The following is a 225,101-nucleotide window of genomic DNA, read 5'->3' as shown; positions in this document are numbered from 1 at the left end:
ATGGTGCCGCTGAAGATCAGCCGCTTCGCATTCTGGGTGATGTCGATGAAGCCACCAGAGCCGTCGCGTCGCTCGCCGAAGCGGGTGACGTTGACGTTGCCGGCTTCATCCACCTCAGCGAAGGACAGGAAGGCGCAGGACAATCCGCCGCCGTCGTAGAAGTCGAACTGATAGGCCTGGTCGAGAATGACGCGCGGATTGATCGCGGTGCCGAATTCTCGCGCATGGCCGGGTACGCCGCCGACCACGCCCGATTCCACCGTCAGCGTGATCAGATCCGAAATACCTTCCTCGGCCGCGACATTGGGAATCATGGCGGAGATGCCGACGCCGAGATTGACGACGTCGCGCGGCCGTAGCTCGAAGGCGGCGCGGCGCGCGATCACACGCCGCTCGGTGAGCGGATCGGGCGTGATCATCGCCACCGGGACGCGCGTCTCGCCGCAGCGCGCCGGATCGTAGACGGTGCCGTAGGTCTGCATCTGCTCGGGCTCGAGCACGACGTGGTCGATCAGGAAGCCGGGGATCTTCACCATCTGCGGATGAATCGAGCCGCGCTTCACGATGCGCTTGACCTGGCAGATCACGGTGCCGCCGGCATTGTGCACGGCCTGCGCGATCGAGAGATCCTCGCGCGTCGTGCCCTCGTGCTCCATGCTGATATAGCCGTCCTCGTCGGCCGAGGTGCCGCGGATGATGGCGACGTCGGGCGGGGCGGGAACGCGGTAGAGCAGCCAGGACTGGCCGTGCAACTCGAGCAGGTCGACCAGCGCCGCGGTGGTGCGCTTGTTCATGCGTCCGCCGTCCTGGCGCGGGTCCATATAGGTGTTGAGGCCGACATGGGTGAGCACGCCCGGATGTTTCGCCGCCATGGCGCGGCAAAGTTGGCTCATCACGCCTTGCGGGAAATTGTAGGCGTCGATCAATTCGTCGCGGACGAGCCGCATGAACGGCACCTGAAGACCGAAATTGCCGCCGATCACCCGCGCGATCAGGCCTTCATGGGCGAGATGGCAGAGGCCCTTCTCGGTCACGGCGCCGACGCCGGTGATGTTGATCAGCGTGAGCCCATGCGGGCCCTGGCCGCCAAGGAAGCGCTGCTCCAGCGCGTCGAGGATCGCTTCGGCTGCCCCCGTGCCGCCATTGCCGCCGACAATTAACGTATCGGCGTCGCGGATCAAGCTGGCGGCCTCTGCCGCGATAATGATGCTTAGCATGAGCACAGATGTCCTATCACGCGCCGTCCTTCTCGACCTGCCGCGCGATGATCAGCCGCTGGATCTGGTTGGTGCCTTCGTAGATCTGGGCGAGACGCACGTCGCGGAACAGCCGCTCGATGCGGTACTCGCGCGAATAGCCGTTGCCGCCGTGAATCTGCAGGGCGTTGGAGACGTGTTTCATCGCCATATCTGTCGTAAACAGTTTTGCCTGCGCCGCCTCCTTGGCGATTGGCTCGCCGGCATCGTGCAAGCGGGCGGCATGGTGGATCAGGAGACGCGCGGCGGCGATATCGGTCGACATGTCGGCGAGCATGAACTGCACCGCCTGGAAGCCGATGATGGCCTGGCCGAACTGCTTGCGGTCCTTGGCATAAGCGGTGGCGTCCTCGAACGCGGCCTGCGCCATGCCAAGCGCCATCGAGGCCATCATCAGCCGGCTGAAGTTGAAATTGCTCATGGCCATTTTGAAGGCCTGGTTCTCCGGCCCCATCACGCTGTCCGAGGGTAGGCGCACATCGGAGAACGTGATCTGGCAATCGTCGAGGCCGTGCATGCCGAGCAGCTCCTCGTTCTTGCCGCGGGCGATGCCGGGCAGGGCGCCGTCGACGAGGAGGCAGGAGATGGAACGGTGGCCTGCCTCGCTGCCGGTGCGCGCGAACACCATGATGCGGTCAGCGACGCCGCCGAGCGTGACCCACGCCTTGGTGCCGTTGAGCCGCCAGCCATTGCCCTCGCGTACCGCATTGGTGCGGACGCCAGCTACGTCGGAGCCGTGGTCGGGCTCTGAGACGGCGGTGGCGGGAATGATGTCGCCGCTCAGGATCTTCGGAATCAGGGCCTTGTGCGCCTCGGTGCCGTGATGGTCGAAGAACAGCACGGCCTCGACCGGGATCGCGAAGGCGTTGGCCACCGCACCGGAGCAGCGCGCCAGTTCCTCCATTGCGATGCAGGCCGCGACTGCATCGAGCCCGGCGCCACCGGCGCCTTCACGCAGGCAGATGCCGAACAGGCCGAGATCGGCCATGCTTTTGTAGAGTACGCGGTCGAACCGGTCCTCGCGGTCGATCGCAGCGGCTCGCGGCAGGATCTCCGCCTCTGCGAAGCGGCGGGCGGTGTCGCGGAGTGCTTTCTGGTCCTGGCTGTAGAAGCGGTCCATGGCGTGCTCCCGTCAGTCGCTGGCCAGTTTGGAATCGTGGGACACTTCGCTGCGGTCTCGGTCGATGAAATAGACCGCGACGTCGTCGCCGGGCACGCCATAGGCGCTGGACACGGCGCGGGTCAGCGCGATGGCGGCGGCGCGCCGCTCGGCCTCGCTGCGGCGGAAGGCGTGGACCTTGAGCAAGATGCGCTGGCCGCTGGCGGGAGCGCCGAACGTGCCGGCATGAGCGTAGTCGTCGGGCGCAATGTTCAGGAAATAGAGCGTGACCGTATCCGCGGTGACGCCGAACGCCGACATCAGGCCGTCCGTCACCGACCGCGCCAGCGCGGCCTTGCGCTGGTTTGGAACTTGCGGGGCGAGTACTTCGACATAGGGCATCGGTCAGGCCTTCGCGGATTTGGCCGCAGACGGTTTGGATGAAGAGGATTTGGACTTGCCGGATCTAGCAGGGGCGGGGGCGTCGATCTGGCGGCAGGAATCGCGCTTGATCAGTCGGGCGCCGACGCGATATTCGCGCACCCCGTCATTGCCGTTGCCCTTGACGTCCATGCGATGCAACAGCCGGTCGACGGCGAGATTGGCAAGATCCCGCGCGCCGTTGTCGACAATGCTGATCGCCGGGCGATGCCATTCGAACCACGGCATGTCTTCATAACAGAGCAGCGAGAGATCGTCGGGAATAGCGATGTTTCGCTCCGCCGTCACCCGCAGCACGCCGAGCGTTGCCTCATGATTGGCAACGAAGATCGCGCTCGGCGGCCGGGGGAGATCGAGCAGCTTGCGGGCGTAGGTCGCGCCAGTCTCCGGGACGTAGTGGCCGGCATGAATCAATGTGTCGTCCCTGGCGATGCCGGCCTCACGCAGGGCGCGGACATAGCCGGACAATCGTTCGCGGCCCGACGTGGTGTCCTGGCGGCCGACGATCAGCCCGATCCGCTTGTGCCCGAGCTCGATCAGGTGGCGAGTGCCCAGATAGGCGCCTTGCGGATCGTCGGCGAGCACGGTCTCGAGATCGGTCGCGTCGTCGCGCCGCACCAGGCAGACGATGGGCACGTCCTTGGAGAGCGTCTTGAGCTGCGCGCCGTTCTTGCCCGTGGGCACCACGATCAGCCCGTCGATGCGGTGATCGACCAGCGTGGTGAGGGTGTCGCTCTCGGCTTGCGGATCGTCGCCGCCGATGCACAGAAGCATCTGATAACCCAGCGCCTTCAGACGTGCTTGCACCACTTCGGCCATCACCTGGAACGAGGCGTTGGTGAGATTGTGGATGAGAAGAGCGACCAGCCGCGACTGTCCGGTCTTGAGGCCGCGCGCGATCGGGTTCGGCCGGTAGCCGAGCTCGCGCGCGATGCGCGCCAGACGCTGTTGCGTGCGTTCGCTGGTCAGGCCGGTTCCTGTCAGCGCTCGGGAAGCAGTGCTGACTGAAACGCGGGCCGCCAGTGCCACATCTTTGAGCGTGACGCTCATCAAACCTGCCGATAGACTGCAAACGATTGCAGAAACGCTATGAGCTTATTCCACGCCGAGCAAGCTCAAAAAATGGATGGTGTTGCTCAATGCAGAGCCAATTATGCAAACGATTGCATAAATCGTGCGGATATTCGGCAGACCGCGCCTGTCCTCCGAATTCACCTGAACACCCGGCAGCTCCCTGATGAAGACGTTCCGCGGCACCTACACCGTTATGATCACGCCGTTCACCGCAGCGGGCGAGGTCGACGTGACGGCACTGCGCGCCTTCGTCGACTGGCAGATTGCGGCGGGCATTCATGGGTTGATCCCGCTCGGCTCGACCGGCGAGTTCCTGTCCATGGACGATGACGAGAAGACGCTGGTTGCGGAGGTCGTCATCCGCCAGGCCGGGGGCCGGGTGCCGGTACTGATCGGCACCGGGGCAGAAGATACGCGCGAAGTGGTGCGCCTCAGCCGCCGTGCCGAAAAACTGGGCGCCGACGGCGTGATGATCATTCCGCCGTTCTATTCGACGCCGACCGACGACGAACTCGTGCACCACTACAAGACGGTGGCGGATGCGATCTCGCTGCCGATCATGGTCTACAACAATCCGGCGACCGCCAATGTCGATCTCAAGCCGCAGCTGGTGGCGCGCATCGCCGAGATCGACAACTGTCTCTATATCAAGGAGTCGACGCTGGAGGTAACGCGCGTGCGCGACATCGTCCGCCTCTGCGGTGACAGGATGACCGTGTTCGGCGGCATCCTCGGCTTCGAATCCTTCGTCGAGGGCGCGCAGGGCTGGGTGGCGGTGGCCTCCAACGTGGTCCCGACGGAAATGGCCCGCATCTTCAGCCTTGTCGCCGACCACGGCGCGATTAAGGAGGCGCACGAGCTCTATCTCAAATACCTGCCGGTAATCGAATTCGTCGGCGGCCAGGCCTACGTCGCCGGCAGCAAGGCGCTGCTCAACCACATGGGTTTTGCAGCCGGCTACCCGCGCCCCCCGCGTCTGCCGCTGCCGGCAGCACAGGATGCGGCCGCGCGCGCCCTAGTCAAGACGTTCGATCTCGCGTGGCGCGGCGCGCCGGTTGCGGCTGCTTGAATGAGGTGAACGGATGAACCTGCTCGACGGCGTCAAGATCCTCAGCTTCAATCACTATCTCGCAGGCCCGTTGGCGGCGCAGACCTTGGCCGATCTCGGCGCCGACGTCATCACAGTCGAGCCGATCGAGGGCGCGTTCCAGCGCAACTGGGCGGTCGCCAACCACTTCGTCGCGGGCGACAGCGTCAATCATCTGGCCACGGGGCGTAACAAGCGCAGCCTCGCCGTCGATCTCAAGCATCCCGATGGCATAGCCGCGGTGAAGAAGCTGGTCGCCACCGCCGATGTCGTGATGGAGAATTTCAGGCCAGGCACGATGGCCAAGCTCGGCCTCGGCTACGACACACTCAAGGCGATCAACCCCGGTTTGATCTATGCAGTCGCCACCGGCTTCGGATCGGAGGGGCCGTACAAGGATCGTCCCGGCCAGGACCTGCTACTTCAGGCAATGTCGGGCCTTGCAATGCGGACGGGGCGTGCCGATGGCGAACCGACGGCGGTCGGTGCCGTCATTGTCGATCAGCATGCCGCCTCGCTCTATGCGATGAGTATTCTCGCGGCGCTGTTCGCGCGGACGAAGTCCGGCAAGGGGCAGCTCGTCGAGGTCAACCTCTATCAGGCCGCGCTCGATCTCCAGGTCGAGCCGCTGACCGCCTGGCTGAATGGTGCGCCGTCGCCGACGCCCCGCGGGCCGGCCGGCATCGCGGCGTGGTTCAGCCCCGGTCCCTATGGCATTCACGCGACGGCAGACGGCCATATGGCAATCTCGATGGCGTCGCCCAAGGCGCTCGCGGTCGCGCTCGACAGCGAAGAGCTGAAGCAGTTCGGGGAGAGTGACAGTTTCTCGAAGCGCGAGGAGATCACGCGGATCGTTGCCGCGCGGTTGAAGCGGAAGCCGACGGCGGAATGGCTGCCCGCGCTGGAAGCCGCGCGGGTTTGGCACGCGCCCGTGCAGGATTATCGCGACCTCGTCTCCGATCCCCAGCTCAACCATCTCGGCGCGTTCAAGAGCGCCGAGAGTTCAGGGGGCGCGCCGATCCGAATGGTCGCGCATCCTGCGCGATATGACGGCGAAACGCCGGAGGTGAGATTAGTGCCGCAGCGACTGGGCGCCCAGACCCGCGAGGTGCTTGGCGAGATCGGCTACGGCGCGGCGGAGATCGACGCGATGGTCATCAGCAAAGCTGTGGGAGTGGCGTGATGATCGATTTCTCGCTGCCCGAGGAGACCCGCCTGTTGGTCGACACCGTCCGGCGTTTCGTCGAGACGGAGGTGCAGCCGCTCGAAGATATTGTCGAACAGACAGCCAAAGTGCCGGCGGATGCGCTGGCGGTGACCAAGGCCAAGGCGCAGAAGCTCGGCCTTTACGCCATGAACATGCCGGCCGATGTCGGCGGCGGCGGGCTGTCTTGCGTCGAGCATTGCCTGGTCGAGGAGGAATTCGGCAAGACCTCGGACGCGCTGATCCGCCGGGTGTTCGGCCAGGTCTATCCGATGCTGATGGCGTGCAAGGGCGATCAGGTCGAGCGCTATCTGCTGCCGACGGTGAAGGGCGACAAGATCTGCGCCATGGCGATCACCGAGCCGGGCGCCGGCTCAGACGCGGCGTCGATCAGCACGACCGCTCAGCTCGACGGCGATCAGTGGGTCCTCAACGGCACCAAGCATTTCATCAGCGACGGCGACATTGCCGACTACGTGATCCTGATGGCGCTGACCGACAAGGAGAAGCGGGCGCGGGGCGGCATCACGCTGTTCCTGGTCGACCGAGCTACGGCCGGCTTCAAGGTCGCGCGCACCCAGCCGATGATGGGCCATCGGGGCTATGGCCATGCCGAGCTGAGCTTCGAGAACTGCCGCATTCCCAAGGCGGCCGTGCTCGGCGAGATCGGCGGCGGCTTCAAGCTGATCATGCAGAGCGTGCTGCAGATCCGGCTCGCCCATATCGGCGCCCGCGCCGTCGGCATGGCGCAGCGCGCGCTGGAGATGATGCGCAAGCACGCCGGCGAGCGTCGCCAGTTCGGCCAGCTCATCGGCGACTTCCAGATGGTGCAGAAGCTGATTGCCGATTCCGCCACCGAGATCTTTGGCGCCAAGATGATGGTGCTGAACGCCGCCTGGGACATCGACCAGGGCCGGGATGCGCGCGACAAGGTCTCGATGATCAAGGTCGCGGCCTCCGAGATGCAAGGCCGCGTGGTCGACCGCGCCATCCAGGTGTTCGGCGGCATGGGATTCAGCAAGGATCTGCCTTTGGAGCGCATGTATCGCGACGCCCGCGTCACCCGCATCTATGACGGCACCTCCGAAGTCCACCGCATGCTGGTTGCGCGCAGCACCATCAAGAACGGCTTGCAGCTCTAGGAAGCGTTTCATGGCTCACGCACCTCTCAAGCCCGGCGCTGCGTTCGCGTTCCGCAAGACTATGACCGTTGCCGAACAGGCGATGTTCACGGGAATCAGCGGCAATCTCGGCGGTCTCTACGTCGATGCCGTTCGCGCCAGGAAGGTCGGCGCCGCCAACATGGTTGCCTTCGAGCTCGCCGTCGGCGGTCTCGCTTCCACCTGTCTCAGCCAGCTCGGCGGACCGACACGGCGGATCGGCAGCATCGCGCTGAACTTTGCCGCGCCGATGATCGTCGGCGAGTCCGTCGAGGCCAGGGCCGAGATCGTCTCCGTTGATGGCGATGATGCGGTCTGTCGCGTTACCTGCACGCTGTCACCCTCAGGCGCGACCGTGGTGGACGGCACCGCGACACTGGTTCCCTTTGCCAAGGGCTGAGCCATGTACGAGCCAAAATCCTTTGATGATCTCAAGGTGAATGACAGGGTCAGCCTGAGCAAGACCATCACCGAGGCCGACGGCGCGCTCTATATCGCCGCCACCGGCGATTTTGGCCCGGTTCACGTCGATGAGGTCTATGCCGGCGCGACGCGCTTCGGTCGCCGGCTGGCGCCAGGGATCATGGTCGCGGGCCTCTGCACCAGCATCCTCACCTCTGAACTGGTTGGCACCATCGGGGTCTCGGTAGAGGACCGCTTCTGGTTCACTGGTCCCGTGTTCTACGGCGACACGCTCACCTTCGACGTCTGGATCGCCGAGCAACTCGATGAGACCCGCACCATCATCTGGGAGGCGAGCGCGCGCAACGAGAACGGCCTGGAAGTGCTGAAGGCGCGGGCGAGCCTGAAATTCCCGCGGCGCAAATCGTCATGAGCAAGCCGATGAAGAAACCCGACTTACGTGGCGTCACGGTCGCAACCGTGCTGCCCTTTAAGGATAATCTGTCCATCGACTGGGACGGTTATGCCCGCCTGCTCGACTATTGCGCCTCTCCGGACGGAATCGCGGCAGTGTTCGTCAACGGACATGCGGGCGAGGGCGGTTCGCTTTCGGATGATGAACGGCAGGCGGTGATCGCGCGGACGCGCCGGCAGATCGGCGGCAAGCCGCTGCTTTCGGGCATCATCGCGCATTCCACGGCGGAGGCGATCCATCAGGCGCAACTCGCGGAAGCTGCCGGCGCCGATTGCGCCGTGCTGTTCCCACCGGCGCCGCTGGGCGGCGGAGCATCGGCGACCTCACGCGCGCCGCTGGCTTTCGTGCAGGCGGTGAGCTCCGCGATCGGAATTCCGGTCTCCATCTTCCAGTATCCGCTAGCGTCCGGCTTCGGCTATTCGCCGGAGACGCTGGCGAAGATCGCAGCGCTCGACAGCGTCATCGCCGTCAAGGAAGGCAGCGATACCATGCTGGCCTATGACGAGAACCGGCGGGCGGTGAAGCAGGCCGACGCTACTGTCGCCATCCTGCCGTCGAACTTCAACTGGTTCCTGCCGCAACTCGCCGTCGGCGGCGACGGCGTTCTCTCCGGCCTGGTCAGCCTCGCACCGCATTTGTTCGCGGAGCTGTGGCAGGCTGCGCTCGCCGACGACCTCAAGGCGATGCGCGCCGTCAACGAGCGGCTCTATCCGATCGTGCGGTCGATCTATGGGCCTGCGCCGATCATGGACATGCACACGCGCATGAAGGTCGGGCTGAAGGCGCTCGGCCTGATCCGCAACGCCGATCCGCGTCCGCCGCTGCTGCCGGTTCTACCAGCGCTGTGCGACGCCATCGCAACCACCGTCGGTGCCGCGCGCGCGGCCGACGACATTCGTCTGGCATGAGGGACGGTGCGTGCCGGACGAAGCCTTCATCCATATCGTGCGGGTCGACATCGATCCGGAGCACGAGGCCGCGTTCAACACCTGGTACGAGCAGAAGCACTTTCCCGATCTGCTCGCCTGTCCCGGCTGGCTCTCGGCAAGGCGCTTCGTCTCTATCGGCGACGGGCCGAAATACGCCGCGATGTACGAAGTCGCGGGACGATGGGCATTCGAGACACCGGAGTTCCTGAAGGTGAAAGGTTTTGGTCCGTTTGAATCTCTGGTGAAGAATTTCATGCGCATCCAGCTGAGGCCGATGTCGGGACCGGCCTGAGCAGCTCGAAGACGATGCTGCCTGTTGGATCGCAAGATCCGGCCGGCCGCATCCAAGAAACGTTGAGGGAATTCCGGAAGAGGGATCGGTTATTGGCGACTTACTGGAGGTATTCATGGTCTCGACACTGCTTCGCTTCGGTGCTGCTGCCGTACTCGTTCTCGCATCCGCGTCCGCGCATGCCGCGTGTACGCCCGCGATCACCGATGACAATCTGATCGCGCCCGGTAAACTGCAGCTCTCCATCAACCCGACCAATCCGCCGCAGCAATTCGTCGACAAGGACGGGCAGTTGCAGGGGCTCAACGTGGAACTCGCCGCCGAGCTCGGCAAGCGGTTGTGTCTTCCGATCGAACTCGTCCGGATGGATTTTCCGGCGATGATTCCTGCGCTCAACGCCGCCCGCATCGATGGCATCGACACCGGCATGTTCTGGACCGAGGAGCGCTCCAAGCTGATGTACATGGTGCCCTACGCCATTCAGGCGATTTCGGTCGTGGTTGCGCCCGAGAGCGGCACAAAAATTGCTACTGAAAACGATCTGATCGGAAAATCATCCGCGGTCGAGGTCAGCAGCTACCAGATGAACTGGCTCAAGAAACTCAGCGACGCCAGCGTTGCGAAGGGTGGAGCCGCCGTCGAGATGCGGACGTTCCCCACCGCGACCAACGTCGTCAGCGCGCTGCTTGCGGGCCAAGTGGATAACGCGCTGCTGGTCGATAGTGTCGCGCGCGATCTCACCAGCCGGGGCCGCGTCAAGGAAGTGCTGAGCGGCCTCGGCACCGCGCGTACGACGCTAGGCTTCCGCAACAAGATGGTGGTTGACGCAGTCGTCAAGGCGCTCAACGCGATGCGGGCTGACGGCTTTTATCAGGCACTGTTCGACAAGTTCGGCCTGACTGCCATGCCGGCCGACCAGCCGCTTGCGATCGCCGGCCCCGGTCCGGCCTGATATCAACGGAGACGAGCCGATGAGCCATTTCAGTTTGACGGCCGCCGTCAGCTACTTCTTCAACTACTTCCTGATGAAGGGAGTGCTCGTCACCATCGGCTTGACGGTAGCGGCGGTCGTCGGCGGATTGATCCTCGGCATGGGCATCGCGCTATTGCGCATGTCGTCCAATCCGGTGCTCGCGGGTGCCGCGCGCCTCTACATCTGGTTCTTCCGCGGCACGCCGCTCTTGATCCAGCTGGTGGTGATCTACAGCGGGCTGCCGCAGCTCGGGATCAAGTTCTCCGTGATCACCTGCGCACTCGTCGGCCTGATCCTCAACGAGGCGGCCTATCTCGCCGAGATCGTGCGCAGCGGCTTCATGGCCGTCTCGGCGGGGCAACGCGAAGCGGCCTGGGCACTCAGCCTGTCGCCATGGGTGACGTTCCGTCGCGTCACCCTGCCGCAGGCATTCCGGCTGATGATCCCGCCGCTCGGCAACTCCATCAACTCGCTGTTGAAGGCGACCTCGCTTGCTTCGGTGATCTCGGTCGAGGAGCTGATGCGCCGCAGTGACATGCTGATGCAGGAGCATTTCCAGATCCTCGAAGTCTATGCGGCCGCGACCGCCTATTACCTGATCCTCACATCCGTCTGGGATGCGGTGCAGCGCCGGCTCGAGAAGCATTTCGGACGGTCGAGCGTTGCGAAATCCAGGAAGGTCGCGACGGCGGCGCCGGTCACGCGGGCGAGCGCGGAGGCCCGGGCATGAGCCAGACACCGATGATGACGGAACGTGCAACAGTGCAGCCGCAGCTCCGCGAGGTACCTGCGGTGCGCATGGAGGCGGTCTACAAGCACTATGGTGACTTCACGGCGTTGAACGAGGTCGATCTCAAGGTCGCCAAGGGCGAGAAGATCGTTGTCTGTGGTCCCTCCGGCTCGGGCAAGTCGACGCTCATCCGCTGCATCAACCACATCGAGAAGCACGACGAGGGGCTGATCTACGTCAACGGCGTCGAACTCGACCATCAACGCAAGAACATCGATGCGGTCAGACGCGACACCGGCATGGTATTCCAGAGCTTCAATCTGTTCCCGCACATGACGGTGCTGGAGAATTGCACTCTGGCGCCAATGACCGCGAACGGCATGAGCGAGGCGGAGGCCAAGGACCTCGCCATGCATTTCCTGACGAAGGTCCGGATTCCGGACCAGGCCGAGAAATATCCTGGGCAGCTCTCGGGCGGCCAGCAGCAGCGCGTCGCCATCGCGCGGGCACTCTGCATGCGTCCCAAGATCATGCTGTTCGACGAGCCGACCTCGGCGCTCGATCCTGAGATGGTCAAGGAGGTGCTGGAGACGATGAAGAAGCTCGCCGAAGAGGGCATGACCATGCTGTGCGTGACCCATGAAATGGGCTTTGCCCGTGAGGTTGCCGACCGCATCGTGTTCATGAACGAGGGCAAGGTGGTCGAGCAGGCCGCGCCTGAGGAATTCTTCAAGCATCCGAAGTCGGAGCGGGCGCGGACATTCCTCGACCAGATCATTCACTAGATGGCGGCCGTATCCGGCGACATGACGCAAACATTTGGCGCGCGCCTGCGCGGCATCCACGCCGCCACGATCGTCCCGATGACGGCCGATTTCGCCGTGGATGAGGCGCAACTCTCAGCCCATCTCGCCGCAGTCGCCTGCACGCCCGGCATAAATGGGCTCCTCGTCAACGGTCATGCCGGCGAGAATTTCGTTCTGTCGCTGGCCGAGAAACTGCGAGTCGTGGAGCTGGCGCGTCGACACGCGCCGGAGGACTGCCTGATTGTTTCGGGGGTCAATCATGAATCGAGCCTCGAGGCCGCGCGCGAGGCGGCTGCGCTGGAGAGGGCCGGCGCGGATGGGCTGCTGGTGTTTCCTCCCAACAGCTGGGCGCTCGGCCATGCCGATGACTGCGTGATCGAGCATCACCGCCGGATCCGCGATGCGACGGCCGCAGCGCTGATGCTCTATGCCGCGCCCGTCGGCGCGGGCGCGATGGCCTACGTCCCGTCGCTGCTGGAACGGCTCGTCGTAGATCCTCGCTTCGTTGCGATCAAGGAGGGCAGCTGGGAGGTTGCGACGTACGAGCAGAACTCGCGGCTGATCCGCCGGCTGCGTCCGGACTTCGTCGTGCTCGGCTCCGGCGACGAACATCTGCTGACGAGCTATCTCGTCGGCTCGGCCGGCAGCCAGGTCAGCCTCGCCTGCGTGGTGCCGGAGCTTGTCGTCAGCCTCTGGGATGCGGCCGAGGCAGGCGACTGGCCGCGGGCGCGCGCCGCGCATGAGAAGCTCTATCCCCTTGCTGTCGCGATCTATCGCAATGCGCCGGGAGGACGGGCGACGGCGCGGCTCAAGGCGTGCCTGAAATTGCTTGGACGTCTTTCGTGTGACGCAGTACGACCGCCGCAGCCCTCGGCCACGCCAAACGAGTTGCGAGCACTCGAACAGGCGCTCCGGATCACCGGCGTACTCTAGGAAACGAAGAACGCTGCGCGCCAACCTTCAATTGACGAAGCGCTTCACAGCTTCAGCTCAAGGCGTGACCGGCCAATCCGTAGACCCACGGCTCGTTTTCCTTTCGGTTCAGGAATCGCCGTCCCTTGGACATGGTCGTGACGGTGTCCTGCATCCCGAGGCGGCTCTGTTGAAGGAAGTCCGCAAACAGGCCCGTTTGCTCCCGCGTATCCACGCGGGCGAACCTTCCGGCGAGATCCTTGAGATGGACGGCCGTAAGATGGATCGCGTCACAATCATTGCTGGCGACGATCGGGCCGATCACATGACCGCGCCCGAATTCGCGCTTCATGGAATAACCGACGGTCTCACCGCCGCGGCGCAGGACGAAGATTGACGCGCCTTCGGAAAGCAGTGCAAGCAGCTTGTGACGGTTGGCTCCGAACGCGCGCTCGTCCAGTGCCGCGATCGCTTCGATATCGTCGGTGGACAGCGGGCTCAATTCACCATCCAGCGCCGGCACTGGCGGAAGTGGTGACACGACCTCGCCTTGCCACTGATACACCGTGGCCTCCTTCGTGAAGCCCAGCGAAAGATATAGGTGATACGCGGCATCGGTCGAGTTGAGGCTCAAATTCCGGTTGCCGCACCGCTCGAACACCTGCTCCATAAGCCAACGGCCAGTACCCTGAGCCTGGGTTCGAGGCGATGTGATCACGAGGCCAATGGTCGCGAATTCACGGCCATATGGAAACCACATCGCGCTGCCGAAGACGCGTCCTATGCCATCAACGGCTACGATCCCGTGGCCTGCGCGGCGCAAGAAATCCCAATCCTTGGGCCGATGCGGCCAGCCGACCCCAGCCGAGAGCGCGTGGAGCAGCTTCACATCAACGTCGTTGACGTCTTTCGCAGCCAGTTCAAAGGACTTCACGCGTACCGTTCGTCCCATCTCGACTCGTCCATTCCTTCGCGGGATGCCAATCTCTCGCACATCGCGCCTTTTCTCTCCCGCCAAAATGGACAGCGGGCGCATTTCGCCGCACTATCGCACGGAAAGCCAGCAGGTTTCGCCTGTTTGGGCCTTCTTTTCGAAATCTTCGGCCTGTCTTGCAACGTAATTCGGCAGGGAAAGCTCCGGCTTGCAGCTACCCTCTCGGTGTTCGGCAAGAACTGTGCAGGCAGAGCGGATCGCCGTGAATCCCCAAGAGAGTCTTGCAAGGCTAATCGCTTTTCCCGGCATCGTCGACATGCCGGGCGGGGCAGGGGCGTGCATCGATGGCATTTCTTTTCAATTCTGATGCTGCCAGGGGGGCAATCTTCCGGAAGGCTTTTGCGTGCGAGCTCCCCGATCTGGAATTTTACCATTGCAGCGAAAATTTCGACGCGGAAAAGGTGCGCTACCTGCTGACCTGGAGCGCGCCCGACGATCTCTCGCGCTTTTGTAATCTGGAGTTGCTCTTTTCCATAGGGGCTGGGGTCGACCAGTTCAAGCCGGAGACCATACCTGGTCATGTAAAGCTCGTGCGCATGGTCGAGGATGGCATCGTTCGCATGATGCAGGAATACGTCGTCCTTGGCGTGCTGACGCTGCATCGCGAGATGGTGGCCTACCGGGAGCAGCAGAGCAGGGGCGTTTGGCAAGCGCTAGCCACGTCCCAGGCGACCGATCGGCGTATTGGCTTCCTCGGCCTTGGCATGCTGGCGCAAGCCGCGATCGACCGCTTGAAACCGTTTCGATCTTCCCTTGCCACGTGGAGCCGCAGCAAGAAGGTGGTCGAGGGAGTCGCCTGCTTTCATGGGGACGACCAGCTTGGCGATTTCCTGCGAGGAACCGATATCCTCGTCTGTCTTCTTCCCCTGACGGAGCAAACAAGCGGTATCCTGAACGCAAGGCTCTTCTCGCTTTTGCCAGCGGGAGCGAGGCTGCTACACGTCGGCCGCGGCCCGCAGCTGGACCAGGGTGCATTGATCGAGGCGCTCGACAGCGGGCATTTGGCAGCAGCGATGCTTGACGTCATCGATCCCGAGCCGCTGCCGGAAAGCCATCCACTCTGGTCTCATCCGAGGGTGATCATCACGCCGCATATCGCGTCCGTGACGCAACCGCATTCGGCAGCACAAGCCGTCATAGAGAACATCCGGCTGCACCGTGCTGGACAAAATCCGATCGGCCTTGTCGATCGAGCACTTGGCTACTAACAGGAAACGCGCCATGTCACTTCTGATCACCATCGACACCAATCCGGACTTCGCACCGAAGAACGCATTGCCCGCCCCGGAACGGCTCATTTCCGGCAATCCATCGTTCAAGACCTGGGCTCAGGACGCCTCGAAAGGCGAGAAGGTGCTGACCGGCGTCTGGGAAGCAACGCCGGGCGAGACCCATTCCATCAAGGGCACCACCTTCGAGTTCTGCCACATTCTCTCGGGCGTCATCGAAATCGAGGAAAAGGGGGGTGAGACCAGGAGGTACCGCGCCGGCGACAGCTTTGTGATGAAGCCCGGCTTCGTCGGGGTCTGGCGGACGATCGAGACCGTGCGAAAGATCTACGTCTGCCATTATGATTGAGACAACGTTGAGGGCAGCACTAGCAGCCTTCAGAATATTCGACCTCCGGGACCGCGCCTAACCAGATTCAACGCGGCAAGACACTTCATTCTCGATGAAAAATGCGGCGTTCCGTCCTGTACTGCTCGCATGAGACGGCTTCGTCTCGCCACGCGCAAATCAGACGGTGATGGTGAGGCCGGGCCTGAAGCCAAGGAGCAAGCCCATGATTGCGTTGAAGGACAAGGATCTGTTTCGCCAGCAAGCGCTGATCAGCGGCAACTGGCGAGATGCGAGCACGAAAGCCACCGTTGATGTCATCGATCCTGCCAGCCAGAAAGTCCTTGGCACCATCCCCGACATGGGCCGAGACGAGACCAGGGCGGCAATCGAGGCTGCGGCCGCTGCGTTCAAGCACTGGAAGGCAAAGGCTCATGCAGAGCGTGCCGCGCTGCTGGAGCATTGGTATGAGCTCATGCGACGCCATGAGCAGGATTTGGCGCTTCTGCTCACGCTGGAACAGGGCAAGCCATTGGCGGAATCGCTCGGAGAAATCCGTTATGGCGCATCCTTCGTCAAATGGTTTGCCGAAGAGGCCCGCCGCATCAACGGATCGACTATCCCGGCGCCCGCAGCCGATCGTCGCATTCTGGTGCTGAAAGAGCCCGTCGGCGTCTGCGGGATCATCACGCCCTGGAATTTCCCCAACGCGATGATCACGCGCAAGGTGGCACCAGCGCTTGCCGCGGGCTGCACAGTCGTCATCAAACCTTCCGAATTTACGCCTTTTTCAGCTCTCGCCATTGCTGTTCTGGCTGAGCGGGCCGGAATTCCGGCGGGCGTGATCAACATCGTGACGGGCATGCCGGCAGACATTGGCGCGGAGCTGATGGCCAACGAAACCGTCCGCAAGATCTCGTTCACCGGATCGACCCGCGTCGGCGCTTTGCTGATGAAAGGCGCCGCCGACAACATCAAGAGACTGAGCCTTGAGCTCGGTGGCAACGCGCCGTTCATCGTTTTTGACGATGCCGATATCGACCGGGCGGTCGAGGGGGCGATTGCGTCAAAATTCCGCAATGGCGGGCAAACGTGCGTCTGCTGCAATCGCATTCTGGTTCAATCCGGCATTTACGACGCCTTCGGCCGGAAGCTTGCCAGCCAGGTCGCAAAAATGAAGGTCGGTCCCGGCACGGCAGACGACGTTGCGATTGGGCCGATGATCAATGGCGCGGCGATCGAGAAGATCAAGCGGCACGTCACGGACGCCCTGAACAAGGGCGCAAAGATCATCGCGGAGAGTGGGGCGGTGCCGGAGGGTCGGCAATATGCCCGCCCTGTCGTACTCGGCGGCGCAACCACCGAGATGCTGCTGGCTTCAGAGGAGACCTTCGGGCCGGTCGCACCGCTTTTCCGCTTCGAGACCGAGGACGAGGCGATTGCGATCGCAAATGGCACTCCATTCGGCCTTGCCGCCTATTTCTATACTGAAAACCTCAAACGCTCATGGCGTGTTGCCGAGGCGCTCGAGTTCGGCATGGTCGGCCTGAACACCGGCCTGATCTCGACCGAGGTGGCGCCGTTCGGCGGCGTCAAGCAGTCGGGCCTCGGACGCGAGGGATCCCAGCTTGGGATGGAAGAATATCTCGAGACCAAGGCGCTTCATGTCGGCGGCCTGTACTGAGCGGCCTATCGGATCAGTATCTGAACAAGAAAAGGGGACGGTCGAACCGCCCCCTTTTCTTGTTTCACGGCGCACTGATTTCGATTGAAGCTTTTGAAGGATGGAAGCGCAACGAGAGAACCCGAAGGAACTGCGCTCATGCGCTCTTGCGCAAGGGCTCCAGGCCGACTGCTGCGGCGAGCCCGTCGATGCCGGCGACCTCGGTGTATTCATAGAAGGGGTTTGCAGGCTCGTGACCGCGGTTCACCCAGACCTTGCCCTTGATGCCGAGGTCGTAGGCGGTCATCAGGTCGTAGCGGAAGGAGGAGGAGACGTGGGTGATATCCTCCGGGCCGCAACCCAGCTTGTCGAGCATATATTCGAAGCCCTTCATCTGCGGCTTGTAAGCGCCGGTCTCCTCCGCAGTGATGACCATGTGGAACGGAGCGCCAAGCTTTTCCACATTCGACATGATGAGGTTCTTCATGGAGTTCGACAGGATGACCAGCGGAATCTCCCGGGCAACTTTGGCCAGGCCCGCCGGGACATCGGGATGTGGACCCCATGTGTGGATCTCCTCATTGATGCGCTGGGCATGCTCCGGACGAAATGCGATGCCGTTGCGCTTGCACGCGCGCTCCAGCGCATTGTGCACCACCTCGAAGTACGGCTTCCAGGCGCCGAGAACCTCGTCGAGGCGGTAAGCCGAAAAATCCTTGATCAGCTTTGCCATAGCCGTCGACGAGAGCTCGGAGCCATAGACTCTCCTTGCCGCGCCGGCCATGTCGAAATTGGTCAGCGTGCCGTAACAGTCGAAGGTGATGTATTTGGGTCTAAACGTTGCCATGGCTCGATCCTTTTCGGTCTCACGCACCGCGTTCCGGTACGACAGGAATCATAGCGGGCAGCCGACCGGATAAAGCACCGCTGTCGCGGCGGCCGGAAGCAGATTGTGTCGTATCGGATCGGAGGCATGGCAGAGAGTTGTGCGAACGACTTGAGCGCCAATGCCTGGCGCAGGCCGATGCCGGCATAAGATGCGGCGCAGATCGTCAATGACAGTCAAAATGCCCTTCGTCGATGTCCAGCCTGGGAGCAAGTGCTGTCCTGGGCGTCTTACGTTGAGCTCCGAAGACATCGGAGCGGGCCGCACGAGCATTGCGGCTGATCTGGAGGACGACATGTTGAGCAACTCGCTGATTGAGCTCGATCGCGCGCATCTGATTCACCCGGTCTCATCCTATCGCGGCCACGAGGCGACAGGCGTTCGTGTGCTGAAGTCGGGGAAGGGCGCGACGCTGACCGACGTCTCGGGACGTCAATTGCTGGACGGTTTTGCGGGCCTGTGGTGTGTCAATGCCGGCTACGGACAGGACAGCATCGTCGAGGCTGCCTTGAGGCAGCTCCGCGAGCTGCCTTATGCAACGGGCTATTTCGGGTTGGGCTCCGACCCGGCGATCCGGCTGGCGGCCAGGCTGGCTGAATTGGCGCCTGGCGATCTGAACCATGTCTATTTCACCTTGGGCGGCTCAGATGCCGTCGACAGCACGATCCGGTTCATCCGGTACTATTATCACGCCAAGAGTAGGCCGCAGAAGGACCAGTTCATTTCGCTCGAGCATGGCTACCATGGATCGTCGACCGCCGGATCCGGCCTGACTGCTCTGCCGGCCTTTCATGCGGGATTTGGAGTGCCATACAACTGGCAGCACAAGATTCCGTCGCACTACGCCTATCGCAATCCTGTCGGTCCCCATCCACAGGCCATCATTGCGGCCTCGGTCGCGGCGTTGCGAGCCAAGATCGCCGAACTTGGTGCCGAACGCGTTGCCGCCTTCTATGTCGAGCCGATACAGGGGTCAGGAGGCGTCCTCGTTCCGCCGCCGTCTTGGCTGAAGGCGATGCATGCCGTTTGCAGGGAGCACGATGTTCTGTTCGTTGCCGATGAGGTCATCACCGGCTTCGGCCGTGTCGGTCCGCTGTTCGCTTGTGAAGAGGACGATGTCGTGCCGGATCTCATGACCACGGCCAAGGGCCTGACGTCGGGCTATGTGCCGATGGGGGCCGTTCTGGTGTCCGACCGCGTCTACAACACCATTGCAGACGGCGCCGGCAAGGCGGCCGTCGGCCACGGCTACACCTATTCCGCACACCCCGTCAGCGCAGCCGTCGGGCTCGCGTGCCTGGATCTTTACGAAAACGGCCTGCTGGAGAACGGCCGTAAGGCCGGGCATCGTCTGATGGAAGGACTTCGCGGACTTGCCGATCATCCGCTCGTCGGCGATGTCAGGGGTCGTGGTATGCTGGGCGCAATCGAGCTCGTCACGGACAAGCACCGCAAGACGCCGCTGCCGGCGGAAGCCGACGCGGCGCGCCGTATCTTCGATCGCGCATGGGACAACGGCCTCGTCATCCGCGCCTTCGCGCAGGGCGTGCTGGGCTATGCGCCGCCGCTCTGCTGCACGGATGCGGATATCGACGGCATCATCGAACGGACAAGGGTCACGCTCGACCAGACGCTCGAAGACAAGGGCGTCCGCGCAGCGATGAAAGGTTGATCGCTGCGCCTGCTTGTCAGCTATTGAAGATGCTTTCGAGCGGCAAATGGGACTTCACGATCGGCGATTTCAGCACGACGAAACTGAAATATTTGTCGATGCCGATATCCATCTCGACCAGGCGTTCCATGACCGCCTGGTACTCGCTGATCCCGGCCGTGATGAATTTGACGAGATAGTCGTATCCGCCCGAAACGAGATGGCACTCGACCACGGAATCGATCTTCTCGATCGTCGTGAGAAAGCGCGCGAAATCGATCTGACGATGATTCTTGAGGGTGATTTCGGCGAAGACAGTCAGAGTTTGGCCGAGCTTGGAAACGTCAATCTGGGCGGAATAGCCGGTGATGAAACCTTCCGTCTGGAGCCTCTTCACGCGCATCAGGCACGGGCTCGGAGAAAGGTTGATCAGCTCTGCGAGCTCGACGTTGGAAATCCGCCCGTTCTTCTGCAGTTCGCATAAAATCCTGATGTCGATCTTATCAAGCTTCATCGCAATGCCATGAGATGGGGGCGACAACGGCGTCAAGGATCTGAGACTTCTGCGTCATACATATTGTCATAACATCAACCAGCGTGTTTTCCCACCGGACGGTGGAAACTGCCTTTAGAACTCGCTGACCTTGCCCCAGGCGCTCATTTTCAGCCGCTCCGGCCTGTAGGGGCGCGGATCGACAATGGGAGGACTGCCCGTGATGATGTCGGCGATCATATGCCCCGCGCCTGGGCCAATTCCAAAACCGTGGCCGCTGAACCCCGCCGCAAGAATGAAACCTGGAATCGATTCAACTTCACCGATTGCGGGAATGCCGTCCGGCGTGCTGTCGATGTAGCCGGCCCAGACGTTCGAGATCGCGACGTGCCGGAGTTCCGGCACGAGCCTGCAGGCTCTTCGGTGCGTCAGCCGAATCTGCCTCATGTCAGGGCGCGGATCGAGCGTCCGGTTCAGCTCCATCGGGGTCACCGCATCGAGACGCCATTTCGCCAGGGATTCATGGCCCTGCCTCAGGCCCTCGAAAGCCCCGGGGCTGAGACTTCGCCACCGGCGCGCGAACATGGGCAGGAATTCGCGGCCGAACCTGAACTGCTGCGGCGTCGGATCGACCCGCGCACGCCCGCTGATTGCCAGCGTGTATCCGCCATTGCCGCGTCGCGTGGCCGATACCAGCCCGGCGTACAGGGCATCAGGCAGCCCGGCCGCGCCGGGAGCCAGGGCGAGAATGGAAGAGCGCACGGATGCCTGCGGAAAGCGAATGCCAAGCTGGTTGCAAAACGAAGACGCCCACGCGCCTCCTGCCATGACCACCGTTTTCGTCCGGATCGTGCCGGCTTCGGTCACCACTCCGCTGACCCGGCCGGCAGTGAGCTCTATGCCGCGCGCCGCGCAATGCTGGTGCACGGTGCCGCCCGCCGCCATGATCGCACGCGCCGCGATGGGCACGGCCTTTGAGGTGTCCGCCGTCCCATCGGTTGGCGAGAATACGCCTCCTTTCCACTTGCGACCGGTCATCTTGCCTCTCGCGTTCGCCTCCTCGGCGCTCAACATGTGCGTCGTAACGCCGACGGTCCTGGCGAAGTCGCGCCACTTGGCCCAGCCGGCCAGCTCATTTTCGTCGTTCGACAAGTACAGCAGACCGCAACGGCGAAAACCGATATCCTCACCCGTCTCCTCGGCAACTCGCTCCCAGAGCGCGAGGCTCTTGGTTGCAAGCGGCAGCTCGCGAGCGTCGCGGTTTTGCTGGCGGCACCATCCCCAGTTGCGGCTTGATTGTTCGGCGGCGACGCGGCCCTTTTCAAGCAGGGCGACCTTGAGGCCGCGACGGGCGAGATAGTAGCTCGTGAATACGCCCACCACGCCGCCGCCGATGACCACGACGTCTGCCTCACGAGGCAAGGACGGACTGGATTCGATATGCAGGAGCGGTGCGCTCATCGGACGGTGATCTCCAGTGGTTGCCGTAGCGTAACCGAGGAGTTGCGGCAGGCCCGGCGGACTTTGGTCATGGGACCGAATATCCTGCGGTTTGCTGCCTTTGACACAGGCAATTATTGCGACAATTCTTTGCATGCGCCGCAGTTTGCAGGACGAGGCCGATGCGGGTGACCCTGCAATCCATCGCGCGCTCTCTTGGCAGGGCGCCACAGCGGACTTGGCCGCGCAGACTGAAATGCCAAATCAGACTTCGTTTTCAGAAGTTCCTGCTGCTTCGACGCCGGCTTTCGGCGACTCCGGGGTGATCGAAATCGTCAAGATCGGCAGAACCAACCGATCGATGGGTCGAGGTCCATAGAGGCAACTTGCATGAGCCTTGTCCAGGAGCAGGCCTTCGGAAGTGATCAAGTCGTGACGCGGATGCCATCTGAGCTTCGCTTCGATCGAGTTGGCCAAATTGGGTGGCGCTGCGTTCTGGGCATCTGCTCTTGCTTCTTGCGCGAAGAGGCCTGAATCATGTCGCAGCCTCCAACGAAGGAATGGCAAGTTGAGCGGCGAATTATTGACTTGTCCCAGGAGCGTGGAGGCGCAAGGAGCCGAAGGCGCCGGCCGCAGCAAGATGACGGCACTGGCTTGAAAGAGGAGGATGCTCGCATGGCCTCTGGCATCCAGGCGGCAAGCCCCGTCGATGTCGCGCTGTCGGTGCGCGAGCTGACCGTGAGTCTGCCGGAAGGAATGGAGCGGGCCTACGCCGTCGAGAACATCTCTTTCGATCTGAAACGCGGACAGATTCTCTGTATCATCGGAGAATCCGGATCGGGCAAGTCGGTCACCGCCAACGCGATCATGGGTCTTCTCCCGAAGGCGATCCGGGTCTCCTCGGGTGAGATCCGCCTGGATGGGATGAATATCGTAGGCCTCTCGGCCGACAAGCTTCGCAGCCTGCGCGGCCGCGTCGTGTCGATGATCTTTCAAGACCCTCTCTCGGCGCTCAACCCGCTGATGACCGTGGGTGCGCAGATCGAGGAGGTGATGGCCGCGCACGATGTCGGCACGCCGGCGTCCCGTCGCAGCCGGGCCATCGACCTGTTGATTGAAGTGGGTTTGCCCGACCCGCAACTCATGTATCACCAATATCCCTTCCGGCTTTCGGGCGGACAGCGGCAGCGGGTCATGATCGCCATGGCTCTGGCCCTCGAGCCTGCGATCCTGATTGCGGACGAGCCGACCACCGCACTTGATGTCACGACCCAGGCGCAGATCCTGCAATTGATCCGCGACATACAGCGCCGCAAGGGGATGAGCGTCATGTTCATCACCCACGATTTCGGCGTCGTGGCCGAGATCGCCGATTACGTCGTGGTGATGGAGAAAGGCCATTGCGTGGAGCAGGGCGGTGCCGCGCAAGTCCTGAAGTCGCCCAGCCACCTCTATACGCGGCGCCTGATCGCGGCCGTGCCGCACCTGACCGGTAAGGACCGTGTTGCCTTGGACGCTGCCGACAGGGAACCCATCCTGAAGGTTGAAAGCCTCGTAAAGACCTATCGTAGCGGCAGCGCACTTTTCCGTACGCAGCGCATCGTGCCCGCGGTCAATGGCGTCACTTTCGATCTCTCGTCGGGGCGCACGCTGGGCGTCGTCGGCGAAAGCGGCTCGGGGAAATCGTCGCTCGGCCGGCTGCTGATCAAGCTTATGGAGAGCGACAGCGGCTCGATTCGGTTCGAGGGCCGCGACCTGGCTGGGCTTTCTGAAGCCAAGTTTCGGCCGTTGCGGCCAAAAATCCAGATGATCTTCCAGGATCCTTTTGCTTCGCTCAATCCGCGATCGACGGTCGGGCAAATTCTGACAGTTGGTCCCGTCGCGCATGGGATGCGCTACAGTGAAGCCGACGAGCGGGCGCGGGAGCTTCTGACCCATGTCGGCCTCGATTCAGGAGCCTTCGACCGCTATCCACACGAGTTCTCCGGCGGGCAGCGCCAACGCATCGGCATCGCCCGGGCGCTGATGTTCAAGCCAAAGCTGCTGATTGCCGACGAAGCGGTCTCTGCGCTCGACGTATCGATCCAGGTCCAGATCCTGAAACTGCTGGACCAGATTCAGCGCGAGACGGGCGTCTCGATGATCTTCATCACGCATGATCTGCGCGTCGCCAGCCAGATCTGCGACGAAATCGCCGTCATGCATCGAGGACAAATCGTGGAACGCGGTCCGCCGTCCCAGATCTTTCTCGCCCCGAAATCCGGTTACACGCGAGAGCTGGTGGCGGCGATCCCGGGCGAGCAGCCCGGAAGCATGCCCCAACATGAAGGCTACGTCGAGAACCCCAAGCAAGGAGAGTCGTTATGATCAAGCGGTCTGCGGATACATCGAACTACTCGCGGCGCGATGCCCTGCGAATGGTGGCGTTCGGCGGAGCTGCTGCCTTCATCACGCCGAACCTCCTTGGCGAGCCCGCCTTCGCTCGTAGCTCTGCGGCAAAGCCGAGCGGCCGCGTGATCGTCGGGCTCGGACAAGAGCCGACCGTATTCAATCCGCTGATGGCCCACATCGAAGTCGATGACGGCGTGCATTTCTCGGTTTTCGACGCGCTCTTTCGCATCGATCCTCAAGGCGCCATTCAGCCCAACCTTGCGGTGGAAGTGCCGGACCAGAAGAATGGGGGCATCTCGCAGGACGGTCTCCAGTGGCGCATTCGTCTGCGTGACGACGTTCGCTGGCACGATGGCAGGCCTTTCGGTGCCGAGGACGTGAAGTTCACGCTCGAGCTGATCACGAATCCCGACTTCCGGGCCTGGCGTACCGCCGGACATGCTCTCGTGCGCGACATCACCGTGATCTCACCGACGGAGATCTCGTGGCGAATGGAAGAGGCCTTTGCGCCTTATTTGTCGTTCCTGACCGAGACCTTCATCGTCCCCAAGCACATTCTCGGGGCGGAGGCCAATCCGAACAACGCGGCCTTTAACCAGGCCCCGGTCGGCACCGGTCCGTTCAAGTGGGGACAGCGCGTCGCCGGCGATCATCTCGAGCTTGTGGCTAACCCCGACTATTTCGGTGAAGGCCCTCACATCGAGAGGCTGGTCTTCAAATACATTCCCGATCTCACCGTCCTCTACACCCAATTCAAGAGCGGCGACATCGATCTGGTGGGGCAGCCCTACATCACCCCTGATCACTACGGGGAAGCCAAAACGCTGCCGAACCGCGTCGTGACCCTCGTCCCGAGGACCTCATTCGAGTCCTTCTACCTGAACCTCGAGCGGCCGCAGTTCAAGGAGCTTGCGGTCCGCGAGGCGCTTTACGCGGCGATCGACAAGGAGGCCATCATCCAGGGGCTCTACTATGGAGTGCCGGCCCCGACAGAGACCTTCATGCCGCGGCAGTCCTTCTTCTTCAACGCCAATCTGCCGCTGCACCAGTTCGATCTCAATCGCGCGCGCAAGATCCTCGATCAAGCCGGCTGGGCGCCGGGAGGCGACGGCATTCGCACCAAGAACGGCGTTCGTCTGTCCTTTACCAATTCGACCACGTCCGGCGATCCCTTGCGCGAACAGGTGCAGCAGTACCTGCAGCAGACGTTTGCTCAGCTGGGGGTCGAGATGAAGATATCGAACCTGCCCGCCGCCGTGATGTGGGGCGAGTTCTGGGGGCAATCAAAATTCGATTCCGTCATCGTCGGCAGCACCTACTTGATCGGCGCAGACCCCGACGTAACCAATCGCTTGCACTCGCGGTCGATCGCCGCGAAGGGCGGCCGCGGCTCGAATAATGCGCAGTATGCGAATCCGGAGGTCGATGCGCTGCTCGACAAGGGCGCGCGCACCTTCGATCCGGAAGCCCGGCGCGCGATCTACGCTCGCGTCCAGGAACTGGTCCGTCGCGACCTGCCCTTCCTTCCGTTGTACCAGAGCAATGCGGTCGAAGGCCTCAAGAAAGGGATCAACGGCTTCGTGCCGAACGGCAATACGCGCACGGAATCGTGGAACGCGCTGGCTTGGTATTGGGCAAGCTGATGTGCTGCCGGCCGAGACCCTGTGGCCGAGATCGGCGCTGGAGTGATGCTGCAACGCCAACATGGTGACTCGAATGTCCGGGTTCCTGCTCAATCGTCTCTCGCAGAGCATCGTGCTGCTGGTGATCGTCTCGATCATCGGCTTCACCGTTCTCAACCTCATGCCAGGCGGTCCTCTCGCGCAGTTCGGGCTCGATCCGGGCATGACGCAGAAGGATGTGGAGCGGCTCGCGGCGCAGCTCGGGCTAAACCGGCCGCTATGGATTCAGTATCTCGATTGGGCCTGGCGGCTGCTCCAGGGCGATTGGGGACACTCATTCCGCGACGGCTCTTCGGTGCTGGCGGTGATTGGTCGGCACCTGCTGGCGACGCTGCTGCTCATGGGCACGTCCACCGCATTTGCGATCGCGCTCGGCGCCTGGGTCGGAATCCGCGGCGCCACTCACCGCTATTCCCTGTTTGACTACTGCGCGACCGTCGGCGCCATGGTCGCCCTGTCGGTTCCGACTTTCTGGTTCGGCCTCATTGGCATCTACATCTTCACCCTGAAGCTCGGGTGGGTTCCTGCAGGCAACATGTACACGATCGGCGACGGCTCGGTGCTGGACTATCTGCACCACCTGATTCTGCCGAGCCTGGTGCTGTCGCTCGTTCACGTCGCGATCTGGAGCCGCTACATGCGCACGGCGACACTGGATGCACTGAGCCAGGATTTCGTCAAGACGGCGCGCGCCAAGGGCGTCAGCGAACGCCGCATCCTGCTGAAGCATGTCGTCGGCAATGCATTGCTGCCGATGATCACGCTGGCAGGGATGCAGCTGCCCAGCATCCTGACCGGCGCATTGGTCACCGAGACGGTCTTTACGTGGCCGGGAATGGGTCGGCTGTTTCTCGATAGTCTCGGTTACAGCGACTATCCCGTCGTGATGGGGCTGTTGATATTCTCGGCCATCCTGGTCGTGTTGGGCAACCTGATCGCAGACATCATCATCGCCACGGTCGACCCGCGCATTCGCCTGGGCTGAGGCCGCGGAGTAACGCCTGATAACAGGAGGCAGCAGATATGACCGTCATCGCCGCGCCCGCTACTCCGACTCGCTGGTGGCACAGCCGTGCGGTGTCCCGCTTCACGCGTCATCATCTGGCGCTCGTTGGGATCGCGATGATCAGCCTGCTCGTGCTGGCGTGCGTCCTCGGTCCCTATACCTTGCCTTACGATACCCTCCAGATCGACCTGCGCGCGCGCTTTGCTCCACCTCTCAGCGGTCAGCACTATTTGGGCACCGACCCCTTGGGACGTGACCTGGCCGCACGGCTCTTGATGGCCGGGCGCATCTCGCTGCTGGTTGGTTTCTCCGCGATGTTGCTGTCAACGCTGATCGGCACCTTGGTGGGCGTGACGGCCGGCTATCGCGGTGGCTGGGTCGGGGTGGCGCTGATGCGTACCGTGGACGGCTTCCTGTCCTATCCCTCGATCTTCCTCGTCCTGGCGCTGGCCGCGACGCTGCGGCCGAGTCCCGTCATGATCACCGTCATCATTGCCGTCACGAGCTGGATGGAAACTGCCAGGATCGTCGAGGCCGAAGTCCGTTCGCTGCGCGAGCGCGAGTTTGTCCAGGCTGCACGCATGGTGGGGCTCAGCGGGAAGCATATCATGTTCCGCGAGATCTTGCCCAACGCCATGGGTCCCATCATCGTGGCCGCAAGCCTGGCGGTCGCCCGCGCGATTCTGCTGGAAGCCTATATCAGCTTCCTCGGCTACGGCATCCAGCCGCCGCTGCCGAGCTGGGGCAACATGCTCAACGGCGCCCAGCAATATCTGGCGAGGGCTCCATGGCTCGCGATCATTCCCGGTGCCGCAATTACGATTGCGGTGACGAGCTTCAACTTCATCGGCGACGGTCTGCGAGATGCCCTCGACGTTCGAGACGACCACATTTGATACGTCGAGCCGAGCCACGGCTGATCATACGAGACGCAAACGCCATGCACGCGCCGAGAGTTGACGAGAAGGCGACGCCCTATTGGTGGGACGCCTCACCGCCGATGCCAGCAGATTGATCCTGTTGCCGCATCATCAATGAAATTCTATGCCGAACTTTGCGCCAGCCCGGCGGCGTAATGCCGTCGGACCCAAGTTACGCTGCGAACTGCGCGGGGATCATGAGGTGACCTCGCGCTATCAGGCATTGGCGATGAGGCCGGCAAACCCCGCAAGAGACGTCGACTCAATATGACAACCGCAGCTTACCAGGCCGAAGGTCGCGACAATGCGGACGTGGCCCTGCTTCCTTTCTCCAGATCGCATCTGGAAGGCGCGCTGAAGCTCTCGCAGGAGATGTCCTGGCCCTACCGGATCGAGGATTGGGACGTTGCGCTGCAGTTGGGCTATGGCTTTGTTCTGCAGCGCGGTGGGACGGTGATCGGCACCGCGGCGTGGTGGCCGTACGGGGAGACGCATGCGTCCGCCGGCATGATCATCGTCGCGAAGGCCGCTCAGGGCCGCGGCTATGGGGCGCGGCTGATGGATGCGTTGCTGACGTCCGCGCGGCCGCGGATCATCTCGCTGAACTCGACCGCCGAAGGCGTCACGCTTTATCGCCGCCGCGGCTTTGTGCCGACCGGGATCATCCATCAGCATCAGGGAATTCCACGCCCAGGCCACGAGACGCCGCGACCTGGCCTCCTCAGGCCGATGGCCGCATCGGAGTTCGGAGCGATCGCGCGGCTCGACCGCATTGCTACGGGGTTGGAGCGGCGGCAGTTGCTGAATCGGCTGTTCGATAGCGGTGACTGTTATGTCCTGCTGCGTGACGGCATACTTTGCGGCTACGCCATCTCTCGTCTTTTCGGCCGCGGGCACGTCATCGGCCCCGTGGTGGCCGAAAGCCCGACCGATGCACGCGCGCTGATCGAATTCGCGATCGCGCGGCTCGGCCCGGTCTTCGTCCGGATCGATACTCCGGCCTCCTCGCAACTCGGGGAATGGCTCGATAGCATCGGGCTGCAACGGGTCAGTGATGCCACCACCATGGTGCTGGGGACACCGGCTCCATGGACTGGACCGGCCCGCATGTTCGGGCTCGCCAACCAGTCATTCGGATAAGGGACATCGGGATGCTGCGCGTCGAGGACAGAACTGATATCCCAGATGCCGGTCCGGGCGAGACGGTCGCAACGGTCGGTGCGTTGGCAACACCGGCTCTCCTGCTCGACAAGGACCGCCTGGACCGCAATCTCGTGCGCCTGTCCTCTCGTATGGCAGGGCAAGGCGTCGTGCTGCGTCCCCATATGAAGACGGCGAAATCCATTGACGTCGCCCAACGCGTCTATCCATCGGGGGCGGGACCAATCACTGTCTCAACCTTGGCGGAGGCGGAGTATTTCGCGCAGCATGGATTCCGGGATATCACCTATGCCGTGGGACTTTCTCCTCACACCGCCGACAGAGCAATCCGCCTGCGGAAAGCAGGCGTCGACCTCAAGGTGCTGCTCGATTCGCCGGAGCAGGCGGCCATGCTTGGCGCGACCGGTCGCGCAGCCGGTGTGACACCATCCGCCTTCATCGAGATCGACTGCGACGGTCACCGCGGCGGGCTGACGGCGACCGATTCCAAGCTCATCGCCGTCGCGGCGGCGCTCGCCGAGGCTGGCGTCAAGATCGCCGGCATTCTCACCCATGCCGGCGAATCCTACGGCCTCAGCAGGCCCGCGGCCCTTGTCGCGGCTGCGGAGAACGAAAGGGCCGTGGCCGTCGCCGCCGCAACGACATTGCGCGCGGCGGGGCATGAATGCCCTGTCGTGAGCGTCGGCTCCACGCCCACCGCCCATTTCGCCGAAGACCTGACCGGCGTCACGGAAATGCGCTGCGGCGTCTACATGTTCTTCGATCTGGTCATGCACGGCGTCGGCGTCTGCACCACCGACGACATCGCCATCTCGGTGCTCGCCACCGTGATCGGCACGAAGCCCGAGAAGGGCTGGATTTTGGTCGATGCAGGCTGGATGGCGCTGTCACGCGACCGCGGCACAGCGGCACAGCGGGTCGACCAGGGCTACGGTCTGGTCTGCGATGTGGCCGGCAAGATTTATCCCGACCTGATCGTTTCGCAAGCGAGCCAGGAGCACGGCATCCTCGCCATCAGGCCCGGGTCAGCGCAGTCTTTACCTGACCTTTCGATCGGCGCGAAGGTCCGCATCCTTCCCAACCATGCCTGCGCAACGGCCTCGCAACACGAATTGTACAACGTCGTCTCCGCCGGCAGCGACGCGATCGAAGCGCGATGGCCCCGGATGCGCGGCTGGTAGGCCGTCGAAAGGATCGCTTCCAATGACCTCGCCCCTTCGACATCTGACGGAAGCCGGCTTCCTCGGAAAATTCTACATCGACGGAGAATGGCGGAATCCGATCGGATCAGTCGCAGCAGCAGCAACCGTCGTCAATCCGGCGACGGAGCAGCCGATCGCTGACGTCGCGCTCGGCGATGACGATGACGTGGACTGCGCCATCGCAGCCGCCAGGCGAGCCTTCGCCGGCTGGTCCATGACACCGCCTACTGACAGGGCGGCGCTGCTCGACCGGATTCACGCCTTGCTCCTTGAGCGGCTGGAACTGTTCGCGCAGGCGCTGACGTGCGAGATGGGAGCTGCCATCACCTATGCGCGCCGAGCCCAGGTGCCGCTGGCCGCCGAACATATCCGTGTCGCACGCGACAATCTCGCGAACTATCCGTTCGTGACCCCACGCGGCAGCACCGCGATCATGCGAGAGGCGATTGGGGTCTGCGGTCTCATCACCCCCTGGAATTGGCCTCTCTACCAGATCACAGCCAAGGTCGGCCCCGCGCTCGCGGCCGGTTGCACGGTGGTGTTGAAGCCGAGCGAATTGTCGCCCCTGAGCGCCTTGCTGTTCGCCGAGGTGATGGACGATGCCGGTTGTCCGCCCGGCGTCTTCAACCTCGTCAATGGAACAGGTCCGATCGTGGGCGCTCGTCTGGCGTCGCATCCGCAGGTGGACATGATCTCGATTACCGGCTCGACGCGCGCTGGCGTTCTCGTCGCGCAAGCGGCAGCGCCCACCGTCAAGCGCGTTGCCCAGGAGCTCGGCGGCAAGTCGCCGAATATCATCTTGCCGGATGCCGATCTCAGCCGCGCTGTTCCGCTCGGCGTCGGCGCCGCCTTCCGCAATCTCGGTCAATCCTGCAGCGCACCGACCCGCATGCTCGTGCCTCGCTCACACATGGAAGGGGTCGAGACCTTGGCGGCCGCGGCTGCTTCAGAACTGGTTGTGGGCGATCCCCTTGTGGAAAGCACGACTCACGGTCCGATTGCTAACCGGCCGCAGTTCGAGCGCGTGCAGACCATGATCGATGTCGGTCTGAAGGAAGGCGCCAGGCTCGTCATAGGCGGGCCGGGGCGGCCTGAGGACCTTCAGACCGGCTTGTATGCGCGGCCAACGATCTTCTCCAATGTCCGTCACGACATGCGGATCGCGCAGGAGGAGATCTTCGGCCCGGTGTTGGCGATCATTCCCTACGACTCGGTGGACGAAGCGATCGCGATCGCCAACGACACCGTCTACGGCCTCGGCGCCCATGTGCAGGGCACTGACATGGAGAGGGTGCGGACCGTCGCGGGGCAGATCCGGTCGGGCCAAGTCCATCTCAACTATCCCGACTGGGACCCCAACGCACCTTTCGGCGGCTACAAGCGCTCCGGCAACGGCCGGGAATACGGCCTTGAGGGCATGGAGGAGTATCTGGAGACCAAGGCCGTCCTCGGATTTTATCGATGAAGGCGAGCGATCTACCGGGGCAATCGATTGAGATCGGGGGAATTTCCGAGGGCTACATGCGCAATCCAACGGACGAGCAGGTCGCGCCGCCCTTCGCCGAATTGGGACTCGGCCGGGGCTTGAGCAGCATCGTTCGATCAAGCGGTCAAAAATCCGTACATCTTGCGAAGTCCGAGATGATTTCAGCACATTCTGTCGCGCGCCTGATGCGATGAAGGCAGATCGGGATTTTGCTTCCGCATTCCCGGCAGCCGAGGTTCGTTGAAACATGTCGCCCCAAGTCGAGCGCATTCACAGCGATGAGCGTCTCCCAGCCGAGGCCGACGTCGTCATTGTCGGCGGCGGCATCCTCGGCTCTACGGCCGCCTATTACCTGGCGAAGCGCGGCCTCTCCGTGGCGCTCCTCGAGAAGGGCCACGTCGCCTGTGAACAATCGAGCCGAAACTGGGGTTGGTGCCGCCAGCAGAACCGCGATCGCCGCGAACTGCCGCTCTCGGTGATCTCCATGCGGCTGTGGGACGAGCTCACGCGCGATATCAATCGGGATCTCGGATTTCGACGCTGCGGTCTCGTCTATGCGACCCACGACGAGGCCGTGCTCGCCGGCTGGGAAAGGTGGCGCGAGGTCGCCAGGGAGTACGACGTCGACACCCGCGTGCTGAGCCGGGCGGAGGTGGCCGAGCGCGTCCCCGAAGCGCGCGACAAATGGGTCGGCGGGACCTATTCGGCTCGGGACGGCAAGGCCGAACCTGCGCTTGCCGCACCTGGTATCGCCGAGGGGGCCAGAACTCTGGGCGCCACAATCCACCAGGGATGCGCCGCGCGGGCGCTCGACTTGGCCAATGGCAGGATCGTGGGCGTGCAGACGGAGAAGGGCTATATCAGAACCAGCGCGGTGCTGTGCGCGGCCGGCGCCTGGTCCTCGCGCCTGCTTCGGCCGCTCGGGATCAGTTTCCCTCAAGCGAGCATCCGTCAGACCGCGCTGCGCTCTACCCCGACAATCAACATAGGCGAGGCGGTCTCCACTCCCTACTGCACGATCACGCGCCGCCTGGACGGCAGCTATACGCTTGCGATCAGCGGCAAGGCGAACCTCGAAATCACGCCTCAGGCTATCCGGTATAGCCGGGAATTCATGCCGCAGTTCATGCGTCGCCTGAAGAACGTCAGGCTCGGCGTCGGCCAATCGTTCGTTTCGGGGCCGGATTCAATGGCGGCGCTGCTGACCAACGACAACAGGATCTTCGAGCGGAATCGCGTGCTGGATCCTGCGCCCTTGAAATGGCTGGTGAGCCAAGTGGTGGAGAGTGTCCGGAAAACCTTCCCCCAACTCGGCGAAATCAAGATCAATAGCGCGTGGGGCGGCTTCGTCGATTGCACGCCGGATGCAGTTCCTGTGGTGTCGCAGGTGGACGGGGTGCAGGGCCTCGTCCTCGCGGCGGGCTGCTCGGGTCACGGCTTCGGTTTGGGCCCGGGGCTCGGCTATCTGGCCGCAGAGCTTGTCGTTAACGACACGCCTTGCGTCGATCCCACACCGTTCCGGCTCTCGCGTTTGGTCGACGGCTCGAAGCTGGACATCGCCGCGATCTGACGATCCGGCCGCTGATGGAACAGATCGCGGCCTCTTTATTCCAGTTGAACCGGAAGTGCGGTCAGGCAAAGGATATGCGCGCTTCAAATGGTCAGCGGCGAATGCCCGCTTTTCATGGCCCAGCCGATTGGAGTGGGGTGTAAGTTTTTGAAATCGCAAAGCTATCTCTTTTCCGTGGCTCCGATGGATTGGACGGACTCAAGCCAAAAGCACTATAAAAATAGGGATTTCCTGTCGCTTGAAATTTTCGCGTAGTATTTTCGTCGTACCGGCTCAGCCGAACAGCCGCCGACTGACGTTGATGATAAAGTCTGCCGGGACACCAATAATCGCCCCGATGAGCCCGTACCCTATGGCTCCCCACGGACCAACCATTAGGCTGCCGTAGAAGAACCCAATCCCGCAGCACAGCGAGCGTTCCGATTTCAGCTATAAGAAGGACAGACTACGCGAAAGAGAATTTCGCGATACACCTACGAAAGTGCGCTGAAATCGGCTATAAGAACTGTAGGAACGCGTGAGAGCATTTCTGGTCACACGTAGAAAATCGTCCGGTTTTCTGCTAAAAGGGATTTAATGAAACGACTGCTCAGCATCGAGCTAACACCTTCGCCTCTGTTCGCCGTCCGGCGTCAGGGGCGAAAGTGTTTTTGAGGATAGCATAGGGCGAGCCGCCCTATGCTTGGGGGAAGAACGAGAATCGCAGCTTAGCTAAGGAGACGACCAGACACGCGGCAATGCGTGAATGACACCGCGCATCTGCAATCGCAGCACCGCTCCAACCGGGCGGTGACGGTTTCGTGCGCGCAAATTTCGGAAGGGGAAAGAGGGGAGCGATGAAGAACAGATAGCACATAGATGGGCGAGCGCAATAACGGAATAAGGCGACCGTCGACAAGGCGGCGCAAACATATTGATCGAAAGAATCTGGATGACGACAATCACTGACGAAATTGGAACATCGCCTCCGATCATTGCCGCTGAGGACGGGCAACGACGGTCAGCTAGCATAGGGAGCGAAGCCCTTGGACACGTCGTCGCGTTGACCGGCCAGCGCGTCTGGCGCGACTACGCACTACGGCCGGACGCACCTGCGAAGACCGGTACGCCTGTTGGCGCGCTGGACAGTGGTCCCAAGCCCGCAAACGACAACGTACCAGCCAAGCTCGAACGATATCACCTGAAAGAGATGTACGAGCGCGGCGAACTCGGTATCAACGAGATGGAGAACCGTCGACATTGGTTCGCTGCACAACGCTTAAAGACAGAACTGGCCATCGCAGATGGTGACCCTGTGGAGGCGAACGATTGGCGGGAGCTTAGGTTGCCCTTCCTTGAGGGCTTCTCCGGTGACATTTCCTCTGTCGACACCGATGACGCATTGGCTCTGTCCGATGAACTTGAATTCGAAGATACGGACACACCCGCAGAATGCGGAGTCGTCGATAACGTGGATGATACACCGACTGCTCTGCGGATTCTGTATGCCCGCGAGGTCACCGACCTCGCTGCCGACGTGCTTGGAGATGACTTCGAATTGCTGCGCGCCGTGATCGCGCGCAATTGGACAGCACGAATGGTGGGCGAGACTGAAGGATTTACAGACAGAGCCAGCGCTAGCGCATGCGGCAAGGGAATGCTTCGCGCCGCTCTTCGCAACTTGTCTCGCTTCTATGCCGGCCTAGATCGGTTGGAAGAGAAGGGCGAGCGACCGCACGACCGTTGGCCGTTGGTAGGTACGCTGAACTGGCCAGCCGTTGCATACCCGCCAAATAGTGGCGGCAGGTGCGCCTCTTATTGGAATCAAGCACGCGGGCCGGTTATCAAGGTGGCCGCTTAGTCATTGGTATGTCTAAGCTTTTTCTGTGTCGACACCACGTAATAGCGATGGGCTACTATAAGAATAGAAGCTGAGTTTTCAGCCCGGCTTCGATTCTTTCGAGACTTAACCCGGCTTCGGCCGGGCCTTTTTCCAGAACATTTAACGCGGGCAGTCCCTGCCGCGCCGCCGTAGTACCGCATACGGCGGGTGGGGCGCAGCATTCGTGCTGCGCTTCTCTCCGATTTGGAGAATGCGGTGAACGCCAACCGATCAACACACGTAAAAAGGAATAGGCCGTGCAAGCTCAAGCTACGGCAAGAGATATCTATGAAGGCGTCGCGCACGCAACGAACGTGCCGCTGCCGACCGTACAGCAACTCAAACGTCGTTTCGTGGAAACCCGCGAATGGCCATCCAGTCGTGGCGCGCATGTGCCGAAGCTAGGCACCAAAGAGTTGGTGCTGATCTTGCTCGCTCTTCTGTCCGGCGCCGAATTCAGAGACTGTGTGTCGTCCGCAAAGGCTCTTTGGAATCTGAAGGACGGACACGGGCAGAAACTAGGTGACGTCATTGTACGTGCCATCAATTCATTCCATCCTGACCTCAAGGACCTACCGCTCGCCGTGCTGGCCTACAAAGCGGTTATTGCCGTCGACACCAACATGCAGCGAGCGACTATCACATATCAATCGAACGAAGGTCCGTTCGATGTTGTTTACGGCAAAGCCAGTCCGGATGTTCGTGTCCGGCGCTCGCAGTCGATTAGCGGTGCCACACTGTTCAACTTAAGTGCCATTTTGTTCAAAGACCGCTGGAGCGCGAAAGCGCTGCAGGCGGCTTAATTCAAGGAAAATTATATGAAGACTATTTCCCTCCCCCCCGAGTCGGCGGAATACATCAACGCTGAACGCGGCGTTCAAGAATCTGACGATATGGTGGATGCTCTCGCCGCAAAGCAGCGTCGCATGTCATCGCCCGACTTCGTAGACGAAGAAGACGCGCAGCATACCGCCAGGATTCAACGTGGTGAAATGCCGCGAGGGCCGCGCAAGTCTCTTACCGAAAAACGTGAGGAGGTGGCGAACGAACTAGCTGATGCCAAGGAAGTGCAACGCGTACGCAGGGGTATCCGCGACGCAATCAAAGCTAGGGAGGAACAGCGCGTCCGGGAAGCGATGCTGCCGGTGGTTGAGCCATCGGAGCGCAAAATCTCCGAATACCTCTTGGGCATTTATTCCGAGTTGCGCAAAACTGAGCAAGTCGAAGGCAAATTAGCGGGGAGGGGATTCGGGCACTGGGGCATGCCACGCAGACTCGATACGAGCCGAATTTTTCCTGAAACCGCGCACCGCACGAGCGACATTGCGCAGTTGCTGCGGCAGGCTGCGTCCCTTGGCTACATTAAACTGCCGGAGGAGCTTCGCTGATGTCCGAATACTACGAAAAAGCTAGTGCCAACACAAAGTCGTTCGACTGGTCGAAACTCCCCGAAGGCGAGTACAAAACAGTCGGCAACGAAATTGTTCGCGTGACTGATACTGAAACCGAATTCGATAAAGCCGCCGACAAGTTCGTTTCTGCCCTTCGTAAATTGGGGGAATAGGCCATGGAGAAAATCGCTCGCTCATTCGAGTGTAAAGAGTGGGACGACAAAGGAACCTTCAGCGGTTACGCTTCTGTATTCGGAAATATCGATTCACACGGCGACATTGTAGCTAAGGGCGCATTCGATGACACGCTGGCGGAAGCTAAGCGTACCAACACACTGCCCGCGCTACTGTGGCAACACGGTATGGAGGGGGCTATGCCCGTTGGGCGCTGGACTTCGATGCACGAAGACGACTCCGGCCTGCACGTCGAAGGCAAGATTGCCACGAAGACGGCACGCGGCGCCGACGTCTACGAACTTATGAAAATGGGCGCGCTCAACGGTATGTCGATTGGCTATCGCGCGACTTCGTGGATCATGCATGGCAAGAATCACCCGGCAAGGCGAACGCTCAAGGCTGTGAAATTATTCGAAGTGTCGATTGTTAGCGACCCTTCGAACGGTCTTGCCCGTGTCGACGCTGTGAAGTCTCACGACGAAGGCGCGCGGCTGAAGCGCGCGCTTGCCGAGCTTGCTGCCGCCGTGCGCGCGTAATCAATTTCATTTTAGGAAAGAATATACATGGCTCTTTCAGGCGTACATATTGTTTGTGGTTTTACCGGCGTTCACGGCGGCGGACACGGTGGTTCAGCGCTACTCGCCCGTGCCGTGTGGTCTCAAACCATGGGCTCACCCGGTGCTACGTCAAACGTCAGCCCACTGGAAACTCCATTGGAGGGGGAGTGCGTCTTCTCGCTGTTCTCCTCTGCTGACATCTATTTCGCCATTGGCACTAACCCCGATGCGACTAGCGGGACGCGGCGATTTCTTCCAGCTAACACGCAAGTAGACGTGTTCGGTGATCGCGCTGGCGGCGAAAAGGTTGCTTGGATTCTTGCGTAACTAATCTGCGGTGCCTTGGCCGGATGTAAGCCGGGGCGCCTTCAATTTCAGAAAGAGACTATGAGAGAGATTGAACTTAAGAAGTCAGTAAAATACGCGCTGAACCACGCCATTCCATGGCGCGCATCATTACAATCCAAGTTTTCGGAAGACCCGCGCAATGCGCTAGCCGTCGAACTGCTAAAGCGCTTTTCGGTCGAAGCGGAGTCAATGACAGACTATCAGTTAGGCTTGCTTGATCCGCATTTTTCTTGGGCCGACGAGTACTGGCACGCAACGTTGCGGACTGTCGTCCGGCGCGTAGGGTATCAGCGCACAATCAAGACCTTTGATGATTTTGTGAATACGCTCGTCTCGTATCTGCAGCACGCGAAGGCCGCTGCTTGATATGTCCGAAGCAAAGAGGACACGCCGGGATGTCGGTGAGAAGGCGGCAAGATCGATTGTCAGTGAGTGGAAAGGATCAAATGTATTGGTGGCGTGTGACGCCGCCCGCAGGCTCGGTCAAATCACAGGCAGGCTGTTGCCGTATGATCGAACCGCCAACATTCTTAGACTCTCTTTTGCCCATAACAAGGTCGACCAATCTCACTGGAGCGCCGTCAATAGCTCGTTCGCGGAAGGGCGATTTGGTGATGCGACTCTAGCTGATGTCTGGCAACGCTACGCGCCAATAGCGGCCAACGACAATCAGGCCGAGGATGATTCCATTGACGCGGAGTCGTTGCTCGGAATGGAGTTTTCGCCGCTCGAATATGTCATTCCCGGTTATGTGGTCGAAGGCCTGACCGTCTTGGGTGGCAAGCCGAAGCTGGGTAAATCGTGGTGGGCGTATGATGCCAGCATTGCTGTTGCGAGCGGTGGCAAGGCTATGGGTGCGGTAGACTGTGAGCAGGGCGACGTTCTGTACCTGGCGCTCGAAGACAACCGGCGCCGCGTAAAAGACCGCATATTGACACTGTGCCCCACAAGGAAGCTGTTGGGTATCAATTTGGACCGGCTTACCATTCGGACGGTCGCGCCACGGATTGATACCGGCCTATTCGCGGAACTCGACAAGTGGCGGGCCGAGTGCGTAAGGCCCCGGCTAGTTGTGGTGGACGTCTACATGAAGGTTCGGCCGCCCCGGAAGAAAGGGGAGGATGCCTACGCGGCCGACTATGCGGCCGTGGTGCCCCTGCAGCGCTACGCCAGCGAACATAGGTTGGCCGTAGTGCTGGTCACCCATACCCGAAAGATGGAAGCCGAAGATCCGTTAGAGGCCATCAGCGGCACAAATGGCGTGACCGGCGCCGCAGATGCGGTGTTGGTGCTCAATCGAGACTCGAAGGGTACGACGCTCTACGGCCGGGGACGGGATATCGAGGAAATCGAGACAGCCATGCGGTTTGACGCTGGCCGGTGGTCAATTCTCGGAAACGCCGACGACGTCCGCAAGTCGGATGAAAGGCGCAAGATCGTGGCCGCGCTTAAGGAGGCGGGCGACGAACAAACGCCAGCGGCGATAGCCAAGCTGACCGGAATGAAGGCTGAAAACGTAAGAGTTTTGCTGCGCAAGATGGTCAAAGACGGCGAGGTGCTACAGCCCCGTGTCGGGTTCTACACCGTGCCGGCGCAATTCGGGAAGGCTGCCTAACCGCTCTATAGAACTCTGGTTATTTTGGTTACTCTGATTACTCCTCTAATGAATAACCGGAGTAATCGGAATAATCGGGGTTGTTATATCCGCAAAAATTACAAATCTCTATCCGTAGAGAATATCAACTTCATCCTCATATCCACCATTGGTGATGGCAACAGATCTTATGTTGTATTGTGGGGCAGAATCGACGATGTCCCAACGTGGCGCAGCTCGCGTGCCGTCATCCAAAGTGATCTGCAGATGCTCGAAGCGAGTTTTGCGTACATTCGGCAGATCGGAGAGCTTCATGACGCCATACACTTCCAAAGCGACGCCGGCTTGAACGAATTCGTCCCCGGTTTCTATGTAGAGCCCGGTATCGACTGGTTTGCCAAACTGCGTCATGTACCCAAAGATCCCATTGGCCTTCGTTGTAAGACTTATGTCGGCGGTTATGAGAGCGCCCTCCTGTACAAGCTTTGGCTTCGTTCTAACGCGCACTCGCAGATCGCGACTGGACCCAGAGACATAGTAGCACGCAATCTCCCAGCCGGGCGTTCCGTGACTGTCCTCTGCCCATTCCAAGACAGGCTGCAATATTGCCTTGCTTGCCGCAGATGCCGAGGTCTCAAGTGCACAGAACAGGAATACGGTCTGCCCGGACTGAGTCGTTGGAGAAGGCGGAACGAGCCAAGTCGCATGAAACCGCTTAATGGACCGTCCCTCACCTTGCAATTTAGGATCTAAGGTCCAAGTCGCCCTAGTTAGATAGCCCTCTAACGATGATGACTGGATGGCCACAGTACGATTGAGTGGACGAAGCGACATCTTACGACCCATTAGTCGTTTTAAAGGGCGGCTCCACAAGCTCAGTTCGAGCTGTCGTGCTTACGGGCTTTCGGGCTTGAACCTATACAAGAGCGAGGCGTCGCGCGTCGCCACATATTGCTTCAGTTGTGCTTCCGGTAGCGAAGTCTGAATCTCGAGAGGGAAGTTCGCGATCACTAAGCATTTGCCGGGTGAGGCCGCCACCTGGCCAGTAACAACCTGCGTATCACCAACGGAGTCTTCCACCAAAGCGGAGCCGTCGACCAAGGTGCAACACTTACCTGTGCAATCGCTCATGAGTGGGTAGTCTCCGCCGGATCCGATGTTCACGTTGACTGGTCCGACGGGATACTGCGTACCATCTGCATAATGGAAGACCGCAGCAATCTGAAGAATAGTCACGCCTGCGCTCTGTGGCGTCTCGTTCTGAAACCCCGCGATGACAGTGAAGCACTGGGGCTTGGGATTTAACAAATCGGCTGAGTTAGTCATAATTTGCTCCCTGAATTAAAAAGAACGTCCAAAGAGGTTAAGTAGCATCGATCATAAGGTAAAACTTACGGCAGTAAAGGGATTTCGACATCTCAAAGTTGAAGAAAGCCTAGCTCGCGCTATGTGACTGACGAGCAGAAAATCGGTTTTTGTGCACAGCAGCAGCCGTAGCCGCAAATCAGAGTTCAGCCCTCAATCACGGCAGCGCTTAGGCGCGTCGCCGCTGAAAAAGGATCGCCGGTCCTGAGAGCGGGTTGGTCGACGTCGGCCTTTAACTTAGGAAAAGTCCGTGGCGCGCAGGGGGCATCGACTCTTAACGGCTCTGGGGCTCTGACCGGCCAATGAGAAAATTCGTATGCGGGGGTCCCGCGTTGAATCAGGATTTTTAGAGAAAGAAATTTAATGACGAAATCGAACGGTACTGCGCCCAAACATCTCCGAAAGGAGTCGGGCGAATTCTTCAAGCATGTCATGCGCGACTTTGACCTAGACGAACACCACGTCATTCTGCTGACCAAGGCTTGCGAAGCTCTCGATCGGGTCGAGGAGGCACGCGCGGCGATCAAGGCCCATGGCCTTACCTACACCGACCGCTTTGGGACGCCCAGAGCGAGACCAGAAGTCGCGATTGAACGCGATAACCGTCTCGCTGTGGCCCGTCTCTTCCGCGAACTTGGTCTCGACCTTGCCGGCGATGGCAAGACCGCGCCGCCCGCATTGCCGGCCAACTGCTAATGCCCGTCCGTAAACGCAACTTGAACAAGCGGCAAGCGCTATCAGCGTCTGCCCAAGCTTGGCTTCGCGGCGAGCTGTGCGGGTTTTTCAAGTTTAAATCGCGAGACGAGCTATCCGCGCTATGGGAGCAGTACGGCGACCATGAAAATATGGTGTGGACTAGCCCATATAGCCTGCCCACAAAGCGGCGAGCGACATCATAGGAAAAGGATGAGCCGTCGCAACTATGTCAGATTCTGAGCGTTGGGTCGTCCGAGCCATATCTAAGGAGTGGTAATGACAGAACGTCGGCAGGTTTTACCGTGGCTGGTACTTGCGCTCGTTGTCGTGCTCGCGGCGGGCGGTTTTGTTTGGGTGAACCGCGAAATACAAACGTTAAGAACAGAGATTGCGTCGCATCAAGACGAGCAGGGCAAGCCGGCGGTGGCTGATCTTCAGAAAATCCTTCAAGATCTGCAGGCAACCCAACAAAAAGTCGCAGTTCAGCTGACTGACCTTCAGCACAAAGTGGCGGCAGAAAGCGGTGAACGCAAGCTCCTGTCGGATCAACTTGGTTCAATCAGCGCACGCGTTGATGCGCTAGCATCCGCGAATGCTGAAAGCACTACGACAACGCCAGCGCGGCGAAATCCGCGCACGAAGCGATAATATCGGTTGGTTCGACTCGGAAAAGTAGAACTTTCCGAGTCTCAAGAGAACGGACCGAGACACCTCAACGCTGGTGACCGAGTCCAATTCCGAGCTTGATTGCCTTCTGACGAAGCGAACCTTCAGTGCGCTTCATCTGTTTGGCGATCTTCGCTACCGGCGTCTTCGCCTTGGAATGGGCGCGCAACATCTTAAGATCGCCTGGTGTGTAGTCACGTCGGCCGATGGGCTTCTTTGCTTTTTTAGCCATTACGAGTTCCTGATTCTTTGGAACGTGGGTCGTAGCACGTCGAGGCACCGCGTCAACGGCAAGCCCAGTGGCGCCAGCGAGCACATAGGACGCGTTCCTCATGAGAACGGTCAAGCAGCCGAGAAAGCCGAAGCCGAACTGCAGACAGGCGATTCGACGCATGTCACGTGTCGGGACCTGGTAGGACGCGGCGCCGGTTTATGTTCGCGGTCCAACGTGTTGCCTGTCAAGGGCTCTACTTTCGGCTAGGTTGACTCGACTGCCTAGCTCTACCTTCACTCCTGGAAGGTCGTTGGGCGCAATTTCGAGTCGGACAGAGGGGCAAAATGGACGCGATCAGCAAGCAGGGAGTTCCGAGTTCTCAGCGCGCCAACTTTGTAAAGGTGCTTGAGCGCGTCTTAAGCCGCGAACAGGACGAAGAGCAACTTACGCCAGAGGCCGCATTTTTGCAGGTAGGTGTAGGCATCCTCGGATATGACGTGGCGGATGGTTACTTGACGGACGGTCCGAAGGACTATGGGTTTGACTACCTAGATATCTCAAGCGACAGTTGCACCATCTTTCAGTCGAAATCGGTAAGCTATGCGAACGGCATTGACGTCGGTTTGCAAGTTGGCCCGAGTTACCTTGATGATGTTCGTCGGATTAAAGAGGTTCTAAGTAATCTCGACAACATCCCCGTGGACTGCAACAAACAAGTAGGCCGCGCGCTAGTTGCGTTGAAAAACGAGATTTCCAGACAATCTCTTAAACGGATAGCCGAAAAAGACGATCGGGAGGCCGCGCCATTTCCGATTTCGGTGATGCTTCTCGTTCTCGCCGAGAAGTTCACTTCTCAAGCTCAAACAGAATTCGCGATGCTGCGGGACTCGTCAATTCAGTACGGAGGCGTGAGCGTTCAAGTATCCGTCATCCCAGTCTTCATTGACGACCTGCTCGAAGAGCTGTGGAGCCAGCGAAACGATGATTGGAAAGATAGAGCCGGAGTAAAAAAGGACAAAATAACGCTGCGCGTCGAGGGCGACGTAATCAAAGACTCCAAGACGGCCATTTTCTACGCGAAGGCGTACGACTTCGTGGAAGCATTCGACTCGCTCGGGTACCAGATATTCGAACCAAACGTACGATCGGAGATAAAGGCTTCCAAGGTTAACAAAGCCATTCGAGATACTGTTTCGACTCGGTTGGGCCGGCGCGACTTCCGGCACCTCAATAACGGAATTACGGTAATCTGTGACGGGTATTCGCCTAAGGGACCAAAAGAGCGTCCAACAGCTTTTGAGGTTCGCAAGCCGGGCGTGGTGAACGGGCTGCAAACCGTCAAGTCGATGCACGATGCATTCAAGAAGCTGAAGCACGAAGAGCAACTAGATTTTCAGCAGAACTGTTTGGTCTTATGCCGGCTTCATCAGCCCGACTCCGTTCGACACATAGAAGACCTGATCAAGGCGACAAACAATCAGAACCCGATGAAGCCGAGAAACCTCAGGTCGAATGATCCTGAGCAACGCGCCTTCGAGACTCTATTTGCAGAGTTGGGTTGGTTTTACGAACGCAAGGAAGGGGCGTGGAGCGCATTTTCGAGCGATGCTCGCGGCTGGAAGTCGTTAGGTGGCAAGAAGGCGGACTACTTTAAAACGCGTTCCAACGGCTACAAAAAAATAGACAACGCGGATATAGCGCAGAATTGGCTCGCCTTCATTGGTTTTTCGACGGAGGCAATCAATGAAAAACGCTCAATCTTCGCCGAAGACCATCTGTACTCACTGATCTTTCTCAGGCGCACCGCGAAGCACGGATACGATTACGATTTTAAGCTGACTCGAGAAACGTCCGTGTACAATGAAGCGAAGGAGAAGTCGCCAGATCCTAGTGCAATGATACTGGCGACTCTAGTTCGTGAAGTTGCAGATCACCTAGCGCCAAGCAGGAAGCAGAACAGGGAACGAGCTATCGCAAACCTGGATTTGGCGCGGCGAAGTAGAGACGAGCAAGATCGGGAACTAGATGCAGACCCTGGCTATCAGAAGGGGAAGATGCTCCGCGGCATGCTAACCCTGTTTGTTGAGTTCGTCGGCTTTGCTCTCTTCCGAGCGCTCGGGGATCGCGTTCACGATCGAAGCGCAAATTTGCGGAAGACACCTAGTATGTTGGCGATCTTCGAAAACTTAGAATATGAACCGCTGGTTAAGCGCTATTCGGAGAGAGACTTTAAGAAGGACGATATCATTCTAGTTCTCTTTGCGGCGTTTGAGCATTGCGTTGGCGCGTTGTATGAAAACAACAGCTGGTTGCGTGGCTACAATGATGCGCCTGTCAAAAACAAGTACATCTACTCACCTCAGACGCGCCGTCAGCTTCTTGATGAACTACTGGAGCTGGACAAGCGGTTCAAGCGAGCAGAGTGGGTCCGCGATTGGGCCGATGGTTTCAACGAGCGCAAAGGTGTCTTCAGTCAAATAGCAGCAGTGTTGTAGGGGGATGGCTTAGGAGGTTGGAACTTCGTCGGCAGCAGCTTGCCAACGAAGAGTTCAGGCCGCCACGACTAAAGGTCGGCGCCAATACTTTCAAATAGCAGCGGCCACTGACGATTGACGCACGCGGCGCCGACGAAGCCGGGTTGACGAGAGTTCAGCAACAGATTGCGGACCTTAAGGCTTCGCTGCCGGGCACAATCGTAAAAACAGTCACGCAAGCGAAGAAACAGCGAGCGCTATAACGAGAAGGGAGGGGCGGCCAGCGCTTTGGCTGCCCCCGCACGTCAGGGGGCGCATAACTGGGTTGTTTATCGACTTTTGCACTAGTTGCAGTTGCCCAAGTGATATAGCAAAATGGGCTGCTGGGGGTCTGCCGATGGAAATGTCTGAAATAGCCTGGACTATGAGCAAGCGAATGCCATGGCCAGTGGCGCAGCGCGTTCTTGGTGAAGCTGAATTACCACGTCGCCAAGGGTGGGAGAAGACTATTGCTGCGTTGTCCGATGAGAATGTTGACTTCTCAGAAAAACTGGACGTGGCCGCAAGCTCGCTAATTGAGCATCATATGTGCGGCGAAAAGCTTGTCCGTGTATATAAGATTGCTTCGAGCAAGGTGGACGCTATCCGCGCTAAGGTAAAGCGCCTCGACGTTCCCGACAGCGTTTTTGGCGATGTATATCCGCTCTATCTTAACGAAGCTGCATTGGCCGACGCGCCTAACAAGCCGACCCTTGTCGCGGTCGAGAGGTCCGAACTCGGAACTGCAGTCGTGATGGCATCCGCGCGGATAGTGACTACGCGGGAGCCATTGCATGCAAATGATTTGAGGGATGGCCTCTACGATGAATACGAAGAGGTTTATGGTCTCAAACACGTCCGCCATCAAGCAATGGACGTTGTGTGGATACCATCGAGTGGCAACGTCATCGATATTCGTATAGACTATCCCCAGGGTATGCATAGGGACGTTGGCGAAGCTGCTCAAGCTGCTGTGCGTTCTGCGTTCTTCAAGCTGATCGATGCAGAAGATAACTTAGGCGTTCCAGTGAACCTGTTTCCTTTGATTAACGCGATCTACCGCGCTGCGAAGGAGGGGACGGTGGTTGAACTAGCGTTTGGAACAACGACCGCATCTACAAAACACGAGAAGATGCGAAGGAAAGCCCATTGCCTTCGTGAAGAGACGTATCACAAGGGCGGCAAGGCAGCCCTTAGTACGCCAATTGAGCCGTATAGACTTAGCGTGCATTGGCGACGAAAAATTGGGAAGGATAAATTTTCGATCCCGGAACTGAGTCTGCATAGCAGTGGTCGTGCGTCCGCAGTTTCCCAGCCAGAGTTAATCGATGCGGTGATTAGGAATTGCATGGGTCGCGACGACTTTGACTACGTCAAGTCCAGAATGGAGCATTTTCTTCCGAAGAACTAAATGGAAACAATGAGCATTATGAAAATCAAAGAGGAGCTTGCAAAAGGGTGGGGCGATGAGCCAACCATCAGTATCTGCTTTGCTATTATTGAATACATGGAACAACGGCCACTAAGTGAACTTCAATTGCTGACGTTCACCAGCCTCCGGCATGCTGCCAAGAAGGAAAGCGTTGATTCTGATTTGCTCAATGCCATAACGATTCTCGTCAACTCGAAGGTTGCGGCACTAGATGCGCATGCGATGCTGGTTGACGATGATCACACCGAGCATGAGATTACCCTTGAATATCTCAACTCTGCTCGCTGTGCAGGCGAATTTATCCACCCGGAAACGGGGGAGCCGGTTGAGGACTTCGAGTCAAAAATATTTCCATTCTTTGCGCCGTCGGAAAATTTCAAGACTGCATGACGACGATGGAAAACGACGCGCGCATATCTTTTGCCGACCTCAACAATCTCTTCGGCAACTCTGAACCAGACCAGATTCGGTTCCGGTCGATGTTTGCTGCTTCGCATGACGACCGTCTTTCTGCAGTCAATCGTGCCATTGATTGGATAGTGCTTGAGCATTCCAAGACCCGTCAACACCGGCAAGGAAGGGGCGAGGACGCTCTTTCGATAGATATAGTGACCGACCTGAAGGCTCTTGGATTTCAGGCAAGCCATGACACGCAGTATGGCGGACATTGCGATATCGTAATCGAGGCTAAGGACGGCTTCCTCTGGATCGGGGAAGCAAAGATTCACGATGGCTACGATTGGCTTCTGAAAGGGTTCCAGCAACTTGATACGCGCTATTCGACGGGGCTGCCGGGTCAAGATGCAGGTGGGATGATTATCTACTTCTTCGGCCACAATCTATTGGGCATGATGAAAACGTGGAAGGACCGGCTAGCTGAAGCTAGGCCGGATGTAGAGATTGCTCAGTGTGTGAAGAACCCGCTGATTTTAAACTCGCAGCACGTTCACAAAGGCTCTGGTCTGCCCTTTCGAGTGCGACACACTCCAATCAACTTGTATTTCAAGCCCGAAGATAAAGCCTGAGACTAAAGGCGCCACTCTCATAGCAGGCTAGTCATACCAATCCTTCCGGTCGCGCGGCAGCACGCGACCGCGCGCGTAGCCGGGCGAAGCAAGCTCTTCGAGTCGTCGCTCAAGGAACTCGTTGGCAACGATCAACGCTTTGACGGCTTCGCGCGCGTCTCCGCCGCAAGCCTCAATCGCCAGATCGGCCGCAGCTTCTAAACGGTCGGGATCGGGCTGGCTTGGAGCGGAAATCGGCATCCAGAGAGTGTACCAGTTTTGTTCTTGTTCGCAATATGTTCTTATGGACGAGTGGGTACTGTCCGTATTTAACCCCTAGTGTCCTAACTTGATTTTTAGGGGTCTCCTAAATCGATTCTGCGTTAGGTTGAGCGCCTTCGGTTCACGTAACGTAGGAGCGATTACAAATGCCGAGGGGATCAGACGACTCCAGAATCCACGCTGAAGCTATTGTGAAAGCAGCATGCATCAATGCTGCAGCGACCTTGATTGCGGCCGGCAAGATAGCAACTTCGCCCAGTATGGACGCGGCTACTGAGGGAACCGCCCTCGCAGCCATCATGATATGGAATAGATTGGAAAAGCCAGACAGTTGGCCGCGCTAGCCGATAAGAGGCCGCCCAGTTGGCGGCCTCTTTTATTGCGCTCGGGCGCGATAGTTCAATTCTCGCGCGGCAGCTTCGCTATCGCTCTACGCAGTTTCACTTCTATGCACCGAGCGCAAATCCATTCGCCTTCACCGGATGGCGGACCAAGAATGACCAACTCGTCCGGAGAGAATTCTTCTTCGCAGTGATCGCAGCGGATGTCTTCTTGCATGAGAGTGCCGTTGATTTAGTTAGCGGGCAGGCTGGCGGCGAACCAGTGATGACGTGCTTTGTAGCTAAAACAGCTACAGAAACGCGTTCAACCCAGCATAGTTAGCTAAAATCGGAACTCCTTTCTAGTTGTACGGCCGATTTTCGTGTCGCAATCTTGCCCTGCCGAGTCCGGCCATGGGGAAGAATCAAAAATGCAAAGCATCATCGAACGAGTCGGCCTTTTTCTTAGAAGCTACTCTGAATGATCGAATAAGCGAGAACCGTCGAAAAAACGCTTAATCCAACGATAGCGATTTTGAAAACGAGGACTGCAGTCATGCTGTGCCTCCGTGTTTGCAAATCACTCGAATCCTACGCCTTCACAGGCAGTTTGCAAGCAACTGGAGATTCTGCGGAGGTGGGGCACAATCCAACACGAAGAAAGGGCCGCCCGATCGTGCGACCCTTTCCATCGGAAAAAATGGTGGCTCAATCCAGCCGCTGGGTGAAAATTTCTAAGGATACAAACGTCGCTCCCAGGCACACGGATTGAAGCGGCCGATTGTTTCAAGATTATTTCGTCGCGCATTAAATCGTGTTTCGCCTATGGAATCCGTGTGGCTATTTTAGCACGCCACTGAATTAATAGCCGCACGCTATTGCTCCCGATTCGAGATTCGGTCTTCTTTAATCGAGGCGGAATTGCGTCGATGGGGACCAACGTGCACGGCGAAGCCGGATGCATCGTTTGCTGCCAAGCCAGAGCGCTGAAAGCGCTTTTTCCGGTGGCTGAAGGATGCGAGCTAAAGCTCTATGAATGTGCTATCTGCGCTAGCCGTATGTGGCTGATCACTAGAGCATCGACGCCAAAGCGGGGGAAGAAAGAAACGCAGCCTATGACGATCGACGCTGCATTAGAAGCCGCTGCTTCGGAGTACGATTCCCGAGTGAACCTATCACTCGGCAACAGGGATCGTGTCGACCCTTCGGCAGGGTAAGCAGCGATAGGCACAAACAGCCGGCAAACCTGCAGTCTTTGGGAGTGCCGCAAGGTACTCCATGGGACGCCTGCATTCTTTGCAAATAAGAACCGGTGGAGTGGCCCGCCTCATTCAAATGCCCTTAAAAGCAGGCACCGTAGGGTTTTGGAATTCCAAGCGCATCCCCGGTTTATTACTGACGATTATCGAAATTTGGCAGAGGCGAAACTGAGAAGAATCGAAACGGTCTGGCTGAGGAAAAGCCGGGCCGTCATGGGGTGGAATATGGAGGCTCAGCCATTTTCCGAAATCATGCTGCTGCTACATTCGAATTAAGGAAGTGTCCTAATTTGTGGTTGCGAGCGTCCTAACGGCGCCCGCCGACCGAACTGCTTGCGCCGTCCAAGGCATCCAGCCCGGGGCGGCTTTTTTAATGGAGAAAGAAAAGATGATTCCTGCAAACGACAATTCACCGCGCCCCAGCACGGTGTTTCTCTTGATGGCGCAATACAACGGGAAGGCAGTAATTTCCGTTGAGGAAATTTGCCGTGACTATTTTCCTCACTTGGACCCTGCGAAGTTCGTTCGCAAGGCGGGGTCTGGCGAAATTGTAATTCCGTTGATCCGGATGGAGGCTAGTCAGAAATCGGCAAAGGGCGTCCACATCAACGATCTGGCTGACTACATCGATAAGCAGGCTGCAGCAGCGCGGAAGGAATGTCGTCAATTGGCATCTTGAGGCGCGACGACGTTCAGCCACTTCCAGCCAGCGTACTTGTCGCCGGTCTGCCGAAGGTGGGTATAGCGTTGCAACGACTGCCAGCTTCTATGTCCCGATACGCTTGCTGCTTGCGGGATGGTTTTGCCCATTTCGAACTGACGCGACACGCCATCGTGCCGCAAATCATGAAAGTGCAGCCGCTCTTCGTCTGGCATGTTCTCGGTGTTGATGTTGAGAAATAGGCAAGCCCGCGTGAATGCAGCGCCGATGGCGTCGGTGGTGTACGGAAATATCTGCGGAAGGGCTGTGCGCGGCATGGCCTTGATGATGGCTATGGCTTCGTCAGGAAGCTCAACCCATACGTCGTTGCCTACCTTTTGGCCCGGGTGCTTCATGTCTCGGACCAAGATACGTTTGTGGTCAGGCTCGAAATCGGCCCACGCGAGACGGGTGATTTCGTCCTGACGGCGCGTTGAGAAGATCGCGAACGCGATGATCTTCTGCATAGGCGCAGACCGGGGTGCCCGCGCCTGCCTTTCTCCGAAGTGCTGCATCAGCTTGTCTAGCTCTTGGAGAGTAGGGCGGCGGTTGCGCAGATTGCTTTTGGATATCGTCTCCATGCGCGTCAGCACGGCTTGTGCGTCGCGTATCGCCTGCCGATCTAACGGGATGCCCCAAGCGGGCTTTGCCACCGCGAAAATCGCCGCTAGGTGGCTGATGTAGTTGCCCACGGTGGAGGGTTGACGCCCGCTTGATAGCTGCTCAGCGAAGGCAACGATGTCCTCGCTCCGGATCGCTTCCGCGTCCATATTGGCGATGTCGTAGTCCTTAATGGCCTTCAGGACTTGCGCCTTGGTGCGGCCGATTTCCTTGCGGGATGATGCAGTGTACTTGTCTATGGCGTCGGCAAGGGTCTTCCCGGACGTCTTGGCGCGCTCAATGCCTCCGGGTTCTGAAAGTTCGGTTTCGCGGCGCTTCAACCAAGCCGTTGCCGCTTGTCGGCGGTCAAACGTTTGGGCCTCGCGATGAACGATTTTGCCGCTTTTCTTTCGGACTATCTGAGCGGTATACCCCGTTGTCCCGTCGCGGCGCTTTCGCGCAACAATTGTTCCCATGGCGGTACGACATGCTCCGTTCTCGGTACGACATTGTTGTACTGATACGACGAAAACAGTCAAGAACGGGCAAAAATGAGCTAGAACGGGCATTTAGAAAACCAGTGCAAGTAACTGAGATAACGGGAAAATCGCGCAAAATCAATGGTCGAAGGTTTTCCGTGGCTCCGATGATGGATTGGACCGACCGGCATTGCCGGGTGTTCCACCGCCATCTGACTCGGCGGGCGTTGCTGTACACGGAGATGCTGACCACCGGCGCCATCATTCATGGCGATCGGGAGCGGCTGCTCGGCTTTGACGCGGTGGAGCACCCGGTAGCGCTTCAGCTTGGCGGATCGGATCCTGGTGAGCTCGCGAAAGCTGCGCGGATCGGCGAACAGTTCGGCTATGACGAGATCAATCTCAATGTCGGCTGTCCGTCCGACCGCGTAAAGGATGGTCGCTTCGGTGCCTGCCTGATGGCGGAGCCGGATCTCGTCGCGAGATGTGTCGACGCGATGAAGGGCGCGGTCTCCGTTCCCGTTACGGTAAAGTGCCGCATCGGCATCGATGACCAGGATCCGGAAGTCGCGCTGGATACGCTGGCGCGCGCCGTCGTGGCTGCAGGCAGCGACGCGCTGATCGTGCATGCGCGAAAAGCGTGGCTGAACGGTCTGTCGCCGAAGGAAAACCGCGACATCCCGCCGCTCGATTATGATCGTGTCTATCGGCTCAAGCGCGCGATGCCGGATGTGCCTGTCATCATCAATGGCGGCGTTCTCGGTATCGAGGAGGCGAAAGCGCATCTTGCGCATGTCGATGGCGTCATGCTCGGCCGGGCCGCCTATCAGGAGCCGTGGCGGCTGCTCGCCGTCGATAGCGACATCTTCGGCGAAGTTGCGCCGCGTGCGACGATGCAGGACGCGTTCGAGGCGATGATGCCTTATATCGAGACGCAGCTCGCGCGCGGTACGCGCCTGCACGCCATCACGCGGCATTTCGTCGGCGCCTTCCACGCAGTGCCCGGCGCGCGGGCCTTCCGTCGCCATCTTGCCGAACAAGGCGTCAGGCCGGGAGCTGGGGTTGATGTGCTGCGCGATGCGATCGCGCGTGTTGGGGCACGCGCGCCGGCGGAGGCGGCAGCCTAGGTCCTCAATCCACTGCCGTGCGGGCGCGGCGATGGCTACTTTGCAGTTCCGGATAGCCCGTGAGCATCAGCGTGTCGGAACGCACGCCCCAGCTCTCGAGGCGATCGAGGAAGCTCATGCCGAGCAAATTGGTCTTCATCTGTCCGCGCTGCACGACGAGGGCCGGCACCGATTTCTCGACGAGATGGCCGACGGCGAGACGATCGAGCGTCAGCCGGGCTGCCTTGGTGTGGCCGCCGGCCGTTTCAAGGTCGACGTCGTATTCGAGCATCTCGAGTGGCAGGCCGATCGCCTTTGCGGTCTCCCAGGTCAGCACCACGGAGGTGGCGCCGGTGTCGATCACCATCGGCGCGGCGACGCCGTTGATCTTGGCGCGCAGCGCAAATTCTCCACCCTGACCGCGCTGGATCTGCACGGCGGGGGCGGGCATCGCGGTCTGCGCGCGGAAAATGTGTGAGACCGTGTGGCTTGCGCGCGCGATCTGGTCGGGATCGCCATACGCGACGACAGCGCCCGCGGTTCCTGCCAGCAGGATGAGAACGAGGAGGCGGATCATCGCACGCCTCCGATGGCCCGGACGCCGGTCAGGCGCGTTTCGGCAATCCCGCGATCGGCAAAAGGCCGGCGTCCGCCATGCGCGCCGGCAACAGCGCCATGACGGCGAGCCGTTCGACGCTCTCCATGGCGTGCCAGCGCGCGATCTCCGGCAAGGTCCGGCCGCAGCCGAAGCACAGCTTGGTTTTGGGATCGATCATGCAGACGGCGACGCACGGAGTTTCTTTGCTCATACGGACATAGTGAAGGAATATCGGGCATGTCGGCAAGCATGTGTTTTACGAGCCCGTGCCTGCGCTCATAATCGGTCTGTGGCGCGGCCGGCGCTTCTCGTCGGGAACGGTGGAGTTGTCCGGCTGCAGTGGCGGCGAATCCTCCGACAGCGGCGCCAGCGCGCTCATCACGCGCTCCGGCGGGAAGGTGACAATCACCTCGGTGCCGATGCGCAGTTTCGACTTCAGCGTGAAGGTGCCGCCATGCAGATCGATCAGGTTTTTGGCGATGGGCAGGCCGAGGCCCGCGCCCTGTTCGGCCGATTTGATCGAGTTGGAGCCCTGGCCGAACGAGGCGAGCACGACCGGGATCTCGTCCTCGGGGATGCCGGAGCCGGAATCCCTGACCGAGAGGTACTGGCCTCCCGAGGCGGTCCAGCCGGCCTTCAGCCAGATCTCGCCGCCCTGCGGGGTGAACTTGATCGAGTTCGAAAGCAGATTGAGCACGACCTGGCGGATCGCGCGCTCGTCGGCCCAGAGCCGCGGCATCGCCTGCTCGAACACTTCGTGGATGGTGATGCCTCGGCTCGAGGCGCGCAGTTTCATGAGATGATGGCAGTCGGCGACGATGCCGACCAGCGACACCGCTTCCTCGTTCAATTCGTAGCGGCCGGCCTCGATCCGCGACAGATCGAGGATCTCGTTGATGAGGTTGAGCAGATGCACGCCCGAATTGTGGATGTCGGCGGAATATTCCTTGTAGACCGGCACCGCATGCGCACCAAAGATCTCGCTTTTCATCACCTCGGAGAAGCCGAGGATGGCGTTGAGCGGCGTGCGCAGCTCATGGCTCATCTGCGCCAGGAAGCGCGATTTCGCCACGTTGGCGGATTCGGCGCGGTGCCGCGCTTCGTCCGAGATCGCCTTGGCCTGTTCGAGCTCGCCGATCAACGCGTCCTTCTCGGCCCGCGCCTCCAGCGTCGCGAAGGTCGATGAGTGAAGACGATGCGCCAGCAACGCGAAATAGCCTTCGGCCGCGAGCGCGAGCGCGGCCAGGATGTAATTGTCCAGCGAGCCGGTCATCGCAAAGCTCAGCGCCATTGCGACCGCAACAGGCGCGGTGGCGGCGAGGGCTGCGATCGGCAGATTGGCGGCCAGCATGCTCGACACTGCGATCACCAACAGCATCAGGAACATCATCAGCGTTTCCGTGACCATGTCGAGCACGGGATGGATCAGGATCGCCATCCAGCACAGGCCATAGAGCAGGTCGAGCACGACGAAACGTGTCCGCCAGGCGCGCGTTGCCGCCGGCGAGGCCGGCTCTGCCAGGAAGCGGCGGCAGCTGCGGATCATCGCCGCGTGAAGGCAGATCATGCCGGCAGTCCAGGCGGCGGCGGGGATCGGCTGCATCCACAGTCCGAACAGCACACCGGTCGCGACCACCAGCAGCATCACGACATAGGATGCCGATAGCCGCGTCTGGGCATATTGGCGCAACAGCTCGGCGTCGAAGGCCGGCCGGGTTCCGCTGGTCGACGTTAACTTGTCGCGTGCCTCGCGGACCCGCTGCGACGCAGCCCTTCGGCTGCTCGCTGATGGAGCGCCGACCGGCGCGGCCGGAAGCTGCACTACCTCAGGCTTTTCAGCGGGGTTACTCATCAAGCAACAACGATTCCTGCCCGCGTCGGACGCGCGCCTTCTGCATTGTCTATCTCTGGCAAGAAATCCTTAAGAGGTGACTTAAGGAGCTAAAGAATTACGTTAACGGGGCGTTAAATTTGGATCGGGCCGCCGCTCAGTGCAGCCACGCATGCTGCGCGACATAGACCACGGCGCCAGCCAGATAGCCCGCAAGCGCCGCGCCCGCGATGCGTCGGGCGTACCAGAGGAACTCGATCCGCTCCAGCCCCATCGCGGCCACGCCCGCCGCCGAGCCGATGATCAGGATCGAGCCACCGGTGCCGGCGCAATAGGCGATGAACTCCCAGAGGAAGCTGTCCGTCGGGTAGTGGCCGAGGTCGTACATGCCCATGGTCGCCGCGACCAGCGGCACGTTGTCGATAATGGCGCTGAACAGGCCAAGCACGACGACGATGACGTCCTGGCGGCCGATCGTCGCCTCCAGCCATCTGGCCAGCATCGTCAGGAGGCCGGCGTGTTCGAGGCAGGCGACCGCGAGCAGAATGCCCGTGAAGAACACAATCGAGCCCATGTCGATCCGGGTCAGCGCATGCCCGAGCGAGAGGGGCTGGCGCACGTGCTCATCCTTGTTGCGGTGAAGGACCTCGCCGACCAGCCAGACGATACCGAGGCCGATCAGCACGCCCATGAAGGGAGGCAGATGCGTGAGCGTCTTGAAGGCCGGCACCGCAATCAGCACGCCGAGCCCGAGATAGAACATCAGGTTACGTTCGAACCGGTCAACGGCGAGCACTCCATCCTCCGGTTGCGGTGCCGCGATGGTCTTGCCCCTCAGCGACAGGCTGATGAAGGTGAGCGGCACGAGCAGGTTAACCAGCGCGGGCAGGAACAGCGCGCGCATGATCTTCAACGGCGTGATCTGGCCGCCGATCCACAGCATGGTGGTGGTGACGTCGCCGATCACGGTCCATGCGCCGCCGGCATTCGCCGCGATGACGATGAGGGAGGCGAATAGCAAGCGGTCGTCGCGCCGGGCGATCAGGCGCTGGATGAGCGAGATCATGACGATGGTGGTCGTCAGATTGTCCAGGATCGCGCTCAGGACAAAGGACACGAAGCCGACCACCCATACCAACGTGACCTGGCTCGTCGTGTTGATGCGGGAGGTGATGACCTCGAAGCCGTCATGGGCGTCGACCACCTCGACGATCGTCATCGCTCCGATCAGGAAGAACACGATCTGCGCGGTAGCCGCGACGGACTCGTCGAGCTGATGACTGACCAGCGCGTGATCCCTGATCGTGACCGCGTAGATGGTCCAGAGCAGACCCGCGCCGAGAAGCGCGGTCGCGGTCTTGCTGATCCCGAGGGGATGCTCGAGCGCGATCGCCGCATAGGTCACGACGAAGATTGCTGCGATCGCGGTCAGCAAGGCAGTATCAGGTCAGCGATTGAGGCGCGCGAGCAGGCTCGACGTATCCCAGCGCTTGCCGCCCATCTTCTCGACCTCGGCATAGAACTGGTCGACCAGCGCGGTGACCGGCAGGCTGGCGCCGTTGCGGCGGGCTTCGGCGAGCGCGATCGAGAGATCCTTGCGCATCCATTCGACCGCGAAGCCGAAATCGTACTTGCCCTCGTTCATGGTCTTGTAGCGGTTCTCCATCTGCCAGGACTGCGCCGCGCCCTTGGAGATGGTCTCGATCACGGCCGCGACGTCGAGGCCGCTCTTCTTGGCGAAGTGGATACCTTCCGAGAGGCCCTGCACGAGGCCGGCGATGCAGATCTGGTTGACCATCTTGGTCAGCTGGCCGCTTCCGGCGGGCCCGAGCAGCTTGCACATCCGTGCATACGCGCCCGTGATGATCGGCTCGGCGCCGGCATAGGCATCCTGCGCGCCGCCGCACATCACCGTCAGCACGCCGTTCTCGGCGCCGGCCTGGCCGCCGGAGACGGGCGCGTCGATGAACTTGAAGCCGGCCTTGGTCGCCGCCGCGTCGAGCTCGCGCGCGACTTCTGCTGAGGCGGTGGTGTGATCGACGAAGGTCGCGCCCTTCTTCATGCCGGCGAATGCGCCGTCGGGGCCGATCGTGACGGCGCGCAGATCGTTGTCATTGCCGACGCAGCACATCACGAAATCCTGGCCCTCGGCGGCAGCCTTCGGGGTCGGTGCCGTCTTGCCGCCGAACTTGTCCGCCCACTCCTTCGCCTTGGCCGCGGTGCGGTTGTAGACGGTGACCTCATGGCCCCCTTTTTTCACGAGGTGTCCGGCCATTGGGAAACCCATCACGCCGAGACCGAGGAAAGCGACTTTAGCCATATGTGTGTCCGTAGCTTGAGTTTTACGGTTGCAGCCGGGCGAGGGGCGCCAGCCGAGGATCCCTAAGGTTCCGCCTGAGGGGGGAACGGGCGCACCATAAACCGTTAGGGGCGGAGGGCAACGGCTTCGTTTGGCGGCCTCCTGTGCTAGGATGACGGGCCTCAAGGACCTGCATAAAAAAAGGGAGCAAAGGCATGGGCAGCGTGAGCGTTGGCGTCCTCGATCATTTCAATATTCGGACCCGGCATCTGGCCGACACGGTACGCTTCTACGAGGATGTGCTGGGCCTCGAAAAAGGACCCCGACCGAATTTCGCCTTCCCGGGGGCCTGGATGTACAGCGAGGGCAAGCCGGTCGTGCACCTCGTCGATATTTCCCCGACCTCCGAGCCGCAAAAGCCGGATTCCGGCGTGGTCCACCACGTCGCCTTCGTCAGCCGGGGCTTCGACGGCATGAAGCAGCGGCTGGCTTCCAAAGGCATGAAATTCGACTCCCGCCAGGTGCCCGGCGGCGAGCTCTGGCAGATCTTCGTCCATGACCCCAACGGGGTCATGATCGAGCTCAATTACGAGGCGGCCCTGGAGCAGGGGACCGCGCCCAAGGAGATGGCTGACGATATCGGCAGGCGGTAGCAGTAGCCTTTTGGCCGTTTCCGCTCTAATGGGGCATCTTGAACTTCCAGGAGATGCGCTTTGAGCGTGACGCAGCAACAGGTCCTCGACAGCCTCGCCAAGATCAAGTCGCCCCGCGGGGTCGCGCTCACCAATGCCAATGTGCTGAGCGCGATCAGCGCGTCCGATGGCAAGGTGTTCTTCTCGATCAACGTCGATGCCGCCGAGGCGCGGGCCTGGGAATCCGTCCGGGCCGAGGCCGAGGCCGCCGTGCGCGCCATTCCCGACGTCACCACGGTCATGGTCGCCCTCACAGCCGAGCGCAAGCCTGGCAGCACGCCGCCGCCACCCCCGCAGCCGGGCCGTGGCACACCAGGCGTGCAACCGCTCCACGCCCACAAGCCGCCGCCACAGGGCGGCGCCCAATCGCCGATGGCGCGGCAGTCGGAAATTCCGGGCGTCGCCGCCGTAATCGCGGTCGCCTCGGGCAAGGGCGGCGTCGGCAAGTCGACCACCGCCCTCAATCTGGCGCTCGGCTTGCGCGACCTTGGCCTCAAGGTCGGGCTGCTCGACGCCGACATCTACGGCCCCTCGGTGCCGCGGCTGACCGGCCTGCACGAGAAGCCGGAGCTGAATGGCGAGCGCAAGATGATTCCGCTGCGGCGCTTCGGCCTCGCCATCATGTCGATCGGCTTCCTGGTCGAGGAAGAGACCGCGATGATCTGGCGCGGGCCGATGGTGATGTCGGCGGTGACGCAGATGCTGCGCGATGTCGCATGGGGCACGCTCGACGTGCTCGTCGTCGACATGCCGCCGGGCACGGGCGATGCGCAGCTCACGCTGGCGCAGAACGTGCCGCTGAAGGGCGCCGTGATCGTCTCGACCCCGCAGGACCTGTCGCTGATCGACGCGCGGCGTGGGCTGGCCATGTTCAAGAAGGTCAACGTGCCCGTGCTCGGCATCGTCGAGAACATGAGCTATTTCCAGTGCCCGCATTGCGGCACGAAATCCGACATCTTCGGCCATGGCGGCGCGCGCCACGAGGCCGAGAAGCTCGGGGTACCGTTCCTCGGCGAGATCCCGCTGCACATGGCGATTCGCGCCACGTCCGATGCCGGCAATCCCGTCGTGGACAGCGAACCTGGTGGCGCGCATGCGGCGATCTATCGCGCCATTGCGGGACAGGTCCGGGACCAGCTCAAGGGCGCGATTTCCGCAGCCTGAGCCTGATGTCTGGGGACATGCGACTTTCGTCGCCCCCCGTCATGCCAATGTCGCGTTCCGTGGCAAGGGCTTCCGTGTTAAACGCCACGGCAGCAAAGCCCCTTCGGTTCGACGCGGCTCAATCCGTGTCGCCGGAACGAGTGGCAGCAAAGAGGAAGTTCGGGGACACGCCCCAGCAAGGAGAGACCTGAAAATGAAGCGTCGTGATTTTCTGAAAGTGTCGGCAGCAGGCGCGGCGGCGTCAGCCGCGGTGGCCTCGCCGGCGATTGCGCAGTCCTCGCCCGAGATCAAGTGGCGCATGACGTCGAGCTTCCCGAAGTCGCTCGACACCATCTATGGCGGTGGCGAGCAGCTGGCGAAGTACGTCGCCGAGATGACCGACAACAAGTTCCAGATCCAGGTGTTCGCCGCCGGCGAAGTCGTCCCCGGCCTGCAGGCGCTCGATGCGACCTCGAACGGCACCGTCGAGATGTGCCACACCGTCTCCTACTACTATGTCGGCAAGGACCCGACCTGGGCGATCTACGCCTCGGTGCCGTTCGGCCTCAACGCGCGCCAGCAGAACTCCTGGTGGTACCAGGGCGGCGGCGCCGAGCTCGGCAACGAGTTCTTCAAGAAGTCGAACGTGATCGGCTTCGCCTGCGGCAACACCGGCACCCAGATGGGCGGCTGGTTCCGCAAGGAGATCAAGACCGTTGCGGACCTCTCCGGCCTGAAGTTCCGCATCGGCGGCATCGCCGGCCAGGTGCTCCAGAAGGTCGGCGTGGTGCCGCAGCAGCTCGCCGGCGGCGACATCTATCCGGCGCTGGAGAAGGGCACCATCGACGCCGCCGAATGGGTCGGCCCCTATGATGACGAGAAGCTCGGCTTCGCCAAGGTCGCCAAATACTATTACTATCCGGGCTTCTGGGAGGGTGGTCCGATGGTCCACGCCTTCACCAACCTCGACAAGTGGAATTCGCTGCCGAAGAACTACCAGGCGATCCTCACCAACGCGGCGGCCAACGCCAACAGCTGGATGGCCGCGCGCTACGACATGCAGAACCCGGCGGCGCTGAAGCGACTGGTCGCCGGCGGCACGCAGCTGCGTCCCTTCACCAACGAAGTGCTGGAAGCCTGCCTCAAGGCGACCAACGAGCTGTGGGCCGAGCTGTCGGCCAAGAACGCCGACTTCAAGAAGTCGATCGACGCGATGCAGGCCTACCGCTCCGACGAATATCTGTGGTGGCAGGTCGCCGAGTACACCTACGACAGCTTCATGATCCGCTCGCGCACCCGCGGCTGATCCTCGACCAGTCTGCCGGACTGAATAGCCCGGCCTCGTTCGCGAGGCCGGGCTTTTTCGTGGGCGAGGCGGCAGGCTTATTCAAAATCTGCAAAACAACCCCATGCACAGTAGAAGCCGGTGAGGGCGCAATGACGCGCGGATGGCGTTGGGCTTGACCCGTCGGGCAAAACAGTGGCATAAAGCGATAATCGAATAATCCGAAATCCGCGTGTGGCTCAAGTCGGTTCATAGAGGTTCGACAGCCAGACCATTTGAAGGGGGCTGCGCCCGACGCCCGCGCCTACCTGCCGAAGCTCGCACCCCCTCAAAAATTATTTTCTGGGCCGTGACCCCGGCGCCGCGTTTGCACCCTCTTGTCTGGATGAGGACGCCATAGCGGCGCGTCACGAACCGGAGCACAGAACCATGTGGTACAGGAAGAACGTTGGCGGGTGGGAGCGCGCAGCCAGGCTGATCGGCGGTGGCTTGATGCTCATCTGCGGCATGGTTGCGCTGCACGCTTCGCCCCTCGGGCTACTGCTCAGCGGTGCGGGTATGGTGACGCTGGTCACTGGCGTGTTCGGCTATTGTCCTGCTTGCGCCGTCGCCGGGCGCGAGCCACTGGAGGGGTGACCGCCTTGGCGCGCGTATCAGACGATCTCTTGCTCGCGGCACAGTCGGGCGACCGGCATGCGCTCACACAGCTGTTGGTGGTGCTGCAGCCGGACATTCGACGCTACGCCCGGCGCCTTTGCTACCGCGCCTCGCTGATCGAAGACGTGGTGCAAGAGGCACTCATCGTCGTGTACCGGCGCGTGGGCACGATCCGCACTCCAGCCGCACTCGCGGGCTGGCTGCTGACCGTCATTGCGCGCCTTTGCATGCTGCCGGCGCTGATGCTGATGCGCGGAGTCGAGGAGCTCGCCAGCCAGGAGGAGTCGCGCGAGCTCGCAAAGGTCCCATCGGACGAGTTGCGCATAGACCTGGTCGACGCGATCGAGTCGCTTTCGCCGTCGCATCGCGAAGTGCTGCTGCTGCGCGATCTCGAAGATCTGACGATTGGCGAAATCGCCCGGCGCCTCGGCGTGACGCGCGAAGCGGCCAAGAGCCGCCTGCGCCGCGCCCGCACATTGGTGCGTGAGTATCTGCTCGACACAAAGGACAGCGGACGAGAGAGCACATGAATTATCTTCGTGGAATCGGCATGTTCGGCAGCGCTTTCCTGGGCGCACACCTGATGCGCGGCGCAGCTGCGGCGGCGCTGCTCGCTTGGGCCATCGTCGATCAGACCGCGCACCCCTGGCTGGCCTTGGGCGCGGGCGTTGCCGCTCTCGTCGCGTTACGGGGATGCCCGATGTGCTGGACTGTGGGCCTGGTCGAGACGCTTGCGCAAGGCCGTCACGGACCAAAGGATGCTCTTTCAAGAAAGTGTGCCGCCAGCGAAAGCATCAGGGGATCGCCATGCAAAGGGTGAGTGCGGTCTTGGGCTCTGCACTCTTCTTCCTGGTTGCGCCGTGTGTGCTCGCAGGGCTGATCCCGTGGTCGATGACCCGCTGGGAGTTTGGGCCTGCTTTTCTCGGCGTCGATCCAATCCGCTTCGTTGGCGTTACATTGATTATCGCCGGAGTGCCCGGAATTCTGGATTCATTTGCCCGTTTTGCACTGGAGGGGCTGGGGACGCCCGCTCCGATCGCGCCGCCACAGAAGCTCGTCGTGACCGGCCTTTACAGCTATGTGCGTAATCCGATCTACATCGCGGTCGTCGCTGTCGTTTTTGGGCAGGCCCTTTTGTTTGGGGATTGGCGTCTCCTCTGGTACGGCGCGCTGCTCTGGCTTTTCTTTCATGTCTGGGTGGTGATGATCGAAGAACCGACGCTGAAGCAAACATTCGGCACGGAGTATGAGAACTTTCAGACGAGTGTGCCGCGCTGGATTCCGCGGTTGCCGCCATGGCTCAACACATAAGGGAATGACGACTGGCAGTATCAAGCAGGTAGAGCCGCGGCGCTTGCAAGGCGGGCGACTACGCCGAGAATTGCTGCTTAACCGCACCCGTCCTTGACCACCGCGGCTGCGAATTCGATCAACGCCCGGGTCCGCGCGAAGCGCGGCCCGATGACAGGCTCCCCGAAGCAATCCAGGCTGGCTCTTCGCAAAGGTTCTGGATTGCTTCGCTGCGCTCGCAATGACGCGTGGACGGAGCGCGGTCCTGGGGGACAGGAAGCTCGGCGGCGCGCCCAGGGGGCACGATGACATTGCCGTGAGATCGGGCCTCCTCCCCAGGTTTCAACGGGAGTTACAATAGGTTCGTGCGCCTGATTGTATTGCACCGAGGGCAATGTAATTATTGTCCTGAGATATGGGTCGGATCATATTAAGGGCAATCATCGGATTGCACCGGGCTTTACCGGGAGTACGGAGCCACGACCATGCACCCCAGTTATTTCGACCTGTTTCTCGCCTTCATCGGATTGTCGTTCGGCGTGCCTTCGGCGCTGCCGCGCCTGTTTTTCCGGAATGAGGACATACCGCGCCGGAAGGCTTCATAGAGCAGCGGATTGTCAGGTGGCCCCGGAGAGTTGCATGGATCTGACGCTCACCACCATCCTCATCGCCTTCTCAGGCGTATTCCTGATCTGCTTCATGAAGGGCGCATTCGGCGGCGGCTTTTCCATCGTCGGCATTCCGCTGCTGTCCTTTGTGATGGACCCGGTGACCGCCGGCGGCCTGCTCGCGCCGCTCTTCATCGCAATGGACCTGTTCGCGCTGCGCTACTGGAAGCCGTCGACCTGGTCGAAGCCGGATCTGGTGCTGCTATTGCCCGGGCTCGTGATCGGCATCGGTCTTGGCTATCTCTTGTTTCGCGTTCTGGACCACCGTGCCGTCGCGATCGTGATGGCGGTCGTGACGTTGATTTTCGTCGGCCTATGGTTCTTTGGCGACCCCAAGGTGACCATTCGCCCGCGTTCGACGCCGAAGGCGGTGGCTGCCGGTCTCGCCTCGGGTATCACGACCATGGTCGCGCATTCCGGCGGACCGCCGCTGGCGATGTATCTGTTGCCGCTCGGCCTCACCAAGGAGGTCTATGCCGGAACGACCAGCCTGTTCTTCACCGTCGGCAATGCCACCAAGGCGGTGCCATGGCTGCTGCTGACGCGTCCCAGCGGCAACGAATGGATCGTGATGGCGATCTGTCTTCTCGCCATTCCCGCCGGGGTCTGGCTCGGCTGGCGCCTGCACGGGCGGCTGGACCAGCAGCAGGTCTTCCGCGCTTGCTACGGGCTGCTGGTCGTCACGGCGCTGAAGCTGCTGTGGGACGGCGTGTCGGGCTATCTCTGAGGTTCACACTCATGTCGCCTTCTACCTGATGACGACGCATGCGCTGCTCCTTCATGGCAGCGGCAGCAGGATCCGCCAACACACATTCCCGCCCGACCGGCGTCATTTTTCGCTGGCCCAATCCGCTGAATGGTGGAACAGATCGGCAATCGCCGCGTGCGCGCGGTTCGGGAATGCCGGAAGCTTGAGTTTACTGCATGCGCCTTCTGATCGTCGAGGATAATGTCGAGCTGTCGCGGCTCGTTGCCAGCGGGCTGGCAGCGGCCGGCTATGAGAGCGATATCGTCGGCAGCACGGAGGAGGCGCGTGAAGCGGTGCACAACGTGGCCTACGCCGCGATGATCCTGGACCTCGGCCTGCCCGACGGCGACGGCCTAATGGTGCTGCGCGAGCTGCGTCGGCAGATGGAGCCGCTGCCGGTGCTGGTGCTGACCGCGCGCGGCGGCTTGCAGGATCGCGTCAACGGCCTGCGCAGCGGCGCGGACGACTATCTGGCCAAGCCGTTCGCGATGGAGGAGCTGGTGGCGCGGCTGGAAGCGATCCTGCGCCGTCCGGGGCAATTGCTCGGCCGGTCGTTGCGGCTTGCCAATCTCGTCTACGACACCGAGAGCCGCCAGATCTTCGTCGACGACAAGCCGCGGATCATCTCCTCGCGCGAGACCTCCGTGCTGGAGATCTTGCTGCGCCGGCAGGGCCGGGTGGTGCCGAAGAAGAATGTCGAGGATCACATCTTCGGGCTCGAGGGCGAGGTCGCCTCCAATGCGGTCGAGGTCTATGTCTCCCGGTTGCGCAAGCAGCTCACTGAACACGGCGCCAAGGTCGTGATCCACACGATCCGTGGCGTCGGCTACATGATGGCCGAGGAGAAATAGCGTGGCCTGGGGCGGATTCCAGATCGGGTCCAGGACCGGAGACAGGACCGGAGACAGGGCCGGATACAAGACCGGATCCAGACTCCGGGCCCCGTCGTTCAAATCGCTGATCTCGCGCATCGTGTTCCTGCACATCATCGCGGTCGCGGTGGTGGCGATCTTCCTGCCGCTGGTGCTGTTCTGGCTGTTGAACTCCGAGATCGACCAGCTGCATCGGGCGGCGATGCGGGCCCAGGCCGAGACGCTTGCCGAGCGCATCTCAGTCCAGCCCGACGGCAAGATCACGTTCAATCTGCCCGATAGCCTGCGCGGTCTCTATTCGGAAGCCTATGGCCGCTACCAGTACGATATCCGCGATGTCGACGGCCGCCTGCTGTTCTCGTCCCACAAGAAGACCGGCGATGCGCGGTCGGACACGGTCTCGGGTGCCGAAGTGACGCAGACGATCGACGGCACCACCGTTCGCATCAGGGTCGGGGAAGATTTGTCCCATCGCGACGTCATCACCGACGATATCGTGTCCAACTTCTTCCGCCGGGTCGGCTGGATCACCATTCCCATTCTTCTGATCCTGCTCGCCATCGACATCTTCATCTTCCGCCGCGCCATTGCGCCGCTCTGGAAGGCCTCGGAAGAAGCCAGCAATATCGGCCCTGCTCGCACCGACGTCCGTCTGCCGACGGAGCAGATTCCGCGCGAGATCATGCCGCTCGTCACCGCGGTGAACCAGGCGCTCGATCGCCTCGAGGACGGCTTTCGCCTGCAGCGCCAGTTCACCGCCGACGCGGCCCATCAGTTGCGCACGCCGCTCGCGATCCTGCGCACGCGGGTCGAGACGCTCGGTAACAATGCGGTGCGGCAGGCGCTGCATGACGACATCGAGGGCATGAGCCGGATCGTCGCCCAGCTGCTGGAGATCGCCGAGCTCGACACGTTGGTGCTCGATCCCGGCGAGACCGCCGATCTGCGCGCCGTCTGCGCCGAGGTCGTCGGCGCGATCGCGCCCCTTGCGATTGCACAGCACAAGGACATCGCGCTCAAGGGCGCCGAGGCGCCCGTGCTGATCCACGGCAATTCCGAGATGCTCCAGCGCGCGGTCTTCAATCTCGCCGAAAACGCCATCAAGTTCACCGCGAAGGAGACGTCGGTCGACGTCGAGGTCGGCGACGACGGTTCGGTGCGGGTGCGCGATTGCGGCCCCGGCGTCACCGAGGCCGAACGCGAGCTGATCTTCCAGCGCTTCTGGCGCAGGGATCGCCAGCGCAGCGACGGTGCGGGCCTCGGCCTCTCGATCGTGCGGGGCGTCGCCGACGATCATGCCGCAACGGTTGCGGTGGACAATCTCCCCGGCGGCGGCGCCGAGTTCACGCTGCGCTTCAGGCTGGCGGAGCAGGGGGCTTAGCCCTCTTCCCCTTGCTTTCAGGAATCGGACGGTGGGCAAAGGCGCACTTGCGCCGTGCCCATCATCTCTAACCGGATTTTGCAGTACGTGGGCAGGCTTCCGCCTTCGCTCTTCGAGCTACGGCGGACAAGTCGCTTTGCCCACCCTACGCTATCTGCGCTCGTGGAGAGAACCACTTCTCCCACAAGGGGAGAAGGAAGAACGCTGAGCGCTATTTCACCTTGCCGGCCGACAGATCCATGATCATGCGCGTGGTGAGGTACAGGCGCGGCACGATGGTGTCGAGCTTCACATATTCGGCGTCATTGGAATGCGCGCCGAAGCCTGACAACCCCATGCCTTCGACCACGGCGCCCTTGGTCTTGAGCGCGGCAAAGGCGGCATCGGTGCCGCCGCCGGTCGCCTTCTCGGCAACGTTCATGGATAGTCCGAGCTCTTGATAGATCGTCCTGGCGTAGGCCGCCACGCGGCGCGAGGCGTCGTTGGCCTCGAGCGGCGGGCGCCGCACTTCGAATTTCAGCTCGACCTTGGAGTCCGGCAGCAGGCGATTCCTGATCTTCTCCTGTAGAGTCTTCTCCAGCTCGTCGAAATCGGAAACCTTCAGCGCGCGCGCGTCGGCCTGCGCGGTGGCTTCGGCCGGGATCACGTTGCGGTTGGTGCCGGCTTTCGCGACGGTCCAGTTCAGCTTCAGGCCCTTTTCGGGCTTGGACAGATCCTTCATCTGCAGCACCTGGTGCGAGAGCTCGTAGAGCGCGTTGATGCCGCCCTCGGGGCGGGAACCGGCATGCGACGACTTGCCTGTCACCGTCAGATAGGCCGAGCCGATGCCGCTGGTGGCGAGCCGCACCGAGCCGTCGGTGCCGCCGCCTTCGAACGAGAACACCACGTCCTGATCGGAAGCGAACCTGGTGATGGTGCTGCGCCAGCCGGGCGAGGAAATCTCCTCGTCGCTGTTGGTGAGCACGGTGAGCGTGCCGTAATCCTTGAAGTTCAGCTTCTGCAGCATCGCGACGGTATGGAGAATGAGCGCGACGCCCTGCTTGTCATCGGCAATGCCGAGGCCATAGGCCTTGTCGCCGTCGATGCGGAACGGCTGGTCCTTCAGCATGCCCCGCAGATACACCGTGTCCATGTGGGCGATCAGCATGATCTTCCTGGTGCCGCTGCCCTTGAAGGTGGCGTGCACGGCAGGCCCGATCTTCTCGGGCGTGTCATCGAGCCGATAGATGTCGGTGGGTTGCAGGATCTCCACCTCGCCGCCGATCTGCCTGAGCTGGTCGGCGACGCGGCCTGCGATCACATTGAGGCCTTCGACATCCCCGCTGCCGGTTTCGATGTTGACGAGATCGCGCAGCGTATCGAGCAGCGGCTGCTGCTCCTTCTGTGCCAGCGCGTGGATGTCGGCCATCGGTTCGGCATGCGCGATGGTTGCGGCGCAGGCGAGCCAGAGCGAGGCGAGCAGCGGACTGACAAAGGAAAGAGCAGGGCGCGATCGGGGCATACGCGGCATTCCCAAGTTGGAGGAACGTCCGGTATGCCCGTGTTTGCCACGCGTGTCACGCGGGTCGGTCTGTTAGCCCTGCGGCAGAGGGTGGCTCGCCGCGATAGCGGCGAGACGGGTGAGGGGGTCTATCCGCGAATCCGGAATCGTGGGGTGGGCAAAGGCGCACTTGCGCCGTGCCCACCATCTCTACCCCAGGTTTGCAGTGCGTGGGCACGCTTCGCTTTGCCCACCCTACGATATCTGCGCTCGTGGAGAGAACCCCTCATCCGGCGCCACAGCCGAAGCTTCGCTTCGGCGTTTGTTAAGAACGGCGGCCGAAGGCCGCCTATGCCACTTTCTCCCACAAAGGGAGAAGGAAGAAGGCTACTTCTGCGGTGGTCCCAGATCCAACGGTGGCAGGTCGATCTGCGGCACCTCGATCTTGACCTTGTCGAGATCGACACTGACGGGCTTGTCGAGCAGGCCCGTCACCGTGATCGGGAACGCGATCACGATCAGCACCATGATCATCTGCAGGCCGATCCAGGGCATCGCGCCCCAATAGATGTCGGAGCTCTTCACTTCCTTCGGCGCGACGCCGCGCAGGTAGAACAGCGCGAAGCCGAACGGCGGATGCAGGAACGAGGTCTGCATGTTGACGCAGAGCATGACGCCGAACCAGATCAGCGCCGGTCCGTCGCCGACGACGGGCCCCAGGATCTTCTGCGCGATCGGCGCGATCATCGGCAGGATGATGAAGGCGATCTCGAAGAAGTCGAGGAAAAACGCCAGGAAGAAGATGAAGAGGTTGATGAAGATCAGGAAGCCCCAGACGCCGCCGGGCAGCGAGGTCAGCATGTGCTCGAGCCAGACGCCGCCGGAGACGCCGAGAAACACCACCGAGAAGCAGGTCGAGCCGATCAGGATGAAGGTGACCATGCAGGTGATGCGCATGGTGGTCTCGTAGCCCTGCTTGATCAGGTCGCGCAGGTCGGGGATGCGCGCGGCCTGGACGCAGATCCAGGCGACCGCGAGATAGGTGATGGCGAACGCGATCTTGAAGATCACGTTCTCGGTGAACAACATCGCGATGATGGTGCCGATGCCGGCAGCAACCACGCCTATGATCAGCACCTTGCGGTCGGTCGAGGTGAAATCCTTGTGGTGGATCGCGGCGAGCACGATGGCACCGACCGCGCCCATGGCGCCGGCTTCGGTCGGCGTCGCAAGGCCCATCATCATGGTGCCGAGCACGACGAAGATCAGCACGGCCGAGGGGATGATGCCCATCAGGCACTTCTTCCACAGCGCCCAGCCGGTCAGCGTGCGTGCTTCCTTCGGCACCGGCGGAACGTGCTCGGGCTTGATCAGGCCGAGGATGAAGGTGTAGCCGGCGAACAGCAGGATCTGGAACACCGAGGGGCCCCAGGCGCCGAGATACATGTCGCCGACCGACTTGCCGAGTTGGTCGGCGAGCACGATCAGCACCAGCGAGGGCGGCACCAGCTGCGTGATGGTGCCGGAGGCCGCCAGCACGCCGGTGATGTAGCGCATGTTGTAGCCGTAGCGGATCATCACCGGCATCGAGATCAGCGCCATGGCGATGACCTGCGCCGCCACCGTGCCGGTGATGGCGCCGAGGATGAAGCCGACGATGATGACAGAATAGCCGAGGCCGCCTCTGATAGGGCCGAACAGCTGGCCCATCGAGTCCAGCATGTCCTCGGCGAGGCCGCATCTCTCCAATATGGCGCCCATGAAGGTGAAGAACGGGATCGCGAGCAGCAGCTCGTTGGAGAGCACGCTGCCGAACACGCGGCCCGGGATCGCCTGCAGGAAGTTGAGGTCGAAGAATCCGAGATGGATGGCGAGGAAGCCGAAGGAGAGGCCGACCGCGGCAAGCGTGAACGCGACGGGGAAGCCGAGCAGCATCGCCAGAACCAGGCCGCCGAACATCAACGGCGGCATCATCTCCAGCGTAATCATTGGGTCGGCCTCTCGTACTTGGCGTCGATCGTCACATAGCCCTGGAGAGCCGCGATACGCTTGATGACTTCGGAAACACCCTGCAGCGCCAGCATCACGAAGCCGGCGGGGATCACGAACTTGATGGGCCAGCGGACCAGGCCGCCGGCATTGCCCGACATCTCGCCGACGTCATAGGCCTGCATGAAGAACGGCCAGGACAGATAAGCGAGCAGGAGGCAGGAAGGGATCAGGAAGAACAGCGTGCCGATCAGGTCGAGCCAGAGCTGGCCGCGCTCGGACAGCATCAGATAGAGGATCTCGACCCGCACATGCTCGTTGCGCTTGAAGGTGTAGGACGCGCCGAACATCACCAGGATCGCGAACATGTACCATTGCAGCTCCAGCCAGCCGTTGGACGAGTAGCTGAACGCGTAGCGGATCATGGCATTGGCCGCGCTGACCAGGCATGCGAAGAGCACGAGCAGGTTACAGACGTACCCAATCTTCTCATTGAGGGCGTCGATGGCGTTACTCATCGCCAGCAATGGACGCATTTTACCTTCTCTCCGTCGCGGCCTAACACTTCACGGGAGGCTTCAGCACGCAACGCCCGGCCGGCGTGCAAAAGCACGCGACCGCACGGATCGCAGACCGAAAGCGATTGCGGCGTCAGTCCTCCCCTCGTGCCTTGCTGTCTTGACCGCGACCGCCAAAGGGGCGGGCCGGCTTATGGCTGCCGGGCAAGCAAAGGCGGTCGCACCAAATCAGCGGCGTTCGGTGCCGTCAATCGGAAAATGGGCAAATTGACGCCCGCTCAAAAGCTTAAGATCGCAAAAGCTTAAGGCAACCGCGCCGGCGGCGAATTCTCAGCCGCCGGTGACGCTCATATGCCTGGAGACGCTGGGGCGGTCGTGGCGGCGGTCGATAATGAAATCGTGGCCCTTGGGCTTCAGCCCGATGGCGCGGTCGATCGCATCCGCTAGCAGGATGTCGTCGCTGGAGGCGCGCAACGGCTTGCGCAAGTCCGAGGCATCCTCGTGGCCGAGGCAGGTGTGCAGCGTGCCGGTGCAGGTGACGCGCACCCGGTTGCAGGATTCACAGAAGTTGTGGGTCATCGGCGTGATGAAGCCGAGCTTGCCGCCGGTCTCGGCGACGCTGACATAGCGCGCCGGCCCGCCGGTGCTCTCGGCCAGATCCGTCAGCGTGAATTGCTGGGCAAGCCGCGCGCGCACCAGCGAGAGCGGCAGATATTGGTCGATGCGGCCCGCGCCGATCTCGCCCATCGGCATCACCTCGATCAGGGTCAGGCCCATACCCTTGCCATGGGCCCAGCGCATCAGGTCGGGCAGCTCTTCCTCGTTGAGGTTCTTCAGAGCCACTGCGTTGATCTTCACGGCAAGGCCTGCAGCGCGCGCGGCCTCGATGCCTTCCAGCACCTTGTCGATCTCGCCCCAGCGCGTGATCTCGCGAAATTTCCGGGGATCGAGCGTATCGAGCGAGACGTTGATGCGGCGGACGCCGCAATCGGCAAGCTCCTGCGCATATTTTGCCAGTTGCGTGCCGTTGGTGGTGAGCGTGAGCTCGCCCAGCGCGCCGCTCTCAAGGTGCCGCGACAGCGAGCGCACCAGCGACATCACGTTGCGCCGGACCAGCGGTTCGCCGCCGGTGAGCCGCAGCTTTTTCACGCCCTTGGCGATGAAGGCGGAACAGAGCCGGTCGAGTTCCTCGAGCGTTAGGAGGTCCGCCTTGGGCAGGAACGTCATGTCTTCCGACATGCAATAGAAGCAGCGCAAATCGCAGCGATCGGTGACGGAGACGCGTAAGTAGGAAATGGTGCGACCGAACGGATCGGTCATCGGGCTCGACAGCGCGGCGAGGGGACTCGCAGTGGATCCGTTCATACCAAATGCCTTGCCAAATGCCTTGTCACTGACGGCGACGGGCGCACCGCTGCTTCAAGCGATGCTCAGCGGCCAATCTAAGCATGGTATGCCACAAGGACAATCGTGCAGCGCACGGAAGATCAGCGCTTGCCCGCGTTCGGATCGGGGAACGCCGTGTCGGCTGCGGGCGCTGCAGCATCGGCGGGCGCGGCTGCGACCGGTTTCGGCGTCTTCGGCCGGTGCGGCTTCTTCTTCACGGGCTTCAGCGGCACTGCAGGCTGAAGTTCCGCGAAGACCGGATTCGGGTCGGTGGCCACAGTCGCAGAGGTGGTGAGATCGCCGGGAGTCTTGATCAGGTTCACCGGCACGGTGGTCGGCTGATATTTGAGCAGCGCGTAGGTGACCGTGAACGGCGCCTCAGGGGCAGGAATCGAGACGGAGCAGGGGGTCTTGCAGCCTCCGCCCAGCGAGGTCGTCGCATCGGCCCCAGGGGGATTTGATTCCAGCCGGACCTGAAGGGTCGGCGGCGCCGATTTGAACATGTCCCAAGACATCGAGGAGCAGCCACCGAGGCTCGCTCCCGCTAACGCAATCGCGATGACACGACGCATGACCCATCCACTTCTAACTGCGACGAACCGCCACATAACCCCGCGCGGACCTTAGGGGCGTCGTTCCGGGCAAGCAACCGGCGGACAATGCATAGTTAATAGATGGTTAACGCGGGGTTCCGCCGGGATAATCGAGCTATCTCAGGAGCTTGCCGGACGGCTAGGCGGTCATCAGGCTGCGGGCGGCAGCCGGCAGATCGCGCATGTGATGGATCAGCCGGTCCGGCTTCAGCTCGGCGATGGGCACGTCCGTATAGCCGAAGCTGACCCCGATGACGGGCACTCCGGCGCGCCGGGCCACGCCGACGTCGGTTCCGGCATCCCCCACCATGATACTGGCTCTGATCTCACCGCCCGCCCGCGCCACCGTCTGGCGAAAAATGGTCGGATCCGGCTTCTGGACGCCGAACGTATCCGCCCCGCAGATCGCCGCGAAGCGGCGGCTCAGATCGAGCTGGTCCAAAAGCCGCTTCGACAGCCATTCCAGCTTGTTGGTGCAGACCGCAAGCCGATGGCCCTGTGCGGCGAACAGGTCGAGCGCGTCAAGCAGCCCCTCGAAGGGGCGGGATTCGATCGCAATATGGTCGGCGTAATAGGCGATGAAATCGGCCGTCATGCGGTCCATGTCGCCAGGCGTGACCGTCCGCCCCTCGGCCTCCAGGCCCCGCTCGATCAGCTTGCGGGCGCCGGCGCCGATCATATTCCGGGCCGAGGCCATCGGCACCGGCGGCAGGCCTTCACGGTCGAGCACGTAGTTCAGGGCGGTGATCAGGTCTGGCGCCGTATCCACAAGCGTGCCGTCGAGATCGAAGACGAGGGTGTAGGGGCCGATCTTGTCTTTGGAGGTCATGCAAAAAGCGCTATCGGTCCGCCCGGGCCGACGCAAGGGGCAGGGCCGTAAGATCAGCCTATAGGCCTGTTCCGGGCCCTGTTCTCGGGGAGAAAACGAGGCTACATAGGCCGCCGCAAGCGGCTACCGGCGGCACACCTGATTTCGAGAGGCGGGCGCAGACGTGAACATGGACCAGTTGAAGCGGCAGGCCGCGGCGCGCGCCCTGGACGAGGTGCGTGACGGGATGCAGCTCGGGCTCGGGACCGGCTCGACGGCCAAGCATTTCGTCGAGCTGCTGGGAGAGCGCGTTGCCGCCGGACTCAATGTGATCGGTGTGCCGACCTCGGAAGCGACCCGCGCGGATGCGGAGCGCTGTGGCGTGCCGTTGACCACGCTCGACGAGATCGACCACCTCGACCTCACCGTCGACGGCGCCGACGAGATCGATCCGCAGCTTAATCTGATCAAGGGCGGCGGTGGGGCATTGCTGCGCGAGAAGATCGTGGCGGCCGCTTCGGATCGCATGATCGTCATTGCCGATGACACCAAATGGGTGCCGACGCTCGGTCGCTTTCCGCTGCCGGTCGAGGTGATCCCGTTTGGCCTCGGGGCGACCCGCCGCGCCATCGAGAAGGCATTTGCGAAATGCGGCGTTTCCGGGCAAATGGCGGTCCGCAAGGCCAAAGATGGCCACGTTTTCGTCACCGATGGCGGCCACTGGATCGTCGATGCCCAGCTCGGGCGTATTGCCGATCCGGCGAGCCTCGCCAAGACGCTGAGCGCGATCCCCGGCGTGGTCGAGCATGGGTTGTTCATCGGCTTGGCCAGCTCGGCTGTTTTGGCGGGTGGCGACGGAATCCGCGTGATTGAACGGCGATAAGCCGCCAAAAGGAGACTAGGAATGAAGAGCGTTTTGAAGATCGTGCCCGCCGCGTGCCTCGCCTTCGCGCTGGCGCTGGGGGCCGTACCCGCGACCGCGCAACAGCAGCAGCCGGCCCCATTGACTCCGGCGGCCATTGCCGCAGCAAAGGAGATTTTGACGCTGAAGAATGCCAGCGCGATGTACGCCGGCGCGGTGCCCGGCATGGTCGAGAAGGTCAAGGCCACGCTGATCGGGCAGAACCTCAACTACCAGAAGGACCTCAACGAGCTCGCCCCCGTTATCGCCAAGCAGCTGGCCGGCCGCGAGCAGGAGATCGGCGACGGCATGGTGGGGGTCTATGCCGGCATGTTCACCGAGCAGGAGCTCAAGGATCTCGTCACCTTCTACAGGTCGCCGCTCGGCCAGAAACTGCTCACCGCCGAACCCAAGGCCATCAACCTCAGCATGCAGGTCATGAACGAGTGGGCGCAGCACTTCTCGGAAGTCGTCGCCAGCGCCTTCCGGGCCGAGATGAAGAAGCGTGGCAAGGATATCTGACCGTACCTATCTGATCGGAAATCCCTAAAGCGCGGCATCGCGCTTTAGGTTGTTGTTTGAGCATGATCCTTTCGGAAAACCGCTTCACACTTTTCCGGATCATGCTCTGAAAGGGGTCGGAGTGGACAATGGCTGAATTCGACGTCGACCTCTTTGTCATCGGTGGCGGTTCGGGCGGCGTGCGTGCCGCCCGCATCGCGGCCGGGTACGGCGCTCGCGTGATGATCGCGGAAGAGTACCGTATGGGCGGCACCTGCGTGATCCGCGGCTGCGTGCCGAAGAAGCTGTTCGTGATCGGCTCGCACTTTCGTCACGAACTCGAGGATGCCGCCGGTTTCGGCTGGACCGTTCCGCCCGCGAGCTTCGACTGGCCGACCTTGATCGCCAACAAGGACAAGGAGATCGCGCGGCTGGAGGCGGCCTACACGGCCAATGTCGAGAAGTCGGGCGCGCAAGTGGTCAAAAGCCGTGCTGTCATCGAGGACAAGCACACCGTCCGCCTGCTCGCGGACGACAAGAAGATCACTGCGAAATACATTCTGATCGCCACCGGCGGTGCGCCCAATCATGGCGTCGCGATCCCCGGCATCGAGCATGTGATCTCGTCCAACGAGGCGTTTCATCTGAAGAAGCTGCCGAAGCGGATCGTGATCCAGGGCGGCGGCTACATCGCGCTGGAATTCGCCGGCATCTTTGCCGGATTCGGCTCCGACGTCACCGTGATCTATCGCGGCGACAACATTCTGCGTGGCTTCGACGAAGACGTGCGTGCCCATGTCCGCAGCGAAGTGGAAAAGCAGGGCATCACCATTCTCACCGGCTGCACGGTGACGAAGGTCGATCGTCACGGCGAGGAATTCACCACGCATCTGTCGAACGGCTCGAGCATCGCTTCCGACCAGGTCATGTTCGCGATCGGCCGCCATCCCAACGTCGCCAATCTTGGCCTCGAGAACGCCGGCGTCGCCATCAATCCGAGGAACGGCGGCATCGCGGTCGATCATTTCTCCAAGAGCTCGGTCGACAGCATCTATGCGATCGGCGACGTCACCCATCGCTTCAACCTGACGCCGGTCGCGATCCGCGAAGGCCATGCCTTCGCCGACACCGTGTTCGGCAAGCGCGAGGTGCAGGTCGATCATTCCAACATCCCGACGGCGGTGTTCTCGCAGCCGGAGGTCGGCACGGTCGGCCTGACCGAAACCGAGGCGCGCGCGCAGTTCAGCCACGTCGACATCTACAAGACGACGTTCCGCCCGATCAAGGCGACGATGTCGGGCCGCGACACCCGCGTGCTGATGAAGCTCGTGGTCGACGGTTCGACCGATCGCGTGCTCGGCTGTCACATCGTCGGCGATGGCGCCGCCGAGGTGACGCAAGCCGTCGCGATCGCGGTGAAGATGAAGGCGACGAAAGCCGATTTCGACGCGACCATCGCGCTGCATCCGACCGCGGCGGAGGAGCTCGTGACCATGCGTACGCCGATCGCGCGCCACGTGCGCCAGGCGGCGGAGTAGGGGCGCCTGGTTCACCTCTCCTTGCGGGAGAGGTGAAGAACCCGACCACCCACCGGACTTGCCAAATACGGCATGCGCTCAGCCGTATAAATATCCGACCGGCTTGCCTTCGGTGCGCAGCGGTCGAATGTCCTTGTGCGTGATGATCTGGCCGGCGAGACCGTCGATCTCGTCGCGCTGCGTCGGTGTCCAGCTGCGAAGATCGTTGATGCCCTTGAGCAGGCCGAGCCGCAGCACCTGGGTGTTTTCGCCAAGGCCGACGAGGCTGATCGAGTCCTTGCCCGCCGTCACAACATCGCCAGCAGAGAGTTCAAAGCTCTCGCCGGACTTCCTCTTGAATTCGGCGGTGCCGCGAATGACGCGATAGATCGCGACCTCGCCCTTGGCAAAGCACGTCGCGTCCGCGGCGGCCGACGTGCTCTTCGGCAACAGCGCGTGCCCACGCGGGTCGGTTGCGATGACGTGGCCGGTGACCAGATGGCCGCTCGGAATCTCGATGCCGATGTCGCGCACGTAAACCTGCAGGGCCGATTTGACCGAACCGTCGGTGAGCGGCTTGTAGAGCGCATCCAGCGCGAGGGGATCCTGCAGCCAGAAGCCGGCATCGGCGGGACGGTCATGCAGCGGGTGGCTCCAGGCCACGCGCGGCGTTTCGTCTTCGTTGATCTGGTCCGGTCCGACGATGGTCGGGTTCGGGAAGGTCGTTGGATCGGTGATGAAGGCCTCGAGGAATTTGCCGGAATAGCCCATCGAGATCGGATCGGGCACCACCGTCTGCGGCGTCTTCAGATTCTCTTCGGTCGAAAGGCCTGACCAGGTATAGAACAGCTGGCGATGCACGATGGCGCTTTGCAGCATGACCGCGCCGGGGCCGACATTGTACCAGCGCCCGTCATAGTCGAAGGTGAACGCGCCGGAGGTCACCAGCACGAGCTGAAAGCCGCCGGGCGGCAGATGCAGATGGAAGTCGGTGGGGCCGGTGTCGGGACGATAGATCGGCAAATTGGTCGCGACCTCGTGGAGCAGGAAGGTCTCGTTGTTGGCGTGAAAGCCCTCGTTGGCTCTGTTGTAGAGCGCTTGCGGCCGATAGGTCGCTTCGAACTTGGCATTCTTGTCGCGATCGATCGCAACGAAGTCTTGCGTGTTGAGGCGGAGCGGCGCGCCGTTCGGATGGGTGAGGCCTGATGTCTTGAGATCGCCCGCAGCATGCACGTTCATGACGTTCTCCGCTCTGCGCCATTGCCAAGCCTTGCAACGTCATTGCGAATTTTGGGCCAGTTGATTTGCGCAGCAGCAAGCGCGCCCGGCGCCACCGTGCGGCGAGCCCGTTCAGCAAGAAATCCGGTGGCTGCACGGGAGGTTAGATCGGCAGCTGAGGTCGAACGCAGGGCGCTCCTCACGAGCCCTGCGATTTCCGGATAGCGGGTGACTTGTCTAATTTGTCGGCAAGCATCTCAGTGCACGTGCAGTGGCGCCGTCGGCGGATCGCGCGTGACACCGCAACTGGTCGCGGCGGTGATTGACATCTTGTTCATGTTTTGTTCTTATGCTTTGACCGAGAGGGAGGCAGCCATGGACAACCGCATCAACGACATCCGCAAGACCATCAGAGCGCTTCGCGTCAGCATGCGCGAGGCTGAGGCGATCATGCACGAGCAGATCAACCGCGATGAGAACTGCAGCTTCGTGGCGCAGGAAGTCATCAAGATGCGCTCGGTCATGAGCCTGCTGGTGAAGGAGCGGACCGCGCTGGGCGATTTCGAGCCGATCGTCGTGAGCAGCTTCTTCATTCCGCGGCGCAGGTCTGCGCGAAAGCTGGCTGCTGCACAGGCGCCGACCATCCAGTCGGTCTTCCGTCCACGCCTCGTGGCGCGGGCTTGAGGCGAATGGCGCTATGAGGGCGCTTGAGCACGACGCCCGATCGGTGCACTTGTCCCTGATATCGTCGAAGTCGCGATCCATCGTGACACGGCTGCGATGTCGTCGCCGGCGTCGCGATAGGCGCGAAGCTGGAATTCAGCCGAGCTGCCGCGGTCAACAATGGTGCGGCAGTGCGTGATTTCGGCGGAGCATCCCAGGGCGTCCGCATCCTCAGTGGTGTCGTCGATGATTCGCGACAGCATCTCCGAGATCGTCACCGGACCGTCCCTTGATGCAAAGATGCAATCCGTGCCGTAGCGCTGGGCGCGCCATTTGTTCTCGACCGCAATGGCGCGTTCGACCGCGGTGACCTGTTTCGACAGATGCGGCCGCAGATAGAGATGCCGCGTCAGGCAGCGATACAGCGAAGCGATGGCGACGGCGTCGTCGACGAAGGTGCAGGTGTCGGGCGCGCGAAGCTCCAGTGTCGGATGCTTCATCGATGGCCGCATCGCCCACCAGATGTGGCTCTCGTCGGGGATCACGCCCGAGCGCTGCAATGCGCCGACATAGTCGTCGTAGTCGCGCTTGCTCTCGAACAACTCGGGCAGGCCGGTGCGCGGCAGCTCGGAATAGGCCGCGAGCCGGTAGCCCTTCAGTCCCGTCTTATGCGAATTCCAGAACGGCGAGGACGCCGCGAGCGCGATGAACAGCGGCAGATGTGGCAGCATGGCCTGCATCACCGCCATCCGCTTCTCGGGATCCGGCAGTTGAACATGGACATGCATGCCGCACATCAGGTTGCGATGGCCGATGCTGCGCAGATCCTCGATCATGTCCGCATAGCGCGGCTTCGGGCTCGGCTGCGACATGCGCCACACTGCCGTGGGGTGCGTGCCGCAGGCCATGATGGCAAAGCCATATTGTGCGGCAACGTTGGCGACCTCGCGGCGCAGGAATCTCAGCTCTTCCCGGGCGTCATTGACGTCGACGTGAACATTGGTGGCGACCTCGAGCTGGGATTGCAGCATCTCGCGCATGGCCTGGCCGCCGGTCGACCAGTTCGCCGATTCGAACAGCTCGTTCGGAGTCCGGATCGCGACCTCGAGGGTGCGACGATCGGCGAGGAAATACTCCTCCTCGATGCCGAAGGAATAGTCGGCCGCCTTGCCACGCGCGCCGGCGGAGCGAATGACGAGATGCTGCTTGTCGTCGGAGGAATCGAGGCGCAGCAATTTCAAAACATCCGAAGCAATTGTCATCCGTGCCACCGGCGATGGTACTACCTGCGGGCGATAATCCGCCGGATGGGGAGCCGGTTCCGCATTGGAGCCGCTGGAAATTGCAAGGCCGAGCGGAACCATTTTCGCAGCTTCGGCTGCGGCGCGATCAATGGATGCTCGGGCTCGTGACGTAAGGCGCCGCTTAGGTCGGAAGCGGGATCAGAGGCGCGACTTCGCGATCAACATGGTTGTCGCTCGCCGCAAGACCTTGCGCGACGCCGATGCGATCGGCCTCCGGCCGGTTCTGGCTCATCTTGCGCTTGCCTTCGAACCGCGCCACGGGGATGCGCACGCCGACGATCCCGCGCAGCTGCGCGGCGATGAAATCGGGAGGCGCGTCACTGACCGCCCACGGCTTTGCACGCGCGCCTTCTTGCTTGCGCGTCAGCCGTGTCACGACCTCGAGCAGGCGCTCCGGCTCCTGGAAGAATTCCACCGGGCCGTAGGCATGCACGGCCACGTAGTTCCAGGTCGGTACGACCTTCCCGGTCTCCTGCTTGGTCGCGTACCAGGACGGCGTCACATAGGCGTCGGGACCTGAGAAGATCGCGAGCGCATCGCCGATCGGCGGCAGCTTCCATTGCGGATTGGCCTTTGCGACATGCCCGTACAGCACGCCGCGCTCACCTTCGGCCTCGTCCAGGAGGAGCGGCAACGGGGTCGCGACCGGACCATCGGTGGTCGCCGTGACGAGGCTTGCAAGGCGCGCGGCGCGAATGGTTGCGCGGATGCTCTCGATGTCGTCGTCCCTGAACGCCGGGGGGATGTACATGGCGGGTCTCCGTTCCTGACACGGAGATAGCCGGAATCCGGCCTGTCATAAACCGCCGGTTCTCAATGATTTCATCGGGCCGGATCGGCAATCGCGCCTGCGCTTTCCCCCTATCCGCCGAGCGTTTCGGCGTAAGTCTTGCCGTAGGGATAAAAGTGCTCCTTGCGGCCCTGGTCCCACTGCGCCCTGAACCCGGGCGCGGTGATGTCCCAATCCGGTCGGCAGCTCATGCTGACGGCTCTGAGATCCCCGCGAAGCTCTTCGACGGTCGGGCGACCGAAGAACCAGTAGCCGTTATAAATCTTGTGAATACGCAAGCCCGGCGCCAGCACGATGACATGGGGAATCATCGGATTGTGGACGGGATCGGTGTATTCGGCGATGTCGAGGTCCTTCTGCACGATCCGCCTGGGATCGGACAGGAAAGGCCAGTGGGCTCCGGCGCCGGTTCGGTATTCGTTGGTCTGGATGATGGTATCGGTGGTGATGGTGACGAGCCGGCAATAGCCGACCTCCATCTCGCGATGGAGCTGCAGCAGACCTTCGGTCTGGCGACGGTCCTTCGGACAGAAGCCGCCGCGGCCAAGCACGACGATCATGGGATCGATGCCCTGCAGTTCCGAGAGCTTGCGGTGCTTGCCGGTGTGGTCGCTGAGCTCGTAGTCGGGGAAGGTCGCTCCTGGCATCATGTCGGGTCGCATGAGGCTCTCCTGTGTCTTAGAGATCGATCACGATGTCGCTGTGTGGCCGGGCGCAGCAGATCAGCACGTTTCCGTCCGCCGGCGGGTCGAGCGGATCGGGCTGATAGCTGACGTCACCGGCAATGAGGCCGCTCTCGCAGTTGTGGCACACTCCCGTCCGGCATGACCAGCGCACGGGGATGTCGCAGGCCTCGGCCAGCTCGAGCAGGCTGGCATAGGACGGCGCCCAGCGGACATTGAGGCCGCTACGGGCAAAGGACACCATGGGCCCGGGACCCGCCGCTCCCGCCGGCCTATGCGGGGACATCTTCTTCGTCGACGTCGCGATGCCCGGCGTCAGCGACGGCCCGGCGCCAAACAACTCGGTGTGGATACGATCGGGCGCCACGCCTGACGCGCGGAGCCCCGAGGTGAGGTCGCTCATGAAGGGGCCCGGTCCGCACAGATAGAAGTCGGCGTCTCCTGGCAAATCAAGTTGCCGGAGCAGGGCAGCATCCAGATGTCCGACTCTGTCGAAATCGACTTCCAGCCGATCGCCGGGATCGGGCCTGCTGTAGCAGATATGCCTATGATGGTGGGGAAGTCTGGTCAGGAGTTCGCGCACCTCGACCGCGAAGGCATGCTCGCGGCCGTTGCGGGCACCATGCAGCCACCAGACATCTCGTTGCGATGGTTCTGCTGCGAGCGCGTGAAGCATCGCTAGCACCGGCGTCACGCCAATGCCGGCACTCAGCAGGACGACAGGTTGCGTGTCTTGTCGTAGCGTAAAGCTGCCGCGGGGCGCACCGAGTTGCACGACGTCGCCGGGCCGGAGCTGGTCGGCGACGTAGGTGCTGGCGATGCCGTGCGGCTCCCGTTTGATGCTGAGTCGGTAGGACGCCGCATCAGCCCGGCTCGATAGCGAATAGCTGCGGGTCATTGCCGCCGTGTCGGGAGGCCCGAACCTGATGATGACGAACTGACCGGGCAGGGCGGCGGCCCCGGCGTGTCCATCCGCAGGTTCGAGGACCAACGACGTCACGTCGTTGGTTTCGACGATCTTGCGCTCGACGCGGAACGGCCGGAATCCGCGCCATGCCGGAGGCGGGCCCGCCGCCGGGCCGAGCCCGGCATTGCCGCCTGGCGCATTCTGGCCAAGCAGGGCCTCGAAGGAATGACGCCAGCCGCGGCTCAGCGCCGGAATCCTCAGCGCGCGTTCGAGCCGGTCGCGCGGGTGAGGGGGCAGGTAAAGCAGCGCATTGATCTCGGCCACGCTCATGCTTTCAGGCCCGCGCGCGACCTGAATGATCTCGTCGCCGGCCCCGACGTCACCTTCCGCGATCACGCGAAAATAGAAACCGGGCCGGCCGTGCTTGACCAGCAGTGCGGCCATGTCGGGCTCCTGCATGCGAATGCCGAGCCGGTAGCACGTGACGCGCGGCTGGGTCACTTCGAACAGGGCAGAGCCGATCCTGTAGCGATCTCCGATGCAGACGTCGGTATCGGCGAGGCCTTCGACCGTGAAGTTCTCGCCGAATTGACCAGGGACGAGGTTCGAGCGCCCCAGGTGACTTTGCCAGTAGCGATAGGATGCGTCCTGATAGACGTACACCGCGCGCTGTTCGCCGCCGTGACCCGCGGTATCTCCCTGGCCATCGCCATCGATGTTGAGCTGCCGCACCGTGCGCCGGCCTTCGATGGGAGCCTTCCAGATGCCGGTATGGACCGTCCTGCCTTGCCAGGCGACGTCGCGCGGCAGGCCGACATTGACGGACAGCAATCGTGCCATTTCTGTCTCCGGCGCCGCGCGTCGACCCGGCGGATTCCGGATCGAGGCAATATCAATCTGCACCCAGATCGTGGCTTTGGCGCGTTAGGCGTTGTTAGACTTTGCTAGAGGGTCTTGCCGCCGCCCGCCTGCACGCTGATTTAAAGCGGGAAGCGACAAGGCGGGAGATCGCGATGGATGACCTGGCCACACGCGCGGCGCTGCAGCGTCATTGGGACGCTTCGGACGCAAACGATTTCGAGGCCGAGCATGACATCTATCGCGACGATGCCGTGCTCGACTATCCGCAGTCCGGCGAACGCATCCGCGGACGCCGGAACATTCAGCAGAGCCGTTTCATGCAGCCGAACAAGAAGCGCTTTACGGTGCGGCGGATCATCGGCGGCGGCGATTTCTGGGTGAGCGAGTTCGTCCTGACCTATAACGGCGTGCCATCCTACGTCGTCAGCATCATGGAACTCCGTGACGGATTGGTGGCGCACGAAACGCAATATTTCGGCGACCGGTTCGATCCGTCACCATCGCGCGCGCATCTCGTGGAGCGTGTGGGGTAACGCGCGAACACTCGGCTGTCATTCCCCGCGCAGGCGGGGGATCCAGTACGCCGCGGCTTATCGGCTGATTACTGCTGTCACAGAATACTGAATCGCCCGCCTACGCGGGCGAGGACGGCGAGGAATATGGCAACATGGAACCTCGCTGCGGCGGCTCGCCGCACGTCGGCCGGCTTGATTCCCTCCACCTCGTCTTTATCTCTCGAGCGAACAAGAATCCGGGCCCCTCTGGCGAGGACGCTGACCCTCTCAGCAAAACCTCGCGATGTCGGATGACCTGTCCCCGCGCGAATGCGATGGATCGGCCGATTGTCGGGCCTTCTTGAGCTCTCTCCGACCTCATCGTCCCCATCGCAAGCTCCGCGCGGCCATTTCGCAAGCACTGGGAGCGACGATGTCTGACGCCAACGACACCAATTCCATCGAAGCCGAGATCACCGAGCCGTCGCGCTTCAACGAGCAGGCTGCAGTGGCGCTGGTGATATCAGGCGCGCTCGTTGCCGTCGCCGATCGCCGCGTGTCACCGGTCGAGCGCGACGAGGTGATCCGCTTCATCAGGGAGCGCGGTCTGGCGCCGCACATCAGTGATGATCGCTTGTCGTCCATGTTCGACGAGCTCGCCGCACGGCTCGAGGAGCCTGACTTCGCCAATGTCGTCATCGACACACTGCGTCCGGTCTCGGATCTGCCGCTGTCGTCCCATCTCATCGAGCTGTCGGAGCGCGTCGCGGCGGCGGACGAAGACGTGCATCCGCACGAGGTGCAGGCGATCAAGTTGTTGCGCCTGCTGACGCTGGTGCTGCCGCGCGCCAAGCCGGTCGGAGCGGCCAGCACCGCCGCGAAGGGGTGATCGATGAGCACAGCTTCGCACGAACAGAGGACGAAATCCGGGGGCGCCAGCGGCAGACCTGCCGGCGGCGACCCGCGGCTCGACGCGCTCGTCCATCGGTTGCCGCCGCGCCTTGCCGGCACCGTCGACTATCTCCTGCAACCGTCCAGCCGCTGGATCCGGATTCCCTCCGGCGCGTTGCTCGTCGTCGGTGGCGTGCTGTCCTTCCTGCCGGTGCTTGGCATCTGGATGCTGCCGCTCGGCCTCGCGCTGCTCGCCGAGGACGTGCCGGCGCTGCGCGCGTCGCGTTCAAAGGCCTTCGACTGGATCGAGCGCCGCAAGCCGCACTGGCTGGACCGGTCAGATCCGAAGAATGACGAGACATGATTGACTTCATCACGGCCGACGCGCTGACGGCGCTGCTCCAGGTCGTTCTGATCGACCTCGTGCTCGCCGGCGACAACGCCGTCGTCATCGGCCTTGCCGCCGCCGGTCTGCCGTCCGAGCAGCGTCGCCGCGCCATCATCGTCGGCATCGCCGCCGCGACCGCGCTGCGTATCGTCTTCGCCGGCGTTGCAACGCAGCTTTTGCAGGTGATCGGCCTGCTGCTGGCCGGCGGCGTGCTGCTGCTATGGGTGTGCTGGAAGATGTGGCGCGAGCTGCGCGAGCAGGCGGCGCATTCCAGCCAGCTCGCGTTCAGTCAAGGCAATACTGGCAACACGGAGGTGCGGCGCAAGACGTTCGGGCAGGCGGCGATGCAGATCGTTGCCGCCGACGTTTCGATGTCGCTCGACAACGTGCTCGCGGTCGCGGGCGCCGCGCGCGAGCATCCCTACATCCTGGCGTTCGGCCTGTTGCTGTCGGTCGCGCTGATGGGCGTTGCCGCCGATCTGCTCGGCCGCGTGCTGCAGACGCAGCGCTGGATCGCCTATGTCGGCCTCGCCATCATCGTCTACGTCGCCTTCGAGATGATCTACCGCGGCTCGCTCGAGCTCGCGCCTGTCATCGCAAGTCTCTAAATCGCAACTTGGTTTTTCCTGCTTCGCCTTCCTGGAGTCATCGATGTCGTCCGAACCCAAAGCAGCTTTGGCGAACCCGCCGGTCGGCCTGTTTCCGCGGCTGATCTTTGGCTCGCGCTGGCTGCAATTGCCGCTCTATGTCGGCCTCATCGTCGCGCAGGCAGTCTATATGCTGCTGTTCCTGAAAGAGCTCTGGCACCTGGTCGCGCACTCGTTCGACGCCAGCGAGCAGCAGATCATGCTGGTCGTGCTCGGGCTGATCGACGTCGTCATGATCTCGAACCTGCTCGTGATGGTGATCGTCGGCGGCTACGAAACGTTCGTCTCGCGCCTGAATCTGCGCGGCCATCCCGACGAGCCGGAATGGCTGAGTCACGTCAATGCCAGCGTGCTCAAGATCAAGCTCGCGATGGCGATCGTCGGCATCTCCTCGATCTCGCTGCTCAGGACCTTCATCGAGGCCGGCAATCTCGGAACCACGCGCAGCAATTTCACCGAGACCGGCGTGATGTGGCAGGTGCTGATCCATCTGACCTTTATCATCTCGGCGATCGGCATCGCCTGGGTCGACCGCCTCAGCGATGTCGGGCATCGCAAGGAGAACGGTCACGCCTGAGCGCGCGTCACGTGACGTGCGGGTAGGCCGCGCTCTCGCGCCGCTCGCGCTCGCCCAGCTCGCGCACCAGCTCCTGGAGAAATGAGTCCGTAAAGGCGTGCAGGGTGCGCTCGGCGCGGACATAGATGCCGAGATCGGACCAGACAGGGCTGCCGGCATTGTCGAGCGGCAGGAACACGAGCTGAGCGTCGCGTGACAGCCTGATAATGCCGAGCTGGGTCTGGAAGGCGACACCGACGCCGCGCGCGGCGAGCTCGCGCATCAGGTCGATCGAGTTGGCCAGGATCGCCGGCTCTGGCGTCTCGGACAGCTGCGCGATCAATGGCTGGAGCAGATGATAGATCGACAGCTCCGGCAGCGCCTGAATGACGGGGAAGGCGAGACATTGCTCCAGCGTCACGGTCTTGCGGCGCGCCAGCGGATGTTCGCGGGCGACGAGGGCACCGAGGCGAAACCGCTTCAATGCGACCTGGCGCAGGTCGGGCGGATGCCTGAGCGCGATCGCGATGCCGATATCGGCTTCGCCCCGCCTCAAAGCTTCGAGCACGTCGGATGATCCCATCACCTCGGTGGTGAAGCTGACGCGCTTGGCCCGGCTGCGATGCGAGGCAATCAGATCCGGCAGCACCGACTCCGTGAGCGACTCGATGCAGGCGATGCTGATGGTGCCGTGCCAGGCCCCGGACAGCGATGCGACGTCGGAACGGAAGCGATCGAGGTCCTGCAGCACGTTCATGACGTGGCGGGCCAGCATCTCGCCCACGGTCGTGAGCGTCAGGCCGCGCGCGGTCCGCTCGAACAAGGGTGATCCAACCTCTTGTTCAAGCTTGAGAATCTGGCGGCTGACGGCTGACGAAGCGACGTTCAAAAGGCGCGCCGCGGCCCGGATCGAGCCGGTGCGACGGACGGCGTGAAAGTATTGGATGGAAGGTGAATGAAAGCGCATGGGACCCCTGGTCCACTATAGCTGTTGCCGAAACGGCAGCAACCTGTACGAATCTCTCTGCCTTTTGAGAACGCTGATTTCACCCTAGTGTCATCCGCCGACGGGCTCTTCGGGCCCGCGCGGCGACGCGCCCGCAACGATGCGGTGGGGGGATTTGGGGTGAACGAGGCGATCACTTGCGAGCTGGAGCGCGGGCGGGATGCCGGTCTGGTCGACCGCCGCCGCGCGGCTGCTTATGTCGGCGTCACCGCCGGCCGCTTCGAGCAGCTGGTGCGCGACAACGTGGTGCCGCCGCCTGTCATGGTCGACAACAAGCGGCGCTGGCCGATCGCGTTGCTCGACGATGCCAGGGAAGCGGTCGGCAGCAGCTTGCCGTCGGCGCCGGCAGTGAAGGCGGATGTCGAGGCGCGTCCGTGCGACCGCGACGCCGTGCCTGCTGCGCGCGAGCTGCCCGATGCGGCCTGGTTCGAGCAGCGCGCGAGCTTCGTGCAGCGCGTCCGCCGCTCGCTGCTTTCGGGCAACGAGATCCGCCTGCTGCGCGAGTTCAAGCTGCTGAGGCAGAACCAGATCAGCATGTACGGCTACTACGGCGGCTTCGAAGCGCTGATGGTGCGCGGCTACATCGTCGAGGTCGACCGCAAGCCGCCGTCGAGCCGTCCACTGGTGACGTATCGCCTGACGGTGCAAGGAGAGCAGGTGATTGCGGCGCTGAAGGACGAGCCGGTTTTCTGATCGAGAGCGGCAAGCCGCAAAGATGCAGCGCTGCCGCGCCCAGCGGGGTCCTGTAGCCTCGGAAGCAAGTCGCTGAGGCGCTCTCTGTTCGAGATCGATAAAATTGTCTGCAATCCGCTCAGGAGCGGCAAACCGTGCGGACAAGAAGCACGGCGTCTTAAACCAGAGTTTTGGAACCGGCCTGCATTCTGCCGCAAAAGGGCAGGGCATCAACATGGCAGTTCTCAAGGAGGTCGTCGTCGCAGTCGTGGGAGTCTACGCGCTCCTGTACGCATGCGACGCATTGTTCGGGATCGGCGAGGCGCGCTTCGACGATTCCTATTACAGCGCCAGCTTCTACGCGCCGCGGCCGCAGGAATTCCGCTTCGCCAGCGACACGCCGCCGGCGACCCGCGTCAGCGACGCCTTTGCGCAGTTCTCGGCGGCCGAGGCCAAGCCGAACAAGCGCTACTCGTCGCTGACGACGATCATTCGCTAGGCGCGCTCGGCTGCGTGATCGCCCGGATGTTGCCCCGCGCGCTGCGGGATCAGCAGCAGGCAGATCACCATGAATGTCGCGATCACGATCGAGGCCAGCGGCCGGCTGAGCGCCAGTCCGCCTTGGTCGAGCGGCTTGTCGAGGAAGTCGCCGACGGTTGCGCCCAGCGGCCGCGTCAGGATGAAGGCAGCCCAGAACAGGGTCACGCGAGAGATACGCGTCCAGAAATAGAGTGCTGCGACAATGGCGAGCCCGGCCGCGAAGATCAGCGCGCCGCCGCGATAGCCCATGTCGCCGGTGTCGGCGATCCAGTCGCCGAGCGCGGTGCCCAGTGTCTGCGAGAGGGTGATCGCTCCCCAATAGAAGGCTTCCGCCCGCGGCGTGCTGACGCTGTTGACCGAGATCGTGCCTTCAGTGCGATACCAGAGACCCAGCACCAGCACGAGACAGGCGAGCAGCACCGTCGCGCCTCCGGTGTAGCCGATACCGAGCGAACGGTCTGCGAAGTCGGCCATCGTGGTTCCGAAGGTGGTCGAGGCCGCGATGGTTGCCCAATACAGCGCCGGATGAAATTTCTGCGCGCGGATCTGCGCTGCGACCAGGACGACCAGCGCCGCCAGGAACAGGCATGTGCCGGCGAGATAACCCCAGTTCAGCGTCATCGTCACAGTGTCGCCGCCGGTCTCGCCCAGCGTCGTGGCGGCGATCTTGATGATCCAGAAGCCGAGGGTGACCTCGGGGACCTTGCTTTCGCTGATGAGGCTGCCGCTCCTGGAGTGATGTTCCATGATGTCCTCGTCGCCTCGGGTGTGGTCGCAACGAGATCAGTCGCGTTGCCGCCCTCTTGGCATTCGCAAACGACGATGGCGGAAATCAGTTTCAATTTGGCCGACAACGAAGACGTGATGGGCAGCAATCCGTCTGCCTGACCATCACTCCCCCTGGATCCATTCCGCGACGCCGCGCCACAGCGTGTCGCGGTGTTCGGGGCGGAAGAAGCCGAAATGGCCGATCGCCTTGGCACCGACGTCGGACGGCTTCACCGCCAGCACTTCCGGCTTGATCGCAGTGAAGCCTGACGTGAGCAGCTCGACCGCGGGCCGCGTCGCCCAGGGATCGTCGGAGAAGCAGAGCGCGCGCAGCTCGCCTTTGAACCTGGCAAAGTTCGCAAGCGCCGGCAGTTTCGAATCGAACAGATAGCGCGGGCTCGAGACCCACTCGGCCCATTGCAGGAACACCCCCTTGGGCAAATCCTCGCCGATGCCGACCCAGCCTGGCGCGTAGCCGAAGGCGTGGACCAGCGGCACGCCGATGAAATTCATGAAGGCGAAGACGCGGTATTTTTCCGGCGACGTCATCAGCCGCCAGGTCGCGGCCTGCGAGGCCACGAACGCCGCGCGCGAAATCTCGCTGTTGTTCTCGATCAGCCCGAGCGCCTGACCTCCGAAGGAGTGGCCGACGTAAGCGAGCGGAAGGCCATGATAGCGTTCGCGCATCCAGCGCACCGCGGCGGTGACGTCCTGCGCGGCCCAGTCCGACATCGAGGCCTTGAAGCCGACCAGCGATTTCGGCTTGATGTAGCCGACCAGCGCCGGCAGGCGGGAATCGCCTATGCCGCGATAGTCGTAAGTGAGCACCGCGCAGCCGCGATGGGCGAGATAGGATGCAAAGCCCTTGTAGATCTTGCGCGGGACGGCGGTCGCCGAATTGATCAGGACGGCATTGCGCTTGGCGCCGCGCGGCAGAAACAGCGTGCCTGTCAGCGCATATCCGTCGGTCGCCGGGAAGCTGATCTCGTCGATGAAAACGTCGTCCAGTGGCGCGTCCATTGGGGGAAGCCGTCTTGCCGGTTTCTGCTGCCGCCCCCCTAGCAAATGCGAATTCGGCTTTGCTCGCAAGGGTTTGCATTGCGAAATGGATTTACAACTGGCGGTGTCGTGCCAGCCTGTGTATAAGGCGGCCCTCGCAACCCACAGATCAGGTTGCACTTTTTGCTTCACGGAGAGATTGCGATGTCCGAGCGGTGGACGCCCGAGTCCTGGCGCAGCAAGCCGGTGCTACAGGTGCCCGACTATCCCGACGCCAAGGCCCTGGCCGACGTCGAGGCGCAGCTTGCGACGTTTCCGCCGCTGGTGTTCGCCGGCGAGGCGCGCAATCTGAAGAAGGCGCTGGGGCGGGTTGCCGCCGGCGAGGCCTTCCTGCTGCAGGGCGGCGATTGCGCCGAGAGCTTTGCCGAGCACGGCGCCAACAACATCCGCGATTTCTTCCGCGTGCTGCTGCAGATGGCGGTGGTGCTGACCTATGCCGGCGCGGTGCCGGTGGTGAAGGTCGGCCGCATCGCCGGCCAGTTTGCAAAACCGCGGTCGTCGCCGACCGAAAAGGTGGGTGGTGTCGAGCTGCCGAGCTATCGCGGCGACATCGTCAACGACATCGCCTTCACCAAGGAAGCGCGCATTCCCGATCCGCAGCGCCAGCTGATGGCCTATCGCCAGTCGGCCGCGACGCTGAACCTGCTGCGCGCGTTCGCGACCGGCGGCTACGCCAATCTCGGCAGCGTGCATGAATGGATGCTCGGCTTCCTCAAGGATTCACCGCAGTCCCGCCGTTACAAGGAGCTGGCCGACCGCATCTCGGAGGCGCTCAACTTCATGCGCGCTTGCGGCCTCGATCTCGAAAGCCATCCGGAGCTGCGTGCCACCGATTTCTACACCAGCCATGAGGCGCTGCTGCTCGGCTATGAGCAGGCCATGACCCGGGTCGATTCCACCACCGGCGACTGGTATGCGACCTCGGGTCACATGATCTGGATCGGCGACCGCACCCGTCAGCTCGATCATGGTCATGTCGAATATTTCCGTGGCATCAGGAACCCGATTGGCCTGAAGTGCGGCCCTTCGCTCAAGCCCGACGAGCTGTTGAAGCTGATCGACGTGCTCAACCCCGACAACGAGCCCGGCCGGCTGACCCTGATCAACCGCTTCGGCTCCGACAAGGTCGCCGATCATCTGCCGGGCCTGATCCGCGCGGTGAAGCGCGAGGGCAAGGTGGTGGTCTGGTCGTGCGATCCGATGCACGGCAACACCATCACCTCCACGACGGGCTACAAGACGCGGCCGTTCGACCGTGTGCTGTCCGAGGTGAAGTCGTTCTTCACGATCCACGCCGCGGAAGGCACCTATGCCGGCGGCGTGCATCTGGAGATGACCGGCCAGGACGTCACCGAGTGCATCGGCGGCGCCCGCGCCATCACCGACGAGGATCTCAACGACCGCTATCACACGGTGTGCGATCCCCGCCTCAATGCGGAGCAATCCATCGACATGGCCTTCCTCGTCGCCGAACTGCTGAAGCAGGATCGCGCCGGCAAGGTTCGGCCGATGCCGGCCGCAGCGGGGCTCTAGGATCTTGCTGCGACTCTGGAAGGCCACGATCAATTCCCGCAACGGAATGGCCTTTGCGTTCCGTTCGGAACAGGCCATCCGCGAGGAGGTCTTTGCGCTGATCCTGTCGCTGCCGGTGGCGTGGTTCGTCGCCGCCACTGCGATGCGGGCGGTCGAGCTGGTATGTGCGGTTGCGTTCGTGCTGGTCGTGGAGCTGCTCAACACCGCGATCGAGAAGCTCGCCGATCGTCTGACCATGGACCACGACAAGCAGATCGGCCGGGTCAAGGACATGGGCTCGGCCGCCGTGGGCGTCGCGCTGCTGATGGCCGGCGCATTCTGGATCATCGCCATCATCGAGCGATTGGGGTTCCTCTAGCTGGACGAGACGACCATGACCGAACGTCTCAGCGCATTCGCGGTCACGCTCGCCCAACTCAATCCGACCGTGGGCGACATCGAGGGCAATGCCGCGAAGGTTCGCATCGCACGAGCGCGCGCCATCGCCGACGGCGCCGACCTCGTGCTGTTTCCGGAATTGTTCATCGCCGGCTATCCGCCGGAGGATCTGGTGCAGAAGCCGGCCTTCCAGGCCGCCTGCCGCGCGGCCATCGAGGCGCTCGCGCGCGAAACCGTTGACGGCGGCCCGGCATTGCTGGTCGGCACGCCCTGGGTCGAGGACGGCAAGCTCTACAATGCCTGCGCGCTGCTCGATGGCGGGCGCATCGCGGGCCTTCGCTTCAAGTGCAATCTGCCGAATTACGGCGTATTCGACGAGAAGCGGTTGTTTTCGCGCGGGCCTGCCTCGGGCCCTGTCACCGTGCGCGGCGTGCGGATCGGCGTGCCGATCTGCGAGGACATCTGGCTGGAAGAGTCCGAGGATTACGAGAACGTGGTCGAGACGCTGGCCGAGACCGGCGCCGAGATCATTCTGGTGCCGAACGGCTCGCCCTATGCCCGCGACAAGAACGATGTGCGCCTGTCGGTGGCCGTCGCGCGGGTCACCGAGAGCGGCCTGCCGCTGGTCTATCTCAATCAGGTCTGCGGCCAGGACGAGCTCGTGTTCGACGGAGCCTCGTTCGCGCTCAATGGCGATCTCTCGCTCGCCGCGCAATTGCCGGCGTTCGCCGAGAGCATCACGACGTTGCGCTTCACCAGGAATGGAGGCGATTGGCGCTGCACCGGTCCGATCGCCGAGCAGCCGGAAGGCGACCGCGCCGATTACGCTGCCTGCGTGCTGGGCCTGCGCGACTATGTGACCAAGAACGGCTTTCCCGGCGTGCTGCTCGGCATCTCCGGCGGCATCGATTCCGCGCTGTGTGCGGCGATCGCGGTCGATGCGCTCGGTGCCGATCAGGTGCACGGCGTGATGCTGCCTTATCGCTACACGGCAGCACACTCGATTGCCGATGCCGGCGAGCTCGCCGGCCATCTCGGTATCCGTTACGAAGTGCTGCCGATTGCGGAAGCCGTGAACGGCTTCGAGACCATCCTGTCTGGCCTGTTCAAGAACCTGCCGCCTGACATCACCGAAGAGAATCTCCAGGCCCGCACCCGCGGCACGCTGCTGATGGCGATCTCCAACAAGACCGGGTTGATGGTGGTGACGACAGGCAACAAGTCCGAGATGTCTGTCGGCTATGCCACGCTCTATGGCGACATGAACGGCGGCTTCAATCCGATCAAGGACATTTACAAGACGCAGGTGTTCCGGTTGGCGGCGCTGCGAAACAGCTGGAAGCCCGACGACGCGCTGGGGCCCGCGGGCGAGGTGATCCCGCCCGACATCATCACGCGGCCGCCGACGGCCGAATTGCGCGAGAACCAGACCGATCAGGATTCACTGCCGCCTTACGACGTGCTCGATGCGATCCTCGAACGTCTGGTCGAACATGAGGAGCCGCTCGAGGCGATCATCGCAGCCGGCTTCGACCGCGAGACGGTGACCCGGATCGACCGTCTCCTCAACGTCGCCGAATACAAGCGCCGCCAGGCCGCGCCGGGCGTGAAGGTGACGCGGAAAAACTTCGGCCGTGACCGCCGCTATCCCATCACCAACCGCTTCCGCGATCGGGGCGAAAAGCTGCCCGCACCCGACGAGACGCTGGTCTCGCGCGGCGGTCAGGCGTCGATCGACGCGTTCGAGGGCTGAGTTGATAGAGTAGGTGGGCAAAGCGAAGCGTGCCCACCTGATCTAACGGTGGGCACAGCGCTACGCGCTTTTGCCCACCCTACTGTCGCCGTCGTGTGAGCTGACTACTTCTGCTGCGGCAAGAACTGCGGGCCGACCGAGCGGATCGGCTTGTTCTCCGACGTGGTCGTGGGGCTCGCATCCGCAGGCGGGGTCGCGACCGGTGCGGCGGCGGTGGCCGGCGCTGCGCCCTTCTTTGCATTCGCCGGCGCACCCTTGGTGAGCTGCCGTTGCTGCATCTTCTTGGCGCTCTCCTCGGTGACGATGATGTCGCCCTGCTGCTCCACGGCGGCCTTGTCGTCGGCCGATTTCAGCGCGTCGGCCCAGCTCTGGCCGGCCGCCTTGCAGGAGCAGGACGGGTTGAACTCGCTGCGGAATTTGAAGGCGGTCGGCAGCGCCGTGTAGGGCTGGCCGCTGATCGAGACCGCGGAGCTCATGTCCTCACCGGGATTGCGGTGGGCGTAGAGGGTGGCTTCGGCCGCTGGACAAAGCGCCTTGCAGGTCTTCTCGTCGTCGGGGAAGCGCGCCGGCACGGTCGCATACGAGATCGGGAAATAGGCGCCGTCGCAGGTGCGCACGCAGACGGTGCGATAGGTGCCGGACTGCGGGCCGCCGAAATCGGCTGGCGGCGCGCCCGGCGGATTGTTGGGGTTGTTGCCGCCACCGAACAGATTGCTCAGGAAGTTGCCGCCCTGCGACTGCACGGCATTGGCGTATTGCGGGCCGCAATTGTTCTGCGCCAGCGCCATCAGCACCGAGCGGCGCTGGCTGTCGCGTTCGGGGCTGCCGCCGGGACCGCCACCGCGCAGGCGCTCGAGATTGCCGGTGATCTGGTCCAGATTGGCGCGCATCTGCTGGATCTGGGTGTTGACCGGACCGCATTGCGCCTGCTGGCCGCCGAACAGCGAGAAGAAGCCGGAGGAATCGCAGCCCATGCGCTTCGCCTGCATGGTGACGCGGTCGAGCTCGGCCTGCTGCTTGGCCTGGGAATCCTGATAGCGACGGATCTGGTCCTCGCGTGCGGGATCGCCGCCCGCCCCGCGGTCGAGCGCGGCGAGCTGACCTTCAAGGCGCACGCACATCGGGTTCGGGCCGAGGCCGCCCTGGGCAGGTGGAGGCGGCGGCGCGCCCGGCGGGCCAGCCTGTGCGAAGGCATCAGTCGCGAGCACGAGGCTGAGAAGCACTGTGCTGGCAATGAGGAAGCGGGGACGGGACAGAGACAAAAATTCAGGCATATCCGCCATTCTAGCGAGGTCACGGCCCTCAGTGATCTGGGGGGCCGACGCGCGCCCTCCAATAGCCGCTTCCGGCGGCATCGTCACGTCGTTTCAGGGGCCGAAGACAGGTCCTAAGGTCCGCCAGCTCCGAGCGAAATTCAGCGCTGGCACGTGATTGCGACATATTCGTCGCAATGGCCATGGGAGCAGTTTGCGCCGGATTTGGGGACAGACCCGGTAATTTCGTCGGGATCCACTCGGCGGTAGCTAGATGCCTGTGCAAAGTCTTGTGACTGGCAGTAGCTGCGGGCGACCTGTGCGCCGCATTTTTCGCCCTTGGCCAGACACTGGTCGACGCCATAGCCGTCGGCCTGGTTGGAAATGATGAAGATGCGGGTCTCGGCGCAGGCGCTGGAGGCGCCAAGGATCGAGGCGCCGAGCATCGAGCCGCCAAGCATCGAGGCGCAGGAAATGAGCGCGAGCAAGGATCGCATGAAAACACCTTGGGGCAAAAATAGGAACCGCCGGTTCCAGAATGGGCTCAAATGGTTAAGGATGATGAACCATCTCGGCAGGGCGACGGGCTTTGCGGAAATAAAGCGGCATTTCCGTGGCTCTCTTGACGAAAGCCGGCCTCATGGCCCATATGTCGCCGCATGAACGGTCTCCTCGCCATCTGCATTATTTGCCGCGAGATTACGAGCTAGCGATTCGCTGGCTGGAGCCGTCTTTTCTCAAAACACATTGAGAGCACTGGACGCCCGGCCAACAGCCGATGGGTGTCCATATGGAATTGCGTCTTCACGATACGCTGACCAGAGAAAAGCGGCCCTTTGTGCCGCTCGATCCGAACAACGTCCGCATGTATGTCTGCGGACCGACCGTCTATGACTACGCCCATATCGGCAATGCGCGGCCGGTGATCGTGTTCGACGTGCTGTTTCGGCTGCTCCGCCATCTCTATGGCGAGGCCCACGTCAAATATGTCCGCAACATCACCGACGTCGACGACAAGATCAACGACCGCGCCGCGCGGGATTTTCCCGGCCTGCCGCTGAACGAGGCGATCCGCAAGGTCACCGAGCAGACCGGCAAGCAATTCCATGCCGACGTCGATGCACTCGGCGCGCTCCGGCCGAGCGTCGAGCCGCGCGCGACCGAGCATATCGGCGAGATGCGCGAGATCATCGAACGGCTGGTCAAGGGCGGTTTCGCCTATGTCGCCGAGGATCACGTGCTGTTCTCACCGCAGGCGATGAACGCGGTCAATGACGGACTGCCGCGCTATGGCGCGTTGTCGAAGCGTTCGCTGGACGAGATGATCGCCGGTGCCCGCGTCGACGTCGCACCCTACAAGAAGGATTCGACCGACTTCGTGCTGTGGAAGCCGTCCAAGCCCGGCGAGCCGTCCTGGCCGTCGCCATCAGGCATCAAGGCCGAGGGCCGTCCGGGCTGGCACATCGAGTGCTCGGCCATGGCCTGGAAGCATCTCGGCGAGCAGTTCGACATCCATGGCGGCGGCATCGATCTCGTGTTTCCGCATCACGAGAACGAGATCGCCCAGACCTGCTGCGCCTTCCACCAGCAGCGCATGGCGAACACCTGGATGCACAACGGCTTCCTGCAGGTCGAGAGTGAGAAGATGTCGAAGAGCCTCGGCAACTTCGTCACCATCCACGACCTGCTCAAGGACTGGCCGGGTGAAGTGTTGCGCCTCAACATGCTGAAGACGCACTATACCTCGCCGATCGACTGGACCATGAAGTCGCTGGAGGAGAGCGCCAAGACGCTCAACGATTGGTATCGCTTTGCGGCTGACGTTGCGCCGTCCAAGCCCGCGGCGTCTGTGGTCGACGCGCTGCTCGACGATCTCAACACGCCGCAGGCAATCGCGGCGCTGCATGGTCTGCGCAATGCGGCCGATGCGGCCGGCCTTTCGGCCTCGCTGCGTCTGCTCGGCTTCCTGTCCGAGAGCCTGGCGCAATGGGAAGGCCGCAAGCGCGAGGCGAGTGGCGTCGATGCCGGCGAGATCGACCGCCTGATTGCGGAGCGCACGGCTGCGCGCGCGCGAAAGGATTTCAGGGAATCCGATCGCATCCGCGACGAGCTCGCCGCCAAGGGCGTGGTGCTCAAGGACGGCAAGGATGCCGACGGCAAGCCGGTGACGACCTGGGAGCTGGCGTGATGGCACAAGCGCATCCCAAGCCCGGCTTGCGGCCGTTCCTGCCGGCCGATGTTCCGATGCTGGCCGCGATCTTCGCTGCCAGCATCGAGGAATTGACCGGTGACGACTACAGCGAGGCGCAGCAGCAGGCCTGGATGGAGATGGCGGAGGACGAGGAGTTCGGCAAGCACCTCGCGTCCGACCTGACGTTGGTGGCGACGCTCGACGGCTCGCCCGTCGGCTTTGCCTCGCTGCGCGGCGCCGACCATATCCGCATGCTCTATGTGCACCCGGCCGTGGCGGGGCAGGGTATCGCAACCCTGCTCGTCGACGCGCTGGAGAAGCTCGCCGGCGGCCGCGGCGCTACCAACCTCACGGTCGATGCCAGCGACACCGCCCAGAACTTCTTCGCCAAGCGCGGCTACACGGCCCAGCAGCGCAACAGCGTCACCGTCAACGATGAGTGGCTCGCCAACACCACCATGAAAAAGACGCTCGGAGCGACGCAATGAGTAAGGAGCGCCTCTATCTGTTCGACACCACGCTGCGCGACGGCGCGCAGACCAACGGCGTCGATTTCACCCTGGCCGACAAGCAGGTCATCGCTGACATGCTCGACGATCTCGGCATCGACTATGTCGAGGGCGGCTATCCCGGCGCCAATCCGCTCGACACCGAGTTCTTTGCGTCCAGGCCGAAACTCAACCATGCGCGCTTTACTGCGTTCGGCATGACACGGCGGGCAGGGCGCTCGGTCTCCAACGACCCTGGTGTCGCCGGGCTGCTGGAGGCGAAGGCCGACGCGATCTGTTTCGTGGCGAAGTCCTCGGCCTACCAGGTGCGCGTCGCGCTGGAGACGACGAAGGAGGAGAACCTCGCCTCGATTCGCGACAGCGTCGCGGCGGCGAAGGCCGCGGGCCGCGAGGTCATGCTCGACTGCGAGCATTTCTTCGACGGTTACAAGGAAGATGCCAGCTTTGCGCTCGCCTGCGCCAAGGCGGCCTTCGATGCCGGCGCGCGCTGGGTGGTCCTGTGCGACACCAATGGTGGCACCATGCCGCACGAGGTCGAGACCATCGTCACTGAAGTGACAAAACACATTCCCGGCGACCATGTCGGCATCCACGCCCATAACGACACCGAGCAGGCGGTGGCGAATTCGCTGGCCGCGGTGCGCGCCGGCGCGCGGCAGATCCAGGGCACGCTGAACGGCCTCGGCGAGCGCTGCGGCAATGCCAATCTCTGCTCACTGATCCCGACGCTGAAATTGAAGAAGGAATTTTCGGACGCCTTCGAGATCTCGCTGTCGCCGCAAAAGCTGGCGACGCTCGTCAAGGTCTCGCGCACGCTCGACGACATGCTCAACCGCGTGCCAAACCGCCATGCGGCCTATGTCGGCGAGAGCGCCTTCGTCACCAAGACAGGCATCCACGCCTCCGCCGTGATGAAGGATCCGCAGACCTACGAGCATGTGCTGCCGGAACTGGTCGGCAATCACCGCAAGGTGCTGGTGTCGGACCAAGCCGGCCGTTCCAACGTCATCGCCGAGCTCGATCGTGCCGGCATTCCTTACGAGAAGAGCGATCCGAAGCTGACGCGACTGGTCGAGGAGTTGAAGGAGCGCGAGGCGCAGGGCTACGCCTATGAATCCGCCAATGCCTCGTTCGACCTGCTGGCGCGCCGGACGCTCGGCAAGGTGCCGCATTATTTCGAGGTCGAACAGTTCGACGTCAATGTCGAGCAGCGCTACAACGCGCTCGGCGAGCGCGTCACCGTGGCGCTCGCCGTGGTCAAGGTCGACGTCGCCGGCGAACGCCTGATCTCCGCCGCCGAAGGCAACGGTCCCGTCAACGCGCTCGACGTCGCGCTGCGCAAGGATCTCGGCAAATACCAGAAATACATCGAGGGCCTGACGCTGATCGATTACCGCGTCCGTATCCTCAATGGCGGCACCGGCGCGGTGACGCGCGTCTTGATCGAGAGCGAGGACGAGAACGGCGACCGCTGGACCACGGTCGGCGTGTCCCCGAACATCATCGACGCCTCGTTCCAGGCGCTGATGGATTCGGTGATCTACAAGCTCGTGAAGTCGGGCGCGCCCGCGTAGGATGGTGCAACCGTCATTCCGGGGCGCCTCGAAGAGGCGAACCCGGAATCTCGAGATTCCGGGTTCGATGCGTTGCATCGCCCCGGAATGACGTGGGGAGACAGGGGAGCGCGCCAATGATCGACCACATCTCCGTCGGCGTCAGCGATCTCGATCGGGCTGCAAGGTTTTACGAGGCCACGCTCGCCACGCTCGGGCTCACGCGCCTGGTCACCCGGCCGCGCACGGTCGGCTTCGGCAAGGCCTATCCCGAATTCTGGATCAATCTGCGCGAGGCCATGCCGCCAGTCCCCCCGGAGAGCGGTGTGCATATCTGTCTGCGGGCGAAGACGACAGGTGAGGTCGATGCATTCCACGCTGCTGCGGTTGCGAGCGGCGGCGCCTCCGACGGCGCGCCGGGCCTCCGTCCGCATGACCGCGTGCGCTATTACGCGGCCTTCGTCGTCGACCCCGACGGCAACCGGATCGAGGCGGTGACGTTTCCGCAGGACTGATTACAGCTTGCGCGCGACTTCCGGCGCCATCTGCTTTTCCGTCTCGGCGATCTGCGCCGCAGCCGCCTTCAGCTTCGGCAGGATGTCCTCGACGCGATCGGCCTTGAGAATGTCGACCGAGAGGCCGGCGCGGATGAACTCGGTCTGGCGCATGTGCGACAGCAGCGAGAACAGCGGCTCCCAGAAATTGTCGATGTTGGCGAGCAGCACCGGCTTGGCGTGCCGGCCGAGCTGCTTCCAGGTCAATTGCTCGACCAGCTCCTCCAGCGTGCCGACGCCGCCCGGCAGCGCCACGAAGGCGTCGGAGCGCTCGAACATCAGCCGCTTGCGCTCGTGCATGTCGGGCGTCACGATCATTTCCTGCACGCGCGTCAGCGCATTCTCGCGCTTGCGCAGGAATTCGGGAATGATGCCGGTGACGGTGCCGCCGTGGTCCAGCACTGATGTCGCGACCGAGCCCATCAGGCCCAGCGAGCCGCCGCCATAGACCAGGCGGATATTGTTCTCGGCCAGCGCCTTGCCGAACGCTTTAGCGCCTGCTGTGAAGTGGGGATTGGTTCCGGGGCCGGAGCCGCAATAGACACAAACGGTTTTGATGGTGCTCATTGCTGTCATGATGCATTGCAGCGAAGTGGCGTCAAGCCCTTCAGGTGATTCGGACTACCCGGAAATCTACCGGTAAACGGCGATGAACAATCGAAGATTCGCCATCTGGCGGGGTGCTTTGGCATCGGGAAGTCTCTATATGGGGGGCACAAATCGTTAATCGCAGCGCCGCCCGCCTTTGGTGGGCTCTCAGGCTTTCTTGATGGACCAACCTCAATCGCTAGACGGCACCGACGTTCCTGCTTCCGCTGCCGGACCGCTGGAGCGGGCCACGCTGATGGGCACGCTTGCGCATCTGTGGCCCTATATCTGGCCGAGCGACCGCTTCGACCTGAAAATGCGCGTGGTCTGGTCGATGGTGCTGCTGTTCGCGGCCAAGTTGATCACGCTGACGGTGCCGTTCAGCTTCAAATGGGCAACCGATGCGCTCACCGGGGCCGACACGGCGCCGGTGCAGGCCGGCAACTGGCACCTGTGGGTGGTCGCATCGCCGCTGCTGCTGACGGCGAGCTACGGAATCATGCGCATCGTGATGGCGGTGCTGACGCAATGGCGCGACGGCATCTTTGCGCGTGTCGCCATGCATGCGGTGCGCAAGCTCGCGAACATCACGTTCATCCATATGCACGAGCTCTCGCTGCGTTTTCACCTCGAGCGCAAGACCGGCGGCCTGACGCGCGTGCTCGAGCGCGGCCGCGCGGGCATCGAGGTCATCGTGCGCATGGTGATCCTTCAGCTGATCCCGACCATTGTCGAGGTCTCGCTGCTGATGGCGGTGCTGCTGTGGCAGTTCGACTGGCGCTACGTGGTCGCGACGCTGATCACGGTGGCGGTCTACATGTACTACACCTACGTCGCGACCGAGTGGCGGATCGGCATCCGCCGCAAGATGAACGATTCCGACACCGACGCGAACACCAAGGCGATCGACTCGCTGCTCAATTACGAGACCGTCAAATATTTCAGCGCCGAGGCGCGCGAGGCGCAACGCTACGACCGCTCGGTCGCGCGCTACGAGGAGTCGAGCGTCCACGCCTACACGTCACTCGCCGTGCTCAACACGGGGCAGGCCGTGATCTTCACGCTGGGGCTGACCGCGACGATGCTGATGTGCGCGATCGGCGTGCGCAACGGCACCAACACGGTCGGCGATTTCGTGCTGGTCAACGCCATGATGATCCAGCTATACCAACCCCTGAATTTCATGGGCATGGTCTATCGCGAGATCAAGCAGGCGATCATCGACATCGAGAAGATGTTCAACGTGATCCACCGCGAGGCCGAGATCAAGGACGCGCCCGGTGCGCGGCCGCTGGTCGTTTCCGCCGGCACCGTGCGCTTCGAGGACGTGCGCTTTGCCTATGAGCCGAAGCGGCCGATCCTCAAAGGCATCAGCTTCGAGGTGCCGGCCGGCAAGACGGTGGCGATCGTCGGCCCGTCAGGCGCCGGCAAGTCGACCATCTCGCGCCTTCTCTTCCGCCTCTACGACGTCTCCGGCGGCAAGATCCTGATCGATGGCCAGGATATCCGGCAGGTCACGCAAGCGAGCTTGCGCGCCTCGATCGGCATGGTGCCGCAGGACACGGTGCTGTTCAACGACACGATCCGCTACAACATCCGTTATGGCCGCTGGGATGCTGATGATGCCGAGGTCGAGGAAGCCGCAAGTCTTGCGCAGATCGACCATTTCATCCGCATGGCGCCGATGGGCTACGAGACCCAGGTCGGAGAACGCGGCCTGAAATTGTCGGGCGGCGAGAAGCAGCGCGTCGCGATCGCGCGCACCGTCTTGAAGGCGCCGCCGATCCTGGTGCTTGATGAGGCGACGTCGGCGCTCGACACCCACACCGAGCATGAGATCCAGGGCGCGCTCGACCGCGTCGCGAAGAACCGCACCTCGCTGGTGATCGCACACCGCCTCTCGACCATCGTCGGCGCCGACGAGATCATCGTGCTGGACCAGGGGCGCATCGCCGAGCGCGGTACCCATGCCAGCCTGCTCGCACAGGACGGTCTCTACGCCAGCATGTGGAACAGGCAGCGCGAGGCCGAGGCCGCGCGCGAGAAACTGGCTCGTATGGCCGACAGCAGCGAGGCGCCCAACCGGGAGCCGCCGCCGGTCGAGGACGCCCTCGCGGCGCAGGCGGCCGCGGAGTGAGCTTGTCTCCGGTCCCAACTCTGGCCTAAACAGGCCGGCGCGACGACCCGTGCCACCAACCCCTCCAGCGGCAGATAGCGATGTCCATTCTCGATTCGATCCAGCGTCAGATCCCGCCGATCCACAAGGAGGGCTATCCCTTCATCGGCGGCTTTGCGCTGGCAAGCCTGGTCCTGTTCTGGCTGTGGTCGCCGCTGGGATGGATCGGCACGATCCTCACCGTGTGGTGCGCGCTGTTCTTCCGCGATCCCGTTCGCGTGACGCCGCAGCGCGACGGGCTCGTGGTGTCGCCGGCCGACGGCCGGGTCTCGATGATCACCATGGCGCTGCCGCCGGCCGAGCTAGGCCTCGGCGACCGGCCGCTGCCGCGCATCTCGGTGTTCATGAGCGTATTCAACTGCCACGTGAATCGCGCTCCCGTCGCGGGCAGGGTGGACCGCATCGCCTATCGGCCGGGCTTGTTCATCAACGCCGAGCTGGACAAGGCGAGCGAGGACAATGAGCGCAATTCGCTCGTCATCTCGGCGCCGCAGGGCCGCATCGGCGTGATCCAGATCGCGGGCCTGGTGGCCAAGCGCATCGTCTGCTTCGTCAGGGAAGGGCAGGCGGTCGGTGCCGGCGAGCGGTTCGGCCTGATCCGCTTCGGCTCGCGGCTCGACGTCTACCTGCCGGTCGGCACCAAGGCGCTGGTCTCGGAGGGGCAGACAGCGATCGCGGGCGAGACCATCCTGGCCGACCTCACCGGCGACGACCCCGGCCGCACTTACCGCGCCTCTTGACCAAGACGCCGCTGTCGGGGGCCTTCCGCCGCAATGGCGGAGGGGGGCACGGCTTGCTATATCTCGCCCAGAGGTAAGGACGAGCCAATGACGCCCTACGACGACCGAGATCCAGATATTCGCCGCCGGCGGTTCCGCCCGATCCCGGTGCGGATGCTGGTGCCCAATGTCATCACGCTGCTGGCGATCTGCGCCGGGCTGACGGCGATCCGGCTCTCGATCGAGGGGCGGATGACGCTGGCCGTCTACGCCATCGTGTTCGCGGCCGCGCTCGACGGCATCGATGGCCGCATCGCGCGGCTGATCAAGGGCCAGTCCAAATTCGGCGCCGAGCTCGACAGCCTCGCCGACTTCGTCAATTTCGGCGTGGCGCCCGGCCTGATGCTGTACTTCTGGCAGTTGCACGAGCTCGGCAATGCCGGCTGGATCGCGGCCATGGTGTTTGCGATCTCCATGTGCCTGCGGCTCGCGCGCTTCAACGCCACGCTTGATGATCCGAACAAGCCGGCATTCGCCGCCAATTTCTTCACCGGCGTGCCGGCGCCGGCCGGCGCCATCACGGTGATGTTGCCGATCTATGCGGCGTTCCTGGATCTCGGGCGCTGGCCTGCGGCTCTGACGGCCGGCTACACGCTGCTGATCGCCTTCCTGATGGTGTCGCGGCTGCCGGTGTTCTCCGGCAAGAGCATGCGCATGCGGGTGCCTCCCGAGCTCGTGCTGCCGGCGTTCGTCGCGGTGATCTTCTTCATTGCGCTTCTGATCAGCTATCCCTGGTACGTGCTGTCGATCGGCACGGCGCTGTATCTTCTCGCCCTGCCGCTCGGTTACAAATCCTACCGCGACCAGGCGCGCGCGATGCAGGCCACCACGCCGCCCAGCGGCGAGGTCCCGTCGCCGCCGTCGGCGCCGACACTGACAAGCCTGTCGGAGCCGCCGCACGACGACGGCCGGCCCGGACGACTGCACTGAGCGATCGCACGCGGATATCTGCCATGAGGCCACCCGAGTTGGGTTGAGGCCCGATCTCGGCTATATCGCCCTGTGTCGGCGGCATCGCGTCAATCAGCCGCCAATCTGGGAGAGAACGCCGTGACCAATACCGCGACCGGGCCGCTGCCCGCTTCCGTCCTCGAAGCGCTGGGCCGCTATGACACGCCGACGATCTGCAATGCCATGGAGATCGTGGCGCCGGAGCGCCGCCTGATCGGCTACACCACCAAACAGTTGGTCTGCCCGTTCCCGGATCTGCCTCCGATCGTCGGCTATGCCCGCACGGTCGCGATCCGCTCGGTCCTGAAATCCTCGCTCCCGGCCGAGGAACAGTCGAAGCGCCGCATCGAATATTATGAGTATGTCGGAACCGGCCACGGTCCGCGCATCTCGGTGATCCAGGACATCGATGGCCCCGACGTCGGCTACGGCGCGTTCTGGGGCGAGGTGCAGAGCAACGTGCACAAGGCGCTGGGCTGCCTCGGCGTCATCACCGACGGCTCGATCCGCGACATCCCGCAATGGGCTCCTGGTTTCCAGGCGCTGGCCGGTTCGATCGGCCCGTCGCATGCATGGGTGCATGCCGAGAGCTTCGGCGGCGAGGTGCGCGTCGCCGGCATGACCGTGAGGTCGGACGATCTGATCCACGCCGACCGGCATGGCGCCATCGTGATCCCGCTCGACGTCGCTGCGAAACTGCCTGAGGCCGCCGAGCTCTGCGGCCGCCGCGAGACGCTGATCCTCGAGATCGCGCGCAGCCCCGACTTTTCGCTGGAGAAGCTCAAGGCCGCGCTGAAACGCTCGGCGGAGATTCACTAGTCCAGGAGCGACGTCATGAACATGCGCGGCAAGACGGTGCTGATCACGGGCTCGACCGATGGTGTCGGGCGCTATGTTGCAACCCGCCTTGCCGCCGAAGGCGCTGATGTCCTGATCCATGGCCGGAGTGCTGAGCGCGCAAAGGCGCTGGTCGACGAGATCGTGAAGGCCGGCCACGCCGCGCCGACCTTCTATCAGGCCGATCTATCGTCCATGGCAGGCACGCGCGAGCTTGCGGCGGCTGTGATCCGTGACCACAAACGCCTGGGCGTCCTCGTCAGCAACGCCGGCATCGGCTCGCAGAATGACGGGCCGCAACGACAGGAGAGCTGCGATGGTCACGAGCTGCGCTTTGCCGTGAACTATCTCTCGGGCTTCCTACTGGTCCATTTGCTGCTGCCGTTGCTGAAGGCCGCGGCGCCCTCGCGCATCGTCAATGTCGCTTCGCTCGGCCAGCATCCGATCGATTTCGACGACGTCATGATCACGAAGGGCTATAGCGGCTCGCGCGCCTATGCGCAGAGCAAGCTGTCGCAGATCATGTTCACGATCGATCTCGCGGAGGAATTGAAAAGCGACCGGATCACCGTGAACGCGCTGCATCCGGCGACCTATATGAACACCACGATGGTGCGCGCCGGCGGTATCACGCCGATGTCGACGGTGGAGCAGGGCGGCGCGGCGATCCTGCATCTGGTCGAGGGCGACGACGTTGCCGCTCGAAGCGGCCTGTTCTTCAACGGCATGAACGAGGCACGCGCCAATCCGCAGGCCTATGATGCCGATGCGCGCCGCCGCCTGCGCACGCTCAGCCTGGAGCTGACGGGACTGTCGTCCTGACGCGCCTCAATTATGGTTAGCAAAGTGTTGAGATTGATGTCGCAGAACGGCAAAGCCACGGTCGTTCCGTCGCGTTGCGCCGCTCGGTCGCATCGGATGAACTTAACCTTTACGCGGCTTTAAGGGCACCCCTCTAGGGTTCCGATGCGGTTCGGGTTGGACCGTGCCAGCGGCCAGGATGGCCGTTGTTGCGTTCGCGTTGGAGTCTGCCATGGATATCATGACCGGCGTGGGCCTTGTGGTGGGCTTTGGCGTCATCGCCACCATGATGCTCTTGGGCGGTGATCTCCACATGTTCATCTCCGAACATGCGATGATCATCATCTTCGGCGGCTCGACCGCGGCGACCATGATCCGCTTCCCGCTGTCCGCGCTGATGCACGGCCTGCCGCTCGGCGCCAAGTTCGCCTTCACCATGAGCCGGCTGTCGGCGCACGACCTCGTCGACGAGCTTGCCCGCATCGCCGAGATCGCCCGCAAGCAGGGACCGGTCGGCCTCGAAAAGGTCGAGACCGACGAGCCGTTCCTTGCCAAGGGCATCCGCTACGTCGCGGACGGCTACGACCTCGACTTCATCCGCGACAATCTCGAGCGTGATCGCGACAACTTCCTCATGCACCTCGACGAGGGCAGCAAGATCTACCGCGCCATCGGCGACTGCGCCCCGGCGTTCGGCATGATCGGCACCCTGATCGGCATGGTGCAGATGTTCGCGAACATGACCGACCCGTCCAAGCTCGGCCCGTTCATGGCAACCGCGCTGCTCGCGACGCTGTACGGCGCGTTGGTGGCGAACCTGTTCTGTCTGCCGATCGCCGACAAGCTGCACGGCAAGCTGCTCGACGAGGAAACCAACCGCACGCTGATCATCGACGGCATCCTGATGATCCGCGACTCCAAGAGCCCGACGCTCGTGCGCGAAATGCTGCTGGCCTATCTGCCGGAGAAGCATCGCCACGCCGAAGGCGAGCCGGTGCCGGCATAAGGCTGCCCGGTCCGGATATCGAGATATGGCCAAGAAGAAGCGCGGCGATGCTCACGGAGGCGGTCACGGCTGGTTCGTGACCTTCGCCGACCTGATGGGACTGATGATGAGCTTCTTCGTGATGCTCGTCGCATTCTCGACCCAGGATGCCAACAAGCTCAAGGTCGTCGCAGGCTCGATGCGTGACGCCTTCGGCGTCCAGAGCGAGGCGCGCTACGCCGGCATCGTCGAGTCCGACGGTCTGCCGACCCGGCCGCGGCTGAAGAACGTCGATCACATCGAGCCGGAGGACGCCTCCAACACGCCGACGCCGGACCAGGAAGATCGCGACCGCACCCAGGGCGCGAAGATGAAGATCGATCGCAATTTCGCACTGGCCGCGGCCTCGCTGCGTCAGGCGCTGCAGGACATGCCGGAACTGACCGAAATGTCCAAGCACATCATGTTCGAGGAGACCAAGCAGGGCCTCAACCTCGAGATCGTCGACCAGGACGGCCGCTCGATGTTCGCGGATGGATCCAAGGTGCCTTACGATCGCACCCGTCGCCTGATCGAGAAGCTCGCGGTCCCGCTCAAGGCCACGCCCTTGCGTGTCTCCATCGCGGGCCACACCGCGGCCGGCTTCGTGCCGACGCGCAGCGACTATGGTGCCTTCGACCTGTCGGCCGATCGCGCCAACGCGGTGCGCCAGATCCTCGAGCGCGAGGGCCTGCCGCCGTCGCACATCTTCGCCGTCTCCGGCAAGGCGGATACCCAGCCGTTGTTCCCGGACGATCCATCGCTCGCGGCGAACCGCCGCGTGACCATCACCCTGATGCGCGAAGATCCGCCGCTGCCGCCGAACCTGAAGCCCTAAATCCCTTGCCTACCATTTTACCTCAGGCGGCCGGTCTCCATGCTGGCGAACGTGGCTGTGCCGTCACAGCATCTGCCGCGGCTCCTGCTATGGTGGCAGGCCGATTGACAGGCGCGTCTGAAGCGTCGAAAGGCGCCGGATCAATTCCAGGGACGAAACGTTTTCCACCCGCATGACGGCGAGCATCACACAGACCGAGACCCAGGAGGGGCCGGTCACATCAGGTTTTTGGGCCCTGACGCTCGGGAGCATCGGTGTCGTCTTCGGCGACATCGGCACCTCGCCGCTTTACGCGTTTCACGAGGCGGTGAGGGGCGCGGCGCACGGCGCGCCGGTGACGCGGATCATGGTGCTCGGCGTGCTGTCATTGATCCTGTGGGCGCTGCTGATCGTGGTCACCGCCAAATACGTGCTGCTGCTGCTGCGTGCCGACAATAACGGGGAGGGCGGCACGCTCTCCTTGATGGCGCTCGGCCAGCGCGCGCTGGGGCGGCGGAGCTGGTTCCTGCTCGCGCTCGGCGTGGTCGGCGCCTCGATGTTCATCGGTGATTCCATGATCACGCCGGCGATCTCGGTGCTATCGGCGGTCGACGGACTCAAGCTCGCGACGCCCGCATTCGAGCACTATGTCGTGCCGCTCACGGTGCTGATCCTGGTGCTGCTGTTCGCGGTGCAGAGCAAGGGCACGGCGCTGGTGGCCTCGGCCTTCGGACCGGTGATGGTGGTCTGGTTCGGATGTCTCGCGGTGCTGGGTGTCATCCACATTGCCGATGATCCGTCGGTGCTGGCTGCGATCAATCCCTATTACGCGCTGCAATTCCTGCTGTCGCACGGCACGATCGGCCTGGTGACGCTTGGCGCCGTGTTTCTCGCCGTGACCGGCGGTGAAGCGCTCTACGCCGACCTCGGTCATTTCGGGCGCAAGCCGATCCAATCGGCCTGGATGTTCTTCGTGCTACCCTCGCTGCTGATCAACTATTTCGGCCAGGGCGCGCTGGTGCTGTCCGATCCCAGCGCGATCGAGCATTCATTCTATCGCATGGTGCCCGAGCATCTGGTGCTGCCGCTGGTCGGGCTCGCGACTGCCGCCACCGTCATCGCGAGCCAGGCGGTGATTACCGGTGCCTATTCGCTGGTCTATCAGGCCGTGCAGCTCGGCCTCTTGCCGCGCTTCGAGGTGCGCTACACGTCGGAGACCCATGCCGGCCAAATCTATCTGCCGCGGGTCAACCGGCTGCTGCTGATCGGCGTGATGCTGCTGGTGCTGCTGTTCCACACGCCCAGCAATCTCGCCTCGGCCTATGGCATTGCGGTCTCCACCACCATGGTCGCCGACGGCATCATGGGCTTTGTGGTGATCTGGAAATTGTGGAACTGGAAGGCTGCGACCGCCGCGGTGGTGATCCTGCCTTTCGTCATGGTCGATATCACCTTCTTCAGCGCCAATCTCCTGAAGCTGCTCGAAGGCGCCTGGGTCCCGCTGCTTTTCGGTGCGACGATGGCGGCGACGATCTGGACCTGGCGGCGCGGCTCGGCGATCCTGATCCAGAAGACGCGCCGGATCGAGGTGCCACTGGACGACCTGATCCGCAGCCTGGAGAAGCGGCCACCGCACATCGTCAAGGGCACGGCGGTGTTCCTGACCAGCGATCCCGCTTTCGTGCCGACCGCGCTGCTGCACAATCTCAAGCACAACAAGGTGCTGCATGAGCACAACGTGATCCTGACCATCGAGACCGCGCACACGCCGCGGGTCGATCTCTCCGAGCGCTTCAAGATGGAGAAGATCAGCGAGAAGTTCTCCAAGGTGCGCCTGCGCTTCGGCTTCATGGAGCAGCCCAACGTGCCCAAGGCTCTCGCGATCGCGCGCAAGCAGGGCTGGCAGTTCGACATCATGTCGACGTCGTTCTTCGTGTCGCGGCGCTCGCTGAAGGCCTCGGCGCAATCGGGCATGCCGCTCTGGCAGGACCACCTGTTCATTGCGCTCAGCCGCTCGGCCAACGACGCCACCGACTATTTCCAGATTCCGACCGGCCGGGTGGTTGAAGTCGGAACCCAAGTCACCATTTGAGGGCAAATGGGACCCAAGGGCGGACCTATGTGAATTTTGCATGCCAAGGGCCCAGAATCGGGCTAGGCTATGCCGGCAGCGCAGGACTATAAGCCGCGCGCTCTCTTCAGCTGTTGTGCAGTGAAGCATTTTTAGAGGCCACCAGGCTCTCCCATGACAAGTGACGTAGCAGTTCCCGCCCCGGCAACGGCGGCGGCCAATGGGCGTGGCGACGCCCACACCACCGTCGGTTTCGGCGCGCTGACGCTCGGCAGCATCGGCGTCGTCTACGGCGATATCGGCACCAGCCCGCTCTACGCGTTCCGCGAGGCGGTGATGGCGGCATCGGGCGCGGAAGGCGCGCCCACGACGGTCGCCGTGCTCGGCGTCGTCTCGCTGATTCTGTGGGCGCTCGTCGTCGTGGTGACGCTGAAATACGTCGTGATCCTGCTCCGCGCCGACAACAACGGCGAGGGCGGCACGCTCGCCTTGATGGCGCTGGCCCAGCGCGCGGTCGGCACCGGCGGGGCGACCATCGTCCTGCTCGGTATCATTTCCGGCGCGCTGTTCTATGGCGATGCCGTGATCACGCCGGCGGTCTCCGTGCTGTCGGCGATCGAAGGCATGAAGGACGTCACGCTGACATTCGAGCCCTACATCGTTCCGCTGACCGTCCTGATCCTGGTCGTCCTGTTTGCCGTACAGTCGCGCGGCACCGCCCGCGTCGCGGCGTTCTTCGGACCCGTGATGTGCGTCTGGTTCGCGGTGATCGCGATCGCGGCGATCGGTCCGATCATCCGGCAGCCGCAGGTGCTGCTCGCGCTCAACCCGTTCTATGCCGTTTCCTTCATGCTCCACCACGGCATTATCGGCTTCGTCACGCTGGGCGCCGTGTTTCTCGCCGTGACCGGTGCCGAGGCGCTCTATGCCGACCTCGGCCATTTCGGCAAGCGGCCGATCCAGACCGCCTGGCTGTTCGTCGTGCTGCCGTCGTTGGCGCTGAACTATCTGGGGCAGGGTGCTCTCGTGCTCGGCGATCCCGCCGCAATCGAGAGTCCGTTCTTCCAGCTGTTCCCCCAAGGCTGGGTCCGCGGCGGCATGGTTGTGCTTGCCACCGCCGCCACCGTCATCGCCAGCCAGGCCGTCATTACCGGCGCCTACTCGCTGACGCGGCAGGCGATTCAGCTCGGGCTGCTGCCGCGCTTTGAAATTCGCCATACATCCGAAGCCCATTCCGGCCAGATCTTCATCCCGCGCATCAACCAGCTGCTGCTGGTTGCCGTGATCTTGATGGTCCTGTTGTTCCGCTCCTCCAGCGCGCTGGCCTCGGCCTACGGCATCGCCGTGACCGGCACCATGGTGGTCACCGGTTTGATGGGCTTTGTCGTGATCTGGAAGGCCTGGAAGTGGTCTGCGCTGGGAGCCGCGGCGCTGATCGCGCCGTTCCTGTTCCTCGACCTGACGTTCCTCGCCGCCAATCTGCTCAAGGTGTTCGAGGGCGGCTGGGTGCCGCTTGCGCTCGGCTCCCTCATGATCCTGCTGATGTACACGTGGCGGCGCGGCAGCCGGCTGCTGTTCGAGAAGTCGCGCAAGCTCGAATTCCCGCTCGCCGACCTCGTGGCGATGCTGGAAAAGCGGCCACCGCAGCGGGTCCCTGGAACCGCGGTGTTCCTGACCAGCGATCCCCTCAGCGCGCCGACTGCGCTGATGCATAGTCTGAAACACTACAAAGTGCTTCACGAGAAGAATGTCATTCTCACCATCGAGACCGCGCAGACCCCGCGCATCGATCCGGCCGAGCGCGTCCGGCTGGAGCAGATCTCACCGACCTTCTCCAAGGTGACGCTGAAGTTCGGCTTCATGGAATCGCCCAACGTGCCGAAGGCCCTCGCCATCGCCCGCAAGCTCGGCTGGCAGTTCGACATCATGTCGACCTCGTTCTTCCTGTCGCGCAGGGCGCTCAAGCCTGCCGCCCATTCGGGCATGCCGCGCTGGCAGGACCGGCTGTTCATCTCGCTCAGCCGTTCGGCAAACGATGCCACCGACTATTTCCAGATCCCCTCGGGGCGCGTGGTCGAGGTCGGCACGCAAGTCACGATCTAGCGCCCGGATTCAAAGCCGCACTTCAAGTCGCTGCGATTTAGCTTTAACTTGCGCAAGGCAGCTCAAGCCTTTGTAGCGCTTGATTTTCGCTTGCCGAGAGGCGAGGTTGCCGCCGGCCGGGATCACTCCGGCGAGCGCCCCCGACGTTGGAGGATGATGTGGCAAATCAAGTACAGGATCTGACCCCGGACGAGGTCTCCAAGGGTGTCGCGGAAGGGCGCTATCTGCTGGTCGACGTCCGTGAGCCGAACGAGGTCGAGGCCGAGGCTTACCCGTACGGCGTGGTCGTGCCGCTCTCGACCTTCGATCCCAAGGCAATCCCTGATCCCCAAGGCAAGGACGTCGTGTTCGCCTGCCGCTCCGGCAAGCGCTCGGTGACCGCCTCGCTGGCGGCGCAAGCGGCCGGCCTGCCCTACGACAAGCATCTGGCCGGCGGCATGCTTGGCTGGAAGGCGGCGGGGCTTCCCAGCAAGGTCGGTGGCTGATCGGGTCGATGTCCAAAAGCTCTTCCCTGAACAAGGTCTTCGCCGACCTTCCTGTCACCATCTTCGAGGCGATGTCGCAGGCCGCGCGCGACAATGCCGCCATCAATCTCGGCCAGGGCTTTCCCGACGATCCCGGCCCCGAGGACATCCGCCGCGCCGCGGCCGACGCCTCGCTCAACGGCTACAACCAGTATCCGTCGATGATGGGCATCCCGGAGCTGCGCCAGGCGATCGCGACCCATTACGGCCACTGGCATGGCCTCAAGCTCGATCCGATGAGCGAGGTGATGGTGACGTCAGGCGGCACCGAGGCGCTGACCTCGGCGATCCTGGCGGTGGTGCAGCCCGGTGACGAGGTGGTCTGCTTCCAGCCGGTCTATGATTCCTACCTGCCGATCATCCGCCAGGCCGGCGGCATTCCGCGCCTGGTGCGGCTCGAGCCGCCGCACTGGCGACTGAATGAGGACATGCTGAAAAGCGTCTTCAATTCAAAGACCAAGGCCGTGCTGTTCAACAATCCCCTGAATCCGTCGGCGGTGGTGTATCCGCGCGAGGACCTCGAGCTCTTGGCGCGGTACTGCCAGGAGTTCGACGTCATCGCGATTTGCGACGAGGTCTGGGAGCACGTCACCTTCGACGAGCACAAGCACATCCCCCTGATCACCGTCCCCGGCATGCGCGAGCGCACTATCAAGGTCGGCTCGGCCGGCAAGATCTTCTCGCTGACCGGCTGGAAGATCGGCTTCGTCTGCGCCGCGCCGCCGTTGCTCCGCGTCGCCGCCAAGGTGCACCAGTTCCTGACCTTCACCACCGCGCCGAACCTGCAGGCCGCCGTCGCCTACGGCCTCGGCAAGTCCGACGACTACTTCCTGTCGATGCGCAAGGACCTGACGCGGAGCCGGGATCGCCTGACCAGGGGCCTCGAGAGCCTCGGCTTCCCCGTGCTGAAGTCGCAAGGCACCTACTTCCTCACCGTCGACCTGTCGCCGCTCGGGCTCAACGAGAGCGATACCGAGTTCTGCTGGCGGGTCGTGAAAGACTACAAGGTCGCGGCGATCCCGGTTTCGGCATTCTACGAGCAGGACCCTGTGACCTCGGTGGTGCGCTTCTGCTTCGCCAAGAAGGACCAGACGCTCGACACCGCGCTGGAGCGGCTGTCGGATGCGATACGTGGACGCAAGAGGTAGACAGAGATGACCAACGTCAGGCGCTCCAGGTTTCGCCTTGGTCTTGCGGTCGCCGCGGCGCTGACGTTGCTCTCGCAAGGGGCGCGCGCCGAGGAGCGGGTCGTCAACTTCTACAATTGGTCGAACTACATGGCGCCCGACGTCCTTGAGGCCTTCACCAGGGAGACCGGCATCAAGGTGGTCTACGACACCTTCGATGCCAACGAGACGCTGGAGACGCGGCTGATGGCAGGCAAGTCCGGCTACGACGTCGTGGTGCCCACGGCCTATTTCCTGCAGCGCCAGATCAAGGCGAACATCTTCCAGAAGCTCGACAAGTCGCAACTGCCGAACCTCGCCAACGCCTGGCCCGTGGTGACGCAGCGCCTCGCCACCTACGACCCCGGGAATGTCTACGCCGCGAACTACATGTGGGGCACGACGGGCATCGGCTACAACGTCGCCAAGGTGAAGCAGATCCTGGGCCCCGACGCCAAGATCGACAGCTGGGACATCGTCTTCAAGCCGGAGAACCTGGCGAAGTTCAGAGAATGCGGCGTGCATATGCTCGACTCCGCCGACGACATCTTTCCGGCGGCGCTGAGCTATCTCGGGCTCGATCCGAACTCGACCAAGCAGGCCGACCTCGAGAAGGCCGCGGACGCCGTCGCAAAAGTCCGCCCGTCCGTGCGCAAGTTTCACTCGTCCGAATACTTAAGCGCGCTCGCCACCGGCGAGATCTGCTTCGTGGTCGGCTGGTCCGGCGACATCATGCAGGCCCGCGCCCGCGCGGCGGAAGCCAAGAGCGGCATCGAGATCGGCTACACCATTCCGAAGGAGGGCGCGCAGATGTTCTTCGACAATCTCGCGATCCCCGCGGATGCCAAGAACGTCAAGGAAGCCTACGAGCTGATCAACTATCTCTATCGCCCCGACGTCGCCGCCAAGAACTCGGACTTTTTGTCCTATGCCAACGGCAACCTCGCCAGCCAGAAACTGGTCGATCCGAAGATCCTGGGCGACAAGAACATCTATCCGGACGAGGCGATGCTCGCAAAGCTGTTCGTCATCACCGCCCGCGATCCCGCCACCCAGCGCATCATCAATCGGCTCTGGACCAAGGTGAAGACGGGGCGCTGACACGCCGCGTGCCCATTTCCGCAAAACAACCCCATGCACAGTAGAACCGTCGCCGGCGAGGCTCCGGTCATTTGACACGTCGGGCAAAACACCAGCTCGCAGCATCGCGAGAGAGCAGGCGCCACCTACCACTCGTAACGTGCCGTCCCCTTGCCGGCGTACGAGCGGGTCACGTCGGAGAACTCTCCCTCGAAGCTCGCCGCCGCCGACCAGCCGTTCAGCCATTTCATCTCCGCGGAGGCGGTGGCGAGGGTGGAGTCGGCTGCCGGTCGCGCACCGCCGACGACGAAGCTCGCGCCGGGCAGTGCCTGAAAAGTCGCGGCGACGTTGCGGTCGGGATTGAAGTCGTGGGCCCAGGCGGCGCGGCCGCGCAGCGTGAGGACGCCGTTCGCCATGGCGAAGGATTTATCGGCGCGCAGGCCGAGCTCGCTTCGGGCGTCGGTGACGCTGCTGGCGGTGTAGGCGAGCGCGAAAGTATTGCTCCCCGAGACGACTGACTCCGCATAGGCCGGCAGGTTGAACGTCGTGAACTGACCCGCGGCATAGGGGGTGAGGCCGAGGCCGCCGGTCCACGGCGCGACAAAGCGATAGCCGCCTTCGAGACGGCCGCTCCACGCATTGGCGTTGAACTCGGCGCGCAGGCGGTCGGTGCCGGCGAGCGTCACGATGCGATCGGTAGTGACGTCCTGCCAGCCATAGGCGAGCGCCGCGGTGAGATAGGCCGGGCCGATGGTATGGCGCAGGAAGGCGCCGGCCTGGAACAGATCCGAGCGGCCCCAGCCGAGACCGCTGACGCTGAAGCTGGTGCCGCCGCCGGCGAGCGCGAAGCCGGCGATGGTGTTCGGCGAGAAGCGATAGTCGGCGCCGACAGCGGTGCCGTAGAGGCTGCTTGTCGTATTGGCCGAGCCGACCGCCGCGTTGCCGCTGGTGGTCTGCGAGCCGCCGAAGCCCGCCGCCCAGACGTTCCAGCGTTGGTCGAAGGCGGACTCCGCATGCGGCGCTGTGCGCGAAATGCTGGCGAAGGCGTCGCGTGCATCGCCGCTGCGCGCCTGATCGGCGAACGAAGCGCTCTCGTCGGCGTATGGCACGGCGGGAGCGCCACCGCCCGCGCCACTATCGCGGCCGGCGACGAACGGATCGGTCAGCAATCCCATGAACTGGCTCATGGCGCCGAACGTGGTCTGCTGCGATCCGGTCGCGCTCTCGCCGGAAAGCTGCGACAGGCCGTTTGCGGAGCGCCCGACGAAGGTGGAGTTGATGCCGCCATTGGCGTCGAAGAAGTTCTGCAGCGCGGCTGCGACTGTCTTCTGGTTGGTATTGAGGTTGGTTCGGGTGCCGTAATCGAGCGCGAAATTCAGGTAGGCGTGACCGGCATCGTAGCCGACGCTCGCAGCGAGGCCGGACGGCACGCCTGTTACCGCGAAACTGGTGAACGTTCCGCTGCGGCCACCGGCCGCGGAGACCAGCGTGTATTGCTTGGCAACGGTGCTGCCGGCGGCGATGCTCACGCCGATCCCGCCACCGAGTGTGGCCGTGCCGGTGACGTTGACCGATGAGGCCGCGCTCGCGTTGACCGTCACCAGATACAGCGCGCCCGACTGGAAGGCGAGGTTGCCTGCGACGGTCAAGGACGAGCCCGGCGTGCCGTTGCCGGCCAGCAGGATGCCGCCGTTGGCGATCACGGTGTTGCCGACGGTGCCGGCGCCGGAGAGGGCGCCGCCCGCGTTCACTCTGGTCAGGCTCGAGGATGCGATCCAACCGTCGATCTGGAGCATGCCGCCGTTGACGACGGTGGTGCCGGTATAGGTGTTGGTGCCCGAGAGCGTCAGCGTGCCGGTGCCGATCTTCTCCAGATTACCCGGACCGGCCGTGCCGCAACCGCACCATGGGGCGGTATTGAAATCGGAGATCACGCCGCTGACCGTCGTCGAAAGGTTGTTGCTGCCGACCACGAGCGTGTTGCCGCCGCCGATGGAATAGAAACCGGAGCCGGCAATCGAGCCGGCTGTGATGCGGCCATCGCCGTTGGTGCCGCGACTGAAGGAGAAGTCGGCATAGCCGGTACCATTGGTGATGAACTGTGCGTCGCCGCCCGTTGCATTCTGGTAGAAGATGGTTTGGCCGCCGGAATTGGTGGTGATGACGGCGCTGCCCGCGGTCGCACTGCCCTGAAAAACGGTCCACCCCCCATCGTTGTTGGTGATGGCGGCATTGCCTGCCGTCACGTTTTCGTTGACGCAACACCCGCCGAAAGAGGTAGTGCCACCATTACGGTTCGTGATCGTCGCTCCGGCCGCCGACGACTGATCCATAAACGTCGTCGAGCCGGAGTCGTTGATGATGGTGGCGGTCCCGGCATTGGTCGCCGCGTAAAAGGCAGTGTAGCCGCCGTTGTTGTTGATCGTCGCACGGCCCGCGGTGCTGGTATCGGTGCCTCCCATCGTGCCGAACTGCACGTTGCCATAGAGAGTCGGCCCGCCGATGTAGAAGTAATTGTTAGCGATCGTAGCGTTGCCGGCGCTGCTGCTGTTGAGGAAATAGACGGCGCCGAGATTGCTGACGGTCATGGTGCTCGCGGTCGTCGTGCCCGAGAATTCCGTGTAGGTGGACACGTTCGTGATCAGGCTGGTGATCGCCGAGGTGTCGGCATTCCGGATGTAGAGCCTGTCGTAGTTGACGACCTGACCGATGATGGACGCGGTGTGGGTGGCATCACCAAGCACCAGCGGTGAGCCGATTCTGGTGCCGCCGCTGTAGGTGTTGGTACCGAGCAACACCACCTTGTTCCGGTGGTACGTAAAGTCCGCGATCGTCACCTGGCCGGAGCCGATAATATTGCCGGCGATCGTCAGCGTCTTGCCGTTGGCATCGAAGATGCTGCCGTTGGTCGACTGATCGATCTTGAAGTTGTTGGCGAATATCAGGTCGCTTGTGCCGCCGGCCTGGAATTGGGCGTTTTGCAGAGTGACCGTGCCGGTGCCGAGCGCGCTGCCGTTCGTCGCCCGCAACGTGCCGCCGGCGACCGTGGTGCCGCCGGAATAGGTGTTGGCGCCAGACAGGATCACGGTGCCGTTGGCGTTCTTGAGCAGCAGGCTGCCCACTTGACCTGCGGCGTCGGCGATGGTGCCGGAATAGGTGAAGGTGTATCCGTTGGAATCGATCGTCGCTCCATTGGCGTTGATCTGCGCGGCATTGGCGATGGTGTAATTGCCCCCGGCCTGCAGCGTGCCACCGTTGAAGGTTAAGGCGCCGGTGCCTATTGCCGACGAGACGATCGCGCCGGGCGTGCCGATCGTGTCGACGCCGACCTGAAGCACACTGCTGCCGCCCGCCGCGCCGCACGCGGTGCCGCAGATCGTGGTTGCGCCGGTGTATGTATTGGCGCCTGACAGCACCAATGTGCCGCCGCCATTGAGCACGATGTCGCCGGTGCCGCTGATCGGCCCCGACATCGTATTGGTCGTGCCTGCCGCGACGGTGATGATGGGATCGCTGTTGATGACGATGGTGTTGGCAATGGTGAGGCGGTCGCCGGCCAATACCAGCCTGGTGACCCCGGCAAGTGTCTCGCCCATCGTCAGCGTGCCGGTGCCGAGTGAATCGCTGTTGCCGATGACGAGCGTCGATCCGTCGCTCACCGAGGTGCCGCCGCTGTAGGTGCTGGCGCCGGTGATGGTGAGCGAACGTCCACCGTCGAGCTTGATCGCGACCGAGGCATCGGTGGCGCCGCCTGTGAGGCCGGTGATGCCGGAGATCGTCACGTCGCCTGAGGCGCCGGCCGCGGTCGTTTGCGCGAAGGTCAGGCTGGCACCGACACCATTGGCAAGGCCGAGATTGCCGGTCAGCGTGCCGCCAACCGACGTCAGCGTGTTGGCGCCGCCCGTGAAGCTGATGGCGTTGCCCCCGGCACCGTATCCAGCGCCGCCGGCAATCGTACCGCTGTTGATGATGGTCAAGCCGGCGCCGATGATGCCGGCGCCTCCGATGCCTGCCGCTCCGGCCCGACCCAGCCGATAGGCCGTATAGGGGTCAGGGACGGCTACGCCGCCAACACCGCCGGCGCCGCCGGAGATCGCTCCCGAATTGTTGACGGTCACGCCCGTCGCCGTCACGACGATCCCGTTGCCGCCGTCACCACCGTTGCCACCGATAGCGCCGGCGCCACCCGCGCCGCCCGCGCCGCCCGTGATGCCGCCGCTGTTCGACACAATCCCGGCGCCGGTGACGGTGAATGCGGTGCTGCCCGCACCGCCACCGCCGCCGCCGCCCGCGACGTTGCTGAACGCGATGTCGCTGACCCCGCCGTTCCCGCCCTTGCCGCCATTTCCACCCATCAGCGTCGCGGAATTGTTCAGGCTCGCGCCGCTCAGCCCGGTGGCGGCGCCGCCGCCACCGCCGCCCCCACTGGCCGAATAGTTCAAGGGCGTTCCATCAGTCCCATCCTGTCCGACGCCCCCACCGGTGCCGCCGGCGGGAAGCGAATTGGCGCCGCCCGGGCCACCGGCTCCGCCCGCTGCCCCCACAGCGCCGCCACCGCCGCCGCCGCCGGTGCATTGACACGACTGGTTCGGCGCGCCACCGTTGCCTCCGACCCCGCCACTGATGCCCGCAACGCCGCCGGCACCGCCGGTTTGTCCCGTCTGCGCATAGTCGCCGTCACCACCGACGCCACCGCTTTGCGCACGTGCCGGGGTGGCCAGCAAACCAGCGATCAAAACAATCGCGGCAAGAGCGATCGGACGCCTACCACTCATACCGCACCGTGCCCTTGCCCGTGTAGGTCTGCGTGCTCTGGGAGAACTCACCTTCGATCGTGCCCGCGAGCGAGAACCCGTTTCGCCATTTCATCTCCGCGCGGCCACCGACCAGCGCGGAGTCTGCGGCCGGCTGCGCGCCATTGACCGTGAACGCCGCGCCCGGCAGCGTCTGGAAGGCGGCGTTGACGAGGCGGTTGGTGTTGGTGTCGTGCGCCCAGGCGAGGCGGCCGCGCAGCGTGAGCACGCCGTCGCTGACGAGGAATCGCTGGTCGGTGCGGGCGCCAAGCTCCGTGCGCACATTCGTGGTGTCCTGCGAACTGTAGGACAGCGCGAACTGGTTGCTGCCGACGAGGGCGGTCTCACCATAGAAGGGCAGATGGAAGGTGATCGCCTGAACGGCCGCGTAGGGCGTCACGCCGAAGCTGGAGCCGGGGATGGGGGCGAAGCGCCAGCCCGCCTCGAGGCGGCCGGCGAAGGTGCTGGCCTTGAAGTTGGCGGTGAGCTTGTCGGTGCCTGACACCGTCACGGTGCGGTCGGTGGTGACGTCCTGCCAGCCATAGGCGAGCGCGGCGGAGATGTAGGCCGGCCCGAATGTGTGGCGGCCGTAGACGCCGGCCTGGAACAGATCGGCGCGGCCGCTGCCGAGGCTGTCGGACAGCGAAAAATTGTAGCCGGCGCCGCCGAGTGCAAAGCCGACCAGCGTGTTCGGCGCGACGCGATAATCGGCGCCGACCACGGTGCCGTAGATGTGGCTGGTGGTGGTGCTCGAACCTGCCGCGGCGTTGCCGTTCAACGTGCTGCCGCCGCCATAGCCGGAGGCCCACACGCCCCAGCGGCGGTCGATGACATCGCCGCTTGTCTCGCGCGGTGTCACCGCGGCGTAGGCCGCGCGCATTTTCGCGTCGTTTGGTGCGGTGGACGCGTAGCCCAGCGTCCCGCCGTCGCCACCCGTGCCGTCGCGTTCGCCATCCGCGCCGCCACCCAGTGGGTCGAGCATGCCGACGAATTGCTGCATGGCATTGAACGAGGCCTGCGTACCGGCGGCGCCGGGCTGGCCGGAGACCTGGCCGAGCGCGCCGTTGAGCTGCGACTGGCCCATGTTGAGCAGCGCATCGAAGCCGGCGGGCGGCGTCCGGCCGCCAGCGACGGCGCGGTTGATGGCGCCGGCGACATTGCTCTGGTTCGCCCCGGTGCCTGCCGGCAGCGCGATCGTGCCGGGATCGAGCACGAGATAGACGTTGTTGAGGTCGTAGGTGAGATGCGGATTGCGGGTGGGGCTGAAGCTGCCGCTCAGGCTCAATCCGGCGAAGCGCGTTCCACCGAGGCCGCCGCTCGCATTGAGAATCCTGTAGGTCTGGCTGCGGAAGCTGCCGGGGATCGCCACCGCCTGCACGGTGGCGCCGGTGAGTGTCGCGGTGCCCGAGACGTTGGTTCGGTCGGCGGCGGTGGTGGAGACCTCGACCCGGTAGAAGCTGCCGGCACTGAAGGCGAGGTTGCGGCTGACGCTGAGTGTGCCGATGGAATTGCCCGGCGACAGCGTACCACCGCTCGCGATGGTCGTGTTGCCGACGATGCCGGTGCCACCGAGCGTGCCGCCGCTGTTGACGGTGAGGCTGCTCGACGACGCAATCGAGCCGTTCACCGCCAGCGTGCCGCCGTTCACGATCGTGGCGCCGGTGTAGGTGTTGATGCCTGCCAGCGTCAGCGTGCCGGTGCCGGTCTTGACCAGCGATGTTCCAGTAACCATTCCGTCGCCGGTGAGCACGCCGGTAACTGTCGTCGACAGATTGTTGCTGCCAACCGTCAGCTCTGTGCTGTTGAGGTCGAAGCGGCCGTTGCCGGCGAGTGAGCCGGCAGTGATCCTGCCATCGCCGCCCGGGCCGGGCGTGAAAAAGTTGATGATTGCGCTGGGGTCGGTGTTGATGAGCTGCGCGTTGCCGGCCGTGGAGTTGCCGTCGAACAGCACATTGCCGCTGTTGCGGATGGTCGCGCTGCCGGCTGTGGCGTTGCCGTAGAACGCCAGCTGCGCGTTGTTGGTGATATCAGCGCTACCGGCCGTGGTACCGAGGAATGCCAGCGTGCCGGCGGACACCGTCGCGCCGGAAAAACCTGCCGCGCCGGTCAAGGTCAGCGTGCCGGCGCCTGACTTGGTCAGTGTGCTGCCGCTGATGCTCTGGCTGACGGTGAAATCGTTGGCGGCGTCCGCAATGTCGAATGTGCCGCCGCCGACCCCCAAAATGACGGTGCGTGCGGTGGTGGTGAATGTCGTGCCGGTGACCTGCAAGGTGCCGCCCTTGAAGGTCAGGCTGCCCGAGGGGTCGCCGAGATTGGCGTCCGAGGAGACGCTGACGATTCCGCCGGCGAAGGTGGTGCCGCCGGTGTAGGTGTTGGCGCCTGACAGCGTCAGCGTGCCGGTGCCGGTCTTGACCAGCGAGGCGCCGGTGCCGCTGGTGCTGCCACCATCGGCAATGACGCCGCTGACGGCGGTCGACAGATTGTTGCCGCCGACCGTGAGTTCGTTATCGCCGAGATAGAACGTGCCATTGCCGGCAATCGAGCCGGCGCTGAGCTTGTGATCGCCGTTCGGGCCGGAGCTGCGGGAAAAATCGAAGACGGCGCTCGGGTCGTTGTTGATCAACTGCGCGTTGCCCGCAGTCGAGTTGTCCATGAAAGAGGTGTTTCCCACGGAATTGTGGAAGGGACCACCGCCATTGTTGGTAATGACGGCGTTGCCGGCCGTGCTATTGCCGGCGAAAAGGATATTATAGGTGTTGGTGATATCAGCGCTTCCCGCCGTGCTGGCGCCGGCGAAATTCGTTGCAAGGTTATTGGTGATCGCTGCGCTTGCCGCCGTGCTCGAACCACTGAAGGACAGGACACCGTTGTTGGTAATGCCGGCGCTCGCAGCCGAACTCATCTGATTGAAAGTGACCGAGTTGGCGTTGGTGATGACAGCAGTGCCAGCCGTGCTCGAGCCGTAGAAGGAGAGCATGCTGTTGTTATTGATCGTCGCGCTGCCAGCGGTACTGGTGTCGTAAAATAACGCATTGCCGGTGTTGGTGATGGTGGCGCTGCCGGCCGTACTGGCGCCGTGAAAATTCAGCATGCCGGTGTAGTCATTGATGTTGATGGTGGCGCTGCCAGCCGTGCTCGAATTGAAGAAGCCGACGAAGCCGAAGTAACCACTGGTGATGTTGGCGTTTGCGGCCGAGCTCGAGTCGTTGAAGCTGAGCTGGCCGTAGCTAAAGTTGGTGATGGTGGCGCCGCCGGCCGTGCTCGTGCCGTAGAAATATGTCAGACCGCCGTAGTTGTTGATGGTCGCGCTGCCGGCCGTGCTGGCGTCGTAAAACGCCATCGTTCTGTTGAGGTTGTTGTTGATGGTTGCGCTTGCCGCCGTGCTTGCGTCGCGGAAATAAACCGAGCCGGCGCCATCGTTGGTGATGTTGGCGGTTCCGGCCGTGCTGGAATTGTGGAAGGTGATAGCGGCGGTGTAGTCGGTGGGACTATGGTTGATGGTCGCGCTTCCGGCCGTGCTGCGGTCGTAGAAGTCGGCGGTGCCGTGTCCCGTGTTGGTGATGGTTGAAGCGCCCGCCGTGCCATCGTCGTAGAACGAGAGGATGCCACTGTTGGTGATGGTGGTGCTGCCGGCGCCGCTTCCGTTGTGGAAGATCGTGGTTCCGCCGTTGGTGATGCCGGTGATGCCGCTGGTGTCGCCGTTGAAGACGCTGAACGTGCCGCTGGCGCCAACGGTGACGGTCCCCACAATGGAGCCGCCGCCGCCGGCACTGCCGAGCTGTAAAGTGCCGCCGTTGATCGTGGTGCCGCCGGCATAGGTCTTGGCGCCCAACAAGGTCAGCGTGCCGCTGCCGATCTTGACCAGCGAGCCGAAGATCATATTGCCGGTCACGGCGGTCGACAGATTGTTGGAGCCGACCGTCAGTTGGTTGCCGCCGAGGTCGAAGATCCCGCTGCCCGAGATCGAGCCGGCCGTGACGGGACCGGTCGTGGCAAACTCGATTTGACCGTTGTTGTTGATCGCGGCATTGCCGGCCGTGCTGTTGCCGGAGAACGCAAGGTCGCCGCCGTTGATGTTGATCGTGACACCGCCGCCGTTGACGGTGATTCCAGCGCCCGTGAAGTAAAGCGAGTTGCTGACGTCGAACGTGTAGTTCGAGGCGCCGGCATTGAAGGTCCAGCCGCCGACGCTGGCGCTCGTAATCACCAGGCTGGTGGTGTTCGATGTGCCGAACGAGGCCGTGCCCACCGGCACGAAGCCGCCGTCCCAATTGGCGCCGTTGCTGTAATCGTTGCTGCCGGGAGAGGCGAGCCAGGTGCCGTTCGACGCGGCGTGCGCCGGCGCGGCCGGCAGCGCCCAGGCCAGGGCCAGCGCCGACGACGTCAGCAGCGCGGCCCGCAGGCGGCCGCCCGCTTTGAAACAATCTTTCCCGGTCTTCACCACTTCCCCCAACACGCAGGTCCCGAGTCCTTGAGGGGATTCTTCGCACCGGGCGGGAGTGGTGTCCTGATAAGGGGTTGGCTAGTTTCTGAAAGTTTCTGATATTTGCGTTTCAGGGCCGATTTTCGGGCATTTTCGCCAGACTTCGGCTATATGACCCGCCTTGAGAGACGTGTTGGGGGTTCGCTTGCTTCGTTTCGCCGGCTTCGAGCTGGACCTGCCGCGCGCGGAGCTGCGCGGGGCCGATGGCACGCCGATCAAGCTCCGGCCCAAGACGTTCGAGATGCTGCGGCTGTTCGCCAGCAGTGGCGGCCGCGTGCTTGGCAAGCAGGAGCTGATGGAGGCGATCTGGCCGAACGTCCATGTCGGCGAGGACAGCCTGTTCCAGTGCATCCGCGAGCTTCGTGGCGCGCTCGGCGACGACCGGCGGCAGCTGATCAAGCTCGCCTCCGGCGGCGGCTATCTGCTGGCGACGGAGGTCGTGGAGGCGCCTGATGTCACGGCGCAGGCCGAGGCACCGCCGACGTTGGCTGCGGATGAAAGCGAGCCCATGCGGCCCGCCGTGGTCGCGGCGCAACCGCGCGCGATGTTCGGTTTGAGCCGTCGTGCCGTCGCTGCCGCCGCCGTGGGTCTCGGCGTGGTCGTCATGGGGCTCGCGGTGGCTGCGCCGGCGCTGAAGCCGGACCTGCTGTTCAAGCGGACGCCGCCGCGCATCGCGGTGATGCCGATCGTTGATGCCAGCAGCGATTCCCGTGGCGTGGCGATGGCGGCGGAGGTCACCGGCCGTTTGACCGACGGTTTTGCCAGGATCCAGAACATCAGCGTGGTGACGCCACTGGTGGCGACGGTCACGGGCGGCGAAAGCCCGGCCGTGCCTGCCACCTCATCCGATTACGAGCTGCGCGGCGAGTTGCAGCTCGCCGATCAGTCCTGGACGCTGCGTGCGCGCATCATCAAGACTGCGGGCGGCGAGGTTCAATCGGTCGCGACAGTCTCGGTCAATGTCGAGGCGCTGGACGCGCAGCTTGTGCAGGCGCGGCTCGCGGCAGGCGTCGGCCATGTGCTGGCGCGCCGCCTCAATGAGATGCTGGAGCCGAGCGCATCGTCATCGGCGCGCCGCACATCGTCGGCGGGCGGCGACAAGGTCGCGGTCGAGCAGGCGCTCGCCTCGATCAACCAGACCACGCGCGAGCGTTTTGGCGCGGCGCAGGCGATGCTGCAGAAGGCGCTGAGCGACGATCCTGATAATCTCGACATCGCGGTTGCGCTCGCTTCGCTGCAGATGCGCGGCATCCAGATGGTCTGGTTCAGCCCGGAGGAGGCGGCCATTGTCGAGGCGAACGCCAATGCAACGCTGGAGCAGGCGTTGCGATCGAGGCCGAATTCGATCCCGGTGCTGGAGGCCTCTTGCCGCTTCCTCAGCGCCACCAACCATTTCGTCGAAAGCCTCGTCACCTGCGCCAAAGCCTTGAGCTTCGATCCGTGGGACGGGGCGGCGCTCTATCTGATCGGCTTGGGCCAGATCTATCTCGGCCGCTTCGACGATGCGCTCACCACGTTCCAGCAGGCCGATCGTTACGACACGCCGCCGGCCTCGCGCTGGACCTGGCTGCTCGGCGCAGGCACGGCGAATGCCTTGATGGGCCGCTACGAGGAGGCGCTACCGTGGCTGCAGCGCTCGATCGCCATCACGCCGGGCACCGGCCGCTCGCATTTCCTGCTCGCCGCGGCCTATCAGAGGCTGGGCCGGGGCGAGGAGGCGACGGCCGCGATCGCGGAGGGCCTGCGCTTGCGGCCCGGCACCAACAGGCAAAGCGTCTGGCCCCCGATGAAGAACGCAAGCCCGGTCTGTATCGCGGCGTGGGAACGAGTCGTGCAGGCCGAGGTGGATGCGGGATTGCCGGAGGAGTGAGGGCGCGCTCCGTCCGGCATCGAGCCTTCCTCGCTTCCTGTCAGAGAAAGTCAGACCGTCAACCTGAGGTGCGCTCTCTGTGGCGCGCCGCGCCGCAGAGCAACGAAGGGCGGCGGCCCGGCTGCATCGGGGCCGTGCATCCTTCGAGGCTCGCCGCGCAGTGCAAATGCACTGCGCAACTCGCACCTCAGGATGACGGGACGAATAGCATCGTCATTGCGAGCGCAGCGAAGCAATCCAGAGTCTTTCCGCGGAGGGATTCTGGATTGCTTCGCTGCGCTCGCAATGACAGAGCGCCTACCGCCACCGCCGGTGCAGCCACAGCCACTGCTCGGGATACTCGCGCACCCAGCCTTCGACCACGCTCGTGATCGCCTGCATCGTGCCCTGGATGTCGATCTTGCCGTCGGCGTCGCGCACCGGGGGAATCTCTTCGGTCAGCTCGGCGCGGAAGCGGAAGTTTGGCAGGCGGATGATGCGCACGCCGTGGATCGGGCACTCGACCTGGCGGAGCAGGCGCGCCAGTGTCGGGTTGGCGCGGGTCTTGCGGCCGAAAAAGGTGACCTCGACGCCGCCGGCCAGATACTGGTCGATCAGCATGGCGACGTGCTTGCCGTCCTTGAGCGCCTGTCCGAGCCGCAAGGGCGCGTCGCGGCCCGCCGGAATCAGCGTGCCCATGTTGACCTGGCGCATCTCCTGGATGATGCGGTCGGCGGAGGCGATGTTGGGCCGGCGGTAGAGGATCGCCGCATCGAGCCCGTGCGCGGGCGCGGCGAGCGCGGGCAATTCCCAATTGGCCAGGTGCGCGGCGAAAATCAGCGCCGGCTTGCCGTCGTCCCTGATCCGGTCGTAGATCTCGACGGTGCGCGGCGACAACTCGATCCGGCTGCGTTCCGGATGCGCGCGATCGTAATTCCAGACATGGTCGATATGGGCGAACTCGGCACCGACGCGGCCGAGATTGTCCCACACGCCCATCAGGATCTGCTCGATCTCCTCGGGCGACTTCTCGGGAAACGCCGCGGTGAGATTGGCGCGGCCGATGCGATGCTCGCGCAGGCGCGGCCCGATCAGCTTGGTGACGCGCGCGAAAAAGTCGGAGGTCTTGACCGGGTCGAAATAGCGCGTGGTGCGCAGCATGCCGACGGTGGCGGCGCCGATCAGGCCTCCGGCGATCGATTTGGCTGCATTGCGCGCGCGAATCTTCGTGCTGATGGGAATCAGCGCCATGCTGCGTTCGTCAGGCCGGTTCGCGGGTCAGGATCAGCGAGGCGTTCTGGCCGCCAAAGCCGAACGAGTTCGACATCACGGCGGTGACGCGGGCATCGCGCGCCTTGTTGCCGACCACGTTGAACAGGATGGTGGGATCGGGCGTCTCGTAATTGATGGTCGGCGGAATGCGCTGATGCTCGAGCGTCAGCAGCGAGAAGATCGCCTCGACCGCGCCGGCCGCCGAGATGGTGTGGCCGACCATCGACTTGTTGGAGGTGACCGGAATCTTCTGGGCGAGATCGCCGAACACGGCCGAGGTCGTGTTGAACTCCATCTTGTCGTTCTCGGGCGTCGCGGTGCCGTGCGCGTTGATATGGTCGATCTGGTCGGGCGTCATGCCGGCATCGGCCAGGGTCTTGTTCATGCAGCCGATGATCGGCTTGCCGTCGGGCGAGGAGCGGGTGCGATGGAAGGAATCGGTGAGCTCGCCGCAGCCGGCGATCACGCCGAGAATCTTTGCTCCACGCGCGAGAGCTGCTTCGTAGCTCTCCAGCACAAGCGCGCCGGCGCCTTCGGCCATGACAAAACCGTCGCGGTTCTTGGAGAAGGGGCGGGAGGCGGCCTGCGGCGGATCGTTCTGGGTCGACAGCGCCGACAGCAGCGAGAAGCGCACCAGCGCTTCCGGATTCACGGTGCCGTCGGTGGCGACGCACAGCGCCGCATCGGTCTCGCCGCGGCGGATCGCCTCGACGCCGAGCTGGATCGAGGTCGCGCCGGATGCGCAGGCCGTCGACAGCGAGATCGGCGAGCCCTTGGTGCCGAAGGTCTCGGCGAGGTGGGCTGCGACCGAGCCGAACATGAAGCGATGATGATAGGCGCTGAACTTGCCGCCGCCGGAGATGCGCAAGAGATCGTCGTAAGTGAAGTCGGGCGCGCCCACGGTGCGGCCGAGCTCGCGGCGCTGCGGCCACTCCACCTCGACCGGCGCAACCGCGAGGAAGAGCGGACCCGGGAAATCGCCCTTGGCGCCGATGCCGGCCTGCTCGAGGGCTTCCTCCGTGACGAGCTCGGCCATCCGCTCGGACAGGCCGGTCGAGGAGAACGGATCGACGCTGACGAAATCGACCGTGCCGGCCATCGTGGTCTTCAGGCCGTCGACGGGAAAGCGCGTGATGGTGCGGATGCCGGATTCGCCTGCAACGAGCTTCGACCAATTGTCGGCCTTGCCGGCACCGAGCGAGGTCATGATGCCCATGCCGGTGACGACGACGACGGGACGCCCGAGTTTGTCGCGTGGTGCAGTCATGTCGATCGTCCCCCGATGAAGCTAGTCAACCGCCTCGACCAGCGCCATGCCTTCGCCGCGCCAGTGTCCGGCTCCCACCACGACAATCTGGGTGGGCGCCCCCTGCATTTCAATCTCGGTCCCGGTCGAATCGTTCGGCGGGAACAGCGCGCCACGCGAGATCGAGAGCGCGGCGAGCGCAATCCCGAGCGGGAACTGCGTTTCCATGGTGTGCCCGAACATCGTACCGGTCGCGCGTACCGGGAAGTCGGTGTGCTTCTTCAGGAAGTCGCGCTCCTCCGAGGTCGCCGGCTCTGCGCCTGATGCGCCCGAGATGATCGCGCCCTTGCCCGCGCGCTTCGGCAGCTTGTCCCAGAGCTTCTCCAGCGTCGCTTCCATGTCGCCGGACTGCTTGCGGCGGGCCAGATCGGTCACCACGCTCGACAGTTTTGCGTAAGGCTTGGCGCCGCGCGCTTCCGCGTGCGCTTTCGATTCCAGCACAAGGAAGGCGCCGGCCGAGCCGAGCGCGAAGCCGGGATGGTCCTTGCGCGCCCAGACCGGAGCGAACTTGTCCTTCAGGTTGAAGTCGCCGAATTCATAGAGGACCAACAGGTCCTTGCGCTCGCCATTATGCGAGCCGCCGACCAGCGCAATGTCGCTCTCGCCCGAGGCGATGCGCGACAGCGCGATGCGCAGCGCATCGGCGCCCGCAACCTCTTCGCCCATGAAGGTGCGGGAAGTGCCGCCGAGACCGTTGACGATGGCGATGTTGCCGGCGAGCAGATTGGAGAGCTGGGCCAGAAACAACGTCGGCCGGAGATCGCTCATCAGCCGCTCGTTGAGGAAGCCGGGGGCATTGGCGCCCCTGGCTTCGGCGTTCAGTACGCCGGTGTCGACGTTGAGGTCGCGCTCGCCGCCGCCGGCAGCCACCACCATGTCGATCTTCGACAGGATATCCTTGTTGCCCTTGATGCCGGCCGAGTCGAGCGCGAGGCCCGCGGCATAGACGCCGATGCGCTGCCAGGCTTCCATCTGCCGCTGGTCACCCTTCTTCGGGATCTGGCTGTCGAAGGAGACGGGCAGCAGCGGGTGCACGATGAAGGGCGCAAAGCCGGTCTCGTCGACATTGATGCGCTTTTCCTGGAGCGCGGCCCAGTTGGCGTCGAGCCCTTCGCCAAGCGAGGTGGCAAGACCAATACCGGTGATCCAGACTTCGGTCTGGCCCGGCTTCGAAACGGTGTCAGTCATGGCGAAACGGCCTGTTGCGGAAAGCCGACGCGGGTTGCGACCGCGTCCATGTATCCGCGCATATCCGGATTGGGGAAGGGGATCAGCGTAAAAGTGAGGCTCGAGTTCGCGCGGAGCTTGCCGCCAACCCGGAGCTTCGCCTCGGTCATCGCGTAGCCCGAGCCCTCATGGGCGACGCTCGCCTCGAGCGTCATGAGGTCGCCCGGAAACACCGAGCCGCGGACTTTGGCTTCCTTCACGGCAGCAAGAATCGGCATGCGCTCGAACTTGAGCACACCAAGCAGGAGAAAGCCCGAGGCCTGTGCCATCGATTCGATCAGCAGCACGCCGGGCATCAGGGGATAGCCCGGGAAGTGCCCCTCGAAGACGGTGCTCTCCTGGGGGACCTGGGCCTCGACGACGATCGTCTTCTCGTCGACCTTGAGGTCGACGATGCGATCGATCATGTGGAAGTATTCGAGTTGCATGACCGCCCGATCAGGCGCTCGCGCCCTTGGCGGCAACCAGCTCGTCGATGCGCGCGCACAGGTTCTTCAGCACGAAATACTGCTCGGTGGTCGCCTTGCCGTCGTTGACTTCCTGGGTCCACTTTTCCAGCGGCAGCTTGATGCCGAACTGCTTGTCGATCGCGAACGCGATGTCCAGGAAATCGAGGCTGTCGATGCCGAGGTCATCGATGGCATGGCTATCCGGCGTGATCGTGTCGCGCGGGATGTCGCAGGTTTCAGCGATGATCGTAGCGACCTGATCGAATGTGGAGGACATCACTAAGCCTTTGATATATTGCTGATATTTGTCAGGTTCCCAGAGCGGCACGGTGGGTGGGCATCGCGCCCCTGATGACGCCCTCAAACCCCCCTCTGGACGGGTCGAGAGCCCGTATATCGGAGCGCCGCCCCGAGTTCAATGGAGCCGGACGGGGTGGCGGACAGGGCTGGGGACGCTGCCCCATCCCTGTACTGGCGTTCTATGGTCGCACCGTCATGGCCGGGCTTGTCCCGGCCGCGACGACGTCGCCGGCCGGGCCTAGATGTGCGGTGTCGTGATCCTGACGCAGTCCCGGCGGCCCATCAGCACGCAATCCTGTGTGCGGCGCAGATCGGCGATGCTGACCGCGAGCCAGATCCCGATCGCAGTCAGGGCGATGGTAAAGGCGAGCGCGGCGATGTTGGCGAGCATGCGATGCCGGTAATCGTCGGGCTCGGCGCGGGGCTGCTGGTAGCGCGACAGGTCGAGCGGCTCGGGCGCCTCTGCATGCAGCTTCTGGACGACGCCGCTGCCCCGACGGATCACCGGAGCGGGCGTCGTGCGCGGCCTGAACTGGAGCACCTGGTGCTCGTCGTCCGAGGTTATGGGCCGCTGGGATTTCATGGGGCGGGGATCACTCCGAAGCAGCGATTTCTAGATAGCACAGGCGACTTCGTGGGTGCAGAAAATCTTCTCGACGCGCACGTGCATTGCGCGTTGGCATGATCTTCCTGGACAGAAGCGTCATCACCGGCCCCGGTTGTCATCCCGGCATCAGGAACCTCTGGGTTGCGCTGCAACACTGCGGGTCCGGATCGCGCTTGGTGTCTCCCGAACGCATGTTGCCGCCGCAAGGCCCATGGCATAATCGGGAACCCGGACGACAGCTTGCAACCAGATGAGAGGCCCTCGATCATGACGACCAACGCGCGCGAGCCGAGAGTGCACCCGGTACCGATCCTGTCGCTTCGGCCGACGCAGATGACGGTCGGCATGCGCGAGGTCAAGGAGAAGCGCAAGCGCTGGCGCGAGCACGGCAAGAACAAGCAGTCCGACCTGCTTGGCACCCACATGATCCCCGTCGTCGCCGGCCCTGACGGACGCTACTACGTCATCGACCATCACCATCTCGGCCGCGCGCTCCACGACGAGGGCATCAAGCAGGTGCTGGTCACTGTCGTCGGCGACCTTCGCATGGTCGAGAAAGAAGCGTTCTGGGGCGTGATGGACAACAAGCGCTGGGTCTACCCTTACGACTCCAAGGGCGAGCGCCGGTCATTCCGCGATCTGCCGAAATCGGTCGCCGATCTCAAGGACGATCCGTTCCGCAGCCTCGCCGGCGAACTCCGCCGCATGGGCGGCTTCGCCAAGGACACCACGCCCTTCTCCGAATTTCTCTGGGCCGACTTCCTGCGCCGCAAGTTGTCGCGCAAGGCGGTGGACGCCAATTTCGACAAGGCGCTCGAGAAGGCGCTGGCTGCGGCCAAGAGCAAGGATGCAATCTACCTGCCCGGCTGGTGCGGGCCGGCATCGGACGATTGAGGCGCGCAACGCTTCCATCAGTCGCGCTGGAAGATCTTAGCGCCAGGGTAGGCGCGCCTGGCGTATGTCACGACCAGCGCGCGGTCCTGGGTCTCCAGAAAGGGGGTACGGATTCGATACGACCCGACGATGAGGTGCCACAGACCATTGAGCTTTTGAATCACGATCTTCATGTGAGTTTCCTCGAAGGCGCGGCACGCAAGCAGGGTGTGCCTGTCGCTGTGTCCTTGCGATATCCGATCGCGCTCGCGGGCGGGAAATTCCCGTCACTGCTCGCGCTCGCTGCAAGACAACGGCGATACTCATGAGCTGGTGATGGCATGCGGCCCGACGAGGCCGACCTGATCACAGCCGCTTGAACGCAATCATTTTCCGCGCTGACGAAACCGTCCTGAAACAGAGCCGCTCCACTTAATCATGGTAGTCGAGCTCACAAGGGAGGCTCACATGCGCCGTCTGGTTTTCGCAATTGGCTTGGCCGTGGTTGCTTCAGCAGGAATCTCGGCGTCGTTCGCCGCGGTCCACCAGGCCAGGACTTTGACGTTCGAGGAGCGCTTCGCACCTGCGCTCCCGCTGATGGTAAAGCACTAGCGATCCGGCCGCCCGGCCCGCCTATTTCGGACCTTGTGGGTTGGGGGAGGAGAGCAAACGCTCCATCGCCGCGGCGGCCTCGCCGTCGCGTGCCTTTTGCAGCAGTGCGTGACGCTCGGCGCCGACCGGAAGATTGTTGGCCGCGGCGCGGGCGTTCTGCGTGAACCTGGTCAGGCGTTCCTGAAGGGACTGGGCCGGTCGCGTACGATTGCGCTTCTTCATGATGAATTGCCCTTTCGAGCGCCAAGCCAACCACGCGCCACCAAGCCGCGTCCTTAACTTTTGTTGGAACCGTGCGAGGCGATCGCGGGTTTTGTCCCGGCGGGCGCTGCGGCGCCTTGAGTTCCTTCTCCACGACGGGAGCCGGAGAAAGTGCCCAGCGACGCGATCCGCGCGGCGCTCATCGAGCGACTGCGCGTTTCTTCCGCAATTGCGGAGGAGGATATCAGGGAGGTCGAAGCCCTTCCGATCTCGGTGCGGCAGTTTCCGGCCGAGACGGCGGTGGTGCGCGATGGCGAGCGTGCGACCGACTGCTGCCTGATCGTGGACGGATTTTGCGCGCGCTCCAAGACCCTCGCGAATGGCAAGCGGCAGATCCTTTCGCTGCATATCCCCGGCGAGATCCCTGATCTCATGAGCCTGTTTCTGCACGTGATGGACCATGATCTATCGACGCTGACGCCGGCGACGCTCGGTTTCATCAGTCATGAGGCGCTGCAAAAATTGCATCGGCGCAGCCCGCGCGTGGCCGAGATGTTCTGGCGCGACACGCTGATCGACTCCGCCATGTTTCGCGAATGGATCGTCAATGTCGGCCAACGTCCCGCACCGGCACGGCTCGCCCATGTCATGATCGAGCTGCGCGAGCGCCTCAGGATGATCGGGCGGCTGGACAGCGACAGCTTTGAAATGCCTCTGACGCAGGAGCAGATCGGCGAGGCGCTGGGCATCACCGCAGTGCACGCCAACCGGGTGATCAGACAGCTGCGCCAGGAGGGGATCGTCGAGCTCAATCGCGGCCGCGTCACCGTGCTCGACGAGCGGAAGTTTCAGGAACTAGCGGATTTCGAACCCCGTTACCTGCATCAATCGCCAACCCTTTGAGGTCCGGATGCCGCGCTCGGTGTCTTCGCGCGAGACGCGAAGAGGGCATGATTGTTCCTCCGAAGTGCAAATTTATAGGTCGATGCGCTGTAACCCAGGTTAGCGACATCGGCGCCGTCGAGGCGCAGCGTGGAAACCGGACCGGAGGTTTCCATGACACAGAAGCGCAACCGTCGTAAGCAGACCGTACCCTTCGACGATCGATTGGAGCAGGCGGCGGTAGCGGCGCGCAAGGCGGCGGGAAGGCTTCCGCTCGGTGAAGCTCGCAACATCATGTTGCAGAAAGCGCGTCAGGCGGAGATTGCACGAAGCATCAACGGATGGTTGGCCACATCGGGCCAGCCCATGCCGAAGTGAATCCCGTGGATCGCAGGGAGGCCTGTCTGATCCAAGCGGCCGCCTGCCGCGAACAGGCGGCGGCCGATCCTCTCAACCACGACCATTGGATCGATGAAGCGATCAGATGGTTGGAGCTTGCGCATGCGCCGGCAACCCAGCTCGTCGTGACCATTGATCCGCGGCCCAGCAAACCGGTCAGGACAACAGCGGCGTGACGCTGGCGGCGACGAGGACGATCATTCCAGTTGCGGCGCTACGAAGCAGAGCCGTTGAAACAATGACATCACGCACCCCCAAATCTCCGAAAGTGAGGATGACGATGCGGACGGCGCCAGTCGTTGACCTAGCTAATGCCGATGAAAAACAGGAATGTCGTCCCGCCGGCGTCGGTCAGGTGCGACTGGCTTCGCCCCTTCGGCGCAAAACCAGCAGGGCGAAATAGGAACGAAATTAACATGGGTTACTTTACCCGTCAGGAATCCCGGGACGGGGTTTGGCGATGCCCAAATTCTACTTCAACATCTGTAGCGGCGATCGGTTGAACGACCGCGACGAGCTTGGCCAGGAACTTCCGGATCGACGCGCGGCCTGGGAAGTCGCGACACGGTACGCCGGCGACTGCTTGCGCGACCTCGATGGTGATCTGCAGCCCGACGATGATTGGCGTCTGGAGGTGCAGACCGAGGACGGTGCGCGCGTCTTGCAGATATCGATCCGCGCAAGCCTCGGCTGACGGTCGCGGCCGTCTAAATCGCAGTGCAGCCATAACCTATGTTGAAGAACGCCGCGTTGTTCGGTCGTAGCGTTAACCAGGGATCCTTGATCGGACCCCGGGATCCCTGATTGGACGGGGGTGCGACATGAAGCACTGGCGTCGCGTCCAACAAGCCGAGACACTCCGAGAGACCTTGGCGAGGCTTGCCCTCGCGATGCGTGAGCGCGCCGAGGCGCTGCCAGCGGGCGTCGAGCGGGACCAGCTTCTCAAGCAGGCGCGCAACGCGGACACCACGGCGCATCTGGACGATTGGGTCTCGTCGCCGGGACTTCGGCCTCCGACCTAGGAACAACGGAATCGCACCACGATTGGCGACCCGTTCCTCTCCTTTACTTTGGCCTTCGCTCGAACCCCTTGAGCGAGGGCCGCTCTTTCTCGAGGCTGCAGGAACTCGCGGGTAGCTTAGAGCTCGCGCAACAAGGACCCCGTGATCGACGATCGCCTACGACCGCCGCTGGCTCCAATAGTCGTCGAGCGTCGGCGTTTCCATGTCGAAACGGTCGCGAATGGTGGAGCAGGTGCTGCCACCGAGCCTGGCGATGGCATCGAGTTTCGCCGGATCGATGTGGAGGCGCTCGGCATCCACGACCTCCGCGTGGTAATGCGCGAATAGAATCTCGCCCAGGATGATCTGACGCGACTTGCCGAGTTCGAGCGTGACATGTCGGCGGCATTCGAAGGCGGCCGGCGCCTCCTTGATCCAGGGTGACGCCACGGTCTTGCCCGGCATCGCAGTCAGGCCCGCGGCCTGAAGTTCATCCTGCTCCGGCGCGAACGGCACGGCGCAGACATGCATCGCTTCGGCAATGGCGTGCGAGACGATGTTGACGGTGAAGACCTCGGTCAGGCGGATGTTGAGACCGGTGTCCTTGAACCGCATGTCCGGATGGTTCTCGACTCCGAGCGCAAGAATCGGCGGATCGGCCGACAGGCAGTTGAAGAAGCTGAACGGCGCGGCGTTGATCTTCCCGTCGGGGTCGACCGTCGTCACCAGCGCGATCGGCCGCGGCACGACGGTGCCGATCAAGAGCTTGTATTTGTCGCGCGCGGACAGTTCGCGGAAGTCGAACGTGACGTCGCCGGGGTCGTGAGCGCTGGTATCCATCATGTCTCTCAGGTTCGAACGGTCGCCGGTGGCGGCATCCGCGAAGTCTTTCGCGGCAATTATCAGCGCGTCGGAGCAATATGCGAGCGGAAGATTTGAGCAAGGGCTGCTACGCCTGCCTGTTGTCCTCGTGCGGCTCGTCCTTGCCGCCGAGCATGCGGTGCAGGTGGCGCTCGATCCGGCGGCCGATCGTGAGCAACACGAAGGTCAGCGCCAGCGCGATCGCGACGGTCTTCCACTGTCCGGCGCCGCAGACCACGCCGAGGCAGGCGGCCAGGAAGGTGCAGGCGGCGCTGGTCAGCCCGCGAACGCGAAGCCGCTCGCTTTCATGGACGATGACGCCGGCGCCGAGAAAGCCGATGCCGGTGAGGACGCCCTGGATGACCCGGCTGGTGGCATCGACGACCTTGCCGGGCTCGGAGAGCTGCAGCGCGAGCAGCACCACCGTCGCGGTGGAGAGGCCGACGATGCCGAGCGTCTTCAGCCCGAGCGGCTTGCCCTGCAAATCGCGGTTGAGCCCGATCGCGCTGCCGGCAAGTGTGGCGACGCCCAGGCGCAGCAGGATTTCGCTCCAGTCGAGCTCGGTCATTGCTTTTCGGTCATTTCTTTTCGGTTTTGGGCAGGCGTCCCATCAGGTAGAATTCGTCGTTCGGCCGCATGCCGGTGAAATTTGCCAGACGGTTTGACAGCGCGAAGAAGGCCGAGATCGCCGCGATGTCCCAGATGTCGTCGTCACTGAAGCCGTGTGGGGCAAGGCTTGCGAAATCCTCCTCGGCGATCCGCTGTGCGTCGGCGGAGATCTTCATCGCGAAATCGAGCATGGCTTTCTCGCGCGGCGTGATATCGGCCTTGCGGTAGTTGATCGCGATCTGGTCGGCAATCAGCGGGTTCTTGGCGCGGATGCGCAGGATCGCACCATGGGCGATCACGCAATATTGGCACTGGTTGGCGGCCGAGGTCGCCACCACGATCATCTCGCGCTCGGCCTTGGTGAGCCCGCCATCCTTTTCCATCAGCGCGTCGTGATAGGCGAAGAATGCGCGGAACTCGTCGGGACGGTAGGCCAGCGTCAGGAAGACGTTGGGCACGAAACCACTCTTTTCCTGCACGGCGAGGAGGCGGGTGCGGATGTCGTCCGGCAGGCTGTCGAGAGCGGGGGCTAGGAAGCGTTGCGTTGCGGGTTTTGTCATTGGCATGGATTTCCGGCTTGGGGGCGGGAAACCATAGTCGATGCGGACCGGGGCCTCAATGTGCCAGCAGCATGCCGATCGAAGAAGCGGCGCTGGCGCCTCTTGCACCGTCATTGCGAGCCACCGGGTCCGCGCGAAGCGCGGCCCGATGGCTCGCAATGACGATGTGGATTGAGCGAGGCCTTACCGCAGCGGCTTCTTCAGCAGCGAGAAGCGGTCGGGGTCGAGGCCCAGCGAGGGCTGCAGCATCGGCGTTTCGGCCGGCGCGAGCGTCCTGGCGGGCGGCGCGGCGAACACCGGGTCGTTCGGCACGTCGCGCTGCGAGGTCGCACCGCGCCAGCGCTCGAGCACGGCGCCGACGAAATGCATGTCGTGACCGGCAGAGATCGACGGCACGCTCGAAATGGTGGCCTCGCCGCGCGGCAATTGATGCGGCGGCACTTCCTTGAAGCGCAAGCGCGTCGGCAGGGCGACGCCTTCGCCGAACGCCAGCACCTCGCGGGTGCCGAGCGAGGGCACGAAGGACAACAGGTTCGCGGCCGCGTCCGACACGGCGGCGCGCAGCAGTGCCTGGTCGCGGTCGTTGGCAAGACGCATCGTGAACAGCGTGTTGCACTGGGAGATGATGGTGGCGTCGAGCTCTGCAGGGCGCTGCGTGATCAGGCCGAGATAGACGCCGTATTTGCGGCCTTCCTTGGCGATGCGCGAGACTGCCTTGCGGGTCGGCCCGAAGCCGATATTGCGGTCGGCGGAGGCGTAGCGGTGTGCTTCCTCGCAGACGAACAGCATCGGCGAGACGCCGTCGCTCCAAAGGCCGAAGTCGAACGCCATGCGGCACAGCACCGACACGACGGAATCGATGACTTCGGCCGGGAAGCCGGCGAGCTGCATCACCGTCATCGGCTTGCCATTGGCGGGCAGGCGGAACAGATGGCTGATCACTTCGGCCATGGTGTCGCCGCCGACATTGGCGTTGTCGAACATGAAGGCGTAGCGCGGATCGTTCTTCACGGCTTCGATGCGCGAGATCAGCTTATGATAGATGATGCGCGAGGAGCGATTTTCCAGCTTGCCCATGCGCTCGTCGATCAGCGAAACCAGATCGACCAGGCGGTACGGCACCGGCGTGTCGACGGTGAAGCCGATCTGCTTGGGATCGACGCGCTTGAGGCCGAGCCGGTCGGTGTTTTGGTATTGCGTGTAGATGCCCTTGGCGATCGGGATCACCTCGGCGAGGACGTCGAGCTCCTCCGGCACGCCGGCGCGGCCGCCGAACAGCACGTCGACGATTTCCTCGAAATTGAACAGCCAGAACGGCAGCTTCAGGTTTCGCGGGTTGAGCACCAGCGCGCGGTCGCCGAAGCAGCGGCCATATTCGTTGTGCACGTCGAGCAGGAAGATGCGCAGGTTCGGCCGCGCCTTCAGGATCTCGTTGAGCAGCAGCGACACGCCGGTCGATTTACCGACGCCGGTCGATCCCAGCACCGCAAAATGCTTGGACAGCATTTCCTCGATGTCGACATAGGCGATGACCGAGCGGTCCTGCTGGAGGAAGCCGACATTGATCTGGTCCGACCCGGTCGGCGCGTAGATCGTGCGCAGCTCCTGGCTGGTGATCAGGTCGACGGCATCGCCGATGGTCGGATAATTGGTGACGCCGCGCTGGAATTTGGCCTTGTCGGCGGCGTTGAGGATTTCGCCGAGCAGGTCGACCGAGGCGATCGCGACGTATTCGCCGGTGCTCGCGAGATTCTCGCAGGACACTTCGGTGATCATGGCGACGATGACCGAGCTGGCGCAGCGGATGCTGACGAAGCGGCCGACGGTGGCCCGTACCTCCGAGATCGACATCTGGCTCTGCGCCAGAAGCCCGACCCGGGCGAGCGATCCACGTACCGAAATCACGCGTCCAAAGGATGTCACGATGGATGAACCTGAAAAGTCAGACTGTTTCTGCGACTATGCGGGGTGTCGCTGCACAAACGGTTAAACGGCTGCCGCGGGGGCTTTGTTAAATCCGCTACAATTCGATGGCGAGAGTTGTTCCGAGTGCATGCTTGCTGCCGAAAACCGCCCGAAAATGGCGGCCTTCCAGGCCCTTGAGCCTCATTCGACTTAAGGAAAGTTTTACCATTCGGGCAGTCCGTCCGCCGTTGGGGAGGATGACCATTCGCAGTGGCGAGGCGGGGCTGCTCGTCGGCCGGCACGCACCGGTTTGTTGACGGGAGCTAATCATTTGTACATTAGTACAAATGAGCCGCGCCCACCGAGGCTTTGGAGAACACCCATGCAGCCCGAACCGATCCTCGATCTCGCTCATCTCGGCCACATGGAGCTGCTGACGCCGAAACCCGACGAGAGCCTGAAGTTTTTCGTCGACGTCATGGGCATGACCATCAGCGGGCGGAAGGGCGAGTCGGTGTACCTGCGCGGCTGGGACGATTACGAGCGCTATTCGCTCAAGCTGACGGCCTCGAAGACGTCAGGCATGGAGCATATGGCTCTGCGCGCGCGCAGCCAGCAGGCGCTTGAACGCCGCGTCGCTGCGCTGAAAGGCTCCGGCTTCGACATCGGCTGGATCGACGGCGACATGGGGCAGGGACCGACGTTCCGTTGCCGCGACCCCGACGGACACATCGTCGAACTCTATTACGAGACCGAATGGTATCAGGCGCCGCCGGAGCTGAAGCCGGCGCTGAAGAACCAGGCGCAGCGCTTTCCCGCGCGCGGCGTCAATGTCCGCCGGCTCGACCATCTCAACTGCCTCGCCGTCGACATCAAGGCCAACCGCGAATTCTTCGAGACCTATCTCGGCTGCCGGCTGACCGAGCAGATCGTGCTCAATGACGGCCGCGAGGCTGCGATGTGGCTGACCATGTCGAACAAGAGCTACGATTTCGCCTATTCGCTCGACCATTCCGGCACGCCCGGCCGCTTCCACCATGTCACCTACGCGCTCGACAGCCGCGAGGAGATTCTTCGCGCGGCTGATATCTTCCTGGAAAACGGCGTGCATATCGAGACCGGACCGCACAAGCACGCGATACAGCAGACCTTCTTCCTCTATGTCTACGAGCCCGGCGGCAACCGCGTCGAAGTCGCCAATGCCGGCGCGCGCCTGATCCTCGCGCCGGACTGGAAGCCGATCGTGTGGACGGAAGAGGAGCGCAAGAAGGGCCAGGCCTGGGGGCTGAAGACAATCGAGTCGTTCCACACCCATGGCACGCCTCCGGTGGAGATGAAGACGCACGCTTGATTTAGTGCATCGTCGACGATCTCACGCGCGCGATCGTCTCGCGCAAGCCGGTCCAGGCCGGCTTGTCCGGCGCGAACTGACTGCGCAGGAAGGTGACGAGCTCCTCGACCTGCGCATCGCTCATGCTGTTCTTGAACGCTGGCATGTAGCCGAGATCGCTCGATACGGGTTCGCTGATGCCGTGCAGGATCACCTGCACCAGATTGTCCGCCGTCGCGCTGTGCAGATTGCTGTTGAGCGCCAGCGAAGGCCGGCTGCCGAACAGCGGCAGGCCACCGACCTCGTGACAGACGGCGCAGGCGCCTTGATAGAGCCGCGCGCCGCTCGATGATGTCACGGTGACCTGGGTTGCGCTCTCGAGCTTCGTCGCGAGTGCGGGCGCATCGGCGAGGGTATCGTTGAACGAGCCGAGATAGACCGCCATCGCGCGGATGTCCTGATCGGGCAGGGCTTTGAGGTCCCTCACGATCGGTGCCATCGGCCCGGCCGCGACGCCGTGATAGCGCGAATGGCCGGTCCGCAAATAGGTGAACAGCTCGTCCTCGCTCCACGGGATCGGCGCGTGCGAGAGCGAGGTCAATGGCGGCGCCTCCCAACCTTCCGCAAAGCCGCCGGCGAGATAGGCCTGGTGTTGCTCGGCGCCAACAGCATTGCGCGGCGAATGGCAGGCGCTGCAATGACCGAGGCTCTCGACCAGATAGGCTCCGCGATTCCATTGCTCGGACCTGGCGGGATCGGGCTTGAACTCGCGCGCCCCATGGAACAGCGCATTCCAGCCCGCGAGCAGCGGTCGAACGTTGAATGGAAAGGCGAGCGCGTTCGCGGGCGCTGTCGCGCGCACCGCGGGCTGCGCCATCAGGTAGGCGTAGAGCGCCTGCATGTCGGCGTCGCGGGTTCTCGAAAAATGCGTGTAGGGAAAGGCGGGATAGAGCTGCCGGCCGTCGCGATGCAGCCCCTCGCGCATCGCGCGCTCGAAGGCGGGATAGGACCAGGCGCCGATGCCGGTCTCGACGTCGGGCGTGATGTTGGTCGAATGGATCGTGCCGAACGGCGTCTGCAGCGCGCGGCCTCCGGCGTTGAGCACGCCGCCGAAGCTCGTATGGCATTCCGCGCAATTGCCAAGCGCGGCAAGCTGTGCGCCGCGTGCGATCGTTGCCGCGGAATAGACCGATGCGTCGGGACGCGCGATCGGCGCGATGGCGCGCCCGGTCAGCAGCGCGGCGCCGATGCCGATCGCGGCGGTGCAGACGGCCGCGATCGTCGCGAAGACGCCGGCGCGTCTTGCGAAGGGATTCTCCCAGATGCGGGACGATTTCGGCGCTGCGGGTGCGGGCAGGGCTTGCGGCACCGGCGACGTTTCACCGTTCAGGCCCTTCAGGATGCGTTCGGGCGTGAATGGAGGCTCGCGAAAGCGCACGCCGGTGGCATCGAAGATCGCATTTGCGATCGCGGCTGCACTCGGGACTGACGCGGACTCGCCGACGCCGAGCGGCGGCTGGTCCTGACGCGGCAGCATCAGGACGTCGATCTTCGGCACGTCGGGGAAGGGGATGATCGGATAGGCGCCCCATTCGCGCGCCGCCACCGCGCCCCGCTCGAACGAAACTTCTTCCATCAGCGCGCGACTGGTGGACTGGATGACGTTGCCATGGATCTGGTGGCGCACGCCGTCCGGATTGATCATCAGGCCCGAATCCTGCCCCGCGACGACGCGGGTGACGCTGACCTCGCCGGTGGTCTTGTTCACGGCAACGTCCGCAACCCAGGCCGACCACGCGGCGCCATAGCCGGGGAATTTGCTGTGGACGTAGAGCGCGTAGGCAAAGCCGCGCCCGTGCACGATTTCGCCGTCCTTCTCCTCGCGAACGGGACGTGGCGTCCAGCCGGCGCGTTCGGCCACCGCGTTGACGAGATCGACGGCGCGCTGGTCCTTCAGATAACGCAGGCGATATTCGATCGGGTCGACGCCGGCTTCGGTCGCGGCCTCGTCGATGTAGGATTCATGCGCAAAGGTGTTCGGCAGCGCCGAGACGCCGCGAAACCAGGACGCGCGCACGATCGGCGCCATGTCATGGGCGACGACGCGCATGTGGTCGTAGTCGTAAGGCGGGATCGCGGTGCGGTCACCCATTTGCAGGACCGCGGGCTCGGGCGAGATGCGCCCCGTGAGCAGCAGCGCCAGCGTCGGCGCCGCGTTCGAGGGATAGCGCGTGGCGAGGTCGTAAGCAGTGATGCCGCCATCAGCATCGAGCCCGCCATTGACGTCGATCAGCTGCGCGGTGCCCTTGGGCTCCCAGGCGTGCTCCTGCTCGCGCGTCAGCTGCACGCGCACGGGCCGACCGACCGCGCGCGACAGCAGCAGCGCATCCGCGGTGACGTCATCGGCGCAGTTGCGGCCATAGCAGCCGGCGGCCTCCAGGCGGATGACCTCGACCTCGCTTTCGGGACGCTCGATCAGGAGCGCAAGATCGCTGCGCAGCACATGCGGATTTTGCGTGCCGGACCAGACCCGGATATTGCCGTCCTGGAAATCCGCGACCGCGCAGGACGGGCCGATGGAGGCGTGCATCTGGTACGGCCACACATAAGTACGCCGCATCGGCTTGGCCGCGCCCGAGATCGCCGCATCGACGTCGCCCTTGTCGATCAGCGTGCGGGGGGTCGACGGCTGGGCGCGGAGCGCGGTCTCGACTTCAGCGAGATCGGTCAAATCAGGCGTCGGCTTCCAGCTCACCTTGAGCTGCTCGGCGGCGCGAATCGCATTCTCCTCGCGCTCGGCGACGACACCGACGAAATCGCCGATGCGGACGACGGCTACGATGCCGGGAATGCCGCGCACGGAAGCTTCATCGACGGCGATCAGGCTGGTGCCGACGAACGGGCCCGCATCGACGCCGGAGTAGGGTGGGCGCACCACGCGGCCATGCAGCATGCCGGGCCGGCGGATGTCGTGCACGAAGGTCAATTCGCCTGTGGCCTTGGCGGGAAGATCGACGCGCGGCATCGACTGGCCGACGATGGCGTAGTCGCTGGCGGCCTTGACGGCAACATCGTCGGCCAGTTCGAGACGAATGGTTTCGCCACCAATCAGCTCGCCATAGCTGACGCTATGATTATGACCGCGCACCAGGCCGTCTTCGATCTCGAGCTCAGTCTCCGGCAGTTCCAGCCGCTCGGCCGCGCGCGCGATCAAGAACTGTCGCGCTTGCGCTGCAGCCCTGCGGAGCGGAACGGCCGTGATCTGGATGGTTTCGCTGGCGATCGTGGCGCCCTGGTTCGGCACGACCGCCGTGTCGCCGAGCACAACGATGACTCGCGCAAAGGAGACGTCCAGCTCTTCGGCGACGATCTGGCCGAGCGCGGTCCGGATGCCGGTGCCGAGATCGACATGGCCGTTATAGGCCGTGACCGAACCGTCCGCTGTGATGCGGATGAAGGTTTCCGATGTGACCTCGTCCACCGTGCGGACGACGATGAGCGAGCCTCGCGCAGCTGCATCCGAAACGAGAGAGGCCATCAATCAACGGCCCCGGCGAGCTGGCTCGAGGCGCGCATCACGGCGCGCAGGATTTCGACATGCGTGCCGCAGCGGCAGAGATTGTAGCGCAACGCCGCGAGCGCTTCCTGCTCGGTCGGCTGCGGGTTGATCGCGAGCAGCGCCTTGGTGGTCATGATCATGCCGTTGAGGCAGTAGCCGCATTGCGCGGCTTGCTCGTCGATGAAGGCCTGCTGCACCACGTCAGGCTTGTCGCTTGTACCGAGGCCTTCGAGCGTCACGATGTCGCGCCCGGCGCAACCGCCGACCGGAATCACGCAGGAGCGGGCGGCCGCGCCGTCGATCAGGACAGTGCAGGTGCCGCATTCACCCAGGCCGCAACCATATTTCGGCCCGTTGAGTCCGAGATCGTTGCGCAGCACGTGGAGCAGCGGCGTCTGGCGCTCCGCCGTGACGTCGTGGATCCTGCCGTTCACGGTGAGGCGGATCGGTGGCTGCGTCATCCTCGTTCCCAAACCCTGCGGTCGCGAAATTTCCAGTTCGCTCAAAATCTAAGTCGCGACGATACCGTTTGTACACAAACGTGCAAGCCGTCATGCCGCAGTGCAGCGTGGCTGCCCGCTTTGTGGACAAGGCCGGGAGGCAAATGAGGTTTTATTCGGCAGGCGCGGCTTTTCGCGTGCGGCGCCGCTTGACAGCTATCGGGACCGCGCGCAACATCGTTCGTATACGAATGATAACCGCACGCTTCGCTGGCTTTGACATGGTGATGGAAACGACGAGCGCAGCCACCGACAAGATCCGCTGCGATGCCTGTCCGGTGATGTGCTACATCAAGCCGGGCGCGGCGGGCGCTTGCGACCGCTATGCCAATCACGACGGCAAGCTCGTCCGCGTCGATCCGCACGTCATTCTGGAACGCACCGTGTCGCAGGGCGGCAAGCTGGTGCCGTTCAGCCGCAGCGAAGACTGGGACGGCAAGCTCGTTCACGAACCCTCGACCTTCGTGACCGCGATCGGCGCGGGGACGACCTATCCCGACTACAAGCCGGCGCCTTTCATCGTCTCCTCCGAGGTCGACGGCGTCGACATGGTGACCGTCGTCACCGAGGGCATCTTCTCCTATTGCGGCGTCAAGGTGAAGATCGACACCGACCGCTATCTCGGCCCTGAGACCGCGACCGTGCGGGCACAGGGCGAGGCGGTCGGCCACGTCACCACCAGCGAATACGGCTCGCAGATGCTGTCGCTCGGCGGGGTACATCATCTGACTGGCGGCTCCAAGAAAGAGGGTCGCGTCACCTGCGACACGCTGATGGACCTTGCCAATTGCAAGGCGGTGGAACTGACCATCGACGGCGGCGCCAGCGTTGTGGTGCAGGCCGGCCAGCCCCCGATCGTCAACGGCGTCAGGGAAGAGCGCATGCGCGTCGGCTGCGGCTCGGCGACGATCGGCATGTTCGCCAAGCAATGGCACGGCAAGGTGGATGAGGTCGTCGTGGTGGACGACCACATCACCGGCGTGCTGTCCGAGCATCAGGCGGGAAAGCTGCTCGACATCGCCGACACCGGCATCAAGATGAAGGGCCGGCGCTCGACGCCCGGCCGCTATTTCCAGGTCGCCGATCCCGGCACCGGGTGGGGTGGAACCAATATCTCCGATCCGCTTGCGATCCTCGGGCCGTTCGATCCCAAGGAGGCCAAGCCTGGCCTGTCGATGCTGATGGTGTCCACGACAGGCGAGCATTCGTCCTACTACGTGCTCGACGAGGCCTTGAAGCCGGTCGAGACCGAGATGCCGGCCGATTTGAAATTCACGGTCGAGCGCATCCAGGAAAATTGTGAGCCGGCGCTGTGCACGGTGCTGTTCATGGCCGGTGCGGGCGGTTCGCTGCGCGCCGGCGTCACCGACAATCCGGTGCGGCTGACGCGCTCGGTGAAGGACGCGTTGACGCGCGTCACCAGCGGTGGCGCGGCGGTTTACGTCTGGCCGGGCGGCGGCATCACCTACATGGTCGACGTGACGCAGATGCCCGCGGGCGCGTTCGGTTATGTGCCGACGCCGGCGCTGGTCGCGCCGATCGAATTCACGATGAAACTGTCCGACTATGCCGCGCTCGGCGGGCACATGGATTATGTCAAGCCGCTGTCCGAGGTGAAAGGCGGCGACGATGTCCGTCAGCTGCCCTGGCAGCATCCGATCCCGGGACGACGGGCATGACACGTCTCCCGCAAATCGCATTGCTGTCTGATGGCCGGCGGCTGCATTTGCAGGATGGACCGATTGACCTGATCGTCGAGGCGAGGGGCCCGGCGCATCAGGTGCGCGCGGCCTATGAGGCTGCATCGCGGCGGTTCACCGGGCTGCTCGATGAGCTCTGTACGGAGCTGCCGGAGCTGCGCAAGGCCGCCGAGGCGCGAACTTCGCTGCAGGGCGTCGTCGCGCGCCGGATGCATGCAGCTGTCGCGCCCTACGCCGCCGATCGTTTCATCACGCCCATGGCGGCAGTGGCCGGCAGCGTGGCCGAGGAGATTCTCGGCGCGATGCTGGGCGCCGCCTCGCTCGACCGTGTCTATGTCAACAATGGCGGCGACATCGCCCTGCATCTCGCGCGGGGCGAGCATTTTTCGGTCGGCCTGATGGATCGGCCCGACCGCGATGGCGTAATGCGCGCCATAAGGATCGATGCGGACGATCCGGTGCGCGGCATCGCCACCAGCGGCCGCCATGGCCGCAGCTTTTCGCTCGGCATTGCCGATGCGGTGACGGTGCTGGCGGCGACCGCCTCGCAGGCCGACGCGGCAGCGACCGTGATCGCCAATGCCGTCGATCTGCCCGGCCATCCCGCCATCGTCAGGCAACCCGCCAACGAGCTTCAGCCCGACAGCGATCTCGGCGCGCGTCTCGTCACCCGCGACGTCGGGGAATTGTCGCAAGCAGAGATCGGTGCCGCGCTCGAATCTGGCGCGGAATGTGCACGGCAATTGTTCGATCGCGGATTGATCGAGGGTGCCGTGCTCAGGCTTTGTGGTGATATGCTTGTCATCGGAACCAGGACCATAGAAGAGCAACGATCGCGCCCGCTGGTGCTGGAGAACGCGGTCGATGCCTGAACAGGGACGTGAAGCATGAGCGCGATCATCCGCAAGATCGTCACCGTCGTCGAAGAGACGCAGATGGAGATGGGCCGTCAGGTTTCGCCGCCGACCAGGCGCGCGGCGGCGATCGCCGTGATCGAGAATCCCTTTGCCGGACGATATGTCGAAGATCTCTCGCCGCTGATCGCGATCGGCGAGGAGCTTGGTGATTTGCTGGCGAAGCGCGCGGTGGCGGCGCTCGGCATCGATGGCGCCAAGGCGCACAGCTACGGCAAGGCCGCCGCGGTCGGCGAGAACGGCGAGCTCGAACATGCCGCCGCGATCCTGCATCCCAAGATGGGCGCGCCGGTGCGGAAAGTTCTGGGCAAGGGTGCGGCGCTGATTCCATCGTCCAAGAAGCGCAGCGGCCCCGGCACCACGCTCGACATTCCGCTCGGGCACAAGGACGCCGCCTTCGTGCGCAGCCATTTCGACGGCATGGAAGTGCAGATCAACGACGCGCCGCGCGCCAACGAGATCATGGTGGCCGTCGCCGTCACCGACAGCGGCCGTCCATTGCCGCGCGTGGGCGGGCTGACGGTCGCCGAGATCAAGGGTGAAGACGGTTTGAAATAGAAGATGGTCTGAAACAGAAGATTCTGGCGAGTTAAAAACTGGAGGTTGGGATGCGAGCAAGAAATTACGTCGTCGGCGCGGCCTTTGCGCTTCTGGCTGCCGGCATGGGCCATTCGGCCCTGGCGGAGGACATCAAGATCGGCGAGATCAACAGCTACTCGCTGCTGCCTGCATTCACCGAACCCTACCGCAAGGGCTGGCAGCTCGCGGTCGAAGAGATCAACGCCTCTGGCGGCATCAACGGCAAGAAGCTCGTCGTCGTCTCCAAGGACGACGGCGGCAAGCCGGCCGATGCGCAGACCGCGGCCAACGAGCTCGTCTCCAGCGAGGGCGTTGCGATGCTGACGGGCACGTTCCTGTCGAATATCGGCCTTGCGGTCTCCGACTTCGCCAACCAGAAGAAGGTGTTCTTCCTCGCGGCCGAGCCGCTGACGGACGCCGTGACCTGGGCGAAGGGCAACAAGTACACTTTCCGCCTGCGTCCCTCCAACTACATGCAGGCCGCCATGCTGGTGGAGGCCGCCAGCAAATTGCCGGCAAAACGCTGGGCGACGATTGCGCCGAACTATGAATACGGCCAGTCGGCGGTATCAGTGTTCAAGAAGCTGATGTCGGAGAAGCGTCCTGACATCCAATGGGTCGACGAGCAGTGGCCGCCGCAGGGCAAGATCGATGCGGGCCCGGTTGTGCAGGCGGTGGCGCAGGCCAATCCGGAAGCCATCCTCAACGTCACCTTCGGCCCTGACCTCGTCAAGCTCGTGCGTGAAGGCAACACCCGCGGCCTGTTCAAGGGGCGCGAGGTCGTGTCGTTCCTGACCGGCGAGCCCGAATATCTCGATCCGCTCAAGGACGAGACGCCCGAAGGCTGGATCGTCACCGGCTATCCCTGGTACTCGATCAAGACGCCCGAGCATGATGCGTTCCTGAAGGCCTATCAGGCCAAGTACAACGATTATCCGCGCCTCGGTTCGATCGTCGGCTACCAGACCATCAAGGCGGCGGCGGCGATCCTGGCCAAGGCCGGCTCGACCGATACCGACAAGATGATCGCGGCCGCCGAAGGCATCTCGATGCCGTCGCCGTTCGGCGAGATCACCTTCCGCAAGATCGACCACCAGTCGACGTTAGGGGCCTTCGTCGGCAAGACCGCGCAGAAGGACGGCAAGGGCGTGATGGTGGACGCTGCTTACAAGAAGGGCGCGGACTATCTGCCTGGTGATGCCGAAATCGAGAAGCTGCGCCCGAAGGATTGAGAGGCCGTTCCGAACTCCGCTGCCGTAGGGTGGGTTAGCCGGAGGCGTAACCCACCATCTTCGGTGCAACACGACAAAAGGTGGTGGGTTACGCCGAGCAGATGCGCTCTGCGCATCTGCAGGGGCTAACCCACCCTACAAGGCCCGCGCTCGTCGCGGGATCGCACTAAATCCAACCCGGACCGCCGATGGCCTTTTACGTCGTACAGTTTCTGACCGGACTCGCCAGCGCAGCGTCGCTGTTCCTGGTGGCCTCGGGCCTGTCGATCATCTTTGGCGTGACGCGGATCGTGAATTTCGCGCATGGCGCTTTCTACATGATCGGCGCCTATATCGCCTTCACGCTGACCGAGCGCTTCTCCGGAGCGTTCGGCTTCTGGGGCGGGGTGGTCGCGGCGGCGTTGGCGGTCGCGCTGATCGGCGTCCTCGTCGAGATGGTGCTGCTCCGTCGCATCTATCACGCCCCCGAGCTATTCCAGCTGCTCGGCACCTTCGGCCTCACGCTGATGGTCGAGGATCTCGTCGTGCTGATCTGGGGGCCTGACGATCTCGTCGGCCGCCGCGCGCCGGGCTTCAAGGGCGCGGTCGATTTCTTTGGCCAGAACATCCCGAGCTACGATCTGTTCCTGATCGTGCTCGGGCCCGTCGTGCTCGGCATTCTCTGGCTGCTGTTCCAGCGCACGCGTTGGGGCGTCCTGGTGCGCGCGGCGACGCAGGACCGCGACATGGTCGCCGCGCTCGGCGTCAATCAGAAATGGCTGTTCACGTCGGTGTTCGCGGTCGGCGTCTTCCTTGCCGCCCTCGGCGGCGCGCTCCAGATCCCGCGCGATGCCGTGCATCACGCCATGGATCTGCGCATCATCGTCGAGGTCTTCGTCGTGGTCGTGATCGGCGGCCTTGGCAGCATCGTCGGCGCCTTTGTTGCGGCGGTGCTTGTCTCCGAGCTGAACGCGTTCGGCATCCTGATCTTTCCAAAAATTTCCATCATCCTGGTCTTCCTGGTGATGGCCGTGGTGCTGATCGTCCGGCCCTGGGGCCTGTTCGGCAAGCCGGAGGCGGCCGCGCGCAAGACGCCGGGCCTCACGGTCAATCCGTGGCGTCCACTGACGTCGAACGAGCGGCTGGCGTCGCTGGCGGCGCTCGTCGTCGCGGCGCTGCTGCCGCTGTTCGCCGGCAACTACGCGCTGACCGTCGGCTCCGAAATCGCGATCTTCGTGATCTTCGCCGTCTCCCTGCATTTCCTGATGTCGGTCGGCGGGCTCGCGTCGTTCGGCCACGCCGCCTATTTCGGCCTCGGCGCCTATGGCGTCGCGTTCCTCGCCAAGCTGGCGGGACTGCCGATGATTGTCTGCCTGCTGCTCGGCCCGCTGCTCGGCTGCATGGGGGCCGCCGTGTTCGGCTTCTTCGCGGTGCAGCTCTCCGGCGTCTACTTTGCGATGCTGACGCTGGCCTTTGCGCAGATCGTGTGGTCGATCGCGTTCCAGTGGGTCAGCGTCACAGGTGGCGACAACGGCATATTGGGCGTCTGGCCCGCGAGCTGGGCTGCGAGCCCGTCGCATTTCTACTGGCTGGCGCTCGGCGTTGCGGCGCTCGTCACCATTGCGCTCAGGATCGCGGTGTTCTCGCCGTTCGGCTACGCGCTGCGCGCCACGCGTGACTCGGTGCTGCGCAGCGAGGCCGTCGGCATCGATGCCAAGCGCATCCAGTGGACGGCGTTCGTGATCGCGGGCACCACCGCCGGCATCGGCGGCGCGCTGTTCGCCTATCTGAAGGGCAGCGTGTTCCCTGATAATCTCGGCATCTCGCTCTCGGTCGATGCGCTGGTCATGGTGCTGCTCGGCGGGGTCGAAACGGTGTCCGGCGGGGTGATCGGCGCCATCGTCTACAAGGCGCTGAACATCTGGCTGGTGAGCCAGACCGATCTGTCCAAGCTCGTGCTCGGCGGCTTCATCGTGCTGATCGTCGTCGTCTTCCCCAAGGGCATCGTCGGCATGCTCGAGGTGCTGGCGCAGCGCCGCAGGAAGTCATCGCCGCCGGGATCCTCCTTACTCGCCAAGCCGATCGAGTCTGCCGAATGAGCCTCGCACCCCCACTTCTCGCGGTCGAAGGCCTGACCAAATCCTATGGCGGCATCCATGCCGTCCGCGGCGTCTCGTTCTCGCTGCGATCAGGCGAGATCCTGGCGCTGATCGGCCCGAACGGCGCGGGCAAGAGCACCTGCTTCGACATGCTCAACGGCCAGAATAAGCCTGATAGCGGCCAAGTGCGCCTGCTTGGCGAGGAGACCACTGGCAAGAAGCCGCGCGAGATCTGGCGCATGGGCGTGGGGCGCACCTTCCAGATCACGGCGACCTTCGCGACCATGACGGTCCGCGAGAACGTGCAGGTCGCGCTGATCTCGCATGGCAGGCAGCTGTTCAATTTCTGGGGTTCGGCGCCTGACGTCGACCGCAACGAGGCCGGCCGGCTGCTCGAGCTGGTCGGCATGAGCGGCTATGCGGACCGGCCCTGCGGCGAGCTCGCCTATGGCGACCTCAAGCGCCTCGAGCTTGCGGTGGCGCTCGCCAACGATCCGAAGCTCTTGCTGATGGACGAGCCGACGGCCGGCATGGCGCCGCGCGAGCGCGTCGAGCTGATGCGGCTCACGGCACAGATCGCGAAGGAGAAGTCGATCGGCGTGCTCTTTACCGAGCACGACATGGACGTGGTGTTCGAGCATGCCGACCGCATCATCGTGCTCAATCGCGGCACGCTGATCGCCGAGGGCTCGCCGGCCGAGGTGCGCGGCAATCCGCAGGTGCAGGCGATATATCTTGGCGAGGGTCTGCTGTACGAGGGCGGGCATCGCGAGGGGGCCTCGGCATGAAGCTCGCGGTGCAAGACCTCAACAGCCATTACGGCCCCGCGCATATCCTGTTCGACATCGGTTTCGAGGTCGGTGAGGGCGAGGTCGTGGCACTGCTCGGTCGCAACGGCGCCGGCAAGTCGACCACGTTCCGCTCGATCGTCGGCCTCGTCGCGCAGCGCACCGGCCGCATCATGTTCGAGGGCAAGGACGTCTCGGCCAAGCCGACGCATGAGATCGTGCGCGAGGGGCTCGGCTACGTGCCGGAGGAGCGGCGCATCTTCACCGATTTGACGGTGGAGGAGAATCTCGAAGTCGGCCGCCAGCCGAAACGGCCGAATGCGCCGCACTGGGATCGCGAAAAGCTGTTCGCGCTGTTTCCGAATCTGGGCGAAATGAAGAATCGTCCGGGCGGCCGCATGAGCGGCGGTGAGCAGCAGATGCTGACCATCGCGCGCACCCTGATGGGTAATCCATCGCTGGTGTTGCTGGATGAGCCCTCGGAAGGCCTGTCGCCGAAGATCGTGGAGCAGATGGTCGATGCCATCCTGACCATGAAGAAGGAAGGCGTCAGCATCGTCGTCTCCGAGCAGAATTTGCATTTTGCACGGCTGATTTCCGATCGCGCCTATATCATCGAGCGCGGCCGCATTTGCTTCGGCGGCACCATGGCCGAGCTTGACGCGCGTCCGGATATTCGTGACGCGCATTTGTCGTTGTGAGGGCGGGGACGGATGGCGAGAAGCGTTACGGCGAAGAAGAACGTCAAACCGGCAAAACCTCCTTATGTGCTCGACGAGCAGGTCGGCTTCATCCTGCGCCAGGTTTGGCAGCGCCACAGCGCGATCTTCTCCCGCGACATCGGCGTCAACCTGACGCCGACACAGTGGGCGGCGCTGTCGAAGCTCGCCGAGACCGGGCCGTGCTCGCAGAACCAGCTCGGACGGCTGACGGCGATGGACGTCGCGACCATCAAGGGCGTGATCGACCGCCTCACGGCCCGCGGCCTCACCGAGACCAGCCAGGATCCCGAGGACGGTCGGCGCCTCCTGGTGAGCCTGACGCGCGCCGGTCAGCAGCTTGCCGAGAAACTCGCGCCGAACGCGATTGCGATCACGCGCGAAACGCTGGCACCGCTCGATGCGAAAGAGCGCGAGCTGTTGATGGCGTTGCTGAACAAGCTTAGGTGAATTGACCATGTCATTCCGGGGCACGCGCATCGCGCGTGAACCCGGAATCCAGAGGCTGTTGCGCAAGATTCCGGGTTCGCGCTACGCGCGCCCCGGAATGACGGCAAGAGCCGTCACTTCGCCACCACCTCCGGCACCCGCCCGGCCGGCGGCGTGTTGCGGCTGCGTTGCGTCCGCACGATGCCGTCGATGATGGTCATGCCGATGCCGGGGAGGTCGCCGAGCTGGACGCTCTCCAGGATATTCTTGCCGGGCGAGTGCTGGGCCTTGTCCATGATGACGAAGTCGGCGGCGCGGCCGACTTCGATGAGGCCGCAATCGAGCGCGCGCATCCGCGCGGTGTTGCCGGTGGCAAGGCAAAACGCGAGCTCGGCCGGCAGCTCGCCGATCGAGGACAGCATCGAGACCATGCGCAAGATGCCGAGCGGCTGCACGCCGGAGCCGGCCGGCCCGTCGGTGCCGAGGATGACGCGGTGCAGATCGCCCATCTCGCGCGCGATGCGCAGCGTGTAGAGCGCCGAGCGCTCATTGCCGTTGTGAACGATCTCGAGCCCGCGCTTGCAGCCCTCGCAGATGCAGCGGATCTGGTCGTCGGGCAGCGCGGTGTGGCCGCCATTGATGTGGCCGACCACGTCGGTATCGGCCTCCAACACCACGTCCTTGTCGATCAGGCCGGAGCCGGGGATCGAGGGGCCACCGGTGTGAATGGTGCTCTGGATGCCGTATTTGCGCGCCCAGCCGACCATCTTGCGCGCCGTCGGGCCGTCCTTCACACCGCCGAGCCCGACTTCGCCGAGCAGCTTGACGCCGGCGGCGGCCATTTCCTTGAAGTCTTCCTCGACCATCTCGCATTCGATCACCGGCGCACCGGCGTGAACCTTCACACCGCCCGGACGCAGCGTCCAGAACGCGCGCTGGGCGAAGATCGCCATCGCCTTCAGCCCGACGACGTCGCGGGGGCGGCCGGGCATGTGCACTTCGCCCGCCGAGATCATGGTGGTGATGCCGCCATGGAGCGAGCTGTCGATCCAGTTGATCTGGTTCTGCCGCGGCGTCCAGTCGCCCGCGACAGGATGGACGTGGCTGTCGATCAGGCCTGGGGTGACCGTCGTGCCGTTGGCGTCGACGATGGTGGTCGCACCTTCGGTGTTGAGGTCCTTGTAACGCCCCACGGCTGATATCTTGCCGTTCTCGGCGACGATGGTGTCGCCGTCCAGAATGGGTTTTTCCAGCGCGCCGGATAGGATCAGGCCGATATTGCGGATCACCAGCTTCGAGGGTCCGGTGGCCTGGGGTGCGTCATGCGCCATGGAAAGGGCTCCTCATTCCCAACTGCAACGCTTTCGATCTTGGGCAGCCTTGACCGCGGGATCAAGCGGGATTATTCATTAGTATACGAATGATCGTATACAAACGACGCATAGCTGACCGCCTCGAGACCGCGTGAGAAGCGAAACGGAAGGGTGAGATGAGCAATTTCAATCAGGAAAGCGTTTTGAGCGTCCACCACTGGACCGACACGCTGTTCTCCTTCAAGACCACCCGCAGCCCGACCTTCCGTTTCCGCAACGGCGAATTCACCATGATCGGGCTCAAGGTGGGCGAGAAGCCGCTGCTGCGGGCCTACAGCGTCGCCAGCGCCAATTACGAGGACACGCTCGAATTCTTCTCGATCAAGGTGCCCGATGGTCCGCTGACCTCGCGCCTCCAGCATCTGAAGCAAGGTGACGAGATCATCGTCAGCCGCAAGGCCACCGGCACGCTGGTCATCGACAATCTGGAAGCGGGCCGCAACCTCTACCTTATCGGCACTGGCACAGGTCTCGCGCCGTTCCTGAGCGTGATCAAGGATCCCCAGACCTATGAGCGGTTCGAGAAGGTCGTGCTGCTGCACGGCTGCCGTCACGTCAGGGAACTCGCCTATGGCGAGATGATCACCGAGCACCTGCCGAACGACGAACTGCTCGGCGAGTACATCCAGAACCAGCTGATCTATTACCCGACCGTGACCCGTGATCCCTTCCGCAACCGCGGCCGCATCACCGACCTCATTACTTCGGGCAAGCTGTTCACCGACATCGGCCTGCCGGCCATCGAGGCAGCCCATGACCGCGTCATGATCTGCGGCAGCCCGGCGCTTGTCGCCGACACCCGCGTGCTGCTGGGCGAGCGCGGCTTCGTCGAGGGCAACCACGGTGAACCCGCCCAGTTCGTGGTCGAAAAGGCGTTTGCCGAACGCTAAACGCAGCGTTTTCTCGCAATAAGACCGCATTTTCGCCTCCGGCCGGGCGTTGCCCCGCCGATTCGGCGCTTGATACACTGTGGGAGCGAATCAGCGGAGTTCCCACATGGTTGCGGACAGCGACAGCAACATCGCCTGGCACCGGGTTCAGTTGAAGAAAAACCGCGCCGAGTTGAAGGCGCTCGAGACCGCGCGCTTCACGATGGGCGAGATTGCGTCCTCCAAGCGCAGCGGCGAGACCCAGAAGACCATCGGAGAACTCAAGCGCAAGATTGCGCAGTCCGAACGCGTCATCGCCGAGCATGACAAGCGCACGCGCCGTCCGCTCGGCACCGATCTGCAAAGCCTCAGCAATGGCAGCTGGAGCCATTGGGATGCCTATACGACGCAGCAGCAGCGCAAGGCGGGGCCACGCTCGCCGGGGCGGGGATAGCCCGGTTCCGGCCCTTGCGCCGGTGGCCTCGCTCACCATCTGGTTGAGGCGCCACGAACCAATTTGGTGATCCCATGGCACCGCGCCTCGATTTCACCAGCGAGGCCTTCTTTCGCGATCCGCCGAAGGCCGTTGCCGCGCTGCGCGCGCAGGGCCCTGTGGTCGCCACGCATTTCCCCCTCGTCGGTGACGTCTGGATCACCACCACTCACGATGCGACGGCGCAAGTGCTGAAGGACAGTACGATCTTCACGCTGCGCAAGGAAGACGGCGAAATCGCCGGCCTGCGCTGGTGGATGCCGGGGCTGGTCAAGACCATCGCCAACAACATGCTGACGATGGACGAGCCTGACCATACCAGGCTGCGCAGCATTGTGGACGAAGCCTTTCGCCGCCGGGCCATCGTTGCGATGGAGCCGCGCATCCGCGCCATTGCGGATGGTCTGGCCGATGAGCTGTTCGCGAACGGCATCCCGGCCGATCTGGTTGAGCGCTATGCGCGCATTCTGCCCCTGTCGGTGATCTCAGAGCTGCTCGGCCTGCCGATGGCCGATCGTCCGCGCTTCATCGCCTGGGCCAATGCGATGTCCTCACTGACGAACGTCGTCAGCTTCTTTCGCCTGCTGTTCGCGTTCCGCAAGATGCGGACTTACCTCCAGGAACAGTTGCAGATCGCGCGCGAGCGGGGCGGCGAGGGCCTGATTGCCGAACTGGTCCAGGTCGAACGCGAGGGCGGCGAGATCACGCCGGACGAAATGGTATCGATGGTGTTCCTGCTGCTGGCGGCGGGCTCGGAGACCACCACGCATCTGATCAGCGGCTCGGTCTACGAGCTGCTCAGAAATCCTGGACTGCGGGACTGGATGGAACAGGACTGGAGCCGCGCCGCGCTCGCCGTGGAGGAGTTTTTGCGCTTCGTCTCCCCGGTGCAGTTTTCGAAGCCACGCTACGTGCGTAGAGACATCGAGCTTGCGGGAGTGCCGTTGAAGAAGGGCGACCGCGTCATGGCGATGCTCGCCGCCGCGAATATGGATCCGGCGGTGCACGAGCAGCCGGAGCGCCTGGATCTCGAACGCAAGCCCAACCGGCACATGTCGTTCGGGACGGGTATCCATTTCTGCCTGGGCCATCAACTCGCGCGTATCGAGGCGGCCTGCGCGCTCGAGGCACTGTTTGTGCGCTGGCCGAAACTCGATCTGGCTGTCGATTCCACGCAGGTGCGCTGGCGCAAGCGGCCGGGCTTGCGCGCGATCGCGAAGCTTCCCGTTACGCCAGAGGCCCGCGGAACAGGGACGATCGCACGCACCGGAACGAGAGATGATCGTTCCCTCGCCGCGGCGAACTGACATCGCCGACGCGCTTTCGGAAAATCTTTGCGTGTTGTGATCGGTCAGGAACGGTGTGCCGTTGGTGCTGTTGTCCTCGCGACATGACGCGGAGGGGAGTTCCTCGGGGTCATGTCGCAGATCTACGTCTTAACCGGAGACAAGATCATGGCCAGCAAGATGCCACCTGTTCCGCCGGACAATCAGAGCCGCAAGGGAACTGGCGATCGCAAGCAAATGTCCGCCGATCAGATGTCGCACGGTCAGCAACGTGCACAGAATCCGGATCAGCAGGGACAGCAAGGCAACATCAAGCAGAACACGACCAACCAAGGCTATCAGCAGGATCGCTGAGGAGGGCGCGTCATGTCGACATCCACCAAGACACCCAACAGCATCCGTCAGGGCGGACCCGGCGCCTCGCATGAGAATGCAAAGGCGCCACTCGAGGTCAAGAAGCCGCCGCCTGACGATCCGCAGCGCAGCCACAGCCGGGTGTCCGGCGGCGGTGGAGAGCGCGATGTCCATCACAGGCACGACGAGGCCGGAAAAGGCAAAGGCGTACCATGACCAGCAAGCAACCCAAGCTCCACGCGCCGACAGAGAAGGATCTGCACGACAATCCACTGATCGGCGGATCGAAGGGGGCGAACATGGCAGGCGTTTCGCCCGGCGACCTCGATGAGGTCTTAGGCGAGAACACGATCGAAGGCGACGTCGAGAATGACGTCAATATCGGTGGCGGTATCGACAAGGATGTCGCGCGCAGCGGTTCGCCGCGAAGAGGCCGGTAAGATTGGAGGCCTGGAATGCAGGGCAAGAAGACTCACGAACAGCAGGTGCGCATCTTCGAGCGGAAGCCGGATGTTCCGGATGCGCGAGAGCTCGAGCAGGCCATCGGCCATAACCCGCAAGACACGCGCGTCCATCGTGTCAACCCGGAGGCTCGTCACAGCGAATTTCCGGTGAGCCGCGGCGGCCTTAACCAGGAAAGCGATCACAACAAGCACAACGATCCCGGCCAGAGCGGCCACGAGGCGCCGAAACCGACGCCGGCGCAACAGAAGCACTGAGCTTTCGCAAGATCACTGCAATAGGAGAGAGCGATGCCAGCTGGAAATGGCAGCAAGACGCATTTCAGGTCCGGCATGCACGGTAAGGGCGACGGCACCGGGGCCATGACGGACGTATCCAAGGACAAGATCGGCGACAACATGGTGCTGTCCAACCGCGACAAGAAGCAGCATTCGGACATTCGCGGCATGGACGGCAAGTCCATCCAGACTGAGCAGTATCAGGATCACGCGGCCAACCGACTCGAACAGGAGCCAGACGCCGACGAGACCTGAGAAGGCGGTCCTCCCGCTGACTTGCGGACCGGTGTCAGCCGGTCCGCTTTTTTGTCGCGGCAACGAGATCGTGCTCCCAGCCAAACACGGAACGGCCATCGAGACCGGGCGAAGCCTCTCGCTCACCGGCGATATACGCTTCGACCGATGGCCCGCTTGCGGTGCGCTCAAGCCGTCGCGCCTGGTCGTCGAGGCGCTTGATCGCCTGCATCTCTTCCTCGCGTCCGAGTTTCGCGCTTTGGATCGCGCCCTTCAGCACGCGGATGGTCTCGTCATAGACCTTGATCGGAATCGGATAGGGATGCCGGTCCTTGCCGCCATGGGCGAGCGAGAAGCGCGCAGGATCTTTGAAACGATAGGGTGCGCCATGCACGACCTCGGCGACCATCGCCAGCGATCGCACGGTGCGCGCACCGACGCCCGGCGTCAGCAACAGTTCAGGGAAATCGACCGGTCCGCGCTCGGCTGCGGCCGCGAGCGTGCCATGCAGGCGGCGTGCGAACACGTCTTTCGGCCTGACGTCATGATGCGCGGGCATGATCAGATGCGGCAGCATGGCCTGCTCCGGCTCGGGCGTATTGCCCGAAAGCCGTTCGAATTCGGTGAGGATGCGATCGGGGCCGAACTCGTTGAGCAGCTCGAGCTGCGCGCTGCGCGAGATGTCGGCGCGATGGTCGGTGAGATTGACGATCTCGCCCTGCTGCGGCCCGTCGATGGCGCTGTGGGGCGCGTCGACAAAACTCTTTAACGCTTCAGAATGCCAGTGATAGCGGCGGGCCTGGCGCTTGTCGCCGTTCATGCCCTGCTGCACCACCGTCCATTTGCCGTCGGCGGTGACGAAGAAGCCGTGCAGATAGAGATCGAAACCGTCCTGCACGGCGGCGCTGTCGACCTTGGCCACGAGGCGGCTGGCGCGCGTGAGCTTTGCGCCGTCGAAGCCGACGCGGTCGCCGAGCTGCGACAACTCGTCCGGCGTCTTGCGCGAATGCCGGCCGCGGCCGCCGCAGACATAGATGCCGAGTTCGTCCTGGAGCGGGCCGAGCCCGCGCTTCAGCGCCCCGATCACCGACGTCGTGATGCCTGAGGAGTGCCAGTCCATTCCCATCACGGCGCCGAACGACTGGAACCAGAACGGATGCGACAGCCGCTGCATGAACGCGTCGCGGCCATAATGCAGCACGATCGCTTGCGTGACGATGGCACCCAGCGATGCCATGCGGCTCGCCAGCCACGGCGGAACTCGTCCGGTGTGCAAGGGAAGATCGGCGCTGCCGGTTCGGCGAGTCATGATTGCCCACACATAGCGCAATTCGGCGACGGTTGCACCAGAGGGATGCTGCATTGCACTGGGCGTGGGAGCGAAGCCGCCGAAAGAGCGTTGGGTCGCCAACGCAATTGCGGGGACATGAATGAATCGCCAAGCCGTCATGACCGACATCGACAGGATGTTCGGGTGGATACCGTCATGGTTTATCGGTCTCGGCCTGGTCGCCGGGGCGATGCTGATCGCGCTCTCCTTCTATCGACTCGCAGCCTGGCTGCTCAATCGCACCTTCGGAACCCGGCTTCCGCTGCTGAGCGTGTTCATCGAGCGCACGGCGGGGCCGACCCAGCTCGCGCTGTGTCTTGCCGCCGTCGCGCTGGTGCTGCCGCTCGCGCCGCTGGACGATGCGTTCCGCAACCCGCTGACGCGCCTGTTCGTGGTTGCCTTCATCGCGCTGATTGGCTGGATCTCGATCCGCATCGTCGACATGAGCGCGGCGCGCTATTTGCAGAATTTTCGCGACGTCACCGAAAACTTCGTCGCGCGCAAGCACGTGACCCAGGTGCGCGTGTTCAAGCGCGTGACCGACATCATCATCGTCATCATCACGGTGTCGACGGCGCTGATGACGTTCGATTCGGTCAGGCAATATGGCGTCAGCCTGTTCGCCTCCGCCGGCGCGGCCGGTATCATCGTCGGCTTGGCGGCGCGGCCGCTGCTCAGCAATCTGATCGCGGGCCTGCAGATCGCCATCACCCAGCCGATCCGGATCGAGGATGCCGTGATCATCGAGAACGAGTGGGGCTGGGTCGAGGACATCGCCGCGACCTATGTCGTGATCCGGCTATGGGACTGGCGCCGCATGGTAGTGCCGCTGTCCTATTTCATCGAAAAGCCGTTCCAGAACTGGACCCGCGATACCGCCTCCCTGATCGGCGTTATCGCGCTCCATGTCGACTACCGCGCCGACGTGCCGCGCATCCGGCGCTGGCTGGAGGGAGCCGTGAAGGAATCCAAGCTATGGGACGGTGCAGTGGTCAATCTCCAGGTGATCGATGCGGACCAGCGCACCATCGAGTTGCGCGCGCTGGTCAGCGCGCGGAACGCGCCGCAATCCTGGGACCTGCGCTGCGAGGTCAGGGAGAAGCTGATCGCCTTCATCCGCGACGAGATGCCGGAGGCACTGCCGCGCGAGCGCGCCATCTTGATCCCGCAGGGCGGGGGCGATGATGCCGAGTTGCTCCGGCGTCCGGCCGCGCCGGAGAAGATGCGGGCGGGCGCGCACAACTGAGAGGAGAGCCTCGCTGCGTGCGGATGTCGGCAGCCTTCAGCTTTCCGGACGTTGCCCCTGGTTTTTGTTGACGAGACCTGTTCTTTTGTACGATAGTACAAATAGCATGGCACGCAAGCCCACCAGCAAGGAAACGGCCCGCAAGCCGAACATGCGCGAGGCGATTCTCGCCGCGGCCGAGGAGCTGTTCGCCACCAATGGCTTCAACGCCGTGTCGGTGCGCGACATCGCGCACGCGGCCGGCGCCAATCCCGGCAGCGTCACCTATCATTTCAAGACGAAGGACGGCCTGCTGCTGGAGATCTACCGGCGCCATTGCGGACCGATGAATCTGCGCCGCTCCGAGCTGCTCGCCGCCGCCAGGCGCGTGCGCGATCTGCAGGACCGGCTGGAAGCCATCGTTCGGGCCTATGTGGTGCCGGCCTTCACCTCGGGCAGTGATCTTGCCGGTGGCGGCGCTCGTTTCACGCGGCTGCGCGCGGTGATGTCGGCCGAGGGCAACGAAGTGGCGCGAAAGATCATCGCTCAGACGTTCGACGACACCAGCCACGCCTTCATCGACGCGATCCACGACAGCCTGCCGCATATTCCGCGCACCGACATCGTCTGGCGCAGCCACTTCCTGCTCGGCGCGCTTTACTACTCGCTGGTGACGCCCGAACGTGTCTCGCGCCTGTCGCGCGGCGAGGCCGACGGCAGCGATGCCGCCAATGCCATCGAGCAGATGGTGCAGGCGACCGTGGCCGCGTTCCAGGCGCCGGCGCTGGATCAGGCCGTGCCGGCGCGGCGGCCGACTGTCGCAAGCAACAAGACTTGAAAGAAACGTCTCGCTCGGCGGTTCAAGTGATGACGATGACGTACACGCCAACCATTCCACCGCCCGATCCCAACACGCGCACGCCAAAGTTCAGGCTGCCAAAACTGTCCTGCGACGCGCATTGCCACATCTTCGGCCCCGGCGCGAAATATCCTTACGCGCCCGACCGATCCTACACGCCTCCGGATGCGCCGCTCGAGGACTTCAAGGTGTTGCACGCCAAGCTCGGCGTCGAGCGCGCGGTCATCGTCAATGCCAGCGTGCACGGCACCGACAACACGGTGGCGCTCGACGCCATCGCTGAGAGCAACGGCGCCTACCGCGCGGTCGCCAATATCGACGACAGCATCACCGAGCGGGGCTTGCGCGTGCTGCACGAAGGCGGCTTCCGCGGCTGCCGTTTCAATTTCGTCCGCCATCTCGGCGGCGTGCCCGACAAGCGCGTTTTCGACCGCATCGTCGCGATGGTGACGCCGCTCGGCTGGCACATCGATCTGCATTTCGATGCGATCGATCTGCCTGATTATGCCGACATGCTGACCAGGCTGCCGCTGAGCTACACGATCGACCATATGGGGCGGGTCAAGGCCGCCGAAGGGCTCGACCAGCTCCCGTTCAAGATCCTGATCGAGCTGCTGCAGCGCGATGAAAAATGCTGGGTGAAGATCTGCGGCTCGGAGCGTGTGTCCTCGGCCGGTCCGCCCTTCACCGATGCCGTGCCGTTCGCGCGAAAGATCGTCGAGACAGCACCGGACCGCGTCATCTGGGGCACCGACTGGCCGCATCCCAACGTCAAGGTGATGCCGAATGACGGCGATCTTGTCGACCTGATCCCGCTGTTCGCGCCGGAGCCGAAGCTCCAGCAAAAGATCCTGGTCGATAATCCCGCGCGCCTGTTTGGATTCGACGGATGACCGCGGTGGCGATCGACAGGGCGTCTAATTCAGAAGAGGGGAGTTCTCCCATGAAAACCGGTCTCGTGATCACCGCCCATCCCGGCGATTTCGTCTGGCGTGCCGGCGGCGCCATCGCGCTGCATGCGAAGAAGGGCTATCGCATGAAGATCGTCTGCATGTCCTTTGGCGAGCGCGGCGAGAGCCAGTTCGCCTGGAAGGAGAAGGGCGCGACGCTGCAATCGGTCAAGGCCGGCCGCAAGGACGAGGCGGAGCGGGCGGCAAAGCTGCTCGGTGCCGAGATCGAATTTTTCGATTGCGGCGACTATCCGCTCAAGCTGACCGAGGCGCATTTCGACCGCATGGTCGACATCTACCGCGAACTCAATCCGAGCTTCGTGCTGACGCACGCGCTGGAAGACCCCTACAATTTCGACCATCCGAACGCGGCGCATTTCGCCCAGGAGACGCGCGTGGTGGCGCAGGCGATGGGCCACAAGCCCGGCGCGCAGTACAAATATTCCGCGCCACCGGTGTTCCTGTTCGAGCCGCACCAGCCCGAGCAGTGCAATTACAAGCCGGACCTGCTGCTCAAGATCGACGAGGTATGGAAAGAGAAGTACGAGGCGTTCCAGATTCTCGCCGCGCAAAAGCATCTCTGGGGTTATTACGAGCGCGTCGCGCTCAACCGCGGCATCCAGGGCAGCCGCAACACGGGCGTGCCCATGACCTATGGCGAAGCCTATCAGCGCCTGTTTCCGACGGTTGCGGAGGAGCTGGCATGAAGCCGGTCCTCGTTCGCAACATCGTCTGATCGGGGGGGCGCGCCGATGGATCGTCTCAAGCTGAGGGCCGTGCTCGGCAATCACCCTCACGTCAAGGCGGTGAAGAGCGGCGAGCTTCGCGCCGACCTGTTCGAGCTCGACTTCATCGAGTACACGCCGACCAACACGGCGTTCAAACCGATGGTGCGCGAGCAGGCGTTCGACGTCTGCGAGATGGCGATCGTCACCTATCTGATGGCGAAGGCGCACGGCAAGCCGCTGGTGCTGTTGCCGGCGACCATGCTCGGCCGCTTCCAGCATGCCTATGCGCTGTACAACCCCGCGCGCGGGACGCTTGGACCTGATGATCTCGAAGGCAAGCGCGTTGGCATCCGCTCGTTCACCACGACGACCGGGGCCTGGATCCGGGGCATCCTCGCCAACGATTACGGTGTCAATCTCGACAAGATCAAATGGGTGACGTTCGAGGATCCGCACGTCGCCGAATATGTCGACACCACCGAGCGGGCGCCGAAAGACAAGAAGGTCCTGCAGATGCTGCTGGATGGCGAGGTCGACGCCGTCCTTGGCGAGACCACTGACAATCCCCAGCTGAAGTCGCTCTTCCCCGATCCCGCGACGGAAGCCGCCAAATGGTATGCGCGCCGCGGCGTCGTGCCGGTCAATCATCTCGTGGTCGTGACCGAAAGCCTCGCGAAAACGCGCCCCGAAATCGTCGCTGCTGTCTATGATCTGCTCAAGCGAAATAAGGAGCAGATGGGGGCGGCGACGCCCGATCTGTTGCCGTTCGGGATTGAAGCGAACAGAAAACCATTGGAGCTGATCGTCGACTACGCATTCCAGCAGGCGCTGATTCCGCGCCGCTATGCGGTCGAGGAGCTTTTTGACGCGACGACACGAGGACTGAACTGATGGCGGATCCGAAGCGGTGGCAGATCGGGCTGGTGGGCTATGGCGAGGTCGGCCGGATCCTGGCCGAGGATCTGCGCCAGCAGGACATCAAGGTCGCGGCTTACGACATCAAGCTCGGAGGCGGGCAGGGCGCTGCGATGAAGCAACATGCTGCGAGGTTCGGCGTGATGCTCGCAGCGTCTCATGCCGAACTGACCGCAAAATCCGACTTCATCATCTCGGCCGTTACCGCCAGCCAGGCCGTGCCGGTGGCAAAAGCCTGCGCTGATGCGATCATCAGGGGCACATGGTTTCTCGATTTCAATTCGGCCTCGCCGGGCGCCAAGCAGCGTGCAGCAGCGCTGATCGATGGCGCTGCCGGACGCTATGTCGAGGGCGCCGTGATGACCTCGGTGCCGCCGTATCGCATCAAGGTGCCACTGCTGCTTGGTGGCCCCGGTGCGAGGGAGCTGGAGCCGCTGCTGAACGCGATCGGCTTTGCGGCCAAGGTCGCCAGCGACAAGCTCGGCGTTTCCTCGGCCGTGAAGATGTGCCGCAGCATCATGATCAAGGGCCTGGAGGCCCTGGTGATCGAAAGTTTTACGACCGCACGCGCTTATGGCGTCGAGGATGCGGTGCTGGCTTCACTCGCGGAGACGTTTCCCGGCATCAACTGGGAGAAGCAGGGCGCCTATTTCTTCCAGCGGGTGATCGAGCACGGCCGTCGCCGCGCCGAAGAGGTGCGTGAGGTCGCCGAGACGGTGCGTGAGGCCGGCCTGACGCCCTGGTCGGCGGAGGGCACCGCGGAGCGTCAGGCCTGGGTCGCAGATCTCGCGGATGGGGGATTGTTCGGGCCGAAGGGTACGCAGGAATTCGCTCGCAGCGCCGATTGGCGTACCGAGGCGGATCGTATTCTCGCAAAGATCAAGCGTTAGCGCCTAGCAAGCGCTCAGCTCGCGGCTTCGCCGGCGTGGTGCAGGCCCGAGATTTCATCGCGGGCGAGTTCGATCGAGTCAATCAGGCGATCGGCTTCCCGGGTGACATCCCTGGTACGCTCGCTTTTGAATTCGGTCAGGATCATGCGAATGCACTTGTCGGCGGTATCGAGCGTGCGCAGCGCGCGGGCCATATCGTCCGTCGAGCGGATCGTGGCGGTGTCGAGCCCCGACAGCACCTCGCCGATGCCGCTCAATCGCTTGATGGCGGTCTCGGCGGGCGTCCTGGCCCGGATGGATTGATAATCAAGGCTGCTGAATGCGCCGAACGTATCCATAACTTCCCCGGAGAACGCAGATGGTCAGTGCGCGTGCCCAATTAGGGTGAGGGCCACCTTTCTAGCAACGCGTGGCGCTACGGTCCGGGATTCTACTGGACTCGGTCTTGGAAGCGATTGGCGATGAATCCGGCCGGAAAGCGGTGGGGATCAGGGACGTTTCCCGACCATCCTGCCGTCGCGCGCGACGAGCATACCTGCCTTGTAGACAGCGCGGCCTTGCGGCACGGCGACCACGGCCTCCGGAACATGCTCGGCGTTCAACGTCACGAAATCGGCCTGGGCGCCGACATGCAGGCCGTAGCCTTCAAGCCGCAGCGCCCTGGCCCCTGACACGGTAACGACGTCAAAGGCGACACGTAGCTCCTCATCGGTGTTGAAGCCCGAGCGATAGCCGAGCGTCGTCGCCCGGCGCAGCATGTCGCCGTCGCCATAGGGCCACCAGGAATCCCTGATATTGTCGTTGCCGCTGAACACGGTGACGCCGGCGCTGCGCAGGATAAGGATCGGCGGGAAGGCGCGGGCGCCCGGCGCGTTGGTCATGATCGCGACGCCGGAGCGGGCGAGGATGTCGGCGACGCTCTTGAGCTGGTCCAGGGTGATATCGCCGAGCCCGTAAGCGTGGCTGATGGCAACATGGCCCTGCATGCCGAGCGCGCGCGTGCGCGCCGCGATCTGCTCGATCTCGAAGGCGCCGAGCGTGCCCATGTCGTGCAAATGGATGTCGACGTCGACACCGTGCTTTTCGGCGACGCCGAACACGACGTCCAGGTGCTTCTCGACATCACGATCAAAGCTGGCGGGATCGAGCCCGCCGACGAGGTTCGCACCGAGGCCGATGGCCTCATCGAGCAATTGCGGCGTGCCCGGGCTCGTCAGGATGCCGCTCTGGGGAAAGGCGACGAGCTGGATGTCGATCAAGCTCTTGTATTCCTCGCGCACGCGCAGGACCGTCTCGAGCGATTTCAGGCCGACGGAGCCATCGACCATGACGTGGCTGCGCATCTGCGTGGAGCCGTTGCCGATGCAGAGATCGAGCTGGTTGCGCGCCCGCACGTCCATCGGCGCCGCCTCGGCCATGTTCTCGGCCTGGAAGGCCACGCGTTCGTGCACGTTGAATCCATCAGTGCACGGCTTGTGCGGACGCCAGGCGTCGCCGTAGAAGCTGGTGTCGAGATGGATGTGGCCCTCGACGAAGCCGGCAACGACAAGGGCATTGCCGAGATCAATAGTCTCGGCGCCGCCGATGGGCGCGTCGGCCGGCAGAAGCGCAGCGATCAGGCCATCCTTGACCGCGATGTGATGCCGCGCCCCGCCATCGAAGCGTGCGTTCAGGAAGATCTTGTCGAAGGCCATCCGGTTGCTCCGTCGGGTCGATGTGTCGCGCCTGGTTCAGTTTCGTGAGCGAAGCAGCCTGGCCGGCGACCGCTCAAACGTCTGCCGCCCGCTTTTGAATCCCATCAGGATATCCGGCAGCTCCGCAATGGCGAAGCGGCTGTCGTTGGTATCGAGCACGACGAGATCGGCAGGCTTGCCGATCGCGATCCCGTAATCCCTGAGATTCATCAGCCGCGCCGGCAGCTCGGTGACGAGATCGAGGCAGGTGTCGAAATCGCCGACGGCGGCGTGGGCAACATTGGCGTAGAAGTTCGCCATTCGCAGCAGCGAGGCATCGCCGAACGGCGTGAACGGATTGAGCACATTGTTGGTCGCGATCGAGCAGACGATGCCCTCGCCCGCGAGCTTGTGCGCCAGCGTCAGCCCGCGCGGTGCGTTGTGGGTGGCCTCGCGTCCCATCAGATAAAGGTCGGTCGACGGCAGCACGGTAACGGCGACGCCGGCCTTGGCCAATTGCGCGGTGGCGGCCTTCAGCCGCTCCGGCGGTAGGGCCGAAAGCTTTGTGGCGTGCCCAATTGCGACGCGGCCTCCGTAATTGCGTTGCTCGGTCTGCCTGATGACTTCGTCGAGATGCGACCAGGAGGGATCGAGATCGAAATCGAGATGGAGGTCAACATCGAGATTGAACTCCTGGGCGAGGTCGAAGATGCGTGCCAGATGCGCATTCGGGTCGGTGTCGGTATAGGGGCAGCCGCCGATTGCATCGGCACCGTCACGCAGGGCCTGAACCAGCAGCTCGTCGGCGCCGGGATCATTGGTCAGCCCTTCCTGCGGGAACACGCAAAGCTCAAGATCAATCCCCCAGTCGTAGTCGCGCCTGAGCGCCTTGATCGCCTCGAAGCTGCGCAGGCCGATACGCGGGTCGATCTCGACATGGGTGCGCATCCGCGTCGTGCCGTGCACGATGGCGCGTTCGAGCACTTTGGCGCCGCGCGCATAGACGTCGTCGGTGCTGAAATCCCGCTTCATCGCCGAGACGGCGCGGATGGCATCGCCGAGCGTGCCGTGGATGTGCCCGCAGCGTTCGAGCAGGCAGGCCTTGTCGAGATGGACGTGGGTGTCGACGAATCCGGGCACCGCCAGCCGTCCTCCGAGATCGACCTCGACGGCCTCGCAGGCGAGATTTTGTTCGATCGCAGCGATGCGTCCGCCCTTCACGCCGATATCGACGGGTGTCGGGGATGATCGTAGCAAGGCATTGCGGAAGATCAGGTCGAAAGCGGTCTGGGCGGTCATGGAGAAGATCTGGCTGATAGATCGGCGAGTCCTGGATCGTGCCAATGTAGCGGAGACGAAGGGCCTGCCGCCATATCGAAAGCCGCGATAGCTGGTAGACCCAGGCCGGTCTGGTGGCTGGCGGGCGACTGGGCTATCACCGCCTCGATTGCGCCCGGCATGGCGGCGCGACCTTTTCAGGAGCTTTCGATGCGTCTACCCGCCGTTCTCTTGGCCGTCACTTGTCTTGCCGGCGCAGCGTCCGCCGAAGATCTCTCCGGTACGCTCCAGAAGGTCAAGGAGACCAGGAAAATTGCGCTGGGCTATCAGGAAGCCTCGGTGCCCTTCAGCTATCTCGACGGCAACCAGAAGCCGGTCGGCTTTGCCATGGATATCTGCCTCAGAATCGTGGAGGCCGTGAAGAAGCAACTCGGCATGCCCGACATTGCCGTCGACTATGTCGCGGTGACCTCCTCGAACCGCATCCCGCTGATGGTCAACGGCACGCTCGACCTGCACTGCTCGGCGACCACCAACAATGCCGACCGCCAGAAGCAGGTCGCCTTCACCAACACGCACTTCCTCAGCGCGACGCGCTTTGCCGCCAAGAAGGCCGCGAACATCAACACCATCGACGACCTCAAGGGCAAGGCGGTCACGGCTGTGGCGGGCTCGGTCAATCTGAACCAGCTCGCCAAGGTCAACACCGAGCGCAATCTCGGCATCAAGATCATGCCGGCCGTGGATCAGGCCGAGGCCTTCCTGCTGCTCGAGACCGACCGCGCGCAGGCTTACGCGCTCGACGATATCCAGCTCGCGGTCGCCATTGCGCGCTCGAAGGAGCCGGCGCAGTTCATGATCAGCGACGAGACCTTCTCCAAGCCGGAGCCCTACGGGATCATGCTGCGTCGGGACGACGCGCCGTTCAAGGCGTTGGCCGATCGCGCGACCGCGGAGCTCTACGCAAGCCCCGAGATCGAGGTGCTCTACAGGAAGTGGCTGGAATCGCCGACCCCGCCGAACGGCATCAATTACAACGTTCCGATGTCGCCGGCCTTGCGCGCCGCCTTCAAGAACCCGAGCTCGAGCGCCGATCCGGACGTGTATGCGGTGAAGTGAGGCGGGGGCGGCTTCCATCTCTCGCCGCCGGGGAGAGACCGCCGTGCCAAAACGCTACATCCGACAGGGGTGGGCGAGGCCCGAAGGATATCGGTGGGGACGAACTTGCGATAACCTTCGCGACGCACCAGCGCATCGAGCAGCGGGCCAGCCTGCTCGGGGCAGCGGCGCTTCCAGAGGCGAAATAGTCATGCGCGAAAGTGAGCCGTTCCTGGTCCGCCACGCGGACTTGATTTTCGCGTTGAAGACGTTTGCCGCCTCGATGCTGGCGCTTGTCATTGCGCTCGCCATGGACCTGCCGCGGCCCTATTGGGCCATGGCGACGGTCTACATCACCTCGCAGCCGCTCGCCGGCGCCACCAGCTCGAAGGCGCTCTTCCGCGTGATCGGCACCCTGGTCGGCGCCACCATGACGGTGGCGCTGGTGCCAAATCTGATCAATGCGCCGGAACTGCTATGCCTCGCGATCGCGCTCTGGGTCGGGTTCTGCCTCTATCTGTCGCTGCTCGACGGCACGCCGCGCAGCTATCTGTTCATGCTGGCCGGATACACGGTCGCGCTGATCGGCTTTCCCTCGGTCTCCGCGCCCGACGCGATCTTCGACACCGCGGTGGCGCGCCTCGAGGAGATCTCGCTCGGGATCATCTGCGCCAGCCTGGTCTCGACCATCGTGTTCCCCCGCAGCGTCGCGCCGGCCGTGGCTCATCGCGTCGACACCTGGCTTTCCGATGCACGCCGCCTCAGCCAGGTCGTTCTGCTGCGGGAGGCGAGCGACGAAACGCGCCGCGACAAGCGCCTCAAGCTCGCGACCGATATCGTCGAGATCGACACGCTCTCTACTCACCTTGCCTATGATCGCCTGACCGACCGCAATGCCGTGACCGGCCTCGGCGAAATCCGGCTGCGGATGTTGACCTTGCTGCCCGTGATCGCCTCGATCGAGGACCGTCTGGCTGCATTGGGCGAGGAGTCCCTGCAGCGCCAGCCGGAGCTGAAGCGCCTGCTGGACGAGCTTGCGCAATGGATTGGAAGTGACGTCAGCGCGCGGCAGCCGGCCGACCGTGTCCGCGGCGCTATAGCGGAGCAGCAGGCGGGGCTGAACGACAGCGCGTCCTGGGAACGGATCATCACCACCAGCCTGCTGGCGCGGTTGCGCGATCTGGTCGACCTCTCGCGCGACTGCCGTGCGCTGACCGAGGCCATTGCCGAGAACCGCAACGTCTCCACGCTCGATCTGGCGTTTCGATCCGAGGCTGGCGCTGCGCCGGTGCGTCACCGCGATCGCGGCCTGGCACTGTGGTCGGCAGCGGGCGCGACCGTGGCGATCCTGATCTCCTGCGCGTTCTGGATCGGCACGGGCTGGCCGGACGGCGCCTCGGCGCCGATGATGGCGGCCGTGGCCTGCTCGTTCTTCGCCGCGCAGGATGAGCCCGCGCGATTCATCCGCAGTTTCGGCCTGTGGTCGCTGGTCGGCATCGTCGTGGTCGCGATCTATCTGTTCGCGATCATTCCCGCGATCTCCCATATCGAGGTCCTGATCGTTGCGCTGGCGCCGACTTTCCTGCTCTATGGCTTGCTGATCAGCCGGCCCGCCACGGCGGGCACCGGCATGGCGCTCGCCGCCAACACCGCGACACTGCTCGCGCTGCAATCGACCTACGCGGCCGACTTTGCATCCTTTGCCAATTCCGCTGTCGCGTTCTTCGTCGGCGTCATCATGGCGGAGGTCGTGACGCGGATCGCGCGGGGCGTGGGCGCCGAGTGGATCGCCAACCGCCTGGTGCTGTCGAGCTGGATCACGATCGCGATCGCTGCCGAACGGCGCGGCAAACGCGATCGCGCGGAGTTCGCCGGGCTCATGCTGCACCGTCTCGGGTTGTTGGTGCAGCGCATCGCCTTCCTGTCCGAGAGCGACCGGCGCGACGCCGATAGCCTCGTGCAGCTCCGCATCGGCATCAACATCATCGATCTGCGCCGGGCGCGCTACGGGCTCGCGGCGTCGACCATCGCGGTCATCGACGACATGCTCGACCAGCTCGCCATCGCCTGCCGCAACTATGCGGGCGGGGGCATGCCGCGCGAGCTTCTGGCCAGCGTCGACCGGGCGCTGGGCCAGGCGGTGAAGGATCCCAATGACAGCGCGCGGGAAGACGCGCTGATCGGCCTCGTCGGTATCAGGCGCGGCCTGTTCCCGGACGCGCCGGCCTATCGGCCGCGCGCAGATGCAAGTGTGGCGGCATGAGATATGTGATCGACATCTACGGTGTGCTGGTGCCGGCGCTCTTGCTCTGGATCATCGTCGCTTATGTGCTGAGCGCGCTCCTGCGCCGGATCATGCAGCGCTTCGACCTCTACCGCCTGGTCTGGCACCGCGCGCTGTTCGATTTCGCAGTCTTCGTCTGCCTGCTCGGCGGCATCGTCTATCTCTCGGAGTATCTGTCATGAAAGGAAATTTTGCCTGGCTCGGCCGGCTTGCGGTGACCATCATCGCTGTTATCGCCGCGATCGGTGTCGGCCGCGAGCTTTGGGGCTACTACATGGAATCGCCCTGGACCCGCGACGGCCGCGTGCGGGCCGACGTGGTCCAGGTCGCGCCCGATGTCTCCGGCTTCGTCACCGAAGTGCTGGTCAAGGACAACCAGAAGGTCCATCGCGGCGACGTGCTGTTCAGGATCGATCGTGAGCGCTTTGCGCTGGCGCTGCGGCAGGCCGATGCGGCTGTCGCCGGTCATCAGGCCACGCTCGACCAGGCCAATGCCGATCTGAAGCGCTATACCGCGCTGACAACGGACGCGGTGTCGCAGCAGAAGCAGGAGCAGGTACTCGCGACCCAGCTTCAGGCCAAGGCCGCCTTCGATGCCGCGGTCGCCGACCGCGCGGTCGCCCAGCTCAATTTCGATCGCAGCGAGGTCCGGGCGTCCGTGAACGGCGTGATCACCAACATGGATTTGCGGCCCGGCGCTTATGTCTCCGCGGGCAGGGGCGTGATGGCGCTGGTCGACACCGACACGCTGCATGTCGAGGGGTATTTCGAAGAGACCAAGCTTGCGCGCATCCGCGTCGGCGACAAGGTTCAGGTCCGTCTGATGGGCGAGAAGGCGACCCTCACGGGCCATGTCGAGAGCATTGCCGCCGGCATCGAGGACCGCGACCGCGCTGAAGGTGCGAATCTGCTTGCCAACGTCAATCCGACGTTCAGCTGGGTGCGTCTCGCCCAGCGTGTGCCCGTGCGCATCGCGCTGGATTCCGTTCCCGAGGCAATCTCGCTGGTCGCGGGGCGCTCGGCGACGGTGGAGGTACTGAATTGATGCGCATCGTACTCTTTTCTGGATCACGCCCTAAGCTATTTCCAGATAGTCCGGCCCGGGCAGCTCCGGGAATATTGCCGTCGGCAGTGCCTGATACCAGAACGCGACCGAGGCGATGTCGTCCTGCAACGGGAGATATTTCGATTCCCTGACGCCGGGCAGCCAGCCGAGCGCCTGGATGGTCACGCGCAGGTCGCTCTGGAAGCGGATCGGATCGGGGATGTGCCAGCGGTACAGGCCGAACCGTTGCTGCGATTTGTAGACGCCGTCGGGCCGGATCACCTGCGGCAGGCCGGCATAGGGCGTGGTGAACTCCACATAGCGGGATTGCCCTTGGCCGGCATGCGCGACATGGGGATCGAAATTATAGGCCCCGCAAAAATAGTCCTCGGTGCCGGTACCGCAGATGGTCGGGAATTCGCCGTCGCCGTCGATGAAGAACTTGATCTCGCCTTCGCCCCACCACCCGTTGTTGTTGACGCCCCAGGCCATGTAGGTGCCGACGTAATGGCCGCGGCCATTGATGCCGTCGAGGATGGTGTAGACCTCCTTGTAGGGCAGCGGATTGGTGCGGCGGAACTGCGCATGGAAATAGGCGCAGTCTTCCGGCACCTCGGTCAGGGTGTAGTTGATCTGGTAGTAGACGGTCAGTGCCTCTTCGCTACGGTTTTCCAGGGTGAAGCGCGCGCGCTTGCGGAACGGCATCTCCCAATAACAGTTGAAGGCGCGTCCCGGATTGACGCAGACCGCGAGCGACGACACCTGCGCAAATTCCTCCCAGCCACAGGCAAAGAAATCGCCGGCCGGGCATTCCACGCTCGGCTGCGCCTGGTCGTCCCAGTACACGCGCAGAATGGAATGGCGAAGCCGTCCGCGCGCCAGCGTCATCCAGATCTGCTGGATCGCGCCCTGGCCCTCGATGTCCGCGAGCGTGAACGTCGCACCGGGCTCGATCACGACATAGGGAGACACCTTCCAGCCTCGGCCGAGGTCGCGGGCCTGACGCGCTGCCGGACCATCGACGGACATGCCGCCCTTGCCCTTTTCACCGGTGAAATTCTCGGGGCTGATCGACCGCGTCTGCGCGTCCGACAGGCGCGACAAATTGCCGAGATGCAGGCCCAATCCGGAAAACGCCATGATGTCCTCGATCAGGAGTTAGCGATATCAGGGATATATCGCTGCCGAATCTACCAAAAGATGAAGATGACGGCGTAGCGAAAGAGCGGACGCACCGTTGTTGCGGACGACGAGAGCAAGAGGGCGTTCCTGCCATCTCCGATGGACGCGATTGCATGCGTCTCTTTTTCGGGGCTAAGTGGCACGAGCTGCCGGCGAAGCAGCGGCCCGCGGTGGAGGAGATCGATGTCAGCGGAAAGACACAAGACCGAAACAGCCGGCGTACCTACGATCGACATCCAGGCCTTGCGTGCGCGTTATCGCGACGAGCGTGACCTGCGTCTGCGCTCCGAGGGCAAGGCGCAATATGTCGAGGTAACAGGCGACTTTGCCCGCTATCTCGACGATCCCTGGGCCGATGCTGGTTTTGCGCGCAAAGCCTTAAGCGAAGAAACCGAAGTGCTTGTTGTCGGCGGTGGCTTCGGCGGCCTGTTGTGTGGCGCGCGTCTGCGCGCGGCCGGTATCGACGATTTCCGCATTGTGGAAAAGGCCGCCGATTTCGGCGGCACCTGGTACTGGAATCGTTATCCGGGCGCGGCCTGCGATACCGAGAGCTACATCTACCTGCCGCTGCTGGAAGAGACCGGCTACATGCCGGTGCGCAAATATGCGCGCGCGCCGGAGATCTACGAACATTCGCGCCGCATCGGCCGCCATTTCGATCTGTACGCGCGTGCGCTGTTTCAGACCGTCATCTCGCGCATGACATGGCAGGAGCAGGAGGGGCGCTGGCTGGTCGAGACCGATCGGGGCGATCGCATTCGCGCGCGCTTCGTCATTCTCGCGGGAGGCCCGCTGAGCCGGCCGAAGCTGCCCGGTATCCCCGGCATCGAGAGCTTCAGGGGGCACAGCTTCCATACCAGCCGGTGGGATTATGCTTACACCGGCGGCAGTGCGGAGGGCGGTCTTACCGGGCTTGCCGACAAGCGCGTCGGCATCATCGGCACCGGCGCCACATCGGTGCAATGCGTGCCGCATCTCGGCCGCTCGGCCAAAGAGCTCTACGTGTTCCAGCGCACGCCGTCCGCGATCGGTGTGCGCGCCGACCGCCCGACGGATGCCGCCTGGGTGGAAAGCCTGAAGCCCGGCTGGCAGCGCGAGCGCATGGACAATTTCACTGCGGTGATTTCAGGCGAGCCGTTCGAGCAGGATCTGGTGCAGGACGGCTGGACCGGCCTGCTCGGCGAGATCCTGCTGGCGCCGCGCCGCCAGAAGCACAAGGTCGCCTCGATGGAAGAGGCGCTGAAGGTGATCGAGCAGGCCGACTATCGCAAGATGGAGGAGATCCGCGCCCGCGTCGATGCGATCGTGAAGGATGAGGCGGCAGCAGCGGCGCTCAAGCCCTGGTACAAGGCGTTCTGCAAGCGGCCGTGCTTTCACGACGAATATCTCGACACGTTCAACCGTCCCAATGTGCATCTCGTCGACACCAAAGGCAGGGGCGTCGAAGCCATCACGGAGAATGCGGTCGTCGCCGGCGGCAAGGCCTACGAACTCGACTGCCTGATCTATGCCAGCGGTTTCGAGGTCGGCACCGACTATGCGCGCCGCATGGGGTTTGAAGTCTACGGCCGCGATGGCATGAGCCTGTCCGCGCGCTGGCGCGATGGCGTCAAGACGATGCACGGCTTCTACAGCCGCGGCTTCCCGAACTGCTTCCTGATCGTGACGGTGCAGGCCGGCCAGAGCGCCAACTTCCCGCACATCATCGACGAGCAATCGCAGCACATCGCCTATGTCATATCAGAGGCGCGCAAGCGGGGCGCGCGAACGCTGGAGCCGACGCTCGCGGCCGAGAACGCCTGGGTCGATGAGGTCGTCAAGGCCGCGGTGGGCCGCCAGACCTATCTCGCCGAATGCACGCCGGGCTACTACAACAATGAAGGCGTGTTCGATCCGATCGCGGCGCGCAACAGCCAGTATTGGCGCGGACCGATGGCGTTTCTCAGGCTGCTCGCCATCTGGCGCAAGGAGGGCAATCTGGACGGACTGGAATTGACCTATGGCGCCGACGCGAACAGCGACGGCGCTCCGATCTCCGCATGAACGGCATGATCCCGGCCCCCTACGGCTGCGTCACCGCGACCGGAACAGACATGTACCGGCAGCACCAGGGCCTCATGGTGGATTTCCTGCTCGGGACCGACGGCAGCCTTTGATTCATGTCAAGCGCATTGCTTGCATTGATTGCACCGGTCGGGGCTTGAGCTGATACGGCTGACGTAGGATCATGCCCGCGCGCCAGCCGGTCGCGCAAATCTGAAAGAAGGAAGCGCAGGAATGACTGAGGGCAGGACCGTTGCGACGGCGTTGATCGGCGCGGCCGCGCTGCTGTTGTCCCTGGTGTTGTTTTTGGCTCCCTCGGCCATGGCTGCGCAATGCGGCAACGGGCCCGGCGGTTTCGAGGCCTGGAAGCGCGAGTTCAGCGCGGAAGCGCAGGGCAAGGGCATCGGCCAGACCGCGATCGCGGCGCTGATGCAGACCAATTACGCCAGCGCCACCATCAATGCCGACCGCAGCCAGCACAGTTTTTCGCTGTCCCTCGACCAGTTCCTGGCCAAGCGCGGCGCCACCACCATCGTGGCGCGCGGCCGGTCTCTGAAGCAATCCCAGGCGGCGATGTTCGCCTCGATCGAGCAGCGTTACGGCGTGCCGCCGGGACCGCTGATCGCGATCTGGGGCATGGAAACCGGCTTCGGCAGCCAGCGCGGCAACCAGAACATGCTGTCGTCGATCGCAACGCTGGCCTATGACTGCCGTCGCCGCGAATTCTTCACCGAGCAGCTCTATGCGGCGCTGAAGCTGGTCGACCGCGGTGTGCTATCAGGGGCGACCCGCGGCTCCATGCATGGCGAGGTCGGCCAGACCCAGTTCATGCCCAAGAACATCCTGGCCTATGGCACCGGCAATCTCGACGTCGCCGCCAACGCGCTGAGCTCGACGGCGAACTTCCTCAAGGCCAATGGCTGGCGTGCGGGAGCCGGTTACCAGCCGGGCGAGCCGAATTTCGCCGCCATCCAGGCCTGGAATGCGGCCGGCGTCTACCAAAAGGCCATTGCGCTGATGGGCCGGCAGATCGACGGGGGTGGCGGGACGGCGTCGGTGCGTTGAGTTGCTCCGCAAGGCGTGACTGGACGTCTCAGAGAGAAAGTTGTTGTTTTCAGGAACTGACGGCATGAGGTTTGCTTTGATCAAGTTCAGGGCTGGGCATGAGGAGACTCAACATGGCTACCCAGATCGTGATGGATCAGACTGGCGATACACGCCACGAGTTTGATCCCGAAAATGCCGAAGCGTTGGCGCAGGCCGAACAACGCTTTCGGGAATTGACCGGTGCGGGCTTTACCGCCGCGTATCGGACCGGCCCCGGCGAAGTTACGCGTATCAAATCGTTCGACCCGACCGCGCACGAAACGCTGTTCTATCCCCGCCTGGTCGGCGGTTGATCTGAACGGTCCATGATCGCGGTCTTCAGACTCCGCGCGCCCGCGCGGGCGCGGTTGCACGCGCTCCGCGAGCTCTACCGGCGCTTCTTCGGCGAGAACACGCCCGAGGCGCGGGGGAGGCGGTTATTGGCTGAATGGCTCTCCGACGAGCAGCGCGCTCAGTTCGAGCAATACCGGCATTTCGACGTCGTCGGCTGCGATAGCGGCAAGCGCTATCGCATCCACTACGGCACGGCCGCCAACGTCCACGAGGTCGATGCGTCAGGCAATGCAACGATGGGGTGGTGCTTCGTCCCGTCAGGCTTCCTGGTGCCCGGCGACGTCATGCTGGCGCAGAAGATCGCGCTCGAGACGGACGAAAAGGGGGCGCTGGCGCTCGCCAACCGGTTTCCGCCGGCGACGCATTCAGAGCACTTCTACCGGCGGCCGTTCTAACCGCGCCGCCACTGTTGGCTAGAAGTGGGTGGTGCGATAGGCGTCCACCGCGTGCGCTGCGAAGACGGCGATGCTGCACAGGGCGAGGACAACGGAGATGAACTCGATCATATGTCGTCCTCCCCAAGCGGCTGCGCGACGAGGTGCTGGCAGCAGGCATATTCGCTGATCAGGTCGAGGAAGAATTGCATGGCGCACGTCCCTGTATGATTTTGACAACTAGATAAGCGGCTGTCTGTTTCAGGCGTGTTTCGTCGAGATAGGAAAGGGGTTTCGCGGGGAACCGGGACCTATCCTGCGGGCGGCCGAACCGCTACATCCCCTGAACGATCCACCTTTTGGTCGTGTGCATTGCGCGCGCGGCATGTCACATTTCGAGGCAAGATCATGGCTCAGGTCGCCTGGTTCGACGATCTCACCGTCGGGATGCGCTTCAAATCCCCAGAGGTCGTGGTCAGCGAAGCCGACATCAAGCGGTTCGCCGCCGAGTTCGACCCGCAGCCGATGCATCTCGATCACGAAGCCGCCAAGGACACCCTGTTCAAGGGCCTGGCTGCCTCGGGTTGGCACACCGCGGCGATCGCCATGAATCTGGCGATCCAGACCCGGCCCTTCGGCCCGCACCCGCTGATCGGCGCCGGCGTCGACGGCTTGCGCTGGACCATCCCAGTGCGGCCCAACGACCGGCTGCATCTGGTCGGCGAGGTCATGAGCCTGACGCCGTCGAAGTCGAAGCCGCAGGGCATCGCCATGGTGAAGTGGACGATGTTCAATCAGAACGGCGAGGAGGTTTACACTTTCACCCCGATCGCGATCGTGCCAAGGCGAACGTAGCCGGCCCGCCTTCGCCGGCGGCCGCGTCGAGCCGGCCCTTGCGGCCTTCCGGCAGAGGTGGTCAGCTTGGCGCGGGGAAACGCTGGAGGGCTGACATGAAAAGATTCTGCCTTGCCGCTGGACTGTTCGCCGCCGCCCTGATCGCGGGGCCCGCGGTCGCGCAACAATCCAAGGTCGGCGACTGGACCATCGAGAAGCGGACCCAGGACACCCATTGCAACGCGAGCCGCGGCTACAAGGACAAGGACGACGAGAACCGCGACTACGTCATCGTCATCACCTATTCGGACAAGGCCATCGTGATCGTGATGATCTATGATGGCTGGGAGTGGGACAAGGTCGGCGGGATCCTGCGTGCCGACGTCGGCACCGACGACGCCGACATCATGGCGAAGGCGAAGTGGGAGGTCATGGACAAGACCACCGTGCGCGGCATCTTCGAGTACGATCAGTCCATCATGGACCGCCTGTCGAAAGCCAAGCGTCTGACGCTGGACTTCGAGGACGATGACGACGACAGCATCGAGATGCAGATCCCGCGCGCCGGCGAGGCGCTCGCCGCGCTGAAGTTCTGCGAGGAGAACCGGAAATAGATCGAGGCGCGATCTGGTTGTCCGGTCCCATCAGGCTTCAGTGCCCGGGATTGGCGACCGAGCCCTGTACCGAGCCCTGCACCGGTGCCGCGCTGATGTCGCTGCCGTGATGTACCAGCGGCTTCATGCCGGTGACGGTCCGCAGCAGCACATAGAACACCGGCGTCAGGAACAGGCCGAACACGGTGACGCCGATCATGCCGGAGAACACGGCAACGCCCATCGCGCGCCGCATCTCGGAACCGGCGCCGGTCGAGAGCACCAGCGGCAGCACGCCCATGATGAACGCCATCGACGTCATCAGGATCGGACGCAGGCGCAGCCGGCTCGCTTCGATCGCGGCCCGGATCGGCGTGCGGCCGGCGAATTCAAGCTCGCGGGCGAATTCGACGATCAGGATCGCGTTCTTGGCGGAGAGTCCCACCAGCACGATGAGGCCGATCTGGGTGAAGACGTTGTTGTCACCTTTGGAGAGCCAGACGCCGAACATCGCAGCCAACAGGCCCATCGGCACGATCATGATGATCGAGAGCGGCAAAGTGAGGCTCTCATAAAGCGCGGCCAGCACCAGGAACACCAGCAGGATCGCCAGCGGGAACACCCAGAGCCCGGAATTGCCGGCGATGAACTCCTGATAGGTCAGGTCGGTCCATTCGAAGGCAAAGCCGGGTGGCAGCACCTCCGCCGCGATGCGCGTCGCCGCTTCCTGCGCCTGGCCCGAGGAGTAACCGGGCGCAGCGGCGGCGTTGATGTCGGACGACAGGAAGCCGTTATAGCGGATCGCGCGCTCCGGACCCGCGCTCTGGCGGATCGTGAGCAGAGCCGACAGCGGTACCATGTCGCCGGAGGACGAGCGCACCTTCAACTGCCTGATATCGTCGGCACGGGCACGGAACGGCGCGTCGGCCTGGACCCGGACTGAATAGGTGCGGCCAAACTTGTTGAAGTCGTTGACGTAGTAGGAGCCGAGGTAAATCTGCAGCGTGTTGAACACCTCGGTCACGGGCACGCCCAGTTGCAGCGCCTTGGTGCGGTCGATATCGGCGAACAGCTGGGGCACGTTGACCTGGAAGCTCGAGAACACGCCGGCGATCTCCGGCGCCTTCTGCATCGCCGCCATGAACGCCTTGGTCGCCTCGTTCAGCGCGTCATAGCCCAAACCAGCACGATCTTCGATCTGCAGCTTGAAGCCGCCGATGGTGCCGAGGCCGTTGACCGGCGGCGGCGGGAACATGGCGATGAAGGCTTCCTGGATGCCGGCATATTTCTTGTTCAGCTCGGCGGCGAGCGCAGGGCCGCTCAGCGAGGGATCCTTGCGCTCGTCGAACGGTTTCAGCGTCGAGAACACGATGCCGGCGTTGGAGGAGTTGGTGAAGCCGGAGATCGACAGGCCCGGGAAGGCAACCGAGCTCTCGACGCCGGGCTGGGTCAGCGCGATGTCGCTCATCTTGCGGATCACCTCTTCGGTGCGGTCGAGCGTGGCGCCATCGGGCAGGCGCGAGAAGCCGACCAGATATTGCTTGTCCTGGCCCGGCACGAAGCCACCAGGCACCTGCTGGAACAGGAAAGCGGTGACGCCGACGAGGACGACGTAGAGACCCATCACCGCGGCCTTGCCCGAGATCACCTTGGTCACCGTGCCGCTATAGCTGTTCGAGGAGTAGGTGAAGGCCCGGTTGAAGCGGCGGAAGAACCAGCCAAAACCCTTTTCGAGAATGATCGTCAGCCGATCCTTCGGCTCGTCGTGGCCCTTGAGCAGCAGCGCCGACAGCGCCGGCGACAAGGTCAGCGAGTTGATCGCCGAGATCACGGTCGAGATCGCGATCGTCAGCGCGAACTGCTTGTAGAACTGTCCCGTCAAGCCGGAGATGAAGGCGAGCGGCACGAACACCGCGATCAGCACCATCGCGATCGCGATGATCGGCCCCGAGACCTCGCGCATCGCCTGATAGGTCGCATCGCGCGGCGACAGCCCGGCCTCGATGTTGCGCTCGACATTCTCGACCACGACGATGGCGTCGTCGACGACGATGCCGATCGCGAGCACGAGGCCGAACAGGCTGAGCGCGTTGATGGAGAAGCCGAACACGTGCATCACCGCGAAGGTGCCGACGATCGACACCGGCACGGCCAGCAGCGGGATGATCGAGGCGCGCCAAGTCTGCAGGAACAGGATCACGACCAGCACCACCAGCGCGATCGCCTCCAGCAGCGTATGGATCACGGCCTCGATCGAGGAGCGCACGAACTGGGTGGGATCGTAGACGATCTGGTAGGACACGCCCTCCGGCATGTTCTTCTTGATCTCCGCCATGGTGGCGCGGACGTGATCGGAAATCTGCAGCGCGTTGGAGCCGGGCGCCTGGAAGATCGGGATCGCCACCGCCTGCTTGTTGTCGAGCAGCGAGCGCAGGCCGTATTCGGAGGCTCCCAGCTCGATGCGCGCGACGTCACGCAGGCGCACGACTTCGCCGCGCGTGCCTGTCTTGACCACGATGTCGCCGAACTGCTCTTCGTTGGCGAGCCGCCCCTCCGCATTGACGGAGAGCTGCAGGTCGATACCCCTGACGTTTGGCGATGAGCCGACCACGCCGGCGGCGGCCTCGACGTTCTGCGCCTGGATCGCCTTGACGATGTCGCTGGCGGTCAGGCCGTGCTCGGCCGCCTTCTGCGGATCGACCCAGACCCGCATCGAATAGTCGCCGGCGCCATAGAGCTGGACGTCGCCGACGCCGTCAATCCGCGCCAGGCGGTCCTTGACGTTCAGCACCGCGTAGTTGCGCAAATAGGTCATGTCGTAGCGGTTGTTCGGCGACAACAGATGCACGACCATGGTGAGATCGGGCGACGACTTCTTGGTGATGATTCCGAGCTGGCGCACCACGGCCGGCAGGCGCGGCTCGGCCTGCTGCACCCGGTTCTGCACCAGCTGCGTCGCCTTGTCGGGGTCGGTGCCGAGGCGGAACGTCACCGTCAGCGTTATCGCGCCGTCAGTGGTGGCCTGGCTCGACATGTAGAGCATGCCTTCGACGCCGTTGATCTGCTCCTCGATCGGCGTCGCCACCGTTTCCGCGATCACCTTGGGATTGGCGCCGGGATAGGTCGCCCGCACCAGGACGGAGGGCGGCACCACGTCAGGGTATTCCGAGATCGGCATCGCGAACAGCGAGATCAGCCCGGCGAGGAAGATCAGCACCGACAGCACGCCGGCGAAGATCGGACGATCGATGAAGAACTTTGAGAGATTCATGGCTTCGCCCCTGGGCAATATCCTGCGGTTCTCCGACAGCTCTCCCCGTCATTCCGGGGCGCGGGCGAAGCCCGCGAACCCGGAATCCAGAGGTGATGTGATCGGAGTTCAGTAACTTCTAGATTCTCAGGTGCGCAATTGCGCACCATAGTTCGCGCTGCGCGCGCCCCGGAATGACGGCAAGACTAGCGTTGCACCACGTCCTGGTTGCTGTGGTTGGAAGCTTGCTGCCCGCGCGCACCCATCGCCGCCACTTCCGTCTTGAGGAGGGCGCCCGGACGCACGCGTTGCAGACCGTTGACGACGATGCGATCGCCGGTCTTGAGCCCCGCGGTGACGATGCGCAGGCCGTCGACCGCGCCGCCGAGCGTGATCGGCCGATACACTGCGCGGCTGTCATCGCCTACAGCCATCACGAACTTCTTGTCCTGGTCGGTGCCGATCGCGCGTTCGTCGATCATCACCAGGGTCTGCTGCATCGGCTGGCCCATCCGCACGCGGGCGAACTGGCCGGGGATCAGACGCCCGTCGTCGTTCTGGAAGACCGCGCGGACGCGGATGGTGCCGCTCTGGCCGTTGACCTGGTTGTCGATGAGCTGGATGTGGCCCTTGGCCGAAAGGCCGCCTGACGTCGTCATCTCCACCGGGATCTGGTCGAGATTGCCGCGCTTGCCGCTGCCATCCGCGATCGAATTCAGCGCCCGCAGCACGACCTCTTCATCCGCATCGAACGAGGCGTAGATCGGATTGACCGAGACCAGCGAGGTCAGGATGGGAGAGGCGGTGCCGGCCGCGACGAGATTGCCGACGGTGACCTCGATCTTGCCGACGCGGCCGTCAACCGGCGCGCGCACCTCGGTGTAGTCGAGATTGAGCTTTGCGGTCTGCAGCGTCGCCTCGGCCGCCTTGACGTTGGCGATGGCCTCGCGATTGGCGTTGTCGCGCTGGTCGTAGTCGCGCCGCGTCACCACGGCGTTGCCGACCAGCTGCGCGCCGCGTTCGAGCTCGCTCTGGGTGAAGACGACGCGCGCCTTCGCGGCTTCGAGCTGTGCGGCAGCCTTGTCGACCTCGGCGGCATAAGGCGCCGGATCAATCTTGAAGAGAACGTCGCCGGCCTTCACCAGCGCGCCTTCGGTGAAATTGGTCGACAGGATCGCACCGGCAACGCGCGGCCGCAACTCGACGCGCTGGATCGCCTCGAGCCGGCCGGAGAAATCGTCCCACAGCACGGTCTGCTTCGGCTCGATCAGAGCGACCGTCACCGGCACGGCCTGTTCGGCCGCGGCCGCCGTTGCGGTGGCCTGGGCCGAACGGAAGTAGTGGCCGGTCGCGATCGAGCCGGCCACGGCGAGGGCGCCCACAACAGCGGCGCCACCGAGAAGACGGCGGATGCGGCCGGGACGAGAGACTTTTGGGGTGGGGGGCATTTCGCGCTCCAGATATGTAGTGTTCACTACAGATGTGGAGCTGGATATCGCAGCGCAAGATACTTATGTACCGTTCGCTAAGAAAATTGTAGCCGCTTACCGCAAGAATGGGAAGGCGGAAAAGAAAAGAAAGATAGAACAATTAGATAGGAGCTGGCGTTAAGATCGAGGGACGGCGCCGAATCCGAGGAGATCAGTGACATGGGCATGGGACGCCCCCGCGAATTCGACGCTGACGTCGCGTTGGACCGGGCGATGGAAGTGTTTTGGCGCCACGGCTATGAAGGCGCCACGATTGCCCAGCTCACGGAGGCCATGGGGATCAACCCGCCGAGCCTGTATGCCTGTTTCGGCAACAAGGAAGGCCTGCTCAAGGCCGCGCTCGACCGCTACACCAAATTGCGCGGCGCCTGGATGGACGAGGTGGTGTCCGCACCGACCGCCCGCGAGGTCGCCGAGCGGATGCTGATGGGCATCGCCGAGAAGCAGACCGATCCCGCCAATCCGCCCGGCTGCCTGCTCGTGCAAGGCGGCATCGCCTGCGGCACTGGCTCCGAGAACGTCCCCTTCGAGCTTGCCGCGCGCAGAGCCCAGAACGAAGACCAGCTCCGCGAGCGTTTCATCCGCGCCAAGGCGGAGGGCGACCTGAAGCCGGCATCCGATCCCGCCGCGCTCGCGCGCTATGTGTCGGCCGTCTCAGTCGGCATGGGCGTGATGGCATCGTCAGGCTCCGACCGCGACGCGCTGCGTCAGGTGGCGAGCGTCGCGGTGCAGGCCGTCGAGGCGCAGTCGGAGCGGGACTAGGCTACTCCGCCGTCGGTAGGGGCGGCCTCGCGATGAGCAGGCGTTGGGCATTGGGATCGCCCGTTCAGGATCGTCGCGGACGTCAGTCTTTGCCTCAGGTCGATGATCGGCATCCGTAAACGCCCGGGTTCCAAGCGTAAGGGTTTGGTTGCGATTGCGAAGTAGCGTGCCCCGGGGGGAGTGGCCCATCGGTCCCTTCCACAGCCAAATTGCGCGATTTTGCCCTGGTGCTACGATGTCAGATCCTTCCTCTCCACCGGACTCATCCGTCAGTCGACATAAGGGCATCAGCCTGCGATGGCGGTTGCTGGCCGGCAATCTGATCACGAGCCTTCTCGCGGTGGCTTTTGCGGCAGCAATCGCCTGGAACGGATGGGGCGATCTCCGCAAGAGCGAAGCCGCGGCGCGCGCGCTGTCCGCATTCGAGCTGGTGATGAAGGCCAACAGCCGGATCCCGGCCGAACGCTCCGCCTGGTTCGCGGTCATGGGTTTGACCGATGCTGCCACGCCCGAGAACCTGTCCGCTCTGGACAAGGCACTCGCCGCCACGGACGAAGCGATCGGTGCCGCAAAGCAGGCCATTCGCGCGGCTGAGCTGCCGGCGGGATCGATCGAAGCCGCCGAAACAGCCTTGCAGAATACGCGCAATGTCGCGCGTCAGGCGGCGATGCAGCCCAAGGCGCAGCGCCCCGCCAACAGCCAGTCGGCCATCGTCGACGGTCTGGCCCGCGCGGTCGATGCGCTCACGGCGGCGACAAGCGAAGCCTTGATCAGCCTGTCGCGCGTCGGAAGCGACATCGAAAATCTGCTGCCGTCGGCGGAGCTCGCACAAAGAGCGCAAGCCATGCGCGCGATCAACGGCTCCCGTGCGGCCCTCCTCGGCCTTCTGGTCCGTAAGCAGCCCATGTCCGCGGCACAGATCGTCGAAGCGACCGAGCTGAGCGGCCAGGTCGCGCTGATCTGGAAGCAGATCGAGCAAGGTGTGCACAATGCCGGAGATGCGCCTGAGCTCGTGAACGCCATCAAGCCGGTGCGCACGACACTGATGGATGAAGGCGAGCCACGGTTTCGCGACGTCGCCGCGGCCGCGCGCGAGGGGCGTCCTTCCCCGGTCGGCGAGGCCGACTGGGGGACCGTCCTGAACAGCGTGCTGGGTCTGCGCGACGCCGCCTTGAGCTTTGCCCACAGGGCCAATGACGCAGCGATCGCGCAGGCGCAGACCCGGCTCGTCTGGGCGCTTGCGGCTCTCTTCGTCGTGTTCGCCACCTCGCTCGCAGTCGTCGTCGCGGTGATGCGCCAGGTCATCCGCCCGCTGACTCGACTGACGGGCGCGACGCTGCGGCTTGCCGACCGCGATCTCGATGTCGCAATTCCGGACGGACATCGCGGCGACGAGATCGGTACCATGGCGAACGCGCTCCAGATCTTCAAGGATGCGCTGATCGCGAAGAAACTCGCGGACGAGGCAGTCGCGCGTGACGCCGAAGCGCAGATCGCGCGCAGCCGCCGCGTCGAGACCATCACGCGCAATTTCGAGGCCATGGTCGGCGAGATCGTGAACACGGTTTCGTCCGCGGCGACCGAACTCGAGGCTTCCGCCGGTACACTGAACACCACGGCCGATCGGTCGAAGGTGCTGTCGATGGCGGTCGCAGACGCCTCAAATGAAGCCTCCGCCAACGTGCAGTCGGTAGCCTCCGCCACCGAGGAACTGACCTCCTCGGTCCACGAGATCAGCCGCCAGGTCCAGGACTCCGCACGCATCGCCGGAGACGCGGTTGACCAGGCTAGCCGCACCAATGAACGCGTCAGCGAATTGTCGCAGGCCGCGGGTCGGATCGGTGACGTCGTGGAACTGATCGACTCGATCGCCAGCCAAACCAATCTGCTGGCGCTGAACGCCACCATCGAGGCGGCGCGCGCCGGCGATAGCGGCCGCGGCTTTGCCGTGGTCGCCTCCGAGGTGAAAGCGCTGGCGCAGCAGACGGCGAAAGCAACCGAGGAAATCCGTCAACAGATTACCAGCGTCCAGTCCGCGACACAGGAATCGGTCGGCGCGATCAGGGAGATCAGCGGCACGATCGAGAAGCTGTCGGAAATCTCCTCGGCCATCGCTGCCGCCGTCGAAGAGCAAGGCGCGGCCACGCAGGAAATCGCCCGCAACGTGCAGCAGGCGGCGAACGGCACCCAGCAGGTCTCCGCAAACGTCACCGACGTCCGGCACGGCGCGAGCGAGACCGGCTCGGCCTCCTCGCATGTGTTGGCCACCGCCCAGTTGCTCGCCGCAGACTCCGGCCGGCTCAAGCTCGAGGTCGGGAAGTTCCTGGAAGACATGCGCGCGGCGTAACCGCATTTGTTGGTGCTTGGGCCAACAATTGAACGAAACAGCGTTCAAGCTGCGCCATCGCGAAGGGCTTTTGGAGCCGTGGGCGCTCTCGGAATTGCTCTGGCACTCCCTCCGCTCCGACGCCGCTGGCGAATGCGAATGGGATGTTGCGATTTGCGAGAGCGTTCGCCACAGGCTCGATGCTGTCCCGACCTAGCCACACGTCCAGGACCGCCATATCGAAGACAGCACGGTTCGCGTGATCCAGCGCCGAGGATAAGTCCCCAGCTTCGGCTGCAACCGCGTGGCCAAGCTCCGTCACCATGTCCGCGACCAGCATCCGGATGAGCACTTCATCCTCCACCAAAAACACCGAAGCCATGGGCTGTACCTTTCAGCTAATGCCGTATGATCCGTGTTGCGGCAGGCGGCTCAACGCTTTTGAGCTGAGATATCCAGACGCCGCTGCGTCGTTGCAAATGCGGGATCCGTCGCCGAACCGATGGGCTGCGACCCGGGCCAGAACCTTTCTATCGTCTTCCAGAATTTGCGCCCGTGACTAGATTGCACCCGTGCCAGCACCGAGTGAAGCGGCACCTGCAGCGAAACGCGGCTTCGACACGGCAGGCGAATCGATTTGCCATCGTATCGAGGATGGAACTACCGAAACCTTTGCGCCTTGGCGCCGAGACGGCCGGTCCTCCGCTCTCAGTCCAGACAAATCGGAACAGCTCTCCCTTCTCGTCCTGCAGGATCGAGCCTTTGATCGCGACCCGGCCCGCCGGTTGTGATAGCGCGCCATGCTTGACGGCGTTCGTCGCCAGTTCGTGGATTATAAGCGCGAAGCTTTGAGCAGCCGGCGTATCCAGAATGAGGTCGCATCCAGCGCAATCGAACTGGTTTGCGAAGCTCATGAGTTCTTCCGATACGATCTGGTCGAGTGGCGCTCCGGTCCAGCCACTGTCGGCCAGCATCCCGTGAGTGCGCGCCAACGATCTCAATCGCGTTTCGAGGGCTTGCCTCGCAGCTCCGACCGATGCGCTTTCCATCAGAGTTCGAGAAGCCATCCCTTGCACGACGGCGAACAGATTGCGCGAACGATGTCGCAATTCGCCGAACAGAAAGCGCTGATGCTCGTCATGATGCAGGATGCTGGCCATCATTCCGGAAACCAGGACGACGTGAATCATTCCGAATGTGCCAAACATCAGGAGCGGCCACGTTGCTCCCTCCGCGAGTGCGAAACTGAAAGCCGGCGGAAGGAAGAGGATCGACCCAGTAACAAGGGATGCAGCCAGCGTCACGATACCGGGCCAAAAACCACCGAGCAGAGAGACACAGCACAAGTCATCGACTCGGGCTCACCTCAAGTCAATCCGGCAAAGTGTCCAAAACGGTCAACTCCGCTCGTGCCTTCTCGATAAGTCCTCGGATCCGCCGATAGCTTTTCAACCCAAGGAGAGAGTTAAGCGCCAGCTCATCCATGTAGTACTTCTTGCCCTGCCGTTGAACCAGGCCCCAGCTTTGCAGCTGCTCAAGCCTTCTGATGACGGTCGTGCGTGGGACATGCATAAAGGCGGCTATCTTGGTGACCGAGAAGGGTTTCTGCTCGAACTGTCCGAGAGCAACGCAAAGACCTATGAAGAAGGTCTCCAATCTGGTCCCAAACGGCTCGTTCTTCGGCGCGTAAGTCCCGTGGGGGCTCCGCATGATCTCGATCATGAGACGGCAGAGCACCAGTCGCTGCCGCGCCATTCTGATCGCATGCGGGCGAGTGCCGGACCTGGCTCGTTCAAACCTGACTTCGTCCAACCCGCGCCTCCACGGGGATTGCTCCCGGGCGTTCATCAGGCCCGGCACCGCCGTTATTATACCCCACACCCGAATTCGGCGAAAGCGATGCGGCTCCTCGCGACGTCCGGGGCGCGCCGCGTTCGCAACGGCGATGGCTTCCGAACAGTTAATGGTTCGGAGCGATTGCGGATTCACGACTGGAGACTATGCCATCGCGCGCCTGTTTTGCCCGACGTGTCAAGCCTCCCGGCGTCAGCGCGGCGCGCGGCGCGAGACGCGAAATTGGCCAATGATTTGTACTGTGCATGGGGTTGTTTTCGCGTTTTCGACCGGGCGTCCTCACGCCGCAAGGCGCCCGAACAACGGCTGCGCGCATCGAAACCGGACCTCTAAGAATTTCTACATAAAGTTGTGACACGGTCCCGCGCGTCAAGACCCGCAACCCGCATCGTCGCGTCTCATTGCGCGCACGAAAGACGGTGCCCGCGGGCACTGTGGGGGCGTTGTTCATGACTGCACTTGCTTCGGACGCCGGTCGCGCCAAGCGGGGGATCGTGCCGATCCTGCTGTGCGTCGTGCCGTTCAGCCAGATTCCGCTCGATGCCTATACGCCGGGCCTGCCGCAGATGGTGGTGGATCTGGCGACCGACTCCGCGTCGATGCAGAACACCGTCACCGCTTATATGCTCGGCATGAGCCTCGCGCTGGTGCCTGTCGGCATTGCCTCCGATACGCTCGGGCGTCGCAACGTCCTGCTCGCGGGTCTTTCGATGCTCATCGCCATGAGCCTCGCCTGTGCCATGGCCACCAGCGCCTCGCTGCTGCTGGGCTTGCGTTTCCTGCAAGGCATCGGCGGCTGCACCTGCCTCGTGGTCGCCTATGCAGTTGCCGCCGACTGCTATCGCGGCCGTGAGCTGACCGCGATCTCCGGTCTGCTTGGCGCCGCCTGGGGGCTCGCACCCGTGCTTGCGCCGGCGGCCGGCGGCTTCATCGTCGACCTCACATCCTGGCGCGGTGTCTTCATCGTCATCGCCATCGCCGCAAGCACCGTCGCCATGATCGTCGTGTTCCTCCTGCCCGAGACGCTGCCAGCCGAACGACGTGCGCCATTCGATCCGCGCCGCACCGCGGGCATCCTGCGCGATGCGCTGCTGCGTCCGGGCTTCCTCGCCTTCGTGCTGGTCTTCGCTGCGGCCGCCAGCGCGCAGTTGGCGTTCGGCGTCGTCGCGCCGTTCTTCTATCAGACAGGGCTCGGTTACTCCGCGGCCATCTACGGCCTCGTCGCGCTCGGCCTTGGCGGCGTCAATCTCGCCGGCGAACTCGGCTGCGCGCATTTCGCGCAGCTTTTGCCGGCCCGGCTGCTCGGCTTCGGCGCCTTCGCGCTGTTTGTTGCCGGCGCCGGCGTCCTGACCGGAACAGGCATGACGCTCGGCCTCGACTTCGTGTCGATCACACTGGGCGGCGCGCTGGTGCTCGGCGGCTGCGGCGTGCTGTGCCCGATGATGTACGGCATGGGGCTCGGCCTGTTCGAGCGGGACCATGGCCTGATCGGCGGCCTCATCAGCGCGCTCTGCTATCTCGCCGTCAGCGGCGCCATGGCGATCGCGGCGGTGTTGCCCGAAGAGACACAGGCGCCGATCGGACTGCTCTATCTCGGCCTCTGCGCCATCGCTGGCGCGCTGCTCGCGATCTCGTTGCCCGCGGCGCGCCAGGCCACCCAGACACAAGAAGGAATCACGTCATGACCACAGTCGGTATTCGCGGCACGTTCTTCGACTTCGTCGACGATCCCTGGCAGCACGTCGGCAACGAGCAGGCCGCAGCGCGCTTCCATCAGGACGGCCTCATGGTCGTCACCGACGGCATCATCAAGGCGTTCGGGCCCTACGAGAAGATCGCGGCCGCGCATCCGGGCGTCGAGATCACCGACATCAAGGACCGCATCATCGTCCCCGGCTTCATCGACGGTCATATCCATTTGCCGCAGACCCGCGTGTTAGGCGCCTATGGCGAGCAGCTGCTGCCCTGGCTGCAGAAATGGGTCTATCCGGAAGAGCTCAAGTACCGCGATCGCAACTACGCGCACGAGGGCGTGAAGCGTTTCCTCGACGCGCTGCTGGCGTCCGGCACCACCACCTGCCAGGCCTTCACCAGCTCCTCGCCGGTCTCGACCGAAGAGCTGTTCGAGGAAGCGGCTCGCCGCAACATGCGCGTTATCGCCGGCCTCACCGGGATCGATCGCAACGCACCCGCCGATTTCATCGATACTCCCGAGAATTTCTATCGCGACAGCAAGCGGCTGATCGCCCAGTACCACAACAAGGGCCGCAACCTCTATGCCATCACGCCGCGCTTTGCTTTCGGCGCCTCGCCGGAGCTGCTGAAGGCGTGCCAGCGCCTCAAGCACGAGCATCCCGACTGCTGGGTCAATACCCACATCTCCGAGAACCCGGCCGAGTGCACTGGGGTGCTGGTCGAGCATCCGGACTGCCAGGACTATCTCGGCGTCTACGAGAAGTTCGATCTGGTCGGCCCAAAATTCTCCGGCGGCCACGGCGTCTACCTCTCGAACAACGAGTTCCGCCGCATGTCGAAGAAGGGGGCGGCGGTGGTGTTCTGCCCGTGCTCGAACCTGTTTCTCGGCAGCGGCCTGTTCCGCCTCGGCCGCGCCACCGATCCGGAGCATCGCGTGAAAATGTCGTTCGGCACCGACGTCGGCGGCGGCAACCGCTTCTCGATGATCTCCGTGTTAGATGACGCCTACAAGGTCGGTATGTGCAACAACACGCTGCTCGATGGCAGCATTGATCCGGCGCGAAAGGATCTTGCCGAAGCCGAGCGCAACAAGCTCTCGCCCTATCGTGGCTTCTGGTCGATCACGCTCGGCGGGGCGGAAGGTCTCTATATCGACGACAGGCTCGGCAATTTCGAGCCGGGCAAGGAGGCCGATTTCGTCGCACTCGATCCCAACGGCGGGCAAATCGCGCAAGCCTGGCACCAGTCGCTGATCGCCGACGGCGCCGGTCCGCGCACGATGGACGAGGCCGCGAGCATGCTGTTCGCCGTCATGATGGTCGGTGACGATCGCTGCGTCGACGAGACCTGGGTGATGGGCAAGCGTCTCTACAAGAAGAGCTGAAACGGACGCGATGAACGGATCACCCGACAAGGCCGGTCAGGCGGTCGCACTCGTCATCCAGCGCCGGATCGCCGACGATGGCTTTGCCGCCTTCGCCCGGTGGAACGGCGAGGTGGGCGAGGTGCTCAAGGCATGGCCCGGCTTTCTCGGCCAGGAGGTGGTTCCGCCACAGCCGCCGGCGCATGTCGACTGGGTGACGATCGTGCGTTTTGCGAGCCCGGCCGCGGCGCGCGCCTGGCTTCAGAGCGAGGTGCGGGCGAAACTGATCGCGGAGGTGCAGCGCTACTTCGTCGGTTCGGAGGATGTCCATATCCTGCCCGATACCGGCGTCGAGCGCGACAGCGCCGTCTCCGCCGTCATTTCCTTCAAGGTGCCAGCTGGGTTGGAGGACGCCTTCCTCAAATGGCAGCAGCGCATTCAGGCCGCAGAAGCCGAGTTCAAGGGATTCCTCCGCCACAAGATCGAGCGGCCAATTCCGGGCCTGCACGATGAGTGGATCATCATCCTGTCGTTCGACAGCGATGCGAACCTCAGCGCCTGGCTGGACTCGCCCTTGCGGCAGACGCTGCTGAAAGAGGGTGCGCGCTTCAACGCCGGCATGAGCGTGAAGAGGGCAAGCTACGGCTTCAATTTCTGGTTCCCGGCCGGCAAGGCCCAGGCCCCGGAGCAAAGTTTGAACCTGATCTGGAAGAGCAACCTCATCGTCCTCTTGGTGCTCTATCCCGTGGTCTATCTCTGGGGCACTTTCATCAGCCATCCGCTGATCGACAGCCATGGGGTGCCGATCTGGCTGTCGCTCTTCGTCGGTAATCTCGTCAGCACTCAGCTGCTCGGCTGGTGGCTCGTGCCTACTGCGTTCAAGGCGCTCGATTGGTGGATCGCGCCGAAGGCCGCGTTTGGCCGTCAGATTGCGGGCTACGCACTGCTTGCTGCACTCTATGCCGCATCAATGGGGCTATACGCACTGCTGCTCACGTGGCATTGGGGACGGTGAGGCCGTCTGGGGGCGGGCCTCGGCCGATCCGCTGGACAACTGACCACCATGTTCGCCCTGACATTCCTTGGCACCTCCGCAAGCGTTCCGTCTGCTGAACGCAATCATCCGGCGCTCCTGCTCGAGGCCGCGGGCACGCGCATGCTGATCGATTGCGGGGAGGGAACGCAGCGCCAGTTGCTGCGAAGTGGCGCCGGCTTTCGGCGGCTCGATCGCATTCTTCTCACGCATGGACATCTCGATCACGTGCTGGGCATCCCCGGTCTCTTCTCGACGATGGGGCTTCGGCAGACTTCCGACGTGATGACCATCCATGGCGGGCCCGCAACGCTCGATATCGTGATCCGCATGCTTGCAGGCCTGTGGGGCGCGGGAAGGGCGCCGATAGCACTGGAGTTTGTGCCCCTGTCGGAAGGGCAGGTCATCAACGCAGGCGACTTCAGCATCGACTGCTTTCCGGTCCGCCATCGCGACACCGACAGTTTTGGCTTCTCATTCCAGAGTCCGGCGCGCCGTCATCTGTTGTCTGATCGTCTCTCAGCACTTGGTGTGCCCGATGGACCCATGCGCGGTGAGCTGGCCGCAGGTCGGCCGATCGTCGTTGAAGGGGGCCGGACGATTGATCCGGAGGATGTTCTGGGGCCGCCAAGCGGAAGCAAGAAGCTGGTCGTGATCGGCGACACCGAGACCACCGAGGGTCTTTCGACGCACGTCGCGGCTGCCGATCTGCTCGTGATCGAGGCGACGTTCCTGCACAAGGATGCTGCGACGGCGCGAGATTACGGCCACCTCACGGCAGCAGAGGCGGCGCGGTTCGCGGCTGCCAACAACGTCCGGCAGCTCGTTCTGACCCATCTGTCGGGTCGTTATGGGGACGACGAGATCCTGGCCGAAGCTGCAAGGATCTTCCCGAGCGTCAGGATCGCCGCTGATCTGGATCGTATCACTGTTTAGGCAGTGCGTTGCACGGTCGTTAATCTTACCTGTCAAGGTTGACGCGACTTCATTCCCGCAGCTGCGCGCCAGCGCGGTATTTTCGCGAGATCAGAAATCAGGTTGTATTGAGAGTATTGATGTCGCGTTCCGTTGAACTGATCGTCGAGGGCTATGTGAGGCTGAACGATCGCCGTGCGCTCGAAGGTATTTTGACGCATCGCCAGGACCTCCTGCGGCAATTGGTGACCGTGACCGGTGTCGACCCGAAGCAGGCCATCGCGCAGGTCAGCGAGGAAATCAGCATCATCGAAGCCGGGATTGCGACGCTCGTCCCGGAATAGCGGCCGCCAGGACCGCATCCCGCGATCATCGCAATAGTTCCGGCCCGATGGCGAGATCCTGCACCGGGCCCGGCAGCCGCATCAGCTGCAGCGGCGCCTGCTCGCGGAACGGTCGGCATGTCGTACGCATCACGTCCACGGTGACGATGAGCGCTTCGCCGCCTTGTTCTCGACCTTGGCCGTGCCCGAATGCCCTGCCATGACGGCCGCGGCCGTTGACGCCGCGGCGGCCGGCTCTTACCAACGGATCAGATCACGGATGTTCGCATTTCGAGCAACGTCGATCCAACGATCGGAGGAAGCTTTGTCGACATTATCGCTGCAACCCAACTCCGTGCACTCACAGTCCTTGCATCCGCATGGCGTTTTCTCCGCCGCGCTGACGCCGCTCGACGCCGAGCTCGCGCCTGATCACGCGCGCTTCATCGCGCATTGCCGCTATCTGCTGGAAGAAGGCTGCGACGCCATCGCGATGCTCGGCACGACGGGGGAGGCGAACTCCTTCTCGGTCTCCGAGCGGACCGCATTGTTGGAGGCCGTGATCGCTGGCGGCATCAAGCCCAACCAGTTGCTGCCGGGCACCGGCGTCGCGGCCTTCACCGAGACTGTTGCGTTGACGCGCCACGCGCTGTCGGTCGGCGTCGAGACCGTGGTGATGCTGCCGCCGTTCTATTACAAGAACGTCAGCGACGGCGGCGTCTATGCCGCCTACAGCGAGATCATCCAGCGCATCGCCAATCCCAGGCTCAGGATCGTGCTCTATCACATCCCGCAGATGTCGATGCAGCCGATCTCGCATGCGCTGATCGAGCGGCTGCGCAAGGACTATCCGTCGACCATCGTCGGCATCAAGGATTCCTCGGGCGACTTCGCCAACATGACCGCGATGGTCGAGCGTTTCCCGGGCTTTGCGGTGCTGACGGGCGCCGACCCGCTGCTGCTGCCGCTGCTGCGCAAGGGCGGCGCGGGCTGCATCACCGCGACCTCGAACCTCGTCGCCCGCGACCTTGCCTATGTCTTCAAGCATTTCCGCGACAGCGACGGCGATGCAAGCCTCGCTGCAGCGCAGGCGCGCATCGTCAAGGCGCGCGAGTTGGTCTCGCGCTTCGCGCAGATGCCGTCGCTCAAGGCGCTGCTGGCCGAGCGCACAGGTCACGCCGGCTGGCAGCGGCTGCGGCCGCCGCTTGAGACCTTGCCGGCTGCTCAAGTGAAAGAATTGCTCGCGAGTGCCGCAGCATTCGCGAAAGCCGCTTAGAGGCTGACGGCAAGGCATGGCGATGACGCGCGTCCGTATGCTGGCCGACGATCTGACCGGCGCGCTCGACGCCGCGGCGGAGTTCGTCGGCCTGTGCGGGCCGTTCGACGTGATCTGGTCGGAGGCGTCCGCTGCGTCAGTCTCGCGGAGCCTGGCCATCGACAGCGGCACTCGTGAGCGTTCGAAGGCCGAGAGTGTCGAGATCGTCACTCGGCTGGCGCCGCTGCTTCAGGACGGCGATATCGCCTACAAGAAAGTCGACAGCCTGCTTCGTGGTGCGTGGGCGGCCGAACTCGGCGCTTGCCTGAACACCGGCCATTGGGCGTCTTGCGTGGTCGCACCTGCTTTCGACTATCAGGGACGCCGCACAGTCGATGGCCAGCAATATGCGCGCACCGTGCAGGGCGACTGGCATCGTGTTGGCGACAATCTGCTGGACCAGCTAAGGCAGGAGGGCATCGCGGCGCAGCGGGGTTGTTCCGACACGCTGTCACAGGGCGGTGTTCAGGTCTTCGACGCTGAGAGCGACCTCGATCTCGACCGCGTCGCCGAGATGGGGCGACGCCTGCCGGGACCTGTGCTCTGGTGCGGCAGCGGCGGTTTGGCCGGTGCGCTTGCGCGCAGTCATCGCGCCGATGCTTCGCCTGAGCTTAAGCGGCCCGTGCTCGGATTGTTCGGCTCGGATCAAGCCGCAACCGCAGCGCAGCTTGCAGCGTGCGGTGAGGCGACAATTTCGTTGGCCGAAGGTGAAAGCAGCAAGCGCGTTCAGCGCAAACTCGAAGACGGCGGCGTGGCCTTTGTGAAATTCGCGCTTCCCGATGACCTGTCGCGCGCCGAGGCCGCGCAGCGGATCGCTCGCGAATTGACGGCGCTCACCGCCGCCCTCGATCCGCCGGGAACCCTGATCGTTGCCGGCGGCGAGACCTTGAAGGCCGTATGCGTTGCGCTCGGTGCGAATGCGCTTCAGGTTACGGGTCGCATCGTGCCCGGCCTGCCCCGCTCGACGCTGCAGGGTGGCCGCTGGGCCGGCGTCGATGTCATCTCGAAATCCGGCGCATTCGGCGCGCGCGAGTTGTGGCGCGATCTGCTGCGGGACAATCATTTGCTCAACTTGGAGAGTCCGACATGACCTCTCGTCACCTCGCCGTCACCATGGGCGATCCCGCCGGAATCGGGCCGGAGATCATCGTCAAGGCCTGCGTCGGATTGAAAGAACGGATTGCCAGAGGCGATCTCCGCCTGCTCATCATCGGCAGCGGCGCGGCGCTGGATGGCGCGAAGGCTGCGCTCGGCGCCAACGTTGCGATCCCGGAAGTCACCGCCGACGATCGCGACTGGCCCAATCTCTGCTACCTGCAAGCCGACGCCGAAGGCGATCCGATCAAGCCGGGCGTTCTCAGTGCCGATGGCGGCCGCTTTGCCTATAAGGCGATCGAGCAGGGCGTCCGGCTGACGCAGTCCGGCCGCACCGCGGCGATCGTCACGGCGCCCCTGAACAAGGAAGCGCTCAACAAGGCCGGCTACCACTTCCCGGGCCATACCGAGATGCTGGCGCATCTCACCGGCGTGCGCGGCTCGGTGATGTTGCTCGCCCATGGCAACATGCGCGTCAGCCATGTCTCGACCCATGTGGCGCTGGAGGACGTGCCGAAGCGTCTGACCCCGGAGCGACTGCGCATGGTGATTGATCTCACCAATGACGCGCTGCGTCGGCTCGGCATTGCGAAGCCCAAGATCGCGATCGCCGCGCTCAATCCGCATGCCGGCGAGGGCGGTCTTTTCGGCCGGCAGGATATCGACATTTCCGCGCCGACGATCGCCAAAGCCGTCGCCGATGGTCTGGACGTCGTCGGCCCCGTGCCGGGCGACACCATCTTCGTCAAGCTGCGCGCCGGCCAGTTCGATGCAGCGGTCGCGATGTATCACGACCAGGGGCACATTCCCGTAAAACTGCTCGGCTTCCAAGTCGATCCCACGACCGGTCGCTGGCAGGAACTCTCAGGCGTCAACATTACGCTGGGCCTGCCGATCATCCGCACCTCGGTCGATCACGGCACCGCTTTCGACATTGCCGGCAGGGGCATCGCCAACGAGCACAGCCTGATCGAGGCCATTGATTATGCCGAGCGTCTTGCCGCCGGCGCTTCCTGAAGCGCGATGATGATTGGTCCCAATCTCATCGCGTTCTAGCCGTCGCCGCCGCGCGCGAGCGACGGCGGCGGCACGAACCCGCCGAACTCGCGTTCGATCAATCCGGCAAGTGCGAATCGTCGTGCGATCCCCCAGATGCACAGCCGCGCTTGCCAGCCTATGGCTGAGCAGGTAGAAGGCTGCACGCCTGAGCCGCGATTTGCGCAAACCGCGCTGCCGGCCACAGTCGGACAAATCAGTAAGACGTTGAATTTGTTCGGCTATTCCGTTGGGGAATGGTGTAACGGTAGCACAACAGACTCTGACTCTGTTTGTCTTGGTTCGAATCCAGGTTCCCCAGCCAAGCGTCAGATTCCCGACCGGGATCGTCCATTGATCCGCCGAGCGCGAACGCGGTCACCATCCTCGTCCGACAATCTCTGTTCAGCAACGCATCGTGTTGGGAACGACCAGCGCCATGGCCGTTCGCATTCGCATAGCTGCGATATTCACCCGCCGCGCAAATACGGCTCGCGAATAATGCGTCCGCGCGACACGTAATGATTTGAAAAAGCGCGTGAACGTCTTCGTCGTCACTGCGATGACGTGCGGCGCGGAGCGCTCATCCCGCGCGGCCCGATTCGACCTTCCAAGCCCGGAAGCGTGGTCTCCAGGGTTCGCCTGCCGACCCCCATAGCGACGGGTTCCATTCAGGACCTTGGGCGTCACGCAGCTGTGATCGATATTTTATGAAGTAAAATCAATTGGTTATTCGACCTTGGTCCAAAAAAAGCTGCGTGATTTTTGTGCAACACCTGCCCGGATTCGGATTGTTCGGCGGTGTTTGGGCCCGTTCGGATGTTGCGTGTGCATCGGCCATCCATCATGGTGATCGGGCGACGGAGGGGGGCATCCCAAGGTCGTCCCGTTTAGGTCTTTCGCTTAAGTCCCTCGCGTTCATGCGGGTGTGTCCGAAGACGCGAAGGCGGCCAAAGCGGTGATTTAAAGGGGGTTGGGGAATTGGCCGTTCGGGTCAGTGACCTTCCCTGAAGAGCAACTTGGAGGTTTAACATGAAGTTGGTTAAGAGCCTTTTGCTCGGCTCAGCGGCGGGTCTGATCGCCGTGGGCGGAGCTCAAGCAGCCGATCTCCCCGTGAAGGCCAAGGCGGTCGAATACGTGAAGATCTGCTCGCTGTACGGTGCGGGTTTCTACTACATGCCGGGCACCGATACCTGCATCAAGTTCGGCGGCTACGTGCGTGCTGACTACTGGGCCCAGGGCGGCGACTATGGCTTCCGTCAGGGCGCGAACCAGGGTTCGAACAACCGTCTGACGAACTACTGGGGCATGCGCGCTCGTATGGACCTCACGGTCGATACGCGCACGGCGACCGAGTACGGCGTGGTTCGCACCTTCGCCGACATGGTCTTCACCTGGGATACGCAAGCTGTCAGCAACAGCAACCCGTCGACCCTCAATGGTACGCCTAACACTTCGGCGTCGCTCGGCCTGTACCATGCGTTCATCCAGTTCGCCGGCTTCACCTTCGGCCGTACGGTCTCGATCTTCGACGCTCCGTGGCAGAGCTATCCGGCTGGCGGTCCCGATACCCTTCCGGGCGGTTCCAACCACGTGACCGGTATCAACCAGGTCGCCTATACCGCTGACTTCGGCCAGGGCATCACCGGCTCGATCGCCCTCGAGGACGAAACGACCTCGGCTGGTGGTCAGTCGAACCTCTGGAATCTGTCCGGCGCAACCGCGGCCGGCATGATCACCGGTTCGTACGGCAACAACAACTGGGGTGGTACGCGCTCGCCCGACATCACCGGTGCGATCCGTGTCGACCAGGCCTGGGGTCTGGCCCAGATCTCGGTTGCCGCGCATGACATGCATGCTGCCTACTACGGCGCGACGGAACCCACGGGTCACCCGGGCGACAAGTGGGGCTGGGCGGTCCAGGGATCGTTGTCGATCAAGAACATCCCGACTGGCGCGGGTGACTCGATCAACTTGCAGGCGGTCTACACCGACGGTGCGAGCCGCTACAACTTCCAGAGCCTGTTCCCGCAGACCTTCTTCATGTACAGCGGTAGCGGCATTGCCTATCAGGGCCTCGGCTTCGCCGGCATTGCTGATGGTGTCTACACCACCGGCTCTGGCATCGAATCCGTCAAGTCCTGGGGCTTCCGCGGTGGCTACACCCACAACTGGAGCCCGAACTGGGCGAGCGCCATCTATGGTGGCTACGGCGCCATTCAGTACGGTTCCGGCGGCAAGGCTGCGATCTGCGCGAACATGGTCACGCTGCTCGGCCTCACCGGCAACTGCAACCCGGACTTCAACTTCGCTGTGATCGGTGTCAACACCGTGTGGACCCCGGTGAAGAACCTGGCCTTCACGGCGGACGTGAGCTGGTCGCGTCTTGACCAGAAGTACTCGGGCACCATCGCGAGCCCGGGCCTTGCGGCCGCTGCCAAGCCGGCAGCTCTCTATGAGCTGAAGGACCAGGACTCGGTCGCCCTGCTCCTCCGCGCTCAGCGTAACTTCTAAGCTCAGTCCTGAGCCGATAACAAAGGCCCCCAGCGGTTTCGCTGGGGGCCTATTTTTTTGCGTGTCACTTTGAACATCCTCGCCGCGCGAAGGATCGAAAGGCCAAACGAATTGGTCGAAATCGACACGCGCGCGGTCATTTCATGCCTTGCAGCGCAACGGCACGGCCGTTGTTCTCTGCAGCAAAGGCAACTAGAGTTTTTTGCACCAGTTCAACAGAAAACAGACCCGTCATCGGAGTCCGGAACCCCAGTCGCATGTCGCAGCAGAGCCGCAACAAGGGAGCTTCGGCCTCCTCCTCACTCCATTCGTCGGCTATTCTGGACCAGGCAATTGCGGCGCACCGTTCGGGCAATCTGTTGGAGGCAGAGCGGGTCTATGCAACCGTCCTGAAGGGCAGCAAAACGCATTCTGTGGCGCTGCATATGCTGGGGCTGTTGCATGCTCAGCGTGGCAATTTCTCAGACGCCGAGCCATTGCTCAAGAAGGCCGCCCGCGTCGATGCCGGCAATCCCGACGTTCTTTTCAACTATGCCAATGTGCTGCGTGCATTGGACAAAACAGACGATGCGCTCGACTGGCTTGCGAAAGCGATTGCCCTGTCGCCGAACTTTGCGGATGCGCATCTCAATCGCGGAGCGATCCTGCTTGCACGGAAGGAGCTTCACGGAGCCATCGCGGAATTCGATCGCGCCATTGCGATCGCGCCATCGAGTGCGGCGTTCGCAAACCGGGGCAGTGCGTTTCAGCAGCTCGGTCAGCTCGACGACGCGCATGACAGCTACCAACGTGCCGTCGCGCTCGCACCGTCGAATCCACAGCTCCATTTCGTCTTGTCTGAGGTCCTTGGCCAAATGGGCCGACACGACGAAGCGATTGGAGCGCTCGAAAGAACTGTCGCACTGAACAAGGCCTTCCCATTCGCGTTGAGCAAGCTCGTTGACGCCAGGCGGAAGCGCGCCGACTGGCGCGATTTCGAACGTGAACAGGCCGGCCTGGACGAGGCCGTCGAATCCGGCGTCGCGGTCGATCCCTTCATGTTCCTTCATGCCTCGTCGTCTCCCGCACGCCAATTGGCCTGTGCGAAGACATTCGTCGCCAACGTCGCGCCGGAACGAGGTGCGGCGAAACCAAGAACGCCGTCACCGGCTTCCCGGCTGCGGATCGGGTACATGTCTGCCGATCTTCGCAATCACGCCATTGGTCATCTGATGGTCGGGGTCATCGAGGAGCACGACCGCGAGCGTTTCGAGATCAGCGCCATTTCGTACGGGCCCGACGACCGGAGCGAGGTGCGCGGCCGCCTGAAGGCAGCATTCGAGCGCTTCGAAGACGTCAGCCATCTTCCCGATGAGGGCGTGGTCGAGCTGATACGCCGGCTCGACATCGATGTTCTCGTCGATCTCGGAGGCTTCACGGCCGGCGCGCGGCCGAGGATCCTGGCGCACCGGGCGGCTCCCATCCAGGTCAACTATCTCGGCTACCCCGGCACGATGGGCGCATCCTACGTGGACTACGTTATGGCCGACCGAATCATCGTGCCCGAAGCAGAGCAGAAGCACTACGCCGAGAAGGTGATTTATCTTCCGGACAGCTATCAGGCAACCGACGCGAGGCGATCGCTTGCAAGTGTACCGGCTCGAAGCGAGGTCGGACTGCCGGACGATGCATTCGTCTACTGTGCGTTCAACAGAACGTCCAAGATCACGCCGGTGCTGTTCGATGTCTGGATGAGGCTGCTTGCCAAGACCGCCGGCAGCGTCCTCTGGCTGCTTGATGGCGATCCGATCGCCAGGGAGAACCTGAAGCGTGAGGCCGTTGCGCGCGGCATCGCGGCAGAGAGGATCGTGTTCGCCCCACACGCGCCGGCAGACGCGCACCTGGTGCGCCACCAACTCGCCGATCTGTTCTTGGATACATTGCCCTACAATGCCCACACCGGTGCCAGTGATGCACTTTGGGCTGGCTTGCCGGTCGTGACCTGCCTCGGCAGCGCCTTTGCGGGACGCGTTGCAGCCAGCATCCTGAACGCTGTCGGCCTACCCGAACTGGTGACGCAATCGCTGAACGACTATGAGAGCTTGGCGCTTCGAATCGCGCATGATTCCGAACTTCGAACCGTGCTTAAGAGCAAGCTGGCGTCGCAGCGGACCACTTGGCCGCTGTTCGATACGGCCCGCATGACGCGGCACATCGAAAAGGCCTTCAATGAAATGTGGCGTCGGCATTGCGCCGGAGAAGCGCCGGCCTCATTTGCCGTCTAAATCTCATCATGAGGTCGCCCTTGGCCTGAAGCCTCATGTCATTCCTTCCATGGGCTTGTCCTGAAATGACTGACAACGAACCGGACTTTTTACATGATCTCATCCGGCCGGCACGGCTGACCTCGGTCGTTGATATCGGGGCCAATCCGATCGATGGCGATCCGCCCTACAAGGCGATGCTGCAACGAAGACTTTGCACCGTCGTTGGCTTTGAACCGCAGGACGAAGCGCTTGCAGAGCTCAATGCCCGCAAGAGCGACCTCGAGAGCTACTATCATTATGTCGTTGGGAATGGGCACAAGGCAAAGCTGCGTCTGTGCCGAATCCCGGGAATGACGAGCCTGCTACTTCCGGATCAGAATGTGCTGTCGCATTTTGCGAAATTTTCCGAATGGGGCACCGTGGTCAGCGAACATCCGGTCCAGACCCGCCGGCTCGACGATATCGCCGAGATCCGGGATCTGGATTTCCTGAAAATCGACGTTCAGGGCTCCGAGCTGGCTGTCTTCGGAAGCGGGCGGCAGAAGCTGAAGCAGGCCGTCGCCATTCAAACGGAGGTCTCGTTTCTTTGCCTTTACAAGGAGCAGCCGACATTCGGCGATATCGATGGCGAATTGCGCAGGCAGGGGTTCGTTCCTCACGCCTTTACGGCCATCAACCGGCGTATGATCGCGCCTTTGAGCGACCCATCCAATCCCTACGCGGCGATGAACCAGCTGCTGGAGGCCGATATCGTCTATGTGCGAAACTTCATGCGGCCGGCTGACATGACGGTCGAGCAACTCAAGCATCTGGCAATGATCGCTCATCATTGCTACCGCTCATTCGACCTTGCTGCGAACTGTATTCATCACCTGATTGCGCGCAAGTCGATCCCTGATCGGTCGATCCGCGACTACATGGCGTCCATCCAGCTTCCGCAACCCTGATCAGAGCTGGCCGCGCGAATTACTTGATCTTGTCGTAGGCCGCGGCGAAGTCGTTCAACGGCATCGGGATCGCGATCGTCTCCTTGGCCATGTTCTGAAAGGAGACCTTCAGCTGCTTGCCCGAGCGAAGGCTCGCGAGCAGGTCGGGCGCGATCGGCGTCGAGGCATAGCAGCCGCGGTTCTCGCAGGTCTGGATCTGCAGATCGATCGTCTTGCCTTCGTCGACCTGAAGCTTGGCGCCGAGCGGGAGATTGAGGCCGAGCGGCAGCTGCAGCAGCGCAACCGGCGTGCGGGTGTCGGGCGCGACGCGGATGTTGATCAAGACGATGGTCTGGCCGGTCTTGGTCAGCACTGCGTTCTGCTCGATCGCGCATTCGAGCGGGGCGTCGCGGCTCGCACTGGTGCAGCGCGCGATCCAGCCGGGCTGAGGCGGCGTGCTCTCGGCCTGCGGTTGGGTTGGTGCAGGCGTCGGCTGGGCGGCGGGGGCAGGGGAAGCCGCGTTCTTCTTGCTGCCCTGCTGGGCAGACGCAGCGCCCGTCGACAACAGAACAGCGGCGGCAAGGGCGACAAGTCTGGATTGCGTGGGCATGGCGTGACCGCGTTGGCGTGAACCGAGGCTTGGCTGTAGCGTCGCGGATGTCGCGACGCAAGCTTACTCGGCGGCTTCCTTGACGGTGCCGTGCTCCGACGTCGCGAGCCCATCCTCGTCGGCCGAGCCGCCCTTGAACAGGTTGGAGAATTTGTCGAGATAGAGATAGACCACCGGTGTGGTGAACAGCGTCAGCGCTTGGCTGACGATGAGGCCGCCGACCATGGCGTAGCCGAGCGGCTGGCGGATCTCGGCGCCGGTGCCGTGGCCGAGCATCAGCGGCACGCCGCCCAGCAATGCTGCCATCGTCGTCATCATGATCGGGCGGAAGCGCAGCAGCGCGGCCTGCCGGATCGATTCCTCCGGCGTCTTGTGCTCATCGCGCTCGGCGGCGATGGCGAAGTCGACCATCATGATGCCGTTCTTCTTCACGATGCCGATCAGCAGGATGATTCCGATCAAGGCGATCAGGCTGAAGTCGAAGCCAGCCGCCATGAGGATCATGAGCGCCCCGACGCCGGCCGAGGGCAGGGTCGACAGAATCGTGATCGGGTGGATGTAGCTCTCGTAGAGGATGCCGAGGATCAGATAGACCACGACGAGCGCGGCCAGGATCAGCAGCGGCACGGTGCCGAGCGACTGCTGGAACGCCTGCGCGGTGCCTTGGAAGCTCGAATTCAGCGTCGCCGGCGCGCCGAGATCGGCCATCGCCTTCTGAACCGCCTGGGTGGCCTGTCCGAGCGCAACGCCCTGGGCAAGGTTGAAGCTGATCGTGATCGCCGGGAATTGGCCCTGGTGGCTGATCGAGAGCGGACGGACCGGATCGGTGGTCCAGGTCGCGAAGGTCGACAGCGGCACCTGGTCGCCTGTCAGCGGCGATTTCAGATAAAGCTTGTTCAGCGAATCCAGGTTGCCTTGCATCTCCGGCAGAATTTCCAGGATCACCTTGTAGGTGTTGAGCTGGGTGAAATACTGCGTGACCTGCCGCTGTCCGAAGGCATCATAGAGGGTGTCGTCGATCAGCTGCGGCTGGATGCCGTAGCGCGAGGCGGTGTCACGGTTGATCTTGAGCTGGACCGTGGTGCCCTGGGTCTGCTGGTCGGTGGCGACGTCGCGCAGCTCTGGCAGCGTCTGCATCTTGGCGAGGATTTTCGGCGCCCATTCGTTCAGCTCGCCGAGGTCGGCGTCCTGCAATGTGAACTCGAACTGGGTACGGGTCGGACGGCCGCCGAGACGGACGTCCTGGGCTGCCTGCATGTACAGGCGGGCGCCCTCGACCTTGTCGAATTTTGGGCGTAACCGCGCGATGATTTCCTGGGCCGACGCCACACGCTGGTCGCGAGGCTTCAGCGTGATGAACAGGTTGCCGTTGTTGCCGGCACGGCCACTGCCGCCGATCGACATCGCAACACTAGCGACGTCGGGATCAGCGAGGATGATCTTGCCAAGCTGCTCCTGGCGCTTGACCATCTCCTTGAAGGAAATGTCCTGGGAAGCTTCCGAGGTCGCCGTTATCAGACCGACGTCCTGCTGCGGGAAGAAGCCCTTCGGGATCAGGACGAACAGATAGATCGACAGCCCAAGCGTGGCGAAGAAGACCACCAGGGTGGTGCGCCGCCAGGCCAAGGCATGGTCGAGCCCCCATTCGTAGCCGCGCAGCATCGCGTCGAAGGCGCCCTCGCTCCATTTGTAGAATTTGCCGTGGCTCACTTCGCCATGGGCACGCAGAAAGCGCGAGGCCATCATCGGCGTCAGGGTCAGCGACACGAACATCGACACGAAGATCGTCATCGCCAGCACGACCGCGAATTCGCGGAACAGGCGTCCGATGATGCCGCCCATCAGGAGCAGTGGGATCAGCACGGCGACCAGCGAGATGGAGATCGAGACGATGGTGAAGCCGATCTCCTTGGAGCCTCTGAAGGCGGCCGCGAGCGGCTTTTCGCCTTCTTCGATGTAACGCGTGATGTTCTCCAGCATCACGATGGCGTCGTCGACCACGAAGCCGACCGCGATCGTGAGCGCCATCAGCGACAGATTGTCGAGCGAATAGCCGAACACCCACATCAGGGCGCAGGCACCCAGCAGCGCCAGCGGAACCGTGATGGTGGGAATCACCGTCGCCCAGAAGCTGCGCAGGAACACGAAGATGACCATGACCACGAGGGCGATGGTCAGCAGCAGCGTGAACTGCACGTCCTCGACCGCGGCACGAATGGTGGTGGTGCGGTCGCTGATGAGCTCGATCTTGATCGCGGGCGGGATGGCTGCGACGAGGCGGGGCAGGGTCGCCTTGATCCGGTCGACGGTCTCGATGACGTTGGCGCCCGGCTGCTTGAACACGACCAGGAATACGCCGCGCTTGCCATTGGCCCAGGCCGCCTGCTTGGCATCCTCGGCGCCGCTGACCGCCTGCCCGATGTCGCGGATGCGCAGCGGGCCGCCGTTGCGGTATGCGATGATGACGTCGTTCCAGTCCTTGGACTGGGTGAGCTGATCGTTGGCGTAGATCGTGTAGGCGCGCTTCTCGCCGTCGATATTGCCCTTCGGGCTGTCGACCGTGGTGATCGCGATCTGGCTACGCACGTCCTCCATCGACAGGCCCTTGGCGACCAGCTTCGCCGGATCGACCTGGATGCGGATCGAGGGTTTCTGCTGGCCGCCGATGAAGACCTGTGCGACGCCGGAGATCTGGCTGATCTGCTGGGCGAGCTGGGCGTCGATCGAATCGCTGACGGTGGTCAGGGGCAGTGTGTCTGATGTCGCCGACAGCAGCAGGATCGGGGAGTCGGCCGGGTTTACCTTGCGGTAGGTCGGCGGCGAGGGCAGGTTCTTCGGCAATTGGCCGCTGGCGGCGTTGATGGCGCCCTGCACGTCGTTCGCCGCACCATCGATGCTGCGGTTGAGGTCAAACTGAATGGTGATCGAGGCGGTGCCCAGATAGCTCGTCGAGGTCATCTGCGCGATGCCGGGAATCTGGGCGAACTGGCGCTCCAGCGGCTGGGCGACCGACGAGGCCATCGTCTCCGGGCTGCCGCCCGGCAAATTGGCCGTGACCTGGATGGTCGGGAAGTCCACCTGCGGCAGCGGCGCCACCGGCAGCAGCGGATAGGCGACGAGGCCGACAAAAAGAATGCCGGCCATCAGCAGCGATGTGCCGATGGGATAACGGATGAAAGGTGCCGAAATCCCGCCTTCGGTCATTCCTGCTGAACCTTGTTTTTCTGGACCGGATCCGAACTCGCGACAGTCGTCGAGACCAGACTGCCGGGCTGAACCTTGTACTGGCCGCCGGTGATCACCTGCTGGCCGGGGCTCAAGCCTTCCTCGATGACCGAGCGTCCGTCGATGGAATAGGCGACCTTGATCTTGCGAACCTCGGCCTTGTTGTCCTGGCTGACGGTATAGGCGTAGAGGCCGTTGGTCGAATGCTGGACCGCGTCATCGGGAACGATGGTCGCGTCTTTCAGCGTCCGCACCAGCAGTCGCGTCGACACCGATTGTCCCGGCCACAGCGTGTGCTCCTTGTTGTCGAACACCGCCTTCAACCTGATCGTCCCGCTGGTCGTATCAACCTGGTTGTTGATGACGGCAAGCTTGCCTTCGGCCAGCGTCTTCTTGCCGTCGGTGGTGAACGCGATCACCCTGAGCTCGCCGGATTTCTGGCCCTCGCTGATATAGGGCAGCTGGTCCTCCGGCGCGGTGAAGATCACCGTGATCGGTTCGACCTGAGCGATGGTGACGACACCGGTCTGGTTCGAGGCGTTGACGATGTTGCCGATGTCGACCTGGCGCAGGCCGGCGACGCCCGTGATCGGTGCCGTGATCTGGGTGTAGTCGAGCTGGGTTTGCGCGTTGGCGATGGCGGCTTCGTCGGCGGCGATCTGGGCGGTGAGCTGGGCGACGGTCGAGCGCTGGGTATCGACGCGCTGTGCGGTCGCGAATTCGCCGAGCTTCATCGCGCGCTGCAGCTCGAGATTGGCATTGGCCAGGCTAGCCTCGTCCTGCGCCTTCTTGGCCTTGGCCTGGTCGAGCGTGGCTTGATAGGGGCGGGGATCGATCGAGACCAGCAACTCGCCCTGCTTGACGATCTGGCCTTCGGTGAAGGCGATCTTGTCGATCTGGCCATCCACCCGGGTCCGGACTTGTACGGTGTTGAAGCCCTGAACGGTGCCAAGACCGGTCAGGTAAACCGGGAAGTCGCTCTTCTGGACCGGCGCGATGCTGACGGGCACGGCGGGCGCGCGCGGCGCACCCTTCTGTGCAGTCTGGGCTTTCCCGGCCTCCGCGGCCTGATATCGCTGCCAGCCGTAATAGCCACCGGCGGCCACGGCTGCGATGATGACAATCCACAGGATCGGCCGTGACTTTTTCATTGTGAGTGTATCGGCTTGTATGCCCAAAACAACGAATGGCGGGGCAATCAAAGGGTTCCAGCAAGGCTTGTATATTACACGCCAAGTTCCAGTGTAAACAGCACTATCAGTTGAGAATCCTAAACAATTGGAAAGCTTTGCACCCCGTAGGCAACGGGGTGACGCGCCGGTGTGCAGTGCTGCATTCTCTTGTGACGAGCGAGGAGCGTGCAAGAGACAGAGAATACTCGCAGGCGTCGTGACGTTGCGATGGAGGACGCCAGCGAACGCGCTGTGCTGGTACGGGCGCATTTGCCTTCGCGAGAACGGTTCTAAACCGCCCCGGTCGCGTTTCGGTTGTCACCAAAACCAGCATCGTTCATATCGGCGCCGCCACGTCAGGAGTGCGGAATGGACGAATTGAACGGCAAGCTGATCGCGTGCCAGATTCTGATTACGGGCTTGATCGCGCGCGTAGCCAATGAGCAGCGCGATCCCTTGCGCTTTCTCACCGACTTCCGCGACGAGATCAAAGCCGTCGTTGGCGGCGTCAACATCGTGGGCATGGACAACACAGATCGCGTGCGTGCAACCGCGCAGCGCACCGTCGATGAATTGTTCTCGCTGATGAAGCCCCCGAGCAGCGACTGACGGCCGCGCAAGATGATGCGCGAAGACGAGTGTCGCTATGTCCCGCTGCATCAACGTGTCGCGCGACAATACCTGCTGCGACAGGCGTCCGTGCTTTGACGCAAAAGCGCGATGCACGAACCGCGCATCGCAAGGACAAACATCGGCTTCAGTTTAGAACGCTTACAAGCTCGAGCTTAGAACGGTTTCAAACTCAAATTTAGAATCGTTTTGATCTGGATGGATTCAACGTTGCTCATGCCGTCACTGCGTTGACCCTCATTGCCCCGCTCGATACGACCAGTGCGTCGCCCTGTCACGGCGCGACACACTGCAGCAATTGGAATGGGGCGTAAGGATGGGTATGGCGAGGGCTCCGCGGTCGTTGCGTTCGACCGCGGCACGGCAAGCTTTGGTCGGCAATTTCGATGGTGCGGCTGGCAAGACTGCTTCCACCGTTGCAGGCCTGATCGCAGTCGCGTCGGTATCGGGCGCAGCACAAGCGCAGCAGACAAGTCTGCCGCCGGTCAACGTCGACGCACCCAAGGAGCGGCCGCGCTCCACCACCGCGAAACCGACGCCCGATCAGGTCCGCGCCCGCAACGCGCTGCGGCGTGCGGCACAACAACGTCAGCAGGCTGCAGTGGCCCCGGTCGTCGATGCGGCCGCACCGTCGCCTGATAGCAATCCCTATGCAGATCCGGCTGCGCCCTACAAAGTCGATCACGTCCAGGCCGGCGGCAAGTTTCCGGAGAAGCTGGTCGATACGCCGAAGTCGATCACGGTGCTGAGCAAGGAAGTCCTCGAGGACAAGGGCGCCACCACGCTGAAGCAGGCGATCCTGAGCACGGCCGGCGTGACGCTCGGCACCGGCGAGGGCGGCAACGCTTTCGGCGATCGCTTCTTCATCCGCGGCTTTGACGCCCGCAACGACGTCTTCATCGACGGCGTGCGCGATGCCGGCGTGAGCGTGCGCGAGAACTTCTTCACCGAGCAGGTCGAGATCCTGCGCGGTCCCGCGTCGTCCTTCGCGGGCCGCGGCACGGCGGGTGGCGCCATCAACATCGTCACCAAGCAGGCCGTGACCGAGAAGAGCTTCTACAACATGGACACGACGTTTGGCACCGACCAGACCAAGCGTGTCACGCTCGACGTCAACCAGGTGATCAACCCGTCGCTCGCCGTTCGCGCCGGTGGCCTGTTTCAGGATGCCGACGTTGCGGGGCGGGATCGCGTCAAGGACAATCGCGATGGCGCCTTCGTCGCCACGACCTGGAAGCCGACCGACGCCATCAAGATCACCGGCAATTACATTCACACCGAGCTGACGGGCATTCCCGATTTCGGCGTGCCGTATTATCGGCCGAGCACGTCGTCGACATCAGGCGGGCCTTTCCCGGACTTCGGGGTCAACCGGAATAATTTCTACGGCTTCGTCAATCGCGATTTCTACCGGACCGGCCAGGATATCGGCACGATCAATGCGGAAGTTCAGGTCACGCCCGATCTGCTGCTCACCAACAAGATCCGGGAATCGCACTCGACGCAGAACTACATCGGCACACTGCCGGAATCGCCGACGCTGGCCGCGGGCGCTCCGTTCACGGCCTATACTGTGAGCGCCAACCCTCAGAGCCGCTACCAGGCCACCGACGTGTTCGCCAACCAGACCGAGGCGACGTACAAGTTCGACGATCATGCCGGCTTCAGGCACACGTTGCTTGCAGGCATCGAATACGACAACGAGCGATCGTCGATTGACACTTACACCGGGCTTGGCTCGGAGATCACGACCGGGACGACGCCTTTCACCGGTTCGGGATCGACGTCCGGCGTCAGCGTGTTTTATCCGCAGGCCACCGACAATCCGTTCCCGATACCGGGGGGCCTGACCGGCAGGCCGACCAAGATTGGGATTGAAACCATCAGCGGCTACGTCATGGACAGCGCGAATTATCGCGATGTCCTCATCCTCAACGGCGGTTTCCGCTATGACGATTACAGCATCAAGACATCGGCTTTCACGGCGGCGGGTGCTTTCGGGCAGCAGTCCGCGCAATTCCTGGTTCCGGATTACAACCTCGGCCTCACGCTGAAGCCGCTGCCCAACGGCAGCGTTTATGCCGCCTATGCGACCTCGGCGAATCCCGTGGGCTCGGAGTTCGACGGCACCAGCACCGCCTATGGCGGCATCAATCCAAATCTGGCCGGTGGCAACAACCAGATCTTCGGGCCCGAAAAGAACAAGGCCATAGAGCTCGGCACCAAATGGGAGTTGTTCGATCGCCACCTGCTGCTGACTGCCGCGCTGTTCGAGACGACCAAGGAAAACGCGCGCGAGGCGCAGAACGTCGGCAGCACTGCGGCGGCGGCGGCGCTTGGCTGTACCTTCGCCCCCGTGGCTCCGGCAAAGACCGTGTCGTGCATCACGGCGGGCGCTGCCTATCGCGTCCGCGGCATCGATCTCGGGGTGGGTGGCAAGATCTCGGACAAATGGAGCGTGTTCGGCGGCCTCGTGCTGATGCAGTCGGAGGTGACGAAGTCCCTGGCCCCGCCGGCCAATACGACACTCTACGCCTCCAATGTCGGGCGTCCGCTTGCCAACATCGCGCACGAGTCGTTCAGCCTGCTCTCGAAGTACCAGCTCAACGACACCTGGGAGCTCGGCGGGCAGGCGGTATACCGCTCCAAGATCTATGGCGGCACTTTGCTCGCGGCCAACCAGGGCACGTCGATTCCGAGCTACTGGCGCTTTGATGCGTTCGCGGAAGCCAAGATCAACAAGAACTGGCGTCTGAAGCTGTTCGTCAACAACATCTTCGACAAGCGCTACTACGACGCGCTGTACCAGAGCGCCGCGCCCTTCGTGCTGGAAGCACCCGGACGCGCCGCCTATTTCGTGATCTCGGCGCGCTACTGATGGGAAGATGACGAGGTGCCATGCTGACATGCATTGAAGGCGTCCTGAGCAAGGATGATGTGGCGGAGTTTCGCCGCATCATGGATGCCAGCGAATGGGAAGACGGCCGTTCCACGGCGGGCGCGCAGTCAGCCATGGTCAAGCGCAACGAGCAGTTGCCGCCGGACGGTGAGGTCGCGCGCAAGCTCGGCCATCGCATCATCTCGGCGCTGACGGCGAACCCGCGGTTCCTCGCGGCCGCAATCCCGCTCCAGATCTTTCCGCCGCTGTTCAACCGCTATGCGGCGGACAGCGGCCACTATTTCGGCCTGCATGTCGACAACGCGATCCGCGGCGACCGCCTGACCGGCCTTCGCATTCGCACCGATCTGTCGGTCACGTTATTCCTCACCGAGCCCGAAGATTACGATGGTGGCGAACTTGTGATCGAGGACACCTACGGTTCGCACGAAGTGAAGTTGCCGGCTGGGGACTGCGTGCTCTATCCCTCGACCAGCCTGCATCTGGTCACCCCGGTGACGAGGGGGGCCCGGGTTGCGTCTTTCTTCTGGCTCCAGAGCATGATACGGGACGATCAAGCCCGCAGCATGATCTTTGACCTCGACACCGCCATTCAGGCGCTGGTGGCACGGCTCGGGCGCGACGATCCCGAAACGATCAAATTGACGGGTATCTATCACAACCTCATTCGCAACTGGGCCGAAGTATGAAGTTCGCATCTTTCCACGCAAGCCTCGTTGCAACCGCGCTGCTCGCGGCCACCTGGTTCACAGCGCCTGCTGCTGCCCAGACACAACCCCAGGCGGCGTCGCAGGCTCGGCCCACAGCGCCTGCACCTGCGGCGGCCCTGCCGGCGCCGGCCACTGCCGCTACCGCGGCGCAACCAAGCGCTACCGCGGCGCCTTCGACCGCAGCCGCCACGGCTGCCACGCCCACGGCTGCGTCGCCCACGGCTGCGGCGCGCATGGCCGCGACGCCCAGCGCTCCCGCGACCGAGGCTGCCATCGCCCCGGCATCCGAGCCAGCGCCAAAGGCCGGCATCGCGCCGGCCATGAAGGAATTGTCGCCCTGGGTGATGTTCATGTCGGCGGACGTCATCGTGAAGGCGGTCATGATCGGGCTTGCCTTCGCCTCGCTCGTGACCTGGACCGTCTTCATCGCAAAATCGATCGAGCTCTCGATCGCCTCCACGAGGCTTCGTTCGGCGCTGAAGAGGATTGCAGAGGCGCGGTCGCTCGCGGAAGCCCAGATGGCGCTCGGCACCAAGCAGGGCATCCTGCCGTCCTTCCTGAGTGCCGCGCTGCGTGAAGCGCGGATGTCGGCGGGCCTGTCCAGCGACGGCGGCATCAAGGAGCGTGCAGCGTCGAGCTTCGCCGAGATCGTGCGCGCGGAAGCGCGGCGCATCCGCGTCGGTATGGGTGTGCTTGCGACCATCGGTTCGACGTCACCGTTCGTCGGTCTGTTCGGCACCGTCTGGGGCATCATGAACAGTTTTATCGGCATCTCGAAGTCGCAGACGACCAATCTTGCTGTGGTTGCCCCCGGCATCGCCGAGGCGCTGCTCGCCACTGCCATCGGTCTCGTCGCCGCTATTCCTGCCGTCATCATCTACAATCACTTCTCGCGCGTGACGAAGGGCTATCTCGAGCTCGTCAGCCGCGCCTCGGGCGCCGCCGCCCGGCTGTTGTCGCGCGATCTCGACCGCAGCCATGGCAGCGCGCATTCGCACGCGGCGGAGTAAGCCATGGCTGTCTCGCTCACCGAGAATGATGACGACGACGATTTCTCCGAAACGCATGACATCAACGTCACGCCGTTCATCGACGTCATCCTGGTGCTGCTGATCATCTTCATGGTCGCAGCTCCGCTGTCGACGGTCGATCTGCCGATCGACCTGCCGACGTCGAGCGCGCAGCCGCAGAAGAAGCCGGACAAGCCGACCTATGTCAGCATCAAGCCCGATCTGACGCTGGCGATCGGAGAGAATCCGGTCAAGCGCACCGACCTCGTCAGCTCGCTCGATGCCGTCGCCGATATGAGCAAGGACAAATATCTGTTCGTGCGCGCCGACAAGGCGGTGCCGTACGGCGAGTTGATGGGCGTGATGGAAATCCTGCGATCCGGCGGCTATTCTCGGATCAAGCTGGTGGCGCTAGAGGCACCTCCTGCGGCGGCCGGGCCGGCGCAAGGGGCAGTCCAACCCTGATGGCGGCGCGATGACCGACCCTGTGTTCGAGGCAAAATCCTCGCGGCCGTTGTGGATCGTGGCCGCTGTCGTAGCGGTTGGCCTGCATCTTGGCGGGGCCGCGCTGGCGCTCGCCAACCTACGTGCCGATGACGGTGACGACGGCCTCGGCGCTAACGGCGCGGAATACGCCGTCGAAATGACCTCACCGAAGCTTCCCGAGACGGATCTGCCGCCCGGTCCGGACAGCGAAGCCTCGCAGTACCAGCCGCAGCAGATGCAGCAGCAGGCCGAGCTCAAGGAGACCGATCTGCCGAAGGAAATCCCCCAGGAGGCCGAGGATCCGGACCGCCTCGTCACCGAGAATGACTCCAAGAAGCCGGTGGAGGACACCACGAAGGTGGCCAAGGTCGAGACCCAGGCCGTCGAGGAGATGCCGAACGCCCAGGAATCGGCAAGGCAGGCACTGAACGAGGACGCGCGCGAGGACGAGAAGGCGGCCGCGCCCCATCAGGGTATCGGCAAGGACATCCGCAAGCTGACCGCCGAGTGGGGCAAGCGGATCAGCGCCTATTTCGAGATTCACAAGCGCTATCCCAAGGACAAGATCAAGACGACGACGGTCACGCTCAGCCTGGTCCTGAACCGGCGCGGCAATGTCGTGTCCGTCAATGTCGCGGAGTCCTCAGGGGATCCCGCCTTCGACGATGCGGCCATTTCCATGGTGCGCCGGTCGGATCCGGTGCCGGTTCCGCCGGCCGAGTTGACCGACGATCAATTCGCCTTCAGCCTGCCGGTGAATTTCAAGAAGCCGTCGAAACCGGCTGATAGCGCTCAGCGCCAGTAGAACTTGATCCCGACATAGACCACGACCAGGCAGGCGAAGATCAGCGCCACCGGCAGCGGGCGTTTCTGGGTTCCTCCGACCGTCGCCGCCCCGAAGAAGCCGGTCTTTTTCGGCTTGGGAGCCGGGCGCCGGAAAGCGGTAACATTGTCCCTTGCCGGTTCGGCCGGCCGCGTGCGGACGTCGGGCGGGTTCCCACCGCCGCCCATCTCAAGATAGTAGGATTTGTAGACCTCGGCGATGGCCGCCTCTGTCGCCTCAGCCTCGCTCATCCGCTCCAGCAGCTTCTTGTAGCCGTCCAGGAAGCCCTGTGCGTCAGGGGGCAGCGCCGACAACCCGTTCAGCTTGGCCATCATCTTCCAGGTGGCGAAATCGGCGCGGGCACGGGTGTCCGCGCGACGCGCGATCAGCATATCGGCAGCTTTGACCAAGTTGGCCTCTAGCCCTTCGGCTTTGTCTTCAGGGATATCAAGTTACTGTTTCAACTACGCATTGCCGGTGGCCAAGAGAACAGCTTGAATCACATAACCGGTCAACGTTCGCAGTATTGCTGAAATAACATCAAGATTTAGACCGAACTGGGAACCCGCCAGCGGTAGCAAAATCAGAAGCCCGATCAGGATCATCATGCCGAACGGCTCGAGTCGTGACAGCGGCAGGGCGAGCGCGCGGGGCAACAGCCCGACCGCGACCCGTCCGCCGTCGAGCGGCGGTATCGGCATCATGTTGAAAACCGCCAGCACGGCGTTGATCAGCAGCGCATTCTTGAGATTGTCAAAGATCCATTGTGCGGAGCCTGCCGGCGCCAAGGGCAAGGCGTGGAGGGCGAGACCTGCGACCAGCGCCAGCAGGATGTTTGTGACGGGACCGGCGAGAGCGACCCAGACCATGTCCAGCTTCGGATGATTGAGCTTGCGAAAATTCACCGGCACGGGCTTGGCATAGCCGAACACGAATGGGGAATGCGCAAACAGCAGCATCGCCGGTAATATCAGCGTGCCGAACGGATCGATGTGCCTGGCAGGATTGAAGCTGACGCGCCCAAGCTGCCAGGCTGTGTCGTCGCCGAGCCGGTGCGCGACAAAACCGTGCGCGGCTTCATGGAAGGTGATGGCAAGCACCAGCGGCAGCACCCACACCGAGAGATCATAAAAGGAAACGTTCACGTCGCATCCAGCCTGTTTGTGCCTGTCGCCTTGCAGACGACCGTCAGGCGGTGCAGCAATGCTTCAGCTCAACATAGGGTGGCCCGTTCCGAAATGCCACGTTGCAGATGATCGGCGAGCAGTGCCGCCGGGCGCGATAGGCCGCGCGCGCAATGGAGGCGGATGTCCGCCACCGGCAGCGGCGGCAGGCCGTCGCGTAAGCCGAGAGGTCGAAGGCGGCGCGGCAGGGTGCCGGCCTTCACCACGGTCACCGCAAGGCCTTCCGCTGCGATCGATTCCACCGCCGCCGTCGTCCGGCTGACAAAGGCGAGCCGCCAGGGCCGGCCGGCGTGATCAAGTGCTTCCGCGGCCCATTGGCGGAACAGGCAGCCCGGCGGGTAGAGCGCGACGGGCAGGGTGTCTTCCGCCATGGCGCGACAAGCGGCGGCGGCTGCCCAGACGGCCTGCTCGCGCCGCAACAGCTCGCCCTCGCCACGCCCTTCCGGATGCATGGCGATGACGAGGTCATAGCCCTCGCCGAGGCGGGCCGGCATGGTGGCGGTCAGCCCGGTCTCGACCTCGACCCTGACGGTCGGATGATTCTTGGCAAAGCTCGCCAGCAGCGGCGGAACGACGATCGTGCCATAATCGTCCATCACGCCGAGGCGAATGACCGCCTCGGGCTTGCGCGCGCGCAAGGCGTCGACCGCTTCCGCATGAAGGGCAAGGATACGCTGGGCATAGGCGCGCAGCTCTTTGCCCGCGGCGGTCTGCACGATGCCGTCCCGATTGCGCTGAAACAACTTTGTGCCGAGCCGCTGCTCGAGGCGCCTGACCTGCACGCTCACCGCCGACTGTGTGCGGTTGAGCCGATCGGCCGCGCGCGTGAACGAGCGATGCTCGGCGACGGCGAGAAAAGCCCTCAGCAGATCGGGATCGAGGTCGGGCGCGGTCATGACGGAACGTTATCCCAGCATGACGGAAATTCCATTCTCAGTTTTGGCACGGCCCGTATGCTGTTCGTCAGCGCGTTCGTCAGGGAGCAATCGTGAGCGAGATTTTCGGCGTTCTGGCCGCGGTGCTGTCGAGCGCGCTGGGCGGCACCTCGATTGGCGCGACGCGCTATCTCGTCGGCAGCATCGATCCGCTGGCGATTGGCTCATTCCGGTTTGGCATTGGCTTTCTGCTGCTACTGCCGCTGACCCTGCTGCGCGGCGACCGCTGGCCGGAGCGCGATGACTGGGCGGCTACCGTCGGCCTCGGCATATTGTTTTTCGCGCTGTTTCCAATCCTGTTCAATGCATCGCTGATCTTCACGACAGCCGCGCGCGGCGCGCTCGCGCTATCGACGTTACCGCTGTTGTCGCTAGTGATTGGCGCCGCGCTCGGCAGCGAAGCCCTGACCTGGCGCAAGTCAATTGGTGTCGTGGTGGCAACATCAGGCGTTGCCATCGCGCTTCTCTCTGACTTGAGCTCGGCGCCGTCAGGGGCCTGGCGCGGTGATTTTCTGATGATGGCGGCTGCGCTGTGCATGGCGCTGTATGGCATCTGGTCGAAGCCGCTGATCCGGCGCTCCAGCCCGATCGGGTTTACGACCATGAGCATGGCCGCGGGCGGTCTCTGCCTCATCCTGCTTTCAAGTTTTCGAGGCAGCTTCGCGCCCGTTGCAGATTTCGGCACGCCCCAATGGCTGGCTGCGCTTTATCTCGGGGCCTTCGGCGCGGCGCTGACCTTCTATCTCTGGGCCTTCGCGCTGGAGCGGACCACGCCGACGCGCGTGGCGATTTCGGTCACGGTCAATCCGATCACGGCATCGCTGGTCGGCGCATGGCTGCTGCATGAGCCGCTGCGCTGGAATCTCGCGGCCGGCATTGTCGCGGTGTTCGCAGGGATTTGGTTAGCCACGACAACGGGAAAGCGCGTGCAGGCGGCAAGCATCACCGTTTCAAGGCAGCCCTGACCTCAGGCCGGGATCGTCGTCTCATACTGCGTCAGGCCGTCGTCGAGTTTCACCCAGGCGAGCTTTTCCGAGACCCAGATGTGCTCGGTCGGCGCGAAGGCGTTGCGGTCGTCGAAGGTCGCAAGCGCGACGCCGGCCAGTGTGCCGTTGCGCCGCCAGGAGAACAGCCGCGTGCCGCAGGTCTTGCAGAACACGCGGTCGATCGCCTCAGACGACTTGTAGCGGCCGGTCTCACCCTCGACTGTCAGCGCCTTCTGGTCGAACTGGGCGCGGGCGAAATAGGGCGAGCCCATCGCCTTCTGGCACATGCGGCAGTGACAGATGCGCACGTTCAGCGGTTCGCCCTCCGCCTTGAACCGTACTGCGCCGCACAGGCATCCACCTTCCCGGATCATGGTGTCCTCAATAGGTTGCCCGTCCACCCGAGATATCGAACACCGCGCCGGTCGAGAACGCGCAGTCTTCGGATGCGAGCCACGCGACCATCGCCGCCAGTTCTTCCACCAGCACGAAGCGCGCTTTGGGGATTTTAGACAGCATGAAATCGATATGCTGCTGCGTCATCTGGTCGAAGATCGCGGTCTTGGCCGCCGCCGGCGTCACCGCATTCACGAGAATATCATGCGCGGCGAGCTCCTTGCCGAGCGATTTCGTCAGCGCGATCAGGCCAGCCTTGGAGGCCGAATAGTGCGAGGCGTTCGGATTGCCTTCCTTGCCGGCGATCGAGGCGATGTTCACGATCCGCCCGTATTTCTGCTTGAGCATCACGGGCACGATGGCCTTGCAGACGATGAAGGGGCCGTCGAGGTTGATGCGCAGGACTTTCCGCCATTCCTCCAGATCGGTCTCCCAGACCGGCTTGTTGATGCCGGCGATGCCGGCATTGTTGACGAGGATGTCGATCCTGCCGAAGGCGGCGAGCGTCCCATCGCGGGCCTGCTCGACGCCTGCGGTGTCGGTGACGTCGACCTTGAAGACGCGGACGTTGTCGCTGATCTCCGCGGCGGTCTTCTCCGCCAAGTCTGAATCAAAGTCCCAGATTGCGACCCTGGCGCCGGAAGCGACGAAACGCTCGGTGATGGCGCGGCCAAAGCCCTGCGCGCCGCCGGTGACGACGGCAACACGGTCGTTGAGATCAATCTTGTTCATCAGATGTGATCCGGTGGGCGTCAGAGCATGTAGCCGCCGTCAACCACGAGGTCGACACCGGTGGTGAAGGCGCTCTCGTCGCTGCCGAGATAGACCGCCATGGATGCGATCTCCTCGGCAGTGCCGAGCCGGCCCATCTTCTGGCGCGAGATGAACATCTCCTTGCCCTGCGGCCCTTGCGCGGCGGCGCGGTCGAGCATCGAGGGGGTCTCGACGGTGCCGGGGCAGATCGCGTTGCAACGGATGCCCTTGGTGATGAAGTCCAGCGCGACCGCGCGCGACAGCAGCGACACCGCGGCCTTGGATGAGCTGTAAACGTAGCGGTTCGCCGGCGGCCGCAGCGCCGCGCAGGACGAGATGTTGACGATGCTGCCGCCGCCGCCGGCGATCATGTCAGGCAGGAAGGCCTTGATGGTCCGGTGCATCGACTTGACGTTGAGGTCGAACGAGAAATCGAAATCCTCTTCCGAGCAATCCAGGATGGTCCCGTGGTGCACGAAGCCGGCCGCGTTGAGCAGGATGTCGATCTTGCCGACACGTTTTGCAAAAGCGTTGACGTCGGCCGTGTTGCGGACGTCGAGTTTCGCCACTTCGGCGACGCCCTCCCTGGTCAGGCCTGCGATGCCCGCCTCGTTGATGTCGGTGGCGATGACGGTTGCGCCCTCACGCGCGAATGCGAGCGCGCATGCGCGCCCGATGCCTGCGGCTGCAGCCGTGACGACGGCGCGCTTGCCCTTGAGGCGGTTGGCCATGGTGTTCTCCCTTTGAGTTGGTTCATTCCGGGGCGCCTCTTGGCGCGAGCCCGGAATCCATTGTGCGGCAAAGTTTGTGGATTGATGGATTCCGGGCTCGCGCTGCGCGCGCCCCGGAATGACAACGTCAGTGATTATCCCGCGGCACGCCAAACGCCGAGGCGACGTTCTGGTAGCGCGTGGCGAGCTCCATGCAGGCGCCGGTCGATTGCTGGCCGACAGTGCTACGATAGATCTCCTGCCACGGCGTCTGGTTCGGCGGATGCTTGAAGCCGCCGGCGGCCTTCAGCTCGGCATGGCGCTTCTTCAGTTCCTCCTCGGAGATGAGGATGTTGGCGCTGCCCTTGTTGAGGTCGATGCGGACCTTGTCGCCGGTCCTGAGGATCGCGAGGCCGCCGTTGGCGGCGGCTTCCGGCGAGGCGTTCAGGATGGACGGCGAGCCCGAGGTGCCGGACTGACGGCCATCGCCGATGCAGGGCAGGGACAGGATGCCGCGTTTGATCAGCGCCGCCGGCGGCTGCATGTTCACGACCTCGGCACCACCGGGGTAGCCGATCGGGCCGGTGCCGCGGATGAACAGCACGCAATGCTCGTCGATGTCGAGCGAGGCATCGTCGATCCGCGCGTGATAATCCTCCGGCCCCTCGAACACGACGGCGCGGCCCTCGAAGGCGTTCAGATCCTTCGGGTTGCTCAAGTAGCGATCGCGAAACTCCTTGGAGATCACCGAGGTCTTCATGATCGCAGAATCGAACAGATTGCCCCTCAGCACCAGGAAGCCGGCGTCCTTCACCAGCGGCTTGTCGTAGGCCCAGATCACGTCGTTGTCGGGCGCCGGCGCATTCTTGCAATTCTCGCCGATGCCGCGGCCGTTGACGGTGACCGCGTCCTCATGGATGCGCTTGTGCTTCATCAATTCGCGCACCACCGCGGGCACGCCGCCGGCGCGGTGGAATTCCTCGCCAAGATAGAATCCGGCCGGCTGCATGTTGACCAGCAGCGGCACGTCGTGGCCGATTTTCTGCCAGTCGTCGATCGACAGCTCGACGCCGATGTGTCGTGCCAACGCGTTGATGTGGATCGGCGCGTTGGTCGAGCCGCCGATCGCCGAATTGATGACGATGCAGTTCTCGAACGCCTTGCGGGTCAGGATGTCCGACGGCTTGAGGTCTTCCCAGACCATCTCGACAATACGTTTTCCCGTCTCATAGGCGATCTGGCCGCGCTCGCGATAGGGAGCGGGGATGGCCGCGCAGCCCGGCAGCGAGAAGCCGAGCGCTTCGGCAAGGCCGTTCATGGTCGAGGCCGTGCCCATGGTGTTGCAATGGCCGACCGACGGCGCCGAGGACGCCACGATCTCCATGAACTCTTCATAGTCGATCTCGCCGGCGGCGAGCCGCTCGCGCGACTTCCAGACGATGGTGCCGGAGCCGGTGCGCTCGCCATTGTGCCAGCCGTTCAGCATGGGCCCGCCCGACAGCACGATCGCGGGCAGGTTGACGGTCGCCGCCGCCATCATGCAGGCCGGCGTGGTCTTGTCGCAGCCGGTGGTCAGCACCACGCCGTCGAGCGGGTAGCCGTAGAGCACCTCGACCAGGCCGAGATAAGCGAGGTTGCGGTCCAGCGCCGCGGTCGGGCGCTTGCCGGTCTCCTGGATCGGGTGGGTCGGGAATTCCATCGCAATGCCGCCGGCCTCGCGGATGCCCTCGCGGACGCGATGGGCCAGCTCGATATGGTGGCGGTTGCAGGGCGACAGGTCGTTGCCGGTCTGGGCGATACCGATGATCGGCTTGCCGGATTGCAGCTCGGCGCGGGTGAGGCCGAAATTCAGGTAGCGCTCCATATAGAGCGCGGTCATGCCCGGATTATGCGGATTGTTGAACCAGTCCTGCGAGCGAAGATGGCGGCGGGTGCCGTTGCCGGCGGGCGCGTGCCCATTGGTTGGGTTTTTTGTCATGGGTTTCTCCTTCAATGCAAACGCACGGTCCGACGTTCGGGATGTCGATCGGTGCGCTGCCCGGCAGCGCGAGCATGGTCAGACGGCCCGCCTGCTGGCGAACATTTCCTCATGGTTGGGATACTACTCACGGGTCGTTGGTAACGCTATCATTTTGTACGGCGGCCACCCATTCGCCCGCGCGGGGGCTCGCCGTCGGCCGCTGTGCTTGCGAACTCTGTCGTTCGATCACCGTGAAGCCGAGATCGAGCACGGGCTTTTCAGGGCGCTTTCCCTCGATCGCCTCGATCAGCATCGCGGCAGCCGTGCTGCCCATCTCGTAACGATTGGTCCGCACGCTCGTCAGCGTCGGCACCGAGGAGGCCATGAATTCGAGGTCGTTGAAGCCGACGATCGCGATCTGATCGGGGACCGGGATCTCGCGCCGGCGGCATTCGAAGAGAACGCCGAGCGCGAGGTCGTCATTGGCGCAGAACACCGCGTCGATGGCGGGCTCGCGCGCGATTAGATCGGCGAACAGCGCGCCGCCAAGCGTCACCGAGGTCGGCGTTGCCGTCGTCACGGTCAGTCTTTGGTCGAACAGGCCGGCCTCTTTCATGGCTGCGGCATAGCCGTCGAGCCGGCGCTGCACCCGGGGATCCATGCGGGCGCCGACGAAGCCGATCCTGCGGTGGCCCTGCGCGAACAAATGGGCAATTGCCGCGCGCGCGGCATCATAATGAGAGAAGCCGATCATCATGTCGACCGGATTGGGCCCGATCTCCATGATCTGCACGATCGGGCAGTCGGCCGCCTCAAGCATCGCGCGGGACTCGGTGGTCTGGTCGATGCCGGTGACGATCAGTCCTGCGGGCTTCTGTGCCAGAAACAGCCGCAGCAGCTTCTCCTCCTGGAGAATGGAGTAGCGCGTGTTGGACAGCTGGATCGAGTAACGGCTGCCCTCGGACGCGTCATAGATGCCGCGCAGCACATCGGAAAACACGTTGTTGGTCAGCGACGGAATCAAGACGCCGATCACTTCGGTGCGCTGCGAGGCCAGCGCACGTGCAGCAAGGTTGGGCACATAGCCGAGCTCCCGGGCCGCGCTTTCGACCCGCGTTCGCTTGGCGACCGACAACGCCTCGGGATTGCGGAAGAAGCGCGACGCCGTGATCGGGCTGACGCCGGCCAGCTCGGCGACTTCCGCTAACCGAATCTTGCCAGACTTGGTGCGCTTTCGACCCATTTGTTGCTCATAACACAGCCATTCCCGCAAACAAAGGATCGTTGACAGCGCTACCAGCAACGACTAACCAAAGACAAATTGCCAAACCCGCACAAACTGCTGACAATGTCGCCTGTTACAAGGGGCTTCGGGTCAGCGAAGTTCAGAAAAAACAAGACGGTGGCGGCGCTGCAGATGTGTCGTTTCGGTCGGAGGAGGGAGCTAGATGTCGTCTGTGCAAATCCGCGACGTGCGGAAATCGTTCGGCAATTTTGAGGTCCTGCACGGCGTCTCGATCCCGATCGAGGATGGCCAGTTCGTCGTCCTGGTTGGCCCCTCCGGCTGCGGCAAGTCGACGCTGCTGCGCATGCTCGCAGGCCTCGAGAACATCACCTCAGGCACGATCTCGATCGGCGATCGCGTCGTCAACAATGTCCAGCCCAAGGAGCGGGACATTGCGATGGTGTTCCAGAATTACGCGCTCTATCCGCACATGACCGTCGCCGAGAACATGGGCTTCTCGCTGAAGCTGCGGAACGCCGGCTCGGACGAGATCGGCAAGCGGGTCAAGCGCGCCGCTGAAATTCTTGCCCTGACGCCGTTGCTCGACCGCTACCCGCGCCAGCTCTCGGGCGGCCAGCGCCAGCGCGTCGCCATGGGCCGCGCCATCGTGCGCGATCCCCAGGTCTTCCTGTTCGACGAGCCGTTGTCGAACCTCGACGCCAAGCTGCGCGTCGCCATGCGCACCGAGATCAAGGAGCTGCACCAGCGGCTCAAGACCACCACCGTTTACGTCACCCACGATCAGATCGAGGCCATGACCATGGCCGACAAGATCGTCGTGATGCATGACGGCATCGTCGAGCAGATGGGCACGCCGCTCGAGCTCTATGACCGGCCGGAAAACCAGTTCGTCGCCGGCTTCATTGGCTCACCGGCCATGAATTTCCTGAAGGGGCATATCCGCGTCAACGGCGTTGCGACCTTCGAGGGACCAAACGGCGTCAAGCTGCCGCTCAAGAACGCGCCGGCTGCCTCGGACGGCAAGCCCGTGGTTTACGGCGTCCGTCCCGAGCATTTCACCATTGCCGATGACGGCGCCGACGCCGAGATCGTCGTGGTCGAGCCGACCGGCTCGGAGACGCAGGTGTTTGCGAAGCTCGGGGGCGAGCAGGTCGTCGCCGTCTTCCGCGAGCGCCACCAGTTCAATCCAGGCGACAAGGTCAAGCTGAAGCCCGATCCGGGCGTGATCCACTTGTTTGACGAGGCGACAGGCAAACGCCTGTAGTGGCGTTTCTTGATTTAAGACGACCCAAAGACAATTAAAAAATCAGGGAGAGAACGATGAGCGATTTCGACAGGCGAAGTGTGCTTAAGGCCGGCCTGGGCGGCGCAGCATTGCTGGCCGGCCCGGGTGTCGTCCCGGTGCGCGCGGCCGAGTGGACCAACAAGCCCGAGCCGAACGCCTCCATCCGTGTCTTGCGCTGGAAGCAATTCATCCAGGCCGAGTACGACAAGTTCGCCGAGCAGACCAAGAAGTTCGCCGAGACCACCGGCGTCAAGGTCAAGCTCGAGGCCGAGAGCTGGGATGACATTCGCCCCAAGGCGGCGGTCGCCGCCAATGTCGGCGCCGGTCCCGACCTCATCATCGGCACGCTGGACGATGCCCACAAATTTCCCGAGAAGCTGATCGACGTCACCGACGTCGCGAATTATCTCGGCGCAAAATATGGCGGTTGGTATCCGGTCGCCGAGAAATACGGCAAGAAGGGCAATAGCTGGATCGCCATTCCCCAGGGCGCCACCGGCGGCTGCATGAACTACCGGATCAGCCACATGAAGGCCGCCGGATTCGAAGAGTTTCCGAAGGATCTGCCCGGCTTCCTCAAGCTCTGCCAGAATCTGAAGAAGAACAACACGCCGGCCGGATTCGCGCTGGGACATGCGACCGGCGACGCCAATGGCTGGGTCCATTGGCTGCTCTGGGCGCATGGCGGCAAGCTCGTCAACGAGAAGAACGAGGTGGTGATCGAGTCGCCGGAAACGATCGCCGCGCTGGAATACGTCAAGCAACTGTATCCGACCTTCATCCCGGGCGTGTTGTCGTGGAACGATTCCAACAACAACAAGGCCTACCTGTCCGGCGAACTCAGCTTGACCCTGAATGGCATCTCGATCTGGACGGTCGGCAAGAATTCCCCGGATCCGAAGCAGCAGGAGATCGCCAAGGATACGGATCACGCAGCCCTGCCCATCGGTCCGGTCGGCAAGCCGACCGAGCAACAGAACATCGTGATCGCCTACGGTTACAAATACTCGAAATATCCGAACGCGGTGAAAGAGTTTCTCCGTTTCATGTGGGAAAAGGAGAACTACGACGCCTGGGAGGTTGCCTCCAACGGCTACGTCGCGCCGCCGCTACCGGCCTACAACGACAATCCGGTCTGGACCTCCGACCCGAAGATCACGCCGTTCCGTGATTGCTTGAAGCGTTGCCTTGACAACGGCTATGCCGGCGATCTCGGCTACGCCTCCGCGGCGGTGATGGGCGACTTCGTGCTCGTCGACATGTTCGCGGAAGCAGCCACCGGTTCTGCGACGCCGAAAGAGGCTGCGGCGCGCGCAGCCGAGCGTGCCAAGCGCTACTACCAGGTCTGATCCGCACCTTCAGCGCAGCGTCCGGCGTGCCGGACGCTGCTGCTATTTGTCTAGGGGAGTCCGATATGGCCGTCTTGGCGGAGCCAATCGCGCAGCCGAAACGCAGCAGCCTGTGGTCGAGGGCATTTGAGAGCCGTAACTGCCTCGGCGCGATGTTCATGGTGCCGGCCGTGGCCATCCTGGTCCTGTTCCTGGCCTATCCGCTCGGGCTCGGTTTGTATCTCGGCCTGACCGACACCAAGATCGGAGGGGCAGGGCGCTTCATCGGGTTCGGCAATTTCGTTTCCCTTGCCAAGGACTCGGTGTTCTGGCTCTCGGTGTTCAACACGATTTTCTATACGGTGACCGCCAGCATCGTGAAGTTCGCGATCGGACTTTATCTGGCGCTGCTGCTCAACGAGCGGCTGCCATTCAAGTCGATGATCCGCGCCATCGTGCTGTTGCCCTTCGTGGTGCCGACCGTGTTGTCGGCGATCGCGTTCTGGTGGATCTATGACAGCCAGTTCTCGATCGTCTCCTGGGTGCTGATCAAGGCGGGGCTTCTGACCCGCTACATCGATTTCCTCGGCGATCCCTGGAATGCGCGCTGGTCGGTCGTGATCGCCAATATCTGGCGCGGCGTGCCGTTCGTGGCGATCACGCTGCTGGCGGGATTGCAGACTATCTCGCCCTCGCTCTACGAGGCCGCCAATCTCGATGGCGCCACCAATCTGCAGCGCTTCCGCCACATCACGCTGCCGATGCTGTCGCCGATCATCGCGGTCGTGATGACATTCTCGGTGCTGATGACGTTCACCGACTTCCAGCTGATCTACACCATCACGCGCGGCGGGCCGATCAACGCCACGCATCTGATGGCGACGCTGTCGTTTCAGCGCGCGATCACCGGTGGCAATCTCGGCGAGGGGGCGGCGATCTCCAATGCGATGATCCCGTTCCTGGTCGCCGCGATCCTGCTCAGCTTCTTCGGGCTTCAGCGCTCGCGCTGGCAACAGGGCGGGAGGGACTGACCATGGCCACCGTGGACGACCAAAGCGTCGGAATGGACTATCTGGAGAGCTTTCCGAAGAAGTTTCTCCGGGTCTACGTCCCGCTCGGCCTGATCATCTTCTTCCTGTTGTTTCCGTTCTACTGGATGGCGGTGACGACGTTCAAACCAGATGCGGAGATGTACGATTACGAGAAGTACAATCCGTTCCTGATTGCCCATCCGACGCTCGAGCACATCAAGAAGCTGTTCGTGGACACCGACTATCCGCTGTGGATGTGGAACACGGTGATCGTCTCGGTGTCCTCGACCTTCATCTCGCTGTTCGCCAGCGTCTGCGCGGCCTACGCGATCGAGCGGCTCCGTTACACCGGCTCGCGCTATGTCGGCCTCGCCATCTTCCTCGGCTATCTCGTGCCGCCCTCGATCCTGTTCATTCCGCTGGCGGCGATCGTGTTCCAGCTGGGCCTGTTTGACGGCAATCTGGCGCTGATCCTGACCTACCCGACCTTCCTGATCCCGTTCTGCACCTGGCTGCTGATGGGCTATTTCCGCACCATCCCCTATGAGCTGGAGGAATGCGCGCTGATCGATGGGGCGACGCGGCTGCAGATCCTGGTCAAGATCACGCTGCCGCTGTCGCTGCCGGGGGTCATTTCGGCCGGCATCTTCGCCTTCACCTTGTCCTGGAACGAGTTCATCTACGCGCTGACCTTCATCTCCTCCTCGGAGAACAAGACCATT

Annotated in this window: 217 protein-coding genes and 1 tRNA gene (2 of these 218 only partly in view); 145 read left to right on the top strand and 73 right to left on the bottom strand. The window is 63.3% G+C overall.

The features are described 5' to 3' along the window. The 4 genes in view from ACNJX9_RS25525 to ACNJX9_RS25510 are tightly spaced (at most 16 nt apart) and all read right to left on the bottom strand, a layout consistent with a single transcriptional unit that may run on beyond the window. Positions 1-1,217, bottom strand: the 5' portion of a protein-coding gene (locus ACNJX9_RS25525; protein WP_439404791.1) for an acyl CoA:acetate/3-ketoacid CoA transferase. It extends 367 nt beyond the left edge of the window; the window shows 1,217 of its 1,584 coding nt (coding positions 1-1,217); its start codon is at positions 1,215-1,217; its stop codon lies beyond the left edge, outside the window. A 16-nt stretch (positions 1,218-1,233) separates the two neighbouring features. Continuing rightward, on the bottom strand, positions 1,234-2,376 hold the full coding sequence (locus ACNJX9_RS25520) for an acyl-CoA dehydrogenase family protein (protein WP_439404789.1): 1,143 nt from the start codon (positions 2,374-2,376) through the stop codon (positions 1,234-1,236). Positions 2,377-2,388: 12 nt separating this feature from the next. Beyond that, entirely contained in the window at positions 2,389-2,757 is a 369-nt protein-coding gene (locus ACNJX9_RS25515; RefSeq protein ID WP_057758544.1) for a tautomerase family protein, read from the bottom strand. Positions 2,758-2,760: 3 nt separating this feature from the next. Then, the gene (locus ACNJX9_RS25510) at positions 2,761-3,846 is read right to left on the bottom strand and encodes a LacI family DNA-binding transcriptional regulator (protein ID WP_439404787.1); all 1,086 of its coding nucleotides are present in this window, start codon (positions 3,844-3,846) and stop codon (positions 2,761-2,763) included. A gap of 184 nt (positions 3,847-4,030) precedes the next feature. Between ACNJX9_RS25510 and dapA the strand changes: the two genes are divergently transcribed. The 11 genes from dapA to ACNJX9_RS25455 all read left to right on the top strand — a co-directional run bounded on the left by dapA (position 4,031) and on the right by ACNJX9_RS25455 (position 12,861). Continuing rightward, entirely contained in the window at positions 4,031-4,939 is a 909-nt protein-coding gene (gene dapA / locus ACNJX9_RS25505) for a 4-hydroxy-tetrahydrodipicolinate synthase (RefSeq protein WP_439410126.1), read from the top strand. Positions 4,940-4,952: 13 nt separating this feature from the next. After that, positions 4,953-6,140, top strand: coding sequence for a CaiB/BaiF CoA transferase family protein (locus tag ACNJX9_RS25500; RefSeq protein ID WP_439404785.1), 1,188 nt, complete (start codon positions 4,953-4,955; stop codon positions 6,138-6,140). Further along, a complete protein-coding gene (locus ACNJX9_RS25495) occupies positions 6,140-7,303 on the top strand; it encodes an acyl-CoA dehydrogenase family protein (protein WP_439404783.1) in 1,164 nt (387 codons plus the stop codon). Before ACNJX9_RS25500 ends, ACNJX9_RS25495 begins: the two co-directional genes overlap by 1 nt. A gap of 10 nt (positions 7,304-7,313) precedes the next feature. Further along, the gene (locus ACNJX9_RS25490; protein ID WP_439404782.1) at positions 7,314-7,721 is read left to right on the top strand and encodes a MaoC/PaaZ C-terminal domain-containing protein; all 408 of its coding nucleotides are present in this window, start codon (positions 7,314-7,316) and stop codon (positions 7,719-7,721) included. Between the two features lie 3 nt (positions 7,722-7,724). Then, entirely contained in the window at positions 7,725-8,156 is a 432-nt protein-coding gene (locus tag ACNJX9_RS25485; protein ID WP_057758536.1) for a MaoC/PaaZ C-terminal domain-containing protein, read from the top strand. Positions 8,157-8,164: 8 nt separating this feature from the next. Next, positions 8,165-9,106, top strand: coding sequence for a dihydrodipicolinate synthase family protein (locus tag ACNJX9_RS25480; protein ID WP_439404780.1), 942 nt, complete (start codon positions 8,165-8,167; stop codon positions 9,104-9,106). 10 nt (positions 9,107-9,116) lie between these two features. Next, positions 9,117-9,419: a DUF4286 family protein gene (locus ACNJX9_RS25475; protein ID WP_057758532.1), complete on the top strand. Its 303-nt coding sequence runs from the start codon at positions 9,117-9,119 to the stop codon at positions 9,417-9,419. A gap of 115 nt (positions 9,420-9,534) precedes the next feature. Continuing rightward, entirely contained in the window at positions 9,535-10,371 is an 837-nt protein-coding gene (locus ACNJX9_RS25470; protein WP_439404778.1) for an ABC transporter substrate-binding protein, read from the top strand. 19 nt (positions 10,372-10,390) lie between these two features. Continuing rightward, on the top strand, positions 10,391-11,122 hold the full coding sequence (locus ACNJX9_RS25465) for an amino acid ABC transporter permease (RefSeq protein WP_271621076.1): 732 nt from the start codon (positions 10,391-10,393) through the stop codon (positions 11,120-11,122). After that, a complete protein-coding gene (locus ACNJX9_RS25460; protein ID WP_409363885.1) occupies positions 11,119-11,907 on the top strand; it encodes an amino acid ABC transporter ATP-binding protein in 789 nt (262 codons plus the stop codon). The genes ACNJX9_RS25465 and ACNJX9_RS25460 overlap by 4 nt, the downstream gene beginning before the upstream one ends. Next, positions 11,908-12,861 (top strand): dihydrodipicolinate synthase family protein, encoded by a 954-nt coding sequence (locus tag ACNJX9_RS25455; RefSeq protein ID WP_439404775.1) that lies wholly within the window; start codon positions 11,908-11,910, stop codon positions 12,859-12,861. A 52-nt stretch (positions 12,862-12,913) separates the two neighbouring features. On the opposite strand, the gene ACNJX9_RS25450 is transcribed toward ACNJX9_RS25455, so the two are convergent. Continuing rightward, positions 12,914-13,792: a GNAT family N-acetyltransferase gene (locus tag ACNJX9_RS25450; protein WP_057758526.1), complete on the bottom strand. Its 879-nt coding sequence runs from the start codon at positions 13,790-13,792 to the stop codon at positions 12,914-12,916. A gap of 326 nt (positions 13,793-14,118) precedes the next feature. On the opposite strand from ACNJX9_RS25450, the gene ACNJX9_RS25445 reads away from it, so the two are divergent. The 3 genes from ACNJX9_RS25445 to ACNJX9_RS25435 all read left to right on the top strand — a co-directional run bounded on the left by ACNJX9_RS25445 (position 14,119) and on the right by ACNJX9_RS25435 (position 17,075). Further along, positions 14,119-15,042, top strand: a complete 924-nt coding sequence (locus ACNJX9_RS25445; RefSeq protein ID WP_439404773.1) for a 2-hydroxyacid dehydrogenase — start codon at positions 14,119-14,121, stop codon at positions 15,040-15,042. Between the two features lie 13 nt (positions 15,043-15,055). Continuing rightward, positions 15,056-15,412 (top strand): cupin domain-containing protein, encoded by a 357-nt coding sequence (locus ACNJX9_RS25440; protein WP_057758522.1) that lies wholly within the window; start codon positions 15,056-15,058, stop codon positions 15,410-15,412. Between the two features lie 205 nt (positions 15,413-15,617). After that, a complete protein-coding gene (locus tag ACNJX9_RS25435) occupies positions 15,618-17,075 on the top strand; it encodes an NAD-dependent succinate-semialdehyde dehydrogenase (RefSeq protein WP_439404772.1) in 1,458 nt (485 codons plus the stop codon). A gap of 136 nt (positions 17,076-17,211) precedes the next feature. On the opposite strand, the gene ACNJX9_RS25430 is transcribed toward ACNJX9_RS25435, so the two are convergent. After that, complete coding sequence (locus tag ACNJX9_RS25430) at positions 17,212-17,901, bottom strand: haloacid dehalogenase type II (protein ID WP_057758520.1); 690 nt, start codon at positions 17,899-17,901, stop codon at positions 17,212-17,214. A gap of 334 nt (positions 17,902-18,235) precedes the next feature. On the opposite strand from ACNJX9_RS25430, the gene ACNJX9_RS25425 reads away from it, so the two are divergent. Then, a complete protein-coding gene (locus ACNJX9_RS25425; RefSeq protein ID WP_439404770.1) occupies positions 18,236-19,612 on the top strand; it encodes an aspartate aminotransferase family protein in 1,377 nt (458 codons plus the stop codon). Positions 19,613-19,628: 16 nt separating this feature from the next. On the opposite strand, the gene ACNJX9_RS25420 is transcribed toward ACNJX9_RS25425, so the two are convergent. Both ACNJX9_RS25420 and ACNJX9_RS25415 read right to left on the bottom strand, forming a co-directional pair. Beyond that, a complete protein-coding gene (locus ACNJX9_RS25420) occupies positions 19,629-20,105 on the bottom strand; it encodes an Lrp/AsnC family transcriptional regulator (protein WP_057758516.1) in 477 nt (158 codons plus the stop codon). A gap of 114 nt (positions 20,106-20,219) precedes the next feature. Further along, entirely contained in the window at positions 20,220-21,545 is a 1,326-nt protein-coding gene (locus ACNJX9_RS25415; protein WP_439404768.1) for an NAD(P)/FAD-dependent oxidoreductase, read from the bottom strand. 654 nt (positions 21,546-22,199) lie between these two features. Between ACNJX9_RS25415 and ACNJX9_RS25410 the strand changes: the two genes are divergently transcribed. The 17 genes from ACNJX9_RS25410 to ACNJX9_RS25330 all read left to right on the top strand — a co-directional run bounded on the left by ACNJX9_RS25410 (position 22,200) and on the right by ACNJX9_RS25330 (position 38,891). Then, a complete protein-coding gene (locus ACNJX9_RS25410) occupies positions 22,200-23,891 on the top strand; it encodes an ABC transporter ATP-binding protein (protein WP_439404767.1) in 1,692 nt (563 codons plus the stop codon). Then, entirely contained in the window at positions 23,888-25,558 is a 1,671-nt protein-coding gene (locus ACNJX9_RS25405; RefSeq protein ID WP_057758509.1) for a peptide ABC transporter substrate-binding protein, read from the top strand. The genes ACNJX9_RS25410 and ACNJX9_RS25405 overlap by 4 nt, the downstream gene beginning before the upstream one ends. 73 nt (positions 25,559-25,631) lie before the next feature. Beyond that, the gene (locus ACNJX9_RS25400; protein ID WP_057758507.1) at positions 25,632-26,582 is read left to right on the top strand and encodes an ABC transporter permease; all 951 of its coding nucleotides are present in this window, start codon (positions 25,632-25,634) and stop codon (positions 26,580-26,582) included. Between the two features lie 38 nt (positions 26,583-26,620). Beyond that, positions 26,621-27,499 carry an ABC transporter permease gene (locus tag ACNJX9_RS25395; protein WP_439404764.1) on the top strand — a complete coding sequence of 293 codons (879 nt, stop codon included), beginning with the start codon at positions 26,621-26,623 and terminating at the stop codon, positions 27,497-27,499. 291 nt (positions 27,500-27,790) lie between these two features. Then, positions 27,791-28,663 carry a GNAT family N-acetyltransferase gene (locus ACNJX9_RS25390; RefSeq protein ID WP_439404762.1) on the top strand — a complete coding sequence of 291 codons (873 nt, stop codon included), beginning with the start codon at positions 27,791-27,793 and terminating at the stop codon, positions 28,661-28,663. Positions 28,664-28,674: 11 nt separating this feature from the next. Next, the gene (locus ACNJX9_RS25385) at positions 28,675-29,865 is read left to right on the top strand and encodes an alanine racemase (RefSeq protein ID WP_439404761.1); all 1,191 of its coding nucleotides are present in this window, start codon (positions 28,675-28,677) and stop codon (positions 29,863-29,865) included. A gap of 22 nt (positions 29,866-29,887) precedes the next feature. Further along, positions 29,888-31,351 (top strand): aldehyde dehydrogenase family protein, encoded by a 1,464-nt coding sequence (locus tag ACNJX9_RS25380; RefSeq protein WP_439404759.1) that lies wholly within the window; start codon positions 29,888-29,890, stop codon positions 31,349-31,351. Further along, the gene (locus ACNJX9_RS25375; protein WP_439404757.1) at positions 31,348-31,566 is read left to right on the top strand and encodes a hypothetical protein; all 219 of its coding nucleotides are present in this window, start codon (positions 31,348-31,350) and stop codon (positions 31,564-31,566) included. The genes ACNJX9_RS25380 and ACNJX9_RS25375 overlap by 4 nt, the downstream gene beginning before the upstream one ends. Positions 31,567-31,619: 53 nt before the next feature. Next, on the top strand, positions 31,620-32,942 hold the full coding sequence (locus tag ACNJX9_RS25370; protein WP_439404755.1) for an NAD(P)/FAD-dependent oxidoreductase: 1,323 nt from the start codon (positions 31,620-31,622) through the stop codon (positions 32,940-32,942). A 931-nt stretch (positions 32,943-33,873) separates the two neighbouring features. Beyond that, positions 33,874-34,782, top strand: coding sequence for a hypothetical protein (locus tag ACNJX9_RS25365; protein ID WP_439404754.1), 909 nt, complete (start codon positions 33,874-33,876; stop codon positions 34,780-34,782). Positions 34,783-35,060: 278 nt separating this feature from the next. Beyond that, positions 35,061-35,606: a hypothetical protein gene (locus tag ACNJX9_RS25360; protein WP_439404752.1), complete on the top strand. Its 546-nt coding sequence runs from the start codon at positions 35,061-35,063 to the stop codon at positions 35,604-35,606. A 15-nt stretch (positions 35,607-35,621) separates the two neighbouring features. After that, positions 35,622-36,191: a hypothetical protein gene (locus ACNJX9_RS25355; protein ID WP_439404750.1), complete on the top strand. Its 570-nt coding sequence runs from the start codon at positions 35,622-35,624 to the stop codon at positions 36,189-36,191. Further along, entirely contained in the window at positions 36,191-36,367 is a 177-nt protein-coding gene (locus tag ACNJX9_RS25350; protein ID WP_439404748.1) for a hypothetical protein, read from the top strand. Before ACNJX9_RS25355 ends, ACNJX9_RS25350 begins: the two co-directional genes overlap by 1 nt. A gap of 3 nt (positions 36,368-36,370) precedes the next feature. Continuing rightward, entirely contained in the window at positions 36,371-36,907 is a 537-nt protein-coding gene (locus ACNJX9_RS25345) for an HK97 family phage prohead protease (RefSeq protein WP_439404746.1), read from the top strand. Between the two features lie 27 nt (positions 36,908-36,934). Beyond that, positions 36,935-37,255: a hypothetical protein gene (locus tag ACNJX9_RS25340; protein WP_439404744.1), complete on the top strand. Its 321-nt coding sequence runs from the start codon at positions 36,935-36,937 to the stop codon at positions 37,253-37,255. A 60-nt stretch (positions 37,256-37,315) separates the two neighbouring features. Continuing rightward, positions 37,316-37,642, top strand: coding sequence for a hypothetical protein (locus ACNJX9_RS25335; RefSeq protein ID WP_439404743.1), 327 nt, complete (start codon positions 37,316-37,318; stop codon positions 37,640-37,642). 1 nt (position 37,643) lies between these two features. Then, on the top strand, positions 37,644-38,891 hold the full coding sequence (locus ACNJX9_RS25330) for an AAA family ATPase (RefSeq protein ID WP_439404741.1): 1,248 nt from the start codon (positions 37,644-37,646) through the stop codon (positions 38,889-38,891). A gap of 108 nt (positions 38,892-38,999) precedes the next feature. On the opposite strand, the gene ACNJX9_RS25325 is transcribed toward ACNJX9_RS25330, so the two are convergent. Both ACNJX9_RS25325 and ACNJX9_RS25320 read right to left on the bottom strand, forming a co-directional pair. Beyond that, complete coding sequence (locus ACNJX9_RS25325; RefSeq protein ID WP_439404739.1) at positions 39,000-39,281, bottom strand: hypothetical protein; 282 nt, start codon at positions 39,279-39,281, stop codon at positions 39,000-39,002. 483 nt (positions 39,282-39,764) lie between these two features. After that, positions 39,765-40,196, bottom strand: a complete 432-nt coding sequence (locus ACNJX9_RS25320) for a hypothetical protein (RefSeq protein WP_439404737.1) — start codon at positions 40,194-40,196, stop codon at positions 39,765-39,767. Positions 40,197-40,667: 471 nt separating this feature from the next. Between ACNJX9_RS25320 and ACNJX9_RS25315 the strand changes: the two genes are divergently transcribed. Together ACNJX9_RS25315 and ACNJX9_RS25310 are read left to right on the top strand one after the other, a co-directional pair. Then, entirely contained in the window at positions 40,668-40,931 is a 264-nt protein-coding gene (locus ACNJX9_RS25315; RefSeq protein WP_439404736.1) for a P27 family phage terminase small subunit, read from the top strand. A gap of 276 nt (positions 40,932-41,207) precedes the next feature. Beyond that, positions 41,208-41,579 carry a hypothetical protein gene (locus ACNJX9_RS25310; protein WP_439404735.1) on the top strand — a complete coding sequence of 124 codons (372 nt, stop codon included), beginning with the start codon at positions 41,208-41,210 and terminating at the stop codon, positions 41,577-41,579. Positions 41,580-41,643: 64 nt separating this feature from the next. Here the strand turns inward: ACNJX9_RS25310 and ACNJX9_RS25305 are convergent, their stop codons facing one another. Then, positions 41,644-41,829 (bottom strand): hypothetical protein, encoded by a 186-nt coding sequence (locus ACNJX9_RS25305; RefSeq protein ID WP_439404734.1) that lies wholly within the window; start codon positions 41,827-41,829, stop codon positions 41,644-41,646. Positions 41,830-42,155: 326 nt separating this feature from the next. Here ACNJX9_RS25305 and ACNJX9_RS25300 point away from each other — a divergent pair, with 326 nt between their 5' ends. From ACNJX9_RS25300 to ACNJX9_RS25285, 4 genes are all read left to right on the top strand, one after another. Then, positions 42,156-44,306: an AIPR family protein gene (locus tag ACNJX9_RS25300; protein WP_439404732.1), complete on the top strand. Its 2,151-nt coding sequence runs from the start codon at positions 42,156-42,158 to the stop codon at positions 44,304-44,306. 376 nt (positions 44,307-44,682) lie between these two features. Then, positions 44,683-45,735 carry a hypothetical protein gene (locus ACNJX9_RS25295; RefSeq protein ID WP_439404731.1) on the top strand — a complete coding sequence of 351 codons (1,053 nt, stop codon included), beginning with the start codon at positions 44,683-44,685 and terminating at the stop codon, positions 45,733-45,735. Then, the gene (locus ACNJX9_RS25290) at positions 45,736-46,146 is read left to right on the top strand and encodes a hypothetical protein (protein WP_439404730.1); all 411 of its coding nucleotides are present in this window, start codon (positions 45,736-45,738) and stop codon (positions 46,144-46,146) included. Then, the gene (locus tag ACNJX9_RS25285) at positions 46,143-46,781 is read left to right on the top strand and encodes a hypothetical protein (protein ID WP_439404728.1); all 639 of its coding nucleotides are present in this window, start codon (positions 46,143-46,145) and stop codon (positions 46,779-46,781) included. Before ACNJX9_RS25290 ends, ACNJX9_RS25285 begins: the two co-directional genes overlap by 4 nt. Before the next feature lie 27 nt (positions 46,782-46,808). Here ACNJX9_RS25285 and ACNJX9_RS25280 read toward each other — a convergent pair whose 3' ends face one another. Continuing rightward, positions 46,809-47,021, bottom strand: a complete 213-nt coding sequence (locus tag ACNJX9_RS25280) for a hypothetical protein (protein WP_439404726.1) — start codon at positions 47,019-47,021, stop codon at positions 46,809-46,811. A 1,973-nt stretch (positions 47,022-48,994) separates the two neighbouring features. Between ACNJX9_RS25280 and ACNJX9_RS25275 the strand changes: the two genes are divergently transcribed. Continuing rightward, a complete protein-coding gene (locus tag ACNJX9_RS25275; RefSeq protein WP_439404725.1) occupies positions 48,995-49,300 on the top strand; it encodes a pyocin activator PrtN family protein in 306 nt (101 codons plus the stop codon). On the opposite strand, the gene ACNJX9_RS25270 is transcribed toward ACNJX9_RS25275, so the two are convergent. Beyond that, positions 49,285-50,397: a tyrosine-type recombinase/integrase gene (locus tag ACNJX9_RS25270; protein ID WP_439404724.1), complete on the bottom strand. Its 1,113-nt coding sequence runs from the start codon at positions 50,395-50,397 to the stop codon at positions 49,285-49,287. The genes ACNJX9_RS25275 and ACNJX9_RS25270 overlap by 16 nt on opposite strands. Here ACNJX9_RS25270 and dusA point away from each other — a divergent pair. After that, positions 50,358-51,527 (top strand): tRNA dihydrouridine(20/20a) synthase DusA, encoded by a 1,170-nt coding sequence (dusA, locus tag ACNJX9_RS25265; RefSeq protein WP_439404723.1) that lies wholly within the window; start codon positions 50,358-50,360, stop codon positions 51,525-51,527. The two genes, ACNJX9_RS25270 and dusA, sit on opposite strands and share 40 nt — an antisense overlap. 4 nt (positions 51,528-51,531) lie before the next feature. Here dusA and ACNJX9_RS25260 read toward each other — a convergent pair whose 3' ends face one another. From ACNJX9_RS25260 to ACNJX9_RS25240, 5 genes are all read right to left on the bottom strand, one after another. After that, positions 51,532-52,083: a TIGR02281 family clan AA aspartic protease gene (locus ACNJX9_RS25260; RefSeq protein ID WP_439404721.1), complete on the bottom strand. Its 552-nt coding sequence runs from the start codon at positions 52,081-52,083 to the stop codon at positions 51,532-51,534. Positions 52,084-52,111: 28 nt separating this feature from the next. Then, positions 52,112-52,315: a DUF1289 domain-containing protein gene (locus tag ACNJX9_RS25255; protein ID WP_057758492.1), complete on the bottom strand. Its 204-nt coding sequence runs from the start codon at positions 52,313-52,315 to the stop codon at positions 52,112-52,114. Positions 52,316-52,360: 45 nt separating this feature from the next. Then, positions 52,361-53,956 (bottom strand): sensor histidine kinase, encoded by a 1,596-nt coding sequence (locus ACNJX9_RS25250; protein ID WP_439404720.1) that lies wholly within the window; start codon positions 53,954-53,956, stop codon positions 52,361-52,363. Positions 53,957-54,092: 136 nt separating this feature from the next. Then, positions 54,093-55,370: a sodium:proton antiporter NhaD gene (gene nhaD / locus ACNJX9_RS25245; RefSeq protein WP_439404718.1), complete on the bottom strand. Its 1,278-nt coding sequence runs from the start codon at positions 55,368-55,370 to the stop codon at positions 54,093-54,095. A gap of 12 nt (positions 55,371-55,382) precedes the next feature. Continuing rightward, complete coding sequence (locus ACNJX9_RS25240; RefSeq protein WP_439410125.1) at positions 55,383-56,315, bottom strand: NAD(P)-dependent oxidoreductase; 933 nt, start codon at positions 56,313-56,315, stop codon at positions 55,383-55,385. A gap of 134 nt (positions 56,316-56,449) precedes the next feature. On the opposite strand from ACNJX9_RS25240, the gene ACNJX9_RS25235 reads away from it, so the two are divergent. From ACNJX9_RS25235 to ACNJX9_RS25190, 10 genes are all read left to right on the top strand, one after another. Continuing rightward, positions 56,450-56,887, top strand: coding sequence for a VOC family protein (locus tag ACNJX9_RS25235; RefSeq protein ID WP_057758485.1), 438 nt, complete (start codon positions 56,450-56,452; stop codon positions 56,885-56,887). 60 nt (positions 56,888-56,947) lie between these two features. Next, complete coding sequence (locus tag ACNJX9_RS25230; protein WP_057758484.1) at positions 56,948-58,090, top strand: Mrp/NBP35 family ATP-binding protein; 1,143 nt, start codon at positions 56,948-56,950, stop codon at positions 58,088-58,090. A gap of 193 nt (positions 58,091-58,283) precedes the next feature. Next, on the top strand, positions 58,284-59,375 hold the full coding sequence (locus ACNJX9_RS25225) for a TRAP transporter substrate-binding protein (protein ID WP_057758482.1): 1,092 nt from the start codon (positions 58,284-58,286) through the stop codon (positions 59,373-59,375). A gap of 408 nt (positions 59,376-59,783) precedes the next feature. Beyond that, positions 59,784-59,990: a YgaP family membrane protein gene (locus ACNJX9_RS25220; RefSeq protein WP_057758481.1), complete on the top strand. Its 207-nt coding sequence runs from the start codon at positions 59,784-59,786 to the stop codon at positions 59,988-59,990. 5 nt (positions 59,991-59,995) lie between these two features. Continuing rightward, complete coding sequence (locus tag ACNJX9_RS25215; RefSeq protein WP_439404716.1) at positions 59,996-60,541, top strand: RNA polymerase sigma factor; 546 nt, start codon at positions 59,996-59,998, stop codon at positions 60,539-60,541. Next, positions 60,538-60,831, top strand: a complete 294-nt coding sequence (locus ACNJX9_RS25210) for a hypothetical protein (RefSeq protein ID WP_439404714.1) — start codon at positions 60,538-60,540, stop codon at positions 60,829-60,831. The genes ACNJX9_RS25215 and ACNJX9_RS25210 overlap by 4 nt, the downstream gene beginning before the upstream one ends. Further along, complete coding sequence (locus ACNJX9_RS25205; RefSeq protein WP_439404712.1) at positions 60,819-61,322, top strand: methyltransferase family protein; 504 nt, start codon at positions 60,819-60,821, stop codon at positions 61,320-61,322. Before ACNJX9_RS25210 ends, ACNJX9_RS25205 begins: the two co-directional genes overlap by 13 nt. A 618-nt stretch (positions 61,323-61,940) precedes the next feature. Then, a complete protein-coding gene (locus ACNJX9_RS25200) occupies positions 61,941-62,696 on the top strand; it encodes a sulfite exporter TauE/SafE family protein (RefSeq protein ID WP_439404710.1) in 756 nt (251 codons plus the stop codon). 197 nt (positions 62,697-62,893) lie between these two features. Next, positions 62,894-63,568, top strand: coding sequence for a response regulator transcription factor (locus tag ACNJX9_RS25195; RefSeq protein WP_057758472.1), 675 nt, complete (start codon positions 62,894-62,896; stop codon positions 63,566-63,568). 106 nt (positions 63,569-63,674) lie between these two features. Continuing rightward, positions 63,675-64,970: a sensor histidine kinase gene (locus ACNJX9_RS25190; RefSeq protein WP_057759066.1), complete on the top strand. Its 1,296-nt coding sequence runs from the start codon at positions 63,675-63,677 to the stop codon at positions 64,968-64,970. A 211-nt stretch (positions 64,971-65,181) separates the two neighbouring features. Here ACNJX9_RS25190 and ACNJX9_RS25185 read toward each other — a convergent pair whose 3' ends face one another. The 6 genes from ACNJX9_RS25185 to ACNJX9_RS25160 all read right to left on the bottom strand — a co-directional run bounded on the left by ACNJX9_RS25185 (position 65,182) and on the right by ACNJX9_RS25160 (position 71,765). Next, entirely contained in the window at positions 65,182-66,471 is a 1,290-nt protein-coding gene (locus ACNJX9_RS25185) for a M20/M25/M40 family metallo-hydrolase (RefSeq protein ID WP_439404708.1), read from the bottom strand. Positions 66,472-66,837: 366 nt separating this feature from the next. Further along, positions 66,838-68,439, bottom strand: coding sequence for a TRAP transporter large permease (locus tag ACNJX9_RS25180; RefSeq protein WP_057758468.1), 1,602 nt, complete (start codon positions 68,437-68,439; stop codon positions 66,838-66,840). Beyond that, positions 68,436-68,975: a TRAP transporter small permease subunit gene (locus tag ACNJX9_RS25175; RefSeq protein WP_057758465.1), complete on the bottom strand. Its 540-nt coding sequence runs from the start codon at positions 68,973-68,975 to the stop codon at positions 68,436-68,438. The genes ACNJX9_RS25180 and ACNJX9_RS25175 overlap by 4 nt, the downstream gene beginning before the upstream one ends. A 312-nt stretch (positions 68,976-69,287) precedes the next feature. Then, positions 69,288-70,322 (bottom strand): GTP 3',8-cyclase MoaA, encoded by a 1,035-nt coding sequence (gene moaA / locus ACNJX9_RS25170; protein WP_439404705.1) that lies wholly within the window; start codon positions 70,320-70,322, stop codon positions 69,288-69,290. Between the two features lie 122 nt (positions 70,323-70,444). Then, positions 70,445-70,915: a hypothetical protein gene (locus ACNJX9_RS25165; protein ID WP_439404703.1), complete on the bottom strand. Its 471-nt coding sequence runs from the start codon at positions 70,913-70,915 to the stop codon at positions 70,445-70,447. 160 nt (positions 70,916-71,075) lie between these two features. Then, complete coding sequence (locus tag ACNJX9_RS25160) at positions 71,076-71,765, bottom strand: HAD-IA family hydrolase (protein WP_057758459.1); 690 nt, start codon at positions 71,763-71,765, stop codon at positions 71,076-71,078. Between the two features lie 163 nt (positions 71,766-71,928). Here ACNJX9_RS25160 and rpiA point away from each other — a divergent pair, with 163 nt between their 5' ends. From rpiA to gor, 3 genes are all read left to right on the top strand, one after another. After that, a complete protein-coding gene (gene rpiA, locus ACNJX9_RS25155; protein WP_439404701.1) occupies positions 71,929-72,627 on the top strand; it encodes a ribose-5-phosphate isomerase RpiA in 699 nt (232 codons plus the stop codon). 21 nt (positions 72,628-72,648) lie between these two features. Beyond that, a complete protein-coding gene (locus ACNJX9_RS25150; RefSeq protein WP_057758455.1) occupies positions 72,649-73,167 on the top strand; it encodes a DUF2059 domain-containing protein in 519 nt (172 codons plus the stop codon). 128 nt (positions 73,168-73,295) lie between these two features. After that, positions 73,296-74,684: a glutathione-disulfide reductase gene (gene gor / locus ACNJX9_RS25145; protein ID WP_439404700.1), complete on the top strand. Its 1,389-nt coding sequence runs from the start codon at positions 73,296-73,298 to the stop codon at positions 74,682-74,684. Between the two features lie 78 nt (positions 74,685-74,762). Here gor and ACNJX9_RS25140 read toward each other — a convergent pair whose 3' ends face one another. Then, positions 74,763-75,902 carry a hypothetical protein gene (locus ACNJX9_RS25140; RefSeq protein ID WP_057758451.1) on the bottom strand — a complete coding sequence of 380 codons (1,140 nt, stop codon included), beginning with the start codon at positions 75,900-75,902 and terminating at the stop codon, positions 74,763-74,765. A 354-nt stretch (positions 75,903-76,256) separates the two neighbouring features. On the opposite strand from ACNJX9_RS25140, the gene ACNJX9_RS25135 reads away from it, so the two are divergent. Beyond that, the gene (locus ACNJX9_RS25135; RefSeq protein WP_245317371.1) at positions 76,257-76,565 is read left to right on the top strand and encodes a hypothetical protein; all 309 of its coding nucleotides are present in this window, start codon (positions 76,257-76,259) and stop codon (positions 76,563-76,565) included. An 11-nt stretch (positions 76,566-76,576) separates the two neighbouring features. Here ACNJX9_RS25135 and ACNJX9_RS25130 read toward each other — a convergent pair whose 3' ends face one another. From ACNJX9_RS25130 to ACNJX9_RS25115, 4 genes are all read right to left on the bottom strand, one after another. After that, the gene (locus ACNJX9_RS25130; RefSeq protein WP_439404699.1) at positions 76,577-77,806 is read right to left on the bottom strand and encodes a carboxylate-amine ligase; all 1,230 of its coding nucleotides are present in this window, start codon (positions 77,804-77,806) and stop codon (positions 76,577-76,579) included. 163 nt (positions 77,807-77,969) lie between these two features. After that, the gene (locus tag ACNJX9_RS25125) at positions 77,970-78,599 is read right to left on the bottom strand and encodes an FMN-binding negative transcriptional regulator (RefSeq protein ID WP_439404697.1); all 630 of its coding nucleotides are present in this window, start codon (positions 78,597-78,599) and stop codon (positions 77,970-77,972) included. A gap of 110 nt (positions 78,600-78,709) precedes the next feature. Then, entirely contained in the window at positions 78,710-79,300 is a 591-nt protein-coding gene (locus ACNJX9_RS25120; RefSeq protein ID WP_439404696.1) for a redoxin domain-containing protein, read from the bottom strand. Positions 79,301-79,316: 16 nt separating this feature from the next. After that, positions 79,317-81,068, bottom strand: coding sequence for an MOSC domain-containing protein (locus ACNJX9_RS25115; RefSeq protein WP_439404695.1), 1,752 nt, complete (start codon positions 81,066-81,068; stop codon positions 79,317-79,319). Between the two features lie 173 nt (positions 81,069-81,241). Here ACNJX9_RS25115 and ACNJX9_RS25110 point away from each other — a divergent pair, with 173 nt between their 5' ends. The 5 genes from ACNJX9_RS25110 (at position 81,242) to ACNJX9_RS25090 (ending at position 84,086) form a co-directional block, all read left to right on the top strand. Then, entirely contained in the window at positions 81,242-81,622 is a 381-nt protein-coding gene (locus tag ACNJX9_RS25110) for a nuclear transport factor 2 family protein (protein WP_439404694.1), read from the top strand. Positions 81,623-82,016: 394 nt separating this feature from the next. Further along, entirely contained in the window at positions 82,017-82,472 is a 456-nt protein-coding gene (locus tag ACNJX9_RS25105; RefSeq protein ID WP_271603248.1) for a TerB family tellurite resistance protein, read from the top strand. Positions 82,473-82,475: 3 nt separating this feature from the next. Continuing rightward, positions 82,476-82,838: a hypothetical protein gene (locus ACNJX9_RS25100; RefSeq protein WP_439404692.1), complete on the top strand. Its 363-nt coding sequence runs from the start codon at positions 82,476-82,478 to the stop codon at positions 82,836-82,838. Beyond that, on the top strand, positions 82,835-83,470 hold the full coding sequence (locus ACNJX9_RS25095; RefSeq protein ID WP_057758437.1) for a TerC family protein: 636 nt from the start codon (positions 82,835-82,837) through the stop codon (positions 83,468-83,470). The genes ACNJX9_RS25100 and ACNJX9_RS25095 overlap by 4 nt, the downstream gene beginning before the upstream one ends. A gap of 43 nt (positions 83,471-83,513) precedes the next feature. After that, positions 83,514-84,086, top strand: a complete 573-nt coding sequence (locus ACNJX9_RS25090; protein WP_439404690.1) for a TIGR00645 family protein — start codon at positions 83,514-83,516, stop codon at positions 84,084-84,086. A 7-nt stretch (positions 84,087-84,093) separates the two neighbouring features. On the opposite strand, the gene ACNJX9_RS25085 is transcribed toward ACNJX9_RS25090, so the two are convergent. Next, entirely contained in the window at positions 84,094-85,032 is a 939-nt protein-coding gene (locus ACNJX9_RS25085) for a LysR family transcriptional regulator (RefSeq protein ID WP_439404688.1), read from the bottom strand. Positions 85,033-85,191: 159 nt separating this feature from the next. Between ACNJX9_RS25085 and ACNJX9_RS25080 the strand changes: the two genes are divergently transcribed. Both ACNJX9_RS25080 and ACNJX9_RS25075 read left to right on the top strand, forming a co-directional pair. Further along, positions 85,192-85,764, top strand: a complete 573-nt coding sequence (locus tag ACNJX9_RS25080; protein ID WP_439404686.1) for a hypothetical protein — start codon at positions 85,192-85,194, stop codon at positions 85,762-85,764. 214 nt (positions 85,765-85,978) lie between these two features. Next, the gene (locus ACNJX9_RS25075; RefSeq protein ID WP_439404684.1) at positions 85,979-86,242 is read left to right on the top strand and encodes a hypothetical protein; all 264 of its coding nucleotides are present in this window, start codon (positions 85,979-85,981) and stop codon (positions 86,240-86,242) included. On the opposite strand, the gene ACNJX9_RS25070 is transcribed toward ACNJX9_RS25075, so the two are convergent. Then, the gene (locus ACNJX9_RS25070) at positions 86,239-87,030 is read right to left on the bottom strand and encodes a COG4705 family protein (protein WP_439404682.1); all 792 of its coding nucleotides are present in this window, start codon (positions 87,028-87,030) and stop codon (positions 86,239-86,241) included. The two genes, ACNJX9_RS25075 and ACNJX9_RS25070, sit on opposite strands and share 4 nt — an antisense overlap. 144 nt (positions 87,031-87,174) lie before the next feature. Then, positions 87,175-88,071 (bottom strand): alpha/beta hydrolase family protein, encoded by an 897-nt coding sequence (locus ACNJX9_RS25065; RefSeq protein ID WP_439404681.1) that lies wholly within the window; start codon positions 88,069-88,071, stop codon positions 87,175-87,177. 183 nt (positions 88,072-88,254) lie between these two features. On the opposite strand from ACNJX9_RS25065, the gene ACNJX9_RS25060 reads away from it, so the two are divergent. Genes ACNJX9_RS25060 through ACNJX9_RS25050 form a run of 3 tightly spaced genes read left to right on the top strand, consistent with a single transcriptional unit; the run spans position 88,255 to position 91,774 of the window. Continuing rightward, positions 88,255-89,643 (top strand): class II 3-deoxy-7-phosphoheptulonate synthase, encoded by a 1,389-nt coding sequence (locus tag ACNJX9_RS25060; RefSeq protein ID WP_057758424.1) that lies wholly within the window; start codon positions 88,255-88,257, stop codon positions 89,641-89,643. 4 nt (positions 89,644-89,647) lie between these two features. Continuing rightward, a complete protein-coding gene (locus ACNJX9_RS25055; RefSeq protein ID WP_057758422.1) occupies positions 89,648-90,001 on the top strand; it encodes a diacylglycerol kinase in 354 nt (117 codons plus the stop codon). A gap of 15 nt (positions 90,002-90,016) precedes the next feature. Further along, positions 90,017-91,774: an NAD+ synthase gene (locus tag ACNJX9_RS25050; protein WP_439404678.1), complete on the top strand. Its 1,758-nt coding sequence runs from the start codon at positions 90,017-90,019 to the stop codon at positions 91,772-91,774. Between the two features lie 104 nt (positions 91,775-91,878). Here the strand turns inward: ACNJX9_RS25050 and ACNJX9_RS25045 are convergent, their stop codons facing one another. Further along, positions 91,879-93,057 (bottom strand): DUF2865 domain-containing protein, encoded by a 1,179-nt coding sequence (locus ACNJX9_RS25045; protein WP_439404676.1) that lies wholly within the window; start codon positions 93,055-93,057, stop codon positions 91,879-91,881. A gap of 131 nt (positions 93,058-93,188) precedes the next feature. Next, on the bottom strand, positions 93,189-93,524 hold the full coding sequence (locus tag ACNJX9_RS25040) for a hypothetical protein (RefSeq protein ID WP_439404674.1): 336 nt from the start codon (positions 93,522-93,524) through the stop codon (positions 93,189-93,191). 293 nt (positions 93,525-93,817) lie between these two features. On the opposite strand from ACNJX9_RS25040, the gene cysS reads away from it, so the two are divergent. The 4 genes from cysS to ACNJX9_RS25020 all read left to right on the top strand — a co-directional run bounded on the left by cysS (position 93,818) and on the right by ACNJX9_RS25020 (position 97,795). After that, on the top strand, positions 93,818-95,215 hold the full coding sequence (cysS, locus tag ACNJX9_RS25035; protein ID WP_439404673.1) for a cysteine--tRNA ligase: 1,398 nt from the start codon (positions 93,818-93,820) through the stop codon (positions 95,213-95,215). Continuing rightward, positions 95,215-95,706, top strand: a complete 492-nt coding sequence (locus ACNJX9_RS25030; protein ID WP_439404672.1) for a GNAT family N-acetyltransferase — start codon at positions 95,215-95,217, stop codon at positions 95,704-95,706. The genes cysS and ACNJX9_RS25030 overlap by 1 nt, the downstream gene beginning before the upstream one ends. Beyond that, entirely contained in the window at positions 95,703-97,301 is a 1,599-nt protein-coding gene (cimA, locus tag ACNJX9_RS25025; RefSeq protein WP_439404671.1) for a citramalate synthase, read from the top strand. The genes ACNJX9_RS25030 and cimA overlap by 4 nt, the downstream gene beginning before the upstream one ends. 116 nt (positions 97,302-97,417) lie before the next feature. Beyond that, positions 97,418-97,795, top strand: coding sequence for a VOC family protein (locus tag ACNJX9_RS25020; protein ID WP_057758409.1), 378 nt, complete (start codon positions 97,418-97,420; stop codon positions 97,793-97,795). On the opposite strand, the gene ACNJX9_RS25015 is transcribed toward ACNJX9_RS25020, so the two are convergent. Next, positions 97,796-98,401 (bottom strand): TIGR00730 family Rossman fold protein, encoded by a 606-nt coding sequence (locus ACNJX9_RS25015; protein ID WP_057758407.1) that lies wholly within the window; start codon positions 98,399-98,401, stop codon positions 97,796-97,798. A gap of 202 nt (positions 98,402-98,603) precedes the next feature. Between ACNJX9_RS25015 and ACNJX9_RS25010 the strand changes: the two genes are divergently transcribed. The 12 genes from ACNJX9_RS25010 to ACNJX9_RS24955 all read left to right on the top strand — a co-directional run bounded on the left by ACNJX9_RS25010 (position 98,604) and on the right by ACNJX9_RS24955 (position 112,772). Further along, the gene (locus ACNJX9_RS25010) at positions 98,604-100,559 is read left to right on the top strand and encodes an ABCB family ABC transporter ATP-binding protein/permease (RefSeq protein ID WP_439404670.1); all 1,956 of its coding nucleotides are present in this window, start codon (positions 98,604-98,606) and stop codon (positions 100,557-100,559) included. Positions 100,560-100,633: 74 nt separating this feature from the next. Further along, positions 100,634-101,338, top strand: a complete 705-nt coding sequence (locus ACNJX9_RS25005) for a phosphatidylserine decarboxylase (protein ID WP_439410124.1) — start codon at positions 100,634-100,636, stop codon at positions 101,336-101,338. Between the two features lie 87 nt (positions 101,339-101,425). Then, positions 101,426-102,307: a CDP-alcohol phosphatidyltransferase family protein gene (locus tag ACNJX9_RS25000; protein WP_439404669.1), complete on the top strand. Its 882-nt coding sequence runs from the start codon at positions 101,426-101,428 to the stop codon at positions 102,305-102,307. Between the two features lie 120 nt (positions 102,308-102,427). Continuing rightward, positions 102,428-103,147 (top strand): RraA family protein, encoded by a 720-nt coding sequence (locus tag ACNJX9_RS24995; RefSeq protein WP_439404667.1) that lies wholly within the window; start codon positions 102,428-102,430, stop codon positions 103,145-103,147. Between the two features lie 15 nt (positions 103,148-103,162). Continuing rightward, complete coding sequence (locus ACNJX9_RS24990; RefSeq protein WP_439404665.1) at positions 103,163-103,987, top strand: SDR family NAD(P)-dependent oxidoreductase; 825 nt, start codon at positions 103,163-103,165, stop codon at positions 103,985-103,987. Between the two features lie 211 nt (positions 103,988-104,198). Further along, positions 104,199-104,972 carry a motility protein A gene (locus tag ACNJX9_RS24985; RefSeq protein WP_057759060.1) on the top strand — a complete coding sequence of 258 codons (774 nt, stop codon included), beginning with the start codon at positions 104,199-104,201 and terminating at the stop codon, positions 104,970-104,972. 25 nt (positions 104,973-104,997) lie between these two features. Next, the gene (locus ACNJX9_RS24980) at positions 104,998-105,828 is read left to right on the top strand and encodes an OmpA/MotB family protein (protein ID WP_057758401.1); all 831 of its coding nucleotides are present in this window, start codon (positions 104,998-105,000) and stop codon (positions 105,826-105,828) included. Positions 105,829-106,000: 172 nt separating this feature from the next. Next, a complete protein-coding gene (locus tag ACNJX9_RS24975; RefSeq protein ID WP_057758399.1) occupies positions 106,001-107,899 on the top strand; it encodes a potassium transporter Kup in 1,899 nt (632 codons plus the stop codon). Between the two features lie 153 nt (positions 107,900-108,052). Next, positions 108,053-109,981 (top strand): potassium transporter Kup, encoded by a 1,929-nt coding sequence (locus tag ACNJX9_RS24970; protein WP_439404662.1) that lies wholly within the window; start codon positions 108,053-108,055, stop codon positions 109,979-109,981. A 158-nt stretch (positions 109,982-110,139) separates the two neighbouring features. Then, positions 110,140-110,466 (top strand): rhodanese-like domain-containing protein, encoded by a 327-nt coding sequence (locus ACNJX9_RS24965; protein ID WP_026202463.1) that lies wholly within the window; start codon positions 110,140-110,142, stop codon positions 110,464-110,466. An 8-nt stretch (positions 110,467-110,474) separates the two neighbouring features. Next, positions 110,475-111,653, top strand: coding sequence for an aminotransferase (locus tag ACNJX9_RS24960; protein WP_439404660.1), 1,179 nt, complete (start codon positions 110,475-110,477; stop codon positions 111,651-111,653). A 6-nt stretch (positions 111,654-111,659) separates the two neighbouring features. After that, a complete protein-coding gene (locus tag ACNJX9_RS24955; RefSeq protein ID WP_439404658.1) occupies positions 111,660-112,772 on the top strand; it encodes a polyamine ABC transporter substrate-binding protein in 1,113 nt (370 codons plus the stop codon). 125 nt (positions 112,773-112,897) lie between these two features. On the opposite strand, the gene ACNJX9_RS24950 is transcribed toward ACNJX9_RS24955, so the two are convergent. Next, positions 112,898-117,487: an autotransporter domain-containing protein gene (locus ACNJX9_RS24950; protein WP_439404656.1), complete on the bottom strand. Its 4,590-nt coding sequence runs from the start codon at positions 117,485-117,487 to the stop codon at positions 112,898-112,900. 28 nt (positions 117,488-117,515) lie between these two features. Continuing rightward, positions 117,516-121,985 carry an autotransporter outer membrane beta-barrel domain-containing protein gene (locus ACNJX9_RS24945; RefSeq protein ID WP_439404655.1) on the bottom strand — a complete coding sequence of 1,490 codons (4,470 nt, stop codon included), beginning with the start codon at positions 121,983-121,985 and terminating at the stop codon, positions 117,516-117,518. A gap of 187 nt (positions 121,986-122,172) precedes the next feature. On the opposite strand from ACNJX9_RS24945, the gene ACNJX9_RS24940 reads away from it, so the two are divergent. Further along, a complete protein-coding gene (locus tag ACNJX9_RS24940) occupies positions 122,173-123,897 on the top strand; it encodes a winged helix-turn-helix domain-containing protein (RefSeq protein ID WP_439404654.1) in 1,725 nt (574 codons plus the stop codon). A gap of 297 nt (positions 123,898-124,194) precedes the next feature. On the opposite strand, the gene ACNJX9_RS24935 is transcribed toward ACNJX9_RS24940, so the two are convergent. The 6 genes from ACNJX9_RS24935 to ACNJX9_RS24910 all read right to left on the bottom strand — a co-directional run bounded on the left by ACNJX9_RS24935 (position 124,195) and on the right by ACNJX9_RS24910 (position 129,013). Continuing rightward, positions 124,195-125,127, bottom strand: coding sequence for a lipid A biosynthesis lauroyl acyltransferase (locus ACNJX9_RS24935; protein WP_057758379.1), 933 nt, complete (start codon positions 125,125-125,127; stop codon positions 124,195-124,197). Between the two features lie 10 nt (positions 125,128-125,137). Beyond that, positions 125,138-126,415, bottom strand: a complete 1,278-nt coding sequence (locus tag ACNJX9_RS24930; protein ID WP_220001879.1) for a beta-ketoacyl-ACP synthase — start codon at positions 126,413-126,415, stop codon at positions 125,138-125,140. A gap of 21 nt (positions 126,416-126,436) precedes the next feature. Beyond that, the gene (locus ACNJX9_RS24925; RefSeq protein ID WP_057758375.1) at positions 126,437-127,642 is read right to left on the bottom strand and encodes a beta-ketoacyl-ACP synthase; all 1,206 of its coding nucleotides are present in this window, start codon (positions 127,640-127,642) and stop codon (positions 126,437-126,439) included. Next, positions 127,639-128,109 carry a 3-hydroxyacyl-ACP dehydratase FabZ family protein gene (locus ACNJX9_RS24920; RefSeq protein ID WP_439404653.1) on the bottom strand — a complete coding sequence of 157 codons (471 nt, stop codon included), beginning with the start codon at positions 128,107-128,109 and terminating at the stop codon, positions 127,639-127,641. The genes ACNJX9_RS24925 and ACNJX9_RS24920 overlap by 4 nt, the downstream gene beginning before the upstream one ends. A gap of 10 nt (positions 128,110-128,119) precedes the next feature. Continuing rightward, the gene (locus tag ACNJX9_RS24915; RefSeq protein WP_007592476.1) at positions 128,120-128,407 is read right to left on the bottom strand and encodes an acyl carrier protein; all 288 of its coding nucleotides are present in this window, start codon (positions 128,405-128,407) and stop codon (positions 128,120-128,122) included. 261 nt (positions 128,408-128,668) lie between these two features. Continuing rightward, complete coding sequence (locus tag ACNJX9_RS24910) at positions 128,669-129,013, bottom strand: hypothetical protein (protein WP_057758371.1); 345 nt, start codon at positions 129,011-129,013, stop codon at positions 128,669-128,671. A gap of 291 nt (positions 129,014-129,304) precedes the next feature. Here ACNJX9_RS24910 and ACNJX9_RS24905 point away from each other — a divergent pair, with 291 nt between their 5' ends. Further along, a complete protein-coding gene (locus tag ACNJX9_RS24905) occupies positions 129,305-129,931 on the top strand; it encodes a ParB-like protein (protein WP_057758369.1) in 627 nt (208 codons plus the stop codon). Positions 129,932-129,948: 17 nt separating this feature from the next. Here the strand turns inward: ACNJX9_RS24905 and ACNJX9_RS24900 are convergent, their stop codons facing one another. Continuing rightward, positions 129,949-130,104 (bottom strand): hypothetical protein, encoded by a 156-nt coding sequence (locus ACNJX9_RS24900; protein WP_167354019.1) that lies wholly within the window; start codon positions 130,102-130,104, stop codon positions 129,949-129,951. A gap of 439 nt (positions 130,105-130,543) precedes the next feature. Beyond that, positions 130,544-130,744 (bottom strand): hypothetical protein, encoded by a 201-nt coding sequence (locus ACNJX9_RS24895; protein ID WP_063958347.1) that lies wholly within the window; start codon positions 130,742-130,744, stop codon positions 130,544-130,546. Positions 130,745-130,894: 150 nt separating this feature from the next. On the opposite strand from ACNJX9_RS24895, the gene ACNJX9_RS24890 reads away from it, so the two are divergent. From ACNJX9_RS24890 to ACNJX9_RS24870, 5 genes are all read left to right on the top strand, one after another. Continuing rightward, complete coding sequence (locus ACNJX9_RS24890; RefSeq protein ID WP_057758368.1) at positions 130,895-131,626, top strand: Crp/Fnr family transcriptional regulator; 732 nt, start codon at positions 130,895-130,897, stop codon at positions 131,624-131,626. Between the two features lie 153 nt (positions 131,627-131,779). After that, positions 131,780-131,983 carry a hypothetical protein gene (locus ACNJX9_RS24885; protein WP_057758366.1) on the top strand — a complete coding sequence of 68 codons (204 nt, stop codon included), beginning with the start codon at positions 131,780-131,782 and terminating at the stop codon, positions 131,981-131,983. Beyond that, complete coding sequence (locus ACNJX9_RS24880; RefSeq protein ID WP_439404650.1) at positions 131,947-132,180, top strand: hypothetical protein; 234 nt, start codon at positions 131,947-131,949, stop codon at positions 132,178-132,180. Before ACNJX9_RS24885 ends, ACNJX9_RS24880 begins: the two co-directional genes overlap by 37 nt. 284 nt (positions 132,181-132,464) lie before the next feature. Next, complete coding sequence (locus ACNJX9_RS24875) at positions 132,465-132,698, top strand: DUF6894 family protein (RefSeq protein WP_057758362.1); 234 nt, start codon at positions 132,465-132,467, stop codon at positions 132,696-132,698. A gap of 175 nt (positions 132,699-132,873) precedes the next feature. Continuing rightward, positions 132,874-133,026: a hypothetical protein gene (locus ACNJX9_RS24870; protein WP_245317365.1), complete on the top strand. Its 153-nt coding sequence runs from the start codon at positions 132,874-132,876 to the stop codon at positions 133,024-133,026. Between the two features lie 156 nt (positions 133,027-133,182). Here the strand turns inward: ACNJX9_RS24870 and ACNJX9_RS24865 are convergent, their stop codons facing one another. The 4 genes from ACNJX9_RS24865 to ACNJX9_RS24850 all read right to left on the bottom strand — a co-directional run bounded on the left by ACNJX9_RS24865 (position 133,183) and on the right by ACNJX9_RS24850 (position 136,958). Next, on the bottom strand, positions 133,183-133,845 hold the full coding sequence (locus ACNJX9_RS24865) for a flavin reductase family protein (RefSeq protein ID WP_439410123.1): 663 nt from the start codon (positions 133,843-133,845) through the stop codon (positions 133,183-133,185). A gap of 109 nt (positions 133,846-133,954) precedes the next feature. Next, the gene (locus ACNJX9_RS24860) at positions 133,955-134,434 is read right to left on the bottom strand and encodes an MgtC/SapB family protein (protein WP_057758359.1); all 480 of its coding nucleotides are present in this window, start codon (positions 134,432-134,434) and stop codon (positions 133,955-133,957) included. Between the two features lie 10 nt (positions 134,435-134,444). Further along, positions 134,445-135,035 (bottom strand): peroxidase-related enzyme, encoded by a 591-nt coding sequence (locus ACNJX9_RS24855; RefSeq protein ID WP_439404649.1) that lies wholly within the window; start codon positions 135,033-135,035, stop codon positions 134,445-134,447. Positions 135,036-135,218: 183 nt separating this feature from the next. Beyond that, positions 135,219-136,958, bottom strand: a complete 1,740-nt coding sequence (locus ACNJX9_RS24850) for an ATP-binding protein (RefSeq protein WP_083514787.1) — start codon at positions 136,956-136,958, stop codon at positions 135,219-135,221. A gap of 364 nt (positions 136,959-137,322) precedes the next feature. On the opposite strand from ACNJX9_RS24850, the gene ACNJX9_RS24845 reads away from it, so the two are divergent. After that, on the top strand, positions 137,323-138,291 hold the full coding sequence (locus ACNJX9_RS24845) for a catechol 2,3-dioxygenase (protein WP_057758353.1): 969 nt from the start codon (positions 137,323-137,325) through the stop codon (positions 138,289-138,291). Between the two features lies 1 nt (position 138,292). On the opposite strand, the gene ACNJX9_RS24840 is transcribed toward ACNJX9_RS24845, so the two are convergent. Continuing rightward, the gene (locus ACNJX9_RS24840; RefSeq protein WP_439404647.1) at positions 138,293-141,808 is read right to left on the bottom strand and encodes a molybdopterin cofactor-binding domain-containing protein; all 3,516 of its coding nucleotides are present in this window, start codon (positions 141,806-141,808) and stop codon (positions 138,293-138,295) included. Next, complete coding sequence (locus ACNJX9_RS24835) at positions 141,808-142,290, bottom strand: (2Fe-2S)-binding protein (protein WP_439404645.1); 483 nt, start codon at positions 142,288-142,290, stop codon at positions 141,808-141,810. Before ACNJX9_RS24835 ends, ACNJX9_RS24840 begins: the two co-directional genes overlap by 1 nt. A gap of 260 nt (positions 142,291-142,550) precedes the next feature. On the opposite strand from ACNJX9_RS24835, the gene ACNJX9_RS24830 reads away from it, so the two are divergent. From ACNJX9_RS24830 to ACNJX9_RS24795, 8 genes are all read left to right on the top strand, one after another. Beyond that, a complete protein-coding gene (locus ACNJX9_RS24830) occupies positions 142,551-144,008 on the top strand; it encodes a hypothetical protein (protein WP_057758346.1) in 1,458 nt (485 codons plus the stop codon). After that, complete coding sequence (locus ACNJX9_RS24825) at positions 144,005-144,901, top strand: UPF0280 family protein (protein ID WP_439404644.1); 897 nt, start codon at positions 144,005-144,007, stop codon at positions 144,899-144,901. The genes ACNJX9_RS24830 and ACNJX9_RS24825 overlap by 4 nt, the downstream gene beginning before the upstream one ends. A gap of 15 nt (positions 144,902-144,916) precedes the next feature. Beyond that, a complete protein-coding gene (locus tag ACNJX9_RS24820) occupies positions 144,917-145,501 on the top strand; it encodes an amino acid synthesis family protein (RefSeq protein WP_057758342.1) in 585 nt (194 codons plus the stop codon). A 50-nt stretch (positions 145,502-145,551) separates the two neighbouring features. Further along, positions 145,552-146,754 carry an ABC transporter substrate-binding protein gene (locus tag ACNJX9_RS24815; RefSeq protein ID WP_439404642.1) on the top strand — a complete coding sequence of 401 codons (1,203 nt, stop codon included), beginning with the start codon at positions 145,552-145,554 and terminating at the stop codon, positions 146,752-146,754. A gap of 188 nt (positions 146,755-146,942) precedes the next feature. Then, on the top strand, positions 146,943-148,832 hold the full coding sequence (locus tag ACNJX9_RS24810) for an ABC transporter permease (protein WP_057758337.1): 1,890 nt from the start codon (positions 146,943-146,945) through the stop codon (positions 148,830-148,832). After that, positions 148,829-149,620, top strand: coding sequence for an ABC transporter ATP-binding protein (locus ACNJX9_RS24805; protein WP_271621122.1), 792 nt, complete (start codon positions 148,829-148,831; stop codon positions 149,618-149,620). The genes ACNJX9_RS24810 and ACNJX9_RS24805 overlap by 4 nt, the downstream gene beginning before the upstream one ends. Beyond that, a complete protein-coding gene (locus ACNJX9_RS24800; protein ID WP_057758333.1) occupies positions 149,617-150,321 on the top strand; it encodes an ABC transporter ATP-binding protein in 705 nt (234 codons plus the stop codon). Before ACNJX9_RS24805 ends, ACNJX9_RS24800 begins: the two co-directional genes overlap by 4 nt. A gap of 12 nt (positions 150,322-150,333) precedes the next feature. Further along, the gene (locus ACNJX9_RS24795; RefSeq protein ID WP_057758331.1) at positions 150,334-150,789 is read left to right on the top strand and encodes a MarR family winged helix-turn-helix transcriptional regulator; all 456 of its coding nucleotides are present in this window, start codon (positions 150,334-150,336) and stop codon (positions 150,787-150,789) included. 113 nt (positions 150,790-150,902) lie between these two features. On the opposite strand, the gene ACNJX9_RS24790 is transcribed toward ACNJX9_RS24795, so the two are convergent. Beyond that, positions 150,903-152,099 carry an amidohydrolase family protein gene (locus ACNJX9_RS24790; RefSeq protein WP_271603200.1) on the bottom strand — a complete coding sequence of 399 codons (1,197 nt, stop codon included), beginning with the start codon at positions 152,097-152,099 and terminating at the stop codon, positions 150,903-150,905. 158 nt (positions 152,100-152,257) lie between these two features. Here ACNJX9_RS24790 and ACNJX9_RS24785 point away from each other — a divergent pair, with 158 nt between their 5' ends. The 8 genes from ACNJX9_RS24785 (at position 152,258) to ACNJX9_RS24750 (ending at position 156,138) form a co-directional block, all read left to right on the top strand. Next, positions 152,258-153,031 (top strand): ferredoxin--NADP reductase, encoded by a 774-nt coding sequence (locus ACNJX9_RS24785; protein WP_057758326.1) that lies wholly within the window; start codon positions 152,258-152,260, stop codon positions 153,029-153,031. A gap of 106 nt (positions 153,032-153,137) precedes the next feature. Beyond that, the gene (locus tag ACNJX9_RS24780) at positions 153,138-153,464 is read left to right on the top strand and encodes a hypothetical protein (protein ID WP_057758324.1); all 327 of its coding nucleotides are present in this window, start codon (positions 153,138-153,140) and stop codon (positions 153,462-153,464) included. Positions 153,465-153,538: 74 nt separating this feature from the next. Continuing rightward, positions 153,539-154,810: a cytochrome P450 gene (locus tag ACNJX9_RS24775; protein WP_439404639.1), complete on the top strand. Its 1,272-nt coding sequence runs from the start codon at positions 153,539-153,541 to the stop codon at positions 154,808-154,810. A 147-nt stretch (positions 154,811-154,957) separates the two neighbouring features. Next, the gene (locus ACNJX9_RS24770) at positions 154,958-155,143 is read left to right on the top strand and encodes a hypothetical protein (protein ID WP_439410122.1); all 186 of its coding nucleotides are present in this window, start codon (positions 154,958-154,960) and stop codon (positions 155,141-155,143) included. 12 nt (positions 155,144-155,155) lie between these two features. Then, entirely contained in the window at positions 155,156-155,359 is a 204-nt protein-coding gene (locus ACNJX9_RS24765) for a hypothetical protein (RefSeq protein WP_057758321.1), read from the top strand. Continuing rightward, complete coding sequence (locus ACNJX9_RS24760) at positions 155,356-155,583, top strand: hypothetical protein (protein WP_439404637.1); 228 nt, start codon at positions 155,356-155,358, stop codon at positions 155,581-155,583. The genes ACNJX9_RS24765 and ACNJX9_RS24760 overlap by 4 nt, the downstream gene beginning before the upstream one ends. 15 nt (positions 155,584-155,598) lie before the next feature. Continuing rightward, positions 155,599-155,862, top strand: a complete 264-nt coding sequence (locus tag ACNJX9_RS24755) for a hypothetical protein (RefSeq protein WP_439404636.1) — start codon at positions 155,599-155,601, stop codon at positions 155,860-155,862. Between the two features lie 33 nt (positions 155,863-155,895). Continuing rightward, positions 155,896-156,138, top strand: coding sequence for a hypothetical protein (locus ACNJX9_RS24750; RefSeq protein ID WP_057758315.1), 243 nt, complete (start codon positions 155,896-155,898; stop codon positions 156,136-156,138). Positions 156,139-156,172: 34 nt separating this feature from the next. Here ACNJX9_RS24750 and ACNJX9_RS24745 read toward each other — a convergent pair whose 3' ends face one another. After that, positions 156,173-157,426: a DUF763 domain-containing protein gene (locus ACNJX9_RS24745; protein ID WP_439404634.1), complete on the bottom strand. Its 1,254-nt coding sequence runs from the start codon at positions 157,424-157,426 to the stop codon at positions 156,173-156,175. 121 nt (positions 157,427-157,547) lie between these two features. Between ACNJX9_RS24745 and ACNJX9_RS24740 the strand changes: the two genes are divergently transcribed. From ACNJX9_RS24740 to ACNJX9_RS24715, 6 genes are all read left to right on the top strand, one after another. Then, positions 157,548-158,693, top strand: a complete 1,146-nt coding sequence (locus tag ACNJX9_RS24740; protein ID WP_439404633.1) for a mechanosensitive ion channel family protein — start codon at positions 157,548-157,550, stop codon at positions 158,691-158,693. Between the two features lie 106 nt (positions 158,694-158,799). Beyond that, entirely contained in the window at positions 158,800-159,510 is a 711-nt protein-coding gene (locus ACNJX9_RS24735) for a TetR/AcrR family transcriptional regulator (RefSeq protein WP_439404631.1), read from the top strand. A gap of 29 nt (positions 159,511-159,539) precedes the next feature. After that, positions 159,540-160,424 carry an amidohydrolase family protein gene (locus tag ACNJX9_RS24730; RefSeq protein WP_439410121.1) on the top strand — a complete coding sequence of 295 codons (885 nt, stop codon included), beginning with the start codon at positions 159,540-159,542 and terminating at the stop codon, positions 160,422-160,424. Positions 160,425-160,474: 50 nt separating this feature from the next. Next, the gene (locus tag ACNJX9_RS24725) at positions 160,475-161,188 is read left to right on the top strand and encodes a PIG-L deacetylase family protein (protein WP_057758306.1); all 714 of its coding nucleotides are present in this window, start codon (positions 160,475-160,477) and stop codon (positions 161,186-161,188) included. 45 nt (positions 161,189-161,233) lie between these two features. Beyond that, positions 161,234-162,100 (top strand): hypothetical protein, encoded by an 867-nt coding sequence (locus ACNJX9_RS24720; protein ID WP_439404630.1) that lies wholly within the window; start codon positions 161,234-161,236, stop codon positions 162,098-162,100. Beyond that, positions 162,097-163,014, top strand: a complete 918-nt coding sequence (locus ACNJX9_RS24715) for a DUF1932 domain-containing protein (RefSeq protein ID WP_439410120.1) — start codon at positions 162,097-162,099, stop codon at positions 163,012-163,014. The genes ACNJX9_RS24720 and ACNJX9_RS24715 overlap by 4 nt, the downstream gene beginning before the upstream one ends. A gap of 14 nt (positions 163,015-163,028) precedes the next feature. Here the strand turns inward: ACNJX9_RS24715 and ACNJX9_RS24710 are convergent, their stop codons facing one another. The 3 genes from ACNJX9_RS24710 to ACNJX9_RS24700 form a co-directional block, all read right to left on the bottom strand. Next, a complete protein-coding gene (locus ACNJX9_RS24710) occupies positions 163,029-163,352 on the bottom strand; it encodes a hypothetical protein (protein ID WP_439404628.1) in 324 nt (107 codons plus the stop codon). 150 nt (positions 163,353-163,502) lie between these two features. After that, a complete protein-coding gene (locus ACNJX9_RS24705) occupies positions 163,503-164,708 on the bottom strand; it encodes an amidohydrolase family protein (RefSeq protein WP_439404627.1) in 1,206 nt (401 codons plus the stop codon). A 36-nt stretch (positions 164,709-164,744) separates the two neighbouring features. Next, the gene (locus tag ACNJX9_RS24700; RefSeq protein WP_439404625.1) at positions 164,745-165,986 is read right to left on the bottom strand and encodes an amidohydrolase family protein; all 1,242 of its coding nucleotides are present in this window, start codon (positions 165,984-165,986) and stop codon (positions 164,745-164,747) included. A 189-nt stretch (positions 165,987-166,175) separates the two neighbouring features. Between ACNJX9_RS24700 and ACNJX9_RS24695 the strand changes: the two genes are divergently transcribed. The 4 genes from ACNJX9_RS24695 to ACNJX9_RS24680 all read left to right on the top strand — a co-directional run bounded on the left by ACNJX9_RS24695 (position 166,176) and on the right by ACNJX9_RS24680 (position 170,392). Then, positions 166,176-167,084, top strand: a complete 909-nt coding sequence (locus tag ACNJX9_RS24695) for an amino acid ABC transporter substrate-binding protein (RefSeq protein WP_439404623.1) — start codon at positions 166,176-166,178, stop codon at positions 167,082-167,084. Positions 167,085-167,274: 190 nt separating this feature from the next. Beyond that, entirely contained in the window at positions 167,275-169,326 is a 2,052-nt protein-coding gene (locus ACNJX9_RS24690; RefSeq protein WP_439404621.1) for an FUSC family protein, read from the top strand. Next, positions 169,323-169,529 (top strand): DUF1656 domain-containing protein, encoded by a 207-nt coding sequence (locus ACNJX9_RS24685; RefSeq protein WP_057758291.1) that lies wholly within the window; start codon positions 169,323-169,325, stop codon positions 169,527-169,529. The genes ACNJX9_RS24690 and ACNJX9_RS24685 overlap by 4 nt, the downstream gene beginning before the upstream one ends. Beyond that, positions 169,526-170,392: an efflux RND transporter periplasmic adaptor subunit gene (locus ACNJX9_RS24680; RefSeq protein WP_057758289.1), complete on the top strand. Its 867-nt coding sequence runs from the start codon at positions 169,526-169,528 to the stop codon at positions 170,390-170,392. Before ACNJX9_RS24685 ends, ACNJX9_RS24680 begins: the two co-directional genes overlap by 4 nt. Before the next feature lie 30 nt (positions 170,393-170,422). Here the strand turns inward: ACNJX9_RS24680 and ACNJX9_RS24675 are convergent, their stop codons facing one another. Then, complete coding sequence (locus tag ACNJX9_RS24675; protein ID WP_439404619.1) at positions 170,423-171,532, bottom strand: glycoside hydrolase family 172 protein; 1,110 nt, start codon at positions 171,530-171,532, stop codon at positions 170,423-170,425. 225 nt (positions 171,533-171,757) lie between these two features. Between ACNJX9_RS24675 and ACNJX9_RS24670 the strand changes: the two genes are divergently transcribed. From ACNJX9_RS24670 to ACNJX9_RS24645, 6 genes are all read left to right on the top strand, one after another. Then, positions 171,758-173,617 (top strand): flavin-containing monooxygenase, encoded by a 1,860-nt coding sequence (locus ACNJX9_RS24670; protein ID WP_439404617.1) that lies wholly within the window; start codon positions 171,758-171,760, stop codon positions 173,615-173,617. A gap of 234 nt (positions 173,618-173,851) precedes the next feature. After that, positions 173,852-174,682 (top strand): lytic murein transglycosylase, encoded by an 831-nt coding sequence (locus tag ACNJX9_RS24665; RefSeq protein ID WP_439404616.1) that lies wholly within the window; start codon positions 173,852-173,854, stop codon positions 174,680-174,682. A 113-nt stretch (positions 174,683-174,795) separates the two neighbouring features. Further along, positions 174,796-175,017, top strand: a complete 222-nt coding sequence (locus ACNJX9_RS24660) for a hypothetical protein (protein ID WP_057758280.1) — start codon at positions 174,796-174,798, stop codon at positions 175,015-175,017. Positions 175,018-175,029: 12 nt separating this feature from the next. Next, positions 175,030-175,452: a hypothetical protein gene (locus tag ACNJX9_RS24655; RefSeq protein WP_439404614.1), complete on the top strand. Its 423-nt coding sequence runs from the start codon at positions 175,030-175,032 to the stop codon at positions 175,450-175,452. A gap of 387 nt (positions 175,453-175,839) precedes the next feature. Beyond that, entirely contained in the window at positions 175,840-176,286 is a 447-nt protein-coding gene (locus ACNJX9_RS24650) for a MaoC family dehydratase (RefSeq protein ID WP_439404612.1), read from the top strand. Positions 176,287-176,381: 95 nt separating this feature from the next. Further along, positions 176,382-176,879: a hypothetical protein gene (locus ACNJX9_RS24645; RefSeq protein WP_439404611.1), complete on the top strand. Its 498-nt coding sequence runs from the start codon at positions 176,382-176,384 to the stop codon at positions 176,877-176,879. A gap of 37 nt (positions 176,880-176,916) precedes the next feature. On the opposite strand, the gene ACNJX9_RS24640 is transcribed toward ACNJX9_RS24645, so the two are convergent. Both ACNJX9_RS24640 and ACNJX9_RS24635 read right to left on the bottom strand, forming a co-directional pair. Beyond that, positions 176,917-180,129: an efflux RND transporter permease subunit gene (locus ACNJX9_RS24640; protein ID WP_439404610.1), complete on the bottom strand. Its 3,213-nt coding sequence runs from the start codon at positions 180,127-180,129 to the stop codon at positions 176,917-176,919. A gap of 185 nt (positions 180,130-180,314) precedes the next feature. Continuing rightward, positions 180,315-181,556 (bottom strand): efflux RND transporter periplasmic adaptor subunit, encoded by a 1,242-nt coding sequence (locus ACNJX9_RS24635; RefSeq protein ID WP_439404609.1) that lies wholly within the window; start codon positions 181,554-181,556, stop codon positions 180,315-180,317. Between the two features lie 201 nt (positions 181,557-181,757). Here ACNJX9_RS24635 and ACNJX9_RS24630 point away from each other — a divergent pair, with 201 nt between their 5' ends. Together ACNJX9_RS24630 and ACNJX9_RS24625 are read left to right on the top strand one after the other, a co-directional pair. Beyond that, positions 181,758-182,360 carry a TetR/AcrR family transcriptional regulator gene (locus ACNJX9_RS24630; protein ID WP_057758268.1) on the top strand — a complete coding sequence of 201 codons (603 nt, stop codon included), beginning with the start codon at positions 181,758-181,760 and terminating at the stop codon, positions 182,358-182,360. 235 nt (positions 182,361-182,595) lie between these two features. Beyond that, on the top strand, positions 182,596-184,707 hold the full coding sequence (locus tag ACNJX9_RS24625; RefSeq protein ID WP_439404607.1) for a methyl-accepting chemotaxis protein: 2,112 nt from the start codon (positions 182,596-182,598) through the stop codon (positions 184,705-184,707). A gap of 509 nt (positions 184,708-185,216) precedes the next feature. On the opposite strand, the gene ACNJX9_RS24620 is transcribed toward ACNJX9_RS24625, so the two are convergent. Both ACNJX9_RS24620 and ACNJX9_RS24615 read right to left on the bottom strand, forming a co-directional pair. Continuing rightward, positions 185,217-185,894 (bottom strand): sensor histidine kinase, encoded by a 678-nt coding sequence (locus ACNJX9_RS24620; protein WP_439404606.1) that lies wholly within the window; start codon positions 185,892-185,894, stop codon positions 185,217-185,219. A 163-nt stretch (positions 185,895-186,057) separates the two neighbouring features. Continuing rightward, on the bottom strand, positions 186,058-186,498 hold the full coding sequence (locus ACNJX9_RS24615) for a hypothetical protein (protein ID WP_439404605.1): 441 nt from the start codon (positions 186,496-186,498) through the stop codon (positions 186,058-186,060). A 491-nt stretch (positions 186,499-186,989) separates the two neighbouring features. Here ACNJX9_RS24615 and ACNJX9_RS24610 point away from each other — a divergent pair, with 491 nt between their 5' ends. From ACNJX9_RS24610 to ACNJX9_RS24590, 5 genes are all read left to right on the top strand, one after another. Beyond that, positions 186,990-188,225 (top strand): multidrug effflux MFS transporter, encoded by a 1,236-nt coding sequence (locus ACNJX9_RS24610; protein ID WP_439404604.1) that lies wholly within the window; start codon positions 186,990-186,992, stop codon positions 188,223-188,225. Next, positions 188,222-189,619, top strand: a complete 1,398-nt coding sequence (gene guaD / locus ACNJX9_RS24605) for a guanine deaminase (RefSeq protein WP_439404603.1) — start codon at positions 188,222-188,224, stop codon at positions 189,617-189,619. Before ACNJX9_RS24610 ends, guaD begins: the two co-directional genes overlap by 4 nt. Before the next feature lie 10 nt (positions 189,620-189,629). Further along, positions 189,630-190,613 carry an antibiotic biosynthesis monooxygenase gene (locus ACNJX9_RS24600; RefSeq protein WP_439404602.1) on the top strand — a complete coding sequence of 328 codons (984 nt, stop codon included), beginning with the start codon at positions 189,630-189,632 and terminating at the stop codon, positions 190,611-190,613. Positions 190,614-190,661: 48 nt separating this feature from the next. Beyond that, positions 190,662-191,567, top strand: a complete 906-nt coding sequence (rnz, locus tag ACNJX9_RS24595) for a ribonuclease Z (RefSeq protein ID WP_439404600.1) — start codon at positions 190,662-190,664, stop codon at positions 191,565-191,567. Positions 191,568-191,686: 119 nt separating this feature from the next. Beyond that, positions 191,687-191,890 carry a hypothetical protein gene (locus ACNJX9_RS24590; RefSeq protein ID WP_439404599.1) on the top strand — a complete coding sequence of 68 codons (204 nt, stop codon included), beginning with the start codon at positions 191,687-191,689 and terminating at the stop codon, positions 191,888-191,890. A 25-nt stretch (positions 191,891-191,915) separates the two neighbouring features. Here ACNJX9_RS24590 and ACNJX9_RS24585 read toward each other — a convergent pair whose 3' ends face one another. Beyond that, the gene (locus ACNJX9_RS24585; RefSeq protein ID WP_057758252.1) at positions 191,916-192,134 is read right to left on the bottom strand and encodes a hypothetical protein; all 219 of its coding nucleotides are present in this window, start codon (positions 192,132-192,134) and stop codon (positions 191,916-191,918) included. A gap of 90 nt (positions 192,135-192,224) precedes the next feature. On the opposite strand from ACNJX9_RS24585, the gene ACNJX9_RS24580 reads away from it, so the two are divergent. The 7 genes from ACNJX9_RS24580 (at position 192,225) to ACNJX9_RS24550 (ending at position 201,021) form a co-directional block, all read left to right on the top strand. Continuing rightward, entirely contained in the window at positions 192,225-193,145 is a 921-nt protein-coding gene (locus ACNJX9_RS24580) for a dihydrodipicolinate synthase family protein (protein WP_439410119.1), read from the top strand. 22 nt (positions 193,146-193,167) lie between these two features. Continuing rightward, complete coding sequence (locus tag ACNJX9_RS24575) at positions 193,168-194,274, top strand: four-carbon acid sugar kinase family protein (RefSeq protein ID WP_439404598.1); 1,107 nt, start codon at positions 193,168-193,170, stop codon at positions 194,272-194,274. Continuing rightward, the gene (pdxA, locus tag ACNJX9_RS24570; RefSeq protein ID WP_057758250.1) at positions 194,271-195,296 is read left to right on the top strand and encodes a 4-hydroxythreonine-4-phosphate dehydrogenase PdxA; all 1,026 of its coding nucleotides are present in this window, start codon (positions 194,271-194,273) and stop codon (positions 195,294-195,296) included. Before ACNJX9_RS24575 ends, pdxA begins: the two co-directional genes overlap by 4 nt. Positions 195,297-195,565: 269 nt before the next feature. Continuing rightward, a tRNA-Gln gene (locus ACNJX9_RS24565) sits at positions 195,566-195,639 on the top strand. A 707-nt stretch (positions 195,640-196,346) separates the two neighbouring features. Next, positions 196,347-197,828 carry a porin gene (locus tag ACNJX9_RS24560; RefSeq protein WP_439404596.1) on the top strand — a complete coding sequence of 494 codons (1,482 nt, stop codon included), beginning with the start codon at positions 196,347-196,349 and terminating at the stop codon, positions 197,826-197,828. Positions 197,829-198,085: 257 nt separating this feature from the next. Then, positions 198,086-200,092: an O-linked N-acetylglucosamine transferase family protein gene (locus tag ACNJX9_RS24555; RefSeq protein ID WP_439404595.1), complete on the top strand. Its 2,007-nt coding sequence runs from the start codon at positions 198,086-198,088 to the stop codon at positions 200,090-200,092. A 65-nt stretch (positions 200,093-200,157) separates the two neighbouring features. Next, positions 200,158-201,021 carry an FkbM family methyltransferase gene (locus ACNJX9_RS24550; RefSeq protein ID WP_439404594.1) on the top strand — a complete coding sequence of 288 codons (864 nt, stop codon included), beginning with the start codon at positions 200,158-200,160 and terminating at the stop codon, positions 201,019-201,021. A 19-nt stretch (positions 201,022-201,040) separates the two neighbouring features. Here ACNJX9_RS24550 and ACNJX9_RS24545 read toward each other — a convergent pair whose 3' ends face one another. From ACNJX9_RS24545 to ACNJX9_RS24535, 3 genes are all read right to left on the bottom strand, one after another. Beyond that, a complete protein-coding gene (locus ACNJX9_RS24545) occupies positions 201,041-201,610 on the bottom strand; it encodes an invasion associated locus B family protein (protein ID WP_439404592.1) in 570 nt (189 codons plus the stop codon). 63 nt (positions 201,611-201,673) lie between these two features. Next, complete coding sequence (locus ACNJX9_RS24540) at positions 201,674-204,814, bottom strand: multidrug efflux RND transporter permease subunit (protein ID WP_057758240.1); 3,141 nt, start codon at positions 204,812-204,814, stop codon at positions 201,674-201,676. After that, on the bottom strand, positions 204,811-205,986 hold the full coding sequence (locus ACNJX9_RS24535; protein ID WP_439404590.1) for an efflux RND transporter periplasmic adaptor subunit: 1,176 nt from the start codon (positions 205,984-205,986) through the stop codon (positions 204,811-204,813). The genes ACNJX9_RS24540 and ACNJX9_RS24535 overlap by 4 nt, the downstream gene beginning before the upstream one ends. Before the next feature lie 390 nt (positions 205,987-206,376). Here ACNJX9_RS24535 and ACNJX9_RS24530 point away from each other — a divergent pair, with 390 nt between their 5' ends. From ACNJX9_RS24530 to ACNJX9_RS24505, 6 genes are all read left to right on the top strand, one after another. Beyond that, positions 206,377-206,616, top strand: a complete 240-nt coding sequence (locus tag ACNJX9_RS24530; protein WP_271603162.1) for a hypothetical protein — start codon at positions 206,377-206,379, stop codon at positions 206,614-206,616. 337 nt (positions 206,617-206,953) lie between these two features. Then, positions 206,954-209,515 (top strand): TonB-dependent receptor, encoded by a 2,562-nt coding sequence (locus tag ACNJX9_RS24525; RefSeq protein WP_439404589.1) that lies wholly within the window; start codon positions 206,954-206,956, stop codon positions 209,513-209,515. A gap of 20 nt (positions 209,516-209,535) precedes the next feature. Then, a complete protein-coding gene (locus tag ACNJX9_RS24520; RefSeq protein WP_439404588.1) occupies positions 209,536-210,225 on the top strand; it encodes a Fe2+-dependent dioxygenase in 690 nt (229 codons plus the stop codon). Next, entirely contained in the window at positions 210,222-211,256 is a 1,035-nt protein-coding gene (exbB, locus tag ACNJX9_RS24515) for a tonB-system energizer ExbB (protein ID WP_439404587.1), read from the top strand. Before ACNJX9_RS24520 ends, exbB begins: the two co-directional genes overlap by 4 nt. Before the next feature lie 3 nt (positions 211,257-211,259). Continuing rightward, positions 211,260-211,721 carry a TonB system transport protein ExbD gene (gene exbD, locus ACNJX9_RS24510; protein WP_439404586.1) on the top strand — a complete coding sequence of 154 codons (462 nt, stop codon included), beginning with the start codon at positions 211,260-211,262 and terminating at the stop codon, positions 211,719-211,721. 10 nt (positions 211,722-211,731) lie between these two features. Beyond that, positions 211,732-212,547, top strand: a complete 816-nt coding sequence (locus ACNJX9_RS24505) for an energy transducer TonB (protein WP_439404585.1) — start codon at positions 211,732-211,734, stop codon at positions 212,545-212,547. On the opposite strand, the gene ACNJX9_RS24500 is transcribed toward ACNJX9_RS24505, so the two are convergent. The 3 genes from ACNJX9_RS24500 to ACNJX9_RS24490 form a co-directional block, all read right to left on the bottom strand. Then, positions 212,535-212,957, bottom strand: coding sequence for a hypothetical protein (locus ACNJX9_RS24500; RefSeq protein ID WP_057758223.1), 423 nt, complete (start codon positions 212,955-212,957; stop codon positions 212,535-212,537). The two genes, ACNJX9_RS24505 and ACNJX9_RS24500, sit on opposite strands and share 13 nt — an antisense overlap. Positions 212,958-213,029: 72 nt before the next feature. Then, on the bottom strand, positions 213,030-213,710 hold the full coding sequence (locus tag ACNJX9_RS24495) for a site-2 protease family protein (protein ID WP_439404583.1): 681 nt from the start codon (positions 213,708-213,710) through the stop codon (positions 213,030-213,032). 68 nt (positions 213,711-213,778) lie between these two features. Beyond that, positions 213,779-214,645, bottom strand: a complete 867-nt coding sequence (locus tag ACNJX9_RS24490; RefSeq protein WP_057758219.1) for a LysR family transcriptional regulator — start codon at positions 214,643-214,645, stop codon at positions 213,779-213,781. A gap of 92 nt (positions 214,646-214,737) precedes the next feature. On the opposite strand from ACNJX9_RS24490, the gene ACNJX9_RS24485 reads away from it, so the two are divergent. After that, positions 214,738-215,649: a DMT family transporter gene (locus tag ACNJX9_RS24485; protein WP_439404581.1), complete on the top strand. Its 912-nt coding sequence runs from the start codon at positions 214,738-214,740 to the stop codon at positions 215,647-215,649. A gap of 2 nt (positions 215,650-215,651) precedes the next feature. Here ACNJX9_RS24485 and ACNJX9_RS24480 read toward each other — a convergent pair whose 3' ends face one another. The 5 genes from ACNJX9_RS24480 to ACNJX9_RS24460 all read right to left on the bottom strand — a co-directional run bounded on the left by ACNJX9_RS24480 (position 215,652) and on the right by ACNJX9_RS24460 (position 220,732). Beyond that, on the bottom strand, positions 215,652-216,044 hold the full coding sequence (locus tag ACNJX9_RS24480; RefSeq protein WP_057758215.1) for a GFA family protein: 393 nt from the start codon (positions 216,042-216,044) through the stop codon (positions 215,652-215,654). Positions 216,045-216,051: 7 nt separating this feature from the next. Then, a complete protein-coding gene (locus ACNJX9_RS24475; protein WP_439404579.1) occupies positions 216,052-216,798 on the bottom strand; it encodes an SDR family NAD(P)-dependent oxidoreductase in 747 nt (248 codons plus the stop codon). 20 nt (positions 216,799-216,818) lie between these two features. Next, positions 216,819-217,550 (bottom strand): SDR family oxidoreductase, encoded by a 732-nt coding sequence (locus ACNJX9_RS24470; protein ID WP_057758211.1) that lies wholly within the window; start codon positions 217,548-217,550, stop codon positions 216,819-216,821. Positions 217,551-217,677: 127 nt separating this feature from the next. Beyond that, positions 217,678-219,507 (bottom strand): IlvD/Edd family dehydratase, encoded by a 1,830-nt coding sequence (locus ACNJX9_RS24465; RefSeq protein ID WP_439404577.1) that lies wholly within the window; start codon positions 219,505-219,507, stop codon positions 217,678-217,680. A 127-nt stretch (positions 219,508-219,634) separates the two neighbouring features. Further along, positions 219,635-220,732, bottom strand: a complete 1,098-nt coding sequence (locus ACNJX9_RS24460; protein WP_057758206.1) for a LacI family DNA-binding transcriptional regulator — start codon at positions 220,730-220,732, stop codon at positions 219,635-219,637. A 205-nt stretch (positions 220,733-220,937) separates the two neighbouring features. Between ACNJX9_RS24460 and ACNJX9_RS24455 the strand changes: the two genes are divergently transcribed. The 4 genes from ACNJX9_RS24455 to ACNJX9_RS24440 all read left to right on the top strand — a co-directional run. Continuing rightward, positions 220,938-221,999 carry an ABC transporter ATP-binding protein gene (locus ACNJX9_RS24455; protein WP_439404575.1) on the top strand — a complete coding sequence of 354 codons (1,062 nt, stop codon included), beginning with the start codon at positions 220,938-220,940 and terminating at the stop codon, positions 221,997-221,999. 56 nt (positions 222,000-222,055) lie between these two features. Next, positions 222,056-223,369: an ABC transporter substrate-binding protein gene (locus ACNJX9_RS24450; RefSeq protein ID WP_057758202.1), complete on the top strand. Its 1,314-nt coding sequence runs from the start codon at positions 222,056-222,058 to the stop codon at positions 223,367-223,369. A gap of 65 nt (positions 223,370-223,434) precedes the next feature. Next, positions 223,435-224,379 carry a carbohydrate ABC transporter permease gene (locus ACNJX9_RS24445; protein WP_083514782.1) on the top strand — a complete coding sequence of 315 codons (945 nt, stop codon included), beginning with the start codon at positions 223,435-223,437 and terminating at the stop codon, positions 224,377-224,379. A 2-nt stretch (positions 224,380-224,381) separates the two neighbouring features. After that, on the top strand, positions 224,382-225,101 hold the 5' portion of the coding sequence (locus ACNJX9_RS24440; protein ID WP_439404573.1) for a carbohydrate ABC transporter permease. The gene runs 156 nt beyond the window's last position; the window shows 720 of its 876 coding nt (coding positions 1-720); the start codon lies at positions 224,382-224,384; its stop codon lies beyond the right edge, outside the window.

The organism is Bradyrhizobium sp. BLXBL-03 (assembly GCF_051853015.1).
GTDB lineage: Bacteria > Pseudomonadota > Alphaproteobacteria > Rhizobiales > Xanthobacteraceae > Bradyrhizobium > Bradyrhizobium manausense.
This window is presented reverse-complemented; position numbering and strand designations above follow the sequence as displayed.

Excerpts from the sequence above, each read along its gene's own strand:
- ACNJX9_RS25520 (WP_439404789.1), bottom strand. The coding sequence starts at position 2,376 with ATGGACCGCTTCTACAGCCAGGACCAGAAAGCACTCCGCGACACCGCC.
- ACNJX9_RS25515 (WP_057758544.1), bottom strand. The coding sequence starts at position 2,757 with ATGCCCTATGTCGAAGTACTCGCCCCGCAAGTTCCAAACCAGCGCAAG.
- ACNJX9_RS25510 (WP_439404787.1), bottom strand. The coding sequence starts at position 3,846 with ATGAGCGTCACGCTCAAAGATGTGGCACTGGCGGCCCGCGTTTCAGTC.
- ACNJX9_RS25500 (WP_439404785.1), top strand. The coding sequence starts at position 4,953 with ATGAACCTGCTCGACGGCGTCAAGATCCTCAGCTTCAATCACTATCTC.
- ACNJX9_RS25495 (WP_439404783.1), top strand. The coding sequence starts at position 6,140 with ATGATCGATTTCTCGCTGCCCGAGGAGACCCGCCTGTTGGTCGACACC.
- ACNJX9_RS25490 (WP_439404782.1), top strand. The coding sequence starts at position 7,314 with ATGGCTCACGCACCTCTCAAGCCCGGCGCTGCGTTCGCGTTCCGCAAG.
- ACNJX9_RS25485 (WP_057758536.1), top strand. The coding sequence starts at position 7,725 with ATGTACGAGCCAAAATCCTTTGATGATCTCAAGGTGAATGACAGGGTC.
- ACNJX9_RS25480 (WP_439404780.1), top strand. The coding sequence starts at position 8,165 with ATGAAGAAACCCGACTTACGTGGCGTCACGGTCGCAACCGTGCTGCCC.
- ACNJX9_RS25470 (WP_439404778.1), top strand. The coding sequence starts at position 9,535 with ATGGTCTCGACACTGCTTCGCTTCGGTGCTGCTGCCGTACTCGTTCTC.
- ACNJX9_RS25465 (WP_271621076.1), top strand. The coding sequence starts at position 10,391 with ATGAGCCATTTCAGTTTGACGGCCGCCGTCAGCTACTTCTTCAACTAC.
- ACNJX9_RS25460 (WP_409363885.1), top strand. The coding sequence starts at position 11,119 with ATGAGCCAGACACCGATGATGACGGAACGTGCAACAGTGCAGCCGCAG.
- ACNJX9_RS25455 (WP_439404775.1), top strand. The coding sequence starts at position 11,908 with ATGGCGGCCGTATCCGGCGACATGACGCAAACATTTGGCGCGCGCCTG.
- ACNJX9_RS25450 (WP_057758526.1), bottom strand. The coding sequence starts at position 13,792 with ATGGGACGAACGGTACGCGTGAAGTCCTTTGAACTGGCTGCGAAAGAC.
- ACNJX9_RS25445 (WP_439404773.1), top strand. The coding sequence starts at position 14,119 with ATGGCATTTCTTTTCAATTCTGATGCTGCCAGGGGGGCAATCTTCCGG.
- ACNJX9_RS25440 (WP_057758522.1), top strand. The coding sequence starts at position 15,056 with ATGTCACTTCTGATCACCATCGACACCAATCCGGACTTCGCACCGAAG.
- ACNJX9_RS25435 (WP_439404772.1), top strand. The coding sequence starts at position 15,618 with ATGATTGCGTTGAAGGACAAGGATCTGTTTCGCCAGCAAGCGCTGATC.
- ACNJX9_RS25430 (WP_057758520.1), bottom strand. The coding sequence starts at position 17,901 with ATGGCAACGTTTAGACCCAAATACATCACCTTCGACTGTTACGGCACG.
- ACNJX9_RS25425 (WP_439404770.1), top strand. The coding sequence starts at position 18,236 with ATGTTGAGCAACTCGCTGATTGAGCTCGATCGCGCGCATCTGATTCAC.
- ACNJX9_RS25420 (WP_057758516.1), bottom strand. The coding sequence starts at position 20,105 with ATGAAGCTTGATAAGATCGACATCAGGATTTTATGCGAACTGCAGAAG.
- ACNJX9_RS25415 (WP_439404768.1), bottom strand. The coding sequence starts at position 21,545 with ATGAGCGCACCGCTCCTGCATATCGAATCCAGTCCGTCCTTGCCTCGT.
- ACNJX9_RS25410 (WP_439404767.1), top strand. The coding sequence starts at position 22,200 with ATGGCCTCTGGCATCCAGGCGGCAAGCCCCGTCGATGTCGCGCTGTCG.
- ACNJX9_RS25405 (WP_057758509.1), top strand. The coding sequence starts at position 23,888 with ATGATCAAGCGGTCTGCGGATACATCGAACTACTCGCGGCGCGATGCC.
- ACNJX9_RS25400 (WP_057758507.1), top strand. The coding sequence starts at position 25,632 with ATGTCCGGGTTCCTGCTCAATCGTCTCTCGCAGAGCATCGTGCTGCTG.
- ACNJX9_RS25395 (WP_439404764.1), top strand. The coding sequence starts at position 26,621 with ATGACCGTCATCGCCGCGCCCGCTACTCCGACTCGCTGGTGGCACAGC.
- ACNJX9_RS25390 (WP_439404762.1), top strand. The coding sequence starts at position 27,791 with ATGACAACCGCAGCTTACCAGGCCGAAGGTCGCGACAATGCGGACGTG.
- ACNJX9_RS25385 (WP_439404761.1), top strand. The coding sequence starts at position 28,675 with ATGCTGCGCGTCGAGGACAGAACTGATATCCCAGATGCCGGTCCGGGC.
- ACNJX9_RS25380 (WP_439404759.1), top strand. The coding sequence starts at position 29,888 with ATGACCTCGCCCCTTCGACATCTGACGGAAGCCGGCTTCCTCGGAAAA.
- ACNJX9_RS25375 (WP_439404757.1), top strand. The coding sequence starts at position 31,348 with ATGAAGGCGAGCGATCTACCGGGGCAATCGATTGAGATCGGGGGAATT.
- ACNJX9_RS25370 (WP_439404755.1), top strand. The coding sequence starts at position 31,620 with ATGTCGCCCCAAGTCGAGCGCATTCACAGCGATGAGCGTCTCCCAGCC.
- ACNJX9_RS25365 (WP_439404754.1), top strand. The coding sequence starts at position 33,874 with ATGACGACAATCACTGACGAAATTGGAACATCGCCTCCGATCATTGCC.
- ACNJX9_RS25355 (WP_439404750.1), top strand. The coding sequence starts at position 35,622 with ATGAAGACTATTTCCCTCCCCCCCGAGTCGGCGGAATACATCAACGCT.
- ACNJX9_RS25350 (WP_439404748.1), top strand. The coding sequence starts at position 36,191 with ATGTCCGAATACTACGAAAAAGCTAGTGCCAACACAAAGTCGTTCGAC.
- ACNJX9_RS25345 (WP_439404746.1), top strand. The coding sequence starts at position 36,371 with ATGGAGAAAATCGCTCGCTCATTCGAGTGTAAAGAGTGGGACGACAAA.
- ACNJX9_RS25340 (WP_439404744.1), top strand. The coding sequence starts at position 36,935 with ATGGCTCTTTCAGGCGTACATATTGTTTGTGGTTTTACCGGCGTTCAC.
- ACNJX9_RS25335 (WP_439404743.1), top strand. The coding sequence starts at position 37,316 with ATGAGAGAGATTGAACTTAAGAAGTCAGTAAAATACGCGCTGAACCAC.
- ACNJX9_RS25330 (WP_439404741.1), top strand. The coding sequence starts at position 37,644 with ATGTCCGAAGCAAAGAGGACACGCCGGGATGTCGGTGAGAAGGCGGCA.
- ACNJX9_RS25325 (WP_439404739.1), bottom strand. The coding sequence starts at position 39,281 with ATGACGCAGTTTGGCAAACCAGTCGATACCGGGCTCTACATAGAAACC.
- ACNJX9_RS25320 (WP_439404737.1), bottom strand. The coding sequence starts at position 40,196 with ATGACTAACTCAGCCGATTTGTTAAATCCCAAGCCCCAGTGCTTCACT.
- ACNJX9_RS25315 (WP_439404736.1), top strand. The coding sequence starts at position 40,668 with ATGCGCGACTTTGACCTAGACGAACACCACGTCATTCTGCTGACCAAG.
- ACNJX9_RS25310 (WP_439404735.1), top strand. The coding sequence starts at position 41,208 with ATGACAGAACGTCGGCAGGTTTTACCGTGGCTGGTACTTGCGCTCGTT.
- ACNJX9_RS25305 (WP_439404734.1), bottom strand. The coding sequence starts at position 41,829 with ATGGCTAAAAAAGCAAAGAAGCCCATCGGCCGACGTGACTACACACCA.
- ACNJX9_RS25300 (WP_439404732.1), top strand. The coding sequence starts at position 42,156 with ATGGACGCGATCAGCAAGCAGGGAGTTCCGAGTTCTCAGCGCGCCAAC.
- ACNJX9_RS25295 (WP_439404731.1), top strand. The coding sequence starts at position 44,683 with ATGGAAATGTCTGAAATAGCCTGGACTATGAGCAAGCGAATGCCATGG.
- ACNJX9_RS25290 (WP_439404730.1), top strand. The coding sequence starts at position 45,736 with ATGGAAACAATGAGCATTATGAAAATCAAAGAGGAGCTTGCAAAAGGG.
- ACNJX9_RS25285 (WP_439404728.1), top strand. The coding sequence starts at position 46,143 with ATGACGACGATGGAAAACGACGCGCGCATATCTTTTGCCGACCTCAAC.
- ACNJX9_RS25280 (WP_439404726.1), bottom strand. The coding sequence starts at position 47,021 with ATGCCGATTTCCGCTCCAAGCCAGCCCGATCCCGACCGTTTAGAAGCT.
- ACNJX9_RS25275 (WP_439404725.1), top strand. The coding sequence starts at position 48,995 with ATGGAGAAAGAAAAGATGATTCCTGCAAACGACAATTCACCGCGCCCC.
- ACNJX9_RS25270 (WP_439404724.1), bottom strand. The coding sequence starts at position 50,397 with ATGGGAACAATTGTTGCGCGAAAGCGCCGCGACGGGACAACGGGGTAT.
- ACNJX9_RS25260 (WP_439404721.1), bottom strand. The coding sequence starts at position 52,083 with ATGATCCGCCTCCTCGTTCTCATCCTGCTGGCAGGAACCGCGGGCGCT.
- ACNJX9_RS25255 (WP_057758492.1), bottom strand. The coding sequence starts at position 52,315 with ATGAGCAAAGAAACTCCGTGCGTCGCCGTCTGCATGATCGATCCCAAA.
- ACNJX9_RS25250 (WP_439404720.1), bottom strand. The coding sequence starts at position 53,956 with ATGAGTAACCCCGCTGAAAAGCCTGAGGTAGTGCAGCTTCCGGCCGCG.
- ACNJX9_RS25235 (WP_057758485.1), top strand. The coding sequence starts at position 56,450 with ATGGGCAGCGTGAGCGTTGGCGTCCTCGATCATTTCAATATTCGGACC.
- ACNJX9_RS25225 (WP_057758482.1), top strand. The coding sequence starts at position 58,284 with ATGAAGCGTCGTGATTTTCTGAAAGTGTCGGCAGCAGGCGCGGCGGCG.
- ACNJX9_RS25220 (WP_057758481.1), top strand. The coding sequence starts at position 59,784 with ATGTGGTACAGGAAGAACGTTGGCGGGTGGGAGCGCGCAGCCAGGCTG.
- ACNJX9_RS25210 (WP_439404714.1), top strand. The coding sequence starts at position 60,538 with ATGAATTATCTTCGTGGAATCGGCATGTTCGGCAGCGCTTTCCTGGGC.
- ACNJX9_RS25205 (WP_439404712.1), top strand. The coding sequence starts at position 60,819 with ATGCAAAGGGTGAGTGCGGTCTTGGGCTCTGCACTCTTCTTCCTGGTT.
- ACNJX9_RS25200 (WP_439404710.1), top strand. The coding sequence starts at position 61,941 with ATGGATCTGACGCTCACCACCATCCTCATCGCCTTCTCAGGCGTATTC.
- ACNJX9_RS25195 (WP_057758472.1), top strand. The coding sequence starts at position 62,894 with ATGCGCCTTCTGATCGTCGAGGATAATGTCGAGCTGTCGCGGCTCGTT.
- ACNJX9_RS25185 (WP_439404708.1), bottom strand. The coding sequence starts at position 66,471 with ATGCCCCGATCGCGCCCTGCTCTTTCCTTTGTCAGTCCGCTGCTCGCC.
- ACNJX9_RS25180 (WP_057758468.1), bottom strand. The coding sequence starts at position 68,439 with ATGATTACGCTGGAGATGATGCCGCCGTTGATGTTCGGCGGCCTGGTT.
- ACNJX9_RS25175 (WP_057758465.1), bottom strand. The coding sequence starts at position 68,975 with ATGCGTCCATTGCTGGCGATGAGTAACGCCATCGACGCCCTCAATGAG.
- moaA (WP_439404705.1), bottom strand. The coding sequence starts at position 70,322 with ATGAACGGATCCACTGCGAGTCCCCTCGCCGCGCTGTCGAGCCCGATG.
- ACNJX9_RS25165 (WP_439404703.1), bottom strand. The coding sequence starts at position 70,915 with ATGCGTCGTGTCATCGCGATTGCGTTAGCGGGAGCGAGCCTCGGTGGC.
- ACNJX9_RS25160 (WP_057758459.1), bottom strand. The coding sequence starts at position 71,765 with ATGACCTCCAAAGACAAGATCGGCCCCTACACCCTCGTCTTCGATCTC.
- ACNJX9_RS25150 (WP_057758455.1), top strand. The coding sequence starts at position 72,649 with ATGAAGAGCGTTTTGAAGATCGTGCCCGCCGCGTGCCTCGCCTTCGCG.
- gor (WP_439404700.1), top strand. The coding sequence starts at position 73,296 with ATGGCTGAATTCGACGTCGACCTCTTTGTCATCGGTGGCGGTTCGGGC.
- ACNJX9_RS25140 (WP_057758451.1), bottom strand. The coding sequence starts at position 75,902 with ATGAACGTGCATGCTGCGGGCGATCTCAAGACATCAGGCCTCACCCAT.
- ACNJX9_RS25135 (WP_245317371.1), top strand. The coding sequence starts at position 76,257 with ATGGACAACCGCATCAACGACATCCGCAAGACCATCAGAGCGCTTCGC.
- ACNJX9_RS25130 (WP_439404699.1), bottom strand. The coding sequence starts at position 77,806 with ATGACAATTGCTTCGGATGTTTTGAAATTGCTGCGCCTCGATTCCTCC.
- ACNJX9_RS25125 (WP_439404697.1), bottom strand. The coding sequence starts at position 78,599 with ATGTACATCCCCCCGGCGTTCAGGGACGACGACATCGAGAGCATCCGC.
- ACNJX9_RS25120 (WP_439404696.1), bottom strand. The coding sequence starts at position 79,300 with ATGCGACCCGACATGATGCCAGGAGCGACCTTCCCCGACTACGAGCTC.
- ACNJX9_RS25115 (WP_439404695.1), bottom strand. The coding sequence starts at position 81,068 with ATGGCACGATTGCTGTCCGTCAATGTCGGCCTGCCGCGCGACGTCGCC.
- ACNJX9_RS25110 (WP_439404694.1), top strand. The coding sequence starts at position 81,242 with ATGGATGACCTGGCCACACGCGCGGCGCTGCAGCGTCATTGGGACGCT.
- ACNJX9_RS25105 (WP_271603248.1), top strand. The coding sequence starts at position 82,017 with ATGTCTGACGCCAACGACACCAATTCCATCGAAGCCGAGATCACCGAG.
- ACNJX9_RS25100 (WP_439404692.1), top strand. The coding sequence starts at position 82,476 with ATGAGCACAGCTTCGCACGAACAGAGGACGAAATCCGGGGGCGCCAGC.
- ACNJX9_RS25095 (WP_057758437.1), top strand. The coding sequence starts at position 82,835 with ATGATTGACTTCATCACGGCCGACGCGCTGACGGCGCTGCTCCAGGTC.
- ACNJX9_RS25090 (WP_439404690.1), top strand. The coding sequence starts at position 83,514 with ATGTCGTCCGAACCCAAAGCAGCTTTGGCGAACCCGCCGGTCGGCCTG.
- ACNJX9_RS25085 (WP_439404688.1), bottom strand. The coding sequence starts at position 85,032 with ATGCGCTTTCATTCACCTTCCATCCAATACTTTCACGCCGTCCGTCGC.
- ACNJX9_RS25075 (WP_439404684.1), top strand. The coding sequence starts at position 85,979 with ATGGCAGTTCTCAAGGAGGTCGTCGTCGCAGTCGTGGGAGTCTACGCG.
- ACNJX9_RS25070 (WP_439404682.1), bottom strand. The coding sequence starts at position 87,030 with ATGGAACATCACTCCAGGAGCGGCAGCCTCATCAGCGAAAGCAAGGTC.
- ACNJX9_RS25065 (WP_439404681.1), bottom strand. The coding sequence starts at position 88,071 with ATGGACGCGCCACTGGACGACGTTTTCATCGACGAGATCAGCTTCCCG.
- ACNJX9_RS25060 (WP_057758424.1), top strand. The coding sequence starts at position 88,255 with ATGTCCGAGCGGTGGACGCCCGAGTCCTGGCGCAGCAAGCCGGTGCTA.
- ACNJX9_RS25050 (WP_439404678.1), top strand. The coding sequence starts at position 90,017 with ATGACCGAACGTCTCAGCGCATTCGCGGTCACGCTCGCCCAACTCAAT.
- ACNJX9_RS25045 (WP_439404676.1), bottom strand. The coding sequence starts at position 93,057 with ATGGCGGATATGCCTGAATTTTTGTCTCTGTCCCGTCCCCGCTTCCTC.
- ACNJX9_RS25040 (WP_439404674.1), bottom strand. The coding sequence starts at position 93,524 with ATGCGATCCTTGCTCGCGCTCATTTCCTGCGCCTCGATGCTTGGCGGC.
- cysS (WP_439404673.1), top strand. The coding sequence starts at position 93,818 with ATGGAATTGCGTCTTCACGATACGCTGACCAGAGAAAAGCGGCCCTTT.
- ACNJX9_RS25030 (WP_439404672.1), top strand. The coding sequence starts at position 95,215 with ATGGCACAAGCGCATCCCAAGCCCGGCTTGCGGCCGTTCCTGCCGGCC.
- cimA (WP_439404671.1), top strand. The coding sequence starts at position 95,703 with ATGAGTAAGGAGCGCCTCTATCTGTTCGACACCACGCTGCGCGACGGC.
- ACNJX9_RS25020 (WP_057758409.1), top strand. The coding sequence starts at position 97,418 with ATGATCGACCACATCTCCGTCGGCGTCAGCGATCTCGATCGGGCTGCA.
- ACNJX9_RS25015 (WP_057758407.1), bottom strand. The coding sequence starts at position 98,401 with ATGAGCACCATCAAAACCGTTTGTGTCTATTGCGGCTCCGGCCCCGGA.
- ACNJX9_RS25010 (WP_439404670.1), top strand. The coding sequence starts at position 98,604 with ATGGACCAACCTCAATCGCTAGACGGCACCGACGTTCCTGCTTCCGCT.
- ACNJX9_RS25000 (WP_439404669.1), top strand. The coding sequence starts at position 101,426 with ATGACGCCCTACGACGACCGAGATCCAGATATTCGCCGCCGGCGGTTC.
- ACNJX9_RS24990 (WP_439404665.1), top strand. The coding sequence starts at position 103,163 with ATGAACATGCGCGGCAAGACGGTGCTGATCACGGGCTCGACCGATGGT.
- ACNJX9_RS24985 (WP_057759060.1), top strand. The coding sequence starts at position 104,199 with ATGGATATCATGACCGGCGTGGGCCTTGTGGTGGGCTTTGGCGTCATC.
- ACNJX9_RS24980 (WP_057758401.1), top strand. The coding sequence starts at position 104,998 with ATGGCCAAGAAGAAGCGCGGCGATGCTCACGGAGGCGGTCACGGCTGG.
- ACNJX9_RS24975 (WP_057758399.1), top strand. The coding sequence starts at position 106,001 with ATGACGGCGAGCATCACACAGACCGAGACCCAGGAGGGGCCGGTCACA.
- ACNJX9_RS24970 (WP_439404662.1), top strand. The coding sequence starts at position 108,053 with ATGACAAGTGACGTAGCAGTTCCCGCCCCGGCAACGGCGGCGGCCAAT.
- ACNJX9_RS24960 (WP_439404660.1), top strand. The coding sequence starts at position 110,475 with ATGTCCAAAAGCTCTTCCCTGAACAAGGTCTTCGCCGACCTTCCTGTC.
- ACNJX9_RS24955 (WP_439404658.1), top strand. The coding sequence starts at position 111,660 with ATGACCAACGTCAGGCGCTCCAGGTTTCGCCTTGGTCTTGCGGTCGCC.
- ACNJX9_RS24935 (WP_057758379.1), bottom strand. The coding sequence starts at position 125,127 with ATGGCGCTGATTCCCATCAGCACGAAGATTCGCGCGCGCAATGCAGCC.
- ACNJX9_RS24930 (WP_220001879.1), bottom strand. The coding sequence starts at position 126,415 with ATGACTGCACCACGCGACAAACTCGGGCGTCCCGTCGTCGTCGTCACC.
- ACNJX9_RS24925 (WP_057758375.1), bottom strand. The coding sequence starts at position 127,642 with ATGACTGACACCGTTTCGAAGCCGGGCCAGACCGAAGTCTGGATCACC.
- ACNJX9_RS24920 (WP_439404653.1), bottom strand. The coding sequence starts at position 128,109 with ATGCAACTCGAATACTTCCACATGATCGATCGCATCGTCGACCTCAAG.
- ACNJX9_RS24915 (WP_007592476.1), bottom strand. The coding sequence starts at position 128,407 with ATGTCCTCCACATTCGATCAGGTCGCTACGATCATCGCTGAAACCTGC.
- ACNJX9_RS24910 (WP_057758371.1), bottom strand. The coding sequence starts at position 129,013 with ATGAAATCCCAGCGGCCCATAACCTCGGACGACGAGCACCAGGTGCTC.
- ACNJX9_RS24905 (WP_057758369.1), top strand. The coding sequence starts at position 129,305 with ATGACGACCAACGCGCGCGAGCCGAGAGTGCACCCGGTACCGATCCTG.
- ACNJX9_RS24900 (WP_167354019.1), bottom strand. The coding sequence starts at position 130,104 with ATGAAGATCGTGATTCAAAAGCTCAATGGTCTGTGGCACCTCATCGTC.
- ACNJX9_RS24895 (WP_063958347.1), bottom strand. The coding sequence starts at position 130,744 with ATGAAGAAGCGCAATCGTACGCGACCGGCCCAGTCCCTTCAGGAACGC.
- ACNJX9_RS24885 (WP_057758366.1), top strand. The coding sequence starts at position 131,780 with ATGACACAGAAGCGCAACCGTCGTAAGCAGACCGTACCCTTCGACGAT.
- ACNJX9_RS24880 (WP_439404650.1), top strand. The coding sequence starts at position 131,947 with ATGGTTGGCCACATCGGGCCAGCCCATGCCGAAGTGAATCCCGTGGAT.
- ACNJX9_RS24875 (WP_057758362.1), top strand. The coding sequence starts at position 132,465 with ATGCCCAAATTCTACTTCAACATCTGTAGCGGCGATCGGTTGAACGAC.
- ACNJX9_RS24865 (WP_439410123.1), bottom strand. The coding sequence starts at position 133,845 with ATGGATACCAGCGCTCACGACCCCGGCGACGTCACGTTCGACTTCCGC.
- ACNJX9_RS24860 (WP_057758359.1), bottom strand. The coding sequence starts at position 134,434 with ATGACCGAGCTCGACTGGAGCGAAATCCTGCTGCGCCTGGGCGTCGCC.
- ACNJX9_RS24855 (WP_439404649.1), bottom strand. The coding sequence starts at position 135,035 with ATGACAAAACCCGCAACGCAACGCTTCCTAGCCCCCGCTCTCGACAGC.
- ACNJX9_RS24845 (WP_057758353.1), top strand. The coding sequence starts at position 137,323 with ATGCAGCCCGAACCGATCCTCGATCTCGCTCATCTCGGCCACATGGAG.
- ACNJX9_RS24840 (WP_439404647.1), bottom strand. The coding sequence starts at position 141,808 with ATGGCCTCTCTCGTTTCGGATGCAGCTGCGCGAGGCTCGCTCATCGTC.
- ACNJX9_RS24835 (WP_439404645.1), bottom strand. The coding sequence starts at position 142,290 with ATGACGCAGCCACCGATCCGCCTCACCGTGAACGGCAGGATCCACGAC.
- ACNJX9_RS24830 (WP_057758346.1), top strand. The coding sequence starts at position 142,551 with ATGGTGATGGAAACGACGAGCGCAGCCACCGACAAGATCCGCTGCGAT.
- ACNJX9_RS24825 (WP_439404644.1), top strand. The coding sequence starts at position 144,005 with ATGACACGTCTCCCGCAAATCGCATTGCTGTCTGATGGCCGGCGGCTG.
- ACNJX9_RS24820 (WP_057758342.1), top strand. The coding sequence starts at position 144,917 with ATGAGCGCGATCATCCGCAAGATCGTCACCGTCGTCGAAGAGACGCAG.
- ACNJX9_RS24815 (WP_439404642.1), top strand. The coding sequence starts at position 145,552 with ATGCGAGCAAGAAATTACGTCGTCGGCGCGGCCTTTGCGCTTCTGGCT.
- ACNJX9_RS24810 (WP_057758337.1), top strand. The coding sequence starts at position 146,943 with ATGGCCTTTTACGTCGTACAGTTTCTGACCGGACTCGCCAGCGCAGCG.
- ACNJX9_RS24805 (WP_271621122.1), top strand. The coding sequence starts at position 148,829 with ATGAGCCTCGCACCCCCACTTCTCGCGGTCGAAGGCCTGACCAAATCC.
- ACNJX9_RS24800 (WP_057758333.1), top strand. The coding sequence starts at position 149,617 with ATGAAGCTCGCGGTGCAAGACCTCAACAGCCATTACGGCCCCGCGCAT.
- ACNJX9_RS24795 (WP_057758331.1), top strand. The coding sequence starts at position 150,334 with ATGGCGAGAAGCGTTACGGCGAAGAAGAACGTCAAACCGGCAAAACCT.
- ACNJX9_RS24790 (WP_271603200.1), bottom strand. The coding sequence starts at position 152,099 with ATGGCGCATGACGCACCCCAGGCCACCGGACCCTCGAAGCTGGTGATC.
- ACNJX9_RS24785 (WP_057758326.1), top strand. The coding sequence starts at position 152,258 with ATGAGCAATTTCAATCAGGAAAGCGTTTTGAGCGTCCACCACTGGACC.
- ACNJX9_RS24780 (WP_057758324.1), top strand. The coding sequence starts at position 153,138 with ATGGTTGCGGACAGCGACAGCAACATCGCCTGGCACCGGGTTCAGTTG.
- ACNJX9_RS24775 (WP_439404639.1), top strand. The coding sequence starts at position 153,539 with ATGGCACCGCGCCTCGATTTCACCAGCGAGGCCTTCTTTCGCGATCCG.
- ACNJX9_RS24770 (WP_439410122.1), top strand. The coding sequence starts at position 154,958 with ATGGCCAGCAAGATGCCACCTGTTCCGCCGGACAATCAGAGCCGCAAG.
- ACNJX9_RS24765 (WP_057758321.1), top strand. The coding sequence starts at position 155,156 with ATGTCGACATCCACCAAGACACCCAACAGCATCCGTCAGGGCGGACCC.
- ACNJX9_RS24760 (WP_439404637.1), top strand. The coding sequence starts at position 155,356 with ATGACCAGCAAGCAACCCAAGCTCCACGCGCCGACAGAGAAGGATCTG.
- ACNJX9_RS24755 (WP_439404636.1), top strand. The coding sequence starts at position 155,599 with ATGCAGGGCAAGAAGACTCACGAACAGCAGGTGCGCATCTTCGAGCGG.
- ACNJX9_RS24750 (WP_057758315.1), top strand. The coding sequence starts at position 155,896 with ATGCCAGCTGGAAATGGCAGCAAGACGCATTTCAGGTCCGGCATGCAC.
- ACNJX9_RS24745 (WP_439404634.1), bottom strand. The coding sequence starts at position 157,426 with ATGACTCGCCGAACCGGCAGCGCCGATCTTCCCTTGCACACCGGACGA.
- ACNJX9_RS24740 (WP_439404633.1), top strand. The coding sequence starts at position 157,548 with ATGAATCGCCAAGCCGTCATGACCGACATCGACAGGATGTTCGGGTGG.
- ACNJX9_RS24735 (WP_439404631.1), top strand. The coding sequence starts at position 158,800 with ATGGCACGCAAGCCCACCAGCAAGGAAACGGCCCGCAAGCCGAACATG.
- ACNJX9_RS24730 (WP_439410121.1), top strand. The coding sequence starts at position 159,540 with ATGACGATGACGTACACGCCAACCATTCCACCGCCCGATCCCAACACG.
- ACNJX9_RS24725 (WP_057758306.1), top strand. The coding sequence starts at position 160,475 with ATGAAAACCGGTCTCGTGATCACCGCCCATCCCGGCGATTTCGTCTGG.
- ACNJX9_RS24720 (WP_439404630.1), top strand. The coding sequence starts at position 161,234 with ATGGATCGTCTCAAGCTGAGGGCCGTGCTCGGCAATCACCCTCACGTC.
- ACNJX9_RS24710 (WP_439404628.1), bottom strand. The coding sequence starts at position 163,352 with ATGGATACGTTCGGCGCATTCAGCAGCCTTGATTATCAATCCATCCGG.
- ACNJX9_RS24705 (WP_439404627.1), bottom strand. The coding sequence starts at position 164,708 with ATGGCCTTCGACAAGATCTTCCTGAACGCACGCTTCGATGGCGGGGCG.
- ACNJX9_RS24700 (WP_439404625.1), bottom strand. The coding sequence starts at position 165,986 with ATGACCGCCCAGACCGCTTTCGACCTGATCTTCCGCAATGCCTTGCTA.
- ACNJX9_RS24695 (WP_439404623.1), top strand. The coding sequence starts at position 166,176 with ATGCGTCTACCCGCCGTTCTCTTGGCCGTCACTTGTCTTGCCGGCGCA.
- ACNJX9_RS24690 (WP_439404621.1), top strand. The coding sequence starts at position 167,275 with ATGCGCGAAAGTGAGCCGTTCCTGGTCCGCCACGCGGACTTGATTTTC.
- ACNJX9_RS24685 (WP_057758291.1), top strand. The coding sequence starts at position 169,323 with ATGAGATATGTGATCGACATCTACGGTGTGCTGGTGCCGGCGCTCTTG.
- ACNJX9_RS24680 (WP_057758289.1), top strand. The coding sequence starts at position 169,526 with ATGAAAGGAAATTTTGCCTGGCTCGGCCGGCTTGCGGTGACCATCATC.
- ACNJX9_RS24675 (WP_439404619.1), bottom strand. The coding sequence starts at position 171,532 with ATGGCGTTTTCCGGATTGGGCCTGCATCTCGGCAATTTGTCGCGCCTG.
- ACNJX9_RS24670 (WP_439404617.1), top strand. The coding sequence starts at position 171,758 with ATGTCAGCGGAAAGACACAAGACCGAAACAGCCGGCGTACCTACGATC.
- ACNJX9_RS24665 (WP_439404616.1), top strand. The coding sequence starts at position 173,852 with ATGACTGAGGGCAGGACCGTTGCGACGGCGTTGATCGGCGCGGCCGCG.
- ACNJX9_RS24660 (WP_057758280.1), top strand. The coding sequence starts at position 174,796 with ATGGCTACCCAGATCGTGATGGATCAGACTGGCGATACACGCCACGAG.
- ACNJX9_RS24655 (WP_439404614.1), top strand. The coding sequence starts at position 175,030 with ATGATCGCGGTCTTCAGACTCCGCGCGCCCGCGCGGGCGCGGTTGCAC.
- ACNJX9_RS24650 (WP_439404612.1), top strand. The coding sequence starts at position 175,840 with ATGGCTCAGGTCGCCTGGTTCGACGATCTCACCGTCGGGATGCGCTTC.
- ACNJX9_RS24645 (WP_439404611.1), top strand. The coding sequence starts at position 176,382 with ATGAAAAGATTCTGCCTTGCCGCTGGACTGTTCGCCGCCGCCCTGATC.
- ACNJX9_RS24640 (WP_439404610.1), bottom strand. The coding sequence starts at position 180,129 with ATGAATCTCTCAAAGTTCTTCATCGATCGTCCGATCTTCGCCGGCGTG.
- ACNJX9_RS24635 (WP_439404609.1), bottom strand. The coding sequence starts at position 181,556 with ATGCCCCCCACCCCAAAAGTCTCTCGTCCCGGCCGCATCCGCCGTCTT.
- ACNJX9_RS24630 (WP_057758268.1), top strand. The coding sequence starts at position 181,758 with ATGGGCATGGGACGCCCCCGCGAATTCGACGCTGACGTCGCGTTGGAC.
- ACNJX9_RS24625 (WP_439404607.1), top strand. The coding sequence starts at position 182,596 with ATGTCAGATCCTTCCTCTCCACCGGACTCATCCGTCAGTCGACATAAG.
- ACNJX9_RS24620 (WP_439404606.1), bottom strand. The coding sequence starts at position 185,894 with ATGTTTGGCACATTCGGAATGATTCACGTCGTCCTGGTTTCCGGAATG.
- ACNJX9_RS24610 (WP_439404604.1), top strand. The coding sequence starts at position 186,990 with ATGACTGCACTTGCTTCGGACGCCGGTCGCGCCAAGCGGGGGATCGTG.
- guaD (WP_439404603.1), top strand. The coding sequence starts at position 188,222 with ATGACCACAGTCGGTATTCGCGGCACGTTCTTCGACTTCGTCGACGAT.
- ACNJX9_RS24600 (WP_439404602.1), top strand. The coding sequence starts at position 189,630 with ATGAACGGATCACCCGACAAGGCCGGTCAGGCGGTCGCACTCGTCATC.
- rnz (WP_439404600.1), top strand. The coding sequence starts at position 190,662 with ATGTTCGCCCTGACATTCCTTGGCACCTCCGCAAGCGTTCCGTCTGCT.
- ACNJX9_RS24590 (WP_439404599.1), top strand. The coding sequence starts at position 191,687 with ATGTCGCGTTCCGTTGAACTGATCGTCGAGGGCTATGTGAGGCTGAAC.
- ACNJX9_RS24575 (WP_439404598.1), top strand. The coding sequence starts at position 193,168 with ATGACGCGCGTCCGTATGCTGGCCGACGATCTGACCGGCGCGCTCGAC.
- pdxA (WP_057758250.1), top strand. The coding sequence starts at position 194,271 with ATGACCTCTCGTCACCTCGCCGTCACCATGGGCGATCCCGCCGGAATC.
- ACNJX9_RS24560 (WP_439404596.1), top strand. The coding sequence starts at position 196,347 with ATGAAGTTGGTTAAGAGCCTTTTGCTCGGCTCAGCGGCGGGTCTGATC.
- ACNJX9_RS24555 (WP_439404595.1), top strand. The coding sequence starts at position 198,086 with ATGTCGCAGCAGAGCCGCAACAAGGGAGCTTCGGCCTCCTCCTCACTC.
- ACNJX9_RS24550 (WP_439404594.1), top strand. The coding sequence starts at position 200,158 with ATGACTGACAACGAACCGGACTTTTTACATGATCTCATCCGGCCGGCA.
- ACNJX9_RS24545 (WP_439404592.1), bottom strand. The coding sequence starts at position 201,610 with ATGCCCACGCAATCCAGACTTGTCGCCCTTGCCGCCGCTGTTCTGTTG.
- ACNJX9_RS24540 (WP_057758240.1), bottom strand. The coding sequence starts at position 204,814 with ATGACCGAAGGCGGGATTTCGGCACCTTTCATCCGTTATCCCATCGGC.
- ACNJX9_RS24535 (WP_439404590.1), bottom strand. The coding sequence starts at position 205,986 with ATGAAAAAGTCACGGCCGATCCTGTGGATTGTCATCATCGCAGCCGTG.
- ACNJX9_RS24530 (WP_271603162.1), top strand. The coding sequence starts at position 206,377 with ATGGACGAATTGAACGGCAAGCTGATCGCGTGCCAGATTCTGATTACG.
- ACNJX9_RS24525 (WP_439404589.1), top strand. The coding sequence starts at position 206,954 with ATGGGTATGGCGAGGGCTCCGCGGTCGTTGCGTTCGACCGCGGCACGG.
- ACNJX9_RS24520 (WP_439404588.1), top strand. The coding sequence starts at position 209,536 with ATGCTGACATGCATTGAAGGCGTCCTGAGCAAGGATGATGTGGCGGAG.
- exbB (WP_439404587.1), top strand. The coding sequence starts at position 210,222 with ATGAAGTTCGCATCTTTCCACGCAAGCCTCGTTGCAACCGCGCTGCTC.
- exbD (WP_439404586.1), top strand. The coding sequence starts at position 211,260 with ATGGCTGTCTCGCTCACCGAGAATGATGACGACGACGATTTCTCCGAA.
- ACNJX9_RS24505 (WP_439404585.1), top strand. The coding sequence starts at position 211,732 with ATGACCGACCCTGTGTTCGAGGCAAAATCCTCGCGGCCGTTGTGGATC.
- ACNJX9_RS24500 (WP_057758223.1), bottom strand. The coding sequence starts at position 212,957 with ATGCTGATCGCGCGTCGCGCGGACACCCGTGCCCGCGCCGATTTCGCC.
- ACNJX9_RS24490 (WP_057758219.1), bottom strand. The coding sequence starts at position 214,645 with ATGACCGCGCCCGACCTCGATCCCGATCTGCTGAGGGCTTTTCTCGCC.
- ACNJX9_RS24480 (WP_057758215.1), bottom strand. The coding sequence starts at position 216,044 with ATGATCCGGGAAGGTGGATGCCTGTGCGGCGCAGTACGGTTCAAGGCG.
- ACNJX9_RS24475 (WP_439404579.1), bottom strand. The coding sequence starts at position 216,798 with ATGAACAAGATTGATCTCAACGACCGTGTTGCCGTCGTCACCGGCGGC.
- ACNJX9_RS24470 (WP_057758211.1), bottom strand. The coding sequence starts at position 217,550 with ATGGCCAACCGCCTCAAGGGCAAGCGCGCCGTCGTCACGGCTGCAGCC.
- ACNJX9_RS24465 (WP_439404577.1), bottom strand. The coding sequence starts at position 219,507 with ATGACAAAAAACCCAACCAATGGGCACGCGCCCGCCGGCAACGGCACC.
- ACNJX9_RS24460 (WP_057758206.1), bottom strand. The coding sequence starts at position 220,732 with ATGGGTCGAAAGCGCACCAAGTCTGGCAAGATTCGGTTAGCGGAAGTC.
- ACNJX9_RS24455 (WP_439404575.1), top strand. The coding sequence starts at position 220,938 with ATGTCGTCTGTGCAAATCCGCGACGTGCGGAAATCGTTCGGCAATTTT.
- ACNJX9_RS24450 (WP_057758202.1), top strand. The coding sequence starts at position 222,056 with ATGAGCGATTTCGACAGGCGAAGTGTGCTTAAGGCCGGCCTGGGCGGC.
- ACNJX9_RS24445 (WP_083514782.1), top strand. The coding sequence starts at position 223,435 with ATGGCCGTCTTGGCGGAGCCAATCGCGCAGCCGAAACGCAGCAGCCTG.